This window comes from Cytobacillus spartinae (assembly GCF_042865285.1).
Lineage (GTDB): Bacteria > Bacillota > Bacilli > Bacillales > Cytobacillaceae > Robertmurraya_A > Robertmurraya_A spartinae.
In genome coordinates this window covers 919,641-1,136,207 of record NZ_JBIACK010000001.1, presented here as the reverse complement: position 1 = coordinate 1,136,207, position 216,567 = coordinate 919,641, and the positions used below count along the sequence as shown (strand labels likewise).

Annotated in this window: 239 protein-coding genes, 2 pseudogenes and 1 riboswitch; of the genes and pseudogenes, 165 read left to right on the top strand and 76 right to left on the bottom strand. The window is 36.4% G+C overall.

What is annotated here, in order from left to right; translation table 11 throughout:
* Positions 1-141: 141 nt before the first annotated feature.
* Complete coding sequence (locus ACFYKX_RS05865; protein ID WP_389359071.1) at positions 142-810, bottom strand: DsbA family oxidoreductase; 669 nt, start codon at positions 808-810, stop codon at positions 142-144.
* 301 nt (positions 811-1,111) lie between these two features.
* Between ACFYKX_RS05865 and ACFYKX_RS05860 the strand changes: the two genes are divergently transcribed.
* Together ACFYKX_RS05860 and ACFYKX_RS05855 are read left to right on the top strand one after the other, a co-directional pair.
* Positions 1,112-1,621 carry a GNAT family N-acetyltransferase gene (locus tag ACFYKX_RS05860; protein ID WP_389359069.1) on the top strand — a complete coding sequence of 170 codons (510 nt, stop codon included), beginning with the start codon at positions 1,112-1,114 and terminating at the stop codon, positions 1,619-1,621.
* A 731-nt stretch (positions 1,622-2,352) separates the two neighbouring features.
* Positions 2,353-2,502: a hypothetical protein gene (locus tag ACFYKX_RS05855; protein WP_389358956.1), complete on the top strand. Its 150-nt coding sequence runs from the start codon at positions 2,353-2,355 to the stop codon at positions 2,500-2,502.
* A 121-nt stretch (positions 2,503-2,623) separates the two neighbouring features.
* On the opposite strand, the gene ACFYKX_RS05850 is transcribed toward ACFYKX_RS05855, so the two are convergent.
* Positions 2,624-3,145, bottom strand: coding sequence for a hypothetical protein (locus ACFYKX_RS05850; protein WP_389358954.1), 522 nt, complete (start codon positions 3,143-3,145; stop codon positions 2,624-2,626).
* A gap of 226 nt (positions 3,146-3,371) precedes the next feature.
* Here ACFYKX_RS05850 and ACFYKX_RS05845 point away from each other — a divergent pair, with 226 nt between their 5' ends.
* Positions 3,372-4,256 carry an alpha/beta fold hydrolase gene (locus ACFYKX_RS05845; RefSeq protein ID WP_389358952.1) on the top strand — a complete coding sequence of 295 codons (885 nt, stop codon included), beginning with the start codon at positions 3,372-3,374 and terminating at the stop codon, positions 4,254-4,256.
* Positions 4,257-4,292: 36 nt separating this feature from the next.
* On the opposite strand, the gene ACFYKX_RS05840 is transcribed toward ACFYKX_RS05845, so the two are convergent.
* The 4 genes from ACFYKX_RS05840 to ACFYKX_RS05825 all read right to left on the bottom strand — a co-directional run bounded on the left by ACFYKX_RS05840 (position 4,293) and on the right by ACFYKX_RS05825 (position 8,676).
* On the bottom strand, positions 4,293-4,439 hold the full coding sequence (locus ACFYKX_RS05840) for a hypothetical protein (protein WP_389358950.1): 147 nt from the start codon (positions 4,437-4,439) through the stop codon (positions 4,293-4,295).
* Between the two features lie 13 nt (positions 4,440-4,452).
* Positions 4,453-6,639 (bottom strand): Ger(x)C family spore germination protein, encoded by a 2,187-nt coding sequence (locus ACFYKX_RS05835; RefSeq protein ID WP_389358948.1) that lies wholly within the window; start codon positions 6,637-6,639, stop codon positions 4,453-4,455.
* A gap of 2 nt (positions 6,640-6,641) precedes the next feature.
* Positions 6,642-8,189 carry a spore germination protein gene (locus tag ACFYKX_RS05830; protein WP_389358946.1) on the bottom strand — a complete coding sequence of 516 codons (1,548 nt, stop codon included), beginning with the start codon at positions 8,187-8,189 and terminating at the stop codon, positions 6,642-6,644.
* Between the two features lie 184 nt (positions 8,190-8,373).
* The gene (locus ACFYKX_RS05825) at positions 8,374-8,676 is read right to left on the bottom strand and encodes a hypothetical protein (RefSeq protein ID WP_389358944.1); all 303 of its coding nucleotides are present in this window, start codon (positions 8,674-8,676) and stop codon (positions 8,374-8,376) included.
* Positions 8,677-8,808: 132 nt separating this feature from the next.
* Between ACFYKX_RS05825 and ACFYKX_RS05820 the strand changes: the two genes are divergently transcribed.
* The 6 genes from ACFYKX_RS05820 (at position 8,809) to ACFYKX_RS05795 (ending at position 13,109) form a co-directional block, all read left to right on the top strand.
* Complete coding sequence (locus ACFYKX_RS05820) at positions 8,809-9,279, top strand: Hsp20/alpha crystallin family protein (protein WP_389358942.1); 471 nt, start codon at positions 8,809-8,811, stop codon at positions 9,277-9,279.
* 145 nt (positions 9,280-9,424) lie between these two features.
* Complete coding sequence (locus tag ACFYKX_RS05815) at positions 9,425-10,579, top strand: agmatinase family protein (protein ID WP_389358940.1); 1,155 nt, start codon at positions 9,425-9,427, stop codon at positions 10,577-10,579.
* A 16-nt stretch (positions 10,580-10,595) separates the two neighbouring features.
* Positions 10,596-11,237 (top strand): energy-coupling factor ABC transporter permease, encoded by a 642-nt coding sequence (locus ACFYKX_RS05810; RefSeq protein WP_389358938.1) that lies wholly within the window; start codon positions 10,596-10,598, stop codon positions 11,235-11,237.
* A 3-nt stretch (positions 11,238-11,240) separates the two neighbouring features.
* Entirely contained in the window at positions 11,241-11,531 is a 291-nt protein-coding gene (locus ACFYKX_RS05805) for a PDGLE domain-containing protein (protein ID WP_389358936.1), read from the top strand.
* A 62-nt stretch (positions 11,532-11,593) separates the two neighbouring features.
* Positions 11,594-12,268, top strand: coding sequence for a cobalt ECF transporter T component CbiQ (cbiQ, locus tag ACFYKX_RS05800; protein WP_389358934.1), 675 nt, complete (start codon positions 11,594-11,596; stop codon positions 12,266-12,268).
* 4 nt (positions 12,269-12,272) lie between these two features.
* A complete protein-coding gene (locus ACFYKX_RS05795) occupies positions 12,273-13,109 on the top strand; it encodes an ATP-binding cassette domain-containing protein (RefSeq protein WP_389358932.1) in 837 nt (278 codons plus the stop codon).
* On the opposite strand, the gene gerPC is transcribed toward ACFYKX_RS05795, so the two are convergent.
* The 4 genes from gerPC to ACFYKX_RS05775 all read right to left on the bottom strand — a co-directional run bounded on the left by gerPC (position 13,106) and on the right by ACFYKX_RS05775 (position 15,196).
* The gene (gene gerPC / locus ACFYKX_RS05790; protein WP_389358930.1) at positions 13,106-13,603 is read right to left on the bottom strand and encodes a spore germination protein GerPC; all 498 of its coding nucleotides are present in this window, start codon (positions 13,601-13,603) and stop codon (positions 13,106-13,108) included. The two genes, ACFYKX_RS05795 and gerPC, sit on opposite strands and share 4 nt — an antisense overlap.
* A gap of 36 nt (positions 13,604-13,639) precedes the next feature.
* Complete coding sequence (locus ACFYKX_RS05785; protein ID WP_389358928.1) at positions 13,640-13,867, bottom strand: hypothetical protein; 228 nt, start codon at positions 13,865-13,867, stop codon at positions 13,640-13,642.
* 25 nt (positions 13,868-13,892) lie between these two features.
* Positions 13,893-14,120: a spore germination protein gene (locus ACFYKX_RS05780; RefSeq protein ID WP_389358926.1), complete on the bottom strand. Its 228-nt coding sequence runs from the start codon at positions 14,118-14,120 to the stop codon at positions 13,893-13,895.
* Positions 14,121-14,968: 848 nt separating this feature from the next.
* A complete protein-coding gene (locus ACFYKX_RS05775) occupies positions 14,969-15,196 on the bottom strand; it encodes a spore germination protein (RefSeq protein ID WP_389358924.1) in 228 nt (75 codons plus the stop codon).
* A 136-nt stretch (positions 15,197-15,332) separates the two neighbouring features.
* Between ACFYKX_RS05775 and ACFYKX_RS05770 the strand changes: the two genes are divergently transcribed.
* Entirely contained in the window at positions 15,333-15,674 is a 342-nt protein-coding gene (locus ACFYKX_RS05770; RefSeq protein WP_389358922.1) for a hypothetical protein, read from the top strand.
* 53 nt (positions 15,675-15,727) lie between these two features.
* Here the strand turns inward: ACFYKX_RS05770 and ACFYKX_RS05765 are convergent, their stop codons facing one another.
* Together ACFYKX_RS05765 and ACFYKX_RS05760 are read right to left on the bottom strand one after the other, a co-directional pair.
* Entirely contained in the window at positions 15,728-15,931 is a 204-nt protein-coding gene (locus ACFYKX_RS05765) for a spore gernimation protein (RefSeq protein ID WP_389358920.1), read from the bottom strand.
* Between the two features lie 63 nt (positions 15,932-15,994).
* The gene (locus tag ACFYKX_RS05760) at positions 15,995-18,061 is read right to left on the bottom strand and encodes a sigma 54-interacting transcriptional regulator (RefSeq protein WP_389358918.1); all 2,067 of its coding nucleotides are present in this window, start codon (positions 18,059-18,061) and stop codon (positions 15,995-15,997) included.
* 197 nt (positions 18,062-18,258) lie between these two features.
* Here ACFYKX_RS05760 and yfcC point away from each other — a divergent pair, with 197 nt between their 5' ends.
* From yfcC to ACFYKX_RS05740, 4 genes are all read left to right on the top strand, one after another.
* The gene (yfcC, locus tag ACFYKX_RS05755; protein WP_389358916.1) at positions 18,259-19,740 is read left to right on the top strand and encodes a putative basic amino acid antiporter YfcC; all 1,482 of its coding nucleotides are present in this window, start codon (positions 18,259-18,261) and stop codon (positions 19,738-19,740) included.
* A 106-nt stretch (positions 19,741-19,846) separates the two neighbouring features.
* Positions 19,847-21,016, top strand: a complete 1,170-nt coding sequence (gene iadA, locus ACFYKX_RS05750; RefSeq protein WP_389358914.1) for a beta-aspartyl-peptidase — start codon at positions 19,847-19,849, stop codon at positions 21,014-21,016.
* 457 nt (positions 21,017-21,473) lie between these two features.
* Entirely contained in the window at positions 21,474-23,156 is a 1,683-nt protein-coding gene (locus ACFYKX_RS05745; protein WP_389358912.1) for an alkaline phosphatase, read from the top strand.
* A gap of 99 nt (positions 23,157-23,255) precedes the next feature.
* On the top strand, positions 23,256-23,474 hold the full coding sequence (locus ACFYKX_RS05740) for a hypothetical protein (protein WP_389358910.1): 219 nt from the start codon (positions 23,256-23,258) through the stop codon (positions 23,472-23,474).
* Between the two features lie 521 nt (positions 23,475-23,995).
* On the opposite strand, the gene ACFYKX_RS05735 is transcribed toward ACFYKX_RS05740, so the two are convergent.
* Positions 23,996-25,273 (bottom strand): MDR family MFS transporter, encoded by a 1,278-nt coding sequence (locus tag ACFYKX_RS05735; protein WP_389358908.1) that lies wholly within the window; start codon positions 25,271-25,273, stop codon positions 23,996-23,998.
* 172 nt (positions 25,274-25,445) lie between these two features.
* Between ACFYKX_RS05735 and ACFYKX_RS05730 the strand changes: the two genes are divergently transcribed.
* The 4 genes from ACFYKX_RS05730 to ACFYKX_RS05715 all read left to right on the top strand — a co-directional run bounded on the left by ACFYKX_RS05730 (position 25,446) and on the right by ACFYKX_RS05715 (position 31,676).
* A complete protein-coding gene (locus tag ACFYKX_RS05730) occupies positions 25,446-25,841 on the top strand; it encodes a nucleoside 2-deoxyribosyltransferase (RefSeq protein ID WP_389358906.1) in 396 nt (131 codons plus the stop codon).
* 393 nt (positions 25,842-26,234) lie between these two features.
* Positions 26,235-27,209: an alpha/beta hydrolase family protein gene (locus ACFYKX_RS05725; RefSeq protein ID WP_389358904.1), complete on the top strand. Its 975-nt coding sequence runs from the start codon at positions 26,235-26,237 to the stop codon at positions 27,207-27,209.
* Positions 27,210-27,340: 131 nt separating this feature from the next.
* Entirely contained in the window at positions 27,341-30,553 is a 3,213-nt protein-coding gene (locus ACFYKX_RS05720; protein WP_389358902.1) for an SNF2 helicase associated domain-containing protein, read from the top strand.
* A 172-nt stretch (positions 30,554-30,725) separates the two neighbouring features.
* Positions 30,726-31,676: an aminoimidazole riboside kinase gene (locus tag ACFYKX_RS05715; protein ID WP_389358901.1), complete on the top strand. Its 951-nt coding sequence runs from the start codon at positions 30,726-30,728 to the stop codon at positions 31,674-31,676.
* Between the two features lie 249 nt (positions 31,677-31,925).
* On the opposite strand, the gene ACFYKX_RS05710 is transcribed toward ACFYKX_RS05715, so the two are convergent.
* Positions 31,926-32,438, bottom strand: coding sequence for a DinB family protein (locus ACFYKX_RS05710; protein ID WP_389358899.1), 513 nt, complete (start codon positions 32,436-32,438; stop codon positions 31,926-31,928).
* A 244-nt stretch (positions 32,439-32,682) separates the two neighbouring features.
* Positions 32,683-33,702, bottom strand: coding sequence for a GTP 3',8-cyclase MoaA (gene moaA, locus ACFYKX_RS05705; protein ID WP_389358898.1), 1,020 nt, complete (start codon positions 33,700-33,702; stop codon positions 32,683-32,685).
* A gap of 419 nt (positions 33,703-34,121) precedes the next feature.
* Between moaA and ACFYKX_RS05700 the strand changes: the two genes are divergently transcribed.
* The 7 genes from ACFYKX_RS05700 (at position 34,122) to ACFYKX_RS05670 (ending at position 39,726) form a co-directional block, all read left to right on the top strand.
* A complete protein-coding gene (locus ACFYKX_RS05700; protein WP_389358896.1) occupies positions 34,122-34,346 on the top strand; it encodes a hypothetical protein in 225 nt (74 codons plus the stop codon).
* Between the two features lie 143 nt (positions 34,347-34,489).
* Positions 34,490-34,978: an ABC transporter substrate-binding protein gene (locus ACFYKX_RS05695; protein ID WP_389358894.1), complete on the top strand. Its 489-nt coding sequence runs from the start codon at positions 34,490-34,492 to the stop codon at positions 34,976-34,978.
* Positions 34,979-35,293: a hypothetical protein gene (locus ACFYKX_RS05690; RefSeq protein WP_389358892.1), complete on the top strand. Its 315-nt coding sequence runs from the start codon at positions 34,979-34,981 to the stop codon at positions 35,291-35,293.
* A complete protein-coding gene (locus tag ACFYKX_RS05685) occupies positions 35,293-36,105 on the top strand; it encodes an ABC transporter substrate-binding protein (RefSeq protein ID WP_389359067.1) in 813 nt (270 codons plus the stop codon). Before ACFYKX_RS05690 ends, ACFYKX_RS05685 begins: the two co-directional genes overlap by 1 nt.
* Positions 36,106-36,252: 147 nt before the next feature.
* A complete protein-coding gene (locus ACFYKX_RS05680) occupies positions 36,253-37,428 on the top strand; it encodes a pyridoxal-phosphate-dependent aminotransferase family protein (RefSeq protein ID WP_389358890.1) in 1,176 nt (391 codons plus the stop codon).
* Between the two features lie 157 nt (positions 37,429-37,585).
* Positions 37,586-38,479 (top strand): MBL fold metallo-hydrolase, encoded by an 894-nt coding sequence (locus tag ACFYKX_RS05675; protein WP_389358888.1) that lies wholly within the window; start codon positions 37,586-37,588, stop codon positions 38,477-38,479.
* 236 nt (positions 38,480-38,715) lie between these two features.
* Positions 38,716-39,726 carry a DUF3231 family protein gene (locus ACFYKX_RS05670; protein WP_389358886.1) on the top strand — a complete coding sequence of 337 codons (1,011 nt, stop codon included), beginning with the start codon at positions 38,716-38,718 and terminating at the stop codon, positions 39,724-39,726.
* A 324-nt stretch (positions 39,727-40,050) separates the two neighbouring features.
* Here the strand turns inward: ACFYKX_RS05670 and ACFYKX_RS05665 are convergent, their stop codons facing one another.
* The gene (locus tag ACFYKX_RS05665) at positions 40,051-40,233 is read right to left on the bottom strand and encodes a hypothetical protein (protein ID WP_389358884.1); all 183 of its coding nucleotides are present in this window, start codon (positions 40,231-40,233) and stop codon (positions 40,051-40,053) included.
* Positions 40,234-40,384: 151 nt separating this feature from the next.
* On the opposite strand from ACFYKX_RS05665, the gene ACFYKX_RS05660 reads away from it, so the two are divergent.
* From ACFYKX_RS05660 to ACFYKX_RS05630, 7 genes are all read left to right on the top strand, one after another.
* Positions 40,385-40,852, top strand: coding sequence for a DinB family protein (locus ACFYKX_RS05660; protein ID WP_389358882.1), 468 nt, complete (start codon positions 40,385-40,387; stop codon positions 40,850-40,852).
* Between the two features lie 13 nt (positions 40,853-40,865).
* Positions 40,866-41,399 carry a dihydrofolate reductase family protein gene (locus ACFYKX_RS05655; RefSeq protein WP_389358880.1) on the top strand — a complete coding sequence of 178 codons (534 nt, stop codon included), beginning with the start codon at positions 40,866-40,868 and terminating at the stop codon, positions 41,397-41,399.
* A gap of 71 nt (positions 41,400-41,470) precedes the next feature.
* On the top strand, positions 41,471-42,259 hold the full coding sequence (locus tag ACFYKX_RS05650) for a nucleotidyltransferase domain-containing protein (RefSeq protein WP_389358878.1): 789 nt from the start codon (positions 41,471-41,473) through the stop codon (positions 42,257-42,259).
* Positions 42,260-42,298: 39 nt separating this feature from the next.
* Entirely contained in the window at positions 42,299-43,072 is a 774-nt protein-coding gene (locus ACFYKX_RS05645; RefSeq protein WP_389358876.1) for a class I SAM-dependent methyltransferase, read from the top strand.
* Positions 43,073-43,096: 24 nt separating this feature from the next.
* Positions 43,097-43,699 (top strand): hydrolase, encoded by a 603-nt coding sequence (locus ACFYKX_RS05640; protein WP_389358874.1) that lies wholly within the window; start codon positions 43,097-43,099, stop codon positions 43,697-43,699.
* 133 nt (positions 43,700-43,832) lie between these two features.
* On the top strand, positions 43,833-44,417 hold the full coding sequence (locus ACFYKX_RS05635; protein ID WP_389358872.1) for a hypothetical protein: 585 nt from the start codon (positions 43,833-43,835) through the stop codon (positions 44,415-44,417).
* A gap of 6 nt (positions 44,418-44,423) precedes the next feature.
* Positions 44,424-45,377, top strand: coding sequence for a serine hydrolase domain-containing protein (locus ACFYKX_RS05630; protein ID WP_389358870.1), 954 nt, complete (start codon positions 44,424-44,426; stop codon positions 45,375-45,377).
* Between the two features lie 139 nt (positions 45,378-45,516).
* Here the strand turns inward: ACFYKX_RS05630 and ACFYKX_RS05625 are convergent, their stop codons facing one another.
* The 8 genes from ACFYKX_RS05625 to ACFYKX_RS05590 all read right to left on the bottom strand — a co-directional run bounded on the left by ACFYKX_RS05625 (position 45,517) and on the right by ACFYKX_RS05590 (position 51,857).
* Entirely contained in the window at positions 45,517-47,049 is a 1,533-nt protein-coding gene (locus tag ACFYKX_RS05625; RefSeq protein ID WP_389358868.1) for a CPBP family intramembrane glutamic endopeptidase, read from the bottom strand.
* 12 nt (positions 47,050-47,061) lie between these two features.
* A complete protein-coding gene (locus ACFYKX_RS05620; RefSeq protein ID WP_389358866.1) occupies positions 47,062-47,487 on the bottom strand; it encodes a hypothetical protein in 426 nt (141 codons plus the stop codon).
* Between the two features lie 2 nt (positions 47,488-47,489).
* Positions 47,490-47,693, bottom strand: a complete 204-nt coding sequence (locus ACFYKX_RS05615; protein ID WP_389358864.1) for a helix-turn-helix transcriptional regulator — start codon at positions 47,691-47,693, stop codon at positions 47,490-47,492.
* Positions 47,694-47,856: 163 nt separating this feature from the next.
* On the bottom strand, positions 47,857-48,357 hold the full coding sequence (locus ACFYKX_RS05610; RefSeq protein WP_389358862.1) for a phosphatase PAP2 family protein: 501 nt from the start codon (positions 48,355-48,357) through the stop codon (positions 47,857-47,859).
* 29 nt (positions 48,358-48,386) lie between these two features.
* Positions 48,387-49,166 carry an alpha/beta fold hydrolase gene (locus ACFYKX_RS05605; RefSeq protein ID WP_389358860.1) on the bottom strand — a complete coding sequence of 260 codons (780 nt, stop codon included), beginning with the start codon at positions 49,164-49,166 and terminating at the stop codon, positions 48,387-48,389.
* 44 nt (positions 49,167-49,210) lie between these two features.
* Entirely contained in the window at positions 49,211-49,492 is a 282-nt protein-coding gene (locus tag ACFYKX_RS05600) for a hypothetical protein (RefSeq protein ID WP_389358858.1), read from the bottom strand.
* Between the two features lie 284 nt (positions 49,493-49,776).
* Positions 49,777-50,808: a FecCD family ABC transporter permease gene (locus ACFYKX_RS05595; RefSeq protein ID WP_389358856.1), complete on the bottom strand. Its 1,032-nt coding sequence runs from the start codon at positions 50,806-50,808 to the stop codon at positions 49,777-49,779.
* The gene (locus tag ACFYKX_RS05590; protein WP_389358854.1) at positions 50,808-51,857 is read right to left on the bottom strand and encodes a FecCD family ABC transporter permease; all 1,050 of its coding nucleotides are present in this window, start codon (positions 51,855-51,857) and stop codon (positions 50,808-50,810) included. Before ACFYKX_RS05590 ends, ACFYKX_RS05595 begins: the two co-directional genes overlap by 1 nt.
* Before the next feature lie 127 nt (positions 51,858-51,984).
* On the opposite strand from ACFYKX_RS05590, the gene ACFYKX_RS05585 reads away from it, so the two are divergent.
* The 3 genes from ACFYKX_RS05585 to ACFYKX_RS05575 all read left to right on the top strand — a co-directional run bounded on the left by ACFYKX_RS05585 (position 51,985) and on the right by ACFYKX_RS05575 (position 55,035).
* On the top strand, positions 51,985-53,514 hold the full coding sequence (locus tag ACFYKX_RS05585; RefSeq protein WP_389358852.1) for an AraC family transcriptional regulator: 1,530 nt from the start codon (positions 51,985-51,987) through the stop codon (positions 53,512-53,514).
* A 112-nt stretch (positions 53,515-53,626) separates the two neighbouring features.
* Positions 53,627-54,592, top strand: coding sequence for an ABC transporter substrate-binding protein (locus ACFYKX_RS05580; protein ID WP_389359065.1), 966 nt, complete (start codon positions 53,627-53,629; stop codon positions 54,590-54,592).
* A 119-nt stretch (positions 54,593-54,711) separates the two neighbouring features.
* Positions 54,712-55,035 (top strand): antibiotic biosynthesis monooxygenase, encoded by a 324-nt coding sequence (locus tag ACFYKX_RS05575; RefSeq protein WP_389358850.1) that lies wholly within the window; start codon positions 54,712-54,714, stop codon positions 55,033-55,035.
* Between the two features lie 111 nt (positions 55,036-55,146).
* Here ACFYKX_RS05575 and ACFYKX_RS05570 read toward each other — a convergent pair whose 3' ends face one another.
* Positions 55,147-56,754, bottom strand: a complete 1,608-nt coding sequence (locus ACFYKX_RS05570; RefSeq protein ID WP_389359063.1) for a ribonuclease J — start codon at positions 56,752-56,754, stop codon at positions 55,147-55,149.
* Between the two features lie 257 nt (positions 56,755-57,011).
* Positions 57,012-57,929 carry a DL-endopeptidase inhibitor IseA family protein gene (locus tag ACFYKX_RS05565; protein ID WP_389358848.1) on the bottom strand — a complete coding sequence of 306 codons (918 nt, stop codon included), beginning with the start codon at positions 57,927-57,929 and terminating at the stop codon, positions 57,012-57,014.
* 840 nt (positions 57,930-58,769) lie between these two features.
* Here ACFYKX_RS05565 and ACFYKX_RS05560 point away from each other — a divergent pair.
* The 3 genes from ACFYKX_RS05560 to ACFYKX_RS05550 all read left to right on the top strand — a co-directional run bounded on the left by ACFYKX_RS05560 (position 58,770) and on the right by ACFYKX_RS05550 (position 62,603).
* Entirely contained in the window at positions 58,770-59,471 is a 702-nt protein-coding gene (locus ACFYKX_RS05560) for a response regulator transcription factor (protein ID WP_389358846.1), read from the top strand.
* Positions 59,468-60,835: a HAMP domain-containing sensor histidine kinase gene (locus ACFYKX_RS05555; RefSeq protein WP_389358844.1), complete on the top strand. Its 1,368-nt coding sequence runs from the start codon at positions 59,468-59,470 to the stop codon at positions 60,833-60,835. The genes ACFYKX_RS05560 and ACFYKX_RS05555 overlap by 4 nt, the downstream gene beginning before the upstream one ends.
* Positions 60,836-60,917: 82 nt before the next feature.
* Positions 60,918-62,603, top strand: coding sequence for a DL-endopeptidase inhibitor IseA family protein (locus tag ACFYKX_RS05550; RefSeq protein WP_389358842.1), 1,686 nt, complete (start codon positions 60,918-60,920; stop codon positions 62,601-62,603).
* Positions 62,604-62,667: 64 nt separating this feature from the next.
* Here ACFYKX_RS05550 and ACFYKX_RS05545 read toward each other — a convergent pair whose 3' ends face one another.
* Positions 62,668-62,889 (bottom strand): small, acid-soluble spore protein, alpha/beta type, encoded by a 222-nt coding sequence (locus tag ACFYKX_RS05545; RefSeq protein WP_389358840.1) that lies wholly within the window; start codon positions 62,887-62,889, stop codon positions 62,668-62,670.
* Positions 62,890-63,064: 175 nt separating this feature from the next.
* Between ACFYKX_RS05545 and ACFYKX_RS05540 the strand changes: the two genes are divergently transcribed.
* The 16 genes and pseudogenes from ACFYKX_RS05540 to ACFYKX_RS05465 all read left to right on the top strand — a co-directional run bounded on the left by ACFYKX_RS05540 (position 63,065) and on the right by ACFYKX_RS05465 (position 73,795).
* Positions 63,065-63,235 carry a hypothetical protein gene (locus tag ACFYKX_RS05540; RefSeq protein ID WP_389358838.1) on the top strand — a complete coding sequence of 57 codons (171 nt, stop codon included), beginning with the start codon at positions 63,065-63,067 and terminating at the stop codon, positions 63,233-63,235.
* A 42-nt stretch (positions 63,236-63,277) separates the two neighbouring features.
* Positions 63,278-64,138, top strand: coding sequence for a GNAT family N-acetyltransferase (locus ACFYKX_RS05535; RefSeq protein ID WP_389358836.1), 861 nt, complete (start codon positions 63,278-63,280; stop codon positions 64,136-64,138).
* Positions 64,139-64,280: 142 nt separating this feature from the next.
* A pseudogene (locus tag ACFYKX_RS05530) lies at positions 64,281-64,379 on the top strand (hypothetical protein); the annotation flags it as partial.
* A 12-nt stretch (positions 64,380-64,391) separates the two neighbouring features.
* Positions 64,392-64,727 carry a hypothetical protein gene (locus tag ACFYKX_RS05525; RefSeq protein ID WP_389358834.1) on the top strand — a complete coding sequence of 112 codons (336 nt, stop codon included), beginning with the start codon at positions 64,392-64,394 and terminating at the stop codon, positions 64,725-64,727.
* Positions 64,712-65,230, top strand: a complete 519-nt coding sequence (locus ACFYKX_RS05520) for a hypothetical protein (RefSeq protein WP_389359061.1) — start codon at positions 64,712-64,714, stop codon at positions 65,228-65,230. Before ACFYKX_RS05525 ends, ACFYKX_RS05520 begins: the two co-directional genes overlap by 16 nt.
* 270 nt (positions 65,231-65,500) lie before the next feature.
* A complete protein-coding gene (locus ACFYKX_RS05515) occupies positions 65,501-65,863 on the top strand; it encodes a hypothetical protein (RefSeq protein WP_389358832.1) in 363 nt (120 codons plus the stop codon).
* 105 nt (positions 65,864-65,968) lie between these two features.
* Positions 65,969-66,229, top strand: a complete 261-nt coding sequence (locus ACFYKX_RS05510; protein ID WP_389358830.1) for a DUF3949 domain-containing protein — start codon at positions 65,969-65,971, stop codon at positions 66,227-66,229.
* A gap of 84 nt (positions 66,230-66,313) precedes the next feature.
* A complete protein-coding gene (locus ACFYKX_RS05505) occupies positions 66,314-66,694 on the top strand; it encodes a VOC family protein (protein WP_389358828.1) in 381 nt (126 codons plus the stop codon).
* Positions 66,695-67,063: 369 nt separating this feature from the next.
* Positions 67,064-67,585, top strand: a complete 522-nt coding sequence (locus tag ACFYKX_RS05500) for a DinB family protein (protein ID WP_389358826.1) — start codon at positions 67,064-67,066, stop codon at positions 67,583-67,585.
* Positions 67,586-68,013: 428 nt separating this feature from the next.
* On the top strand, positions 68,014-68,574 hold the full coding sequence (locus tag ACFYKX_RS05495; RefSeq protein ID WP_389358824.1) for a GNAT family N-acetyltransferase: 561 nt from the start codon (positions 68,014-68,016) through the stop codon (positions 68,572-68,574).
* A gap of 147 nt (positions 68,575-68,721) precedes the next feature.
* Positions 68,722-69,888, top strand: coding sequence for a TraB/GumN family protein (locus ACFYKX_RS05490; RefSeq protein WP_389358822.1), 1,167 nt, complete (start codon positions 68,722-68,724; stop codon positions 69,886-69,888).
* Between the two features lie 33 nt (positions 69,889-69,921).
* The gene (locus ACFYKX_RS05485) at positions 69,922-70,980 is read left to right on the top strand and encodes an LLM class flavin-dependent oxidoreductase (RefSeq protein ID WP_389358820.1); all 1,059 of its coding nucleotides are present in this window, start codon (positions 69,922-69,924) and stop codon (positions 70,978-70,980) included.
* Positions 70,981-71,324: 344 nt separating this feature from the next.
* A complete protein-coding gene (locus ACFYKX_RS05480) occupies positions 71,325-72,101 on the top strand; it encodes an SDR family oxidoreductase (protein ID WP_389358818.1) in 777 nt (258 codons plus the stop codon).
* 119 nt (positions 72,102-72,220) lie between these two features.
* On the top strand, positions 72,221-72,577 hold the full coding sequence (locus ACFYKX_RS05475; RefSeq protein WP_389358816.1) for a PadR family transcriptional regulator: 357 nt from the start codon (positions 72,221-72,223) through the stop codon (positions 72,575-72,577).
* Positions 72,546-73,394 carry a hypothetical protein gene (locus ACFYKX_RS05470; protein ID WP_389358814.1) on the top strand — a complete coding sequence of 283 codons (849 nt, stop codon included), beginning with the start codon at positions 72,546-72,548 and terminating at the stop codon, positions 73,392-73,394. The genes ACFYKX_RS05475 and ACFYKX_RS05470 overlap by 32 nt, the downstream gene beginning before the upstream one ends.
* Positions 73,395-73,411: 17 nt before the next feature.
* Positions 73,412-73,795, top strand: a complete 384-nt coding sequence (locus ACFYKX_RS05465) for a hypothetical protein (RefSeq protein WP_389358812.1) — start codon at positions 73,412-73,414, stop codon at positions 73,793-73,795.
* A 54-nt stretch (positions 73,796-73,849) separates the two neighbouring features.
* Here ACFYKX_RS05465 and ACFYKX_RS05460 read toward each other — a convergent pair whose 3' ends face one another.
* The 3 genes from ACFYKX_RS05460 to ACFYKX_RS05450 all read right to left on the bottom strand — a co-directional run bounded on the left by ACFYKX_RS05460 (position 73,850) and on the right by ACFYKX_RS05450 (position 75,405).
* On the bottom strand, positions 73,850-74,455 hold the full coding sequence (locus ACFYKX_RS05460) for a CPBP family intramembrane glutamic endopeptidase (RefSeq protein ID WP_389358810.1): 606 nt from the start codon (positions 74,453-74,455) through the stop codon (positions 73,850-73,852).
* Between the two features lie 66 nt (positions 74,456-74,521).
* Positions 74,522-75,067 carry a DUF2812 domain-containing protein gene (locus tag ACFYKX_RS05455; RefSeq protein WP_389358808.1) on the bottom strand — a complete coding sequence of 182 codons (546 nt, stop codon included), beginning with the start codon at positions 75,065-75,067 and terminating at the stop codon, positions 74,522-74,524.
* Entirely contained in the window at positions 75,064-75,405 is a 342-nt protein-coding gene (locus ACFYKX_RS05450) for a PadR family transcriptional regulator (protein ID WP_389358806.1), read from the bottom strand. Before ACFYKX_RS05450 ends, ACFYKX_RS05455 begins: the two co-directional genes overlap by 4 nt.
* 224 nt (positions 75,406-75,629) lie before the next feature.
* Here ACFYKX_RS05450 and ACFYKX_RS05445 point away from each other — a divergent pair, with 224 nt between their 5' ends.
* From ACFYKX_RS05445 to ACFYKX_RS05375, 15 genes are all read left to right on the top strand, one after another.
* Positions 75,630-77,456, top strand: a complete 1,827-nt coding sequence (locus tag ACFYKX_RS05445) for a S41 family peptidase (protein WP_389358804.1) — start codon at positions 75,630-75,632, stop codon at positions 77,454-77,456.
* A complete protein-coding gene (locus ACFYKX_RS05440; protein WP_389358802.1) occupies positions 77,457-77,792 on the top strand; it encodes a hypothetical protein in 336 nt (111 codons plus the stop codon). It begins immediately after the preceding gene.
* 181 nt (positions 77,793-77,973) lie between these two features.
* Entirely contained in the window at positions 77,974-78,528 is a 555-nt protein-coding gene (locus ACFYKX_RS05435) for a tyrosine-type recombinase/integrase (RefSeq protein WP_389358800.1), read from the top strand.
* Positions 78,529-78,548: 20 nt separating this feature from the next.
* Positions 78,549-80,018 (top strand): potassium/proton antiporter, encoded by a 1,470-nt coding sequence (locus ACFYKX_RS05430; RefSeq protein WP_389358798.1) that lies wholly within the window; start codon positions 78,549-78,551, stop codon positions 80,016-80,018.
* A gap of 160 nt (positions 80,019-80,178) precedes the next feature.
* A complete protein-coding gene (locus ACFYKX_RS05425; RefSeq protein WP_389358796.1) occupies positions 80,179-80,736 on the top strand; it encodes a cysteine hydrolase family protein in 558 nt (185 codons plus the stop codon).
* A gap of 116 nt (positions 80,737-80,852) precedes the next feature.
* Positions 80,853-81,296 (top strand): DUF2243 domain-containing protein, encoded by a 444-nt coding sequence (locus tag ACFYKX_RS05420; protein ID WP_389358794.1) that lies wholly within the window; start codon positions 80,853-80,855, stop codon positions 81,294-81,296.
* A 17-nt stretch (positions 81,297-81,313) separates the two neighbouring features.
* Positions 81,314-81,772 (top strand): hypothetical protein, encoded by a 459-nt coding sequence (locus ACFYKX_RS05415; protein ID WP_389358792.1) that lies wholly within the window; start codon positions 81,314-81,316, stop codon positions 81,770-81,772.
* A 232-nt stretch (positions 81,773-82,004) separates the two neighbouring features.
* On the top strand, positions 82,005-82,367 hold the full coding sequence (locus ACFYKX_RS05410) for a cupin domain-containing protein (protein ID WP_389358790.1): 363 nt from the start codon (positions 82,005-82,007) through the stop codon (positions 82,365-82,367).
* Positions 82,368-82,378: 11 nt separating this feature from the next.
* Positions 82,379-82,600: a hypothetical protein gene (locus ACFYKX_RS05405; protein ID WP_389358788.1), complete on the top strand. Its 222-nt coding sequence runs from the start codon at positions 82,379-82,381 to the stop codon at positions 82,598-82,600.
* 297 nt (positions 82,601-82,897) lie between these two features.
* Positions 82,898-84,421 carry a M1 family metallopeptidase gene (locus ACFYKX_RS05400; RefSeq protein ID WP_389358786.1) on the top strand — a complete coding sequence of 508 codons (1,524 nt, stop codon included), beginning with the start codon at positions 82,898-82,900 and terminating at the stop codon, positions 84,419-84,421.
* 243 nt (positions 84,422-84,664) lie between these two features.
* On the top strand, positions 84,665-85,144 hold the full coding sequence (locus ACFYKX_RS05395; RefSeq protein WP_389358784.1) for a DUF2975 domain-containing protein: 480 nt from the start codon (positions 84,665-84,667) through the stop codon (positions 85,142-85,144).
* 10 nt (positions 85,145-85,154) lie between these two features.
* Complete coding sequence (locus ACFYKX_RS05390; RefSeq protein ID WP_389358782.1) at positions 85,155-85,379, top strand: helix-turn-helix domain-containing protein; 225 nt, start codon at positions 85,155-85,157, stop codon at positions 85,377-85,379.
* Between the two features lie 30 nt (positions 85,380-85,409).
* The gene (locus ACFYKX_RS05385; RefSeq protein ID WP_389358780.1) at positions 85,410-86,237 is read left to right on the top strand and encodes a DUF817 domain-containing protein; all 828 of its coding nucleotides are present in this window, start codon (positions 85,410-85,412) and stop codon (positions 86,235-86,237) included.
* A 253-nt stretch (positions 86,238-86,490) separates the two neighbouring features.
* Positions 86,491-86,721 (top strand): DUF1858 domain-containing protein, encoded by a 231-nt coding sequence (locus ACFYKX_RS05380; protein ID WP_389359059.1) that lies wholly within the window; start codon positions 86,491-86,493, stop codon positions 86,719-86,721.
* A gap of 13 nt (positions 86,722-86,734) precedes the next feature.
* Entirely contained in the window at positions 86,735-87,964 is a 1,230-nt protein-coding gene (locus ACFYKX_RS05375) for a DUF438 domain-containing protein (RefSeq protein WP_389358778.1), read from the top strand.
* A 114-nt stretch (positions 87,965-88,078) separates the two neighbouring features.
* On the opposite strand, the gene ACFYKX_RS05370 is transcribed toward ACFYKX_RS05375, so the two are convergent.
* Positions 88,079-89,089, bottom strand: a complete 1,011-nt coding sequence (locus ACFYKX_RS05370) for a phosphotransferase enzyme family protein (RefSeq protein ID WP_389358776.1) — start codon at positions 89,087-89,089, stop codon at positions 88,079-88,081.
* A gap of 193 nt (positions 89,090-89,282) precedes the next feature.
* On the opposite strand from ACFYKX_RS05370, the gene ACFYKX_RS05365 reads away from it, so the two are divergent.
* A complete protein-coding gene (locus ACFYKX_RS05365) occupies positions 89,283-89,603 on the top strand; it encodes an inner-membrane translocator (RefSeq protein WP_389358774.1) in 321 nt (106 codons plus the stop codon).
* A 38-nt stretch (positions 89,604-89,641) separates the two neighbouring features.
* Here ACFYKX_RS05365 and ACFYKX_RS05360 read toward each other — a convergent pair.
* Together ACFYKX_RS05360 and ACFYKX_RS05355 are read right to left on the bottom strand one after the other, a co-directional pair.
* A protein-coding gene (locus ACFYKX_RS05360; protein ID WP_389358772.1) for an IS3 family transposase occupies positions 89,642-90,804 on the bottom strand; the annotation gives its coding sequence in 2 pieces (ribosomal slippage) (positions 89,642-90,528 and positions 90,528-90,804; 1,164 coding nt in all).
* A gap of 100 nt (positions 90,805-90,904) precedes the next feature.
* The gene (locus ACFYKX_RS05355; protein WP_389358770.1) at positions 90,905-91,306 is read right to left on the bottom strand and encodes a VOC family protein; all 402 of its coding nucleotides are present in this window, start codon (positions 91,304-91,306) and stop codon (positions 90,905-90,907) included.
* Between the two features lie 192 nt (positions 91,307-91,498).
* On the opposite strand from ACFYKX_RS05355, the gene ACFYKX_RS05350 reads away from it, so the two are divergent.
* From ACFYKX_RS05350 to ACFYKX_RS05340, 3 genes are all read left to right on the top strand, one after another.
* Positions 91,499-91,798: a hypothetical protein gene (locus ACFYKX_RS05350; protein WP_389358768.1), complete on the top strand. Its 300-nt coding sequence runs from the start codon at positions 91,499-91,501 to the stop codon at positions 91,796-91,798.
* Between the two features lie 157 nt (positions 91,799-91,955).
* Positions 91,956-92,813, top strand: coding sequence for a nitroreductase family protein (locus ACFYKX_RS05345; RefSeq protein ID WP_389358766.1), 858 nt, complete (start codon positions 91,956-91,958; stop codon positions 92,811-92,813).
* Between the two features lie 17 nt (positions 92,814-92,830).
* Entirely contained in the window at positions 92,831-93,274 is a 444-nt protein-coding gene (locus ACFYKX_RS05340; RefSeq protein WP_389358764.1) for an NUDIX hydrolase, read from the top strand.
* A 25-nt stretch (positions 93,275-93,299) separates the two neighbouring features.
* On the opposite strand, the gene ACFYKX_RS05335 is transcribed toward ACFYKX_RS05340, so the two are convergent.
* From ACFYKX_RS05335 to ACFYKX_RS05325, 3 genes are all read right to left on the bottom strand, one after another.
* Complete coding sequence (locus ACFYKX_RS05335) at positions 93,300-93,809, bottom strand: hypothetical protein (RefSeq protein WP_389358762.1); 510 nt, start codon at positions 93,807-93,809, stop codon at positions 93,300-93,302.
* A complete protein-coding gene (locus ACFYKX_RS05330) occupies positions 93,796-94,275 on the bottom strand; it encodes a hypothetical protein (RefSeq protein ID WP_389358760.1) in 480 nt (159 codons plus the stop codon). The genes ACFYKX_RS05335 and ACFYKX_RS05330 overlap by 14 nt, the downstream gene beginning before the upstream one ends.
* Positions 94,276-94,480: 205 nt before the next feature.
* The gene (locus ACFYKX_RS05325) at positions 94,481-96,145 is read right to left on the bottom strand and encodes a M4 family metallopeptidase (RefSeq protein ID WP_389358758.1); all 1,665 of its coding nucleotides are present in this window, start codon (positions 96,143-96,145) and stop codon (positions 94,481-94,483) included.
* Between the two features lie 471 nt (positions 96,146-96,616).
* Between ACFYKX_RS05325 and ACFYKX_RS05320 the strand changes: the two genes are divergently transcribed.
* Positions 96,617-97,513 carry a ParA family protein gene (locus tag ACFYKX_RS05320; protein ID WP_389358756.1) on the top strand — a complete coding sequence of 299 codons (897 nt, stop codon included), beginning with the start codon at positions 96,617-96,619 and terminating at the stop codon, positions 97,511-97,513.
* Positions 97,470-97,874 (top strand): hypothetical protein, encoded by a 405-nt coding sequence (locus ACFYKX_RS05315; protein WP_389358754.1) that lies wholly within the window; start codon positions 97,470-97,472, stop codon positions 97,872-97,874. The genes ACFYKX_RS05320 and ACFYKX_RS05315 overlap by 44 nt, the downstream gene beginning before the upstream one ends.
* Positions 97,875-98,220: 346 nt before the next feature.
* On the opposite strand, the gene ACFYKX_RS05310 is transcribed toward ACFYKX_RS05315, so the two are convergent.
* Positions 98,221-99,069: a dimethylarginine dimethylaminohydrolase family protein gene (locus ACFYKX_RS05310; RefSeq protein WP_389358752.1), complete on the bottom strand. Its 849-nt coding sequence runs from the start codon at positions 99,067-99,069 to the stop codon at positions 98,221-98,223.
* A gap of 231 nt (positions 99,070-99,300) precedes the next feature.
* Between ACFYKX_RS05310 and ACFYKX_RS05305 the strand changes: the two genes are divergently transcribed.
* Positions 99,301-99,558: a hypothetical protein gene (locus ACFYKX_RS05305; protein ID WP_389358750.1), complete on the top strand. Its 258-nt coding sequence runs from the start codon at positions 99,301-99,303 to the stop codon at positions 99,556-99,558.
* Between the two features lie 51 nt (positions 99,559-99,609).
* Here the strand turns inward: ACFYKX_RS05305 and ACFYKX_RS05300 are convergent, their stop codons facing one another.
* The 3 genes from ACFYKX_RS05300 to ACFYKX_RS05290 all read right to left on the bottom strand — a co-directional run bounded on the left by ACFYKX_RS05300 (position 99,610) and on the right by ACFYKX_RS05290 (position 102,234).
* On the bottom strand, positions 99,610-100,170 hold the full coding sequence (locus ACFYKX_RS05300) for an FAD-dependent oxidoreductase (protein WP_389358748.1): 561 nt from the start codon (positions 100,168-100,170) through the stop codon (positions 99,610-99,612).
* Positions 100,171-100,288: 118 nt separating this feature from the next.
* On the bottom strand, positions 100,289-100,723 hold the full coding sequence (locus ACFYKX_RS05295) for a MarR family winged helix-turn-helix transcriptional regulator (RefSeq protein ID WP_389359057.1): 435 nt from the start codon (positions 100,721-100,723) through the stop codon (positions 100,289-100,291).
* Positions 100,724-100,905: 182 nt separating this feature from the next.
* The gene (locus tag ACFYKX_RS05290) at positions 100,906-102,234 is read right to left on the bottom strand and encodes a YheC/YheD family protein (RefSeq protein WP_389358746.1); all 1,329 of its coding nucleotides are present in this window, start codon (positions 102,232-102,234) and stop codon (positions 100,906-100,908) included.
* 191 nt (positions 102,235-102,425) lie between these two features.
* On the opposite strand from ACFYKX_RS05290, the gene ACFYKX_RS05285 reads away from it, so the two are divergent.
* From ACFYKX_RS05285 to ACFYKX_RS05235, 11 genes are all read left to right on the top strand, one after another.
* Complete coding sequence (locus ACFYKX_RS05285; RefSeq protein WP_389358744.1) at positions 102,426-102,872, top strand: hypothetical protein; 447 nt, start codon at positions 102,426-102,428, stop codon at positions 102,870-102,872.
* Positions 102,873-102,928: 56 nt separating this feature from the next.
* Positions 102,929-103,099, top strand: coding sequence for a hypothetical protein (locus tag ACFYKX_RS05280; protein WP_389358742.1), 171 nt, complete (start codon positions 102,929-102,931; stop codon positions 103,097-103,099).
* 132 nt (positions 103,100-103,231) lie between these two features.
* Positions 103,232-103,426, top strand: coding sequence for a hypothetical protein (locus ACFYKX_RS05275; RefSeq protein ID WP_389358741.1), 195 nt, complete (start codon positions 103,232-103,234; stop codon positions 103,424-103,426).
* Between the two features lie 71 nt (positions 103,427-103,497).
* Positions 103,498-104,406 (top strand): helix-turn-helix transcriptional regulator, encoded by a 909-nt coding sequence (locus ACFYKX_RS05270; RefSeq protein ID WP_389358739.1) that lies wholly within the window; start codon positions 103,498-103,500, stop codon positions 104,404-104,406.
* Positions 104,407-104,550: 144 nt separating this feature from the next.
* Entirely contained in the window at positions 104,551-106,143 is a 1,593-nt protein-coding gene (locus ACFYKX_RS05265; protein WP_389358737.1) for a sensor domain-containing diguanylate cyclase, read from the top strand.
* A gap of 30 nt (positions 106,144-106,173) precedes the next feature.
* A complete protein-coding gene (locus tag ACFYKX_RS05260) occupies positions 106,174-106,689 on the top strand; it encodes a GNAT family N-acetyltransferase (RefSeq protein ID WP_389358735.1) in 516 nt (171 codons plus the stop codon).
* A 68-nt stretch (positions 106,690-106,757) separates the two neighbouring features.
* Entirely contained in the window at positions 106,758-107,036 is a 279-nt protein-coding gene (locus ACFYKX_RS05255; protein ID WP_389358733.1) for a hypothetical protein, read from the top strand.
* 32 nt (positions 107,037-107,068) lie between these two features.
* Positions 107,069-107,857, top strand: a complete 789-nt coding sequence (yidC, locus tag ACFYKX_RS05250) for a membrane protein insertase YidC (protein ID WP_389358731.1) — start codon at positions 107,069-107,071, stop codon at positions 107,855-107,857.
* 137 nt (positions 107,858-107,994) lie between these two features.
* On the top strand, positions 107,995-108,639 hold the full coding sequence (locus ACFYKX_RS05245) for an MBL fold metallo-hydrolase (protein ID WP_389358729.1): 645 nt from the start codon (positions 107,995-107,997) through the stop codon (positions 108,637-108,639).
* A gap of 153 nt (positions 108,640-108,792) precedes the next feature.
* Positions 108,793-109,209 (top strand): SRPBCC family protein, encoded by a 417-nt coding sequence (locus ACFYKX_RS05240; protein ID WP_389358728.1) that lies wholly within the window; start codon positions 108,793-108,795, stop codon positions 109,207-109,209.
* Positions 109,210-109,557 carry an ArsR/SmtB family transcription factor gene (locus ACFYKX_RS05235; RefSeq protein ID WP_389358726.1) on the top strand — a complete coding sequence of 116 codons (348 nt, stop codon included), beginning with the start codon at positions 109,210-109,212 and terminating at the stop codon, positions 109,555-109,557.
* 561 nt (positions 109,558-110,118) lie between these two features.
* Here the strand turns inward: ACFYKX_RS05235 and ACFYKX_RS05230 are convergent.
* Positions 110,119-110,505 (bottom strand): RidA family protein, encoded by a 387-nt coding sequence (locus ACFYKX_RS05230; RefSeq protein ID WP_389358724.1) that lies wholly within the window; start codon positions 110,503-110,505, stop codon positions 110,119-110,121.
* Between the two features lie 200 nt (positions 110,506-110,705).
* Here ACFYKX_RS05230 and ACFYKX_RS05225 point away from each other — a divergent pair, with 200 nt between their 5' ends.
* From ACFYKX_RS05225 to ACFYKX_RS05195, 7 genes and pseudogenes are all read left to right on the top strand, one after another.
* A complete protein-coding gene (locus tag ACFYKX_RS05225) occupies positions 110,706-111,065 on the top strand; it encodes a VOC family protein (RefSeq protein WP_389358722.1) in 360 nt (119 codons plus the stop codon).
* Positions 111,066-111,077: 12 nt separating this feature from the next.
* Positions 111,078-111,527 (top strand): SRPBCC family protein, encoded by a 450-nt coding sequence (locus tag ACFYKX_RS05220; RefSeq protein ID WP_389358720.1) that lies wholly within the window; start codon positions 111,078-111,080, stop codon positions 111,525-111,527.
* A gap of 9 nt (positions 111,528-111,536) precedes the next feature.
* Positions 111,537-111,932: a VOC family protein gene (locus ACFYKX_RS05215; RefSeq protein WP_389358718.1), complete on the top strand. Its 396-nt coding sequence runs from the start codon at positions 111,537-111,539 to the stop codon at positions 111,930-111,932.
* Between the two features lie 54 nt (positions 111,933-111,986).
* Entirely contained in the window at positions 111,987-112,799 is an 813-nt protein-coding gene (locus ACFYKX_RS05210; RefSeq protein WP_389358716.1) for a DUF2268 domain-containing putative Zn-dependent protease, read from the top strand.
* Positions 112,800-112,803: 4 nt separating this feature from the next.
* A pseudogene (locus tag ACFYKX_RS05205) lies at positions 112,804-113,260 on the top strand (GNAT family N-acetyltransferase).
* Positions 113,261-113,322: 62 nt separating this feature from the next.
* On the top strand, positions 113,323-114,576 hold the full coding sequence (locus ACFYKX_RS05200) for a GNAT family N-acetyltransferase (RefSeq protein ID WP_389358714.1): 1,254 nt from the start codon (positions 113,323-113,325) through the stop codon (positions 114,574-114,576).
* Positions 114,577-114,638: 62 nt separating this feature from the next.
* Complete coding sequence (locus ACFYKX_RS05195) at positions 114,639-115,331, top strand: class I SAM-dependent methyltransferase (RefSeq protein WP_389358712.1); 693 nt, start codon at positions 114,639-114,641, stop codon at positions 115,329-115,331.
* A gap of 48 nt (positions 115,332-115,379) precedes the next feature.
* Here the strand turns inward: ACFYKX_RS05195 and ACFYKX_RS05190 are convergent, their stop codons facing one another.
* Positions 115,380-115,856 (bottom strand): hypothetical protein, encoded by a 477-nt coding sequence (locus ACFYKX_RS05190; RefSeq protein ID WP_389358710.1) that lies wholly within the window; start codon positions 115,854-115,856, stop codon positions 115,380-115,382.
* 83 nt (positions 115,857-115,939) lie between these two features.
* On the opposite strand from ACFYKX_RS05190, the gene ACFYKX_RS05185 reads away from it, so the two are divergent.
* From ACFYKX_RS05185 to ACFYKX_RS05165, 5 genes are all read left to right on the top strand, one after another.
* On the top strand, positions 115,940-116,512 hold the full coding sequence (locus ACFYKX_RS05185; protein ID WP_389358708.1) for a hypothetical protein: 573 nt from the start codon (positions 115,940-115,942) through the stop codon (positions 116,510-116,512).
* A gap of 81 nt (positions 116,513-116,593) precedes the next feature.
* Complete coding sequence (locus ACFYKX_RS05180) at positions 116,594-116,845, top strand: hypothetical protein (protein WP_389358706.1); 252 nt, start codon at positions 116,594-116,596, stop codon at positions 116,843-116,845.
* Between the two features lie 121 nt (positions 116,846-116,966).
* The gene (locus tag ACFYKX_RS05175) at positions 116,967-118,505 is read left to right on the top strand and encodes a hypothetical protein (RefSeq protein WP_389358704.1); all 1,539 of its coding nucleotides are present in this window, start codon (positions 116,967-116,969) and stop codon (positions 118,503-118,505) included.
* A gap of 284 nt (positions 118,506-118,789) precedes the next feature.
* On the top strand, positions 118,790-118,981 hold the full coding sequence (locus tag ACFYKX_RS05170; protein ID WP_389358702.1) for a hypothetical protein: 192 nt from the start codon (positions 118,790-118,792) through the stop codon (positions 118,979-118,981).
* Between the two features lie 149 nt (positions 118,982-119,130).
* Positions 119,131-119,313, top strand: coding sequence for a hypothetical protein (locus tag ACFYKX_RS05165; RefSeq protein ID WP_389358700.1), 183 nt, complete (start codon positions 119,131-119,133; stop codon positions 119,311-119,313).
* Positions 119,314-119,450: 137 nt separating this feature from the next.
* Here the strand turns inward: ACFYKX_RS05165 and ACFYKX_RS05160 are convergent, their stop codons facing one another.
* Complete coding sequence (locus ACFYKX_RS05160) at positions 119,451-120,917, bottom strand: methyl-accepting chemotaxis protein (protein ID WP_389358698.1); 1,467 nt, start codon at positions 120,915-120,917, stop codon at positions 119,451-119,453.
* Positions 120,918-121,109: 192 nt separating this feature from the next.
* On the opposite strand from ACFYKX_RS05160, the gene ACFYKX_RS05155 reads away from it, so the two are divergent.
* From ACFYKX_RS05155 to ACFYKX_RS05140, 4 genes are all read left to right on the top strand, one after another.
* Entirely contained in the window at positions 121,110-122,054 is a 945-nt protein-coding gene (locus tag ACFYKX_RS05155) for an ABC transporter ATP-binding protein (RefSeq protein WP_389358696.1), read from the top strand.
* A 5-nt stretch (positions 122,055-122,059) separates the two neighbouring features.
* Positions 122,060-122,824, top strand: a complete 765-nt coding sequence (locus ACFYKX_RS05150; RefSeq protein ID WP_389358694.1) for an ABC transporter permease — start codon at positions 122,060-122,062, stop codon at positions 122,822-122,824.
* Positions 122,825-123,610: an ABC transporter permease gene (locus ACFYKX_RS05145; protein ID WP_389358692.1), complete on the top strand. Its 786-nt coding sequence runs from the start codon at positions 122,825-122,827 to the stop codon at positions 123,608-123,610.
* Between the two features lie 252 nt (positions 123,611-123,862).
* Complete coding sequence (locus tag ACFYKX_RS05140; RefSeq protein WP_389358690.1) at positions 123,863-124,336, top strand: hypothetical protein; 474 nt, start codon at positions 123,863-123,865, stop codon at positions 124,334-124,336.
* Between the two features lie 167 nt (positions 124,337-124,503).
* Here ACFYKX_RS05140 and ACFYKX_RS05135 read toward each other — a convergent pair whose 3' ends face one another.
* Positions 124,504-125,379, bottom strand: coding sequence for a haloalkane dehalogenase (locus tag ACFYKX_RS05135; protein WP_389358687.1), 876 nt, complete (start codon positions 125,377-125,379; stop codon positions 124,504-124,506).
* 226 nt (positions 125,380-125,605) lie between these two features.
* On the bottom strand, positions 125,606-126,385 hold the full coding sequence (locus tag ACFYKX_RS05130) for a carbonic anhydrase (protein WP_389358685.1): 780 nt from the start codon (positions 126,383-126,385) through the stop codon (positions 125,606-125,608).
* 189 nt (positions 126,386-126,574) lie between these two features.
* Between ACFYKX_RS05130 and ACFYKX_RS05125 the strand changes: the two genes are divergently transcribed.
* The 8 genes from ACFYKX_RS05125 to ACFYKX_RS05090 all read left to right on the top strand — a co-directional run bounded on the left by ACFYKX_RS05125 (position 126,575) and on the right by ACFYKX_RS05090 (position 132,742).
* On the top strand, positions 126,575-127,105 hold the full coding sequence (locus ACFYKX_RS05125) for a CBO0543 family protein (protein WP_389358683.1): 531 nt from the start codon (positions 126,575-126,577) through the stop codon (positions 127,103-127,105).
* Between the two features lie 223 nt (positions 127,106-127,328).
* Complete coding sequence (locus tag ACFYKX_RS05120; RefSeq protein WP_389359055.1) at positions 127,329-128,435, top strand: serine hydrolase; 1,107 nt, start codon at positions 127,329-127,331, stop codon at positions 128,433-128,435.
* A gap of 57 nt (positions 128,436-128,492) precedes the next feature.
* A complete protein-coding gene (locus ACFYKX_RS05115; RefSeq protein WP_389358681.1) occupies positions 128,493-128,783 on the top strand; it encodes a hypothetical protein in 291 nt (96 codons plus the stop codon).
* A 65-nt stretch (positions 128,784-128,848) separates the two neighbouring features.
* Positions 128,849-129,313, top strand: coding sequence for an NUDIX hydrolase (locus ACFYKX_RS05110; RefSeq protein ID WP_389358679.1), 465 nt, complete (start codon positions 128,849-128,851; stop codon positions 129,311-129,313).
* A 421-nt stretch (positions 129,314-129,734) separates the two neighbouring features.
* Positions 129,735-130,253, top strand: a complete 519-nt coding sequence (locus tag ACFYKX_RS05105; RefSeq protein ID WP_389358678.1) for a DoxX family protein — start codon at positions 129,735-129,737, stop codon at positions 130,251-130,253.
* A gap of 310 nt (positions 130,254-130,563) precedes the next feature.
* A complete protein-coding gene (locus ACFYKX_RS05100) occupies positions 130,564-131,328 on the top strand; it encodes a basic amino acid ABC transporter substrate-binding protein (RefSeq protein ID WP_389358676.1) in 765 nt (254 codons plus the stop codon).
* 27 nt (positions 131,329-131,355) lie between these two features.
* Positions 131,356-132,015 (top strand): amino acid ABC transporter permease, encoded by a 660-nt coding sequence (locus tag ACFYKX_RS05095; protein ID WP_389358674.1) that lies wholly within the window; start codon positions 131,356-131,358, stop codon positions 132,013-132,015.
* Positions 132,016-132,022: 7 nt separating this feature from the next.
* Entirely contained in the window at positions 132,023-132,742 is a 720-nt protein-coding gene (locus ACFYKX_RS05090; RefSeq protein ID WP_389359053.1) for an amino acid ABC transporter ATP-binding protein, read from the top strand.
* 56 nt (positions 132,743-132,798) lie between these two features.
* On the opposite strand, the gene ACFYKX_RS05085 is transcribed toward ACFYKX_RS05090, so the two are convergent.
* Positions 132,799-133,815 carry a DUF3231 family protein gene (locus ACFYKX_RS05085; RefSeq protein ID WP_389358672.1) on the bottom strand — a complete coding sequence of 339 codons (1,017 nt, stop codon included), beginning with the start codon at positions 133,813-133,815 and terminating at the stop codon, positions 132,799-132,801.
* A gap of 164 nt (positions 133,816-133,979) precedes the next feature.
* Between ACFYKX_RS05085 and ACFYKX_RS05080 the strand changes: the two genes are divergently transcribed.
* The gene (locus tag ACFYKX_RS05080; protein WP_389358670.1) at positions 133,980-134,867 is read left to right on the top strand and encodes a TIGR01777 family oxidoreductase; all 888 of its coding nucleotides are present in this window, start codon (positions 133,980-133,982) and stop codon (positions 134,865-134,867) included.
* A 227-nt stretch (positions 134,868-135,094) separates the two neighbouring features.
* On the opposite strand, the gene ACFYKX_RS05075 is transcribed toward ACFYKX_RS05080, so the two are convergent.
* Positions 135,095-135,277, bottom strand: coding sequence for a DUF3896 family protein (locus ACFYKX_RS05075; RefSeq protein WP_389358668.1), 183 nt, complete (start codon positions 135,275-135,277; stop codon positions 135,095-135,097).
* A gap of 345 nt (positions 135,278-135,622) precedes the next feature.
* Here ACFYKX_RS05075 and ACFYKX_RS05070 point away from each other — a divergent pair, with 345 nt between their 5' ends.
* The 4 genes from ACFYKX_RS05070 to ACFYKX_RS05055 all read left to right on the top strand — a co-directional run bounded on the left by ACFYKX_RS05070 (position 135,623) and on the right by ACFYKX_RS05055 (position 138,368).
* The gene (locus tag ACFYKX_RS05070) at positions 135,623-136,183 is read left to right on the top strand and encodes a phosphotransferase-like protein (protein WP_389358666.1); all 561 of its coding nucleotides are present in this window, start codon (positions 135,623-135,625) and stop codon (positions 136,181-136,183) included.
* 125 nt (positions 136,184-136,308) lie between these two features.
* Entirely contained in the window at positions 136,309-137,337 is a 1,029-nt protein-coding gene (locus ACFYKX_RS05065) for a peptidoglycan recognition protein family protein (protein WP_389358664.1), read from the top strand.
* A gap of 308 nt (positions 137,338-137,645) precedes the next feature.
* Positions 137,646-137,801, top strand: coding sequence for a hypothetical protein (locus ACFYKX_RS05060; protein WP_389358663.1), 156 nt, complete (start codon positions 137,646-137,648; stop codon positions 137,799-137,801).
* A gap of 48 nt (positions 137,802-137,849) precedes the next feature.
* Positions 137,850-138,368 (top strand): GNAT family N-acetyltransferase, encoded by a 519-nt coding sequence (locus ACFYKX_RS05055; RefSeq protein ID WP_389358662.1) that lies wholly within the window; start codon positions 137,850-137,852, stop codon positions 138,366-138,368.
* Between the two features lie 65 nt (positions 138,369-138,433).
* On the opposite strand, the gene ACFYKX_RS05050 is transcribed toward ACFYKX_RS05055, so the two are convergent.
* Entirely contained in the window at positions 138,434-138,793 is a 360-nt protein-coding gene (locus tag ACFYKX_RS05050; protein WP_389358660.1) for a DUF4181 domain-containing protein, read from the bottom strand.
* 322 nt (positions 138,794-139,115) lie between these two features.
* On the opposite strand from ACFYKX_RS05050, the gene ACFYKX_RS05045 reads away from it, so the two are divergent.
* The gene (locus ACFYKX_RS05045) at positions 139,116-141,227 is read left to right on the top strand and encodes a peptidoglycan D,D-transpeptidase FtsI family protein (RefSeq protein WP_389358658.1); all 2,112 of its coding nucleotides are present in this window, start codon (positions 139,116-139,118) and stop codon (positions 141,225-141,227) included.
* Positions 141,228-141,346: 119 nt separating this feature from the next.
* Complete coding sequence (locus tag ACFYKX_RS05040; protein ID WP_389358656.1) at positions 141,347-142,240, top strand: GNAT family N-acetyltransferase; 894 nt, start codon at positions 141,347-141,349, stop codon at positions 142,238-142,240.
* A gap of 128 nt (positions 142,241-142,368) precedes the next feature.
* Here ACFYKX_RS05040 and ACFYKX_RS05035 read toward each other — a convergent pair whose 3' ends face one another.
* Positions 142,369-142,983: a PH domain-containing protein gene (locus ACFYKX_RS05035; RefSeq protein WP_389358654.1), complete on the bottom strand. Its 615-nt coding sequence runs from the start codon at positions 142,981-142,983 to the stop codon at positions 142,369-142,371.
* A 237-nt stretch (positions 142,984-143,220) separates the two neighbouring features.
* Between ACFYKX_RS05035 and ACFYKX_RS05030 the strand changes: the two genes are divergently transcribed.
* Positions 143,221-144,162: a DMT family transporter gene (locus ACFYKX_RS05030; RefSeq protein WP_389358652.1), complete on the top strand. Its 942-nt coding sequence runs from the start codon at positions 143,221-143,223 to the stop codon at positions 144,160-144,162.
* A gap of 49 nt (positions 144,163-144,211) precedes the next feature.
* On the opposite strand, the gene ACFYKX_RS05025 is transcribed toward ACFYKX_RS05030, so the two are convergent.
* The 5 genes from ACFYKX_RS05025 to ACFYKX_RS05005 all read right to left on the bottom strand — a co-directional run bounded on the left by ACFYKX_RS05025 (position 144,212) and on the right by ACFYKX_RS05005 (position 149,172).
* Positions 144,212-144,694 (bottom strand): tetratricopeptide repeat protein, encoded by a 483-nt coding sequence (locus ACFYKX_RS05025; RefSeq protein ID WP_389358650.1) that lies wholly within the window; start codon positions 144,692-144,694, stop codon positions 144,212-144,214.
* An 18-nt stretch (positions 144,695-144,712) separates the two neighbouring features.
* Positions 144,713-145,054, bottom strand: coding sequence for a hypothetical protein (locus ACFYKX_RS05020; RefSeq protein ID WP_389358648.1), 342 nt, complete (start codon positions 145,052-145,054; stop codon positions 144,713-144,715).
* 1,897 nt (positions 145,055-146,951) lie between these two features.
* Positions 146,952-147,860 (bottom strand): nuclease-related domain-containing protein, encoded by a 909-nt coding sequence (locus tag ACFYKX_RS05015; RefSeq protein ID WP_389358646.1) that lies wholly within the window; start codon positions 147,858-147,860, stop codon positions 146,952-146,954.
* Between the two features lie 206 nt (positions 147,861-148,066).
* On the bottom strand, positions 148,067-148,570 hold the full coding sequence (locus tag ACFYKX_RS05010; protein WP_389358644.1) for a DMT family transporter: 504 nt from the start codon (positions 148,568-148,570) through the stop codon (positions 148,067-148,069).
* 83 nt (positions 148,571-148,653) lie between these two features.
* Positions 148,654-149,172, bottom strand: coding sequence for a DMT family transporter (locus ACFYKX_RS05005; RefSeq protein WP_389358643.1), 519 nt, complete (start codon positions 149,170-149,172; stop codon positions 148,654-148,656).
* Between the two features lie 487 nt (positions 149,173-149,659).
* On the opposite strand from ACFYKX_RS05005, the gene ACFYKX_RS05000 reads away from it, so the two are divergent.
* Positions 149,660-151,102 (top strand): 6-phospho-beta-glucosidase, encoded by a 1,443-nt coding sequence (locus ACFYKX_RS05000; protein ID WP_389358641.1) that lies wholly within the window; start codon positions 149,660-149,662, stop codon positions 151,100-151,102.
* A gap of 48 nt (positions 151,103-151,150) precedes the next feature.
* Here the strand turns inward: ACFYKX_RS05000 and ACFYKX_RS04995 are convergent, their stop codons facing one another.
* Together ACFYKX_RS04995 and ACFYKX_RS04990 are read right to left on the bottom strand one after the other, a co-directional pair.
* Positions 151,151-152,407, bottom strand: a complete 1,257-nt coding sequence (locus ACFYKX_RS04995) for a SulP family inorganic anion transporter (protein WP_389358639.1) — start codon at positions 152,405-152,407, stop codon at positions 151,151-151,153.
* 218 nt (positions 152,408-152,625) lie between these two features.
* Complete coding sequence (locus tag ACFYKX_RS04990) at positions 152,626-154,491, bottom strand: serine hydrolase domain-containing protein (RefSeq protein WP_389358637.1); 1,866 nt, start codon at positions 154,489-154,491, stop codon at positions 152,626-152,628.
* Positions 154,492-154,706: 215 nt separating this feature from the next.
* Here ACFYKX_RS04990 and ACFYKX_RS04985 point away from each other — a divergent pair, with 215 nt between their 5' ends.
* The 3 genes from ACFYKX_RS04985 (at position 154,707) to ACFYKX_RS04975 (ending at position 157,053) form a co-directional block, all read left to right on the top strand.
* A complete protein-coding gene (locus tag ACFYKX_RS04985) occupies positions 154,707-155,666 on the top strand; it encodes a LacI family DNA-binding transcriptional regulator (RefSeq protein WP_389358635.1) in 960 nt (319 codons plus the stop codon).
* Between the two features lie 58 nt (positions 155,667-155,724).
* Positions 155,725-156,504 (top strand): Cof-type HAD-IIB family hydrolase, encoded by a 780-nt coding sequence (locus ACFYKX_RS04980; RefSeq protein WP_389358633.1) that lies wholly within the window; start codon positions 155,725-155,727, stop codon positions 156,502-156,504.
* Between the two features lie 351 nt (positions 156,505-156,855).
* Entirely contained in the window at positions 156,856-157,053 is a 198-nt protein-coding gene (locus tag ACFYKX_RS04975; protein ID WP_389358631.1) for a DUF6199 family natural product biosynthesis protein, read from the top strand.
* A 201-nt stretch (positions 157,054-157,254) separates the two neighbouring features.
* Here the strand turns inward: ACFYKX_RS04975 and ACFYKX_RS04970 are convergent, their stop codons facing one another.
* From ACFYKX_RS04970 to ACFYKX_RS04945, 6 genes are all read right to left on the bottom strand, one after another.
* On the bottom strand, positions 157,255-158,937 hold the full coding sequence (locus ACFYKX_RS04970; protein WP_389358629.1) for an ATP-binding protein: 1,683 nt from the start codon (positions 158,935-158,937) through the stop codon (positions 157,255-157,257).
* An 83-nt stretch (positions 158,938-159,020) separates the two neighbouring features.
* Positions 159,021-159,728 carry a LytR/AlgR family response regulator transcription factor gene (locus ACFYKX_RS04965; protein WP_389358627.1) on the bottom strand — a complete coding sequence of 236 codons (708 nt, stop codon included), beginning with the start codon at positions 159,726-159,728 and terminating at the stop codon, positions 159,021-159,023.
* 162 nt (positions 159,729-159,890) lie between these two features.
* A complete protein-coding gene (sda, locus tag ACFYKX_RS04960; RefSeq protein WP_389358625.1) occupies positions 159,891-160,061 on the bottom strand; it encodes a sporulation histidine kinase inhibitor Sda in 171 nt (56 codons plus the stop codon).
* Positions 160,062-160,700: 639 nt separating this feature from the next.
* A complete protein-coding gene (locus ACFYKX_RS04955) occupies positions 160,701-162,068 on the bottom strand; it encodes a DUF4179 domain-containing protein (protein ID WP_389358623.1) in 1,368 nt (455 codons plus the stop codon).
* A complete protein-coding gene (locus ACFYKX_RS04950) occupies positions 162,061-162,591 on the bottom strand; it encodes an RNA polymerase sigma factor (protein WP_389358621.1) in 531 nt (176 codons plus the stop codon). The genes ACFYKX_RS04955 and ACFYKX_RS04950 overlap by 8 nt, the downstream gene beginning before the upstream one ends.
* A 245-nt stretch (positions 162,592-162,836) precedes the next feature.
* Positions 162,837-163,220: a GtrA family protein gene (locus ACFYKX_RS04945; protein WP_389358619.1), complete on the bottom strand. Its 384-nt coding sequence runs from the start codon at positions 163,218-163,220 to the stop codon at positions 162,837-162,839.
* A 235-nt stretch (positions 163,221-163,455) separates the two neighbouring features.
* On the opposite strand from ACFYKX_RS04945, the gene ACFYKX_RS04940 reads away from it, so the two are divergent.
* The 8 genes from ACFYKX_RS04940 (at position 163,456) to ACFYKX_RS04905 (ending at position 171,369) form a co-directional block, all read left to right on the top strand.
* Positions 163,456-164,292 (top strand): pentapeptide repeat-containing protein, encoded by an 837-nt coding sequence (locus tag ACFYKX_RS04940; RefSeq protein WP_389358617.1) that lies wholly within the window; start codon positions 163,456-163,458, stop codon positions 164,290-164,292.
* 494 nt (positions 164,293-164,786) lie between these two features.
* Positions 164,787-166,745, top strand: a complete 1,959-nt coding sequence (locus ACFYKX_RS04935; RefSeq protein WP_389358615.1) for an LTA synthase family protein — start codon at positions 164,787-164,789, stop codon at positions 166,743-166,745.
* A gap of 361 nt (positions 166,746-167,106) precedes the next feature.
* Positions 167,107-167,625, top strand: coding sequence for a DoxX family protein (locus ACFYKX_RS04930; protein WP_389358613.1), 519 nt, complete (start codon positions 167,107-167,109; stop codon positions 167,623-167,625).
* Positions 167,626-167,804: 179 nt separating this feature from the next.
* A complete protein-coding gene (locus ACFYKX_RS04925) occupies positions 167,805-167,951 on the top strand; it encodes a hypothetical protein (RefSeq protein ID WP_389358611.1) in 147 nt (48 codons plus the stop codon).
* Between the two features lie 176 nt (positions 167,952-168,127).
* Positions 168,128-168,763, top strand: coding sequence for an FMN-dependent NADH-azoreductase (locus ACFYKX_RS04920; protein ID WP_389358609.1), 636 nt, complete (start codon positions 168,128-168,130; stop codon positions 168,761-168,763).
* Between the two features lie 885 nt (positions 168,764-169,648).
* Positions 169,649-170,236 (top strand): competence protein ComK, encoded by a 588-nt coding sequence (locus ACFYKX_RS04915; RefSeq protein WP_389358607.1) that lies wholly within the window; start codon positions 169,649-169,651, stop codon positions 170,234-170,236.
* Between the two features lie 80 nt (positions 170,237-170,316).
* Complete coding sequence (locus ACFYKX_RS04910) at positions 170,317-170,805, top strand: GNAT family N-acetyltransferase (RefSeq protein ID WP_389358605.1); 489 nt, start codon at positions 170,317-170,319, stop codon at positions 170,803-170,805.
* Positions 170,806-170,862: 57 nt separating this feature from the next.
* Positions 170,863-171,369: a GNAT family N-acetyltransferase gene (locus tag ACFYKX_RS04905; protein WP_389358603.1), complete on the top strand. Its 507-nt coding sequence runs from the start codon at positions 170,863-170,865 to the stop codon at positions 171,367-171,369.
* A 247-nt stretch (positions 171,370-171,616) separates the two neighbouring features.
* Here the strand turns inward: ACFYKX_RS04905 and ACFYKX_RS04900 are convergent, their stop codons facing one another.
* Both ACFYKX_RS04900 and ACFYKX_RS04895 read right to left on the bottom strand, forming a co-directional pair.
* Positions 171,617-172,561 carry an EamA family transporter gene (locus ACFYKX_RS04900; RefSeq protein ID WP_389358601.1) on the bottom strand — a complete coding sequence of 315 codons (945 nt, stop codon included), beginning with the start codon at positions 172,559-172,561 and terminating at the stop codon, positions 171,617-171,619.
* Positions 172,562-172,768: 207 nt separating this feature from the next.
* The gene (locus ACFYKX_RS04895; protein WP_389358599.1) at positions 172,769-172,933 is read right to left on the bottom strand and encodes a hypothetical protein; all 165 of its coding nucleotides are present in this window, start codon (positions 172,931-172,933) and stop codon (positions 172,769-172,771) included.
* A 183-nt stretch (positions 172,934-173,116) separates the two neighbouring features.
* Here ACFYKX_RS04895 and ACFYKX_RS04890 point away from each other — a divergent pair, with 183 nt between their 5' ends.
* The 3 genes from ACFYKX_RS04890 to ACFYKX_RS04880 all read left to right on the top strand — a co-directional run bounded on the left by ACFYKX_RS04890 (position 173,117) and on the right by ACFYKX_RS04880 (position 176,469).
* Positions 173,117-174,082, top strand: a complete 966-nt coding sequence (locus tag ACFYKX_RS04890; protein WP_389358597.1) for an MBL fold metallo-hydrolase — start codon at positions 173,117-173,119, stop codon at positions 174,080-174,082.
* Positions 174,083-174,388: 306 nt separating this feature from the next.
* Complete coding sequence (locus ACFYKX_RS04885; protein ID WP_389358595.1) at positions 174,389-175,555, top strand: MFS transporter; 1,167 nt, start codon at positions 174,389-174,391, stop codon at positions 175,553-175,555.
* A 239-nt stretch (positions 175,556-175,794) separates the two neighbouring features.
* Positions 175,795-176,469, top strand: coding sequence for an NAD(P)H-dependent oxidoreductase (locus ACFYKX_RS04880; RefSeq protein ID WP_389358593.1), 675 nt, complete (start codon positions 175,795-175,797; stop codon positions 176,467-176,469).
* Between the two features lie 136 nt (positions 176,470-176,605).
* Here the strand turns inward: ACFYKX_RS04880 and ACFYKX_RS04875 are convergent, their stop codons facing one another.
* Together ACFYKX_RS04875 and ACFYKX_RS04870 are read right to left on the bottom strand one after the other, a co-directional pair.
* Positions 176,606-177,586 (bottom strand): aldo/keto reductase, encoded by a 981-nt coding sequence (locus ACFYKX_RS04875; protein WP_389358591.1) that lies wholly within the window; start codon positions 177,584-177,586, stop codon positions 176,606-176,608.
* 47 nt (positions 177,587-177,633) lie between these two features.
* Positions 177,634-177,969: an HPr family phosphocarrier protein gene (locus ACFYKX_RS04870; protein ID WP_389358589.1), complete on the bottom strand. Its 336-nt coding sequence runs from the start codon at positions 177,967-177,969 to the stop codon at positions 177,634-177,636.
* Between the two features lie 745 nt (positions 177,970-178,714).
* Between ACFYKX_RS04870 and ACFYKX_RS04865 the strand changes: the two genes are divergently transcribed.
* Entirely contained in the window at positions 178,715-179,632 is a 918-nt protein-coding gene (locus tag ACFYKX_RS04865) for an AraC family transcriptional regulator (protein ID WP_389359051.1), read from the top strand.
* Positions 179,633-179,695: 63 nt separating this feature from the next.
* Here the strand turns inward: ACFYKX_RS04865 and ACFYKX_RS04860 are convergent, their stop codons facing one another.
* Together ACFYKX_RS04860 and ACFYKX_RS04855 are read right to left on the bottom strand one after the other, a co-directional pair.
* Positions 179,696-180,334: a 2OG-Fe(II) oxygenase gene (locus ACFYKX_RS04860; protein ID WP_389358587.1), complete on the bottom strand. Its 639-nt coding sequence runs from the start codon at positions 180,332-180,334 to the stop codon at positions 179,696-179,698.
* Positions 180,335-180,666: 332 nt separating this feature from the next.
* A complete protein-coding gene (locus ACFYKX_RS04855; protein WP_389358585.1) occupies positions 180,667-181,677 on the bottom strand; it encodes a Gfo/Idh/MocA family oxidoreductase in 1,011 nt (336 codons plus the stop codon).
* 280 nt (positions 181,678-181,957) lie between these two features.
* On the opposite strand from ACFYKX_RS04855, the gene ACFYKX_RS04850 reads away from it, so the two are divergent.
* From ACFYKX_RS04850 to ACFYKX_RS04830, 5 genes are all read left to right on the top strand, one after another.
* Entirely contained in the window at positions 181,958-182,605 is a 648-nt protein-coding gene (locus tag ACFYKX_RS04850; protein ID WP_389358583.1) for a pentapeptide repeat-containing protein, read from the top strand.
* 215 nt (positions 182,606-182,820) lie between these two features.
* Positions 182,821-183,303 (top strand): IS200/IS605 family transposase, encoded by a 483-nt coding sequence (tnpA, locus tag ACFYKX_RS04845; protein WP_389358581.1) that lies wholly within the window; start codon positions 182,821-182,823, stop codon positions 183,301-183,303.
* A gap of 206 nt (positions 183,304-183,509) precedes the next feature.
* Positions 183,510-184,304, top strand: a complete 795-nt coding sequence (locus ACFYKX_RS04840; protein ID WP_389358579.1) for a hypothetical protein — start codon at positions 183,510-183,512, stop codon at positions 184,302-184,304.
* A 133-nt stretch (positions 184,305-184,437) separates the two neighbouring features.
* On the top strand, positions 184,438-184,896 hold the full coding sequence (locus ACFYKX_RS04835) for a GNAT family N-acetyltransferase (RefSeq protein WP_389358577.1): 459 nt from the start codon (positions 184,438-184,440) through the stop codon (positions 184,894-184,896).
* Between the two features lie 32 nt (positions 184,897-184,928).
* A complete protein-coding gene (locus ACFYKX_RS04830; protein WP_389358575.1) occupies positions 184,929-185,198 on the top strand; it encodes a hypothetical protein in 270 nt (89 codons plus the stop codon).
* A 613-nt stretch (positions 185,199-185,811) separates the two neighbouring features.
* Here the strand turns inward: ACFYKX_RS04830 and ACFYKX_RS04825 are convergent.
* The 3 genes from ACFYKX_RS04825 to ACFYKX_RS04815 all read right to left on the bottom strand — a co-directional run bounded on the left by ACFYKX_RS04825 (position 185,812) and on the right by ACFYKX_RS04815 (position 186,638).
* A complete protein-coding gene (locus ACFYKX_RS04825; RefSeq protein WP_389358573.1) occupies positions 185,812-186,126 on the bottom strand; it encodes a hypothetical protein in 315 nt (104 codons plus the stop codon).
* A gap of 74 nt (positions 186,127-186,200) precedes the next feature.
* A complete protein-coding gene (locus ACFYKX_RS04820; protein WP_272914203.1) occupies positions 186,201-186,326 on the bottom strand; it encodes a hypothetical protein in 126 nt (41 codons plus the stop codon).
* Positions 186,327-186,428: 102 nt separating this feature from the next.
* Positions 186,429-186,638, bottom strand: a complete 210-nt coding sequence (locus tag ACFYKX_RS04815; protein ID WP_389358571.1) for a hypothetical protein — start codon at positions 186,636-186,638, stop codon at positions 186,429-186,431.
* A 170-nt stretch (positions 186,639-186,808) separates the two neighbouring features.
* Here ACFYKX_RS04815 and ACFYKX_RS04810 point away from each other — a divergent pair, with 170 nt between their 5' ends.
* From ACFYKX_RS04810 to ACFYKX_RS04800, 3 genes are all read left to right on the top strand, one after another.
* A complete protein-coding gene (locus ACFYKX_RS04810; RefSeq protein ID WP_389358569.1) occupies positions 186,809-187,462 on the top strand; it encodes a TetR/AcrR family transcriptional regulator in 654 nt (217 codons plus the stop codon).
* A 39-nt stretch (positions 187,463-187,501) separates the two neighbouring features.
* Positions 187,502-188,494, top strand: a complete 993-nt coding sequence (locus tag ACFYKX_RS04805; protein WP_389358567.1) for an alpha/beta fold hydrolase — start codon at positions 187,502-187,504, stop codon at positions 188,492-188,494.
* An 86-nt stretch (positions 188,495-188,580) separates the two neighbouring features.
* Complete coding sequence (locus ACFYKX_RS04800; protein WP_389358565.1) at positions 188,581-189,666, top strand: serine hydrolase domain-containing protein; 1,086 nt, start codon at positions 188,581-188,583, stop codon at positions 189,664-189,666.
* A 42-nt stretch (positions 189,667-189,708) separates the two neighbouring features.
* Here ACFYKX_RS04800 and ACFYKX_RS04795 read toward each other — a convergent pair whose 3' ends face one another.
* On the bottom strand, positions 189,709-190,215 hold the full coding sequence (locus tag ACFYKX_RS04795; protein WP_389358563.1) for a MarR family winged helix-turn-helix transcriptional regulator: 507 nt from the start codon (positions 190,213-190,215) through the stop codon (positions 189,709-189,711).
* Positions 190,216-190,407: 192 nt separating this feature from the next.
* Between ACFYKX_RS04795 and ACFYKX_RS04790 the strand changes: the two genes are divergently transcribed.
* Complete coding sequence (locus ACFYKX_RS04790; RefSeq protein WP_389358561.1) at positions 190,408-191,247, top strand: hypothetical protein; 840 nt, start codon at positions 190,408-190,410, stop codon at positions 191,245-191,247.
* Positions 191,248-191,297: 50 nt separating this feature from the next.
* Here ACFYKX_RS04790 and ACFYKX_RS04785 read toward each other — a convergent pair whose 3' ends face one another.
* Positions 191,298-192,326 carry a hypothetical protein gene (locus tag ACFYKX_RS04785; protein WP_389358559.1) on the bottom strand — a complete coding sequence of 343 codons (1,029 nt, stop codon included), beginning with the start codon at positions 192,324-192,326 and terminating at the stop codon, positions 191,298-191,300.
* Between the two features lie 283 nt (positions 192,327-192,609).
* Positions 192,610-192,710, top strand: a riboswitch (purine riboswitch).
* 124 nt (positions 192,711-192,834) lie between these two features.
* Here ACFYKX_RS04785 and ACFYKX_RS04780 point away from each other — a divergent pair.
* The 8 genes from ACFYKX_RS04780 to ACFYKX_RS04745 all read left to right on the top strand — a co-directional run bounded on the left by ACFYKX_RS04780 (position 192,835) and on the right by ACFYKX_RS04745 (position 203,259).
* Entirely contained in the window at positions 192,835-194,130 is a 1,296-nt protein-coding gene (locus tag ACFYKX_RS04780; RefSeq protein WP_389358557.1) for an NCS2 family permease, read from the top strand.
* A 128-nt stretch (positions 194,131-194,258) separates the two neighbouring features.
* Positions 194,259-194,432 (top strand): hypothetical protein, encoded by a 174-nt coding sequence (locus ACFYKX_RS04775; RefSeq protein WP_389358555.1) that lies wholly within the window; start codon positions 194,259-194,261, stop codon positions 194,430-194,432.
* Between the two features lie 332 nt (positions 194,433-194,764).
* Positions 194,765-196,153 carry a protoporphyrinogen oxidase gene (locus tag ACFYKX_RS04770; RefSeq protein ID WP_389358553.1) on the top strand — a complete coding sequence of 463 codons (1,389 nt, stop codon included), beginning with the start codon at positions 194,765-194,767 and terminating at the stop codon, positions 196,151-196,153.
* Between the two features lie 104 nt (positions 196,154-196,257).
* Positions 196,258-197,007 carry a MurR/RpiR family transcriptional regulator gene (locus tag ACFYKX_RS04765; protein ID WP_389358551.1) on the top strand — a complete coding sequence of 250 codons (750 nt, stop codon included), beginning with the start codon at positions 196,258-196,260 and terminating at the stop codon, positions 197,005-197,007.
* Positions 197,008-197,110: 103 nt separating this feature from the next.
* Entirely contained in the window at positions 197,111-198,565 is a 1,455-nt protein-coding gene (locus ACFYKX_RS04760) for a glycoside hydrolase family 1 protein (protein WP_389358549.1), read from the top strand.
* 287 nt (positions 198,566-198,852) lie between these two features.
* Entirely contained in the window at positions 198,853-200,985 is a 2,133-nt protein-coding gene (locus ACFYKX_RS04755; RefSeq protein ID WP_389358547.1) for a transglycosylase domain-containing protein, read from the top strand.
* Positions 200,986-201,489: 504 nt separating this feature from the next.
* The gene (locus ACFYKX_RS04750; RefSeq protein WP_389358545.1) at positions 201,490-202,362 is read left to right on the top strand and encodes a S8 family peptidase; all 873 of its coding nucleotides are present in this window, start codon (positions 201,490-201,492) and stop codon (positions 202,360-202,362) included.
* Positions 202,363-202,473: 111 nt separating this feature from the next.
* A complete protein-coding gene (locus tag ACFYKX_RS04745) occupies positions 202,474-203,259 on the top strand; it encodes a TIGR00266 family protein (protein ID WP_389358543.1) in 786 nt (261 codons plus the stop codon).
* Positions 203,260-203,384: 125 nt separating this feature from the next.
* Here the strand turns inward: ACFYKX_RS04745 and ACFYKX_RS04740 are convergent, their stop codons facing one another.
* Positions 203,385-205,169 (bottom strand): ABC transporter substrate-binding protein, encoded by a 1,785-nt coding sequence (locus ACFYKX_RS04740; protein ID WP_389358541.1) that lies wholly within the window; start codon positions 205,167-205,169, stop codon positions 203,385-203,387.
* 110 nt (positions 205,170-205,279) lie between these two features.
* On the opposite strand from ACFYKX_RS04740, the gene ACFYKX_RS04735 reads away from it, so the two are divergent.
* The 6 genes from ACFYKX_RS04735 to ACFYKX_RS04710 all read left to right on the top strand — a co-directional run bounded on the left by ACFYKX_RS04735 (position 205,280) and on the right by ACFYKX_RS04710 (position 209,422).
* A complete protein-coding gene (locus ACFYKX_RS04735; RefSeq protein ID WP_389358539.1) occupies positions 205,280-206,521 on the top strand; it encodes an MFS transporter in 1,242 nt (413 codons plus the stop codon).
* Between the two features lie 28 nt (positions 206,522-206,549).
* Positions 206,550-206,963: a FosX/FosE/FosI family fosfomycin resistance hydrolase gene (gene fosX, locus ACFYKX_RS04730; RefSeq protein ID WP_389358537.1), complete on the top strand. Its 414-nt coding sequence runs from the start codon at positions 206,550-206,552 to the stop codon at positions 206,961-206,963.
* Between the two features lie 557 nt (positions 206,964-207,520).
* Positions 207,521-207,682, top strand: coding sequence for a hypothetical protein (locus ACFYKX_RS04725; RefSeq protein ID WP_389358535.1), 162 nt, complete (start codon positions 207,521-207,523; stop codon positions 207,680-207,682).
* A gap of 126 nt (positions 207,683-207,808) precedes the next feature.
* Positions 207,809-208,000, top strand: a complete 192-nt coding sequence (locus tag ACFYKX_RS04720) for a hypothetical protein (RefSeq protein ID WP_389358533.1) — start codon at positions 207,809-207,811, stop codon at positions 207,998-208,000.
* Between the two features lie 55 nt (positions 208,001-208,055).
* Entirely contained in the window at positions 208,056-208,544 is a 489-nt protein-coding gene (locus ACFYKX_RS04715; protein WP_389358531.1) for a hypothetical protein, read from the top strand.
* Between the two features lie 26 nt (positions 208,545-208,570).
* Positions 208,571-209,422 (top strand): MBL fold metallo-hydrolase, encoded by an 852-nt coding sequence (locus ACFYKX_RS04710; protein WP_389358529.1) that lies wholly within the window; start codon positions 208,571-208,573, stop codon positions 209,420-209,422.
* Positions 209,423-209,544: 122 nt separating this feature from the next.
* Here the strand turns inward: ACFYKX_RS04710 and ACFYKX_RS04705 are convergent, their stop codons facing one another.
* Positions 209,545-210,462, bottom strand: coding sequence for a class I SAM-dependent methyltransferase (locus tag ACFYKX_RS04705; protein WP_389358527.1), 918 nt, complete (start codon positions 210,460-210,462; stop codon positions 209,545-209,547).
* Positions 210,463-210,705: 243 nt separating this feature from the next.
* Here ACFYKX_RS04705 and ACFYKX_RS04700 point away from each other — a divergent pair, with 243 nt between their 5' ends.
* Both ACFYKX_RS04700 and ACFYKX_RS04695 read left to right on the top strand, forming a co-directional pair.
* The gene (locus ACFYKX_RS04700; RefSeq protein ID WP_389358525.1) at positions 210,706-210,873 is read left to right on the top strand and encodes a hypothetical protein; all 168 of its coding nucleotides are present in this window, start codon (positions 210,706-210,708) and stop codon (positions 210,871-210,873) included.
* A 3-nt stretch (positions 210,874-210,876) separates the two neighbouring features.
* Positions 210,877-211,212, top strand: a complete 336-nt coding sequence (locus ACFYKX_RS04695; protein WP_389359049.1) for a peroxiredoxin family protein — start codon at positions 210,877-210,879, stop codon at positions 211,210-211,212.
* 238 nt (positions 211,213-211,450) lie between these two features.
* Here ACFYKX_RS04695 and ACFYKX_RS04690 read toward each other — a convergent pair whose 3' ends face one another.
* Positions 211,451-212,125 (bottom strand): FHA domain-containing protein, encoded by a 675-nt coding sequence (locus ACFYKX_RS04690; RefSeq protein ID WP_389358523.1) that lies wholly within the window; start codon positions 212,123-212,125, stop codon positions 211,451-211,453.
* A gap of 195 nt (positions 212,126-212,320) precedes the next feature.
* Here ACFYKX_RS04690 and ACFYKX_RS04685 point away from each other — a divergent pair, with 195 nt between their 5' ends.
* The 5 genes from ACFYKX_RS04685 to ACFYKX_RS04665 all read left to right on the top strand — a co-directional run bounded on the left by ACFYKX_RS04685 (position 212,321) and on the right by ACFYKX_RS04665 (position 216,139).
* Positions 212,321-213,253 carry a glycerophosphodiester phosphodiesterase family protein gene (locus ACFYKX_RS04685; protein WP_389359047.1) on the top strand — a complete coding sequence of 311 codons (933 nt, stop codon included), beginning with the start codon at positions 212,321-212,323 and terminating at the stop codon, positions 213,251-213,253.
* A 152-nt stretch (positions 213,254-213,405) separates the two neighbouring features.
* A complete protein-coding gene (locus ACFYKX_RS04680) occupies positions 213,406-214,197 on the top strand; it encodes a class II aldolase/adducin family protein (RefSeq protein ID WP_389358521.1) in 792 nt (263 codons plus the stop codon).
* Between the two features lie 388 nt (positions 214,198-214,585).
* Complete coding sequence (locus ACFYKX_RS04675) at positions 214,586-214,966, top strand: hypothetical protein (RefSeq protein WP_389358519.1); 381 nt, start codon at positions 214,586-214,588, stop codon at positions 214,964-214,966.
* 94 nt (positions 214,967-215,060) lie between these two features.
* Complete coding sequence (locus tag ACFYKX_RS04670) at positions 215,061-215,627, top strand: DUF4256 domain-containing protein (protein WP_389358517.1); 567 nt, start codon at positions 215,061-215,063, stop codon at positions 215,625-215,627.
* Between the two features lie 170 nt (positions 215,628-215,797).
* Positions 215,798-216,139, top strand: a complete 342-nt coding sequence (locus ACFYKX_RS04665) for a hypothetical protein (RefSeq protein WP_389358515.1) — start codon at positions 215,798-215,800, stop codon at positions 216,137-216,139.
* The last annotated feature ends 428 nt before the right edge of the window (positions 216,140-216,567 follow it).

Below are 216,567 nucleotides of genomic sequence, written 5' to 3'. Positions count from 1 at the left end.
CGGACTAATCTCTTGTGTTCAACATTACAATAAAGTACATGCTTAGTATAAGATTGAACCGCCGTATACGGGTCCGTACGTACGGTGGTGTGAGAGGTCGGAGGTTCGTCACCTCCTCCTACTCGATGTTTCCTAGATGTGTTAGTTATCCTGTTTAGAATTAGGGAGTTCACAACCATCATCATCGCATGTAGCACCCTCTACTTCTTCCTGAGACTGAAAAGGCCCATCTTGCTCTATTATCTGCTGTAAAGACTGTACGAAAATATCGGTCGATTGAGCACCTGTAATGGCATACTTCCTATTTATAAGGAAAAATGGGATGCTTCTGATTCCAAGTTCAGATGCCTCTTGTTGATCTGATCGTACTTCATTAGCCATTAAATCACTTTCTAGTAAAGAAGTAACTTCTTTCTGATCTAGGCCAACCTCTAATGCTAGTTCAATTAAGGTTGAATGGTCACCAATATGCTTCGATTCCGTATAAAATGCATGTAGTAACCTTTCTGTCATTTCATGCATAAGACCTTTTGATTTTGCCAACATCGTTAAACGATGGGCGTCAAATGTATTGGTGAGAATCATCGTATCAAATTGATAGTCCAATCCTTCAGCCTGAGCCATTCTATTCATGTTCTGGCAATTCGCCTTAGCTTGCTCAATGCTCATTCCATATTTGTTAGATAATTTCTCATAAATGTTGTAGTTTACATCTCGCTCAATAGTCGGGTCTAGCTCAAAAGATCGATAAACTACTTCTACAGGTTGGTCAATTTTCTTAAGTGCGTCCTCCAGACGCCTCTTGCCAATATAGCAAAATGGTCAAACGAAATCAGTCCACATTTCAATTAACATGAGAATACCTCCATCCAATATTGTTTCATTAGTATACCTATTTGTTTAAACAGAGTCCAATAAGATGCACGTATTACCCACTTGAAATTAGTTTTGCCGGAGAACATTTGCTAAGAAATGTAAAAAATCTCTTGGCTTAATAATATTGATAAATTATTATTTAAATAACAAATTTGTGATAGAAATCCTTAAAGTCTACTGTATGAATGAAGAGGACTTTATTTAAATTTGAGGGTTTGATTTGGGGAGTGGAGTGATAGAGATGATAGTAATTACTGAATTAAAAGAGATGGACGAACAACACAGAGAAGAGCTTTCTAATCTCCTGATAAAAGTAGTAGAAGAAGGCGCATCTGTTGGGTTTTTACCGCCTATAGATCTATCTGTTGCAAAAGATTATTGGAGGAATCTATTATGTCCGGAGGTTCATTTATTTGTAACAAAACTAGATGGAGAAATCGTGGGAAGCATTCAATTACATCTAAGTACAAAAGAAAACGGACTACATAGGGCTGAGATTGCAAAGTTAATGGCGCACCCAGACGTTAGACGAAAAGGAATTGGACGTGCTTTAATACATAAGGCTGAGGAGCAAGCAAAGAAGGAAGATCGAACGCTTATCGTGCTTGATACACGGGAGGGTGATCCTTCAAATCAACTTTATCGTTCCCTAGGATACATTCAAGCCGGCCGAGTACCGAACTATGCAAAATCAGCAAGTGGAGAACTAGAGGCTACTATCATTTATTATAAAGAATTAGATTAATAAAATTGCTAGACGAAATTGGGCGTATTATGACGTTCAATTTTTTTTGTCCTTTCTAATTCATGTTGGTAATAAAGGGGTTTTATCCAATTTTCGAGCCATACTAATATAAAAGAATGAGTAGGAGATTCATTACATGATTGAACATTATATGACCCTAATATCTACTCTAGTAGTGAATGGGCTAGGCTGTATATGGATATAGAGAAAGAATATCCTTCGGTATGGAATTGTACTAGTGATCAGTATAGTCGTATCTGCTTGTTTATGCTTATTGTTGTATTGGCTAGGATTTTATCGATTTGCTCTCCCCCTACCATATGTTCTACCTGCCGTTGCGATTAGTTTTAGCTTTTTAGCGTTGCTAGTTATTCGCTTTAAACCAAGGGTAAGAACATTTCCGTTTTTCTTTATTACGATTACTTTGATTTTTACTATTGAGGTCGTGTTAAAGGATTATTGGCAATTTATTATATTTTGAAATGGGTGGGACTGGGACTCATACTCATTATACTGGGTTTATGCGAGGTTTTTTACGTATATCGGGAGTTTTTTTGTATCACGTAAATTTAGGAATCCTATTCGTTCTGATACCAATCTATATTGGGGGATCTTTTTAATCGTTTTTTTGTATGGAGTTAGTGGGATGTTTATCTTACATCATATAAAAGTTACTGGTACACACTAGTCTGTGTATCAGGTAAATAAGATGGAATAGGAGTGATGAACAAGTGAGTCGTGATGAAGTAGTACTGAATTCTAACCGCGAACAAAAAACAAATCAACTGAAAACAGAATCCTTTGATAGGAAAGAACATGTAGCCCCTACTATTCACTCTGAGGAATTGCGATATAAGAATGCGGATGAAATATATGAATAAAAGGGTTGCATAACAGCTGTTCTCTAAGAAAAAGTGAAATAATTAGGGAGAAGGATCAAAATAAACTTAGTCAAATCTTGGGTGAATCTCCTTCGTTTGAAGGAGATTCTGTCTGTTTTTATTAGTTTACTTCATTTCCGATACTTGATTTAAATAAACCAATCTTCTCTGCGACTGTTCCTAGCTTGTCATCACCTTTTGCGAAAGTTTCGTTAGCTGCATCTAAAGATGGAGCTTCTTTTGCTAGTTCTTCTGCTTTTGCTTGGTATGAATCAGCTAAATCAGTTAAAGCTGCTTCAATATCGGATTTATATTCTTCTAAATCTGAAGGAATCTGAACATTCTTTAGTTCTTCTGCTGTTGCAGTAGCGGATTCTTTTGCACTAGCTAACAGTTCAGGCGTTTTCTCTTCTTCTTTTGCTCCTTCGAAGGAATTTAGGTCAGCGTCTTTAGCGTTAATTTTTTTGGCTAACTCCATGTTAAAAACAACAAATGCCTTTTTTGGATCAGCAACAACTTCAGCTGCTGCTTCTTCAGTAGTCCCATCCTTTTCTTTCTTATCAGTTTGACTTTCCTCCCCACTACAAGCAGCCAAACCTACTGTTAATGTTAGTGCCGATACTGCTAAACCAATCTTCTTCATGTTGAATTCCCCTTTTTTATCTATATTTGGCTTAATTTGCCAAAGTTTTAGACGACACGAAGTACAAATATGTTTCAAAAAGTGATAAATTTTTTAAAAAATATGTAATAAATAACAAAAATTAATAGATTCGGCTGTCAATAAAACTAGTATCATAGATGTTTATTTGGTAATATTTTCATGAAAGTGTGAATTAGAGAGCTTGATATAAAGGGAGACAGGGAACGTGAAAGAACAAAAAATTAAACTAAGTAACTCCATAGAATTAAATGTAATATATCAAATAGAGCATAAGCCTACAGTTTTATTTCTTCACTTTAGTGGGGGAACATCAAAAATGTGGAATGGGGTACTCCCGTTATTCAAAAAAGATTTTTCTATTATTGCTCCCGATTTTAGAGGGCATGGGAAGTCGGAAAGACCATTAACAGGTTATCATATTGATGATATGGCAAATGATTTATATTTGCTATTAAAGGAATTGAATATTGAGAAATGTCATGTAGTCGGAAGCTCGCTAGGGGCAGAAGTGGGATTGAGTCTTGCAAGGGCACATCCAAGGATGGTGCTATCATTGGTTTGCGAAGGTGCTTTAGCAAATGAATTCGGGGAGTTCGGTATATTTAATGGAACCGAAGAAGAGATTGACGCAGAAAAAGACAAGATTAATCAGATTCTTATGGAAAGGAAACTTCCAAATCACCAAACAAAGATAGAAGCTTATGGAGAAATGAAAGAATCTTTTCAACAACAAGGGTTTTGGAACGAGTACTTTTCTTCATTTATAGAGAGTTGTATCGAAGAAACAGAAGAAGGAACGTTTACAAGTCATTATAAGAACCATGTTCGAATCGAATATATTCAAAAGTACTGGGAGCTTAAATTTGAAGAGTATTATAAGAACATAGCCTGTCCTATTCTTTTCCTACCTAGTACGGAAGAATGGGATAACGAAAAAGTTAGAAAAAGTTTAGAGTCTTTTATAAGTTATTTACAGGATTCATACGAAATCAAACATCTGAAAGATTCTGCGCATGCTTATGTGTGGATGCAGCAACCAAGAGAAGCAAGTGAAGTAGTTAAAGAATTTATTAGTAAGTACCAAAGATAATAGTGCTTAGGATGCACTTATGTGCATCCTATTAGGTTAGGGTCGATCCTTTTTCCATGTAGGATTTGTGATTTTTCTTAATTTTTTATTTGTTATCTTTACTAAAAAAGGTAAAAGGAAAGCTAATGCTGCACAAATAACAATAAAATTTGCTGGAAGACGTCCGAGTAAACTTTCTAACATAAGCTTTCTCCTTTTAGTTAGTCGTCTTTGTAGAAGTACCTGTTGTACGAATGATTACATTTGTATCAATGTTAATTTTAGCTGTCGGAAAAGTACCTTCCCCTTTATCCCAGTGCTTTTTCATTTTTTGCCAAGAGTCATATCTTTTATGCTCCAAAATTCTATTTAATCCCAGTATGTCGACTTTGATTTCTTTTTGAGTCCTTTCAATGGTATTTTTCACAGTTGATTCAAGGGATTTTTCCAATGCTTTTTCAATTTGATCTATCTCTTTTTGATTCAAAAAATCTACAGGTTTAAAAGACTGTACGATTTTACCCTCTGTTTTAATTTTGATAGTAAACTCAACATTATCCTCAGATTTAACAATCGGTTCTACTTTACTATCCGCTCTCTCAATTTCGTACACTACTAAAGAATTCTTATAGTTAGTTTTAATTGTTCCTCCTTTAACTTCACTAACGATAAAATTGAGTCCCATCACCTCGTTCTCATCAATAAACCCGATTAGTTTATTTGAGAGCCCTTTGAAAACAGCACCTCCATCAACTTTTATAAGATCGTCCTTTGTCCTGATGGAAGGAATAACAAAATTATTTTCTTGTAGGAGATTTTCATGTAAATCTCCAACAACAGTCGGCATTAATAATTTCGCTGTTTTAAAATGATTCTCAAGTATAGAATCTATATACATAGTCGGGAGTTTCTCTACCTTTGGTTCGGTTTCAAGGATTTTTATTGCAGGCTCACCTTTGGAAATGACGACTTTTGTGGAACGTCTCATTTCGTGGTCACGAATTAGAAAATCGAGAATATTTTCCAATGCTCCTTCACTTTTCGCTACATCCTCTGAAATAACGACAAGTTGTAGATGTTCATAGTAAGGACTTCTACTTACTTCTATCGCTAGTTCCTTTCCGATTTCGTGGAGACTCTCTCCAGTTTCTGTGACATTCTTGAATGCCTCTTGAGCTCCACCACCTTGTGTGTAACCAAACCCTGCTGGAATAACATATTGAAAGGTGACTTCATATTGGTCGGTACCATCTTTATTCTCATTTTCAATCAAGTCAATGGCCATACCTACAACAAAACCTCTTTCTTCGATTTCAACTCTATCCCAGCACCCAGTCACCAACAAGAGGATAGGGATGGCTTGTGTAAGGCCCATACCAACATAGCTAAGAAAATTTCCAAATAAAGAAACAGCATTAAAATTTTGTGGTAGCATGGCCATTACAAAAGCAATTGGTGACAAAATATAGATCCAAGTCATCCTACTCCAACTAGTTACCACACTTGAAAGTGCCAAAATCGAGATATCGAACGCCATAAGTGTAGTATTAAAGATTGCCATAATCCAAACAGTAAAAAAAATCGATTCAAAACGTTCAAAAAATCCTCCAGGAATTTGTACTTCTTTTGCAAGTTCAATGGTCGGATATAGTAGTGTACCTGTCACACTATATGAAAAGACTAATATACAAGATAGATGAATAATTAGGTATAGTATGGTAGGAATGACCATAGAAAGACCAGCGTATTTTGGAACTTTTATTGGCTGCTTGACTAAACTTATATAAAAGAGGAGAATTCCTGTTCCTGCAAAAGCAAAATGACTATCCTTAATACCAACAAAATATGATTTAAGGTCCGACTTAAGAAAAGGATACAGATTCTGAAATTCCATTAATCCGATATTAAATAGAACAACCGTAAATGATATCAAAAGGATAATAGGGACAAACATCAAATTTAATCTTAAAACGCCAATACTTCCTCCTGCACCACCGTAAATAATGATGAGTAAAAACAGAAACGCAATGACTTCTAGCGGAGTGATATCGAATAAATATTGTTTCGCGACCATAGATACCACTCTAATGAGGTAGGAGGTTAGTGCCAAAAAATATAATGATATTCCTATTGTTAATAAAAGTGCTACAGGCTTTGTTGCAATCCTCCCAGTATAAGAATAAAAGCTTTGCCCTGGAAAACGGCTTGGAAGGGCAGCGATTAACCAGGTAATGATAATGGATAAACCACCAGCAACCAATAATGCTATGTATCCATCCGTTTTCGTGGTAGTGGCTAATAATCTAGGTAGAGTAAGAATCCCAACTCCAATAACCATGGAAGGAACCGCGTAGGCTATTTCTTTTTCGGTGATATATTTGTCGCCATATTCAAAGTTCTTCATGATTATCCTTTACCTTTCTTTCTAATGGTATCTCTAGGCATTAAGTAAGTTGGTCTCCTTTTCATAACGGTATGTGGAGAACGTACCACTAAATCCTTCCAGTCTCCGTAAAAGCTCGGTGCAAACGGCACAGTATAAGGCACTCCGAAACTTCTTAAGTTCACTAAGTGAATATTCACAGCAATATAAGCAAGCACAATCCCGTAAAATCCAAAGCTTGCTGCTGCTATCATAAATGCAAATCTTAACATCCTTAGTGATACCCCAAAACTGTAGGAGGGGAGCGCAAATGTTGCTATAGCTGTTATTGCTATGACAATAACCATGATGGGACTTACAATTCCTGCTGATACAGCTGCTTCTCCAATAACAAGTCCACCTACAATCCCCACGGTTTGGCCAATGGCTTTTGGTAGACGAGCACCAGCTTCTCTTAATAACTCCATCGTAATTGCCATTAAAAAAGCTTCTATGATTGCTGGAAAAGGTACTCCTTCACGTGTCGATGCTATAGAAAAAGCTAGTTTTGACGGAATCATTCCTTGGTGAAATGAAACAAGTGCTATATATAAAGCTGGGGCAAACACAGATATAAATGCTCCCAAATAACGTAAGCCTCTAATCAAAGATCCAATTGCCCAACGTTCATAATAGTCTTCTGGGGACTGTAAGAAATTCATAAATACGCTAGGGGCTAGCAAAACAAAAGGCGTACCATCTAGAAAAATAGCCACTCGACCCTCTACAATCGCTGCCGAAACTCTATCTGGTCTTTCCGTGTGCTGTAGTTGCGGAAATGGAGACATAATACTATCTTGAATAAATTCCTCGATAAACCCAGTCTCGGGAATATCATCTAGATCAACGTCTTTTAATCGCCTTTCCACTTCTTCTACAATATCAGGGTGAACAATCCCATCTATATACATAATCGCAACATCTTTTTTTGACCGTTTTCCAAGCTTATATGATTTCACCCGGACATTAGGGTCCCTAAAGTGTTTTCTGACTAAAGCCGTGTTTGTTCTTATATTTTCAACAAACCCTTCTCTTGGTCCACGAATGACACTTTCTGACTGGGGCTCTTCGACAGAGCGTCCATCAGAACCTTTACTCGAAATAATAAGAGCATCCTTTACACCATCAACGAAGAGAGCCGAGTCGCCTGAAAGGACTGGTAAAGAAACATCGTCTAAAGTATCTACTTTCTTGATTTCACCAACAGAAAGGAGCTTTAAGGTTAAATCTTTTAGTAAAGTGTTAGGTTGAGTAGAGTCTATCGTGTTTTGATGAAACTGGATGTTTTTAATGATTTTACTGTTAATTAAGTCTGAATCAACTAGCCCATCTATATAAATAATGCAACAGCTAATATCGGCTATTTTAAGCTTTCGAATAACAAGGTCACTTGGATTCCCGTACATTCGTTGTATATTTTCTATATTCTCTTGAACTGAAGTAAACAGCTGAAGCGAAAAATTCTCCGTTTCATGAGGAGCAGGTGTATGATTTGAATTTTTCTTCTTGAAAAAAGAGTTCTTGATTCGCATAGTAAACATCCTCTATTGGATTGGTTATAATGTTCATTTTTTCCTATTAAGGTGAAATTACTCATAATGGGGGTGAATTAATTTAGTGAGGCTATAAGGGAGGAAAGATGGGAATGAGGTTGTATTTTGTAAAGCATGTCCAAGGATTTTACCCGTCATCAATACGGAAATGACGGGTGTGTGTTTATATATCACCTTTTAATGCTTCATAATACTGGGTATGTGTGGGAACCTCGTTGGATTCTATACAATTCTCAATTAGTTGTCTTAGACGGATTAATTGCTGAAACATTTGTTCATTTGCCTCTGTTAGATAAGTAATTTTTCTGTTGTCAGTTGAAGCTTCACTGTTGATGGTCGTGTGTGCACGTTGTTCGATATTAACTACTTCATGTTGCAGACTTCGGATTTGTCTAATAATGACTTCATTCGCTCTTTCTAATGCTTCAACACGTTGCAACAAGTCATCCTTTGAAAATTTGTTCACCTAATTCCACCTCTCAGAGTTCTTTCTTACTATTTATGAGCCTGTTTCTATAAATATGATGTAATGAGGAGCAGGAACCCTTCGCCCAATTTTTCATACATATATCATAGAAGGGATTTGGGAGGGCAAGTCATGAACAATTATTGGCCGAAGGGGTGGAAAAAAGCGCTACCTAACTTTCTTGGTGAGGATTTTTTTACTTCTTTTGAAAATATGTTTGAAGAAGAACAACATCAAGACACTTCCAACCCTAGTAGCAAGAAAAGCTCGGGTATTCATGTGAACATATATGAATCTGGACATGAACTTCTCTGTATTTTTAAACTTCCAGGATTAAAACTGAAGGAAGTTGACATTGATGTGCACAACGATACGATAGAAATCACTGGTTCTGTATTTGTTAATAAAGGAGATTTTCGCCCCATTCTAGAAGAAATTTATGAAGGTCCAGTTCATAGAAAGCTTAAACTGCCTTACCAAGTTCGTAAGGATAAAGTAGATGCTTCTTACAAGCATGGCTATTTATTTGTACTGCTGCATCGAGATCTAAGAGCAATTGATCAAAAGCCAAAAATTATTATTGAAGATCTAGAAGCCGATTAATCAGTCCAACTTTTTAGGGCTGGTTTTTTATTTTTTTAAAAGAACTTGTCTCACGAATAATCAAAATAATAATCAAATATACATAAATGTCAGAATTATACGCCTTTCTTCCAGAATAAAAACATCATGAGAACGGGGTGTGGTAATGGGTTTTTTTGATAACCATGGACTTAGCTTTAGACAAAAGAAAGCATTACAAAGTGGTTTAGATTCGGATTTGTTAGGGATAGAAAAGGCCATGAAGGAGGCCAAAATACCAGAGGTAGAAAAGGAAAAGGCCCTTAAACGGTCTGTAACCTATGGGCTAGAAGCCGCGCCTTCCATAGGGGACAGAACAATTTCAACTTTTACACGAGAGCCTAGACCAGCATACGCTGGAATCCCAACATTCTTGAGAACACCTTTTTTGGAGGATGTTCGAAGAGTAGGAGAGTATGATGTTGCCTTTATGGGCGTTCCGTTTGATATCGGAACAACTTATCGGGCAGGAACACGATTTGGCCCTGAGGCCATTCGTCGAATTTCAAAACTGTATACGAGCTATAGCTATGAAAAAGGCGTAGACTTGAAGGAATCGTTAAAAATGTGCGATGTTGGTGATGTCTTTACAATAGCGAATATAGAGAAAAGCTTTGATCAAATATTTAAGGCGGTATCTCATGTCTTTAGCCAAGGAACCCTTCCGGTCATGCTAGGTGGGGACCATGCAATCGGATATCCATGTTTAAGAGCAATTGCGGAGCATGTTGATGGTAAAGTCGGTATTATTCATATGGATCGGCACTTAGATTTACAGGAAAAAGACATGGATGAGAGGATGCATACAACACCATGGTTCCATGCAACAAATATTCCGAATGCTCCAGCTTCTAATCTAGTTCAGGTAGGAATTGGTGGTTGGCAGGTTCCGAGGGATGCGGTTAAAAATGTAAGGAAATTTAATACAACCGTAATGACCATAGGAGATATTGAAAGATTGGGTATAGAAAAAGTAGCTGAAATTGCCCTCGAGCGAGCATGGAAGGGTGCAAAGGCTGTGTATTTAAGTGTGGATATCGACAGTTTCGATAGTGGTTTCGTGCCGGGTACGGGCTGGCCGGAGCCAGGAGGCTTCTTACCAAGAGAAGGGTTGAAATTCCTAGATTTAGTCGCAAGGGAAGGGATTTGCGGAATGGAGGTTGTCGAGGTTTCACCACCGTATGATGTGAGTGATCAGACCGCATTACTTGCGACCCGTGTAATTGCAGATGTATTAGCAGCAATGGTCGATGCAGGAAAACTGGGCAAGAAATTTGCATAATGGACGGTGATTGTTTGTGCATATACCAGACGGTTTTTTAAGTTTGTCTGTATGGACATCCACTACAGCCATTTCAGCGGCTGCTGTTGCGCTGTCCGTTAAAAAAACGAAATTATCGGAAGAAGGGAGTCAAATCCCTTTACTCGGGATGGTTACGGCATTTATTTTTGCCGCACAAATGATTAATTTTCCAGTTGGGGGTGCAACTTCTGGTCACTTAGCTGGGGGTGTTCTAGCTGCTATACTGTTCGGTCCATGGATGGCTACCCTAATCATGTCAGCTGTTGTAATCATCCAGTCTTTATTTTTTCAGGACGGTGGAATCACTGCCATAGGGGCTAATCTACTTAACGTAGGTGTTATTGCACCTTGGATTGGTTATGGGATTTATAAGCTATTTGCGAATGTAAAATCTAGATTTTTAAGATCCAGTGGCATCTTTATTTCCGCATGGGTATCATTAGTGCTAGCAGCTGTTGCTGTCTCAATAGAATTATGGTTGTCGGGGATTATCCCTCTAGGTGTAGCGTTGAAAGCAATGATCACTTGGCACTCAATCATCGGTATTGGGGAAGGGATTATAACAGTAGTTGTCGTTAATTACCTAATGCAAAGAGCGGATCAAAGATTCTTACTACCTGTGAAGGAAGGTGGATGATGGATGAATAAACGACTTCTCTATTTTTTAGTGGCCACCATTATTCTTGCTGTATTCATATCACCACTAGCTTCTTCAGACCCCGATGGTTTGGAACGGGTAGCACATGATTTGAATTTTTTGACCTATGAAAAGGAACCGCTGTATCATGTGTTTTCTGATTATAGTGTGCCGTTTTTATCCAATGAAATTATAGGTACTTCGCTATCAGGGCTGATCGGAATTGGTATAATAGGGCTTCTTACGTACTTCGGAAAGAAGTTAGTTAAAAGAAAACAAATGATTAAAGAGTAGGCGAGTGCTTGGCTTGTTACCAATGGTGTAACAGGCCTTATTCTATAAAAGGAGGGGGATGAATGGCAGGTGGCTTCTTCGATATATCCGTTGCAGGGGCAAAGCGAAATATCATAAGTTCTCATAAAGCTAGAGTTGTAGTGCTCCTAACTTTACTCTGTATTACAGCCTCTTTGAGAAGTTTTGAATTAATTGGCGGGGCTGCTTTTATCGTACTTAGCTTATGCGTTTGGGCTGGAGTTAAGTGGAAGTATGTATTCCTCAGAATGCTTTTTCTAGTTCCGTTTGGATTAGGCGCTATCATTCTATTGCCATTTTTTGCAGGTGGGAAAGAGGTACCATTATTTTTAGGGATCATGGTATCTGAGAAAGGGCTTTCCACCGCTTTATTGTTAGTTAACAAACTATTATTATGTCATTTTATCATTTGTTTACTATTATCTACTACTTCACCATCCGAGCTTTTTAGAACATTGCGCCAGCTAGGTTTACCGTTTGTACTAGTAGAAATCATGAAAGTGACAATGAGGTACTTAGCTGTATTATTTGAGGAGATTGAACGTATGATGATTGCCCAACAATCACGTGGATTTAATTTTAAAACGTTTGCCTCTTGGAGGTCTTATAAACGCTCAGGAGAACTAATCGGAGTGTTGTTAATACGGTCTTATAATAGGAGTAAACGAATTCATGAGGCCATGGTTTCGAGAGGATTTGATTCTTCGGAAAAGGAGTAGTGATATGATGAATGCTGTTGAGTTTAAAGAAGTAACATATTTATATCCAAATGGAATGAAAGCTTTGAATCATATTAATCTACAAATACCGATTGGAACTAAAGTTGCTTTATTAGGCCCAAATGGTGCGGGGAAATCAACATTACTACATCATTTAAATGGGTTAAAGGTACCCCAACAAGGTACAGTTAAAATAATGGGGGAAGAACTAACGAAGAAAAACGCAAATTCTATCCGTCAAAAAGTGGGACTGGTATTCCAGGATCCAGATGACCAAGTGTTTTCTGGAACTGTCTTAGAGGATGTAGAATTTGGCCCTCGTAATCTGAAAATGACAGAGGAAGAAATAAGTGAGGTTTGTCTTGCTGCGTTAGGGAATGTAGGAATGCTAGATTATAAAGACCAAGCACCCTATCACTTAAGTTACGGTCAGAAAAAGAGAGTAGCTATAGCTGGTATTCTTGCGATGAAACCAGATGTTGTCATTTTGGATGAGCCAATGAGCTACTTAGATCCAGCTGGACAAGATGATATTGCAGGGCTTTTGCAAGGGTTAAACTTTTTAGGAAAGACGATTATCCTATCCACTCATGACGTTAACTTTGCGGCATCTTGGGCAGATATGATTGTCATTATAATGAACGGTGAAATAATAGCTACAGGTGGCACTGAGCTTTTAGTAGACGAAGAGGTTATTAGAAAAGCAAAATTGCATTTACCAATTGTATCTAGATTGTTTAAGATGCTTCCAAATGTAGATACCCTACCTAAAAATGAGCAGGAAGCTTTCCGGTTGCTTTATCGTATCATTTATGAGGAGGAAGGGAGATTTACGTATTAGGATTCTTGATTTTCAGTAGTATTCTCTTCGCCCATTGAGTTTTGTATATCTTCCGTGTCCATATCATTTAAGGAAACGGGCCCTTTTTCGGTTAAAAGCTTTTTTAACTCCTCTGCATCACTTAAGGAGGTTAAACCAACTAATAACGTACCTGAGAGTTCTTGGACACTTAAGTCTTGAATTTTATAGTTTACGTTTTCAATGGTTACTGGCTTAATATTTTCTATTTCTTTTTTCAATTTCTTATGTTCTTCTTCGATTTTATTTAGCTTTTCTAAGATAGTTTCGACTAGGGATGAAGGCGAAGAGGTGGGAGCTTGTTCATTCTCTTGCTTTTGGTACTGCAACAGATTCAAATTTTGTTCCTGGTTCAGGTTTTGATTCTGCTGTTGTTCTGTATGGTTTACATACTTTGGGTGGTAGTAGCGTTGATCGATAGGTTGTTGGGGTTGGTAATTGTAAGGGTAATAGGTATATGGCCAGTAATTGTTCATCTTAATATCGCTCCTTTTAATTATAAAGCAAAGCTGTTATCCTTCTTCACCCAGGGTAGACTCAACAATTTCTTCTACGATTGGAACGTCTGGAACTTCTTTTAAAACTTCATTCACATCTAGTTCTTCTTCAGTATAATCCGTTTTAGAGTACTGTGCAGAAGTAGCACTGTTCTCTGTAATCATAATTTTTCCAACATTAAATGACCCTAGTGTACTTATAGAGTTAATCCTTATATTTTTTATGTTTATTTGTAAATCCATAAAGACTCATTCCTTTTAAAAAGGATTAATATTGCGATTGAATTTGATCCTGTACATCTGGATCGTTAATATTATTCGTATTATCAAATTTTAGTGGACTAAGATTAGCGTCACCAGCATGCAAATAACCCGCATGTACGGTTAAGTTTGCTTGCTGCCCCTTGTGCAATACATTGCCAAAATTCAAAGAACCATTTGATGAAATACTGTTAATCCTTATTCCGAGGATATTATTTATGTGAGATACCATCATAAATCCTCCAATCTAGGTATTAGGCTGATGGAATAGTATATACAAAAATGGATATAGGTGTGAGGAAATCACCTATTCTTAATTATAGTGTTTAGCTGGGCTGAAGTTCTCTGTAGTAAAACTATATACCATGAACTACCGGGTGAGTATGATATGGTAAAATACATCGGTTTTTTTCCCGCGATAAGGCTGGTGCAGATGAGTTCGTGGTAAGAAAGGTAGTTATTCTTACCGCGACAAGGCTGATATTGAATAGTTCGTGGTAAGGAAGATAGATATTCGAACCGCGACAGTGCTGGTGCAAATGAGTTCATGGTTAGAAAGGTAGTTATTCTTACCGCGACAAGGGTGATATTGAATAATTCGTGGTAAGAAAGATTGATATTCGAACCGCGATAGTGCTGGTGCAAATGAGTTCGTGGTAAGAAAGGTAGTTATTCTTACCGCGACAAAGCTGATATTGAATAATTCGTGGTAAGGAAGATAGATATTCGAACCGCGACAGTGCTGGTGCAGATGAGTTCGTGGTAAGAAAGGTAGTTATTCTTACCGCGACAAAGCTGATATTGAATAGTTCGTGGTAAGGAAGATAGATATTCGAACCGCGACAGTGCTGGTGCAGATGAGTTCGTGGTAAGAAAGGTAGTTATTCTTACCGCGACAAAGCTGATATTGAATAGTTCGTGGTAAGGAAGATAGTTATTCGTCCCGCAACTAAGTTGATATTGAAGAGTTCTTGGTAACAAAATTGAACTTCTGTCCCTAGGCAAGGTTAGTCTCATTTTTTACAGCAATGCATCCCCGTGAAATAGATGTTTTAACATATAGTAATTATTAGAAAAAAGCCGTTAAACCTGAACCTGTCCTTGGTCTGTCACATCTGGATCATTAAAAAAGTTAGCGTTATTAAATTGTAATGGACTGAAGTTTGCATCTCCTGGTTGTAAATAGCCAACTGTCATTTTTGCATTTGCTTGATGCCCTTTATGCAACGCATTTCCATAGTTAATCGATGCATTGTTCGAGGAGTTATTAATTCGAATGCCAAATATATTATTGATATGTGTTGGAATCATCGTAATCACCTCATACAATTGATACCGTATTATATTCAGTTACACTTGACTCGTGATGGCTCAAACATAAACTATGAGCAAATAGCTAAGGGCTGAATAAGAATATATGGTAAAAGCGTTAGAGGAGGAGTTGCTGATGAATCCATATTTGTATAGACAAGGAAGTCCCATGTATGGCTTAGGACAACAGGAGTCACAGGCATTAGCTCAAATAGGTTGGCCACAACCAAATCAGAGTTTTAAAGGTCAAGTAGTTGACGAGGAATTTCAAAAAGGAAACACTTGTGCATATGTTCCAAGCACACCGGTTCAATACTATAAACTTCAAATAGCTCATTGGCCATCACAGGACTATAGTGTACCTCACCCTAAAGGATTTGCTCATACGTTACACAATGTTCAGATACTTGGACAGCACTCACCAAGTAGAAATGAATACGGACCTTATTTAGCTGATGCACTATCCATAAAATATTGATGAAATTGTAAAAACGATGCTCTTGATGAGCATCGTTTTATATTTGAACATTACTATTCTGAGTCATCTTCTCCATTTTCTTGCTCGTTAGGACAGCCAAAGGTAAACTCGTCTCCAATTGCTAATTGATCTGTAACAAGTTTTACATTTGCCTGGTATCCTTTATGGATGGCTGGTCCATAATTAACAGATGCTCCGTGGGAAACATTGCTCACCTTAATTTTACCGATGTTTGTAATATGTGTGTATCTTTTCATAGTCTGTCCCTCCTTTCTATTACTATGTTATGAAAGGAGGACAACCTTGTATAGGCATTAATATCACAGAGCCTTCTCAAATGAGCCTAACCTAACATAATCTAAGCCTGCTCTGGAAAGCCTTGTACCTGAACGCCCAACACCAATTGTCACAAAACCTAACTCCTCAAGCTGTTGAATACGTTGTCTAACTTGTTGTTCAGACAGCTCAAAGTATTGATTATGTCCTGTTGTATATTCTGATATCGATTTCCTGCTTGCAATTTTTCCTTCTAGTGAGATTTTGTATATGATTTCAATAATCATTTCTTGTTCTGGACTTAAAGAAAGCTCTCTCTTTTCTTGAAAATCCTCGTTGGTACTTGTTGTCTGTAATTTGTTTCTCTGGAAAAAGTTCATCCCAGGAATATCCTTCTTATTTAGTACGTTGCCATCGTGAACAGCAAGCATATAATCAATCGTGTTCTTCAATTCTCGAACATTTCCGTACCAAGGGAGGTCTTGGAGAATTTGGATGGCATCCTTCGAGACATCTACATGATTTGAATTCGTTTCCTCAATGAAATGTTTTATTAATACGGGAAGGTCACCCTTTCTCTTTCTCAATGGAGGAAGTTCAATAAACAAAACTTTTAAACGGTGATATAAATCCTCACGAAAAGTTCCATGATTTATCATACTAATGAGATCTTTATTGGTCGCTGCAATAACTCTTACATTAATGGGGATGTTTCGTGAGCCTCCAACTCTCCTAATCTCTTTTTCTTGTAAGACTCGAAGTAATCTTGCTTGAAGCTTTGGACTTATGTCGCCGATTTCATCTAGAAAAATAGTACCGCCATCTGCCTGTTCAAATAACCCCTTTTTTCCGCCTTTTTTGGCACCAGTAAAGGCCCCATCCTCGTATCCGAAAAGCTCACTCTCTAATAAATCCTCAGGTAAAGCACTGAAATTAACAGCCAAAAAGGGTCCTGTTTTTCTAGGAGATTCGTTATGAATGGCGCTTGCAAATAGTTCTTTTCCAGTACCACTTTCCCCTTGAATCAAGATGGCTAAATCGGTTCTTGCTAGCTTCATAGAAACTATTTTTGTCTCTTGCAACTCAAGGCTATTTCCAATGATGTCTGAGAAGGAGTATTTGGCGATATAGCCCTTTTTGACAAGCTCATTTCTAGCTGCGCGCTCCATTTCAATGGTTTCATTTACATTTTTGAAAGTCGCAACAATTGATTGTTCTTTTAAAAGATGAAAGCGATGCACCATTACGTCCGTATCTTTTAAACTGAAATATTGATCGTGAGTATCAGTTTGTGAAAAAAGAAACTCAATTAATTTATGATTTTTTAGTACCTTTCGAATGTTTTGACCAATTGCATATTTTGAAGACACACCTGTTAGTTTTTCCAACACTTCGTTAAATACAGTAATTTTTCCGTTGTAGGTAAAAGCCAGTATACCATCGTTTACGCCGTCTACTACTTCCTTTAAATGTCTATTAAGAAGGTTAATTTTATTATTGGTCTTTGCCAGCTTTTGGCTGAGTTCAATGATTTTCTTCGTGTATTTATCAGCAATATCTAGGCCGTTTTCCTCTGGGAATTGCAAAACATCTAGTATTCTTATGATTGTTGTAATGTCTATTAATCTAACACCAATATCAACGATTTGAGAAATAGAAGGAGGTACAAGTTCAACTTCTCCAGGTGTAACGGCAATTTCGGTATGTTCGATTAGCAGTTTGCCGGGATAGTAGGGGACATAGTGAATATGGTCAATCCCTAGTTTTTTTAATGTATGTATCGATTCAGAGACGGTTTCAGGAAAGTCATTTACATATAAAACCTTGGTTTCTTTTGGAAGAAAGAGCAATTTATCAATGAATTGATAGTTGATGGTACGGTTGGCGATAATAATCTTGCACCCATTTCCGATTATGTGTTTTACCTCATCATCAATTAGATAAGAGGAGAAAATAATGATTTGATTTTCGATTATGGGGGGCAACTGCTCCTCAACGGAATAACTCTTCACATTGACAAGGTCACCGATAATTTCATCTAGCTGGTTAGCTAATGCTTTTCTCGTTTCTCGAGTTCCTGCTAATATGACAATTTCTTTTTTAGCGATCATGGAATCCTCCTAATTGGTTGTAGCTGGTTATATATGTGTTAATTATAACAACCAATTATAGGATATGTAAGATTTAATAACCATAAATTACTAAAATATTCTGTGAATTTGGGTTTTGGTAAGTTGGCATACTTTTTGCAATATAAAAAGTGAACAGTTGGGAAACGCTTACTTAAAAAATAAAAGGGGAGAATGAAATGAAGAAATCAAGGTTTCAAATGCCGGACACGTTTATTATTATCTTCTTTGTTGTTTTACTGGCAACTCTATTAACGTATGTCATTCAGCCAGGGGTCTATGAAACAAAGGAAGTTACCTTTACTCAAAATGGGGAAGAACAAACGAAAACAGTTCTAGATCCTGATAGTTTCACATTAGCAGAGGAAAAAATTAGCGTAGGGATTTTCGAGCCATACGGCGGTGTTGGATTTTTAAATTATGTCTTCGAAGGATTGGTTTCAGGTAGTAAATGGGGATCTGCTGTAGGTGTCGTTGCATTCATTCTTATTATCGGTGGTGCTTTTGGAATTATCATGAAGACACGTGCAGTAGAGGAAGGAATTCTATCCGTTATTGCAAGAACAAAAGGTAGAGAAAGCCTTATTATCCCGATTTTGTTTATCTTATTTTCATTAGGTGGAGCAGTATTTGGAATGGGAGAAGAGGCCATTGCATTTGCGATGATCCTAATTCCTATCATCATTGCCCTTGGGTATGATTCTATTACTGGTATTATGATTACATATGTAGCAACACAGATTGGATTTGCAACTTCATGGATGAATCCTTTTAGTGTGGCAATTGCACAAGGGATTGCAGGAGTACCTGTTTTATCAGGGTTCGGCTTCCGCTTTACGATGTGGGCAGTATTTACATTAGTAGGGATCATCTATACTTGGATGTATGCAAAAAGCATTAGAAAAGATCCAACTCGTTCCATCGCATATGATACGGATGATTATTTTAGAAAAGATTTCAAAGAATCCGATATAAAAGCAAGATTTAGTCTTGGACATGGGCTTGTTATTGGAACTGTTGCATTAGGGATTGTCTGGATCATCTGGGGTGTTGTCAAGCATGCATATTACATTCCTGAGATCGCGACTCAATTCTTTACAATCGGTTTAGTTTCAGGGATTATCGGTGTCATCTTTAAGTTGAACAATATGCGAGTAAATGATCTAGCTGAAGGATTTAAACAAGGTGCTAAGGATTTACTTCCTGCTGCGTTGATTGTAGGTATGGCGAAAGGAATTGTATTAATTCTTGGTGGAGACGATCCAGCTTCACCATCTATCCTTAACACCATTCTTTATGGCGCAGGAAATATGATTGACGGTTTACCAACTGCACTTTCAGCTTGGTTCATGTACGTGTTCCAATCCGTGTTTAATTTTTTCGTTGTATCAGGTTCTGGGCAAGCAGCTCTTACAATGCCATTAATGGCTCCACTAGCTGACTTTGTTGGAGTAACGAGACAGGTTGCCGTTCTTGCCTTCCAATTAGGAGACGGTTTTACAAATATGATCGTTCCTACTTCAGCTGCGCTAATGGGTGTACTAGGAGCTGCAAGATTAGATTGGGCTAAATGGTTTAAGTTTCAAATCAAGTTCCAATTGCTTTTATTCACATTAGCATCTGTATTTATCATTACAGCTGTACTGATTAATTTTTCATAAAGAGGTTAAAGCAAGCTTAAAAAAGTTTTTTATAAAAAATTATGATGGGGTAACATTGGTTGCCCCTTTTTACTAGGATATTTTCATCATATAGGAGGTTACATCATTGCTGAAATTATTAAAAGGCGGGGAGGTTTATGCTCCGGCTTATCTTGGGAAAAAAGATGTCTTACTAGTCGATGGTCGTGTTGGACTTATTAAAGAAGATATTGAAGCGGTAAATTCGCTTCCAATAGAAGTGATTGATGCAACAGGGACTTATATTGTTCCTGGATTTATCGATTCACACGTCCACATAACAGGGGGTGGTGGAGAAGGTAGCTTTCGAACTAGAACACCTGAATTAAATTTGTCAGATGCTACAACTGCTGGAATTACAACGATGGTTGGGGTGCTGGGGACAGATGGTACAACACGAACTATGCCAGAGCTTATTGCTAAAGCCCGCGCTCTAGAGGAAGAAGGAATTACATGTTTTGTACATACTGGTTCATATCAAGTTCCTTTACGTAGTCTGACTGGACGTGTTCAAGATGATATCATTCTTATTGATAAAATCATTGGAGTTGGTGAAATCGCGATAGCTGATCATCGATCATCCCAACCTACTTTTGATGAATTGACTAGATTAACAGCAGAAGCAAGAGTGGCAGGTATTTTATCAGGTAAGGCTGGAATTGTGAACATCCATGTTGGAGATAGCGATACCCGATTAAAACTCCTAGAAGAGATTGTTGAAAACACCGACTTACCCATTACTCAATTTCATCCAACCCATATTAACCGAAATGGTGAGTTGTTTGAAGTTGGTATAGAATTTGCTAAAAAAGGTGGCTATGTTGATTTTACGACAAGTACCATTCCGAAGTTTTTAGAAGAGGGCGAAGTGAAGTGTAGCATTGGCCTTAAACGTATGTTAGAGGCTGGAGTTCCGATTGACCAAATTACATTTACATCTGATGGACAAGCTAGTCTACCGGAATTTGACCACAACGGTGACTTTGTAGGGCTGCAAGTTGGCAAGGTTTCTTCTTTATACCGTGAAGTGAAGGATGCTATTTTAAATGAAAATATTGCACCAGATACAGCTTTAAAAGTTATTACAGAAAATCCTGCAAAAGTTCTTAAGTTAGGTCGAAAAGGAAAGATTGAAGTTGGCCGAGATGCTGATATCGTATTGATTGAAAAGGATACCCTTGATATTAATACTGTAATTGCAATGGGCAAAGTTATGGTAAGGAATAAAGAAGTGGTAGTAAAAGGTACGTTTGAATAGAATGATGAGTGCCGACTCCTAGGTATGGGGTCGGTATTTGTTTTGGGGATTTTCTGTATTTTGTTGTGGCTGGCGAGGTGTGTGTTTGTCGAATAATCGATAACCCGAAGGATCTTGGCAGAAATCATGATAATTGTTAAATATACTTTCCTTAAATTACAAAAACTATCATTTTGCTAACGATTATCCTAATTAGAATCATAAATAAAGAAGAAAATGCAGATTTAAGGTTGTAACTTCCCAGAAATTTTTTATATTATGCAAAGGTTTGTAATTAATCATAAAAATCATATATTAGTAGAGCCTTGATATCGTATCCATATCAAGGTTTTTTCTATTAAATTTACAAAATTTCAAAAAAAACAAAAGAAACCTTTATGTAATCTTAAAATCTAGTTAACAAAACTATCTTATGATTAGGACGAGTTCAAAAGATTAATATATTGGAGGATTATTGATGAAAAAGAACTTGAAAAATAAGTTGGTAGGTATGACGGTAGCGGGTGCGATTGTTGCAAGTTCATTCAGCTATGCATCTAGTATTAATTTTGTTTCAGCAGATGACAAAACGAAAAAGCCTACAAATGTCATCATGATGGTCATGGATGGTACTAGCTCTGGTGCTACAACCCTTGCTAGATGGTATAAGGGTGAAGCTCTTGCTATGGAAGAAATCGCAAGTGGTGCTGTAAGAACATATTCAGCTGAATCAGCGATCACAGACTCAGCTCCTGCAGCAACAGCATTAGCTACAGGACATAAATCTAATGATAAATACATAGGTGTTCTCCCATCTGTTGTAAATTCACCAGGCCTTGATCAGGTTGCAGAAGAAGAAGCATTTAAACCAGTTGCAAACGTACTTGAAGGAGCTAAGAAACAAGGAAAAGCCACTGGTATTATTTCAACTTCAGAAATTCAACATGCTACACCTGCTGGTTTCTCAGCTCACGTAACTAGTAGAAGCAATTACGGTGATATTGCTGAACAGCAAGTCTACCAAGGCATTGATGTAGTGCTGGGCGGCGGAAAAGAAGCTCTTCAACCTGGCGAAGAGCGAAACTCTCGTAAAGATGGAGAGGATTTAGTTAGGTATCTTGAAGGAAATGGTTATGATCTTGTTGAAGATCGAAATGAATTATTAAGCTCTAAATCTAACAAGATCTGGGGGGCATTCGCTCCTAACGCTCTTAAGTACGATTTAGATCGCCAAACTTCTAAGTCAAATGAGCCGTCATTAGCTGATATGACAAAGAAGGCTATTGATACTTTATCAAAAGATAAAGATGGGTTCTTCTTATTTGTTGAAGGTAGTAAAATTGATTGGTCTGCTCACGGTAATGATACAATCGGAATGATTACAGATGTGATAGCGTTTGATGATGCAGTAAATGAAGCATTAAAGTTTGCTAAAAAAGATGGGAACACAATGGTTATTGCCGTAAGTGACCATGGTAACAGTGGTATTACGATTGGTAACATGAATACAAGTAATACTTATACGAACATTCCAGTATCTACTTATGTAGATCCACTGAAGAAAGCTACGATGACTCTTGAGGGTGCATTAACTCAACTAAAAGAAGATAAGTCAAATATGAAAGAAGTTGCTGCATTATACGGATTAGATGATTTAAGTGATGAAGAAATGAAGTCTCTTAAGGAAGCTAAGGATGCAAGAGCCCTACAATCTTTAATGTCAAAAATGTTAGCTAACAGAGCTAATATCGGTTTTACAACTGGTGGACATACTGGTGAAGACGTATTCCTTTACTCTTATGGACCTTCTAGACCATTTGGTACAGTAGAAAACACTGACCTAGCTAAGACAATGGCTAAATTTATGGGCTTTGACTTAAGTAAATTAACTGATGAGTTATATGTAAATGCTGAGGGAATGTATGCGAAAAAAGGATACACGACAGAAATACTTAAAGATGGTAATTATGAAAATAATGAAGTTTTTGTTGCAACAAAAGGCAATGTACGTATCGAATTCCCAATTAACAAAAATTACGCAACTGTATATCGTACAGTTTCATCTAAAACATTTAAGTCAACTAAGAAGTTAGATGGTATCACTGTATATAACGAAAAAGATTTCTACATCCATTCAAAAGCTTCTTCTTTAGTGAAGTAATTAGAGATGGTCCCACGCTTGTGGGGCTATTTTTTTATGATTTGTAGGTTATTAATCAACCCTATAAGGAAAATAATAAGGGTAAAAGGAGGTTTCCCAATGTTTAAAGGTAAAAGTGAGGAAGAAAAAGGAATTCTAGAGGAAGTTCTCAAGAATTCCATTGAAACTGAAGAAGAGTTAATGAGAACTTATTTAATTACAGCTGAAAGAATCCACGATGATAACGAGTTAAAAGATCGCCTGCAAAACTTTGCAGAAGGAAATGCAAAGAGAAGCAAGCAGCTAATCGATGAACTGAACGATTTAAATGGTAAATAAAAATTTACATATTTGAAGCTCCAAATCTAGTCCAGATTTTTATTACAATATGTTGGACTAGATTTTTTATATGGATATGTTTAACATACACAGGCAAGATAAAGTTTGAATAAAAATCTAAGAATCGACGATGATGTGATAAAAGGAGAATTATATAAATGCCTCATACATTGGTGAAAATTGTTAATAAAATTCATAGAAAATTCATGTTATATTAACATAGCATCAATAATATTTTGTTAATATTGGGTTAACACAATATTCTAATAAAGAAGTTGGGTGGGTCACAATGTTTTCAAAGGTTAGCGTTAATTTTTTGCTAATTATGGTTCACTTCTATATAGCTTAAAATTGGTTTGTACACAGTCTTAACTTATTAAAACATGTCAGCAAAGTTGCTGGCATTTTTTTGTTTTTAACTATGTTAAAGGAATTATAGAAACTAAAAAAATGTAACTAGAGCTAATTAACAGGATACAAAAGCATAGGAGTAGCCTTTTTTAGCTACTCCTAGTTTCATCTTATATGGAACTCTTTTTCAACAGAACAGCTTTGGGTTTTTCAATCATTGCGAACATAACCCAATATAATAAAGCACTTACTAATGCTAGTAAACCAAGAATCATGAATGTCCACTGATACCCTATCCATACGGTTAGTGGAATGCTAATGGGTGCGATCGTCTTTCCAATGGTAAAACGAAGGCTGGCAGCCGCAAAGTATTGACCACGCATGTTCTCTGGAGAAATTTTTGAAATAAAGCTTTGCTGCAAACCCGCAACCATTAATTCTCCAAGTGTAAAAATAGCCATTGCAAAAATTAGGCCCCATATCCATTGGGTTTGACCGAAAAAGAAAATAGCAATCGCATACATACAAGACGATAAAATAAACACATTTCTTTCCCTGTACTTAAGCATCCATCTTGTTACGACTACCGTTAGCAATGCCACAATTAAACCGTTCTCAGACAAAATGATCCCAAAGGCCTGTTCACCACTCACTTTAATGGACCAATCTCCAAAAGCAAAAAAAGTTTGGTTATGGACCACATCTTTCGTATAGACTGGGAACAATAAATCAAGCTGCATAAAGGTTTGGGATACTAGAACTCCTGCCACAATGAAAAGGAGGAAGACACGATCCTTTAGTATAACCCCATAGTCTTTCACTTGATTTTTCAAAAATGAATACCACTTGTCGCTTTTGTTTACTTGAGTCATCACCGGTGCAGTTTCTCGAGTTAGTTTTGCTAAAATCAGTGACAAGCCTATGCATATTATTCCGCAAATCAGCAGTAACTGTGAAAAATAGTTGCTGTAAAAGATGGCACCAAGTAAAGGACCTACAACGACCGCAATATTAATAGAGGTATAGAACACGGCAAACACATTGCTCCGATCCTTTTCAGGTACAACATCTGCAACCATCGCTTGACTTGCAGGCCAATAGATTGAGCCAAAACAACCAACTAAAGCAAACGCAATAAAGCCTATCCATGGTGAATGAAACCAAGGTGAACTTGCTAGTGCGAATATAAGGAAGCAGACTCCCTGACCAAAAGAGGAAAGAACCATCATAGTTTTCCTCCCGAACCGGTCAGCACAATATCCCCCCATCAAATTAGCAAATACAGAAAACAGTTGTGAACATACAAGTAAGAGTCCTGCTTGCGCTTTTCCAAATTCCTCAGCAAAATAAATGGTTAGGAAGGGAAAGAACATCCAGAATGTAATATTCATCATTGCCTCACCAAACAACCGAACCTTTAAATTTAAGTCCCAATCTCTAATTCTCATGATGTTTTCCTCGTTTCTAAAATCAATCCGCATACTATCATACTACCGATTAACAATAATTTACAAGTTAAAGAGATTAATAGTACAAGATTAAGACAAAAGGCGAAATTATGCCTTTTTACTGTATACTAAAGGTGGATTTGGAAATTATCGTTTTAAGGAGAACATACAAGTGAAGAAATTTTACATTGCATCAGGTTTCACGAATAAGGAGACCGTTCAACAAGCAGCAACTACTCTTAAATCAGTGGGATTTGTTCATACATATGATTGGACGAAAAATGAGAAGGCTAATACAGTTGAGCAGCTGAGGGAAATAGGAACAGATGAGTTAAAGGCCGTGAAGGAATCTGATTTTATTTTGGTCATCCTACCAGGTGGAAATGGAACCCATGTAGAGTTAGGGATTGCTCTCGCGGCTTATAAACGTGTTTATCTTTATGCAAAAAATGAGGAGGATTTCCTGAATACGACCTTTTATCATGTAGACGGAGTCGTACATCTTACAGGAGAAATGGAAATCGTAATGAATCATGTCATACAGGCAGAACAGAGTATGGGCAAGTAAGTTCCATATGCTACAATAATGACAGTGTAAAAAAATGGATTAGGGGTGTATTAGATATCAAAAACAATAAATGGAGTTATAGTTGGATATTCGGGATTGCTTTTGCAATCATTGGTTCAATACTAATCTTTATAATGGATACAGCATTTAATGGTGTGGAATATGGATCCTTTACGGAAAGCTTGATAGCTATTCTAGTCCGTGCGATTGTCTATTTGCCATTTGGTTTTATATTAGGGTATATCGTTTGGAAATCTAAAAATAAAAAGCGTTAAAAAGGTAGATGGCTACATCTATCTTTTTTTTATAAAAAATTTATCTTTTTACTGAACGATTTATACCTGTAGGTCGTATTACATACAAATACGAGAAAAACAAAGGCGGATGAAATAGATGAGTAAAAAATTGGAAGTGACAATTCCAGCGAAATATCCTTTAGCGGCAACATTAACATTACCAGATAGCAATCTTGAAAAATATCCGGCAATCATAATGGTCCATGGAAGTGGCGAAATAGATCGTGATTCCAATGCTAAAGGGCTTCCCATAAATGCATTTAAAGAACTAAGTGATTTAGTAGTAGAGCAAGGGTTTGCAACTCTTCGTTACGATAAAAGGGGAGTAGGAGCAAGCAAAGGTGATTATTATGAAGCAGGAGCATACGATCTAATTGACGATGCTGAGGCTGCAGTAACATTTGCTAAGAATCACCCAAATATTGATTCTGAGAAAGTGATATTATTAGGGCATAGTGAAGGTGGGATTATTGCACCGATTGTAAATGATAGAAACCCTGTAAGTGGGATGATCCTTCTTGCTAGTATTGCAGAGCCACTTGCGAAAACAATGGAATGGCAAAGGGAGCAAATGTATAAAGAAATTAAAAGCCTTAAAGGTTTTCAAGGGTGGTTACTAAGGTTTATCAACCTAGAGAAGAAAATTAAGAAGATGAATGATGACTTAATTAGAGTTGTATCAGAAACAGATGAGCCAGTGGTTCGTTACAAAGGAAAAAAAATTAATGCGAAATGGAATAGAGAGAGTGCAGAGGTTGATGTTTCCACATCATTAAAAAATGTGAAATGCCCAGTTCTTGCAATCACAGGATCAAAGGATGTAAATGTAAAAGTAGACGACTTACAGAAGATAAAAGAGTTGGTTCAAGGAGAATGCGAAATTCATGTCATAAGTGATATGACACATATGCTTCGTAAAACAGATTTGGAGTTTAGCATGAGTAAAATCTTAAATAATACGAAAAAAATAATTAAAGCTCCAGTAGATCAAGAATTGAAAGATATCATTACGAATTGGTTGGCTGATTGGAAGAGTAACGAGGTTAAAAAAGCAGAAATGATTATAAATTAGGTTTTTGTAAAAGGCTTTAGGGGTAATTCTCTAAAGCTTTTTCTATATGATTGGCAAGTAAGCACACTCTTCCCTTCTATGATACAATCGTTTTATCAAAAATCTTGTTCCTCAGAGGGAGGAGAAATGCATTGAATATCAAGTTAACTCTGAAAATGATTCAAGATATGTGTGGTACTGTCTCCTTCAAAAGAGGGGATGCATTTTATCGTACGAAAAAAGTGGATGTTACTCATTATAGTAACGATGTATGTGAGGCGATTGTTAAGGGTACTGAGGATTTTGCTGTTACAATCCATGCAGAAGGTGATGGAGGATTTCAAGCAACATGTAGTTGTCCAAAGCTAGCCTCGTTTAGTAAGGAATGTCAGCATATTGCTGCTGTTCTATTGTCCATTTATGAAAAGCAACGAAAAGGGACAAGTCCTGCCATCCAGTTAGATGGAGTAAATTCTTCAGAATCCGACCTTACAGAAGGCTTACTTACATTGTTCAAGGACCAGTCCGTTCGTTCAAGTGGTCATCAGCTTCACTTTGAAGATAGGGAGGTATTGGATGTAACCTTTACCTGTAGAGTGTTAACGATAGGAAACGGACAAAATATGTTCGGGATCGAAGCTCAGTTAGGCTCAACAATGGTAACGGAGATACGTGACTTTTTATTGGCTGTTAAGAGCCGGGAATCGCATCAAATTGGATCATCTTTCCTATACAATCCTATCAGTCATTGTTTTCAAAAGGAAACAGATGGGGTACTTCACCAGTTAATTCAAGTTATTTATGATGAGAAAGCATTTATAAATACATTAGTAGAACCGACAGACTATATCATGAGGAATCAGATGCTTCTGATCCCGCCATCCTCATGGGAGCGGCTATTGCCATTTTTAGTATTGTCGCCTTCTGTAAAGTTAGAATACGGTGAACAAGCCTATCAACTTACTGTAACTTCGCAAACACTGCCACTGCAGTTTCATTTAGAAGAACGCACTCGGACGTCCTATGGCCTTATAATTAAAGGAATGGACCGGTTAGTGTTGATGAACTCTTATCATTCAGTGTTATCAGCAGGAAAGATTGTTTCGTTAAACAAAGAGGATTCAAAACGGCTATTCGAATTAAATCAGATGCTTAATTCTTCAAGAATAGACGAAATTCCTATCCATCAGGATCAATTGCCATTCTTTATTGAAAAAGTAATTCCTGGATTAAAGCGGCTTGGGAATGTTCAAGTATCACACGATGTTAGTAAAGAATTTATGAAAACGCCGTTAAAAGCAAAGCTTTACTTGGATCGGGTAAAGAACCGCCTTTTAGCTGGTGTGGAATTTCACTATGACCATGTGGTTATTAATCCATTAGAGAGCAGGGAGCTTAGTAGCGGTCCACTTGTCATAAGGGATGTGGAAAAAGAAGACGAGATCCTACAACTGATGGATGAAAGCCAGTTTACAAAGACGGACGGCGGATACATTTTACAAAATGAAGAGCTTGAGTATGAGTTCTTATACCACACCGTTCCAAAGCTACAAAAACTAGTTCAAATATATGCCACAACAGCAATTAGAAATCGAATTTTCAGAGAAAATGCAAAACCACGGATTCGTGTTAAAGTGAAAAAAGAGCGCACGAATTGGCTAGAGTTTAAATTTGAATTGGATGGAATAAAAGATATAGATATACGTGACCTTTTAGCAGCATTAGAGGAAAAACGTAAATATTTTCGTCTGAAAAATGGTTCGCTTCTCTCATTAGAATCAAGAGAGTATGAGGAAATCCAACGTTTTTTAAAGACCATTCCTGTTCAACCGGAAGATATAGAAAGTCAGTTTGAGCTTCCTTTTATTCAGGGATTTTCCTCTCTAAGTGCTTTTAATAATCAAGACCTGTTTAAGATAGAAGAGTCTTTCAAGCAATTCTTAGATCAAATTTTTCATCCAGAACAAATGAATATTGAAATACCAGACAAATTAGAACAGACGTTAAGAGACTATCAAAAACATGGTTATAAGTGGATGAAGACACTGGCAAGCTATGGATTTGGTGGAGTTTTAGCAGATGATATGGGGTTAGGTAAAACGTTACAGAGCATAACGTTTATTTTGTCTGAACTTCATCATATCCGCGAAAAAAAGAAAGCTGTTTTAATTGTGTGCCCAGCTTCTTTAAGCTATAACTGGCTTAGTGAAATCATGAAATTCACACCAGAAATTGAGGCGATCGTGATTGATGGCTCTCAAAAAGAAAGGCAACAGGTTCAGCAATATCTTGACGGTGTAGATGTGATCATTACAACTTATCCTTTATTACGAAAGGATTTAAGGTGGTATGAAAATCAAAGCTTCCATACGGTGTTTTTTGATGAAGCACAAGCTTTTAAAAACCCAGTTACTCAAACAGCACGGGCAGTAAAGAAATTAAAAGCAGACCACCGTTTTGCCCTCACTGGAACACCTGTTGAAAATTCAATTGAGGAGTTATGGTCTATTTTCCATGTCGTATTTCCAGAATTATTTCAAGGTTTAAGAGAGTACAGTCATCTTACAAGGGAAACGATATCGAGAAGAATTCGTCCATTTTTATTAAGACGATTGAAAGAGGACGTTCTGTCTGAACTCCCTGACAAATTAGAGTCTTTAGAAACGATGGAGTTACTTCCTGAACAAAAGAAACTATATGCAGCTTATTTAGCAAAGTTAAGACATGATACGTTAAAGCACTTAGACAAGGACACCCTTCGCAAAAACAAGATTAGGATACTGGCAGGGTTAACTAGGCTACGACAAATTTGTTGTCATCCAGCATTATTCGTGGACAGCTATAAAGGTCGCTCAGCGAAATTTGAGCAACTTGTTCAAATCCTTGAAGAATGCAGACTATCAGGCAGAAGAGTATTGATTTTTTCCCAATTTACAAAGATGCTTGAAATGATTGGGAGACATTTGGCCCTGCAAGGACAGTCTTTTTTCTACCTAGATGGACAAACTCCTTCGGAACAGCGTGTCCAACTTTGTAATCGATTTAATGAAGGAGAACATGATTTTTTTCTTATTTCCTTAAAAGCGGGTGGAACAGGTCTTAATCTGACTGGTGCAGATACAGTGATTATGTATGATTTATGGTGGAATCCAGCGGTCGAAGAGCAAGCAACAGATCGTGCTCATCGCATAGGTCAAGACAATACGGTACAAGTCATTAAGCTCGTGACAAGAGGAACCATTGAAGAAAAAATGAACGAGCTGCAAGAGAAAAAGAAACATCTTATTAAAGAAATTCTTGATCCTGCTGAAAAAGGCTCAGCAACCTTAACGGAAGAGGATATACGGGAGTTACTGATGATTTAAGAGTTCCCCAAAAACAAACTCGATTCTAAATGGGACGAGTTTGTTTATTTTCCGTTAATGCAATTCCTTTTGTTCACTTTTTCGTGGCATGGAAACAGGCGTTTAAAAAGAGTAGAATAGAGAAGGGATTAGTAATCTAGATAGTAACTCATCATGAAAGAGTGTGATACCTATGAAAAAAGGAATTATTTCTATTGGCGAAGCATTAATTGATTTTATTCCGTTAGATGAAAACAATATTAATTACCAAAAAAGCCCTGGTGGAGCACCAGCGAACGTTTCGGTAGGGTTAGCTCGCTTAGGAGCTAGATCTACTTTTTTAGGAAAAGTAGGCAATGATGTTTTAGGCAGATTTTTGAAAGAAACACTGGAACAATATGGCGTTAGAACGAACCAAATGTTCCTAACTTCCGATGTGAGAACAGGAGTTGTTTTCGTCACAAATGGAGAGGGTGGCGAACGAAGTTTTGATTTTTATATTAATCCGAGTGCTGATCGATTTTTAAAAGTAAGTGATATTGATGAAGAAGATTTTCTCTCTCATCAGATTCTCCATTTTGGGTCGATCTCAATGATTAGTAGCCCGTCAAAAGAGGCAACGCATCATGCAGTTAAGCTAGCAAAAGAAAATGGCATGATCGTGTCCTATGACCCCAATTTACGTTTAGGCCTCTGGGACTCCGAAGAAAATGCTCGTGAAACGATTAAGAGTATGCTAAATCAAGCAGATGTTCTTAAAATCTCTGAAGAAGAATTAGAGTTTATTACCGGTGAAAATGACATCAATGCTGGGGTAGAAAAAATGAGAGGATACGACATTCCACTTATGATGATTACCTTAGGTGCAGAAGGTAGCTATATTTATACATATGACTCTCAAAAGCATGTTCCAGCAATGAAAGTAGACCCTATCGACACCACTGGAGCAGGAGATGCATTTGTTTCAGGGATTCTTTATCGCTTAAGTGAATACCAAGGGGATATTAGAAAAATAACCATTGAAGAAGCTGTTGATATGGCTACATTTGCGTCTGTTTCTGGTGCATTAGCTGCCTCAACAAAAGGGGCTATGACTGCTCTTCCGACTTTAGATGAAGTGAGAAGGCACTTAGATGGGAAATAAATATATAGCTCTGCAGTAGGTAAAATGATTCGGGAAAAACAGTTTCAGAGGGCTTTACTGTAACCAAAAATATTTCACTTGGTAGAGCTGACAGGTCAATTTTAAATACTTAGGAAGCCCATAAAATTGATGACCTCAATGAAAATTTGCTAAAGGCCAGAGAGGAATATATTAAATACTTTATTAATGTTATTTAAGCCCATTTAAAAAGTCGATTTCCTTTGTTTGATAGGAAATCGACTCATTTCTCTATTGATGATTCTCTAGTAATCTCTTAATCACTCTAATTTGGCCTCGGTGGTTGAGTTCATCCTCCATTACGTGAAACCAGTACCAGTAATTATTCATCTTCCCCCAGGGTTTTTCTTCGTACAACCAACTATCTTGTTGTGTTTTAAATAGTGTTAGAGTCCTCTCTCTAATTTCTGTTAGGATTTTGGTGTAATACTCAAGAGGTTTGTTCTTTATTTCGGCTCTTGCTTTAGCTCCTAGGGATAAAGCGGTATCCCATTTCAATAACTCCTCGTTATTAAGATCTCGGTTTTCAAAAGAAAAAACTTGATGAACAAATTCGATTGCTGCGATATGTAATAATAGGGCTCCAATGGAATTAGAGCTTTCATCAGGAAGGAAGTCTAAATCTTCTGGGGTTAAATCTTCTATGTCTTCTAATATAGTTGCTCTTGTATATTCAAGCATAGTTACAAGATCTCCAATTTTATCATCGTAACCTTCTTTTGAAGTTATTCTATAATCAATCATTCCGATACCTCCTATCATTTGTAATTCTAAGAATATCAGTAAAAAATTGAAAGAACAGACTGATAAATGATGGGAAATAGTGGTATAATTAGATTGAACATATGCAGAAACTATTTAGAAGAAATACATAAATGACTAGGTTCGAATAAATTCATGTAATATGCCATAGTTTTTCTAGTCAATCGCTTTTGGATTAAATTTTAAAAATAGTAAAAACATAAAAGCACCCTCATAATAGGGTGCTTTATCCTCCGATATGACTCATCTCAATCTTCTTGCGGTTTTTGCCTACGACACTTCGTTCCTCTGAGTAACGGTCTTTTCTTCCGTTCCAGATGTCTTGCAAGAGTGTGGTTAACTGCTCATCGGTTAAATCGGATCGCAGAGGAGATTTAATATCATGCCCCTTGGATGCAAATAAACATGTATAGAGCATTCCACTTGCTGAAAGGCGAGCTCGGTTACAGGTTGAACAAAAGGCATCAGAAACAGAGGAAATGACTCCAATCTCCACATCCGAACCAACGTAACGGTATCTACTAGCAACCTCACCCGTATAGTTTGGATCAATAGGTTCAAGCGGCATAATTTTATTTATATCCTCAATTATTTGCTTTTTCGGAACAACGTCGTCAAGTTTCCATTGGTTCGTGTTACCAACATCCATAAACTCAATAAAACGCAGAATATGACCTTTTTCACGAAAAAATTTAGCCATTGGAATAATTTCTGAGTCGTTCATTCCCTTTTTGACCACCATATTTATTTTTACTTGTAATCCAGCTTTACTGGCTGCATCAATTCCCTCTAAAACGGTTTGAACAGAAACCCCGCGACCATTAATCTTACCGAAAATTTCATCTTTTAAGGAATCTAAACTAATAGAAACTCGCTTTAAACCAGCTTCTTTTAGCCCTTTTGCATATTTAGGTAAAAGGGAGCCATTGGTAGTCATCGCGATGTCTTCTACACCATGAATCTTCTTTATCCTTCGAATTAGTTCAGTTAAGTCTCTTCGCATTAAAGGCTCTCCACCGGTAATCCGAATCTTTTGAACACCTAAAGAATGGACAAATATTTTTGTTAAACGCTCTAATTCCTCAAAGGAAAGGAGCTCGTCTCTTTTTAAAAAAGGGTAGTCCGGTCCAAATATCTCAGCCGGCATACAGTAAGTGCATCGGAAATTACATCTATCAGTAACAGAAATTCGCAAATCACGAAGGGGGCGATTAAAGTAGTCATGTACCGTTGTTTCGGTGTTCATTGGAATTCCCTCCTTCTAGAAATTTTTTTGAATAAAATGTTAATGATCAAGAAAACCATCTACAGAGTTTTGCAAAATCTAAATAGAAAAAACCAAAGACAATTATCTGTTAAATAATAATTTTATCATGAACAGGAACTAGGTTCAAAATTATTCATATTTTTATTTTATATCGAGTTCCTAGTTGGGAAGGACTTGAAATGTTCAGGGTACTTAATATTGAAGTGACTGGTAAAAAATAGCTTGAAAAGACTAGGAATATTTTTTGCTAATAAATTTGAATAGGAGTTTATTAATTTTGTCAATCTGTTGGACCTTTTCTCTAGTTTTGGTGAAAAATCTAAAGAATAATGTGCATCCATCTATTCATTATTCTCTTAGAAAGAATAGGATAAGTAAAAATAGTTAGAGGTGCAAAAATGTTTATTTCCTTTCAACCCACGTATTTTTACAACTATTACGGACCCCATCATCTCCCCAGTCCAAATTTCCAGTCAGATGTAACGATATTTGATTTGCAGATTCCAGGTGGTCAGTCATCTTTTATAGAATCTTCTCCATTAGTAAATCCACTTACAACTACCTACGGACAACACGTGACGGGAGGATTTGTCCCAAGTACTGCTTTTAGGAAAAAAACATAAAAAGACTTAGCTTGCAAAAGTAGTTTGTTATGTGGCATTGCAAGCTATTAAGTTTCGTATTTTACCATTATAGCTAGTGTTATGGATAAAATAGACGGAGTGCGAGTATATATCCTTTATAACAAGAATAAAGGGGGCTCCGGATGTATAAATCAGAAGATTTATCCGTATCGAGTATAGCTGGTACGATTCATGTTGTTGATCCCTCGCCACTAAATTGGCTTTATGTATTATTTAATACGATGGAAGAGGCCGTGAGAGCTGACCATAAAGGCCGAATTATCCCATCATTGGGTACACATTTTGAATGGGTAGATGATTCTATTTTTGAAGTGACTTTGCGCAAGGGTGTATTCTATCACAATAATGAGCCATTTAATGCACAAAATGTATTACAGAATTTTACCGAGCTTGAGAAATGGATTGCGCCTCATCCTCCTGGAACGTGGGTGAACTTTCCTGATGGAACGATATTAGAAGTGGTTGATGATTATAAGCTTAGATATCATTTTCCAAAACCACATGGTCTTGCTATTGGGCAAATGAGAGGAAACCATTATGCAAACCAGCTTTTTTGGAAACAACTTGGTTTTGGTTATGCGAAGTTAGGAACTGCTGAAGGTCACTGGTGAGTGTTGGATGCACCAGGCCCGTGGGGCACTGGACCATTTATACTCTCTAGCGGCTACTCTTCTATTTACAACATTCAAGCGATTATTAAAAAGGTTCCTTTTGAATCTACTTGGTTTACGACACAGGAGGATCGTTCACCGTTCGTCGTCCTTGATGCAAACCGAAAGTACTGGGATAGAGAACGGGGACCTAGGTTGGAAAGAATTGTTTTTCGGAATGATCTAGCTCCTGAACAGGCGCTTCATCTATGTATGACGACAGAAGGCCAGGTTGATATGGTTACAATGGTTCGTTCTTCAGATGCCAAAAAGTAATCGAATCCCAATATGCGAAACTTGTCTCTGTTAAGGGGCCGAGAATAGTAGCAGGTTCGTTTAATCGATTCAAACGTGATGTTGATTTCAATAATCGTAAGCTCAGATTAGCAATCAATTTAGCAGTTGATCGGGAGGAAATCGTAAACAGAGGGTATCATGGATACGCTCATCAACTACCTGCCATGACTCCTCCATGGGCTTTTGACTACCCTGATGACTTGTCTCCAAGGCCGTACGATCCCAATCAAGCCCGTAAACTTCTAAAAGAAGCTGGCTGGCCAAATAAAAGACCGTTACAAATCGCAACTACAAAGGAATTCAAGAAGATTGCTAATCTTATAGCGCCACAAATTCAAAAAGCCCTAGGTATTTCAGTAAACGTAACGGTCATCCCACAAGAGGAAGAAGTAAAGTGGAAAAGGGTGATTGCCGAGAAGAAGCTCGTCCCTGCCTTTGACATTTTCTTAGCTACTGAAAATGCATTATTTTATGAAGGAACTCCTGCATTTTTTCACCGAGAATTCTTTGGTGAAAACGGTGCCCTACGTATAGGACCAGAAATTCCTGAGTTTAACGAATGGTTTAAAAAAATGGCTGCTGAGACTGATTTAACAAAATTAAAAGAGGTTGCAAAAGATATAGATCGATATGTTTATCACGAAGCTTTGGGATTGTTTTTGTGTAGCCCTGATGAACTGTATGCGGTCAATCGACACGTGAAGTTTAGACCCTATCGAACCACATTTGAACTTGCAGACACGGAAGTGAGTAAGGAACACTGGTCGATAAAGTTAAATAACAAATTTTAAAGGGTCGTGGGATCGATCCTTTTTGTTTTTTGAAAAATATAGAATTGTTAAAAACTTGCCCAATTTATGGGATGACACTTTAAGAGTTTAAAGTATAATAGAAATTATATAATTGCTAATTTTTAGACACTTAAAGGGGGAAGAATCATGCGAAATAAAGAAATGTTGCTTATACCTGGACCGACACCTGTTGTAGACTCGATTTATGATGCAATGGGAGAAGAGACAAGGAGTCATACCGACCCAAGATTCGTTGCTATTTACAAGGAAGCCATTGAAAAAACGAAAAAGATGTTTAATACAGACGGTGAAGTGTTTGTTGTTTCTGGCTCCGGTACAATCGCAATGGAGATGGCACTTGTAAATACAGTCGCATCTGGTGAAAAACTATTAGTTATTAGTCAAGGGTACTTTGGAGATCGTTTTATTAAAATAGGGGAAGCCTTTGGGATTGAAGTAGACGTCATACAATCTGAATGGGGAAAACAGGTTTCTCCACAAGAAGTTGAAAACAAGCTCAAAACAGGAAACTTTAAAGCTGTAACAATTACACATGCTGACACCTCGACTGGTGTTGCTGCAAATTTAGAGGAACTATTACCAGTTATTAAGAAGTACGGTGCACTTGTCATTCTTGATGGTGTATGTGCCACCACAGCAATGGAAGAGGACATGAGTAAAACATTCGGAGAAGGCGGTTCCATTGATGTTGTATTAACAGGTTCCCAAAAAGCAATTGGTGTGCCACCAGGGCTGGCGATTGTTGCTTTCAACCAATCAGCATTGGACGCTAGAGCCAAAATAGAACGTGTACCTGCCTACTATTGCGATATATATAATTGGCTGCCAATCATGCATGACCCAGGCAAATACTTTGCAACTCCACCGGTTAACTTAATTTATGCTTATAATGAGGGCATGAGATTGGTACTTGAGGAAGGAATGGAGCGACGATATCGCCGTCATACTACTTACGGAAAATCAGTGAGAAGTGCATTAGCAGTGTATGGGATGAATGCATTAGCAAAAGAAGAGGCAGCGGCAGCTACTCTTAGCTGTATTCTATATCCAGAAGGATTGGATGATGCAGCATTTAGAGCAAATCTTGCTAAAAAGGGTCTTATTGTCGCAGGAGCCCTTGCACACTTAGCAGGGAAAGCTTTTCGTATAGGCCATATGGGCAATACACCAGCTGATATGCTTGAAAAGGCAATTACCTTAATTGGGGAAACCTTAATTGAAATGGGGTACTCCGTTGATGTGACAAAGGCTGTAGAAGTTTTTCATTCTGTCCAAGAAGCAGAAGAGGTAGTTAGTAAATAAGTATGATGGAGGTTTATCCTGGGGATAGACCTCCTCAAATTTTTAAAGGATCGGTCAGATTAATTAATTTTATTGATTTAGTGTGGTACAATGAATGAATAATCATTCATTTAATAAATATGAATAAAACTACTATGTTTTTACAAGAGGTGATTGGATGAAACGTATTGGCCCGCTAATTATTGTAGAAGGTCCAAACAATAGCAAAGTACCTTTTTCAAGAAGTATATATATTGATTCCCCTGATAAGGTCTTGATTGACTCGGGTGCGGAACCTAAAGCTTTGCAAGATATTCGTGATCAATTCGGAGTCCATGTTATTCTGAACACCCACTACCATCCAGATCATACTCAGCATAACCATTTGTTTCCGAATGCGGAGAAATGGATAAATCAGATAGAATTTGATACGGCACGAACGATTGAGGGCATTGCAAGAGCGAATGGGATCTATCAAGAGTGGGGAGATGCTGGGGTTGAAATGTGGAAAAAGAACCTTCCTGAAGAGTGGGTTCAAAATTTGAAGCAAATCTCTGGTACGTATGAATACGAGGTTGAGTATTCTTTCGGGGGTGTAAAGGTATGGATGTTACACACACCTGGACATACAAGTGGACTTGCGTCTCCATATTTTCCTGACTTAGGTGTAGTGTACGCAAGTGATTATGATATGACCTCATTTGGTCCTTGGTATAATGGAACTGATGGTGATATTGATGATTTTATTAAGTCCGCAGATCGTTTGTTAAGTCTTGATGCCCATACCTACATAACAGGGCATCAAAAGGGAATCTTCTCAAAAGATGAATTTAAACAAGAAATGGTGAAATTTTTAAATGTTATTGATAAACGAGATGAAATGGTCGAGAATTACACTCGAAAGGGTCTCTCGTTTGATGAACTTACGGAAGTTGGAATTTTTTATCCGAAAAATACACTAAGTGTACCAATCTTTAAAACTTGGGAGAGAAGCGGAATTCGTAAGCATTTGCATCGACTAGGTTTAACCGTATCAGAAAGGGATGGAGCACTTGTAACTGCGAAATGTTAAAAAGAACAACTTAGCAAGAGCTGCATCCTAATTGTTTAGACACATAACAATTGGGTGCAGCTCACTTTGTTTTAGTGTTCTTGCTATTTTACTTTTAGTAAAATCCATTCAATGAGCTCCGTGGTTAAAAATACAATATGAATGAATTTCCCAGAATTCACAAATCATAAAGATTAATGATTTGATGAGCACACAGGCTCCTACCCTAAATCAAAATAAACTTTTGGAGGTGTGTAATGGAGAACGTAAGTCATAATGTCAGGTTAACGGCTCCGGAGCTTTCAGCTTTATGGACGCAATATATGAATGACACAATGTCTATTTGTTTTCTCACCCATGCCGTTGGGACAACAAAGGACAAAGAGGTGTCAACTATACTAAATCACGCTATAAACTTGTCTGAGGGCCACGTAACAAAAATAGAGGAGTTTTTAAAACAAGAAATGTATCCATTGCCAAAAGGATTTACGAAGGAAGATGTAAATCTTAATGCACCTCCTTTATTTTCAGAAACGTTCCTACTTCAATACCTATACGTGATGACCATTCATGGTTTAAACGCATACTCATTATCATTAGGATCATCTGTACGTATTGATCAGAGAGAATTTTATATCCAATGTAACCGAGAAACGACAGATTTATATAACCGGATTTTAGATATTATGCTACATAAAGGCATATTCAGTAGACCACCTTTTATTAATACCCCTCACGATAGAGATACGATTGATAAACAAAACTATCTCACAGGTTGGTTTGGGAAACGAAGACCGCTAAATGGGATTGAAATTGGAAACATTTACTATAATATACAAAAAACAGTTGTTAAGGCTGTCTTAGAAACCGCGTTTAGCCAGGTATCCCAATCAAAGGAGATTCGAGATTATTTTATTAGAGGATCTAGAATTTGTAACAAGCATGTGGAGATATTTAATTCCATTCTGACGGAAGAGCAGCTTCCGGTGCCACGGAATTGGACGTCTGAGGTTACAAACAGTACCGTATCTCCTTATTCCGATAAACTAATGCTTTTCCACATTGTAACATTGGTTGCAGTAACAGTTGGGTACTATGGAACTGCACTTTCTGTTTGTCAGAGAAGAGATTTATTTATGCAGTATATGCGTTTAATGACAGAAATTGGTCTCTACGCAGAAGATGGAACAAATATTTTAATTAATAAAGGCTGGCTAGAGCAGCCTCCTACTGCAGACGATCGAATAGCAATCGCAAAGAAAAAGTAAATATCCTCCTTACTTACCATCGACACAGAGTACTTCTAAAACAACAGAAAAAGGTGAGCTACATGGGCTCACCTTTCTTACATCAATGTTTCTGTAGATATCTTTAATAACTCTTAAGCGAAAGAGGGCACTCTTAACCAGTCTAAAATCCTAGTGGTCTTATTACTAATTAAATAAGTTGCTCTCAACACTGCTACCAAAATAGTTGCAAGTAAGCTAAATAGAGTATTCAAAGTATATCCCTCCACATTGAAGTTTAGTGTTAAAAAACACTAATGGTAGTGTTTATCTTAAAAGAAATTATATGCAAATTTTCCTCCTAAATTAAGTGCTACCCCCAGGTCCATCTCCGCCTCCATGAGTAAAAAAGCTGTCCCGCTTTGCTTGGTCCTGCTCTATGCGGTGATTTTCACTGTCTAAACGAGGCTGACTAGCCCCTCTTTTATCAAAATAAATCATAATAGGAATTAAAATAATGAAGGGTGACAACAGAACTAACCAAATCATAGGATGACCACCTTCCAGACAATCTCTCTATTATTATACCATGGAATTATATACCAGTTATAAGGTCTTTTTTACTATATAAAAAGGAAATATATACGTAATTGTCGAAAAAGTGGTAGGGGAACAAAAATCAATATAGACGAGGTATCGTATGAATAAGGAAAAAATTATAAATGAAAAAAGCAAACTTATTGATTGGGTTCATTCCTTAGAAGACATTTCCGATGATTTATGGTTCAAGCCGTTTAGAGAAGGAGCATGGGGAACCGCAGAAGTCATCTCCCACTTCATTTCTTGGGATAAGTTCGTAATGGAAAACCGATTGAACTATTTGTTAAAGGATGAAGCTTTTCCAATCGTTAGTGTCGATATTAATGAAATCAACTTAGAAGCTGCAAAATATGCAAGATCAGGGATTTCAAAACTAGAATTAGTACAAGAATTTATTACAATCAGAAAAGAGCTTATTTCATTATTAGTTCAACTACCAGCGGCGAGATTTGAGCAACCTTTTCCAGGTAAAGAAAGTATTTCGTTAAGTGACTATTTTGTAGGACTAATTGAACATGATGTAAAGCATATGGAAGAAATAAATGCTCATATCAGAAAGTTTTTGTAAAGGGGCTTATAGAATGAAGGAAAGTCGCAAGGTCGTATTATATATTGCAACGAGTCTAGATGGATTTATTGCTGCGGAAGATGAATCTTTGGATTGGTTATTTCGTGTTGAAGGCGAAGGTGACAATGGATATTCCGCATTTTATGAGACTGTTGATACGATCTTAATGGGAAGAAAAACATTCGATTGGGTGATGCAACATGAGAATGGAAATTTCCCTTATGCGAATAAAGAATGCTATGTGTTTACTAAATCAGTCATACAAGATTCTCAGCATGTAAAATTTATTAACGAAGATATCGTATCATTTACAAATCACTTAAAAAGTAGGAATGGAAAAAATATATGGATCGTTGGTGGTGGCGGATTACTGCAAACTTTTCTAAAAGAGAAATTAGTGGATGAACTTATCATTACTGTGGCGCCAGCACTAATTGGAAAAGGAATTCCTTTATTTAGAGAGGGTGACTATGAGATAGAGCTGTCCTTAAAAGGATTCAAGCAATACAACCAATTTGGTGAGCTTCATTATGAGGTGAAAAGATAGTAGAGGAGCGAGGACAACTCTTTCTTTCTATTAAGCTTAAAAGGTTATTTTATAGGAAACGAGGAAAAGGAATGAGTTATCCTGAAATTTTACGCCCACTCCTTCTAGATTACATAGATTTAATCAAAGACGCATTCTTAGAAGATGTTTTAGGAGTTTATTTGTATGGTTCAATCGCTCTAGAAGGCTATGAAGATGGGAAAAGTGATATTGACTTTATAACGGTACTTAAGAAAGAAGTGGATGATCAACAGTTTGAAAAAATTAAGAACATTCACAGTCAGTTAATTTCAAAACATGAGCGTGCTTACAAAATGGATGGAATATACGTTGGCTATAAAGATTTGGGAAAATCTAATATAGAGTTGGAAACTTATCCATTTGTGAATGAGGGACATGTGCGGCGCGGCCATTGGGATATAAACCATGTAACATGGTGGAGTCTTAAGAACTTTGCCATTCCTTTAACAGGAATTGATCCAAACATACTTCCTTTTAAACCAAAATGGAAAGATGTTGAAGATACTATGCAGTTCAACTTAGATGTCTACTGGAGAGGGAGAGCAAGTAGATTAGACACTTTACTAGAAGCAGAAGATGTCTCCGATGCTGTCCTAACATTATGCAGAATTCACTATACTCTTTGCGATCAGTTATTTATCCCTAAAGTTGAAGCTGGATGTAGGTATTTGAATGATAACCCAACAAGCGAATGGGGACCACTTATTAAAGAGGCGGTTCGTTTAAGAACTGAAGATAAAAGAGAATCTCTTTATGTTGATTCCTCAACGAGAGCAAAAAAGATTGTCCAATTTATAGAATACATGGCTAACCTGTATGGGGCCACCAATCGTTTGTAGAGAATCTTGTTTTTAATCAATTAAAGTGAGGGATGTTTAGTGGGAATGGATTTTCACGATGAGAAAAATCGTAGTACGTATACTACACGAAAAGCCGATCCATCATGGTTGGAAGCAATGAATAACCTATTATCATTTGAGCATGTCTCAAGTGCGTTAGATATTGGCTGCGGTGGAGGGATTTACTCCAAGGCTCTTGTTGATTTGGGAGCCGATTCAGTAACAGGACTGGATTTTTCAGAAGTGAGCCTTGAAGGAGCAAGAGAAAACTGCAAGAGCTATACTAATATTACCTTTTCAAAGGGCAATGCATTGGAAACAGGTTTAGAGGCAAATAGTTATAACCTTATTTTAGAAAGAGCTTTAATTCATCATATCAAAGATTTAAATTCTTGCTTTAAAGAAGCTTATAAACTATTAAAACCAGGCGGACAACTGATTATCCAAGACCGTACTCCTAAAGATTGTTTCTTGCCTGGAGATTCTACCCATATTAGGGGGTATCTCTTTGAGCTGTTTCCTCAACTAATTCAAAAAGAAAAAGGTCGTAGACATGATAGTGATACGGTTATAAGTGCCCTAATGGATAACAGGTTCCATGATATTGAAGAAGTTAAACTTTGGGAGACAAGAAACATATATCATGACAAAAAGGAACTTCTTGATGACTTATTGGCAAGAACGGGAAGAAGTATTCTACATGAGTTAGATGATCAAGAATTAAATCAGTTAGTGGATTATATAGATAAGGTTTTACCAGATACCAACATTATTGAAAAAGATCGTTGGACGATTTGGAAAGCGGTCAAGTAGTATCACTTTAAGGGGGGAATAAGTGTGGGTTCAAGAATCATGCATGCTCTTATCGCTAATCGAATTATAGATATTCTACATATAAAAGATAGAACTTCTTTTTTAATTGGCGGAATTGCACCAGATGCAGTGACTCCTAAAGAGGCTTCGCATTTTTTTACCGGTGATGTAATGGATTATTCTAGAAGTATTGATTTTTATGGGTTCATATATAAATACAATCATGTTAAAAATTCAGAGTATATATTAGGATACTATACGCACTTAATCGCAGATGATATATGGTTAAAAGGCTTTTATTTACCATGGCTAAGAAATAGAATGGACCACGACCCAAAAGTTTATAACCAGTATCACCATGACTTTCATCTCCTAAATGCAAAGCTCTTAAACTATTATAATGTTGCAGAAGAGTTAAGAGAGCATCTAAGTAGCAAAAGTGCCATTATAGATTTAGAAGAAGTCAGCTCAGCAGACGTAGTAGAGTTTCTGCCTCATGTTATTTCAGATATGGATTATACAAATAATGATCTCGAGTCTCCCCTTCAAGTCTTTACCTTTGACCAAATTATTGGGTATATTGAGACTTCAGTAGAACGAGGTGTCTTGCACATCAAGCAGTTGTAGTAACAAAGTTGACGCTTAACTACCAATTTTAGGAGATACAGGAGAAACACCTACATCTACATGGAAGAAATTTCTAAATATCTTGAAACTTAATGAATCCTTTTTCGTCTATTTTTTAAAGGGGGTTTTTTCCATGAGGAAATTATATTATATATTGATATTTATTTCTTTAGCCTTAATATTGTCAGTGCTCTCAACAAAAGTGTCGGCAACAAGTTGGGTGAAGATGGAGCCTAAAGAGGTTTTTAATAGAGCGGAAGTTATCGTGATTGGTCAATATGATTTTAATAGTGAGGCTGTGCCAGGGAAGTTTATATTTAAAGGTTTGGATTTTCATGTGAGATCCACTTATAAAGGGAATGTAAGTGATAGCCTCATTGTGGGAATTGACCATTTTGATGTTGGATGGGTTGAGGATTTTCAGAAAGATGGCGGCGAATTCTTAATGTTCCTAGAAAAGGATGAACAAGATGACTTCCTTATACCCGTTGGGGGCCCAAATGGGATGGTTCAAATAGTTAATGGCAAAGTACATGCGCAAGACCAAAAGACTGTCGCCTTTTACGAGAAGTTTTTATCAAATCAGAAGATCCAAACTCAGCTTAAGGATTCTTCTATAGATAAACAAGAAAAGTATACTTTCCATTATCTCTCTTTCGTCATCTTAATAGGAGTAGGTAGCATGCTGTTGGTGTCAAGGAAATGGAAGAAAAGGTGAAAACATATGCAAAATCCTGTCTTGCAAAAGCTGGATAAAAGGATTAAAGATATAAAAGTAGAAAGTCTCGTTATACGGAAAGACCATCAATTAATCTATGAATACCAAAAGAATAAAAAGATGAAAGAAAAGTCTTTTAAAATTTACTCGATAACGAAGGCGGTTATAGGACTACTAATCGGAATTGCTAAAAGTAAGGAGCTCATTCTTGACCTACACACCCCAATATATCATTATTTTTCTGAAATTGTGTTAAACGATGAGAGGAAAAAAGAAATCACCATTCATCATCTCTTATCGATGACTTCTGGATTACAATGGAGTGATACATCAGGAAGTGGTGGAAACCTTAGTCAGACGAAGAATTGGGTGAAATTCACTCTAGATCAGCCCCTTCTACATAAACCAGGTGAAGTATTCCAATATAGCTGTGGAAGCTCACATTTATTAAGTGCCATTATAACTAAAGTATCAGGTATGACAACAGATAAGTTTGCAGAAGAGTATTTATTCGGACCTTTGCAAATTAAAAAACACCATTGGTTAACGGATCCACAAGGTATTCCAGGTGGAGGATTTAGTTTAAATCTAAATACCGAGGATTTAATGAAATTAGGAATTCTATGTATGGAAGGGGGCTGTTATAAAGGTAAAAGAGTTATTTCATCTGGTTGGATTACGCAGATGACAAGTCCCCAAAAATTAGTTGAAGAGAGTGGAATGGAGCATTACTCATACGGATATCAGTGGTGGATATTAGAAGATAAAGATCTGGACAATTCTCTGCAATTATATTATGCAGCAGGGTTGTTTGGACAATATATCATTGTAATCCCCAAGCTTAAAATAATTTCTGTCATTAAGAGTCAACTTAAGGCGGAAGATCAACATCACCCTTTTAGCTATGTTGTTGAAATGGTTAAACAGTTATATAAAGAGGAATTAACGGCTATTTCTTAAGAAACTAAGAAACCAGTCAGGAAGGTTACAAAGGGGATATGTTGTAAACGTGCGATTAAATTTCGTCAGTATAATATATGAGAAGCAGGCACTATTAAAAGGAGTGCCTGCTTTTCATATATTAAATATAAAGCGAACGTTATATAAATAAAGGTGCAATTACATGAATAACAACGTCCGCCATAAAGTGAGAAATCATTGCAAATTCTAGCCCTGCGAACACGAATAATGCACCAAACACCATTCCACCAATTCCGTTAATAAGGAGCATGGCTGCAAACAGACCTATTGTCATTTCAAAGCTTGAAGAAGCAACACCAAAATGAAGTACACCAAAGATTAAGGATGAAAGGCTTATGGCAAACCATTTTGTGAATTTTGTGGGAGCCTTCTTACTAAATTTCACAAACATCCAAATAATTAAGGTAATAAGAAATAATCTAAGCATGGTTTCTTCTGTTGTTGCTGCTCCAATTGATCCCAGGGTGCTGACCCACCAAGCAGGTTCGTTAATGGAAGAATTGTCAATACCAAGGGGCTTTGAGACAAAATAGCTAGTAATCAATATGATAATTCCAGTTATGACACCTAGTGCAACGGAGGACGCAATCTGATTCCTATATAAAAGGAAGGCATTCTTTTTATCTAGTAGTGATTTTATAATAGGAATTCTCACTTTTACTCGATTTGCCATCCATAAGGCCAAGAATATAAAAATCGCTGCCTCTAAAACCACCTGACCGATAAAAATAACCGAGAATAATAGTTTTGGAATACCCATCTCTTCATGATAATTTCCTCGTGCAATCGCATAGGGGGTAAGAGCTAATGCTCCAACAACATTAATGGCTAGTAGAATAGAGTACAATTTCCAGTTAAAGAGTTGCTGCTTTTCAACTTTCCTTGTATCAACTTCTACAATTTCCTCATCATTTTCGTCAAGTAAATGTTCCTTCCTATCATTAAGTAAATCAACAAATTGATCTGCTTCATCTAAATAGATAAAAGCTTTTGTTACCTTCTTCTTTGTGCCAAAATATCCGGTAGCTTCTAAGGGATTCTCGAAGATGATTTCGTACTTTAATTCATCGCTGATTCCAAATATTCGTGTGAAAAGCCTAGGCAAAGCTGTCAGATGAAATACATCTCTCTCATGGATGATCCCACCACTCTTATCGTACTTAATAGTGGCCTTCTGAATCGTTTGAATGTTCCTTATATGAAAGGATAACTTTCTTCTTGCACCCACTTGCATCGTAACAAAGTTTTTCTTCACAACAACAGGAGTATTTCTTACCCAGTTATAATCACCTAGCATATATAAAATACTATAAACGTGAAGTCCAGTCATAATATACGCTATAGAAGGATAATCCTGTTTGAACCAAAAGTGAAAGAATATCGCTTCAAGTACTTGCTCATGAAGAAGCGCAATAAATAGCCAAAAGTAATTGGAGTTTTTATGAATCGAAAACGAGTCAACTCCATCAGGTAATTCTCTCTTTTTCCATTTGAAAAATGCATAATAGATCATTTTCCATTCCTTATTCGTTATGGAGCGTAACGGGTTTTCATCGATTTTTCCTTGTTTATATTTAATAAACAGATAGATAATAAATCCTTCTAATAAAACAATTAAAGTGATAATCGTAACAATTAACCTTGTCTCCATATTTGATGCCTCCTAACTGTGTTTCCTCACTTCAAACCAATAGATTACATACTGAGTGATTCCCATAACCATCAATATAATAATAGGGAGATAGACAATATGGTTAAATAAAGCTATAAGCATTATGGCAATAGGGATAAAATGAGCAAAAAACATGTAGACCTTCCTTGTTGCCTTAAAAGTAATCCACTGGAGCCCTTCATCTTCTTCTCTAAATTCCATAGGAATAACCGTTGGTTTAATAGGATCCTTTGGGTTTCTTTTATTGTAGAAGGGGATGAAAGCAAATAGTAAAAATATAGGTATTAATAGATATAGAGGATCTAGAATGAGCCAGTCTGGTATATAGCTAGGATAGTAGTTTCCTAACAAAATGACTCCTAAAGCTAGTACAAGAAAGGCATTAAATATAGGTGATTGAAGAATCTTTTTTATCATGACTACTCGTCTCCTTCTAGTTGGAATACTTCTTCAACAGGAACTCGAAAAACTTGTGAAATTTTTAGAGCCAGTGTAATGGAAGGGGCATAATCTCCTTTTTCAATGAGCCCAATTGTTTGCCGGGAAACACCAATTTTCTCTGCTAAATCCTGCTGTGTATAACGAAATCTGGCTCGCAATTCTCGAACTGAGTTTGTTAGCATTTCCTATTTTCTCCTTTTTCCTTGTTAATCTCAGTGTAAAAAAACATTTACAAAATGTAAAGGATAATTGTCATTATGACAAAAATCTGTAACATCCTGTTAAATGTTTGGAAACTAAAATGATTAGCAGTGGAGATAGGAGGGAGACGATACTTAAGGATAATTACCGTTTTAATCTTGAAAAAATGAAGGGAAAAAGGCTTGTGAGTGAACCTAAAAGAGCACTTCCAATAATGTCGGATGGATAATGATGTCCAACCCAAATACGCGATAATCCAGTTAACAGAGACAAACCTGTCATAAGTAAACCGAGTGTACGTTGATAAAGGAGAATAGAAGTTGAGACGGCAAATACTAATAAAGTGTGTTTACTAGGAAAAGATGAGTTCACTTTTGAAGGGATAAGAATCCCTACACGTCTCTTAATAAAAGGGCGTGGTCGATAAAGAAAGAACCTAAAAGTTAAATCTACCAAGAATGCAATAAAGGTCGACCTTAAGGTTTGTATGGCTATTTTCTTGTAACCATCATTTTGGATCCACATTACCAATAAAACAAAAATATAAACATAACGAATCTTGTTTGAAGTTAAGATCATTAGTTGATCTAGTAGCGATGAACGGCCCGAAAGGCGAAAAATGGCACGAAATAATTTAATATCCATAAACATCAATCTCCTATTTAGCAAATAGCTTACAATTCTTTGCCTATTGTTAAAGTAAATTGTTGAATCAGACGATTTAACTCATTTGCAGCTTTAGTAGGTATCCGATGATCTACATTCTCTATGAATTCCAATTGGCTAGAGGTTAAATTCTTCTGCAAAATTTGAGCATACTTAAAAAATTGTTTATCCTTTTTCCCATAGGTAAGTAAAGTGGGGAGGTTAATTTCCTTAAGGCGATGAGTGCAATTATAATGCAAGCTGTACTCGTAATATTGTTGAATGTTTTTTGCATCCCCCTTTTTTGCCTCCGAAGACATCTTATTAAATAGCTTTAGATGATTTGAATTACTCCAAGAGATAGAGAGAGAAAGAACAGAAATCGCGCCTGCCTTTGCTAGCTTAACTGCCAGCAAAATTCTATTTTTAAGAATGACATCACTGACTTCAGACATTCCACTAATGACAATTCCACCTAAAGCACGTTCTTTAGACGTAAGCAAAAACTCTAATACGATTGAACCACCAGTAGAATAACCTGCTATTAAAGCTTTATTTATCTCTAGATGATCCAAAAGTCGCTTTATATCTTCAACGATAAGTTGATAGGTAATAGGTTCAAGGGAAGGCTGACTTTTTCCATGGCCTCTTATATCAAAAGTTATCACTTGAAAATTCTTTGATAATTCCTCTAGCTGATAATCGAAATTAACGGAGGTAAGCGTAGGAGGATGAATAAAAATAATCGGAACCCCTTCGCCTCTAACATTGAAATGTATGCTACACCCATTAATATTTAGCATTGGCATATTCTTTCACCTCAAATGATTGATTTCAGAGGTTAGATAAATCCTCAATGTTCTACAGATTCTTCTTCATCAAATTCAGGTTTTACCTCGTTCATAGGTATGGAGGTGTCAGCTTCCCCTGGAGCCTTAACGTTAGTAGGAGCTAATTCCAAGTCCCCGCCTCTAAGGTTATTGTCGTCGTTAATATTGTTAACAGGATTATATCGAACAGGGGTGTAGTGAATTTCTTCAGGTTCAAACGTGTCATTGTTACCTAAGTTGCAACCTGTTAAATATAGGGAAACGAAACATCCTATAAAAATTAAACAAAACCACTTTTTCAGCATCTTTATTTCCTCCTATTATTCGATGTCATTATTAATATGTAGTTATGAAAATATTCTTAGTCTTGGTTAGAAATGGTATTTACTACCACCGATTCTTAAAAGAATGAACCAGTAGTATTTATAATGAGATTTTAAACAGGTAAAGGGCCTCTATCCCCACAATCAAGGAGCACACAGCTGTATTTATCAATTAAAACGAGGAGAAGGATTGATTTTTCTTTAAATAGAAAAACGCCCATTGATAATAGTTCAATGGGCGTTTACATATGAAAAAAGTTCTGCTTTTAACTAGTCATACCATTACCTTTTCGTGTTAATAGCATAAAAATCAAATAGGGTGCACCGATGACTGAAATGACAATACCAACAGGAATATCAGCTGGGGCTAGTAAATTCTTCCCAATCAAGTCGGCAAAAAGTAAAAGGGCAGCACCAATGAGGGCAGATAACGGTAATAAGGAAAAATAATTAGGTCCGCATATTCTTCTCGCAAGATGGGGAGCTAGTAAACCTACAAATGAAATTCCTCCACCGACTGCCACGCAAGAACCGGCCAAAGCTGCAGAAATGCATAAGAGAATACGTCTTTCTGATTCCACTTTAATGCCTAATGATGCAGGGACAGCTTCACTAAGTTGGAGTGCGTTCATTGTTCTTGCTTTAATAAATACAAGTGGAAGTAACACAAGTATCCAAGGTAATAAGGACCATACGTATGACCATTGTGTTCCCCATATGCTACCAGTTAACCAAATAGTTGCTTGCTGAAAGTCTTTAGGGTCCATTTTTAGCTGTAGAATAATTAACAATGAACCGCATAGTGCGTTAAAGCCAAGGCCGACTAATAGAAGTCTTCCAGAGTCAATACCACCCTTCCACGAAAAACTATAAATTAAAAACGCTATTGTTAATGCACCAATAAAAGCTACTATCGGTAGAAAAAAAGGCGAGGATAAAAAACTGTTTGGGATTTGCCTTAATAGAAAGATACTTATTACTACCGCTAGGCCTGCACCAGCATTAATCCCTAAAATACCTGGGTCTGCAAGGGAATTTCGTGATAAGCCTTGAAGAATAGCCCCAGAAAGTGCAAGACCAGCTCCAATTAATAAGGCAATCATCATCCTTGGTAATCTCAATTGGTATAGAACCAGCTCTTGGTGGGGTGTACCATAGCCCATAAAAGTCGATAACATATCACTAAACGTAATAGGCATTGCTCCTGTTGAAAGGCTGACGATAAAAATACTGGTAATGAAAAACATGAAAAAAAGTAGCCATTTTTTTGAATCCGAAAGTTCGCGTTTCCAAAGCATTACATACTCCCCCTTTTCTGTCGAGACAAATATAAGAAGAACGGTACACCAACTAGTGCTGTGACTGCACTAACAGGTGTTTCAAATGGAGGATTTAACATCCGTGCTCCAATATCTGCAATAACTAGGAGTAAGGCTCCGCCAATGGCACTTAGCGGCAACACAACTTTATAATCTGATCCTACAAGTAATCGGATCATATGTGGGATTACGAGTCCAATAAAGCCAATAGCACCAGCAATTGAAACAGCAGTACCTGATAATAACACTACAGTGATTAGCGATATCCAACGAACTTTTTGAGTAGAGTGCCCGAGCCCTATAGCGACCTCTTCGCCCATACTTAATAATGTTAAAGAACGGCTAATCCATAGAGATAAAAGCAATCCAATAAATACAGTTGGAAGGAGTAGATAGACGTGAATCCATTTGGTTCCAGATAAGCCACCTGCTAACCAGAAGCTCAGATCCTGTGCAACTTGAAAATAAAGGGCAATACCAGTTGATAGGGCACTAAAGAGAGTGCTCAACGCAGCCCCGGCTAGCGTTAACGTAACAGGAGAAACTCGGTCTTTCGAGATCATAGCAAATAGAAGCACGAGAAAGGCACCTAATGCGGATCCTAAGAAAGACCATAATAGTAAAATCCAATAAGAGCCTGATGTAAAAAAGACTAGGGCTAGTGCAATTGCCAACCCAGCACCATGAGTGATGCCAATAATAGAGGGATCTGCCAAAGGATTTCGGGTAATACCCTGCATAATTGTTCCAGCAACAGCGAGAGCAGCGCCAACTAAAGCTGCTGTTAAAGCTCGTGGAATACGAACTTCATGAATTAGTTGGTGTTCAATTTTATCACCTTCAAAAGAAAAAATAGAGTCTAGAACAACAGAAGGATGAACCCAAACAGCTCCAAGACCAATGGAAACTAGTAAACTTAGAAAAATGAAAATTACTCCAATTAGTCCTAAGTAAATTGACTTTTGTTTTATTGATTGTGATGGAACAGGTACGTCTCGAGAAATTCGGGATTTAGATAATAAGGCCATTAGATCATCCCCTTTGATTTTTCACTCTTGATAATGATAATCGTTTTCATTATAATCGTATATTAATCTACTATTTATTCATAAATTTTGTCAATCGTTTTTTTCTAAAAAAAGGAAGGTATAAAAAATGTTTGAGTCACAATGTGTTCCATTTGAGAATGGTAAAATCTCAGTTTTAAAAATACGTGAAGGCGAAGTTGATGAAATTAATTCTAAACAATTTAACCATTTAATTTACATTGCTTCTGGCAGAGGGCAGCTACTGAGAGAAGGGAAGCAAATCCCTATTGTTGAAGGTAAGGGATTTTGGGTTTCGGGGGAAAATGTGATTATTTCAAATTCACCCAATCTATTAACCGTTTATTGCTTACAAATAAAAGGGCTACCATCAGTTCCATTGGCTGACCAATCTCCAGCAAAGGCTGTTTCATTATGGGAAGAGGCAATTAACCTACAAAAAGGGCAATCATTTTCAGAACGATGTCGTTATCAGGCTGCGGTATGGAATCTACTTTCTTTTATGACAGATCAAACAGAAGTGGACAGAATTGAAGAAACAATGGAAATGATTAAGAATCACTTATCTACTCCTTTTTCGGTGACAGAATTAGCAGGTAAAGCTGGAATGAGCCCTACCTATTTTTCAAGGACATTTAAAAAAAGGGTGGGAATGACTCCAAAGGAATTTTTAATTGTAGAAAGAATAAAAGTAGCAAAGAAGTTAATGGTACAAAATAAGGGAGTGACAACAAAGGATGTTGCTATACAAGTTGGTTTGCAGGACGAATTTTACTTTAGTCGTCTTTTTAAGAAGAAAGAGGGAGTAGCTCCATCGATTTTTATGAAAAGGTCTAAAGAAAGATTTGCTGTAGTCAGTCAGATGTTTTTACAAGATCACTTTCTGTCACTTGGTATACGACCCGTTGTAGCACCAGCCTACCCAACAGTTTTTCCTTCTAGTAATGGCGTTCCATCCTACTTAGAAAAGAAACTAGAGGGAACCCTTTTACTAAATGCCGAAAAAACGTTCTTACCAGAAGAAATTCTACAAGTGCAAGCGGACTGGATTATTAAAACGCCATTACATAACGGCCAGTTACAATCCATCCTATTATCTCACCAACAGAAAGTAGTTCAAATCCCTTTTAAAGCAGGATGGAATGAGTACTTACGAGAAATAGCTCTTCTCATTGGAGAAGAAGGTAAGGTTGTGGCCATAGAAAAGGAGATTGATAGTTTAGAAAATAAGGTGAAGAATGATCTTTCACCTATGCTAAAAAAAGGAAGTTGGGCTGTCATCTGGATTCGTCAAAATGAGATTCGCCTCTATGGCCGAAAAAACCATGCATTCTTTGATCTATTCTATCAAATACTTGGTTTCGAGCCGCACCCAGAGTTGCCCGAGGAAGGCTATCAAAAAATTTCTTTAGAACAGCTTGCGTCCTTAAACTCCGATAAACTCCTTATTCTATGGAGCCAAGAAACCGATGTATGGAGAGTTGCACAAAATAAAGAATGGCAAAACATTAGAGCTGTTGCAAATGGAGAGGTATATTATCCGAAAAGCTATGATTGGGATCCGTGGGGTCCATTAGGAAGGAAAAATATGTTACACAACTTCTCCACTAGTCTAGAAAGCTCAAAACTTGTTTATTAAAGGTCAAAGTCAAATTTGTCCATGTATTAAGTGTAAAACATCCATGTATTTCATAGTTGATAAATATTATCATTGAGAATGAATTTCATTATTATTAGGAGGAGAAGCATTGATGAAGAAGTATTTGGCACCATGGAGCATGATATTCATTCTTATTTTACTAGTTTTAACAGGTTGCGGAAATGAAGAAAAAGTAGCTTCGAGTAATAACACGAATGAGGAAGAGCAGGAACAACAAGAAAAGGAACAAGTAAAAGAAACAAGAACAGTGGAACACCTGTATGGAAAAGCAGAGGTGCCAATGAATCCAGAAAAGGTCATACTTTTATCCCATGTTTCTTGGGAAGGATCTCTTGTAGCAGTAGGTGTGAAACCCTATGCTGTTATGGCTTATGATAACGAATTCCCACCACACTTAACTGAAGAGCTTAAAGGGGTAACGGCTTTACCATATGCTGACGAAATTAATTCAGAAGAAATCGTTAAGCTGAACCCTGATTTACTAATTATTAGTGATCGCTATAAGCCTTTGTACGATCAATTATCTGGGACCATTCCCACGGTAGTAGTTGAAGTAGGTGGAGATTGGAAGGAAGATCATTTAAAAGTTGCAGAAGCTGTTGGAAAAATAGAAGAAGGGAAAAAAGTTATTGAAGATTTAGAGAAAAAGGCAGAAGAAATTGGAAATCGCATTCGTGATAAAGTAGGTACGGAAACGTTCATGGCAGTTTCTATTAACAAAAAAGATATTCGAGTATATGGACGAACAAACCATGCAACAAACTATCTACTATTTGAAGATCTAGGGTTAACACCTGCAGAAAATATTCCAGAAGATTTCGGTGAAAATATCTCCATTGAGGGATTAGTGAAATATAATCCGGATCATATCATTGATGTAACATACTTTAATAGTGGGGAATTTTACGATTCCGTTACCCAAGGTGAAGTCTGGAATAGTCTCGAAGCTGTTAAAAATGGAAACGTTCATACGCTTTCAACAACTTGGGGATTCTGGGATCCAATTGAAAGAGAAAAAGGGTTGAAGGAAATTGAGAAGCTGTTAATAGGAGAGTAGTTCCCAAGAAACTAATACTAACATCCACAGTAATTGGTTAATGAATGGATAATATTAGAAAATGAAAATCATTATCAACTATAATGGTTATCATAGACCAAGGAATAGGAGATGTTTTCATGTTTATACAGTTAAGAAAAACGATTGTTACAGAAGGAAATTCAGATAAAGTGGTAGAACGTTTTAGCCAACCAGGAATTATTGAAGAGCAAGAAGGATTTATTGATTTAACGATTATGGTTAAAAAGGTAAGACGCGGTGATGAAGAAGTTATGATTCAAATTCGCTGGGAATCAGAAGATTACTGGAAACAGTGGGAGAAGAGTGATGCCCACATCGCAGGGCATAAAGGAAAAAAAGGTCAACCTACACCAGAATTTATCCTCGACACTGAAGTATCTTTTTATGAAGTAAAAGCAGTGAAAAGCCCAGTTAAAGCTTAAGGTTACATAGAACGCCAGCCTAAATGCAGACTTGTAGATCAAAGTAATTTTAATCATAAAAGAATTAGGGCCGAAAAACTAAGTTAGCTTGTTTTTCGGCCCGTTTTGACTCTAGACTTCAATAATAATCGGAAGAATCATCGGTCTTCTTTTTGTTTTAGCGTATAAATGCTGTCCTACAGATTTTTTAATATCCTGCTTCATGACATTCCAGCGATGCTCGTTTGTTTGCTGGAATTCGTTAACCGCTTTTTTAACAAGATTGTTGACTTCCTTAATAAGGTCATCTGATTCCCTCGTATATACAAATCCACGTGAAATCGTATCTGGGCCAGAAAGCATTTTTCGGTCATACTTACTAATGGTGATGACAATGACGAGCATTCCGTCTTCTGAAAGCTGTCTACGGTCGCGTAATACAATTTCACCGACATCGCCCACACCCATCCCATCAACATAGGTGTCACCTGCTGGGATTTTTCGAGTTTGCCTAGCAACAGAATTTTTAATATCAACAACGTCTCCATTTTTAATAATAAAGGTGTTTCCTTCTTCGACCCCAACGGATTCGGCTAACTGGCGGTGATGGTGGAGCATTCTATACTCCCCGTGAATTGGAATAAAGTAGGTTGGCTGCATTAACGTTAACATGAGCTTTAAATCCTCTTGATAGCCGTGGCCAGATACATGCATTCCCGTTGTACTTCCGGAACCGTAAATTACTTTTGCCCCAAGTTGAAATAGATTGTCAATGATCTTGGAAACGTACTTTTCATTTCCAGGAATTGGTGACGCTGCTAGAATGACGGTATCCCCAGGGTAAATGGATGCATCACGGTAATTTCCAGTAGAGAGGCGTGCCAAAGCGGCCATTGGCTCTCCTTGGCTTCCAGTACAAAGAATAGCAACTTTGTTAGAAGCGAAATTATCAATATCCCGTGCATCAATTAGCATCCCTTCAGGAATATTTAAATAGCCACGTTCAAGAGCAACTTGGACTACGTTCACCATACTTCTACCAAGTAACGCGATTTTTCGGTTCGTTTTTATGGCGGAATCAACCACCTGTTGAACCCGATTCACATTAGAAGCAAAGGTAGAGACAAATATTTTCCCTTCTGCTTTCATAAAGGCTTCATCCATATGCTCAGCTACCATGAGTTCAGAAGGTGTTAAGCCCTTTCTTTCTGCGTTTGTACTTTCAGAGATAAGAGCCAAAACCCCTTTCTTACCAATTTCAGCCATTTTATGAAGATCCGCATATTGGTTGTTTGCGGGAGTCAGGTCAAATTTAAAGTCTCCCGTATGGACGACATTTCCTTCAGGGGTATGAAAAACAATCCCTAGACAATCAGGGATACTATGACTAACTTTGAAAAACGATACATCCATATCTCCAAGAGAAATTTTTGAATCCGATGTAATCGTTTGAAGTTCGGAATCACGTAAAAGCCTGTGTTCCTCTAGTTTTAATTCAATTAAACCAAGCGTAAATCTGGTGGCATAGATCGGAACATTTAATTTTCTTAAAAAGTATGGAATACCGCCTATATGATCCTCATGCCCATGAGTCACAATCAAAGCTCGGACTTTTTCTTTATTTTCCTCTAGGTATGTAATGTCCGGAATAATTAAATCTATTCCCAATAAGCTTTCATCTGGGAATTTTCCACCACAATCAATGACGACGATATCATCATTGTACTGAACGACATACATGTTCTTCCCAATTTCATTTAATCCGCCCAAACCAAAGATAGATAATCCTTTTTCATTAGTTCCCAATTTTAAATCCTCCCATTTCGGATAGATACGGATAGTATTCCCAAATGAACTTCCTTTATTTAGGGAGAAGTTCATTTTTTTGCCAAAGGTATGTATTGAACAAGAAAAAAGCATCCATAATGAACTGGATGCATTTGCTGTATAACGGTTTTATATAAATGGGGGGATAAAACCGTGAAAAATATAAGTGTTTATTCTTCAACAATATGAGGTTGGAAGCCCAAACTTACCACTTTAAATTCCATTTCGTCTGTTTGCTGGATCAAAAAGTACATTTTATTTAAACCATTCTTTAGGCAACCTTTGTAGCTTTTTTCTAAATCGGTGTGAAAAGTAACACTGTACTCAACTTGTGCTGCATTACGTGCAACTTCTTCTAGGTTTTTTATTTCTACTTTTTTAATCCCTTTTTTGAATTCTTTTAGATCAAAATCTTCTACGATTAATTGATTTTGAGATGTTGTATCATCCTTAAGTAAGAAGTTAAAGAAAATAAAAGCTGGGTTAATGTTTCCTGGAATATCTAAATCTAAGTAAGGCATTTTTGCTACTTTCCATTTTGTTCTTTCTTGCTCAACGCCGATTATTTGCATTTCTTTCTTCCCTGTTTCTCCAATCGGGATGAATAAACGATAGAATTTTGTTTTCTTTTCGGTTTTTACATATTCTGCAGTTGCTTTTTTCCAATCAAGAATGGAGCCACCATCTGCTTCAAGTTGTGCCATTTTTCCTTTATATTCAATGATCTCGGTATTTTTGAACCATTCGGCTGTCTCTTTCGGAGTTAAAGTTTTCCGAATGTAATGGTATAACTCTTTTTTCGTATCAATGTCGCTAGATAAATAGCGATAAGTTCGGTCTTTGTATGTGAAGGTTTTGTATTCGCCCTCCTTGTAGTCACCACCTCTTTGAATATAGCTTGATGTACTCGCCCATTGTGCGGCAAGGCTAACGACTTTCTCCTCTGTTAATGGTGCAATCTTGTTGATCTGAACTGCTGGTTTTCCAGATAGATTATTTGCCAAAGCACTCTCAGTATTCATGGTAAATGGGCTAGAAAATAAGGCAACAGACAACCCAGTTAACAGTAAGATCTTTTTTGTATTCATTCTTAATTCCTCCTAGTTTAGCTGCGATTTAACTTACAACTGAATTGTACTGCTCTTTGTCTGTTAAAAAGTTACAAAAAGGTTAACAAATAACAGACGTTTAGTAACAGATTTGGTGAAATGAAATTCGGTTTGAGGATGAGGTGTTGATTTTGCCGAAAAAGGATTTTGATGGTGTCAGGAGAGGGTGATGAGGTGTTGATTTTGCTGAAACAGGATTTTGATGATGTCAGAAGAGAGCTATGAGGTGGTGATTTTGCCGAAAAAGGATTTTGATGGTGTCAGGAGAGGGATATGAGGTAGTGATTTTGACAGAATAGGATTTTGATGGTGTTAGAAGAGGGTTATGAGGTAGTGATTTTGACAGAATAGGATTTTGATGGTGTCAGAAGAGGGTGATGAGGTGTTGATTTTGCTGATACAGGATTTTGATGGTGTCAGAAGAGGGTTATGAGGTATTGATTTTGCCGAAAAAGGATTTTGATGGTGTCAGAAGAGGGTGATGAGGTGTTGATTTGCCGAAACAGGATTTTGATGGTGTCAGGAAAGAGTTAAGAGGTGGTGATTTTGCCGAAAAAGGATTTTGATGGTGTCATCGGCGAGTAGTGAGGTAGTGTTCCTAACAAAAAATGGAATTCGGCGGTATCAGAACAGATTTATGTGATAGGGATTTTCACAAAGAGTAATTTTGGAGGGCTTTTAAAAATACCCGCGTTACTCCATAAGGAATATCCAGTAAGATTTATAATTTTGTAGTTTCATAAAATCTAACTATATTCTAAATCTTTCTAAAGGAGTAAAATATATACATATGTTTATAGACAGTGAGGGTTGTTGCTGATGGAAGAGGGAAAGGTACTAGTTGTTGAAGATGAGTTACCCATTCGTAAACTAATTAGTTTTAATTTACAAAGATCGAACTTTCATGTGCTTGAAGCTGGTGAAGGGAAAAAGGCTCTTGAACTTGTGAAAACGGAAAACCCATCGATCGTCATATTAGATTTGATGTTACCTGATATGGATGGTTTTGAGATTTGTGCAAAGCTTAGAGAAGAATTTCCGAGTCTTCCTATCATTATTTTATCAGCAAGAGGACAGGACATGGATAAAATTATGGGTCTTGAATTAGGAGCAGATGATTATATTGTCAAGCCCTTCAATCCTTTAGAACTGGTTGCTAGAGTGAGAACGGTACTGCGTAGAACATTGTTAGTACAACCGCAAATACAAAATAAAAGGGTAGGCCCATTCACATTAGAATTAAAAACACAGCGATTTTACAAGGATAACAATCTATTAAAAATAACTGCACGAGAATTTCAGCTCATTAAATTGTTTTTTGATCGACTAAATGAGCCTATTACAAGAGATCAACTTTTGGATGAGGTATGGGGAGTAAACTACTTTGGTGATCCGAAAACAGTTGATGTCCATATACGGCGTTTGCGGGAGAAGATTGAGGACGACCCATCACAGCCTGAATTCTTAAAAACGATCTGGGGTTATGGCTACTGTTTTCAGGATCAAGGTATTGAGTCATGAAAAGAGGAATTAAAGCTCGGTTAGTTTGGAGTTACTTGTTGCTCATTATCGTAACCGTTTTATTATTTGAGAGCATTATTCTATCTGCACTTCGCTTTTATTACATAGAGGGAGTTAAGCAGACATTAAGAGACCAAGGTACCATGTTTATCAATTTTTATGAGCAGGATCTATCTGAAAAAGATTTAGGCGATGTCGCACAAGATTTGTTAGAACGTTACCATTTCCTGGTTTCTGCTCAAGTGCAGATTATAGATCAAAAGGGAGAAGTTGTAGCAAGTTCTCAAGGAGTCTATGAAAAAGTCAATCAAGTAAAGGATGTGGCAACGGCACTAAAGGGAGAAACAGGCTACTGGACAGGGAATTTAAATGGAGAGGATTTACTATCGGTTAGTCAGCCTATAATTCAAGAAGATAAAGTGACTGGTGCTGTTCGATTTACGACCTCAATGGCTCAACTAAATCAAGTGTTCAAGGAAAATGCGGTAGTTTTACTAGGTATTGGAGCCATTGTTATTATTATTGCTCTTCTAATTAGTTATTTCTTAGCGAGGACGATTACGAAACCTGTTAGTAGGATTACAATAGCAGCCGAGCAGATGGCTTCAGGGAAATTCTCAACGAGGGTTCCAAAAGGGAAGAGTGATGAACTAGGGAAACTTGCTGATACTCTTAATTATATGGCGCAGGAAATTGAACGACACGAAATGCTTAAAAATGAGTTTATAGCTTCTGTTTCACATGAGTTAAGAACTCCTTTAACATCAGTCAAAGGGTGGGCAATTACACTTCATTCCATGTCGGATGATAAGTTTTTTAAAGAAGGACTAGAGATTATCTCGTCTGAAAGTGACCGCCTCTCTCAGCTATTAGGGGATCTCTTAGATTTCTCAAGCCTCGCATCCGGTAAAGTTCAATTTAGATTTGAAGAAGTTTCACTTGCCACAATCCTAAATCAAGTGTGTACCCAATTATCTCCGAGAGCAGAAAGGCAAGGGATTAAGCTCAACATAGGAGTTGACTCCCCGGTAACTATTAGAGGCGATCTTAACAGGCTTAAACAAGTGGTTATAAATGTGCTGGATAATGCACTCAAATTTACACCTACAGGGGGAGACATATCTGTTACTCTTCATCATGAAAACAACCATGCAATCATAAAAATCTCTGATTCGGGAGAGGGAATAGCAGAAGAAGAGCTAAAGTTTGTAACGGAGAAATTCCACAAAGGAAAAACAAAAGCTTCAGGATCCGGACTAGGACTTGCTATCTGCCAAGAAATTATATTGGCACATCATGGAACTTTTCAAATAGCTAGCAAGAAACAACAAGGAACAAGCGTAGAAATTACACTACCTGTGTAACCTTTCTGTAACTATTTTTAATCATTGCTAAACGACTATTTCCTTTTATCTGTTTAAAATGAATGTGAAGGGAGGGTTCTAGGTGAAATATAAAGGTTTCATATTCTTTTTTATGTGCGTGGTGTTAGTAAGTGGATGCAGCTTTTTTCCTGAGCCTGTTAGTCTAATACAAGCTCCGCAATCACCATTGAATAATGAAAATAAGGACAATTTACTCCATTTGGGCAAGAAGTATATCCCTGAAGGAACTTCTCTTGCTGTACAAAATAAACCTGTTGTTATGTCTCCTATGACCATGGCTGATTTTAATAATGATGGAATAAATGAACTCGTATTTTTCTATAAATCTAATGGTTCAGATGAGAAAGTTGGTGCCGTAATCCTAGAAAAGGATGACGATCACTGGAATGAAATCTCCCATATGAGTGGGTCGGGTTATGAAGTTAGCTGGGGGAGTGCTTCGGATATAACAGGGGACGGTGTTCCTGAGCTATTGTTTGGATGGAAAATGGGAGTATCTGCGGGTAGCAAGTTAGAAATCTATACTTTTCAAGAGAAGACTTTTCAAAAAATTGCTCAATTAAACTACCACGACCTAGAGCTTATCTATGAGGAAAATGATCCTTTACTGAGATTGGCTGTTTGGAAACGAGAACTTGCCGATGTCTATTCTGTAGATGTTTTAAGATGGGGAGGCAGCTCCTTGAATATAGACAAAGAATTAACACCTTCCTACTTTTTGAAAGTAGCGGAGTATTATGAACAGAGGGCTATTTCAGTTCCTGATACTGCCTACTATTGGTATTACTTAGCAGATTCTTATGTAAAGGCGAATAGACAGGAGGATGCTATAGCTGCTATTGAGAAGGGTTTAGCGCTTAATAGAGTTTCTCCTTTAAGGAATACCTTTTTGGAACTTCAGGAGCAAGTTGAACTAGCGATTAGCCAAAACGAAGCCCCAGACGTACAATACTATATCTCTGAGGCAAACATGACCTTAAAGATCCCGAAAAATCTATACCCATACTTTTCTATGGAGCATTCTGAAGGAGATCAGTTTGAATATATTGTAGACGTAAATATCGAGGTAGAAGGGCAGAAACATTTGCTATTTTCAGTTGAGGTTCTATCAAAGGATTTCATATCATCTAGGGAAGGGCTAAAGGTTATCGGGGAGACTGAATCATTGATTTATACAGGTAAATTCAACGAAAAAATAGAAGGCAATCGCAATGATCTAGTAAGTGAGGCAGTTGCTATTAGTAAAGAAATCATGTCTAGTATTAAAGTCGGTCCCGCCTTCCCTGAACATATAAGCCAAACCGATGAAGAGTTCATTGATGAACTGCTTGAAGCTTATAAAAAGTTTACTCATGTACAAATGGGTGGGGAGATGGAATCGGGTTTAATTGAGTCGTTTACACATAAGGATCTTGATTATCGCTATTTAGGGGAAGATATCGGAACGACGAGTAAGTTTAACGAGTTTCTCTCAAGTTCTTTTACAAAAGAGGCCATTCAAGAATTCAAAAAAAGTGCACGAATCATTGAGCATAACGGAAAGCTAGCCCAACCCAACGCTGATGGAGGGACTCTGCTATCATACAACCAAGTTAAAGTGGTAGAAGTTAAGGACTTTGGAAATGAGAAACAGTTTGTGATAAAGGTACCGATTGGAAATAGCTTAACATACGAGATTGTGGCAATTGACTTTCAAAAAACAGAAGAGGGGTGGAGAATTTCTTCGAATCCTAATACGGTGTTCTAGAATCCAATTAAATAAATGAAACCCCTGAGATTTGTTCCTCAGGGGTTTCTGTCATGATTCGATATTAATGAACTCTTCCAGATAATTGCTCTTGAGCTAAAGAAACTAGGCGTTTTGTGATTTCTCCACCTACAGATCCGTTTGCACGAGATGTAGTGTCAGGTCCAAGTTGTACACCAAATTCTTGAGCAATTTCTTGTTTCATTTGTTGAACTGCTTGTTCGAAACCTGAAACCAATAGTTGGTTTGAATTGTTGCTTCTTGTTGTACTAGTTGTTCTTGCCATGTAAAACATCTCCTTTTCATGTAATTTATTGCTTTATACTTGATAAGATGGGAGAAATGGTAATGTTTTATTCAAAAAATGTCATGGTAAAAAATTCAAAGGATATTACATCCTAAGTATGTATTAAATGGTAAAATAAAATAGATTAAATTTAGTCCTTGAGGTGATATCAAACATGTTTAACATCTTCATTACAATCGTCCTTACTGTAGCCATTTTTGCATCAATTGCAGCATGGCTAAATTCACAAACCATCCTAAGAGAGTTGGCAGAAATTAAGGATCACTTAGGGATTAAAGAGGAAAGAAAGAAATCGTTCTTGGATCGTGATCTTGATAAAGATTGATTGATTTTTTGTTTTATAAATTTTTCTACAGGTGAGAAATGAATGAACTTACAAACAAAGTTTCAAATGTCCAAATTTAATGAGAATGATATTCCAGGATTGATTAGATTATCTGCCTCTGTCGGCTGGGATTATGATTTAGATGAAGTGAGTACAGTACTTGCAGTAGGTATGATTTTTGGGCATAAGAATGAAAAAGACGAGATTATTTCAAGTGCTGCCATTATCCCATATGAAGGCAACTTAGCTTCAATAGGAATGGTAATTGTAAATGAAAGTTATAGAGGGTATAAGCTAGGGAAGGAATTAACGGTTAGGTGTGTGAATGCTGTTCCGAGTGATAAAACCATTATGCTCATAGCAACTCCTGAAGGAAAGCCACTCTATGAAAAATTAGGGTTTCATTCGGTTAGTTATGTACACAAATACATAAATGAGAACTATATTCCTTCTATTATCAAGGAAGAAGGCTACAAGATTGAACCATATTCAGAATCTGATTTCTCTTCAATCGTACATATAGATTACCTAGCGATAGGAGCGGAAAGAAGAGTCTTTCTAGAAGCGAGGATCAAGCAAGCAGAAGAAGTTGTTGTTTTAAAAGATTCTACGGGCAAGGTTATTGGTTTTGGAATGAGTATTATTGGGAGTGATAATTGCATTCTTGGCCCAATAGTTGCAAAAAACGAGCAAATGGCAAAGTTGATTATTAATTACCTTGCGAAAGAGAAAAATGGAAAGCTCAGAATAGATATTCCACATGGACAAACAGGCATCTCATCGTTTCTTGAGAGTACTGGGTTTATAAAAGTAAGTCAACCTCCTATTATGATTAAAAATTCAAATCAACTTCCAGCTAGAAATCAAACGCTCTATAGCATTGCCGCACAGATATTTGGCTAGTATTTGTAGCTGTTATCCAGTAATTAGGTATCTATTTACATGACATAGAGGAGATGTAGAATTTTTAATCTGTACAGACTGCCATTAAAAACACTCTTAGTGAGTCTCTAAAGAGAAGAAGTTAGGGGTAGATGAAACGAGATTTCGTGTCATTACGAATACAGGAGTTCATGGACAACAAGAAGTTTATCATATTAATTATCATTTAATTGGTGGTAGACAGCCCAAAAGGGAATTGTAGGGAGACTCAGTTATGAAAATTATCGATACGGTACCATTTTTCATCCATCATTTTGAACCTTCAGTTAGGTTTCTACGTAACTATTACAATGAATACCCAGACATATTCAAAGAGTATTTTTCTTTTCATTGTAAGGATACTGATGAGAGGCTTGAGGAATCGTTAGTCAAGTATCCTGAATTGTTTTCTACATTAAAGGAAGTACACGATAAAATAAAACCTATCATTCTAGAAGTTGCTGAACAATATACCAAGATATATCAGATTCATTTTCCAATTGAAATTAACTTGATTGTTGGGGCTTCGGGTCTAATGCATATACCCATCGACAAATCATTCCGAATATAAACTTTGCATTAGAAAAGCTTTCACCTGAATCAGATTTTCTTAGGACGATTGTTGCTCATGAGTTTGGGCATGTTGCACATAACATCCTTTCCAATAGAGCAAGAATGAACTGGAAAGAGCTTCAATGGACCAATCCTCTCATTTGGCTTTATCAAGAAGGGGTAGCTACTCATTTTTCAAGAAGAACTGTAAAGGATTTACACCCATCTATTTACTTCTCTTTTAACGAAGAAGGGAAACAGTGGCTTGCCTTTTCCGAAGAAAATATACAGCTAATGAAGACAGAGTTTATAAAGGATCTTGAATCTGAGCATCCTCAAGAGATTTTCAAGGAATGGTTTTCTATAAATGGGGGTCAAAGATTTGGTTATAATAGATTGGCCTATTTTATTGGGGATCATCTGTTCCAGAAGTTGGTTCATCATTTAGGTGAGGAAGAAGCGATTATTGCATGGAAGGAAGATGACTTTTTAGAAAGAGCTAGAAACTTTTTAGATACATAGTAACTTACACGAACCTAGAAAGGTTCTTTTTTTGTTTTCAAAAATTGTTTGACATGAAATGCGTTTCATCATTTAAACTCGAGTCAATTCATAGGAAAGTGAGGAGAAGGCATGTTTGCTTTAATACTAACTTGTTTTTTTACCTATGTGGCTGCTTACTATTGCTTAAAGACATCAGGTCAATCTCTTAAAGGGACTACGTTTGAAAATTTTGATGACTATTTTATGTAAGATCCCGTGAAAATGATTTGTAACAGCGGAGGAATTAGGATGATTGATTTTAATAATAGGGTATTTATGTGTAAGGCAAATCATAATAGCTTGGGTTTTACGACAGAGACCGTTTTCCGTTACAAGCAATATGGAGATATTATTCATGCAAATTATAGTGGAGGGAATGTGAAATATGGGGAGTTCATCGGCACCGTGAACTCAAAGGGGATTCAGCAAGTTGCTTTTAATCATATAAATACCCAGTTGATATATTTCGGAGGAACAAGCACTATTTCAACTTACAACTCAAATACGAAACCGATTCAAATGTATGGAACATGGTGTATAGTCGATCTCGTTGGTGAATCCATTGAGTTAGTTTTAGAGGAGGTACATGAGCATAAGATTTGTAAGCTCTGAAGGGGAGTTCTTCTAACATTTGTACTATTTTTTGTAAAAAAGAAACCAAATCAATTGTAAATCGTATTACTAAGTAAGGTTCTTAAATAAAAGGTGGTGAAAAGGATGGGGTTCCAAGCTACTTTAATTATTATAGGCATTTACTTACTAATCTCGCTTATATTATTGCCTTTTCAATATTCATATATTAAAGAATTAAAGAGCATGCACAAGAAAAATGAAGAAAAGGGTTTAAACCAAAATGACACCTATGAAAAGATGAGCTTTGAAGAACAGCAGCTTCATCTAAACGCTCAAGGGAATTTTCTGTTTTTTGGAGCTAACTTGCTTGCTTCTATTCTTTATAAACTAAAGCAAAAAAAATAGATTAATTTTGTTTACACTGTGAAAAAGGAAAAAACTAGGGAGTGGAGAATAGTTTATAGGAGATTAAAGTTGGAGGTTCTTGTTATGGAAAAAACAATCCCGATAAAGAATCAAATGAATGGTGTGTTTGTCCATGTGTCTAATCTTAAGGCAGCAGTGGAGTGGTATTCTCATCTGTTAGGTTTAGAGATTGATATAAATCAAGTCGAGTCTCCAGTGTACAATATCCCGATTACGGGAAGCACTTCACTTACTCTAGATGACCACACATTTGACCCTAACTTCGTACATGTTTCAACTCCTAATCCTATTTTTAACTTATTCGCTCCTGATATTAACCAAGCATATGATTATATTAAATCTAAGGAGATTGAAATTGTTAGAGAAATTGAGTGGGTTGGAGAAACGGCATGGTTTAATGTAAAGGATTTAGATGGCAATGTTGTAATGATATGTAACTGTTAATAAGGATAAATTAGTAATTTTACTTAGATTAAAATTTTTCAGGGAATTTAAACACAATTTACCTCGTCAATAAACTACCTGTCAATCCGATAGGTAGTTTTATTAGTCTTCATTTGAACGTTGATAGGACTTTACGAAAGGGAATCTGAATACATTGGGATAAATAGGTAGGAGGGATTATGGAGATTTTTTTAAAAACAATTGCTTTTATAATCTTTTTAATAGGTTCATTGTATTTTTTCTTTAGTGGGACTAAAAAGCCTAAATCAAATCGAAGTCATTTCAAATTCATCTTGTTAATTAGTGTTGTGCTATTAAGTTACTATTACTGGTTCTTATACTAACGGTTATTTGGAAAGGGGCAGTCACGTGAATTTTAACATGAAGGAAGCCATTGAGATTCTAGAGCGCACTCCACTGATGCTTGAACATTTTCTTCCCGGATTATCAAACGGTTGGCTACAGTGTAATGAAGGGGAGGGAACATGGAATGCTACCGAAGTAGTTGAACATCTTATTGAAGGAGAGAAAAATAATTGGATACCAAGGCTAAAATTCATTCTTCAAGAAGGGGAGAGTAAGCCATTTCCGGCATTTGACCGCTTTTCACATCTGAACAGACAGTCAGACAGACCCATTGAGCATACGATAAAAGAGTTTAAAACAATAAGGACTGAAAATATTACAAAAATTAAACGGATTATAGAAAACGATAAACTTCTAGAATCAACAGGATTTCATCCAGCATTCGGTGTGGTCAAGGTAAGAGAATTACTATCAACTTGGGTGGTTCATGATCTTACGCATCTTGCTCAAATTGTAAGAGTAATGTCTAAAAGATATGGCAGAGATGTTGGACCTTGGGCAGAATATTTAGGAATACTGAAATAGTAGATTATTGAAAGTGCGAATTTTAGTTGTTTTAGTTTTATTCATAGTTTGCTCCTGTTTAGCGATTGCTGAAAGTGGCAGTCGTAATTTTTTTATATATGCTAAACTAAAAGTATTTGAGAGTGTAGTCTAAATTTTGCAACTTGTTTAAATGTAGTCGGAGGTAAAAAAAATGTATAAAAACATTTCAAAGCTTCAAATTTACATGTCAGCAGCACTCGCGATTATTTTATTACTTCAGGCATACAGTGCATGGGGAGAAGGACGGTCGGTGCTGACTATTTTCTATTTGTGTTTGAGCGTGATTAACTTGACCTTAATTATTTTTGTAATGATAGGCTACAAGAAAGAGAAGTCAAGACGGAAATCAACTAATTTGAAATGACGTGTTACCGGTAAATTTTCTTGTAGATGAGGGTGAAGAAACAGTGGGTTATAAAGACTTACGAATAGAGACGGAGCGATTGGTTTTACGGCCGTTTGTCAAAGAAGATTATCAGAATTGGTATAACGGGTTTAACAGTAGGTTAGCTTCTCAATACAAATATGATGATGGAAGGCCAAGCAACATGTCTGCTTCTTCGGAAGAGTGGTTTGCCAATTGGCTCAATGGGTTCGATGAAAAGGCAGAAAATGATGAGATGTATATACTCGGAGTTTTTCGGAAAGAAGATGGAGCGAATGTTGGGAAAGTTGAGTTGATCACGATCTTGAGAATGGATTATCAGTGGGCAATGATGGGCTATTCAATACATAATCAGTTTTGGAAAAAGGGGTATGGAGTGGAAAGTGTATTGGCCGCAACAAAAGTTTTTTTCAATGAGTTAGATTTTCATAGAATTGAATTACATATAAATCTTGATAATTTACCTTCTATTCGCCTAGCAGAAAATGCCGGTTTTCAACTTGAATGTAAAAGAGAGAAGTTTTCTTATGAGAATAACCGATGGACCGATTTCTTAATCTACTATAGAAATAGGGAAAGTTAATATCTTTAATTAGATAATTTTGATATGGGAGAAGATATTACATTTTTATTAATAGTCTAATTTAGGTTATGATAGGTAGGTACTTATTTTATTGGATGACAATTTAGTTTTACATAATTGTATTTTGAGGAAGAAAGGTAGAATAGCATGTCTGAAGAAAATATAACGAGAATATATCAAGATGGGAAAGAGTTTATTCTTATTGGAACTGCTCATGTCTCAAAGCAAAGTGCAGAACAAGTAAAGCAAGTCATTGAAGAGGAAAGACCGGACTCAGTTTGTGTTGAATTGGATAAACAAAGATACCAGTCAGTTACCGACAAGAATAAGTGGAAGGACATGGATATCTTTCAGGTTATTAAAGAAAATAAAGCAAGTTTGCTTCTAATGAATCTAGCCATCTCTTCTTTCCAGAATCGTATGGCAAAGCAATTTGGAATTCAAGCTGGGCAAGAAATGATTCAAGGGATTAAGTCCGCTGAGGAAGTAAATGCCAAGCTAGTTTTAGCAGATCGAGATATACAGATCACGTTCGCTCGTATTTGGGGTGGGCTTGGTCTGAAGGGCAAAACTACCCTATTAATGGGCGTGATTTCAGGGATCTTCAGTAATGATAGTATTTCTGAAGAGGAACTCGAAAAGATGAAAAATCAAGATACCATTGAATCTATTCTAAGCGAATTTACAGAAGCATTTCCACAATTGAAAAAGCCACTAATTGATGAGAGAGATCAATATTTGGCACAGAAGATAAAAGATGCACCTGGGGATAAAATAGTAGCTGTACTAGGTGCGGCACACGTACCTGGAATTAAGAAGGAGCTAGGTAAAAATCATGATTTAGCAAAACTAACGAAACGCCCCCCTAAATCAAAGGCTCCTAAAATTATCGGCTGGAGTATTCCAGTCCTTATACTTGCCATAATCGCTTATACATTTATTGCAAATCCATCGGCGGGAGTTCAACAAGCAATTAGCTGGATCCTATGGAATGGAACCTTTTCAGCCATTGGGACTGCTTTAGCTTTTGGTCATCCATTAGCTATTCTTACCGCTTTTATAGCTGCACCGATTACTTCCTTAAACCCGTTGCTTGCAGCAGGCTGGTTTGCTGGAATTGTACAAGCCTATTTTAATCGACCAAATGTCGGAGATTTTGAAACACTAACGACTGATGTCTTAAGTGTAAAAGGGTTCTGGAGAAACAAAGTATCACGTGTTTTACTAGTTGTCATCTTGGCGAACTTAGGAAGTACCCTTGGAACCTTCATTGGTGGGGCTGATGTCATACGAGTGTTTTTAGAAAACCTTTAATGGAAATAGTTCATAAAGTGAGGGATCTATGAAATGGAAATTGGAATTAGCACCTTTGTAGAAACAACACCTGACGTAAAAACTGGCGAAGTAATTAGTCATTCACAAAGAATCCGTGAAGTAGTCGAGGAAATTGTTCTTGCAGATAAAGTAGGGCTAGATGTGTTTGGTGTCGGAGAACATCACCGTGAGGATTTTGCCGCATCAGCCCCAGCAGTTATACTTGCTGCTGCTGCATCGCGTACGGATCGGATTAGGCTGACAAGTGCAGTGACCGTACTATCTTCTGCTGATCCCGTTCGAGTATTTCAAGAGTTTTCAACCCTTGATGCCATTTCAAACGGACGTGCAGAAATCATGGCAGGCCGTGGTTCCTTTATTGAATCCTTTCCACTGTTCGGATACGATCTAAAAGATTACGACGAGCTATTTGAAGAAAAGCTGGAGCTCCTACTAAAAATCCGTGAGTCTGAGAAAGTGACTTGGAAGGGCGGACATCGTCCAGCAATTAATAATCTTGGTGTATATCCTCGCCCCGTACAGGATCCTTTACCAGTTTGGATAGGGAGTGGCGGGAATTCAGAATCTGTTGCTCGAGCTGGACTTCTTGGCTTACCATTAGTTCTAGCAATAATTGGCGGAAGTCCCCGTCAGTTTGCACCACTAGTAAAACTATATAAGAAAGCATTAGAGCATGCGGGTTATGACTCTTCTAAGTTCCCAGTTGCTTCACATTCACATGGATTTATCGCGGGGGACACTGAAGAGGCAGCTGACAAGTTCTTCCCATCTACTCAGCAAGTTATGAACAAGCTTGGTAGGGAGCGTGGCTGGGCTCCATACACCCGTTCAACCTTTGACGCTGCGAGAAGCCTAGAAGGAGCTTTATATGTAGGCGATTCAAAGACGGTTGCCGAGAAAATTATCCATTTACGAAAAAATGTTGGAATCACTCGTTTTATGCTTCATGTTCCTGTTGGTTCAATGCCTCATGAAGATGTTATGAGTGCGATTGAATTGTTAGGAACAGAGGTTGCACCACTGGTTCGTAAAGAAGTAGCAAAGTGGGAAGCAGAAACCGAAGTTGACTGAAAACTATAAGGGTTGTCGAAGAAAGAGTCTTATGGGACTCTTTTTTAAATAAATTTATTTTGAATTTATATAATAGCAATGCTAAAATAATACAAAAGTGGAGATATATGAAAGGGGATATTGTTTCAAGATGTGGAAGAACCTTTAATAATTTGAAAATTAGATAGCCTTTTACCTTTCATTTTTGAGGGTTTATTTGCTATCAAAAATTATTTAAGGACTGCATCTTCGAATTCAAAAGCCCTAGAAACAATGATAGGTGCTTTTTATGCATCTATCTTTTTTGTGGGAATTTTTAATATTTCCTAGAACTTGAACGTGCGTCCTTCATTGCTGGAGGTTGAATGATGAATCAAATGAAGAATAAAATTGCCATTGTTACAGGTGTTAGTCGCTTAAAGGGTATTGGAGCAGCCATCTGCAGAGAGCTAGCTGAGTCAGGTTATCATATCTTTCTTACGTATTGGACGGATTATGACCGAACAATGCCGTGGAGTGTAGAGTCAAATGAGCCAATGGTTTTGCTGGAAGAGCTTAAACAGTTAGGTGTAAAAGTATCATCTATGGAGCTTGATTTAAGCCACCCTGATGCACCCGTTCAACTTTTAACAAAAGTTAAAGAGGATCTTGGACAACCAGAAATTTTAATTAATAATGCAACCTACTCTACCAATACTGATTGGAAGAATTTCACTTTAGAAGAACTGGATAAACATTATTTTGTTAACATTCGTGCGACATCTCTTTTAAGTATTGAATTCGCACGTAGATTTCAAAAGAAATCAGGAGGAAGAATTGTTAATCTTACTTCTGGTCAATTCCAAGGGCCGATGCCTGGTGAAATCGCATATGCCACTACGAAGGGTGCGGTGGATGCATTAACGATTACGTTATCTGCTGAATTAGCTCCTCTAGGAATTACCGTTAATGCAGTTAATCCAGGTCCAACTGATACCGGATGGATGACGGAAGAGATAAAAAGAGAGCTTGAACCAAGATTTCCGTTTGGAAGGCTTGGTCAACCAAGAGATGTAGCAAAAACAATCAAATTTCTAGTAAGTGAGGATGCTGATTGGATTACCGGTCAAATTATTCATTCTGAAGGTGGATTTATAAGATAAAGGTGAAAAAGAGGTTCTTACAGTGGAGCCTCTTTTTTATTGGAAAATTTTGTTGTATTCATAACTATGTAGTGATACGATATACAGTATATAGAAATACGATATAGAGAGGTGAAAGTATGAGTAAGACTGAATTATTAAAAGGTAGTACAAGTATGATTTTGTTATCACTTCTGTCGGATAAAGATATGTACGGATATGAGATTACTGAAAAGGTGCAGGAACTAAGTGAAGGTTACTTAAGCTACAAGGAAGGAACCTTGTACCCAGCACTAAAACGGTTGGAATTATCAGGATTGGTTGAGGGCTACTGGGAAAGCTCAAGTGATGGACCTCGTCGAAAATATTACCGAATTACAAAGACCGGTAAAGAATCTCTTAATGACCAAAGAAAAGAATGGGGTATGTTTCAAAAGGTGATGAATCGGATTGTAGGTGATGGGGTTGTCGAGACAAGAACCCATTCAACTTTTTGAAGAGTATATTCAAAAGCTTACGAATGATTTGGACCTTGATGATATTGAAATTAGTGAAATTGAGGAGGAGTGGAAGCAACATTTATATGATCATTATGAGGTTTTAATCAAACAAGGTGTAGAGAGTAGCAAGGCGGTAAGCATAGTGATTGAGCAATTTGGTGAAATTGAGATGCTTCAAAACGAAGTTAATCATACATACCCAAGCTCTGTAAGAAATCATGTGCAAAAAGAGATTTTAATTGCGATGGTTTGTTTAATAGCATGTATAACGGGACCATGGTTACTTATAGGGGCACATTTTGACATTTCATTTATTCTCGCTCCTATGCAAGCGCTAGTTATTGCCTATTTGATTTATCGATTTATTATTAAACGCCAAACCTACTGGCTATTTTCTATTGTGGGGTCCATCCTTTTATATTTGGTCTTCTTAAAATTCTTCACTAGGTTCTACGGAGAGCCTTTAACTTTTAACGTATATATTAGTCATTTATTTTCGTTAGAGTGGGATAGGTTAACAGGATCGAATGGTCTATTTGAAATCGTGACCATTCACATGATGTGGTATATCACTATTGCATCTCAAATAATGTCGAAGGATCAATTCATTCCTCTATGGCAGAGAATTAGCAATACAACATTTCATTACTGGGCAATGGTTATAATCGCGATATTCGTTGCACGATTTCAATCTAGTGCAGAATGGGCTGTATTATTTATGAATGTCTTTTTGTTGTATGTATTTCTGCAACAAACCCTTTCCAATAAAACCGTGTTGATCACAAAACAAAAATTGAGCCGCTTTACGATATAACAACCATGGAGGAGAGTATGAAAACCGTAAAGAAAAGTATCCTACCATTTCTATTAGTCTTAATAATCGTGTTTTTTATGATGGATTTTGGCAATGGAGAAGTCAAATATGAATTAGTAAGCAGTGAAGAACTTACTGAACAAGAAGCGAAAGATTTTGCAAGTATCGGACCTGGTGGAACGGGTATGTTTGAAAAGGACGGACGTACTTATCTAATGATTGTGACAGAGTCAAATGAAGACGTTGAAATTTTGTCGGTAGGTAAGGCTGACGATGGGGTAGGTAAAGAGGTAAAGTATAAAGTTGTTGAAAAAGGGGAAGAGGACCAAAGTAATGGCTTGCACTTAATCCGGCTTGAAAAAGTTGTTTCAACCCCTTTTGGATTTAATAGAATAAACTGACTTCTAATGCAGAAAAGGCTTGGGAATCCAAGCTTTTTTAGCGTTTAATGTTAGTTACGGTTTAATCTTTATAACATTGTATTTAAATAATAAGGTTGTTCCTACATTTACTAGAAAATGAACCGTAATGGGTACAGCAATGTTACTGGATTCGTAATAGATCCATCCAAATACGAGACCAGGAATCGTTATGTTTAATAGCATAATAGGTTTTTTAAAGTATTGAACATGTAACGCTACAAACAACAAGGTACTAATGATAATTGATAACCAAGCATTTTCTAAAGTAATCAATAAGAAATTTTGAACAATACCCCTAAGAAAAAGTTCTTCAAATAAAGAAACTACAAACATAAATGAAATGATTTGAATAAGATTGTAGTTTTGATATGTTTTATTTGTGTCATCAATAAATTCTGAAGGGATTAAAGCTGATAAGATGACGCCATAAATGATTAGTGCTAATAAGGAAATCGAGGTTACTAAAATAGTCTTTGATAAATCTTTGCTAGCAAAAAAATAACCAATACTAAAGATATCCGTATTAATAAGGAAAATAATTAATATAGCACAAATGGCACTGAAAGAAGAAAAAGTCATTATAGCCTGGTTAATATTAAAACTGTTTGGATGATTCTGTACTTTAACAACACGTTCCATATTTCGCTTCCATTCTAATAGGATATATTCTTGAAAAAATCAAGCAACTTGAGTTCTAAACTGAGTTTATATGGAATCTTTCTTTAGCTTTCTAATTTTAAAGGTATAAGCTAGACAAGGTAATCCTGAGAATACTAGAGCAATGAAGGATGGGATGATTAGAACAGAACTAATTTGACCCAATATCTTGGGAACCAAGGAAGGAAGACCCGATCCTTTTAAGAAAAAACAAAATAAAGTTAGTAGGAGTGCTGGGAAAGCAACCTTGGCTATCTGTCGTTGTTCTCGAGCATACTTTTCAATCTTTGTTGACTGGTCGGAATAAATGGGTTTGGTACCAGAAGGAGCTTGAAAAATATGAATTTCCTCGCCGATCGAACATACATGAAACCATCCAGTTTCTTTAAAAAATAAGAAATACTCTTGGTCAGGATTGTTTTGATAATCAAGCGAGTATTCTATCTGTTGAGGTTTGCCTCTTTTTAGTCTATATCCAAAAGGAGTAAGTTTTTCTAAAAACCACCCGTCTTTGGCATAGTTACCTAGACGCTTCATATCCCTCTCTTCAGAAAATGCCAAGCCCCAGCATAGAATGTACTTGGTCTTCTTCATTCCATAATTTCCCCCATTTCATTGAAGATCTTTTCGGCATGCTTCACCATTTCTTTTCTTCGCTCTACATCCTTTTTTAACAACAGCATTCCTTTATCGGTAGTCATATACGTTTTTCTATTTTCTTCTTCTGAATCAAGTTGTTCAATTAAGCCAGCTGAAACAAGCTTTTTAATGGTGGTATAGAGTGATGCAGGTCCAACAGAAAAACGGTTATTTGTCATTTCCTCAATACTTTTCATGATTAAATATCCATGTTGTGCTTTTATGAGTGTCAATAGGATGTAGTAAGACGTATCCGTTAATTCTCCGGATTCAAGAGAATCATTTCTAGGCATGTTCATCATCCTCAACTGTATCATTTAATGATATATCGTTAGGTGAAATATATCGTATTATGATATATTTGTCAATAGTTGTAAATTCTTAAAAGCTTGAGCAGTAATTTTTCCTTAATTTCCAAATTTTATAAAAATTTGAAACCATTAATCTCATTTTTCGTATAAAATGAAATAGGAAATTATGACAATGTTAATATGTAAAGTATTGGAGGGGGGATAGGATGAGTAAGAAATATACAGGTGCCATTACTGGAATCATTATTTTTTCAGTAGTTGTGCTATTCCTATACTTCAACCAATTCCGTCATGTTGAAGAAGAGATTACTGAGGAGCAAGTGATAAAGAATGTATCAACGTTTACGAAACTATTTGGGTATATAAGGTACTTTCATCCAAGTGATGAGAGTGAAAAGTTAAATTGGAATCACTTTGCTATTTATGGGGTTGATCTTGTAAAAGATTCAAGGAATGATAAAGAACTAAAGGATAACCTTACAAAATTATTTACCCCCATTGCTCCAACTCTTCAACTATATGAAAAACATAAGAAACCGTTAGATCCTTTTAAGACTATAGATGTAACGGATTCATCGATACAAAGCATTGCCTGGCAGCATTTAGGGTTAGGAACGGATTTTTCAAGACAAAATAGTACTTATGATAGTAAAAGAGTGATTTATAATAGGGATTCAAGGAAGACAGAAAAAGAATTATTTGAAAACGTTCCCAATCCAGGTGAAGTGATACACGTGGAAATTAGCGAACAGTTAAGTGCAACTATCCCTCTTTCTCTCTTTATTAAAGAACAAGTTACGCTTGGTTCGACGGACATAACCATGGCTAATTACGAAAAACTGACAGAAGAATTGAAGCATTTTGACATAAACTCTTACTCTAGTGAACATGTTCGTATGGCTGCTGTCTCAGTACTCTGGAACACAATTCAACACTTTTACCCATATCATGAGGAAGTAAACTTAGTTTGGAACAAGAAACTATCACATTATTTAAAAGATGCAAGAAATGCGAAGGGTGCCTCTGATTTTACAAATATACTTAAAAGAATGTTAGTAGAACTAAAAGATGGCCATGCGAGTATTAACATAGAAAATAGAGAACATAATATCTTAGCTAAACTTCCTTACAGTCTAGAATTCATTGATGAAAAATTTGTCATTAGTGAAACCTTTAATAAGGAGCTCTTCAAGTTAGGGGATGAGGTTCTTTCAATTAATAATGAAGAGATTGAGACTATTTTTAATGAAGAGAGAAGTCATGTTTCGGGGTCAGAACAGTATAGAGATTATTTGACGCTCGCTTCCTTACGAATGCTAGATTCTCAAGAACCCATTAAAGTTTCTGTGCTAAGGAATGGGCAGGAAGTGACGCACACTCTATATGATCACGACTTAAATGGCTTGCTTAGCCCTACCGAAGTATTTCGTGAAATAGAAGATGGTATCTTTTATATAGATATGACGAAAGCATCAGGAGGTCTGGTAGAAGAAAATATACAAGAGCTAGCAAGTGCAAAAGGAATCATCTTTGATTTTAGAGGGTATGTAGCAGAATACGATCTAGACACTACTTTATTTCCACACTTAACGAATAAAAAAATTACTGGCCCAATTCTAAAAGTTCCACAGATCATCTACCCTGACCAACAAAAATGGAGTTATTTTGAGATGGGGATGGATGTATTGCCGCAGGAACCATATTTGGAAGCTAAAAAAGTCTTTTTGATTGACGAATCTGCTTTTAGTGCTACAGAAACATTCCTTGCGTTCGTAGAGACTCATCAACTAGGTGAGTTGGTTGGAAGTCCAACAGCAGGTGCTAACGGAGATATCAATATCATCGACCTTCCAGGGGGGGCCTCATTTCAGTTTACTGGGTTAAAGGTTGTTAAAGGAAACGGATCTCAACATCATTTAGTTGGAATTATCCCGACTGTACCTGTAGAAAGAACGATAGATGGGATTAAGAATGGGGAAGATGAATGTTTAAATCGAGCTATAGAATTAATTAGGGGTAGGGGGAGCGAATAGGTGAGAATTAAGAAATTCTTGAAGGTGGTAATAGCTTCCGTATTGATACAATTTATGATCCTAATCGCACTTTGGTATTTTGTATTTAACGGTGTTGCCTTCTCCGACTTTACAGTGTATTTCTCAGGAATTGTTCTAGCAATCGTCCTGTTCTTTTCAAGTAGTGGAGATGCTTGGACAAATAGTGTGATTGCAAGTAATTTTATCATCCATGGTGATTCTGGACACCGAGAACAAAGAGAGTTCTTTCATGTCCGGCTGAATCCAATTCTCACATCTTCATTCTTTATGCTAGTAATATCCGTTGGATATGCAACCTTGGTTTACTACATGTAACAATTAGGGACAATTGTAATAAGGAAATATCATGGACTTTACTTTATTTGGAGTAGAGTCTTTTTGTTATGCTCAGGAAAATTGTCCAGATTTTAGGTGTAATGCAGATTATTTGTTGGTTACATAACTATAATATATAATAGGATTATGTAACATATAATAAGATTAAGGAAGATGTGAAATGGAATATGTTGATGCAATTCGGGACATCGGAAAAATAAACTCTATAAAAAAATTGTTAAAAGAACAATCTATAAGAGATTATTTACTGTTTGTAATGGGGATTAATTCTGGCCTAAAAATAAGTGAAATCTTGAACTTGAAAATAAACGACATGATGGATGACCATGGAAAAGTAAAAAAGTTCTTAGAGTTGGACACTAAAGTTGAAATACCTATCTATATAAATCCAAAAGTAAAGCAGGCACTGTCTCTTTATGTTTCCTCTGTTTCCCCAGAACAAGATGATTTTTTATTTAAATCTTCAAAAACGAATCAACCAATCACTAGACAACAAGCATATCGAATTATCAATAAAGCTGCTAAATCAGTTGGTTTAGATGGAAAGATTGGAACGCATTCAATGCGTAAAACCTTTGGCTACCACGCTTATAAAAAAGGAGTAGCTATTTCATTGCTTCAAAAATTATTTCATCATACTACTCCAGGGGAAACTTTAAAATACTTAGGGATCAAAGACGAAAAAATCCTAACGGAAATTGATGTAAACCTATAATTAAAGGAGGGGAGTAAAAATTGTTCAATATTGATTACTTTATCTTATTGGGTTCCTTATTACTTATAATTGGAGTCATGACAACGAAATTTTCAACTCGTATTGGTGTACCCGCCCTTGTTCTCTTCTTAGTTGTAGGGATGGTCGTCGGGAGTGATGGTCTTGGTATTATCTATTTTGACAATGCAAGGTATGCGCAGTTAATTGGTGTTTTAGCACTCATTATTATTCTTTTTGAAGGTGGTTTACAAACAAAATGGAAGACGGTTAAACCCGTCTTAAAACCATCACTCTCCTTGGCAACTACTGGTGTTCTAATTACAACGTCAATTGTTGCAGTGGCTGCGAAGCTTATTTTTGATATCTCATGGTTTGAAGCATTTTTATTTGGTGCAATCGTAGGATCTACGGATGCAGCAGCCGTTTTTGCTGTTTTAAAAGGTCAAAATATTAAAGCGAGATTGGGAGCGACGCTTGAGGCGGAATCCGGTACAAATGATCCAATGGCTGTGTTCTTAACCATTTCCTTTATCCAGCTTCTAACTAGCGGTGAAGGAAATGTTCTGATGTTCATCTTGTCATTTTTCTGGCAAATGGGAATGGGGATCGTATTGGGCCTAGCGTTTGGTAAACTTGCTACGTTTGCCATCAATAAAATTAACTTAGACTCCAGTGGACTTTATCCCATTTTTGCGCTGGCATTTGCATTGTTGACCTATAGCTCTGCAGCATTATTAAAATCAAGTGGTCTGTTAGCCGTATACGTAGCCGCACTTATTATCGGAAACTCAGATCTCACTTATCGAACTTCTATTTTTAGATTTAACGAAGGATTTGCTTGGATGATGCAAATTCTAATGTTTATTATCTTGGGATTACTCGTATTCCCTTCACAATTGTTCACTTTCGATGTAATGGTAAAAGGCGTATTAATTGCCATTGTATTAATTATCATTGCTCGTCCAATAGCGGTGTATCTATCTACAATAAAAATGGGATTTACCAATAAGGAGAAGATTTTTCTTTCATGGGCAGGGTTACGGGGTGCGGTGCCAATTGTTCTTGCTACCTTCCCTATGATAGCAGGTATTAAGGATAGTCAAATGATCTTCAATGTTGTGTTCTTCGTCGTCCTAACATCTGCATTATTACAGGGATCAACCATTTCAATATTAGCTGAAAAATTAGGGCTAACCGGTCCTAAAAAAGTTGCCTCAACACACACTCTCGAATTAGTGTCTATTGGGAAGGCGAATGCAGAAATTATAGAGTACCAAGTTAGCAAAGAAGACAAAATCAATGATAAAAGAATTGTTGACATTCGATTCCCGAACAGTGTACTGATTAACGCCATTATTAGATCAGACGAGTTGGTTACACCAAAGGGCAATACGAGACTGTTGGAAGGCGATATCCTTTACATTCTTACATCAAGAACAAGTAAGAAGAAATTAAAGGAGTTAATAGGGGAGCCATATGAGGAGTCTTAGTAGGACTACTATCATTATGCAAGAGGTGCTTAGGCATCTCTTTTTTGTTTTGAAAATTATACATACAGCCAATAGGAATTCTGTCAAGAATAATAGAATTAAATAATATGATAAATCGTAGTGACTAAATTATCGGGAGTTTCCCTAGGAGGAAAAGAGAATGTCTAATACGGCATTGCTTGTTATTGATGCACAAGTAGGAATTATAGATGGGCCATCTATTGGGCCTGTTTATAAGAAAGAACAGGTTCTAGGTGTCATGAAAAGTGTAATTGAAAAGGCTAGAGAATTAAAGGTGCCAGTCATTTATATTCAAGATTTAGATGTTGGTAGTGAAAATCTAGAAGACCATCACATTCATCCTGATATTTTTCCTCTACCCGATGACTTAATCGTGAAAAAAACCGCGACAAACGCATTTTATCAAACAGAGCTACAAGATCGATTACAAGTATTAGAAGTAGAACATCTAGTTGTTATTGGTGTTAAAACAGAGTATTGTGTGGACACGACTTCTAGAGGAGCAACGGTATTAGGATACGATGTTACATTGATTGCAGACGGACATTCTACTACAGACAATAAGGTCCTAACAGCAGAACAAATCATTGCTCATCATAATCGCAACTTACATGGTCTTGATAACGTTAGCCATTTTATTTTGGTTAGAGAATCGAGTGAAAATATCTTTGAACATAAACATTTAGAGTATAAGTAATATTGAAGAGCCGTTGCATAGTACGCAACAGCTCTTTTTCATTGGTTTTTATGTATATTTTTACAGATTTTGGGCATGAATCGATGTAGGTTGATTTTGATGTAGAGGGTGTTGGCATGTCTAAAAAAGATAAAAATTTATTTATCGCTTCTTTCATACTTGGTTTAGGGTTATTAGGTGCGATTGACGGAATTGTGTTTCATCAGTTGCTGCAGTGGCATCATATGATTCTTAGTCCAAATATAAAATTGGAGATTATCACAGATGGATTATTTACTGCAGCCTTTACAGCGTTGCTTATTTGGGGTGGTGTAAAAATCTTTCAGGATGCTCGTAATCAAGAACTCGGGTATAGCTGGAGACTCTTCTTTAGTGGTATTTTCATAGGTGGTGGTGTGTTTAACTTAGTGGAAGGAATCATTGATCATCACATCCTACAAGTACATCGCGTAAGACCCACAGCCGATAATCCATTGCTGTATGATTTAGCTTTTTTAGCTTCTGGAGTTTTACTTGTTTTAATCGGATTGTTAATAAAGCGGAAATATAGAGGTGCGTGATGGCGAGAGGTGAAAACTTGAAAAAAACCAGGAGTATTCTTAGTTTTCTAGTCTTATTCTTTGGACTATTTTATTATTTTGTTCAAAATCATCCTCACTATCATTCAACTATGACCGATAGCAATCATTTAAATCATGGCTTTGTTGAAATTCCGGAAGGGACAACTAGTCCAAAAGTGGATGTTAGGGTTTCTCAAGACCTATCTGGAACCTATTATTTGAAAGTAACAACTTATGATTTTACATTTGCACCAGAAAAAGTAGGAAGTATGACTCCAAGCTTCCAAGAAGGACACGCTCACCTATATATTAATGGAGAAAAAGTGAACAGATTATATGGAGAATACTATAATATAGGTTCTCTAAAACCGGGTAGAAATGTAGTAAAAGTTTCACTCCATTCAAACAATCACGGAGCCCTCTTCTTTAAAGGGAAGCCGATAGAGAAAAGCATCGTTGTTGAAGTCCAATCTTAAATATTTGATACACATCCTCTTGCTAATGTATTCTTTATCTAAGACTAAGGCTATTTTCGTAAACTTCGTTGCTATTTAAGTAATTTAAACTGCTCTTTAACGGAGTATGGTGCTGCTTTCTTTATTTTGGGAAGAAAAGATGCCACGAAGCAGCATGAATCCGTGTTGAAGACCATATACGAATAGAAACAATCTATGCGAAAACAGCCAAGACTAATTTAGAAGAGGGATTATGATGGAGAAAGTAAATATTAGTGAAAAGTTTTCTTTGTTTAATGAATATTGGAGCCCGAAAATAGTAGGGGAAGTTAATGACACACACGTTAAACTGGCTAAATTAAAAGGTGAATTCGACTGGCATCATCATGAGCATGAAGATGAAATGTTTCTAGTCATAAAAGGGAAACTGTTATTAAAACTAAGAGATCAAGATATTTGGCTAGAAGAAGGGGAGTTTTTTATCGTTCCGAAAGGGGTAGAACATTTGCCTGTTGCGGAGAAGGAAGTTCATGTACTATTTATTGAGCCGAAAACTACTCTAAATACGGGAAATCAGATTACTGAAAGAACAGTACAGAATTTACCGACAATCTAATGGAGGAAAACATGACTAAGAAATACAAGTTTTTAACTATTTCATTTGGTCTTTTTCTTTTGAGCTTTTTAAGTTGGCAAGTTTTTGGTGTATTTGGAGAAAGCACGAAGGAAATGGATTCTGTTACTTCTTATGCAATTATAAGTTTTCTAGGTACCACCTTTTTCTTTTTAACCACTCTTATTCTTTTAATTGCAGCTATTTTCTCTAGAATAAGAGCAACAAATCAATAGTTGGTTGATTATGAAACTCAGTTGACGTTCCTTTTATAGGAGCGTTTTTTTCTGTGAAAAAATAAGTTTTTTCTAAATAAAATTTTAATGGCAGATAACTCGTTATAATAGATGAAACACAGAAAGTGAATCATGCGCATGTTCGTTAGAGCTAGGAGGTCCTTATGGAAGAAGAGCTGCATTGGATCCAACAAGTCGGCATATAGAGCCTTTTTTCTTTTTTGTTGCTAATTGAATAATTTTTCCTACGTAGTTCGTCTAATCAATGTGCTTACACTAGAATGAGGGGGCAGAAATTTGAAGAAGGCAATTATTATAATCTCTTCACTTTTACTATTGAGTAGCTGCAGCAAAGAGATAACTAGTAAGGAAGAGAACCGTCCAGTAAAGGAAATGGAGAAGGTTGAGGAGCAAAGCTCCACACCTTTGTATCAAGAAATCGTTGATGAGGAGGTAGTTTTTAAAACATCTACTCCAGTTCCAATGGACCCGACTCTTCCACTAGAGTCATTAAATGGGTTCACTCCTAAACCAAGAGAAAATGAAAATAAAGCCTCTTATCATATGAAATTAACGATGGATGAAAGTAAAACTTTCTTTGTAGATGCAAATATAGTAGTAGAAAACTTGTCAAAGGATTCATGGAAGGATCTTATCTTCCACTTTATGCCTAATGCCTTTACAGAGAAGAATAATCTTAAGTTTATGGAGTCTTTCGCCTATGTGAAAATGGGAGAGGTAACAGTCAATAAAGAGAAGGTCGAATACAAAGTTCAACAAGATAACTTACAACTGTTATTGAACGAGCCTTTGGAAAATAACCAGAAAGTGGATGTGTCCATTGAGTATAGTTTTACATTACCAAAGATGGGCTATAGATTTTCGGAAGTTGAGGATCATGCTTTTCTAGCGCAATGGTATCCGATGTTAGCAACCTATCATTCAGGATGGGGAAAGGCAGACTTTAGTTTAGGAGGGGAGTCTTACCACACAGATTTTAGTGATTTTAGAGTGGAGTACAGTCTTCCCAATCATTACATGATTGCTAGTTCCTCAGACAATGATCCTAACGAACCCTCTAATAAAGGGGTATTGGACGCAACGAATGTCAAGGAAATGCATATGGCTATTTTGAAAGATATGCCAATGACAACAAAAGAGATTAATGGGACGGAAATAAGAATTTTTAGTAACGTTGAAGACAAAGACTATCAACAGGAGTATCTTGATGTAGCCGTAAATACCTTACAATTCTATAACGATTACTTTGGCCCGTACCCTCATAAGCAACTGGATATTATTATGGACGAGAGTGGGATGGAATACCCGGGAATCGTTACCGTTGCTAGGGGGAATCGAAATAAGCATACACTCGTTCATGAGATTGCTCACCAGTGGTTTTATGGAATGGTTAGTAATCATCCTTATCACACCCCTTGGATTGATGAGGGATTGACGAACTTTGCTACTTACTTATACTTTGTTGAGGGAGAAAATCTGTATCCAAATGTAGTTTTTGAAAAGGCGCAAAAAGATCTTGAGAGATCATTAGAACATGGACCAATAAAGCCTATAAATTTACCGATTAATGGATATTTTGACCAAAGCATGTCCTATCATGGATCCGTTTATCAATACTCCTCTCTAAAGCTATGGGAGCTATCCGAAAAGAATGCAGAACGCGGATTAGAATATCTTTCGACTTATTTTAATTTATACAAATACAAGGAAGTAGATGCGAACGAGTGGCTCCGATACACTCGAGCATTCTTCCAAATTGAAGATGTAAACGAACTAAGTGATTGGATTTCATTTGAGTAATTAGAAAAGAGCGTGGGTAATTCATAGATTAAAGAAAGTTAGAACTTGAAGATATAGTAAACTTGTTGTTGTGCGTTAATCCAGTAAGGATTAGCGCATATTTTATTGTGTTTTTTTTGTAGTGAAAAAAACGAGAAGTATACTTCTTCAATAAAAATATGATTATTTTCAATAATAATTTATTGTAAAACGATAAAGTTTCAGTTAAAATCAAACTAACAATAAATAAGTGAGGTGCTTAAAGTGAAAGTATCAACATTGTTTTTAAAAATTGCTGTTATTCTTCTAGGTGTACCAGTCCTTGTTCTGTGCATCTTTCTGGTACCAGAGCTAGGGAGTGTTGCAGCAGAATTACTTCCAGAGTTTGCTTTTATAAAATTCCTTGTTAGTCTTGTTTTTTATGCATCTGCTATCCCTTATTACTTTGCACTGTATCAGGCTTTCAAACTTTTACGATACATTGACAACAGCGAAGCTTTTTCCGAATTATCGGTGAGAGCCTTAAAGATTATTAAGAATTGTGCAATTACCATTAGTGGTTTGCATGTGTTAGTTTTGCCACTCTTCTATCTCTTTGCAGAGATAGACGACGCGCCAGGTGTCATTTTTGTAGGATTGGTAGTTCCTTTTGCTTCAATGGTGATAGCAGTATTTGCAGCTGTTCTCCAAAGACTTTTACAAGAAGCAATTGATATAAAATCAGAAAATGATTTGACGGTCTGAGGTGAGAATTATGGCGATTATTATCAATATTGATGTGATGCTGGCTAAAAGAAAAATGAGTGTAACAGAGCTTTCAGAACGGGTTGGAATCACGATGGCTAACCTTTCAATTCTGAAAAATGGGAAGGCGAAAGCCATTCGATTATCAACTTTAGAGGCTATATGTAAAGCTTTAGAATGTCAACCTGGTGATATATTGGAATACCGAAGTGACGAAGACACGAAAAATGAGTGAAAATAGTTAAGACTTAAAGGGGAGTTACTCATGGATTTAATCGTTCAAAAGATGGAGGGAAAAATCGTAAGAGCGCTAAAACAACTTGTTCTTTTTGGGTGGGAGCAGTCCCTTTCATGTTTGTTTCCTGTCATTATTTTTGCCTCGCTTGCTTTTACGCAAATCGTGACACTTCCCTTTCTCCCTAGATATGACTGGCTCCTATTGATTTGCCTTCTGATGCAATGGGGGATGGTTCGGTCGGGGCTTGAAACACGAGATGAATTAAAGGTGATCACGTTGTTTCACTTAATTGGACTTGCGCTTGAGCTTTTCAAAGTGCATATGGGCTCATGGTCATACCCAGAAGAAGGGTATTCTAAAATCTTTGGTGTCCCTTTGTATAGTGGATTCATGTACGCAAGTGTAGCAAGTTACCTTTGTCAGGCATGGAGGAGGTTAAACGTTGAACTGGTCAAGTGGCCACCGTTTTATATCGTTGTACCTCTTGCAGCAGCAATATATTTGAATTTTTTCACCCACCATTACTGGATTGACATTCGTTGGTGGTTATCTGGACTAGTCATGATCGTTTTTTGGAAATCGTGGGTCATATATGAAGTTGGTGGAACTCGGTACCGTATGCCTATTGCACTTTCTTTTGTGCTCATTGGATTTTTTATCTGGATAGCTGAAAATATTGCAACATTCTTTGGTGCTTGGGAGTATCCAAACCAAACCGATGCATGGAGTCTCGTCCATCTTGGAAAAGTGAGTTCCTGGCTACTGTTAGTAATTGTTAGTTTTCTAATCGTAGCAACATTAAAACGGGTGAAGGGGAATAACTCTACTAGTATGGGTACTAGTGAATCTTTATAATCCAAGAGACTTACTTTTCTAAGAAGTTTGCTTACTAACATAGTAGGTTTTCCACCTTTTGGGAAAGTTCTTTTAATCCATAGAAACTCCAAAAATAGTTACGACCGATTCATCTAAACATTTTAGCACTCCTATAAACGGGAGTGCATTTTTTTTATAAAAATTACTATAACGTGATTCTCATCACAAGGATTCTAGATTCACTCTGGTATGATTCTTAATGAGAACAGTTATCACTTTAATCAAGGGGATGATGAATTTGAAAGTTATTAATTTAAACATTCCTATAGGAAAATTATGTAGTGAATTTCCAGAGATGGTGGACATTATGGCTGAATTAGGCTTTGACGGCATCACTAAGCCAGGTATGCTTCAAACGGCTGGTAGGGTTATGACAATACCGAACGGTTGCCGAATGAAGGGAATTGATCTTCAAACGGTCATTCATACGTTAGAGAAAAAAGGATTTACAATCAAAATTTAATGGGGTGAATAAAGTGAGTGAAATGATCAATAATCGAGAGAAAATAGAGCTTACTGCGGATTTAAGGCAAGAAAAGTTAAAAGAGATTATATTAGAACTTCATAATGGGAAAAGTGTTGAAGATGTAAAAGCTAAGTTTGAGGAAGCTGTAGGATCCATCTCAGTAAAAGAAATTTCTCAGTTAGAGCAGGCACTTATGCAAGAAGGAATTTCAGTGTCGGAAATACAAAGTCTATGTTCTGTCCATGCAGAGGTTTTTAAAGGTTCGATTGAGGACATCCATCGATCCGAACAGCCTGAGGAGCAACCAGGCCACCCTGTACACACGTTTAAATTAGAGAATAAAGAAATCGATAAACTGGTTAATTTTAAGATCCAATTGCATTTTGAAAGGTTTCAGCAAGATGACTCCAAGGAACATGCATTAAAGTTAGTTGAGGACTTAAATCTACTTTACGATGTTGACAAGCACTATAGCAGAAAAGAGAATTTACTATTCCCGTACCTTGAGAAATATGGGATATTCGGTCCTACACAAGTAATGTGGGGAGTAGACGATAGAATAAGAGATAGCATTAAAAAGGCTAAGCAGTTATTAACAGATTATAATGGGAACAAATCCGAAGTGATGGATACGTTGTACTTTGTCATTAGAGAAGTTACCGAAATGATCTTTAAAGAGGAACATATCCTTTTTCCAATGGCATTAAATACGTTGACAGAAGACGAATGGATAAAAATCGCAAATGAAAGCGATGAGATTGGCTATTGTCTAACAGCACCTGAAAAAGTCTGGGTTCCTAAACGAAATGAAGTTGATGAGGAAGCACTCTCTGATGGATATATTCGATTTGAAACTGGACTGCTCTCTATTAAACAGCTAGAACTACTGTTAAACCATTTGCCAGTTGATATTACATTCATCGATCAAAATGACGTAGTGCGTTATTTTTCTCATGGGAAAGAGCGAATCTTCGCAAGAACCAAGGCAGTGATTGGTCGAACTGTACAGAATTGTCACCCTCCAAGAAGTGTTCATACAGTGGAGCAACTATTAAAAGACTTTAAATCAGGGGAAAAAGATTGTGAAGATTTCTGGATTCGTTTTAAAGATAAGTACGTTCTAATTCGCTACTTTGCTGTACGAGACGAAGAGGGGAGCTATCTAGGGACACTTGAATTTACGCAAAACATCTCACCTATTCAAGAAATTACTGGTGAGAAAAGAATTTTGTCAGAGTAATAGGTAAATAGAGAAAATGAGGGACCTGTTGAAAGGTCCTTTGTGTTTGTTTGCCGTCAACTAGGGCTCGAAAGAATAATCGATTTAAAAATAAGTAAACTAAGTGAGTGAATTTTACTTGGACGTAGCAAATCTCTGTTTAAGCTCCTTTAAATATTTTTTCGTTAAAGGGACGTAACAATCTCCGGTAATAATTCGACTTTTTAACTTGTCTAACGTGTATGCTTGCCAGTCTTCTAATTGATGGAGTGGCCAATTTTTCAGAAAAAGTGCAAGAAGAAAGAACTGTCTCCATCGCAGGAAAAGTGGGATTTGCTCAATCATTTCTGCTGTTATTTTATGTTTTTGTAAATAGCCCTCCAGAAAGCTTTCTAAAAAAGTCTCCCCAAATGATGAATCATAGTCACCTATTTCAGTAGCCTGCCAGAATGCATGATAAAGTGTGACCGCTATATCTTGAGCAAACCACCCGTACACGCAGTCATCAAAGTCAATCACTCCAATTATTCCGTTATGGACTATAAGGTTCCCTTGATGAAAATCATTATGTATTAAGCCAAAAGAAGGTTCGGTATGGCTGACCGTGTTAATCTCTTGAATGATATCCTTCAAAGAGGATCTTATGTTTTCATCCTCATAGTCTTTGAGAAATTGAACCGTTTTATAATAAGATGTCTTAGCATCAGTATAGAAAGGCCTCTCAACTTCCCTATTCATTGGTGTGGCATGTATACTTCCTAGCGTTATTCCCCATTGATAAAAAAGTTTCTCATTCCATAAAGTGGGATTGGTAACATCTATAGGCTCCCCGACGACTTGACTGTAGGCAACCGTATAAAAAACATTTTCATTGATTGTTATCTCTTCAATCGTTTTTCCACTATGCGAATTTTTAGGAAGGGGAACTAGTATTCCAGAATTGGAAAGATGTGTTAGCCATTCTAGTTCAGCTTTTATCATGGCAAGACTCCTACGTTCTTCCTTCATAAGTCGTAAAAAAACCATCTCTGATTGATGGCGGCATTTAATCACAATATTTTGAAGTCCTTCTTTTATCCATTCGAATGACTGAATGTCATCGCCATAAAATGTAGATAGGTCTTTTATTAACGATTGCTTTTCCAAAATAGCACATCCTTAAGCTTGTTATTAGTATTTTACTAGATTGATGAGAAAAACTTCTATCTTTTTTCATGCTTATTATTTTTTTAACAAGGAAATATATGGTACATTTTATTAAACTGCAACCGGACGACGGGTCCTTTGATTAGTTAATGACTTTATGTATGGACTGTGTCGACCTTAAAGGGGGAAGAAATTGGATATCCTTATTTTATGTTTTATTATTGCAATAATCATACTTTTGAACATCGCAGCCTTTTTCTTACATAAAAAAGGCAAGCTTAATCTTATTCTTTCAGGTGTAGCTTTGATGATTTTAGCACCTGTCTTAGGATTTTTAAGTGGAGCATTATTTTATCAGTTTTATGATTGGAGCTCAGGTGGAACTGGTGAAGGTGCTGGGATTGGTGGGGCAGTTATCGGTATTGTAACGTTGTTAAATGGAGCACTAATTTTTGGGTTGGGGATAATAGGAAAGATATTGAAGATGATAAAGACAAAAAATCCACCGGTATAGACTGACATAGGCATATGAGACAATAATAAAACACCCTCTTAGGCTGCCATACTTCCATATTCTATGGGTGTGTGGTAGCCTAATTTTTCTTGGATACGCTCTTCATTATAATATTTTATATATTGATCCACTTTCTCTCTTACATTATCTAGGGACATTGAATTAAACTTTACGTACTGGAACTCTTCTGATTTTAGATTTGAGTGGAACGATTCAATAACTGCATTATCCCAACAGTTTCCCCTTCTTGACATGCTACTAACTAAATTCTTTTCTTTTACTAAATTCTGATACGAATACGAAGTATATACACTGCCTTGATCCGAATGTATGATGACTCCTTTTGGGTTACCTCTCACTTCTAAAGCTTCCTTTAAAGTATCTAAAACTAACGGAGTTTGTTGATGTGTATATACTTTATAAGAAACAATTTGATTATTATACAAGTCCATTATGGTCGATAGGTACAACGTGGAGGAACCATATTGAATATACGTTATGTCCGTTACCCACTTTTGATTAGGCGAAGCTGCCGTAAAATCACGTTGTAACAGGTTGGGTGCTATAATAACTGATTCTCCTTGTGATTTCCACTTTCGCTTTGGTTTTACTCGACACTGTAAATGGTGTTTTTGCATGATTCGTTGAACTGTGTTCCGATTTAACTTTATTTGATACTTACGTTTTAATAACTGTGTAATCTTTCGGTGTCCATAACGATACTTGGTTTCAACACATAGCGAAATAATCATCTCTTCATAATTAGACAATTTGACTTCTTGGTTGGATGCCCAGCGATAGTAAGTGGCTCTAGGGACACCTAAAGCAGATAAAATAGCTGTAATAGTATACTTATTACGTAACTTTTGTACTAACTGAAGAACTACTTCCTTTTCAACTCCTTTTCGATTTCCAAATACTTTTTTAAGATTTCATTCTCCATTTTCAAATGGGTGATTTGATGCTCTTTCTTTACATCTTCACTCTGAGAATCAGGCCCATGTCCATATGAGTATTGTTTTCCGATTGGTTGATCAAATCTATGTATTTGATTTTCACGATACCATTTCATCCATGTTTTAATTTGAGATACATTTTTTATCCCATACTTTTTTATAATTTCTTCATTTGTAAACTGCCCACTCATTTTATCCTTAACTACTGCCCACTTTGTATCACTTGAATAAACGTTTTTGCCCACGCAAAAACACCTCCGAATAGTACTTTTAATAAGTGTACCATTTCGAAGGTGTTTTATTGTGTCTCATTTCACTAGGTTAGTCTAGTATAATGGTGGATTTTTATTGCCCTTCGTGTAATACATTTGTAGCACTGAGTAAGTTACCATCAGGATCTTTAAAGCCAAATCCTCCAAACCCATGATCCTCGTTGATGTTCAGAGTGGTTACTTCAATGTTTTTATCTTGTAACCATTGATAGAATTCCTTCAAATTAGGGGTATAGAAATCGATGATGCTATGTTCAATACCGTTGTTAGTATTGTTAAAGGATATTCCCTTTCGTCCTTCGGTTCCTACTAAGAATATAGTAGGTACACCTTTTTTCTTGAATGAAAGCATCGCGTTCTTTTCACCTTTAAACTCAACCTCAACGCCAAGAATGTCCTTATAGAACTCAATGGATAACTCTAAGTTCGTAACAGGGATTTCAAGAGTTGCAATATGTGATATAAAATTTGACATTATATGTAACCTCCTTTAGTAGACTTTTATCGTATTTTCGCCTTTTTAATCGTGTATCTTTCTCAAAATCTAAGGCTAGAAGCAAAAGAAGATACCTTACAATGGTAGTTATTCTATGTCAAAGATGAGTTTCCTTTTTTTCCTTAAGAGAAATGATCTATGTTAATATATATATTATAGGGAGGGATGGACTTGAGAGTAATACTTGAATTGTTAAGAATTCTTCTTATTTTCGTTCTAGGTGGAGCACTTTTGGGTTCCTTGATTAAGATGTTTTATAGCGTTTTAAACATTAACATGGAAACACATGGAATGCTTGCAATGATAGGAGTCTATATCTTTCTTTTTATATTATATCGGAATAAGTGGCAGTTTGCAGGTTGGTACAAAGGCAAGGGAAGAGAAAAACTTCCTAAGAGGGTAACGCAAATTCTCAGTCTTTGTGTAGCCCTATTTATTTTATCGCCAATTCTGCTTTCTATTTTAAAGTAAGATTGATGTACAATAAGAGCTGTCATGCTCTTTTTTTGTTCCAATTTATTTTTGTAGATTGACAAGACGGAATAAGAGGAACGATGGAGAACGAAGGTAGGTAAGGTTAGTGTGGCTATACAAAAAATTTATCCCTATATGTTTGGAGGAAATCGCTATGAATCAGTCTATGATTGAGACCATGAAAAGGCGTCAATCCATTAGAACCTATGACAATCAACCAATTTCCGAACAGCATATTAGATTGCTCCAGGAATTTATAAGCAGCGAATCTCACTTAGTAGGCCCCTTTGGTCGAAAGGGTAAAATGGAGTTGATACAGGTTACCAACAATGTTACAGATAAAGGGATTAAGCTAGGAACTTATGGCTTTATAAAAAATCCTAAAGCATATGTGGTAGGAATATGTGAGAACGATAAATATTCCCTTGTAGAGTTTGCATACAATTTCCACAAACTCGTTTTATTTGCAACTCAACTGGGAATGGGAACATGTTGGATGGGGGGAACATTTAGCCGTAATTCATTTGAGGAAGAAATCACTCTCAGGAAGGTTGAATTTATTCCGTGTGTAACTCCAGTAGGCTATCCAAAAGAAAAGCAAAGGATATTTGATAAAGCGGTACGTTATGTTGTAAAAGCTGATAATAAAAAGAAGTGGGATAAGCTTTTTTATGAACAAACCTTCGAGAAGACATTAGAAAAGACTCGTGCAGGTGATTATGAGACACCGATAGAAATGGTAAGACTTGGGCCATCTGCATCCAATAAACAGCCATGGAGACTAGTGCTATCTGAAAGTGGTAAGGTTTGTCATTTTTTCATAGAGCATACTCCAAACTATAGCAGCAGTCTAGGGTATGATATGCAATTGCTAGATATGGGAATAGCCATGTGTCAATTTGAAACAGCTTGTAAGGAGCTGAATCTAGAGGGGCATTGGGTAATTGAAGACACGCTTATAGATATGCCTAACGGAAACTTTGAGTATATTGTTAGCTGGAAGAGCCCATAGAAGTGGGGGATATGGAAATGGAACAAATCATATTTGGTCAACCGATTGATGAACTAGATTATTGTGAAAGAGTCGGGGTTTATGCCGTGATTTTTGATGTGAGTAGGAAGTTGATTGCTTCCGTACAAACGAAGAGAGGACATTATTTTTTACCAGGTGGTGGTGTAGAGAATAATGAATCTGATGAAGGTTGTTTAAAAAGAGAGTTATTAGAAGAGACTGGATTTGATGTAGAGATAAAGAGGTATGTTGGAGAAGCAAAGTTGTACTTCCTATCAACTAGAAATGAGCCTATTGTGAGTACTGGCCATTTTTACCTCGCATCTCTGCTAGAAAAAATACAGGAACCCGTCGATTTAGATCATACCCTTCAATGGATAAGTATGAAAGATGTTGATAGGTTCCTCGTTTTTGATCATCACAAATGGGCGGTGAAAAGAGCATTAACAGTGGGACCGTAATTTTTTCACAAATTTTTAAGAGGTACTAGTTAGAGTTGAAGTATATGTTCTTTTCTCTTTTTAATAATATATCAAAATATAACAACGTGATACTTAGAAGGCCTAGGTAGATTGGTAACGAAAATAAAAGACGGTACCCCTGCTTATAATGAAAAACCCCAAGCTTTGTTGCCGTGTATTCTAGAAGCATAGCAATACCAGCCCAGAAAAGCATATAAAACAGGACCTTAAATCCCCTAAATTTATAATAATCATAAATATAACAATAAATATAACCAAATGGACCGTACATGACATAGGTTAAGAAGTCGAAAAATTGATAAGATGAATTATCGTTTACGTCGTAAAAATCAAACGGGGGGATACTAATTGTATGGTCTGATAACATCCCGATATAGATACCAACTAAAACAAGAGTCATTGAGGTCGTTAATGAAAAGCGTCTAGGCATGAAAAATATCACTAAATAAAAGACAACAAAAACAATCACAATAAACCATTCATTTTGATTAAATTGTTGGTCATATACTTTCATAGTTTTTAGTCCTCTTGCTAGAATGTATGATCAATTTAGAAATGAATATAGCTAAGATAGAGAAAACAGCAATCTCGATAATGGTATACCAATTATTCCATTGCGTATAAGTATATACATCTAACCACTGGCCAAGATTTTCAACCAACAAGATAAAAATGGATACTGAGAGAATTGCTGTTACCCTTATAACGGTTTTTCGGTATGTATATAAGATCGTAACCATAAAAAGTAAAGCGCATGGATAGATAATGGTTCTATAGAGTAAATATGCTAGGAAGAATTCAGGCTCCATATTTGCTTCAATCCATTTTAAATTCAAACCAAATACCGTAAATGAGTTCTTTATAACAATAGATAAAAATAAAAAGATAAAAGAATTTTCGACAAATGATAATTTTCTAGGAAGTAAGCAAATGATGATAATAATGAACCACGCAATGATAAAATAAATGGTTAATGCCATGAAAACAATCCTTTTTAGAAACCAGTCTACCCATGTTTAAAGTAAAATATAAACATGGGGATGGGAGTATCAGTTTACATTTCTACGTAAACCTTACTCAAAGTGTTAGGAGACTTGGATGCTTTTCCTAGGAAGAATACGTTTGAATAGCCACATTAAAAAATGCTTGCAGGATATTTACCTTGCAAGCATTCATAAAACTATTTTAGTAGATTCCTACACGATCAAATCCAGAAGCAACTGCTGCTTCTTCTACACTTCCTTCACCATAAATATCTACAGCGGATTGAAGGGCAGCTTGACGCGCATCACTAAAATTAGAGTAAGGTGTTAAATAAACAGTTAGAGTACGATAGAAGATTTTCCCTAATTTTTCTCTACCGATGTCTTGACCAATTAGGTAAGCCGCATGGTTCGTAATAGATGAATTGACATGAACCCCGCCATTATCAACCGACACAGGCATGTCATAAAATTCATCCATATGATCAGGATAGACTCCACTTCCATACGCTGCTCGTTGTGCGTTACTAACTACAACACTATTTGGATCGCTCAAGCTACGCAACCTTGTTACTCCATTAGCTTTAGCATCTGGTGCCATGATGTTCTCGCCAATTTCCCAATCACTATCATCAACGAGTGCACCAAAGATGTCGGCAAATGATTCATTCAATGCACCAGATTGATTACGGTATACTAAACCGGCGGAATGAGTGATGACACCATGAGTCATTTCGTGAGCAGCAACGTCAAGACCAGCAGAAAGAGAAATAAAGAATTTCCCGTCACCATCTCCGTATGTCATGTTTCTACCATTCCAGAATGCGTTGTTATAATTACTGCCAAAGTGAACATTAGAAACGATTGCCATTCCTTCACCATCAATGGAGTTTCGGCCATGTTCATTTAAGAAATACTCATAAACCTTCTCAGAATTATAATGTGCATCAACAGCAGCCCTGTCGTAGTCATCATTAAATGCAGCATCATTTCCAGTAAATATTGTATCATTACTAGAACTCCAGTCGTTTTTAGCATCGTAGGTTAAAATACCTTCGAGATTTTCATGAGAATAATCTGCTAATGCGAACTGAGTACCGGCTCTTTCTTCCTTCAAATGTGAGATATGGAGTTCCCTATGTTCTCCGTGTACACCTAACCCGACTCCATGTTGTGTTTTCATTTCATCCGCATGCATAATAGCATTATATTGATCGATGACTTCTCCAGTATTAGCATCTACAAAAACAAACCAGTTACCAGGAGCATCTCCCATAAAATTTACATTCGCTTTATAAGCAGTATGATTTTTCCCTTTAAAAGGGTATACAACAAGATCAGATGTCGGTTCATATGTAAGTTCCTTAGGAGCATTTACGGTAGACTCAGCAATTTGGATAGCTTTTTCTGCACTAATAGAAGGCGTAGTATCCACTTCCTCATCGAAAACAGTTTGATTGATTCTTCCATTTACAGACACTACTTCATGATCCGCATTGAAGTGAACAATTACTTCAGATCCTTCAACAGGAATCCCATTCTTCGTTTGATTAAATCGAATGTGAGTCATTCCCAATTCATCTGTTGACACATTTTTCACTTTTAAATTCTTATTAGCTTCTTTAAACCCGGTTTTAGCTTCGTTTTTCTTTAGATAATTTAATGCATTACTAGAGTTACTAGCGGAAAACTTTTCAGAGAATCGCTCCTTAACGAAAAGAGGGACATTTGCCTTTTCATTCCACTCTTTTTGTCCTTGAACACTGGTAACTGAAATAGTTTCATTTGCAAACACACTGCTCATAGGAATAGATCCTAACAGTAATGCTGACGATAGGGCAACAGGTACAATAATTTTCTTCTTCAATATTTAGACCCCCTAATTATTTGATTCGTAATTATTATAAAAAAACAAAAATCTATTTACATGAATAATAAGAATTATTTTAATTTTTAGAAAACTAATAGAAAAACACTAAGAAATTATTTACTTAATAGGTAAATAAATCCAATAATCTGAATGCAGTTTGCATCTTTTATATTACGTATTGGGGATTTTTGTAAAAGAAGTAGATGTATTTTGAATAGTTGCTGGAGGTTTTGGTATGAAGTAGGTCGCTATATTAATAGGGTAAAATTATAGGGGGATAGATAGGACACTATTCCTATTATATTCCTGCAATACTATATCAATTTAATTTGTTGGAAATCATCTAAATACAAAGTGAAGAGTAGGTGTAAAGACATACTAGGGATTAAAACCATCGCCTAAATTCATGACATTCGAACAATCCATTGCGAATATATATATGACATGCCATGTAAGGGGGAGAAAAGCATGTCAAAAGTTGTAAGCATCATTAACCTTAAGGGCGGGGTTGGAAAAACAACCATAACAGTTGCTTTAGCAGAGTTTCTAGTCATTAAACATCATTTAAAGGTTTTAGTAATCGACCTAGACCCACAAACAAACTCGACCGTTTCCTTAATTGGCGAAGAGGAGTGGGAAAAGAAGAATAAAGCTAGTGAAACATTGTATCATTTGTTCAAAGATCACATTGACGACACCTGTCAGTTTGAACTAGAGAACAGTGTTGTAAAGAATTGCTCTAATTTAAGTGGCGGCTTAACAAACTTACATCTTATCCCTTCTAGTTTAGATTTTGTAGGTATCCAAGACCGCTTAATCAATATCGGACAAACAGCACTTATTAGACCGATTGATGTGTTGAAAAATGCAGTTCAGTCATACATACAAAACTACGACATTGTCTTAATCGATTGTCCTCCTAACCTAGGTCTCGTCACTCAGAATGGTTTAAACATTAGTGACCATTACATTATTCCAACGATTCCAGACCACTTATCCACTTATGGTATTCCGCAAATTATATCCAGTGTAAAAAGTTTTAATAGAAAAACAGGTACCCATGTTACCCCATTAGGCATCATTGCTTCCATGTATCGATCCAGTGTTACAAGACATAATTCGACTCTTAGAAAACTAACTTCTCAAGCCGCTGCAGGAGAGTTACCAAGGATCTTTGACACAAGAATTCCGTTAGCTTCAAAAGCAGCGGATGCCACACATTATGAGGCAGATAGTGTGAATACACTAAAGCAAAAATATGGTTGGGCTGGTTCAAATATTTATGATGCATTTACAAATTTAACGGAGGAGTTCTTACGACATGTTGAATTACCAAGAACCAAAAGTACGCAAACAACTTGCTAATGTCTTTCTCAAAATTGCGAAGAGGGTAGAAGAAGACGAGGAATTTGCAAAGTATATTTTTTCAGAATTAGAAGGAGAAGTATTAAAACCGGAGCCAACAAAGAAAAAGAAGGTTCCAAAACAAAAGTCTAAGGAAGAGCTTACGATTGATATTTTTTATATTTTTCAGGTTCAAGGTCCTGAGGGATTATTAAACTTGTTGAAATCCCTAGAGTTACAGGAGTTAAAGAAGATTGTTACCGAAAACGGCTTAGATCCTGCACAAAAGGTAAGAAAGTGGCGCTCGAGAGAGAAGATGATTGATTATATTATTGAGTCAGTCCGCAAGCAGATGTCAAAGGGTGGAGCATTTTTAAGATAGCGATGAGAGATAGTAGAGTCGATACCAATACAGGGTATCGACTTTTTTGACGTCTATTTAATGTTGTAGAAATCGGTTGAAAACTTAAAGCCGGTTAATTATGTGATACTCGGTAAAATATTTTAAAGTCGGTTAATTAAGGACAAGACTCGGTTAAATATTTCAAGAGTCGGTTAATTAGAGACAAAACTCGGTTAAATATTTTTAAAGTCGGTTAATTAGGGCAAAACTTGGTTAAGTTTTTTAAAAGCCGAGTAACCAAACGCGAAACTCGCTTTAAACTGCAAAAGAAACCGCCAAACTCTTAGAAAACAAAGATAATTGCAGCAACCATTACTTAATTGGCTCACTCATCATTTATTTTTCGAATAAGTGGCAAGCTGCAACAGCGAAATGCGCCTCCGGCTTTAATAATTTCGGAAAAATCAATTTCTATGACTTCATATCCTCGTGCTCGGAGTTGCTTATTGACTCCTTCATTAATTGGCTGACTGATAATTCTCCTGTTTCCGATTGATAAAACATTGATTCCTAGGGTGGCTTGTTCTTTTTGAGTCACTTCAATCAAATCGTATCTTGTGGCGAGAATAGCTTCATTATCCCTACCAAATTCACCTGGATAGATAAGGGCTTCGGTGGGTGAAATGATATTAAAAACACAATCTAAATGAAGAAATTGATCACTGAAAGGAAGTGCTAAAATCTCAAATTGGGGAAGCAATGTCCTCATGTGCTCAATGGCAGCTTTATGGGTTCGGTTACTTTCTCCAATATAAATCCAGTTCCGATCGATGAGAACGTCGCCCCCTTCAATATGATCCTTATTAAGATCTTGATGGGGGATTTTTAAATCATTTAGTAAATGAATTAGATTCTTTTCTTCTCCAAATCGCGGGGGGTGAGCCATTTTTGAGATAAACATTTTTTCTCCTAAAATGAATCCAACATCCCGAGTAAATACACCTTCTGAGAACTCTGGTTGTGGAGAAAGTGGAACCACTTCGATCTCATATTCTTTTAGCTTCTTAACAAATTCACCATGTTGGGACATTGCTTTATCTATATCAATGGTTATCTGCTCAGTTTCCCACTTTGGAACACCTTTTGTTTCTCCTGTGCTCATGAATGTTGGAGAACATACAATAACCTTTTGAAGGGCTTCATATTCTGTATAGCAAAATAATTCGTTATGCACTTTTTCCCCTCCTATAAAAAAATTACCTAATCTTACTATTCCCTCTAAAAAAATGAATATAAGGGGAAATCCCGATTCTAAAGGAGAACTTAGGAATTTTACTCTATTTCTAAATGGTGAAAAATTTAGTGGAATTTAGAGGACTTTGTGTATATTCGTTGATTATAATAAAGGTGTGACGAGTTTCCGTTGAAATGGGGATGCCCAAAAAGAAATCGGAGTTGAGGGAAGTTGGATTCAAAGAGGTTAAAAAAATCAGTTAAGCTCTCTATTGGAGCAACGGTGATGATGATTGCAATAGGCTATGGCTTTTTTAAACTATTAGAGTCATCAGGAGATGTAGGTGTTTCTTTTGGATATAAGGGGTTATTTGGAGCTAGCTATGTGGTAGAAGGGTTAGCATGGTTAGTTTTTTCGCTTGTTTTTTTCACTCTCGTCTTTTATTTGATCTTTTATATTAGGGAGAATTATAGGCAGCGACAAGATTAAGATATACTTAAAAAGGAGAGGGACAGCATTTTCATTCGCTGTCCCTTTGGCTTATTTTAGTAAATCGTGGTCTACGTAGCGCTCACCGTTAAGCTCACTAATAATGTTAATCGCTACTGCTGCACCATTTCCAGCTGTTACAATCGTGTGTACACTCACACCAGCTACTGTTCCAGCAGCCCAGATACCGTTTTTATTCGTACGACCATCCTTATCAACCTCAACAATGGATTTAATTCTTGGCTCTGTACCAGGGACAACGGTTAAACCTATGGATTCAGCTAGATCTGTTAAAACACCTGTTGCTAACAGTACATGCTTCGCTTGGTACTCACTATTTTCTGTTTGAACTGTATGCCCATCTTCACTTGAAGTAATGTTCGTTACAGAATCTTCAAGGAATTCTGCACCAAAGGCACTAGCTTGTTTTTTTCCAGTTTCAATTAAATCTGGACCAGAAATCTTTTCAACACCGTAGTGATTTTCTAACCAAGCACGCTTTGTCATGCTCTTACCGCTATCCAGCACTAATGTTTTCTTACCCGCTTTTGCAGCGAAAAGGGCTGCACTTGCTCCAGCAGGGCCGCCTCCGATAATTACGATATCATACATAGGGAATACCTCCATTAAAATATTTATTAATAGATAAATAGAATCTGATGATTTCTATTTATCATATTACAGAAAATACTATTCGTTGTTATAGCAACTAAAAAGCGAAAGCAATCATTTATAATTGCTTTTGAACATTGGAATTCATTTTTGCCAGAATTCTCTCCATCTGTGAAAGCTCCTCATTAGATATTCCCCTACAGACTATTTCATTAAACTCTTCTGCAATCGGAATAATCTTATCACCAAGATCCCTACCAGCTTGAGTAAGGTACAAGCGGACAGAGCGTCGATCATCCTTACAGTTAATTCTCTTAATAAAACCTTTATTCTCAAGATTCGAAGACATTCTAGCAATGTTGGTCTTATCTTTGTTCAGGCGTTCTACAAGTTGATTTTGGGTAATCCCGTCCTGCTCCCAAAGTAACATCATAATTAAATTTTGTTCAGGAGCAAGGTTGAATGGTTCCAATTTAGCTTTAATAAAGCTCGTTAGATGCAAGTCGGTCTTATGTAATTTAATACTAATATAATCCTGAAAGCTAAGCTTCAACATGATCCCTCGCCCTATAGTTGTTAGTTGCTACACATACTAATCATAGAAAATTTTAATCTTTGTGTCAATTTATAGACTTCCTATTTTTTTGAATGTTTAGGCATACAAAAAGGTGCCAATAAGGGCACCTTTAGGGAAGATAGCTGGTTGAAGGCCAATTTTATCTGCTCAACATTAATTTATGCTAAAGGGGGAGGAATGGTTGGGGTATCGCCCACTTGTTCATAAGTTTTTTTTTTCTTGTTCTTCTTTATTCCATTCACAATTTTTTCGTGCATTCCTTTATCCTTTAACAAATAGAACATAGAGATATCTGGTTTAAAGTTAGCCTCTATAAACCAAATATTTCCTTCCAAATCTACTCCAAGGTCAAATCCTATTATGGTGATATCCTTGTATAAATGGTGAAATCTATTGGCTAGGTGGTAACTAGCATGATCAACTTTTTTCTTTAACAGCTCAGTATTAGATCCATATAGTTTTTCTAGAGCCTCACCTAGAGGGAGGATTTTCTTTGATACATTGGTGACGATGTAATCATCATGGGCGATTTTAATTAGTGCTCCATTCACAATCCAAGTATCGCAATCTGGATCCAACTGAATTAATACTCTAATATCAAATATATTTCCATCCATCCTAGCAAGTTTAATTTTTTGTTGCACGAGATAAAAATTGTTTAGGAGCAACGTTGATTGTAGGAATTCATATGTCGTTACAAACCCTGTTACCTCAATTGATTTTTTCTCGTAGTGAATTTCATAGACATCATGGTCTTTTAGTGTAATCTGTGCAATTCCTTTTCCCCACTGACCGTTGCATGGCTTAATGAACACTTGCTTGTATTTTTGCAAGAAATCAAAGAGTGATTTCTCCGTTAGGATGGCCGTATCCGGTAAGCGGACTTTGTATTTCTTTTTGGAGGTTACTGATTTATATTGACTCCACTTGCTTAAAGGCCGAAGCTCCATAATATCACTTATCCAAAGGTTTTTTTCATGCGTAAGTAGCTTTATGACTAAGGTTGAGTCAGGTTCAATATTGTCTTCCATCTTTTTTGTAATTTGTTTAGCTATTGTAATGGCTTGATTATTAAGGGGAATTGTAGGTAATGGGTGTTGAATAGATACATTCCACCCCGAGGACAATAGTTTGCGTCTAAGTGTCACATAACAAGAAGTGCCCACACTCCTGTCGAGCGGTTTAACAATATAAAATCTCTTTTCCTTTATGAATTCATTTGAAATTAGTGATTTATACAATTGATCTTTTTGGGGAATCATTAAATTCTTTATATGGTTCTTAATTTGATATTGATTGGTTTTGAGTGTCTTAACAATGATTTTCCCGAAGCCAAAGCAAGGCAAAATTTCAATGTCCCTATACTTAGTAACGAGGTCAACAATGGATTTTTCGTCTAGTAATGATTCCTCTAGTAAATAGTTTGACAGTTCTTTGTCCGATTTCAGGAGTTGGTAAATTTTCCATCTGCCTTTTTTTACTTTCATTTTGGTCAACACCTTTGATGGTTAAAGTCAGTAGGCAAAGATCACAATGGCTGATCGTAAACAGCCCCTACCTTAACTGAATCTATAACATCATATGTAGTAAAATGAGAAAAGGAATGGGACATCTACATATTTAAACGATACAAATGCTCATAATAGGGGAATATAAACAAAAATGTTTTGGAGGCCACATGAGAGTTCTAATTATGATCTTCCTCATTTTGTTTTCTGGGATTCCGACTATTGCCAATGCTAATAAGTTACCATGTAGTATAATCTTAGAGCCTGTCGATCAAGGGCTGAAGTATGCTAAAGGAACAGCATTAGTGTATAAAGTAAGGCCTATCCCGCAAAGTTTTGAGCGTACCAATGTGAGCATTTTAGCTGTTCATCTTCCAGAACCGTCTTCGTACGGGAATTATGATCGGTATGAAGGGCTTGCTTTTATTCCAGGAGAGATTAGTTGGCGGTTTCCACTTTATCCAACACCGGAAAACCTTGGACCCTCATGGGCTGGAAGGTTTGATTTTATAACAGCTGAAATGAAGAATGTAATAATCCAAGTTAGACTTTCACATTCAAAAGAAGAGAAGTTAGGGCCAAGTGTATTATCGAATACCATTAATTCCTGTAAATAACTTGGATCTGATTCTTTTTCAGGTCCCTTTAAAATTAATAAGGGGGGGAGAACCATATGGATATTGGAGTTATCCTAATCATCTTTATTTCCTTATGGTCAATTACTAAGACCTTAGAAAAATTGTCGGATAAGATTTTGGAGAAACAGGACAGACAATACGAACTGTTAGAGAAAATTTTGAGAAAAATAGAGGAACAATCTAGTAATGACGAGAAAAAAGATTAATAGTTTCCAAAATTGAGTAGTACCGTGAAATCAATCATAAAAAGTATGATAACAATCTACATAGCAGAAAGTGTAACGACTATAGCGTTGGTTGTGGAAAATAAATTCCATGTAAAAGGGGGGCAAGAATCAATGAATAGAAAATGGACCATAATAGGTTGCTCTGTCATGTACTTGGGAGCACTAATTGTTTTGGGGAGTATTTTATATGATTATTTCGTCCTGAATCAGCTTAATTTAGGGTTTATTGGGTTAGCGATTATTCCGGCAGCGGGTGCTACCATGGTCTTGAAGTATTCTAATTTTTCAAAGGAGAACCAGTCTTAAAGTGAGAGACTTCGAGATTTAGAAAACAGAAAGGAAGTTTATAACGGTAGAAAAGAATGAGAGTAAATCGAATGTTATCCATGCTTTTAATTATTTTGAATAAGGGAAAGGTGACTGGGAAAGAACTTGCCGATCACTTTGAAGTTTCTCTTCGGACAATTTATCGGGACATTGAGAAAATTGGCGAAGCGGGCATACCAATTGCTTCCTTTGGTGGCAAGGGTGGCGGGTATTATATTATGGATGAGTACCGTGTGAATAACCTCTTTTTAAATAAAAGTGAGGCAAATATTTTCGTTGAGGTAATGAACAACCTTGATTTTTTATTCGGTAAAAATTCTCATTATAATGATATTCTTCTTAAGTTCGAGAATACGACAAAGCAAAATAGTAGCTTTACAGAGAACCTTCATATAAATATGTCTCATTTTAGTATGGAAAAAGAACTAATTAAACAATTAGCCTTAATGAATCAAAGTATGGAAGAAAGTAGGCTTCTCATTATTCAATACGTGAATAGACATATGGAAGATGAGGAGAGAGTGGTCGAGCCGTTACAAATTGAATTTTATAAAGGGCACTGGTATTTAATTGGTTTTTGTAGATTGAGAAGTGATTATAGAAGGTTCAAACTAGTCCGTATCCGTGACGTTCGCTTAGGTGATTTTTATCATCGGAAGAAGCTATCGAAAGACGATATCGAAAAGCTGTTAATTGATCGTTACGACCAACAGAGTACTCAAATAACTTTAAAGTTTACCTACCGGTTTGGGCCACATTTAAGTGAATTTTTTAGCAAAGACAAAATTACGAATGTAGAAGAAAAATATTTTTTAGTGAGAGATTCTTTTCCTTGTAATGAAGGTTTAATGAAGTTTATTTTAGGATTTGGCAACGATTGTGAAGTAATTGATCCAGCTGAATTACGAAATGAAATGAAAGCGTATGTGGAGCAATTGTATCAAAAATACCGACATTAATTTTAAGAGATATCCCAAAAGCTTGGTTTTGGGATACCTTTTATTGTTAGGTGATTTCTTCAATAATAGGAAAAATATACTATTATTATCGACCTACATACGGTATAGTATGTGTAGTTAAATTTACTGTTTTTGGGTGAGCATATGAAGAAATCATTTCTAACTAGAAAAATAAAGCTTTCTACTCTTTTAACTAGCTTGGTGGCCATTTCAATCATTTTTACCACAGTAATTTTGCTAGTTGCTTCCTATCAATCTCAGAGGGAGTCATTAATTGATGCGTATCTTCATCAAAATCATTCTAAGTCTAAAAAGATGAGTAAATCTGTTGATTCCTTGTTTCGTTCGATGAGAATAAGTTTAGAAGAGACAACAAACTTCTTTTCAGATACTAAGGGGTTAACAGATCAAGAGATTCAGGATTATTTAGACCTTCTAATAAAAAATAGTCGATATTTTAATTCTTTGTCATGGATTGATGAAAAAGGGGTTATTCAAAGTATTGCACCTGTTACAGTTGGGCTTAGGGGTCAAACTATAGCAACCGGGGTAACAAGAGAAGTTCTTGATTTAAAAAAAGCCACTTTGACAACACCTTATATTGCTCCATCAGGCCGTCTTATTGTATTAATGAGTCAGCCCTTCTATGACACTGATGGAAATTATAGAGGAATGATAGGTGGAAGTATTTATCTTCAAGAACAAAATGTTCTGAATGAAATCTTGGGTAACGACATTATGGAAGATAATGGATCGTATTATTATGTAGTTGGACCAGAAGGAAAGCTCCTATTTCACCCCGAAATTAAAAGAGTGGGGGAAGCGGTAACGGAAAATAGTATAGTTCAAGAGCTTATGCAAGGAAAAGATGGGATGAAAATTGTAACGAATACTCAAGGAGTAGAGATGCTAGCTGCATACAATTCTGTCCCTGAGACAGGGTGGGGAGTTGTGCAGCAAACACCGATCTCACATGTTAACGAGTTACTACTAAACCACCTTAAGAAACTCATCATGTACATGCTTTTGCCGTTTGTGTGTATTTTAATTATTTGTATCGTTATTGCTAGGAAACTAGCGAAACCATTCTTTGAACTTGCTAATCATGTGAAACAACTTGCCGCTGGGAAAGATGTGAGCGTTCCAAAAAATGATTCACATTGGAATAGAGAAGCAGATCTCTTAACAAAAAGTGTTATCTTTGCGATAGATGGGATTCAGGAGAAAAATAGTCGTCTTACTTATGAGGCTACTACAGATTCACTTACGAAATTCTTAAATAGAAGAAAATTAGATGAAGTGTTGAGAGCATGGGCACAGGATGGAAGGTTTTTTTCATTAGTCGCGATTGATATAGATAATTTTAAGTCAGTAAATGACACATATGGTCACCAAGCCGGTGATGAAGTAATAAAATTCTTAGCAAACAACATTCAATCTAAGGCTAGACCGTGCGATATTTGTTTCCGCTATGGAGGAGAGGAATTTGTTATATTACTTCCATATACGCATTTTTCTGAAGCACACGAAATTTCTGAGTTAATTAGGGAAACCGTGGAGAAGACCGTTAGTCCGGTTGGGAAACCGATGACCATATCAATTGGAATCTCAGAGTTTCCACTACACACAAATTCGTTAGGTGAAATTTTTCAATTAGCCGATCATGCCCTATATGAATCAAAATTAAAAGGGAAGAACCGTGTAACCATTTGGTCGAAAGATATTATGATCAATTAGAATTTGAAATCGGAGGGTGGAGGAATTATCATGAACATAACAACAGAAAGACTCCTTATTAGAGAATTTAAACCCCAAGATTGGCATGGATTATATGAATATACGTCAGATTCTGTTGTGATGACATACATTCCAGAAGGAGTTTTTACAGAAGAGAATGCAAAAGAGTTTGTTAATAAAAATGTAGGGCAGAATGCTAAGAGTTACCCTGTATTTTTAAAGGATAATCAAACCCTCATTGGACATATTGTGTTTTACAAATGTTTCGGTGACCATACTTATGAAATTGGTTGGGTGTTCAATCCCAAATTCTATAACAAAGGGTATGCTTCAGAAGCGGCGCTTGCAACATTAAAATATGCATTTGAAGAATTAAGTGCACATCGAATAATTGCTACTTGTCAACCAGAGAATACTGGTTCGTATCGAGTGATGGAAAAAATAGGGATGAGGAGAGAAGGCTTTTTCAAAAAATGTATTCCTCACGGTGACAAGTGGTGGGACGAGTATTATTACGCCATTCTAGATGAAGAGTGGAAAAGATGAAAAAAGAATGAAACTAATTCTTGTGTTTCTACGTAATACTAAGATATCTAACTATTTGAGGTGTTCCATTGCTAGAGATATTATTTGATCTTATGAACCTCCCAAGTGTTTATACACTTTATGCGAGTATTTTGTGGAGTATCTTCTTTGTCTATTATTTTCAGGTGGAGACTCGGCAAAAATTTATAGAGGATCACCTGCCGTTTGACCTAGTAACGGATAAAATTAATCCTCTTGAAACGACTCTGAAAATAAGGGTAAATCCTGTAATATCCAGGTTGTTTAAAGCTTTAAAAAAATACCAATTTCCAAATAATGATGACGAGGGTGCTATTTCTTCCTTATAACCAACAAAGGTGATTAAAAGGAGGAAGGAATAGTGAAATTAAGTAAAAGAAGTTTATTAGTTTTTGTTGTAGTTTTTATTAGCATGATGTTAACGGGCTGTCAGTCATTGACTGAAGGAGGAGGTTTCTTCCATTCCGTGTTCATCAACCCATTTGCTGAAGCTATTCATGGAATTGCAGTAGTGTTTAATGATAGTTATGGAATTGCGATTATAATCATTACCATTCTAATTAGGCTCGTATTGATGCCTTCTATGCTTAAACAATATAAGAATCAGCAGGTTATGAAAGTGAAAATGGAACAACTAAAGCCGGAAATGACGGAAATCCAAGAAAAAATTAAGAATACAAAAGATGCTGCGGAACAACAAAAGCTTCAGGCCGAGATGTTCAGTCTTTATAAAAAGCATGGAGTGAATCCGTTAAACATAGGATGTTTACCACTGTTAATACAAATGCCCATCTTAATGGGACTCTTTTATGCCATACAAAGCTCACCTGATATTGCAACGCATTCCTTTTTATGGTTTAGTCTAGGCCAACCGGACCTATGGATTACAGCCATAGCAGGTGTTGTTTACTATGTACAGTTTAAAGTTTCTCAAGCATCTTTACCAGTAGAACAACAGAAGCAAATGAGACTAATCGGGCTGCTTTCGCCTTTTATGATCGTGATATTTTCATTCAGTGCACCAGCGGCACTGCCATTGTATTGGGCCGTTGGAGGAGGGTTCTTAATTTTACAATCCATGCTTGGACGGAGGTTATACCCGCCATCGAAAGAGAAAGTTGCTGGGCAGCATGAAGGTACAGTACTATAATTTAGAAGGAAACGGCACCCTGATGTTAATAGGGTGTCGTTTTAAATTTTAATTATTTCACAATGACTGACACGGTGTTGTCAGTCATTGTGTTTTATAATGAGGGTAAATTTAGGGAAATGAGAGGAAACGATACGATGAAAATCCAAAAGATAAAGAATAGGACCATTCTTTTTACCAACAGCATACAAGGGGGATGGGATTTAAATGTACAGCTTATCTTAGGTAATACCTATAATTACATTATAGATACCGGGTTAGGCTCAGACAGTATGGAGCCGATTAAAGAATACCTAATAAATGACCCTAAACCTATCATTGTCATAAATACACACTATCATTGGGACCATGTCTGGGGAAATTTTTCGGTAAAAAGTGGACTGATTATTTCTCATAAACTATGTAGAGACTTGATAGAGTCAACATGGGAAGAGACCCTCATAAAGAATGAAAAGTATGTTCAAGGTGAGGTTAAGATGCAGCTCCCTAATATGGTGTTTGAGGAAGAATTGTATTTTCCTGAAGATCAAATCAGGATTATTTATGCACCTGGACATACGATTGATTCAATAAGTGTTCTTGATGAAAAAGAAAAAGTTTTACATGCTGGTGACAACATAGGGGATACTTTGGAAGAATTGGTGCCAAATCTTAGCGTTGAAAAAGAGGTGTTCGTCGAAACACTCATGAAATATAATGAGATGGACTTTGATACTTGTATATCTGGGCATAACATTGTATTGGATAAACAAGTAATCAATAGAATACTTAATCTACTTTAAGCACTTCTACTAACAGAAGTGTTTTTCTTTTTGGTGGGAGGATAAAAATATAAAAGTAAAGCAAAATAAGTAGACATGAAACCAAAAGGTGTTATATTATTTTATTGTGAAACCAAAAGGTGTTATATTAAAGTGAGAAATGGAGAAGTTAACATGGAAACTTTACAGGATATTAAGAAAACAGTTACTTTTAATGCTCCTATTCAAAAGGTATGGGACGCAGTGTCCACTTCAGATGGAATCGCTGCTTGGTTTATGCCTAACGATTTTGAACCAAAGGTGGGACATGAATTCCATATTCAATCCCCTTTCGGCCCATCACCATGCAAAGTATTAGAAGTTGATGAACCAAATAAGATTTCTTTTTCATGGGATACAGATGGATGGGTTGTTTCTTTCCTATTAAAAGAGGTCGAAGGGAAAACAGAGTTCACACTCATTCATGGTGGATGGAGCTCTATTGATACCGTTACAAAGGCAAACGAGCAAAGTTCAGTTATTCGTGAGAGAATGGATAACGGTTGGAATGGAATTGTCTTTGAAGGACTTCGAAAGGTTGTTGAAGAATAGGTGGGAGCTGTTAAGCATGACGTATTTCAAGCAATTGCTGATCCTACAAGAAGAGAAGTGCTTCGTATACTAGCAAAAAAAGAATTGCCGATCTCGGAAATAACAGAACATTTTCCGATTAGTCGAACCGCAGTAGCAAAGCACCTTAACATCCTCTCGGAAGCAAATTTAGTAAGTGGAACTAAGGTTGGAAGAGAGAAAATCTATCGATTGCAGCCAGAGCCGCTAACAGAATTAAAGCAGTGGCTATCATACTTTGACCAGTTCTGGGATAACAAGTTGTCCATGCTAAAGCATATGGTTGAAGATGAAGGTGATAGAGGTTTGAAGGTTATAAGGGAAGAGTAGGGAAAAATAAAACAGAACCGACAATGTTGTCGGTTTTTTGTTTTTTACCTCTTAGGATTATAACTTTCTATGCTTAGCCGGTTGTTCTAGGAAGCTCTGGGTTCAGACTCTGTTGCCGTAAGTATTTACTCGGTGCTAGTGTATCCGACTTCAGACAATACTCGTTTAAATTCATTGGGGTAGAGTCCGAAGTAGCTTCAGATTCGGACAGTGCCTCGTTAGATTTTAGCTGTAGAGTCCGAAGTAGCTTCAGGTTCGGACAGTGTGCGGTTAAATTTTAGCTGTAGAGTCCGAAGTAGCTTCAGGTTCGGACAGAGTCCGCTTGAATTATAACAGTAGAGTCCGAAGTAGCTTCAGGTTCGGACAGTGTGCGGTTAAATTATAGCCGTTGAGTTCGAAGTAGCTTCAGGTTCGGACAGAGCCCGATTAAATTATAGCCGTAGAGTCCGAAGTACCATCAACTTCGGACAGTGGACAGCTAAATATTAGTAGTACAGTCAGAAGACAATCAACAACTAAAAACGGTCATTCTGTCCGAACAAATCCACAACTTAAATACTCCTACCTTGCAGCCCAGGCCTCAACTTCCACCTTAATCTCCGGTCTAGCTAGTGCAGCTACATAGGCAAGTGTTGTTGCGGGTGGCGACTGATTGTGGAATGCGCTCCATTTTTCAACATAGTAATCTCGATTAATACTCTCTGTAAACCAAATATTAATTTTAAAAACATGACTAAAATCTAAACCTTCACTTTTTAGAATCAATTTAATGTTTTCTAGTGCATTGGCAAACTGAGTTTCGATGTCTTCTGGTAAAACACCATTTACGTCGTTTCCGATTTGGCCCGATAAAACGACTAGTTCAGCGTTTCTAGGAATAACAGCAACATGTGAATATTGCGCAATTGGTGGTGCAACATTAGTTGGATTAGATTTTTTAATGTTCATCTATTTTTTCTCCTACTCTCTTAAGTATGAATATCATATACTAGTTTCCTAATTTTTTCAAAAAGAACCATAATTTTAAAATTAGGAGGTTTCTTTATAAAAATGTAGAACTATATAAATCAAACGTGAAATAAGCGAGAATATAGCACGTTTATTTGAAGTAACTGATTAAAAACCCCACCTTAATAGGAGGAGAAAATATGTTAAACAAAGTGTGTGTACTCACAATTAAAGTTAGAGATTTGAAAGAGTCACTAGAATTCTATACAAACGTTCTAGATTTTAAAGTTTCCAAGCAGTATGGAGAAAAAATTGTTAGTCTTGTACATAATGAAGTTCCAATTGTCTTGGAAGAAGTGGAAACGGTTGGTGTAGGTAGAAATCAAGTATTACTCGGAATTCTTTCTGAAGACATTGAAAAGGATTTTCGTCAATTAAAGGATAAAGGCGTGAAGGTCATCTTTGACGAGCCAATGCCTTGCCCACCGGGGCGCTACTTTATCATTGAGGATCCGAACGGCAACCAACTAGAAATTGTTGAGTTCTCGAACATGAATTAGGAGGTTAGGATCTTGCCTTCAATTAAGCATAAAACATACATAAAAGTTAGTCCTAGGAAAGTTTTTACAACGTTATTATCCGCAGATGAGTGGAATGCATGGTTTACTGATGATACAACGATTCATCTGAATGGAGACGGTAAGGGTGAAATTCGTTTTAGATGGACGAATAAAATAGACAATAGTGTAATTGAAGATGGTGGGGAAATTACAGAAATGATACCTAATGAACGGTTAGTCTTTCAATGGTCTCCTGCTGAGCAAACTACAAACGTCTATTTTGAACTTTCTCCTTTTAAAGAAGGAACCCTCTTGACACTTACAGAAGAAGATTATGCGAAAACCGACAAGGATTTGGATGCCTGCATTGAGTGTGCTACCGGATGGGGCGAGGCTTTGACTCTATTGAAAGTGTACTTAGAACTCGGCTTCACCTTCAAAGAAGATTTAATTTTGGCATAGGGTGATTACATGATATTTGAGATGACTATACAGGTTCGTGTGACGAACATACAGGAAGGGCAGCCTTGGTATGAAACCTTATTAAACAGGAAGCCGGATTTCGTTCCACACGAAGGCTTTGCAGAATGGGAGTTAATCCCTGGATGCTGGTTACAGGTTGCAGAAGGTATACCGTCAGACGGTAGTGGACCTTTACGCTTAGGAACAACGAATTTGGAAGAAACACGTCAGAGACTTATAAAAGAGCTAGGTATTGAAGCTTTTGAGATACATTCCCGTAAAGAGGTACCAGTTAAGTGGGCAAGTTTCTCTGACCCATGGGGAAATCAACTGGGTTTTTTTGAATACTTAGATAAGGGAGAAGAACAAAAGAGAGTGAAGGAGTTACTTAAACAAACCTATTAAAGTGTTTTTGGGAGAGTGTCTTATGAGCTATGCTTTAAAAGGGGGATGTATGCATTGACCGTCATAAAACAAATCACTCCAAAGGAACTCTTCGACCACAGAGGGGAATTAGAATCATTTTTAGCTGAACCATTAAGTTTGCTAGTTAATGAGACAACGTGGATGAAGGACTGGAAACACCTTGCTCAGCGCTTTCAGTTATTTAAATTTAAAGAATTAACACAAGATGAGGCACTATCCTATCAGTGGGATAAGGAAAAAATAAGTAAATGGGTTTTGGAGACTGTAGAAGAGGTCAAAAAGCACCTATCCTTTGGTGAAATTACCGTTACCGTCTTTCCTGCATTACCATTTCGTTGGTTTAAAAAGTATGATCAATCTATTTGGACTAATGGGTTTACAAATGGTCCTAATAATATACAAATTGCGGTTCCGCCAAACCCTGATGAACATTTTTTTAAACAAATGCTTGCACATGAACTTCATCATGCTACCCCTCAAAATCCAATCTATCAGTTAACGTTGGACACATTCTCGTTAATAGAGTGGTTTAAAATGGAGGGTGGAGCGGAGTACTTCAGTCTTAGTCTTTATAGGGATAAACGATGGTGGAAAGATGATTATACGCCAAAGGTCAAAGAACATTATTGGAACGCAGTCCAACATAGATTACATACAACAGATGACCAAGAAAAAGCAAGGTTGTGCTTTGGAGATCCTGACAATGGCATTCCATATATGACTGGATACGCCTTTGCATACGACTTGTTTAAAGACTTTACGAGTAAAACTAAGAATACGACCTTTAAAGATTTACTGCAAATCCCCCCAATGACATTAATTCAAACTTATAAAGAAGAAGGGTGATTAAATGTATCAATACTTTAAGGGGTTGATCATTAGAGAAGGTACAGAAGGGGTACCCGCTGGTGGTGTAGAACGACTGTTCAAGGATGCTGGTTGGGTGAGGACTACACCAAATTGGCAGAAGGAAAAATTCACTCTTATTTTTAAAAATTCTACTTGGGCTTTTACCGTTTGGGATCAAGAAAAGATGATTGGGATAAATCAGAGTGATTTCCGATCAAATTATGGCTGCAACTATTCTGGATTTAGTTGTCCACTCTGACTATCGAGGAAAAGGTATTGGTCAGAAACTTGTGGAACTTTGTCTACAGAAACTTCCACACGGAGATTGGTTTGCTCATACTTCCGCAAACAATTACAGCTTTTATGAGAAATGTGGGTTTGAAGTCAAAGACCTATCTGAGAATGGAACCTGTGCTTACTATGGGTATATACAAGCGAGGAAAGATGGACACAGATAATATGTCTACAATAACTGAACCACCAAAGCAGTTTTCACATTTTTTTAGAAAGAGGAAAATACATGAGTACCATACAAAAGTTGAAGCAAGAAGAAATTAAGGATTATATAGATATTGTTGTGAACGCTTATCCTGGGATTATGGAGCAATCGGATGCTTTTAAAGAAAATATGGAACAAGTAACAATAAATATCCAAGAAAACAATCCGAATGTAGATTTCTATGGGATATTCCGAGACTCAAAGCTTGTAGGTGGAATGAGATTCCATTACTTAACAATGAATCTCTTTAATAAGATGATTCAAATCGGTGGAGTAGGCCAAGTTGCAGTCGATCTCCTTCATAAGAAGGAAAAAGTGGCGAAAGATATGATAGAATTTTTTCTACATTTCTATAAGAATAAGAACATCCCAATTGTTGCCTTATACCCATTTCGACCCGATTTCTATAAAAAACTTGGCTTTGGATACGGAACCAAGAAATATGAATATTCTACAGAACCTTTAAGCTTTCCGAATGGTCGTACGAAACAACATCTTCAATTCATTAAGGAAGAAGAAAAGCAGTTGCTACTAGACTGTATAAATCGTTATGCGAGTAAGACCCATGGGATGATGGAAAAAACAGAAAGAGAAGTAAATATGTGGTTTAGCCAACCAGGTAATAAAGTAGTAGGATACAAAAGTGACAAAGGATTAGAAGGCTATATGGTTTTTACCTATAAGAAAGCAAGTGATAAAAACTTTGTCTTCAATGATCTTGTCATTAAAGAGCTCGTCTATGAGAATAGAGAGGCTTTTTTAGAACTTTCAACCTTTATACACACTCAGGCAGACCAATTCAATCGTGTTCACTATACTACACAAGAGGAAGATTTTTATTTTGCATTAGCTGATCCTAGAAATGAAACGAATCACTTAATTCCTGTCGTTTTTCATGAGAGTCACAAGACTGGTGTTGGTTTAATGTATAGAGTCGTGGATGTTCCTGAGATGTTTAATCAATTAAGCGAGCATCGATTTGGATCGTTAAATTGTAAGGTTAAGTTCACCATTGATGATAATCTTATTGTGGATAACAATAAATCATTCGTGGTTCATTTTAGTGAAGGTAAGGCCGAGTTGCAAGTAAGCGATGATTATGAGGTGGAAATTCAGATAGATATATCTGATTTCTCATCATTACTGATGAATAGTGTTAACTTTAAAAGTTTATATCATTATAGTCTTATTAAAGTCTCAGACGAGAGATTTGTAGATATTCTTACAAATGCTTTTAGTTCAAGCCCAAAACCAGTTTGCATGTCAACATTTTAATGAGGTTTTAAGCCTACACGAATACCCAAATTAAAAGATCTTTAAATAAGAGGAGAACGACAATGAATGGAAACCCTTTTTTAAAAATTGAACAAACAAAAGCTTGGGGGCCAGGCTCTTTTGAGATGGCGTTGCCTTTAGTGCAAGCACTAAATATTAAACCTGGGATGCGTGTATTAGAGGTCGGTGGTGGATCAGGCCAAATTGCTACAACCATTGCTAAACACTGGGATGTAACGGTTATTACCCTTGAACCATGGGCAAAGACGAATGAGATTCAGGAATATGCAGCAGAACAAGGTGTAGAGAACCAAGTTTTACAATTAAAGCTAGAAGCACAGTCACTCCCGTTTGCAGACCAAACGTTTGATGCAATACTTAGTATTGGATCATTTGAAATGATAGGGGATGAACGTCCAAAAGCGCTAACTGAATTAATACGAGTTGCGAAAAAGGGAGCCCATATCGGCATTGCTGAACCGATGTGTAAACCAGGTGAAATGCCAAGTGACCTAGCCAAAATAGACACGGAGCATAACTTAGGATTCCAAAAATGCTTTTCGACGTTGGATTGGAATGTGGATTTATTTTCCTCGCACGGACTAAAGATTGTAGATAGTTATTATTTTCAAGAAGCATATTCATGGTGGTTAGAGTACCGAGACAAAAACAATATTTCTGAAGCTGAAAAAGAGCTAATTTCAAATGATCAAGATCGCTGGATTTCTTTAGGGATGGTTGTTGGAAAGAAATAATTGATGATATCCATTTTAAGCTTCCTTCTTAATAGGGAGCTTTCCTTTTTATTTCTTTGAGTAAGGTAAATGAATGGATGATGCAATCTTTATAAGTTCTTCCTTAGATAAAGCATTTATACCTTGATAATCTATTTGCATTTCCCTTAAATGATCCTTCCAATAAAGGAATTGGTGGTTTTGCTCCTCGCGATAATAATAGTGTGTACCAGAAAGTTGATATTCCCTCCGCCACATAGGATCATCCTCCCAACTTACCTCATCTGAAATTGTTATCACTAGTGATTGATTTCTTTGCATAAAATGCATTCTAAGGATGCTACAGTTTCTACCGCAGGATTCGTTTGTCATATAGCTCTTATTGTAAGAAAATGGAATATATAACTGTGAGGTTTTTATATTCATTAGTTCTTCCGACCAACTTAAAGGCATTCGGATGATAGGGGTATAGATAGCAAGGTAAAGTACTACTAGCCCAATTCCGGTCAATATATATTTTACAAACTTGTTTTTTGTGATTTTCATCCAGTGATCGCTCCTTATAAAATCTTATTTTCTAATATGACCCCAAAAAAACCTGAATTATTCTTTGCTTGGAGGGATTAAAAATGATAAAAAGAATGCTACTTGTTCCACTGTTATGTTTATGTCTGGGATTAATCTTCTTAACCATCGCTCCTTCAACAGGTTATGCCTGTTCATGTGCGGGACCGTCTAGTGTTATAGAGGAGCTGGAGCATTCAAAAGCTGTATTCACTGGTATAGTATTAGACATAAGAGAGCGAAAGTCGTTCGAAGGTTATGTAACTAAGAAGGTGTTGTTCGATGTTAGTCTTTCATGGAAGGGAGTATCCGAATCTCAAATAATCATCGTAACGGGACAAGGCGGAGGAGACTGTGGGTTTGAATTTCGTATAGGCGAAGAGTATTTAGTATATGCGAACAAATCTCCGCTTTATGGAGAAAATGAAGCTTTAAGTACAGGAATTTGTGATAGAACGACTGAAATAAGTGTTGCGGCGGAGGATATCTTGATTTTAGGTAAAGGAGAAACACCAAACAAAGTCGTTGATCTTACAAACAAGATGCAGAATTCATGGCTATATTCATTATGGATTACCGCTTGCATATTAGTTGCTGGTTTAATCATCTATTTGATATGGAAGCGGAAGAAAGCATAGCAGGTTGTGTTCTAATAAAACTAACTATCCTTTAATATATAGGACGGTTTGAGTTAATCTTAAGCTAAGGAGGATCTATATATGGAAAAATGGGGCCAGATTAGAGAAAAAGGGAAAAACCACTTTGTGCTCATGTTTGGAATTGTCCTGCCAATACCTTTAGTGATAGATTATTACATTCTGAAGTTGATTTTTAAATTCCACTTTGAGTCTATTTATCTTGAATTCCTAGTTGTTTGGGTGATATGTATACTAATAAGTGTTGCATTTGCATTATTTGGATGGGATAGAATGGAAAAGGATTGGCTTCAAGATAAAGGGGATTGTATGTAGGAAGTTACTACTCATCGAAAAAACAGAGGCATTGTTCGGTTCAACAGCATGCCTCCGCCTTAAAAATCCGTTTGGGATCCTTGTAAGTGACCATATTAAATAGTTTCTAAGGAGATATATTTTGAATAATAAGATCATGTTGGAAAACGTTTATGGGAAGACACCTTTTCATGGAAATGGAAAGTTAACAGGCATTAAATATAACCTAGACAAAAGTGTCATTGCGGTTGTAAGTGAATTTAGTTTATATGGCTGGGCAGGTAGAAAATTAGAGAATCGGAATCTTCCATTTAGGTACCGGGTCCAATTATATAATATCAAAACGCTTGAATCTATTAGCTGTTTAGATGTTCCATACCCTATAAATGAGATTGCCTTTCATCCGCAAGAATGTTTAGTGTTTTTGGGAACGGGTTCTTTTGACGGTGGCTTCTTGTATGAAGGTGAGTTGTTAAATTGGGATTACCATACAGGGGAACTTTTCTCCTTACTAGAAGAGAGCAGAGAGATTATATCAGTAAATTTCGATGAAAAAGATGACATGTTAAATTTTACAGTCAGTCCCGAAGATGACTGGGAAAACAAGAAATACAAAGATCTCTTTGTTTACAAAACAGATGATTTTTATAATAAACAAAAGTTAAATAATTTTATGCAAATTGGAACGACACCAAAGGTAAATAAAATCTACTCCATCCAGTCTAAGAAGAGAACTCATTCTGATTGTAGTAAAGAATTAAAGAAGCTTTGTCCTGAATATGAGTATCGAGCAAATATTTGGGACATTAAATGGAGAAATGGTGAAGATATTTTTTGTGTAGGTGAAAGCCCTTTTCTAGAGAAATGGAACTTTGGAAAAAAACAGTCTATCTTTCATGAAAAAGGTAGAGGTTGTCAGTTATTTATTTCCTCTAATAAAGAAAGAGTTTATGTTCACAGCGAAGAAATGGAGTTAAATGCAGAACTAGGTTTTGACTTGCTATCTGGTTATCTTTCAATTTACAATCCTTCTGACTTGGAGATTGAGAGTAAGATGAAGCAATCGTTCCCACACTTTATCGTACATAAAAATAAAGTAGATGTGTTCTTGGTCATGGATGAAGTTTTTCATAACCATGATACAAAGAAGAGAGTATATACTTCCTCATTAGATTTTATAACAAACTATGAAATGGATGATTGCGATCGTTTTATTTCTGTAGAGGATGAGGATTTCTTTTTCAAAAGTACAAAGGAAAGAATCATTAAATTTAACAGAGAGAATAACAAACAAACCAACTATTCTTTGAGTGAAATAGTTAAGGGTCCTACTCATGAGGCTTGTCAGACTGAGCCTGGTACCTTTATTGTCACCTATGGTGAGCGTGATGTGGGCTACAACATTATGAAGATTGAAATAGAAACAATGAAAGTTATATGGACACAACTCTTACCCACTCAGGTAATCGTCATGAGATATATGAAAGAAAAGGACGTTGTTGTATGTTCACTAGCATCAGGTAAGTTGGTGATTATCTCTGAATCTACGGGAGAAGTTAAAGTTCTTGAGGAAGTAATCGTCGATAAATGTAAAACGATGATTCTTTCCCTAGATATATACGGAGATAGAGTTGCAGCGGGAACGATAGATGGTTTGGTGCTTTGCTATCACGTTTCTTAAAAAGTCCCACCTACAAAATAATAAGTGCATGTAGCGTTAATCTACGAGTTTGGCACTATTTTGTTTTAATTAATTAGTCCAAATCCATATCGAATCATTTCTGAAACCTTTCCATATTTACTACGTAGATTAATAAAGAAACCGGTAAAGGGTGTACGCTTTGGGCCTCTAATCGCTGGTAGTTAATATCCATACTATTTAACCTTAAAGTTAACAAAAAGACCTATACTAGGTAACTACCGAGTAATTATAGAATACAGTTAATAATAAAGGAGTTGAGGTTAATGGTTTGGGTATGGGGATTTGTCTTGCTTTCTGTCGTGTCATTATTGTTGTTTGGGTATTTTTTAGATAAAAAAACAGATCGTTATAAATCAATAACTGATGAGAAGTCAAAGGCAGGGTTAGAAGAGATAAAAGATGAGGCACAAAAACATAATCCACCCAATATCAACCACACGAACCATTGGCATTAGGACAAATAAGACTAGAGTTGAAGAAGAAAAATCAGAACGCTCAAAAAATATCGTAATATGGTAACTATCATCCTTACTGAGCTAACTTAAGAAACTGTAACAATAGAGGAAACGAAATTGCTTCTGTAATCCATAAAGGAGAGATTCATATGAGGTGTGGATCAAAATGTTTCCTTGTTGAGATGGAAGTCAATGGTGAGAGACAGACCAAGTCAGTTACTGCAAGAACCCCTGTTGATGCAAGAAAGACCATTAGATTGGAGTATGGAGGAGAAGGCAAAATCATATCAGTTATAGAAGCGAAAAAAGTGCAATCTAAATGGGTTCAGTAACGTCATAAAATAACTAATGGAGCTTTTAAAGGTATGTTTGTTATATATAGTTCTCCACCAATAATAAAGGATAGATGTAAACAGTTTATTCAACTGTTTCATCTATCCTTTTTTATTACATAGTAAGATCTGTTACTCTATAATAAGTTTTGGAGTTTAGTATTAGTAGCTCCTACAATCTCCCCAATTTTCTGGTTATCGGTTGTTAAAGATTCAATTGTGGCGCTCATTTCCTCTAAGCTAGCACTTGCTTGTTCGATAATTGCAGCCAATTCATTCGTGGACAACTCTACTGTTTCTGACTTCATTTTTACATCCTCTGAAACTGTCAACACCATGGAAACACTATCACGTAGTCTAGAAGTCGTTGCACGGAATTGGTTGAATGAGTCCGTAAGATGTTCGGTAGATTCGACATTTTGGGAGACTTGATGATTCGTTTCCTCTATTTTCGTTAATGACTCTTTATTGGTTTGATTCAACTCTACTAGACTTCTAGAGATTTTTTCACTAGATAACTTCGTTAATTCAGCCAGTTTACGAATTTCCTGTGCTACAACCGAGAATCCTTTTCCTGCTTCTCCAGCGCGAGCGGCTTCAATGGATGCATTTAGAGCCAATAGGTTTGTTTGCTCAGAAACGTCATTAATGGTAGATGTAAGAGTAGCCATTTCATTTACTTTGCTAGTTAGAATGGTGAATTGTTGATTAAATTGGTCTAGTATAGCTTTTAGTAAATGCATGCCATCCTTTAAAGTAGCCATCTCACTCGTCCCATTTTTAACGATGTTATTGGCATGTTCTGCATCTTTAGATAGCTCTTCTGCTAGAGTGAAAAGGCGAGTCATTTGCTCTTTTGTTTCATGAGCATTAGTCGATATATAACTAATCTGTTCAGATTGAGATTGACTTCCTGTAGCCATTTCGCTAATGGCAAATCTCATTTGATCTTGGGCTTCAATATTGAGTTGAACTTTATGATTTACTTCATCAAAATCCTCAGCAATATTTTTTACATTTACCTCCAATGATTCGCGTTCTTCTTTTTGTTTCTTTGCCTGATCTTCTGTTTGAGACATAAAGGCTTGTAGCTGGCTAAATTGTTTATCATTTTCTCTAATTAGAAGGTACACTACCATTCCAATTAGTACATACACAAGGATAACGATAGAAAAGATATCATTAAATAATTCCTGATGAACCGAGTTTATGTTTTTAAAAATAAGTAAATCCACTAATCCTATTAATACTCCTAACAGGAAGATACCTTTTTTTAAGTGAACGGCTGAGATAATCGTAATGTAGATGATGATAAATACAATCGTAATGGAATTATCATTGGTTAACAGATAGTAAGTAGTAAATCCATACATGAATAGTACCGTTAAGTATGAGTAAACTAACGGATTTTTAAATAGTTTCGGGTAAGCAACATATAAAATGGTATAGAGTACTAACTCGGTTCCATAGAACAGAGCTGTGTCCGTTGTGCCTGTAACTAAGGATTGCAGTAGTGCAGCAAGAAGGGATATCGAATACGCAATGAACATTAAGCGATTCTTATTCCTGCTGTCCTGATGTCTTAAATCTTCTATGGCTGTCATAAAAATCATCCTTTACCTAATAGTGGTTTCTTATTATATCGGTCTCAAATGTAAAGTATTGATTGTTTTCTGTCATCTTTCGACATAAATCAACTTGGATTTCTCCCTTTTGTAAGAATTTTTTGATAATACATGGATTTTTTGAAAGAATATGGTAATATTATCAAGTACAAAAAACAAAGGGGAGAGTTTATGAGTAAAATCATAGAGGTTAAAGGAGTTTCACGCTTTTATAAGGTAAAAGAGGGTTCTAAGACAGCGCTTGACAACATCTCATTTGAGGTCGAAAAAGGAGAAGTGTTTGGTCTGCTAGGTCCCAATGGTGCTGGGAAGACCACGACCATTAAAATACTTACTACTTTATTGCTACCTTCAGCTGGGGAGGCAAAAATTTCAGGTTTTGACGTCGTCTCAGAAAGTCACAAGATACGAGAGAAAATCAATTTTGTTTATGGTGGCGAGAGAGGAGTATATGGTCGACTAACAGCTAAAGAGTATATGCATTATTTCTGTACTCTTTATAAAATTAAAAACAAAGAACAAACAGCATTAATAAATGAACTATTAACGTTAGTTCAACTACAAGAGGCAGAAAACCAAAAAATTCATACCTATTCAAAAGGAATGATTCAGCGATTACATATAGCAAGGTGTTTAATCAATAAGCCGGAGTTGCTTTTTCTAGACGAGCCGACCATTGGATTAGATCCAATCGGGGCAAAATTATTAAGAGACTTGGTAAAAGAATTATCCCAAAAGGGTATTACCATCATTTTAACCACTCATTATATGCAGGAAGCTGATGAGCTTTGTGACCGAATTGCTTTTATAAAGGGTGGAAAAATCAGCTTAATTGGTAAACCAACGGAAATAAAGGATAGTTGTAACCACCTAAATCTATATGAAGCAACGATGAGTATTTATGATATAGAAAAGCTAAAGCAAGATTGCTATTTTAATAACCTAGAAGTAGATGTTATCAAAGAGCCTTACTACAATTTAAACTTTGAAGTGAATGAGATAAATATTGAAATGATTAAAGAGTATCTCGGGCATTATGGTGATATTCTAAAAATTCGCAAGAGAGACATTTCTCTTGAGGATGCCTATATCTATCATATGAAGGATGTAGGGTGATTTAAATGAATATGCTTTATTTATTGGCACGTGAAATTAAGTATTTTACCAATTTTAACAACAAAATGTACCAATTTTTGCTCTTTTTTCAACCACTTATGTTTTTGTCTATTGTCTATTTTCTTAAGCAATTAAGGGGAGATATGAACTCAGATAAGTTTGTTGTTGCATCAGCCCTGATTAGTATGTGGAGCTATGTCCTGTACTCATCAGGTTCAGCCCTTATCTCGCAAAAGTGGAGTGATACTTTAAAACTATTAATTGCAGCACCAGTATCATTATTTTCAGTGATTTTAACAAAAGCATTGAGCAACTCTGTTATCGCACTAATTTCGATGTTTTTAAGTTTTGTATACGCTAGATTTATCTTTCAATTTGATATTGCAATCGGGAATTATGGTTTATTCTTATTGTCTGTATTAGTATTGATATTTTCATTAAGTGTTGTCGGTTTAATTTTAGCCGTAGTATTTGTGGCTTCTCAAAATGTCTTTGATTTCCAGAACTTAATTTTAACCCCAATGATATTAGTATGTGGTGTATTCATTCCAGTCGATCAATTTCCTGTCTATTTAAAGATGATTGCTTATATAATCCCGATGACATGGGGAATTAAATCTGTACAGGACACATTAGTCATGTCTCCTGAAATGTACTCAACCATGGGAATCTCCATTCTAGTAAGCTTTATCTATTTCTTCATTGCCTATTATGTGGTCAAGAAGATAGAGGTAGTATTACGTAGGACAGGTAGAATGGGGGCGATATAATTGCTATTAATCAATAAATATGGTTTTACAAACCTTTCATATAAGGCAATCTATACATTTCAAACAATAAAATTATTTATTTTATTTCGGATTGTCGACCCTTTTATGCATTACATCTTTTTTGCCACCTTAGCAAGCTCGCTTGTTGGCTCAGACTATTTAAAGTATGTAGTCATTGGAAACATTGCGTATTATACGTGTCAAACGATGATGATTAACTTCATGAACATGTTCAGAATGGAGCGAAGATATGGGACTCTTGAGTTAAACATAGCTTCACCAACTCCAACTCTAATCATTATTTTACGGAAGGGTATTGTTCCACTCTTGGATGGATTATTTGTTTTTACAGTAGGTCTTATGATCGGTAGCGTCTTGTTTGGCCTTTTATTCCCCTTTAATCATCTGGGAACTCTATTTGTACTGTTTGTGATTACATTGTTTTCGATTTTATGTTTCTCATTGCTTTTTGCATCTGTAAGTTTACTATTCTCTAACGTCAATTTATTCTTAAATTTAGCCTTGGCGTTTTTTCAAGTTTTCTGTGGGGTAAACTTTTCCGTAACGCTACTTCCAGAAGCATTGGAGGTCATGGCGCGCTTATTACCTCTAACCCATAGTATAGAGGCTCTTCGAACCATATATGGGTTGGAAAACTATGATGTGTATAGTCTCTTGATAAAAGAGTTTATCATAGGAGTCTGTTACTTGGTTGTCTCAATTTCAATGGTATTTGTCATGGAAAAGCAAGCTCGTAGAAATGGAGCTTTGTTTAAAAATATATGATTCATTTGGTCCAGCCGAAGGATAAGCTATTCGTTTAGTATGTAGGGTTCGTTATTGAAAAAGATGACGAACCTTATTCATTTCTCTTTTTATTAGCCCAGCTTTTGAACAGTGAAAATCACAAAAAAGAGAGAGACTATAAAAGAGAGGGTGCTTCTTTGGCATTTTAGGCATTTGTTTTATTAAAACTACACATATATCCAAACCAATTATTTTCCCTTTAATATATTGATTAAAAAAGGGAGATGCATAATGGCGATCATTGAGAATTTTCCAGAGGACTTACTAGCTGAGCATGAAAGATGGCATATGAGTATGAGTATGAGAGCTCGTGCTGGTGATGGATTAGATTTCTTAGCTTTTCATAGAGATTTCCTAAGTCGAGCTATGGATTGGTACCGTTCTGAAAGGCTAGACCCACAAATGTTAAGACCGTGGTCTTCCATCCCGGTGGAAATAAAAAATCATCCACGCTGGGATCAAAGATTACAAGAGGCGGAAAACCGAGTAAACCGTAATTTAGATTCATTTCGATCTGCTGATGAATTAGGTCGTTTCCTATTAGCTACAAATCTACACGGGGCAGTCCATGTTTTAGGTGCAGAGGTTTACAATGAGCCAGATTTTGCACTAATAGCAAGATCACCAAGAAGCACGTATTTTTACAAATGGCACAGACTGATTGATAACTGGTGGAGAAGGTTAGAGGAAGAGCGCCAGGATTAAAGGAATATTAAAAAAGTAGCAGCTACTTACTAGCCTGAGTAGCTGCTAAATTTTTTTCTCCGAACCTATGAATTTCATAAATTTGTAATCTGATTAGCTATCGTAAGGATGATGAAAAGGCGTCCCAGTATAGCCCAGTTTAACAATTGATCAACAGCAGCGCAGATTTAGATAGATTTTACAAATTCAGCTACGGCTGTCCCGATTTCCTTTGGAGAGTCTTCTTGAACAAAATGCAAACCTTTTACAGTGACTTCTGTCTGGTTTGGCCATGAACGGCAAAATTCTCTTTGATGGCCTGTGAGGATCGTACCGGGCTCCGTGTTAACAAATAGTTTTGGAAAATGGCTTGATGTTAACCAAGATGAATAGTTTTGGATAATTTCGTGGACGACTGCTGGTTCACCATCAAATGGAATTTCACGCGGCCACGTTAACATAGGTCGGCGTGTCTCTCCAGGTTGTAAAAATGGCCTACGATAAGCGTTCATTTCATCTTCAGATAAGTTTCGAATAATGCTTGAAGGAAGAATTTTTTCAATAAACCCATTCTCTTCTAAGATAAAGGGCTCTCCCTTTGGCGATCTCATCTTTTTGAAAATATTCGTGGCCCCATCCGGCCACTCTTCCCATGATAATGGTTTCACGAATGCCTCCATATATGCAATACCCTTCACGCGATCACGGTGACGGTTAGCCCAATCGAACCCTAATGCAGAACCCCAATCATGTATGACGAGTGTGACTTGATCTAGTTTTAATGTATCAAACCAGGAATCTAAATACCGGGCGTGATCGATAAAGGTATAAGATCCACTTGGTGCTTTTCCTGATAGCCCCATTCCTATTAAATCAGGTGCTAAGCAACGCCCAAAGTCAATGACTTCAGGAATAATGTTTCTCCACAAATAAGAAGAGGTGGGATTTCCATGTAAAAAGACAACTGGGTCACCTTTGCCTTCATCGATATATGCCATCTCTGTATCTAGGACTTGTACTCGTTTCCGTTCGTAAGTATCCACTGCAGATATTGTGTACTCCACTGTCATCATTCCTTTCTACCAATTTCTTGTAAATATTCGTTGGAGTTCCTTGGGTTTCCTCCTTTAGCACGTGAACTTATTAAAAAAGCAGTTTCCGCATAGAGGTTGATATTCGTAATTGTCTCAAATACGTTTCTACGATGCTTCGTGGCATCTTTTCTTCCAATAATCGAGTTTACGAAAAGGGCCATTTAAAAAAGCCGCTGAGAAAATGCGGCTTTAGTTACTAGGGTGTTGTATAGATTTTTCGTTTGTTAATTGGCTGTAGTGGTCTTGCATTAGCCTGTGGAAACTTTTCAGAAAAGCTTCTGAATTGCTGAGTTGACATTTCAATTGGGGTTTTAAAAATAATCCATTCAACTCTCTCCGTACATGGAGGAATGGTAAAGGAACCCTGATATCTGTAAAACGTCTTCTCTTCTGGCAATAATGCATCTATGTTTAGCTGTTCTATCCTCTTTTCACCCTTTGTACTAGGTATTAAATTTAACACTCTTTCCATTGTTGGGTTCAGTCGTCCCACATCTGAAAAGACACCAACAACGGCAATCTCTCCATTCAAATTTTGATGAACAAAATGGATTTCAAGAGGAAATTTTTTTAAATCTATTTGATGTTCGCTAGGTTGGTGGAAATGTATTTGTTTTAATAGATATTTTTCCTCTCCAATTTTTATATAATTTTGTTTCATTTCAGGCGTTAACTCTATTGTGTATTTGGTGTCAGGTGCAACAAAGCCCGTAGAAAAATAATGGAATTGAATGTCTAGTAAAGTTGAGTTTTCAATTACTTCATTTTTATCAATATTGATGGGTGACTGTTGTAAACCTTTAGCACATGAACGATAGGAGGGATCTAAATTACCCCAGTATTCTGGTCCGGTTTTTCCTGAATAGGACCATTTTGAATTTTGCTCACCTGCATCCGTTTGATAGGGTTTAGCACTGTGGGCAATGACGAAAATAACGAACAAAAATAGTAGAATTGCGAAGAACTTACGACTCAAAGTTTAAAATCCTCTCCTTTAAAAAGATGAAAAATCAAACTTTAGTCTGAGGTAGATGGAGAGAAATTATTCCATTTCTGAAAGATTCCATTAAGAAATGTCCATTTATCTAGAAAAAGGATAAGTAAAACAAAAATTAGCCATAATAAAATGGAAAAATATTTCCAAGTTGTTAGGAGTAAATATTGTATGGTGAATGCTATTTATGCTTCTATATGGCTCTTTGCTTTATGGAAGTGGGGGGATTGGAGAAAGCTTGCTAATTATTATCCGACCATTTTGTTTTTTATACTTGGAGACTTTCTGTACTTATATTTATTATCTGATCATTATCCCATGTGGAGGTATGTTCCAGCAGATATAGATAGGGAAATGGGAGTAACGAATGTTCATGTTTCTTTATCAGTGATAGCAATTAAATACCCTGCTACTATCTTGATCTACTTAGGGAACTTTCCGGAGGGGAAAAAGATAAAAAAATGGCTTTACATCCTCTTGTGGGTAGGGATATACACGATAAATGAAACCATTGACATTAAGTTAAACATCTTTGGTTATTACAATGGATGGAATTTAGCGTGGTCCATTCTATTTACCCTTGTCATGTTTATCGTTTTACGAATTCACCATACAAAACCTTTCCACGCATGGCTACTTTCTGCAGCTTTTCTATTTATCCTTTGGCAAATCTTTGATGTTCCTACTTCAGTCTTTCGATAATGAACTAGTTCACATATTAGGTAAAACGAGCCGGTTTCTCTTAATAGAGGGAAAGGGGCTCTTTTTTATGTTCACCTTTCTGAAAAAGTGAAGTTGCTTTATAAGGGGAATCATAGAAATTTTCATACCATTTTTTGATAGAGTTGTATTAAAAAGGTAAGAAAATGAAACGAATTTCTATTACATCCGTATAAAAACCATTGGAGGGATTCGTTTGAAAATCATGATAATTATTTTAGTTGGAGCGTTGGCTGTAATTGGTGTCATACTAGGTGCTGGAATTTGGTCATTCAAAAAGCAACTGAATAAAGAGGACCCTGAATACATTCTCGAGCTTATTAAAGATAAGTCAAATGGCAAAGACGTTGCTTTATCGATTAAATATAATCATCAACAATGGGTAGAGATAAATGAACAGCAAGTACTGCCACTAGCGAGCACCGTAAAAACGATCATTGCCATTGAATATGCTGAACAGGCAGCAAAAGGACGTATCAACCCAGACCAGATAGTGAACCTGACTGAGTTAGAAAAATTCTATGTTCCAAAGACAGACGGTGGTGCACATGAAGCATGGATGTCTCAGTTAGATAATGATACCTCTGTCCCATTAAGGGAAATTGCAAAGGGAATGATTCTCTATAGTTCAAATGCAAATACAGAATATTTAATGCATCTTCTCGGGCTTGATGATATTAACAAGGTGCCGGAAAAAATGGGAGCTACTAACCATGAGCCATTATATCCAATTGTTAGTGCACTTTTTATCCCAATTGAGCTGATGGCAGAAAACGGTTATACGAAAGAGGAGGCAATAAGTGTATTAAAAACTATGAGTATGGAGGAGTATCGTAATCGAGCTTATGTTATACATAATCGATTTCTAAGTAGCTCTCCAACTCTAGAAGAGAAGCATAAAGTTGTAAGGAGTTTAGATATGGATTTTCAAAAAATATGGTCAGATCGTCTACCAGGTTCTACTGCAAATGATTATATCTCCATAATGGAAAAATTAAACAGTAAAAAATTTCTAGGATCTGACGTACATCAATATCTTGATCCGGTTATGGAACAAATGATGAAAAATCCAAACAATCAAGGCTGGTTAATGCATGCTGGAATAAAAGGAGGATCCACTGCTTTTGTCATGACGTCGGCCATGTATGCAACAGACAAGAAAGGCAACTGTACCGAATTTGTATTCCTTTCAAATCATTTAAACGTCTTAGAAGTAACAAAGCTTTCCAAAAATATGAACGGTTTTCAGTTAAAGTTTTTAACTGATGAGGAATTTAGGAACAGTGTAAAAGAGGAGTTGGCTGAATTATAGATTACGGATTTAATGAGGAGATTATAATCCGATCATTTATTAAAGTGAGGTTAAATAATGGATTTAGTCATTTATATAGGTTTTGTCATCGCTTCGTTCATGATATCACTCTGTTCCGGATTATACGTGTTAAAAAGGAATCTGAAGGTAGCAACAGCGTGGGTATATAGCTTTTCTCAATGTGTGGTTATTATGTGCGCAGGACTATTATGGTGGTCCAACATGGATTCAACGGTCATTAGCCAACATGTAGGTGTAGTAGGTTATCTAGGTGCAATGATGGGAATCGCTTTCATTAACTATATGGCATTAACATATTCTAAAGTACGTAAGGCAGACAATTTTTAAATAGATATTCATATTAAAGTTCTTGATAGTTGCTGTAAAAAATAGTTTTTTTGAGGGAGATATAGATGGGATACATAGAAGAAATGAGAAGTTTAGTTGGTCATAGACCTTTACTTTTTGTGGGGGCTGTAACAATCATCGTTGATGAAAAAGGAAGGTTGCTGTTGCAACAAAGAAAACATCCAAGAGGTACATGGGGAATTCCTGGAGGTCTAATGGAATTAGGCGAATCTACCGAAGATGTAGCAAGAAGAGAACTATATGAAGAGACTGGGATTGAGGTAGAGAAGCTAAATTTACTCAATGTATATTCAGGTGAACAGAATTTTGTGAAGGCGGAAAATGGAGATGAATTTTACGTGGTCACGGTAGCTTATTATTCGGAGAATTACAAGGGAAAGTTAGTTATGGACCCCTCAGAATCAATAAATTTGGAGTTCTTCTATCCAAGCGAGTTACCGGAGAACATCGTAAAAAGTCATAAAATTATATTGAATGAATTTTTATTAAAACACTATACAACTCAATAGGCATTTCTTCCAAATGGTTATAGAGGTATAAAATATGAAGCGGGATGGTTGTAAGGGAAGAGAAGGAGTTATGAAGTGGGCTTTTTTGAAAAGGGAAGGTTGTTCTTTCAAGGTTTGCTCTGGTTTATGGACCTTCTGAATGGCTATGCCTACCCATTGCTCATAGCATGGTAACCCTAATAATCATCTTGTTCATTTTTCTGTCAATAAGCTTTTAACGATTTGTGAACAACATCACAGACCCATTTTATTCTATCTAGGAATGGTTTATATTTTAATTGTAGACGAGATACTTAAATAAAAACGAATGAAGAACTACTAAAGTTTAGAGTAGCTGAGCAATTATCCTTTTTCTTAAAATCCCATTCGTTTTTTGAAGAATTCGTTTACACATTCGAATTTTTGAAAGGCGGAATGCTTTATGTTTAACAAATTTTTAAGAGAAAATAAGATTGCGGCAGGTATTTTAACAGTCATTCGTTTATATCTAGGTTATGCTTGGATGACAGCAGGATGGGGCAAAATTACAGGTGGATTTGATGCTTCGGGTTATTTAGGTAACGCGGTAGCAAATCCAGTAAAAGGTCCAGATGGTAACATGGTTTACAGCTGGTACGTGTCTTTCTTAGAGGGCGTAGCAATCCCGAATGTTGGCTTATTTAACTTCTTAGTTCCGTGGGGTGAATTCTTAGTAGGTCTTGGATTAATTCTAGGTTGCTTAACTACTGCAGCTGCATTCTTTGGCTTAGTAATGAACTTCTCTTTCTTCTTAGCAGGAACTGTCTCACACAACCCAACTGACATTTTCTTAGGCTTCATCATTTTAGCAGCAGGGTTAAATGCTGGTTACTATGGTTTAGATCGCTGGGTCATTCCTTACGTACGTAACATTATGAAAAAGGATGGCAAAGAAGCAGAAATTAGAGCTGACGTTTTATAATAAATAAAATTTAATGAAATTCACAGAACCTACAACTTCTTGGTTGTAGGTTTTTTTAGGTTGAGGACCCTTTTAGAGCAAAGGTTTGAATCAATAAGATGAATAAAAATACTCGAAGTTTGTGCTGTTTCATTTGGGACAATAATAATTGACTGAATTATGGCGCGCGATTCAAGTTTTCAAAATAATCAATTAAATAAAAATGCAAACTATTGTATAAAAAAGTATTGCGTTTATTTTTATTTATGTGTTAATATACATTTTGTTGAATAAATATAATTACATTTACAAATACGGGGGAAAAATTCTAATGAAAAAAATAGCATTAAGTATCTTAGTAGCCATTCTTACAGTTTCTTTATTAGCAGCATGTGGACAAACAAATGATTCTAAACAAGGAGAAGAAAAAAAGACGTTAATTATGGGTACGTCAGCTGATTTTCCTCCTTTCGAGTCACGCGATAATGAGGGTAACTTCGTAGGGTTCGATATTGATCTAGCAAACTACATCGCAAAAGAACTTGGATATGAGTTAGAAATTAAGGACATGGGCTTCGATGGACTAATCGGTGCATTACAAACAGACCGAGTTGATTTTGTTGCTTCAGGAATGTCAGCGACAGACAAGAGAAAAGAAAGCGTAGATTTTTCGAGTGAATATCACCGTTCTGGTGAAATGATTGTAACGTTAAAGGACTCTGAAATTAAAAACATGGAAGACTTAAACGGCAAAAAAATTGGTGTGCAACTTGGAACGATCCAAGAAGAGGGTGTAAAGAAACTTTCTGAAACGATGGACCTAGAAATGAAGACTTTAGATAAAGTACCAAGTTTAATTCAAGAATTAAAATCGGGTCGTATTGATGCGATCTACTTAGATAAAACAGTTGGTGAAGGTTACATTAAAGAACTAGATTTAGCAGGATTTGACGATGAAAGTGAAGGAACACCTGGAATGGCAATTGCGTTCCCGAAAGATAGCGAACTAGTTGCAGAGTTTAATAAAGTAATAGAAAAAATGAAAGAAAACGGTGAACTTGAAAAGTTAGAAGAAAAATGGTTGTCAGAAGAATAATAGAATAGAAGGAAAAGAGGTGTGGGCATGAGTTTGGATTTTTTCAAAATCGTGCCTTCTATTCCGTTTATATTAAATGGAATATGGGTGACACTATTATTCGTACTAGTGTCTGCGGTTTTAGGATTTATGATCGGCACGATTTTATCTTTATTTAAGATTAGCAATATACGCGGCTTAAAATGGTTTGCGGATGCATATACATCGGTGTTTCGAGGAACACCGTTAATTCTACAATTAATGATTATCTATTTTGCAACTCCGCAATTGATTGGGTATGACATTCCTGCCTTCTTAGCTGGGATTCTTGCATTTGGATTGAATTCTGGAGCTTACATCTCGGAGATCATTCGAGCTGGAATTCAGGCGGTGGATAAAGGTCAAAGAGAAGCGGCTGAAGCATTAGCTATACCGTATAAGCCGATGATGAAAGACATTATATTGCCACAAGCGCTTAAAAATATTTTACCAGCACTTTTAAATGAATTTATTACACTAACAAAGGAATCTGCAATTATCTCAACGATTGGATTCTTGGACATTATGCGCCGTGCACAAGTGGTTAGTGCGAATACGTATACAGCATTTGAGCCGTTAATTGTTGCTGGTCTAATCTATTACATGTTAGTAATGGGCTTAACACTCCTTGGAAGAGTGGTTGAGAGGAGGTTGCGTCGAAGTGAATAGTGCTCATATTCAAGTTAAGAATCTGTATAAATCCTTTGGGAAATTACAAGTTCTAAAAGGAATTTCAACTACGATTAATAAAGGTGAAGTTATTTCAATTATAGGTCCATCTGGATCTGGAAAATCTACATTTTTGAGGTGCTTGAATTTACTAGAAGCACCTACAAGTGGTGAGATTTGGATGAATCATGAAGAGATTACTAACCCAAAGACCGATATATTAAAAGTACGCCAGAATGTTGGAATGGTATTTCAACACTTTCATCTGTTTCCACATATGACTGTACTTGAGAATGTAACTTATGCACCAATCACCGTTAAAGGATTAACGAAGGAAGAGGCTGAGACGAAAGGCTATGAACTTCTAAAATCTGTTGGTTTATCAGAAAAAGCCAATGAGTATCCAAATCGTTTATCAGGTGGGCAGAAACAAAGGGTAGCGATAGCACGTGCCTTAGCCATGTCCCCTGATGTAATGCTTTTTGATGAACCAACCTCTGCCTTAGATCCAGAAATGGTAAAAGAAGTTTTAGAAGTTATGAAATCATTAGCACATACAGGAATGACGATGGCGATTGTTACCCATGAAATGGGGTTTGCAAGAGAAGTTGCGGATAGAGTGTTATTTTTAGATGATGGCAAACTTGTGGAAGATGCAAATCCAAATGAATTCTTTCAATCACCAAAAAGTACTCGTGCCAAAGAATTTCTTGAAAAGGTTTTATAAAAAGTACATGAAAAACATTTGCAGAAACGCCCAGAGCTACTGAGCGTTTCTTTTTATTATTTCTTTCCCGTTTTGGCGATTTCAATATTATCTATTGCACTTGGTGGTTTTTCCATCCAACCATGATCGATTAAAATATTGGCACCATCCTCCGCGTACATGACTGCTTCCATTGTAATTCTCATGAATTTCGATCCTAAATCTCTTCTTGAAACGGTTCCTAAAGCTACTCCATAATACCCTAGGGACATACCAGATAATTGTGTAACTTGAAACATGATTAATTTATCTGAAAATGGAGGGGTTGTGGATTTAAGAACCTCCGACTCCAAAGTTGGGGGTTGTGAAATATTTTCTTCGGATAGAATATGGGCCATAAACTCAACTACTTTATCAGCTATATGCAGACCTCTTGCCATATAATTTCTCACTTCTTGCAATCCTGCGGTTTGTGCAAAGCCCAACAACAATGCTTTTCCAATAATATTTCTTGTCATGTTATTATAGAAATGCATGATTTCAAGAGCGTTCATAGGCCTTCTATCTCCAAACCAGCCTGTTAAGTAACCTTGTTTTTCAATGAATTCTACCTTATCCGGTATGGGGATAGAAGCAGCTCTTGAGTATAATCCCTTTTCAAGCAAAAGGTTTAGTGAGCGAAAATAGAGATTCCTTGTAAGATCAATTGCATTAGAAAGGAGTTCTAAAGTATCAGGGCGAGAACACGCGGAAAAAGCCGCCCCATAGGAACTCATCCCATGACGTGCCATATTGTGCACAAAATGTAAAAAGAATGTGTCCGAGTAAAGAGGGGGTGCATTAAGGTTTACATCCTCAGTTTCACTAAACCCATAAGGGATGGCATGATTTTCTTTTACATATATTTTCTTTATGTTTTGTAACATTGTTTCGGCAATTTCAATGGCAAGTTCTATGATTGATTGGATCTCAATATCTTTGTTTTTTTCTCTAAAGTACTTAAGTGTACATAAAGACATGCTGTTGTTCATGTATGCTGCCCAGAGTGAAGCAATTTCTGATGATGTTAAGCGTATACTCTGTTCCGAGTCCATTTTTAATACCTCCTACAACAATTAAAGGTATTTTTCCCCGTGGGATAAAAAATTATCAAAAGTAGGAAGTGAGTGTTTGAATCAGAATTTAAATTTCTCAAACAACATATAGCCAATGGTATAATATTAAAAACGCAACATGTTTATGGACAGGAGGTTTTTCCGTGAAAAAGGTAGTATTAGCTGGAGGTACTGGCTTTATCGGTCAATATTTTAATCGTAAATTTCATGAGCTTGGCTATGATGTGAAGACTATCTCAAGAAGTCAAGAGCACATTTTATGGGATGATGAATCAGGGATTATTCAGGCACTTGAAGGATCTGAACTTCTTATTAATTTGGCTGGAAAGTCTGTCAACTGCCGTTACAATGAGGCGAATAAGAAGGAAATCATGGAGTCTAGGACGGAGACGACCCATATACTCGGTGAAGCTATAATGGCGTGTAAACAGCCCCCTAAAGTTTGGATAAATTCAAGCACAGCTACTATATATCGTCATGCGGAAGATCGACCTATGACTGAAGAGAATGGTGAGATAGGCACGGGTTTTTCAGTAGATGTTGCGACAAATTGGGAAAAAACCTTCTTTGATTTTGAGTTGCCACACACAAGGCAAATTGCTTTACGGATAGCGATTGTTTTAGGTAAGGAAGGTGGGGTTATGGAACCCTACGTGAATCTGGTTAGATTTGGTTTGGGTGGAGTTCAAGGACCAGGAACCCAAATGTTTAGTTGGATTCATATTGAAGATTTGTATCAAATTGTTCTCTTTTTAAAGGATAGAGAGGATTTGGCTGGTGTCTTTAATTGTTCGTCACCTAGCCCGGTCACCAATTCCGAGTTAATGAGGCAATTAAGAACCATTATGAAGGTACCATTCGGCTTACCGTCACCTAAGTGGATGTTAGAACTTGGATCCATACTTATTAAGACGGAAACAGAATTGGTGTTGAAAAGTCGCTGGGTACTACCCGAAAGACTAGAGCAAGAAGGGTACAAATTTAAATATAAAAATTTAGAAAGTGCTTTGAAAGATATACTGATAAAGTAGCTTGCTAAACAGAGAAGTAACAGGGGTGGCTGGGGGCAGCAGTATGATAAAAAAGTGTGTTCGCAAATAAAAATGATTTATTGCAAATAAAATCAATTTTTCGCAAAAAAGTGGTTTTTACCGCAATTAAAATGAAAAGAACGCAAATAAAGGACTATTTCTCGCAAATTAATGTCTGTCTTGTTGCATTCATTACAAGAAAAAGAAGGCGATTTCTGTTACGCCCCCTAATATTTTATTGATCCACGTTCATGATGATTCATATCAGTTAGTTCGATAATATACTCATAATTCTTAATTGATTTTTCTATATTCTCTTTTTCTTCTATCGTCAAATCTGGGTTTTGCATTTTACTGACTAAGTCTTTTTTTCGTTCTTCTAACTTCTGCTTTACATGTTGATATTCCATTCGAACCACCCTTTCGAACTTTATTGATAGAATACTTTTGAGCTATTATCATTCAATAAGTTATTTTGAAAGCGTTTTCTTTCTATCTTTATTATACTGGAAAGTACGTAACTTGAATTATTTGAAATATTAAGAAATTGTGAAAATTTTATTTTGGATAAAGCATGTTTCGTATTGAAGGTTTTAAGCGATATAGTAAATCAAACAATAATAAACTTAGTTTCGTGGTACTTTTTTATGAAATATAGAGAAAACAGCACCAGTTTATTGGATTAAGAAGGAAAAATCATAAACTTTATGGAATCTATTCGAGATACATAAGAACCATCTTAGGAGAGAGTAAGAATGAATAAAGGGAATATTATCGTACTTAATGGAGTTTCTAGCTCTGGTAAGTCGACATTGTCAAAGGAACTACTAAAGAGTTTAAAGGATTACTTCCATTTGAGCATTGACAACTACGATACATTAATTGAAATGATGGAAGAGCGTAATGTTGAAAACGGTAGACTAATTCCAGTCCCAACAGAGTTCTTTTTCCATGATCATTTAAGAATGTTTTCTAACTATGGGATTAATTTAATTGTTGATCAAATTCTACATAACAGAGAAACAACAAACGATTTCCTCGAGAAGCTTCACGATTATCCTATTTTATTTGTCGGAGTTCACTGTTCAGAGGAAGAGTTGGAAAGAAGAGAGAGGAAAAGAGGAGACAGGCCTGTTGGTCAGGGAAAGAGTCAGCTAGCTTTTGTTCATCAGCAAAACGAGCTGTATGATGTAGAAGTCAACACAGAAAAAGAATCGATAGAGGATTGTGTTAAAAAAATCTTGTTGTCTCTTGAAACGATTGAAAATTGTCTTGGACTAAAGAGAACTTATGCAAAATGGAAAAGTGAGAACTAAATGAAAACCCCAATTTTAGGGGTTTTTGTTATTTATGTGTTTTAAGTACATTGGCTAATTGACAATTTATAACTAGAATAATTTCATTGGTGTTTTAAACAATATGAATGTAGAAGTGTATACCAATGAAAGGAATTCAAAACATGAGAAAACGATTGGTTATTTTATTTAGTATATTCTTTTTGGTTTTCATGAGTATATCCCCTGTGAGTGCAGCAAATAATCCAAGAAATATTTATGAGGTGAAGCCGGGCGATTATTTATGGAAAATCGCTAGTACGTACCAGACTACCATTCAGGATTTAAAGTTAATGAATGGGCTTCAGTCAGATTTAATTCTAGTGGGTCAAAAGTTAAAGGTGCCCATTATGTACGAGGTAGCACCAGGTGACACCTTATGGAAGCTATCACAGTCATTCAGTTCAACGGTTTCTTTAATTAAAACTGCAAATGGTCTTACATCTAACATGATTTATGTAGGTCAAAAATTAAAAATTCCTCCGAAAAAATTATCAATGCAAGGTCAGTTTGTACTTATGACTAGGGAGGAGTTTAAGGATTGGTTATTTAACCATAGCTTTACAAGGAAAATTGGAAAAATTCAACAGCATCACACATGGCAACCATCTTATCAGCAATTTAATGGTTCAAACCATTTTTCATTGTTAAATGGCATGAAGGATTACCATGTCAACGGAATGGGATGGAAGGATATTAGTCAACAATTGACGACATTCCCAGATGGAACGGTAGCTGTTGGAAGACCATTCAACATGCCTCCTGAAGGATCATTTGGACTACAGAATAAATCAAGAATGCTTGAAATTGAAGCTGATTCGTTAGCGATTGAAAACTTAGGGAACTTTGATAAAGATGGCAATAAAATGACGCCTGAACAAAGGGAGACCATTCTTACGGTTACTGCCCTACTCATGTTAAGATTCGGACTAACTCCAAACGTTGACACCGTGACTTATCATCACTGGTGGGATATAAATACGGGGGAACAGGTCTTAGATGAAGGCGAAGGACATGCAATTAAAACGTGTCCTGGAACGGACTTCTTTGGAGGGAATAATACAACAGATGCCCGAAGTCATTTCTATCCTCTTGTTCAACAAAGAATGCAACAAATTCGCGCAACACTTCAGTAACAAATTGACCGAGATGTATATGAAGAAACCCTTCTTCATATGCATCTCTTTTTATTCGTACGTAAATCAGAATATTGTCATAGATGACCCGAGTTTTTATAAGAGTGAAACGAGTATAAAAAATGTGTAACTCTTTTCTTTTTAGAGAGAAGGAATATATGTGTTTTTATAGAAATAACATTATATCGATTGTTCTTTATCATTATAAATCAGGTTTTGATATCTGGTCCTCATCCTGTGGGGAACTTACAATTGAACAAATTATGGAGCCTTTATCCTAAAACAAATTCAGTTATTGAGGTGTGAGAATGGTTTTTACAAAAGAGATAAAAAAGACGATGGAAGAGTACCCAGTATTAAGCATGATTGGATTAACAATTGCTATTTGGTTATGTTCTTTTCATTTAGGAGAAGGGATTGGCGAAATGATTGCTAATATTAAAAATTACCTTGATTCTATCTAGACTGGTAATAAGAACCCGATGTGAATGGAATCGAGGAGGGGAAAAGGGATGGAATGTGGTTCACTAGAAGCACTTAGAGTCAGATTAACTACAATCCATGATTGCGATCAAGTAATTAAAATGCTAAAAGAGATCGCTCTATGGATGAAAAAGAATGGAATAAATCAATGGAAGTTTCTGTTAGAAGGTGGAGATGACGAAGAGATTAAAGAAGCCATTTCTAAGCAGGAAACGTTTATCGTCACTAAAAACAACCAGTTGATTGCAACCTTTACGCTGTTAAATACTCAAAGTGAGTGGGATCAACATATTTGGGGAGAGGACATTTCCAATAATGTACTTTATTTACATAGACTTGCCATTATCCCTACTTATATGAAAAAAAGAATAGGGAAAGAGCTATTAGACTGGATTGTAACAAATGTAAGAGATGATAAGAAGTACCTTCGACTAGATTGCGTCGCAAGTAACAGTAAGCTCAATCAATTTTATCAAAACTATGGTTTTGATCTTATTGGGTGTAAGGATGACCATAACAAATATGTTAAAGAGCTAAAGAAGGATTAAGGCAATAAACGTTTACTTTAAAAAAACACGGCCGGTTGCTCTCTTTGATTGCCTTCACCTATTCCTCAGTTTATAAGTTCCACTCCTGGAACAAAAATTAACGCTACAGCCCCAGCAAGGATCCAAAAAATGCTGTCAACAAAGTAGTGAAGATAGATTTTACTCTCTTTATTGTATAAAAACTGCTCCCACGCAAAAATTAGGTTGACCAATCCACCGACAAGAGGAAAAACAAAGAAAAAATTAACTTCTGAAAAAGTAAAAATGCTTATTACATAGATGATAAAAAGTGAATAATATAGAAAAGCGAATTTTTTTGACTTGTGACGGTACCATCCTCTCTTAGGCGTATGCCATTTCTGTCTAATCTTTCTGTGTGCGACAAAAGTTAATATTGCAAGAATAAAAATGATGAATAACCCCATCTAATAACCCCCTCACTGTTTAACTCTATAGTAACATAATTTTGGAAACAAAATGGTAAAAAACAAATAGAGATTTTTTTGTTCATTTCCAGCTAAAACTATCGCAATGAAGCAGTTTGTCCTATTGACTCTGGCGTCATTCACGAGTATAAATAACCTATATGCTATTGAAAATTGGTCCACTACTAGATTATAGTTTTGACGTTTATTATATAGAAAAAATTATTTAATCTACATCATCCTTGATGCATTGGGAGAATTTAGTCAATGCATTTTTTCATGGTTAACATCAGTTGAAAAAACAACTAGGGAGAGTATTAAATTGGGAAACAGGGAATTTCAAAAAAAACAACTTAAAAATCGAAAATGGCGATTGAATCTAGTGTTCTTCATCGTTTTTTGCTTATTTTCATTACTAATTATCCGATTGGGCATGGTCCAAATTGTATTTGGGGAGTCCTACCGAAATGAAGCCTCAAGACTTGATGCGACATTGGTCAGTCTACCTGCTCCTCGTGGGAAAATGTATGATCGACATGGAGAAGTGATTGTCGATAATAAAGGCGTAAACGCGGTTGCCTTCTCAGAAGAACCTGGGATGAAGGCGAACGATAAAATTGATGTTGCTAGAAAATTAGCTAGATTAATAAGTTTAGAGAATGAAGAGGTAAAAGATAGAGAATTAAAAGATTATTACTTAGCAGCTTATCCAGAAGAGGCTAGAGATCTTTTAAAAGAAAAGGAACTTACATTAGAACCAAAAGAAACATATAAGCTACAAATTGAACGTGTACCGACAGCAGTGCTGGAGAAGATAAAATCAGAAGAAAAAGAAGAAGCCATCATTTATGCCCGAATGACAAGTGGATATATGTATGAAATTCAAATTATTAAATCTGAAGGTCTCACCCTTGAAGAAATGGCAGTGGTTTCTGAGAACCTAGGAATGCTTCCTGGTGTAGAGATTATGACAGACTGGAATCGTCACTATCCTTTCGGGGAAATGTTAAAACCAGTGCTCGGAAGTGTCACTACCTCAAAACAAGGGATTCTCGAAGAACGTAGCAACTTTTATCTGTCTCGTGGCTACTCAAGAAACGACCGTGTAGGCAAGAGTTATCTAGAATATCAGTACGAAGAGTTACTGCATCCTAACAAGGGGCAAAAGAAATACGTAACAAATCGAAGTGGCGAAGTCGTAGACGAAGTAATTGTGTCAGAAGGCTCTCGTGGGATGGATTTACGTCTTAGTATTAATGCTCAATTGCAAAAAGAAATAGAAACAATTGTAGAAGAAGAGCTTATGGATGCGAAAAATTATCCGGGAAACTCTTTACTTGACCGAGCGTTTGTTGTGATGATGGATCCTTATTCTGGAGAGGTATACGGAATAGTAGGAAAAATGTATGACGCTGAGAAAAAGGAAATGCTGGATTACTCAGTGGGTACTTTTACGAGCCAATATGAAATGGGTAGTACAGTAAAGGGTGCAACAGTGTTAGCAGGTTATCAAACAGGGGCAATTAAGCACAACACTTATTTCTATGATGCCCCTATTTATCTAGCTCAAGCCAAGCCAAAGAGCTCATGGAAAAATTTTGGTAACCTTAACGACCTGAGAGCACTTCAAGTATCCAGTAACGTGTATATGTTCCACACGGTGATGAAGATGGCTGGTGTGAATTATTCACCTTATGGTGGATTACCGATTCAGGACGAAGATTTTGAAAAACTCCGAGGCATTTACAATCAATTTGGTTTAGGAGTACCAACAGGAATTGATCTGCCAAATGAATCCCGAGGGGTGTTAGGAAACCCCGATAATCCAGGTCTATTGCTAGACTTTTCAATTGGTCAGTTTGATACGTATACACCTGTTCAAATGGCACAATATGCTTCAGCGATAGCGAACGGTGGAATGAGAGTACAGCCACAACTATTGAAGAGTGTGCATCAGCCTGTTGATGCACAAGAATTGGGGCCGATGATACAAGAAAAAGAGACAGTGATTCTGAACCGTATTTTAAATACTAAAGAGGATATTGAGCGTGTACAAGAAGGCTTTAGAAAAGTGGTACAAGAATCAGGGGGAACTGCTTATACTTCTTTCAAAAATGATGTAAGTGGGAAAACGGGTACTGCACAAACTTCTTATTATGGACCGAACCGTTCAAAATGGGGACAGTCTACGTTTAATTTAACTTTCATCGGATATTATCCATCCAAAAACCCACAAGTAGCATTTTCAGTTGTTGTGCCTTGGGCGTCAAACGATAAATATCCAGTTAATAAATTGATTGCAAACCGAGCAGTTGAGGCTTTTGTGAAGCATGAAGAAATGCGTGCGATGCCGATTCCAACTGAACTTGAGGGAGAAGTAATTGAAGCGTCAGAAGTTGTCGAAGATGAAGTCTCTGAGGTCTCAGCTGAATAATTCTTAAGGAGAAAGGTATTTATAGATACTTTTCTCCTTTTTTACATTTAATTGACAACAATTGAATAGATGAGTTTAAATGGTGAAGGAAACAAACCTAATGAAAGGGAGGGAAGAGAATGAGTAGTCATTTTACGTTTGTTAAAGGCTATCAGGACGATAAAGTGTTGAGTGAAAGCTTTATCCAATTAGCAAAAGACACATTTGCCATTGATTTTACAAGATGGTTGGAAAAAGGATATTGGACGAGTAAATATATTCCATATTCATTTGTAGATGGAGATAAAGTCATTGCAAATGTTTCCGTTAATCTCATTGGTTTAATGGTGGATGGCAAGAAAAAACGGGGAATCCAAATTGGTACGGTCATGACCCACAAAGATTATCGAAACAACGGGCTTTCTCGAAAACTAATGGATCATATTTTAGACGAGTATGAGGGTTTGTATGATGTCATGTATTTATTTGCGAATCAAAGCGTGCTCGAGTTTTATCCTAAGTTTGGTTTCCATACTGTGGAAGAGACAATCTTTTATGTGGATGAGGAGATTCCTAAAACAGGGGACGGGCATGGAATTCGGAAACTTAATGGTGAGAACGATTTGGACTTGCAATTCATATACGAATTTGCGAAAGGTAGAAAGTCAACTTCAAACATATTTGGCACTACTGACACAGAGGAGTTGCTATTATTCTACTGTTTAAACGTCTTTTCGAACGAAATTTATTACCTTGAAAAAGAAGAAATCATCGCTATCTACCAGGTAACCGATTCAAAGGAGTTACATATTTACGACATTATAGCTAAAGAGGATGTAAGTATTCGTAGAGTGCTTGAAAAAATAGGTACTCATGAGGTTCAAAAAGTGATTTTTCATTTTACTGTAGTGGAGGATGACTTGCCTATTGAAAAGGAAGTTTATAAGGGAAACAACGAAGTGTTATTCGTGAAATTAGGTGACCATACTGAATTACCAAGATATTTTAAACACCCCCTGACATCACAAGCTTAAAGTCCAATGCGGTTAGGCTAAAGATGGAATTAACCGATTTTGGAAGCATAAATTGAATTTCATCAATTTTACAAAGACCAAACCCCACCAAAAAAGCCATGCTCCCAAAGGTTCATGGCTACTTTAAATTAATTATTAATATACTTTTCAAACACGTATCCATAATCTTTTACATTATATTTTTTACTTGTTTCCATAAGCCAGTTAAAAGCCGCTTCGTTTAGTTGGCTGAAGTCTTCTACTAAGTTCGTTTCTTTGCTAGCTACACGCCCAAGCGTGGTGGATGCAACATTTAAACTTTGCTGAGCGAAGTTTAACATGTACTCATTTTCTTTTGTAATTTCTGAGATTGCTAGTAATGCTTTATATAAATCTTTTATTTCTTCGATGTATTTCTTATGTACATCAATGGAATAAACCTCGTCACCCATTTTAAATTTGATTTCCACATCTAAATCAACTGTTCCTGCTGTTTCAAGCTCAACATTTCTAATTTTATTCGCGCTATATGAAAATCGGCGTAGAGTTCTTTTTTTACTAACTGCACTAGTACCGTCTACATGAATTAGAGCTTTATTCGTAAAGCAATACTCATCTGTCTTAGATTTAATAAGGAAGTATATTTTTTCTCCATCTTCATGCATGACATAATCGTCTGCATCGACTTTATCAAAATCCTGCGGCTGAATAACACTACCAATATCACTTAACCCTAATGCTTCTGAAGCAAGTTTCTTGAACATGCAATCATCTCCTTAAGATTGTTACTAACATTCAAAATTTTACCATATAATAGTATTCAAAGATATGTAGATTTATAGTCAATTATCGTGAAAAGAGGACAGCGGATTAGAGCTGTTACTGTTTGAATTTGTCATCCTAAAGAATGAGATTGACTCAACCTAATATAGGTGGCTTCAAGTGAAGGCTGACTGATAAAATAGGGTTATAGATTGAAATACTTAAGGAAGTGAATGAAGATGGCCACACCAGGAAGAATCTATTTGGCCGCATTACTGAATGCTACCATTGTTGGACTATCTCTGTTATTTACAAAAATTGCATTAGAGGCGACAAGCCCCATTGATACACTCGGTTATCGATTTTTTGTAGCTTGGTTATGTCTAACGTTGTATATGGCATTTTTTAAGACAAAGAAAATGAAAATCAACCTTAGAGAGAAGAAACAAATACTCTCATTAGGTATTCTTGCCTTGTTTTATCCGACTCTCTTTTTCAGCTTTCAGGCTTTAGGGCTCAACTATACCACTTCAGCAGAGGGTGGGATTATTCTTGCATTTTCACCAGCATTAACTGCTTTATTTGCATCCTTATTTTTAAAAGAAAAAATTAACTGGATCCAATATTTGTTTATCTTTTTATCAATATTCGGGGTCGTTTACATTTTTGTCATGAGCGGTGTTTCGATCTCTTTATCTCCGGAGCATTGGATGGGAATCATATTTTTATTTATATCATGTGTTTCCATTGCAGGGTATGCTGTGTTAGCAAGGTATCTATCTGTTAGCTTTACACCATTTCAGTTATCATACGTGATGGTGACTTTCGGTGTTATCTTTTTTAATATTGCTGCACTGATACAAATAGAAGGAAATGTAGTAGAGTATATGGCACTTGTTGCTCAACTCGACTTTTTAGGCGCAGTCGTGTTTCTCGGAATCTTCGCGACGATGCTAACATCGTTCTTATCTAACTATGCTTTATCAAAATTATCTGCTTCTAAAATGAGTATCTTTTCAAATTTATCGACAGTCATTTCGATTTTTGCTGGTGCTGTCTTCTTAGGAGAATCGATTTATCTTTTTCATATTATTGGCTCGGTGATGATCATTATTGGTGTCCTTGGTACGAACTTTTATAAAGGGCGGGGGGCACGTCTTGGTAAAAAAATATTTTCGTAAATGGGAGGAGTCCCTATGTTTGTTAGGGACTCGGAGGTGGTGAGTTCGCTTATTTCCAAACTTTATCCAGCTTATCAGAATAAAAAGAAATCGCCCGCTCGTAATTCAAGATGTTTTCATCAGAAGTCGTCTCAATTAAGCAGTTAAGCAATAACTCCATGGCTTGATTATGCTCTTTTAAGTTATATAAGGTCATTGAAAAAAACACTTGGAGCGCCTTGTTATCTGGAAACACCTGAATACCTTTTGAAAAAGTTTCTTTCGATTTTTGGTATTCCCCGAGTGTTCGATAGGTGCTACCTAAACCTAAGTATGCTCCCTCTAAATCTTTCCCGGAAAGTCCGAGATTAATTGCTTTAACATAGTAAGGTACTGCATTCGACTCTTCCCCTAATGCATCATAACTCCACGCACATTGATAATTAATAACGGCGTCATCAGGGTATTTCTTAACTAGATTCAGCAGTAACTGATTGGACTCCTTTAAATTTCCACTATTTCTTAATTCAATAGCTTTTTCTAATTCTTCCATGAGCAAGAACCTCCATCATTATAAGAGTTGACTATATTCTTTAATGAGCCTGTAAATAGCGACGGCAACCCCCAATAAGCTAGCCTTCATCTTAGCTGAATGATACTTCTTATGTCTTAAAAGGTAAAGGATGACCACTGTGAAACCTAATGGAAACCATAACTCAAAATCACCGTTTTCCGTTGAGCGAGAATATAGTGGGGCAATGTATGTACTTATTAAGAAGTATAGAAAAATAGTATACTTACGATCTTCTAACTCTTTACTCCATTTGTACAAAAAATAAAAAATAGAAATCGCGATGAGCGAAAAAATAAACGGAGGGAAATGGATGGTTGTATGGCCAAACTCTAGTTCCATTTGGATTGCTCCTTTTTGAGTTGGGATAACTTTACAATAGCAGAAATTGTGGGGTTTGGTAATTGGGGGGGGGGGATTTTTTGATGTGAGGTTGGCTGGGGGGAGTTTGGGAGAAGGTTTGAGCTGCAAAAGGAGTGGGTAGGGTCTTGAACTCGGTTCAAGTTTTGACAGGAGCAAATAGAAAAAGTGTGGGTTTGTAAGAAGCTGGCTTACCTTCTGACAGGAGAAGCTCCAAAAAGTGTGGTAGAGTTAGAAGCTGGTTCTCCTTATGACAGGGGGAAGCTCCAAAAAGTGTGGTAGAGTCAGAAGTCAGTTCACCTTCTGACAGGAGGAGCTTCAAAGAGTGAGATAGAGTCAGAAGTCGGTTCACCTACTGACAGGAGGAGCTCCAAAAAGTGAGGTAGAGTCAGAAGTCGGTTCACCTTCTGACAGGAGGAGCTATAAAAAGTGTGGTAGAGTCAGAAGTCGGTGCACCTTCTGACAGGAGAAGCTCCAAAAAGTGAGGTAGAGTCAGAAGTCGGTGCACCTTCTGACAGGAGGAGCTCCCAAAAGTGAGATAGAGTCAGAAGTCGGTGCACCTTCTGACAGGAGGAGGTTCAAAAAGTGAGATAGAGTCAGAAGTCGGTGCACCTTCTGACAGGAGAAGCTCCAAAAAGTGAGGTAGAGTCAGAAGTCGGTGCACCTTCTGACAGGAGGAGGTTCAAAAAGTGAGGTAGAGTCAGAAGTCGGTTCACCTTTTGACAGGAGGAGCTTTCAAAAGTGAGATAGAGTCAGAAGTCGGTTCACCTTCTGACAGGAGCAACTATAAAAAGTGTGGTAGAGTCAGAAGTCAGTACACCTTCTGACAGAAGCAGCCTCAAAAAGTGAGGTAGAGTCAGAAGTCGGTTCGCCTTCTGACAGGAGAAGCTCCAAAAAGTGTGGTAGAGTCAGAAGTCGGTGCACCTTCTGACAGGAGAAGCTCCAAAAAGTGAGGTAGAGTCAGAAGTCGGTTCACCTTCTGACAGGAGGAGCTTCAAAAAGTGAGATAGAGTCAGAAGTCGGTTCACCTTCTGACAGGAGGAGCTTCAAAAAGTGAGGTAGAGTCAGAAGTCGGTTCACCTTTTGACAGGAGGAGCTTTCAAAAGTGAGATAGAGTCAGAAGTCGGTGCACCTTCTGACAGGAGGAGCTCCAAAAAGTGAGGTAGAGTCAGAAGTCAGTTCACCTTCTGACAGGAGAGGCTCCAAAAAGAGTGGTAGAGTCAGAAGTCAGTTCACCTTCTGATAGGAGGAGCTCCAAAAAGTGAGGTAGAGTCAGAAGTCGGTGCACCTTCTGACAGGAGGAGCTCCCAAAAGTGAGATAGAGTCAGAAGTCAGTTCACCTTCTGACAGCAGCAACTACAAAAAGAGTGGTAGAGTCAGAAGTCAGTTCACCTTCTGACAGCAGCAACTACAAAAAGAGAGGTAGAGTCAGAAGTCAGTTCACCTTCTGACAGCAGCAGCCTCAAAAAGAGAGGTAGAGTCAGAAGTCGGTGCACCTTCTGACAGGAGGAGCTCCAAAAAGTGAGGTAGAGTCAGAAGTCGGTTCACCTTCTGACAGCAGCAACTACAAAAAGAGTGGTAGAGTCAGAAGTCAGTGCACCTTCTGACAGCAGCAGCCTCAAAAAGTGAGGTAGAGTCAGAAGTCAGTGCACCTTCTGACAGCAGCAGCCTCAAAAAGTGAGGTAGAGTCAGAAGTCAGTTCACCTTCTGACAGGAGAAACTACAAAAGCTGTGTTAGAGTCAGAAGTCAGATCACCTTCTGACAGAAGCAGCCTCAAAAAGTGAGTTAGAGTCAGAAGTCAATACACCATCTGACAGGAGCAACTCCAATTCGCCAGAGCAACCTCAGACACATCCACCTCTGTTTTATAAAATATATCTAAATATAATGAGTATCACTAGTGCTTCCTTGTACCTTAAAATACTTCTTAAGCACTCGGGCAATTGTTCTTTTATGAAGCTCTACCTGACACCATTCATAGATGTTCCGCGTAGTAATCTTCCTCTCAGGAAATAAAAGCTTAAACTCCTCTATGCTTCGTAAAATAGCTAATTCAATTTTTTCCTGAGCCCCACATTGACCACAAACAAAGTTCTTATATTTGATGTTCAACGTAAAGCTGTTGCAACCGTTACAGTATATCCCTTTTTGTAACTGGTCGTATGTGTATTTTGGTTGTAGTGAGAATGGATTCTTGGTTTGATGGAGGGAGAGTAGGGTTTGAGCTAGCCTCTTGTGGGAATCGTTTAGCTTGGAAGTAGTTTTGTTTAGCTTTTTCAAAAATCGCTCTAGTTGGGAGGGAAATATGATGGGGCTTTCCTTTGGGGTTTGATATAAGGTGAATTCCGGATTTATAAAGATAACGTAGGCCTCGACAAGATAATTTAGCTTTTGGGTATGGAGCAGTTGGTGAAAAAGAGTGGTACTTCTCTTTAATTGATCAACAGGGTTTTTGATTTCCTTAGAGGTAGATAGCGTATAGAGCCTATTAGAATCAAAGTAATAGTCACCTTGAAAATTTTTTATATCGATAAGGTAGACCACTCCTTGTGAAATGATGATTGAGTCGATCTGGAAATAAGAGTTATTTACCTCAAGTAGCAGGTCATTGATAATATACTTTTCTTCTTCAAGACTTTTTAGTAAAAGGTCAAAGTCAGCTTCGCCTCTATAGCCTTTCTCAAGATTCATATAGTGCTGCCTTTCCTTGTCAGGTAAGTTCAACCGCTTGTTTAACTGCCTCCAAACCAATAATTCTTCTGATTCAATTCTTTCTTTTAGTATCATAAGCCACATCCTTTCTATTCTCTAAGCCTATTCTATATAAAAGTTACAAAATATTGTCAAAAGAGATATGAATGTTCTGTTAACATTTGGAATATGGCTCGATAAATAGTGCGACGCGGATACAATATTGTTCTGGGCAGAACGAACAAAACAAAAAAGGCCCGAAGCTTGATAACCTCCATAAGCCCGGACCTTTTATAATCCTTCTACAATATAACTTCAAGCAGAGGCTGCATAACCTGAACAGCCGATGCAGAATCGCCGATTGAATCCGAAATAACCAATAGTGCAACTCCCACAAAGATAATTAGGATACTTACCACTTTTGTGACGTTTAGTGGTTGCTTTTCGATTCCTAAGAAACCGAAGTGGTCAGCAATTGCGGATGCAATGATTTGTCCTAATACGACTAAAACGAAAGCATTTAGTGCGCCAATTTCTGAGATGGAGAGAGTCATGACGGTTACGATGGTGGTACCTACTAGACCGGACACCACAATCCACTTCCAACCTTTATTTAGTGCTCCCTTTATTCCAAGAGAAGGTCGTTTAATTAAAATGAAGATTAATGCTGGTAGTGCCTGTGCAATTGAAAAGAAAGCAAGCATGGCAGGAAGTCCAATTACATTCGATCCAGAGCTATTGATAACTCCTTGAATGCTGATCATGATACCACCTACTAATGCGAATAGTAAGTATAGGAAATACACACGTAAACACTCCTTTTTTAACAAAAATTTCGTTGTTCTAGAATTAGTTCGACAAGCTGGATCTACCAAGCTCTAACTAAAGTTTAAGAAATCTTTTGTGATGTTGTTTTAATTAGTTGGTTTGGATCGACGTTAGGAGTTTTGACCTTTTGGTTTGTCGAACCTCCTTTTAGTAGTAAAACTACTCCCCCTAAAATAATGAAAATACTTAGTAATTTTAGAAGGTTCATTGGTTTTACTTCGATCCCCATAAATCCAAAATGGTCAGCAACAGCTGAAGCAATGATTTGTCCTAACACGACTAATACAAAGGATGTAAGTGCACCAATTTTTGAAATAGATAGAGTGACGACGGTTACAATTGTGGCACCAATTAAACCGGAAGCGACAAACCATCCCCATCCCTCCGTAAATGCGACTACAAGTCCTAATGATGGCTGTTTTATTAAAAGAAATATGAATGCTGGAATAGCTTGGATGATGGAAAAGAATGCGAGCATGGTGGGAAGACCAATCGCTTTTGCCCCCGAACTATTGATAACCCCATGAATTCCAATTGCTAAACCCGCAGTAAGAGCGAATAACAAAAACATCGTATACATATGCAAAAACCTCCCTGTAGATATACCCCAAATAAACTTAACTTTGTGTTCCACTATAGAAATTCTTTTTAAAAAGTAAACCCTTACAACATATCGCACTTAAATCTTAATGAAAAAGAGAGTATAACTATACATATTTTTTTTCCGTTGGAAGAGGAAACTAGTTATAAGTGATGTCGATAAAATAACCATTTCCTTTGCATAACGGAAATTCATTTTCTTTAAAATAAAGCCTTTTCATTTTAAGATGATGGTATAAGTTACTAGATTTTAACGTATAGCGTTCTTTTACTTAGGCTGTTTTCGCATAGATTGTTGCTATTTGTATATGGTCTCCAACACGGATTCTATGCTACTTCGTGGCATCTTTTCTTCCTAAAATAAAGAAAACCGCACCCTAATCCGTTTAAGAACAGTCTAAAGTCCTTAAATAGCAACAAAGTTTACGAAAAGAGCCTTAACTTATAAACATCGGAGGTTATTGATTATGACGAAAACTAGTTTCCCGGAAAACTTTCTTTGGGGTGGAGCAGTAGCAGCTCACCAGCTTGAAGGTGGTTGGAATAAAGGTGGCAAGGGTCCGAGCATTGTAGATGTGTTAACAGCAGGTGGACATGGGACTTTGCGTAGAATTACAGATGGTGTTGTTGAAGGAGAAAACTATCCAAATCATGAAGCCATCGATTTCTATTCTCGTTACAAAGAAGATATTGCTATGTTTGGCGAAATGGGTTTTAAGTGCTTTCGTACAAGCATTGCGTGGACGAGAATCTTCCCTAAAGGAGATGAACTAGAGCCAAACGAGGAAGGCCTTCAATTTTACGATGATATGTTTGATGAGCTATTAAAGCATGGAATTGAACCTGTTATCACATTGAGTCACTTCGAAATGCCTTATCATCTTGTAAAAGAATATGGTGGCTGGATGAATCGAAAAGTGGTTGATTTCTTTGTCCGTTACGGGGTTACAGTAATGGAACGATATAAGAACAAGGTTAAATACTGGATGACGTTTAATGAAATTAATAACCAGACAAATACGTCTAGTGATATCTTTGGATGGACATGTTCAGGAGTGAGATTCTCAAAGTTTGAAAATAAAGAGCAAGCATTATATCAAGTTGCGCATCATGAACTAGTAGCAAGTGCACTTGTTGTAAAAAAAGGAAAAGAAATTAACCCTAATTTCCAAATTGGTTGTATGGTGTCATTTGTTCCATTTTATCCATATTCTTGTGATCCGGATGATATTATGATTGCAGCAGAATCGATGCATGATCGATTCTTTTTCCCTGACGTCCATGTAAGAGGCTATTATCCAAACTACGCACTTAAGGCTTGGGAGCGTAAAGGGATTAAAATAGACATGCAACCCGGAGACGAGAAGATTCTAGCAGAAGGAAAAGTTGACTATATTGGATTCAGTTACTACATGTCAAATGCAGTTAAAGCGGACGCTAAAACAGACACAAGCGAATCAATGGACGGAGGATCACAATACTCTGTCAAGAATCCGTATGTAAAAGCAAGTGATTGGGGATGGCAAATCGATCCTGTTGGCTTAAGATACTCTCTCGTTACATTATTTGAAAGATACGAGCTACCGCTTTTTATCGTTGAAAACGGTTTTGGTGCGGTGGATGTAGTAGAGGAAGATGGAAGCATCAATGATGACTATCGAATCGACTACCTAGCATCTCACATTAAAGAGATGAAAAAAGCAGTCGAAATCGATGGGGTTGATCTAATGGGTTACACAGCATGGGGCTGTATTGACCTAGTATCATTCACCACTGGAGAAATGAAAAAGCGTTACGGTTTTATCCATGTTGATAAAAACAACGATGGCTCTGGAACACTGAATAGAAGTAAGAAGAAATCGTTTGATTGGTATAGAAATGTGATTGCAACAAACGGTGAAGAGCTTTAAGTAATGAAAAAGATGATTCCTCCATCAGGGATCATCTTTTTCATTCGTTTATAAAGATTTCTTAGCCAATACGAATAGGATGGAAAGGATAATTCCACCTACCAGCCCATAAAGAACACCAATGAACAACGTTGCCAGGAAAGTTACCATAAAAATAACTGTATCTGTTTGCGGGTGTTTCATTAAGTACTTGGCTCTTTTTACATCAACCAAACCAATGACAGAAACGATAATGATGGCTGCAAGTGCTGACTTTGGTAAAAAATAGAACAATGGGGTAAAAAAAAGTAACGTAATTAAGATGATTAAAACAGTAATAATGGATGAAAGATTTGTTTTTGCTCCAGATTGATAATTTACTGCTGTTCTAGAAAAAGCACCTGCTACAGGTATAGCCCCCACAAATGAACTGGCTATATTAGCTAGTCCAATTCCTCTTAGTTCTTGATTGGCTTGAAGTGAATCTCCATTTTTATCTGCCAATGCTTTTGCAACTGCGTAGGATTCAAGGAACGAGATAACGGCAATTCCAAAGGCAATTGGAAGTAGCAACATGATTGTATCCATATGAATGGAGGGAATCGTTAACTCTGGTAGTCCTCCCGGAATCGTTCCTACAATCGAAACATCCTTTCGATATAAATCTGTCCACGCAACAATAAATGTACCAAGCACGACAACGATGAATGATCCAGGTAAAATGGGTTTGAACTTTTTTACTACAATTAAAAGAATCATACTGGCGATCCCAATCAACAAGGTGTAGGGATTAACTTGAGATAGTTTCAAAGATAAATCTGTGAAAAAACTAACTACTTCCTTATAGGGAGTTAATTTAACCCCGAATAGATGTTTAAGTTGATTAAAAGCAATAATTAATGCAACCGCAGATGTAAATCCACTGATTAACGCAGATGGAATGAAGTCTACTATCTTTCCAAAGTGAATGCAGCCCAAGGCGAACTGAATACCTCCAACCACAACTCCTAGAAGTACAACTAGTCCCAAAAATTGAGACGACTCAGGCTCGACTATAGAAGAAATACCAGAAAATGCAAGAAGTCCTACAATTGACACAGGACCAACCGAGAGAAATCTAGAAGATCCAAATAGAACATATACCAAAAGCGGTAAAGTTGCAGCGTAAAGTCCATATATAGGAGGTGCACCAGCGATAATGGAGTATGCGATGCATTGTGGAATAAATAGAATGGCAACCGTAATTCCAGCTGTAATATCCCCAGATAGAAAAGAGCGCTGATAGTTGAGTAAAAACCTTAATCCTGGCATAAGCTTATAGATCAATAAGAACCCCCCTATGAACATCCTCTATACTTTGTATATTTAAATTATTGGATTATATGACTCTTGTTTATTACAACAAGGCTATGAGGAAAAGTAGGGGATTTTATTTTGAAAATTAAAAGCGGTTAGATATTAGTAGGTGCACAAAATCAAAAAAAGAACAAGGTACCAATTTGTGGTGGAGGACTCTGTTCTTTTTCTATAGAGATATAGTTTGATTAATAAGGCATTCCAATCAATTTATAGTATTGCAAAATGAATAGAAAGATAAAACTAGCAAAAAGAAGAATAGGGGTTGTTACTTTAGATAAAGTAGTAAGCCTACCTTTTTTCCAATAAACGGCCCAAGTACCGAGAAGAAGTAGGGACAGAAGAAAAGCCACAACCGGAAGAATGAAACTAATCTTCAATAAAACAGGTACTGAGTACGTTAATACCCATAAATTACTGATGCTTGTTAGTACATAAGCGAAACCAACAACAAACCATACATGCAGAGATGCGATTCCTAATGATAGGATATCAATTAGTGTTAGTTTTGTACCCTTACGAATAAATCTAGATAAGACGCATTTCGCTAATAGAACAACGGAAAAAATCAGAAATAAACTTAAGAGTATGATCAGAATATATATATTGTCAGTGGAAACATGGTACCAAGGAGCTTTATCAAAAAACGCACCTTCATAGACGATATTCTTAATTTCTCCATTTTCATGTTCTTCAAAATAAATATACTCTTCTTTACTATTTTTAAATAAGTTGTTTTCAACATATGTGAACTCAGCGGGGGCGTTACCCAACGAAACCAGGAGCTTATCATCTTTGACCGCTACATCCACAGTCGGCAATAACAATAATTGAAACTTTGTAAATTCTTCTCTTGCGTGTCTGTTTAACAAATATGAACCTTCAAATTTTGAAAAGTCTTCACTAGCATTTTCTGCATTTATTGCTTTGGTTGTTTCTGTTGAAATCGGATAGAACGTATCGTAAAAATCTTGGAGAATGTTCATTTCGGCATTTGTTCCAACATGGACATAATAGAATCCAATATCATCTTGCGGACTAAAGGCCATATAACTATGCGATTCTGCCATATCTCCAGCATGTTCTAAAAAGCGATGTTCTCCAACTAGCTTTTCGTGAAAGGTGTAGGCATATCCTTCAACTTTTTCATGAGGGGCAAATTGAGTTTCATACATAACCTTCTCGTCGGTGTTAAAAAATACATTTGCACTATTTCTAGCCTCATTTTTGTGAGCAATTAGAAATTTAGTCATGTCATCTACCGTTGCCATGACATCTGCTGCCGGAAAGACATTCTCTCCATAAAGGGGAAGTTTTACGAACGATTCATTCTTATACGAGTACTCTTGAGCAATATTTGGAACATCATCTACTTTTACAAGACTATTGTTCATCCCAACTTTATTAAAGATATGTTCTTCTACGAACGTTTCATAAGGCAATCCGGACACGAGTTCTACTATATAAGCAGCTAGGGAAATCCCATAATTACTATATTGAATAGCCATACCAGGTTCACGAACCATCGAGGGCATTTCTTCTTTTAGATAAACGGAAAGGTCCAGCACATCCTTATAACTTTCTTCTGAAAACCCGTTTAAATCTTCGTCAAATCCACCTGTATGGGTTAATAGATGATGAAGCGTGATTGGTTTATTAAAAGCGGTTGGAACCTCAAATTCAGTTAAATATTCATTAATGTCTTTATGCAAATCTAGTTTTCCTTGATCGACAAGCATCATAGCAGCTGTTCCAACAAAAAGTTTGCTAATAGAACCAATTCTAAATTTTGTTTCCTCAACGGTTGCTGGAGTCTTTTCTTCTAAATTTTCATAACCAAATGCATGACTGTAAATAACTTCATCACCTTTTACAAAAGCGAAGCCAGCGCTAGTCATATTTAATTGCTTCAGCCGCTCTTTGGAAAAATGTTTTTCAACGAAACTCTCGATATTCTCTTCTGTAAATCTATCAGGTTCTGCTGCAGAAGTTGGTTTCACAAAGGCCAAAAACTGCGTAAAGAACAATATGCTTAAAACTAATTTCTTAAACATTTCATATCCTCCTAAAGGTTCCTTCTGCTTATATCTTAGAAGGTTTAAGTCATACTGGAGTAGTGAAGGTGGTCATTACTTCTGATTACTTTCAATCATGTATCATCTTGCTTGACATGAAACGGGTTTCATACATTATAGTTTTAGTGGATAGCTAACTAAGAATGCAGGATTTTTTTGGTTTGAAACATAGTTAAAGCTAAGGGTGAGGATCTATGACAAATATTAAAGATTTAGCAAAAATAGCTAGGGTATCTGTCACGACGGTTTCTCGTGTGCTAAATAATCATCCTTATGTCAGCGAAGAAAAAAGAATGGCTGTTTTAAAAGCAATTAAAGATACAAACTATAATAAAAATATCAATGCTGTCCATCTTAGTAAGGGGAAAACCCTTATGATTGGTGTCGTTCTTCCTTATTCGGATCACCCTTATTTCTCTCTACTGTTAAAGGGGATTGCGAATGAAGCATTGAAAAACAATTACAAGTTGGTTTTATTCCAGACAGATTACCTGGAACAAAGAGAAATGGAAGCCTTAGAAATGTTAAAACAAAAGCAGATTGATTCAGTCATTATTTGCTCAAGAGCTTCCGATTGGAAGACAATAGAGGAGCACCTATCGTTTGGAAAAATCGTTGTCTGCGAAAATATGACTGAAAGGCACGTCTCTTCAACCTACGTTGACCATTACAAAACCTTTCTAGAGGCATTGGAGTTCTTATTTTCAAAAGGATATGAAAAAATTGGATATTGCATTGGCAGAAAAACGGGATCAAATAGCCTTGCTAGAGAATGTGCATATAGGGATTTCATGAATAAACATAACTTATCCTACACTGCGGAATATATTATCGATGACTGCCTCTATTTTGAGGATGGTGAAAAAGTAATGAAAAAAATTAGAGGAATGGTAGAACCACCTGAAGCATTATTAGTTACTAGTGATCAAGTAGCTGCTGGAATTGTTACCTATTGTCACAACAACCATATAGCTATTCCGGATGAACTGGCCATCATCGGTTTTGATAATGAGCCAATTGCTAAACTGATGAATATCACAACGATCCATATTCCTCTCGAAGATATGGGGAAAAGCCTTTTCCTGCAAGCTGTGAGTAAGGAAAGAACAAATAACGAAGTAATGATCAAACTAATAGAAAGAGGAACAGCTTAACATAAACGATTAAGCTAAATTTCAGCATTAAACATCAAATAAGAAAGTTGGAACCATCATGACGAATCGAAGTGTAATCTTTTTTGATATCGACGGAACTTTACTAAATCACGATAAAGAATTACCAAACTCAACAAAGGATGCTGTGTTTAAATTAAAGGAGCTAGGTCATGAGGTAGCCATAGCTACTGGAAGAGCCCCCTTTATGTTTGAACAACTAAGGAAAGAGCTAGAGATTGATACATACATTAGCTATAACGGTCAGTATGTTGTGCTGAATGGAAGCGAGTTATACACGAACCCATTAAATATTCATTCACTTGAGAAATTAACCGCCGAGGCCCTTGAAAATGATCATCCGGTTGTTTTTATGGATCATGAGGATATGCGAGCTAATGTGCAAGAACATGAATATATTACAGAAAGTATTGGTACGTTGAAGATTGACATGTTTCCTTCCATTGATCCGCATTATTATAAAGGTCGGGATTTGTATCAGACCCTTTTATTTTGTACGGAAGGGGAGGAGAGACAATATGCGCAACAATATGATGCTTTTGATTTTATAAGATGGCATCCAGTTGCAGTCGATGTCCTTCCAAAAGGAGGGTCCAAAGCCAAAGGGATTCAGAAAGTGGTAGAAAAACTAGGTTTTTCTGAAGACAGTATTTTTGCTTTTGGAGATGGGCTTAATGACAGGGAGATGCTCCAAACAGTGAAGAATAGTGTGGCAATGGGGAATGCAGAGGAAGAGATTAAAGAGGTTGCGAAATATATTACAAAATCAGTGGATGAAGACGGCATTCTCCATGGTCTTAAAATGGTGGGATTGTTGTAACTCTTAACTATGGGTAAAAAGCGCCGCAGCATGAGCTTTATATGGTTTAAAACAAAAGGGGTGCTAGTTAAAATTAGCATCCCTTCATTTATCGACATATCCATCTTTATAAGTATGAGCTAGGATCCGATTGATACTATGATAAAAAGCAAATAATTTAATTGCCACACTTTCCTAAGAGGTATTTATGACTTTCGAGAAATCAAAACATACAATTGCTGCTTTTATAGAAGTGGAAAATTTCAAGACTAATTGATAATGCAATGTTATTGTAAATTTGAATCTACGGCTGAAACTTTGTTCTTATCCATTACGTATATAAAGAAAAAGATGGATGTAAGGGGGAGTAATGTGCTTGCTACGGGGATTTTTCTAACGGCTTTTGGTGTTCTATTAATCATAAAACCTTCACTGCTTTGGTTACTGACAGAAAGCTGGAAATCAGCTGACGGAACGGAACCATCTAACCTCTATATATGGTCAACACGCTTTGGTGGAGTGATGTTTATGCTGGTGGGAATAAGTACGGTTGTTGTAACTTTTTTTTAATAACTTTCATTAATGAAAAAAATCCGTTCTCCTTAAACGAGAACGGATTTAATTACAAGGGAATCAATTATAGTCCTTAATTCTTCAATGTTAATAGGTTTAGTCAAATAAGCCAGACAGCCTTCTAGTAAAGCTTTTTTGATGGTCGATTCTAGAGCATCTGCACTAACTACTACCACAGGAATATCTTTAGTGACCGGGTTAAACTTTAACATCCTTAATATTTATATCTGGTAGACTTAAGTCCAATAAAATGAGATCTGGGCAAAAGTCAAATGCTTCCCTAATTCCAGTTTCACCAGTCAGTGCACAACGTAAATCAATATTTGTGATTATATTAAACATGGAAGTCATGACATCAATATTATCGTGATTGTCTTCAATATATAGCACTTTTATCGGAGAATTGAGGAAAGATACCTTTTTATTAGGGTTTTCTAGAATTTCTTTAGCGTTAAGGTCTGAATGTTCTACTCTTTTAAAGGAAACCCAAAAGGTCGATCCAACACCTTCTTGAGAACTTACTCCGTAATTCCCGCCCATTCTTTTAGTTAACTGTGCGACAATTGCTAATCCTAAACCAGTCCCTTTCGTACTACTTTTAGAGCGATAGAAAGGTTCAAAAATTAATTCTTGCTCATTATTGCTAATTCCGACACCCGTGTCTTCTATATTTATCTTTATATCTTCATTTGATTCAGTGTAATTACAATAAACTTTAATTTTTCCGTTTAGAGTATTATATTTGATTGCATTATTTAAAAGGTTCATTATGATTTGTTTAAAGCGCAATGGATCTACTTCAATATAGACATGATTTTCAATACCCTCTAATTGAATACTAATATTTGTATGGTTTAGTTCTAAAATGGAGCTAATACAATTTTCTAGAAAGGGTTTTAAGTGAACTTTTTCTTTTTCGATGTTTACTTCCCCATTGGTCATAACATTAAAGTCCAATATCTGCTCAATGAGCTTTAATAAATCTTCAGATGCTTGAAAAATTTTATTAATTTTCTTTTGGAGTTCCTGGTCATACTCATCCATTAGGATGATTTGTGAGTATCCTTGAATCGTATTCAGTGGAGTTCGCAAATCATGACTCATTTGAGATAAAAATAAGTTCTTTGCATCATTTGCTTTTTCTGCATTTACTTTTGCAAGCTGGAGATAATTCTCACGATCTTTTTGACGAGCAGTATCAATCAATAATTTTTCATTTTTCTCCTTTAACAAAGAATTTTCAATTTCTAGTCTTTTCAATCTTTCTCTTTCTAAATGTGAAATATCCTTCAAGTATCTTTTATTATAAAAAGGAGAATAAACAATTTGATTATCGACCATGACATATTCATGAATTTTTAGTAATTCATTCTGGATAAAAGAAGGGGTAGTCAAAGCGTTATAGGTACAGACAGATATTAAGTTTTTACCACTAATAAATTTATCACATTCGCTTTCATAGATTCGTAATTCGGATATTTCCGAAGGATGAAACAATACTTCGCCCCAGGTTCGGGTGGGCATATTTTTATCTATAAGTGGTTTAAGTGACTTCATAAGTTGATTTAGAGAATATTCTGCTTTAAATTCTCTCTGTGATTTATATACGTCAATATTACTTAACGTAATGATGGATCTTAGATCTTCCTTAGAATAACCTTTATTTAATAGTTTATTGAAAATAGTTCCGAAAAATTCTTTACTTTCTGCAAGAATAATTTTTTCACCTCGGTCTAACCCTTCTGAAATAAACGTAAGTGCATTTTCAACATACTGTTCATATTCGTTATACATGTACACGATATGGGCATTATTTAGACCTGACAATGCCTTATATAGATGCTGCTTCATTCCTGATGTATTATTCTCAAGTCCATTCATTAGCTTCGAACTCCTCCAAACAATTCTTTTGTGTAAAAAAACTCTAAATATCCTATTAAGGGAAATTTAGAGCAGAAAGAGTCTTATGAAATTGATTCCAGTAGGTCATTTACTCTCAGTTTAGAAACATGTGCGTAATGAGGGTAGTTTCTAAAATGAGCAAAATATGAATCTCCCTCTAGAGTAATGTGAGAGATATAATCTAGATTTACGATAAATGACCGATGTGAGCGAAAGAATTGATCAGCTAGTTTCTCAGAGATGCTTTCTAGCGATTCGTTTGTTTCGTAAGTTTGGTCTATAGTGTGAATAATCGTTTTTCGATTGGCCTTTTCTATACATATAATGCTAGATAAATGAATAAAATAAGAAACCCTGTCCATCTTAATTGTTAATATACTTCTTTTGATGTAAGAACTTAATATCAGCTTTTTAACTTTTTCTAAAGCGACATATAGACGTTCTTTCTTTATTGGCTTTACCACATAGTCGATGGCATTTAAATCAAATGCATCTACCGCATATTCAGGGTAGGCTGTCGTGAAAATAACTCTCAACTCAGGTTGTATTTTGATACATGCTGAGATAGCATCAATTCCATTTAATTTAGGCATGTTAATATCAGCAATAATTAAATGGGGCTTCTTATTGGCAACTAACTCTACTAAATTTTCACCATTTTCAGCCACACCAATTACTTCAAAATCTTTAAGAGGATGAATAAATCGAATCATAATTTCTTGAGCATCCAAGTTATCCTCAGCTATGATTAGCTTTATTTTCGGACCCAAGTCAAATACCCCCGTTTTCAAAGAACTTTAAAAAGAGAAGGATTAGACATTTTTCATAAATGCAAGTTGGATATATTGTTAACATTGTATCATTAATACTCAATTCGTTCATTTGAAAACGGAATGTAACAATAAGTTTCAAAAATGGTAATTTTATGTAATTTATATATCGTTGTTAATCTTATCCATTCTTTGCTCTTTTATTATTCTTTTAATTGATTTTCTACGCTTAATTTCCTCTTCTAGCATTTTAATAAAGTCTTCATCCAGGTCTAAATACATGGCAGTATTGTATGCCTTTAATAACCTTGTATCACTTAGTTTGAGCATCATAAAAGCCTCCTTTGTGGTACATTTCTGAATTATATTCCCAATTTCGATGTTTAGAAACACCTCGGATGCTTCTATACAACCATTAGGAATCAAGAAAACATGGATGTCGACTTAGGTTTTTATGATTTCAGATAACTAAAACGGCATTCTAGCTTTTTGTTACATTTTTTGATCATATCCAACATTTTCTGCAAGTGGTTCATAAGTATTAGCAAAAACGAAATCAATCGAAGTGGCAAATCAATGATTGTAATAATGTAAAAAGGACTTGAGCAAAATAGGAGATCATTAACTTTGAAGATAAAGATGGTAAGGTGATAGGAGATGAAAGGGGGAAGGGCAAATACAATTTAGGGGGAGCACAGGGGGGGAAAATCGTCCTTCAAGAATTAGATTAGCTTGCGGTGGGCTATAATCGAACTAATATATGTCTTATCATTAAGGCGATATGCAAAAAAAATTATAAAGTTCTATACAGGTATACTGATAAAAAATGTCATAAACAACTTATTTATAATATAGCTCAGCTAAATAAGGAAAAATGCTTAATAACTAATTTGATACTAACATTCGAAAATAAGATATCTACACTAGAAAAAGCCGTGTACCCGTCGAAAATACGGATACACAGCTTTTCTTTTATTTATCGAAATCAATTTCAATGACTTTTTTATCCACATTACTCATTTTGTCAACAGTTGCCGTTAGTGTAATAGGACCAGTTGTTTTTGAAAATTCTCTTTTGAAGGATAGTTGGTCTTGATTTGTACGGATACCGTTAGATTCCGGAGTAAATCTTTCTCCTTTACTATCTTCAAGCATTAAGAATGTATTCTGTAAGCCAAGACTTCCTTTAATATCATAATAAACTATGGTTTTATCCTCTAACTGTTCGAAGTTGGTGATGACTAACTCCCCATTATGAGGATAGGATATCGTGTAAGGGAATTCTGTGTTGGTTAATGGAATTTTTATTTCTTCCGTATTGGAAGCTTCATACACTTCACCGTGATTATTGAATATCTCAACCGTTAATCCCTTCGGAGCGTTCTCACGTCCCTCAAGAATAATCGTATCTTTAAAGTTAATCATGCCATTTCCTTGATCAATGACCGTGCTGCCTGATCCTCCTTCAAATGGAATCATATTGCCGCTTTCATCAAAAAAGGCAAAGTGATAGTGTAGCATTGCGTCTTTTGGAACGGTCCGATCAATAATAATCTGTGAGCTTGCTGGTGTAAATTCTGCCTTTTCAAAAACGAAAGTAGCATCCTCCCATTGGGTTGTCACCATTGGGGAATAGGTGACGGTTGCAGCATTTGCGTCTTTATTGGTAACGGGTAGTTTAAAGTTCCAAGAGCCATTTACTCCACTAATCTCATAAACATTTAATTGAAGAGTAGGGTCCTTAGATAGCTTTGTTTTTAGGCCTACTTTCATATCAATGATTCCATTTGCTACGCCATTTTCAGCGATTTGTTCAAAATCGGCTCCAAACGTAAAGCGTTCACCATCTAGCTTTGCTTCAAAGTGAAGGGGAACACTCTTTGATTTTTCAAAAGTTTTTAATTGAACTTTATCGGTATTAACCGTATATCCAATGATTAAACGACCGCCACCATAATACGCTTCATTTATGGTGAATGACACTCCATTGTTCGTGATGGTTTCATTGAACTTTGATGCTAACCCTTTTTCTTCAACTATTTGGATGGTAGGGTCCGATGATCCACCAAAAATAGAACCTAATAAAGGAACCTCTTTTAACACATTTGCCATTGCTGGTGAAACGAAGCCTGAACCAACCACACCAATGGTTATCGCAGCAGCAGTACTCACTATCACTTTAGCGACTTTTTTATTCTTTCTCTTATTTGTTATTTCAGAAGGGGAGCGTAGAACGGGTAGGTTGTCTAATGTATGGTCAACTCCTTTTGTGAAAAATTCTGGAACTACCTCTTCTTGTTTTCCCCACGATTTCAGTTGTTCTTCAACTTTTTTACTCATATATCATCTTCCCTTCTTCATAATCGGAATCTAATAAGTTATAAAGCTTTGTTCTTGCCCTATTTAGCCGAGACTTAACCGTACCTTCGGCAATATCTAAAACCGTCCCAATTTCTTTGACAGATAGATCTTCATAATAATAGAGAGTAATGATGGTTCTAAGGTCCGTATCTAATAATTCAATCGCTGCTTGTAAATCAATGATAGAATCACGTTGTTCCACAACGGACGGCTCATGGATGCCCTCCATTTTGATGATTTTTGTTTGATTTTTTCGGAGTTTATTGCATTCATTGATTAGAATTCGAGTAATCCATGTTTTAAAGAACTTTGGTTCTCTTAATTGATGGATAGAAGTATAGGCAATCAATATCGTTTCTTGTACAGCATCTAAGCATTCTGAATCTGTTAAGAGGATTGCTTTTGAGACTTTATATAAGGATGATTCCATCTCTTTTATTAATTGTACAAAAGCTTCTTTGTTTCCCTGTTGTGCCCGTAACACCAGTGCTTCTGCATTCATGTACGCCACCTCCTTTTGGTTTTTCAATTATTAGAGAGGATTTATGATTAATCGGTTCACGTGAATTTTATTTTTTTACTATGTATGTAATTTTTGTCATATCTATCATATCGTTTTCAAGGTGCTTTTTGTAAAAAAGAGGGAGATCCAATAGGATTAGATAGAGGAATTTCATAAGGGAGAATATAAATATAATAAAAAATGGCTAAGAGAACATTCTTCTCAGCCATAATTTAAGACATTATCTATTCATTGCTAAAGGTCCAGTAAAGATTTAAAAGAAAATTAATAAGTGGGATAACGAGAACTGTAATTAGTTCCCCTAGAAAATAGTGAAAAGATAGGACGGATACGATTAGATACATAATTCCGACGTTTAATGCAAAGCCAAGAGCAGCGACCGTTGAAAACTTTACAAATTGCGAATGTGAGTACACCCCACCAAAGGTGTATCTTTTGTTTAAAAGGTAGGAGAAAATCGTCATAACGATAAACGAGATTGCCGAACTTGGCACTGGTTTTATAGATACTATTTCAACGCATATGAACATGGACAGAAAATATATAGTAGTACAAATGACTCCAACCATACTGTATCTTAGGAACTTATTTACCAAAGTTAACTGCATAATCATGCCTCTCATTTATCATTTACTTGGAATAGATAGTTATATTCAACAGTCGTTAAACTAGATAGTAAGCGAATTAGAGTGGTTTTTCCACATTTTTATAAGGGAGTGGCTAAAAAATAATGTTCTACCTCGTGCGTTACAAATTCTTCCTGAAGACCACTTCATATGGTATTATATCCAAGTAATCTCATGTAGTAGAAAAACATAATAGAATTAAGGGGAAGTGTCAACTTTGTCTGGAGAACTAGTAGAAATCGGCCAAAATCGTGGTGAACTACAAGCCGATTGTGTAAATTGTTTTGGTCTTTGTTGTGTAGCGTTACCATATGCAAAGTCAGCTGATTTTGCTTTTAATAAAGATAGTGGATCACCTTGCAAAAATCTACAGTCTGATTACCGCTGTAGCATCCACTCAAACTTAAGAGAAAATGGCTTTCGGGGTTGTACAGTTTATGAGTGTTTTGGGGCAGGTCAGAAGATATCCCAGGTCACGTATAAAGGGAAGGATTGGCGAAAGAACCCTGATATAGCGAATGAAATGTTTAATGTCTTTCCAATCATGCAGCAGCTTCACGAGATGCTTTGTTATCTTACTGAGGCACTTAAGATGGAGGATGCTCGTGCCATTCACAATGATTTGGTAAAAGCATTGGAAAAAACAGAACAGCTAACTCAACTAAGTCCACAGTCTCTCTTAGAGCTTGATGTACCAAGCCACCGGTTCATAGTAAGTGATTTGCTCCTACAAACAAGTGAACTGGTTAGATCGAAGGTTAAAAAAGATAATCAACCTAAGAAAATGAGAGTTAGCGATCTAGTTGGTGCGAAATTAAGGAGAGCGAATCTTAAAGGTAGTAATTTTAGAGGAGCATTCCTGATTGCTGCTGACTTACGGGAAGCAGACCTAAGAACATCTGATTTTATTGGAGCAGACTTGAGAGATGCGGATTTAAGTGGAGCAAATTTAAGCGGAAGTTTCTTTCTTACACAAGCTCAAATCAATTCAGCCAATGGAAACAGTCATACCATACTGCCATCATCAATAAAAGTGCCTGCTCATTGGCTATAACAACCTGTGTACCGCATATATACGGTACACAGATTTTTTTGAATATTTTTATTTATGGTAAACAGCGCTTTTTGCGATGTTTATAGTATTAAGGAGATATTTATAGAAAAACGAAGGAATCCTAATAAACAAGCGCTTACTTGTTATTTCCTAATCATATGCCGATGTGATATATTTCATCTATTCAAGGCGGCTCGACTTTGATGAGAGTTCAAGGTCGTTTATATTTAAAAATTCAATCAAGTTGACCTGAAAGGTTCAGGTAAATACCTAAAGCGCGTGAAACACGTGCTTTTTCTTAAGATAAAAAAGTGTTATAAAAACATCTTTGCTTATGTTGAATGAGGGTTGATCATTATTCCTGTTGTTTACTAACAAAAAATGGTTGAAACTATTTTCGTATAGTTTCGTCTAATAACTATATGTAAAAACACAAATATATACTTTTTTTAGCGTATCGCTAAACTAAGTTAGTTAGAGAGAAGGTGTACAATATGAATAAAAGAATCTCCATTTCTAATAGATATTTTGCTTTTTTCTTAATCGCAATTTTGTTGCTATGGGCAAAAACATATATTGTTCAATTAACACAATTCGATTTAGGAATAGATAATTCAATTCAAGAGTTTCTACTTTTCTTAAACCCATTGGGATCAACTATATTATTTTTAGGATTTGCCCTATTTTTTAAGGGGAAAAAGAAATATGTGATGCTTATCTTACTTGATTTCTTGTTATCACTTTTAGTATACGCAAATGTACTTTATTACCGTTTCTTTAATGATTTTATTACGTTACCAACTTTAACCCAAACACAAAATCTTGGTGATGTAAGCGGGAGTGTCTTTACTTTATTTAAACCTTTTGACATTTTATTTTTCGTGGATACTGTCATCTTAATTGCCTTAATTTCATTTAAGATTATTAAAATGGAAACGAATAAGATATCAAACCGTTTAGTAGCAGCAGTTTTCTCTTTAGGTCTAGGAATTTCCTTTTTAAATTTAGCTATAGCTGAGGCAGATCGACCTCAATTGTTAACAAGGGGATTTGACCGTAACTATATTGTAAAATATTTAGGGATGTACAATTACACAATTTATGATGCAGTGTTAAGCACAAAAGCTAAAGCTCAAAGTGCTTTAGCAGATAGTAACGATTTGACAGAAGTAATTAACTATACAAAATCTAATTATGCAGAACCAAATCCAGCGTATTTCGGTGCTGGTAAAGGAATGAATGTCATTTATGTTCACATGGAGTCCATTCAGAACTTCTTAATTGATTACGAACTGCACGGAGAAGAAGTAACACCATTTTTAAACTCTATGGTTAATGAAGAGAATACCCATTATTTCAATAATTTCTTCCATCAAACTGCACAAGGGAAGACAGCTGACGCAGAATTTATGGTAGGAAACTCGTTATATGGGTTACCTCAAGGTGCAGCTTTTACAGTGAAAGGTTTAAATACCTATCAGGCAGCTCCTGCAATTCTGGGACAAAAAGGATATACATCTGCAGTATTCCACGGAAATACAGGTAGCTTTTGGAACCGAAATGAAATTTATAAATCATTCGGCTATAATCATTTCTTTGATGAAAAGTCTTATGAATTTAATGAAGATGATTTAGCTGATTATGGGTTAATGGACAAGCCATTTTTCGAGCAATCCATGCCGATATTAGAGAGCCTTCCTCAACCGTTTTATGCAAACTTTATTACGGTAACACACCATTTTCCGTTTACTATTGATCAAGATGAAGCGACCATTGATCGACATACAACAGGGAATAAAACAGTTGATAACTACTTCCAAACAGCTCGTTATGCAGACGAAGCATTAGAACAATTTATTAACTCCTTAAAAGAGTCTGGTCTATATGATAACTCTATTCTTATTATGTATGGTGACCATTATGGAATTTCAGAAAATCATAATAAAGATATGGAGCAGGTAATTGGTAAGGAAGTAACTCCATTTGAAAGTGCTGGCTTACAGAGAGTACCATTATTGATCCGGGTGCCAGGTATGGAAGGCAAGGTGATGAATGAGTATGGTGGACAGATTGATCTATTACCTACACTTCTACATCTCTTAGGAGTGGATACGAAGGATTATCTGCACTTTGGAACTGATTTATTATCTGAGAAGCACGATGACCTAGTACCATTCAGAAACGGTGATTTTATGAGTCCAACAATTTCTTCTATTGGGGGCATTTTCTATGATTCCAAAACAGGATTGCCATTGGATGATGAAACACATTTAACTGAGGCAAAAAGGTTACAAGATAGTTCAAATCAAAAGTTAAGACTTTCTGATAAGGTCGTAAATGGAGATCTATTACGTTTCCACACTCCTAAAAACTTCACGCCAGTGGACCGTACAAAGTATAACTATAATAAAGAGAATACTGAAAATGTTGAACTGAACGAAAAAAATAAATAAATGTAAACTCTTAAACCTCACCTTATAGGTGAGGTTTTCTCATGGATGTGTTTAGCAGGATACTTAAACGCAACACAGGTCGAACGGAACGTGGTTAAAATAAATGGTTACACATGTTCGACCACTTTTCACTTGTTCAATATTCTGTAATAAAGCTTTTAACAATATGTGAACAACTTCACATATCTATTTTATTCTACCTATCAATGATATATATTTTAACTGTAGACGAGATACTTAAATAAAAGCGAATGAAGAATTTCAAGTACTAGAGTAAAAAGCCATTATCAATTTTTCTTAAAAACCATTCGTTTTGTAAAATTCGTTTACACATTCGAATTTTTGAAAGGCGGAATGCTTTATGTTTAACAAATTTTTAAGAGAAAACAAGATTGCGGCAGGTATTCTAACAGTCATTCGTTTATATCTAGGTTATGCTTGGATGACAGCAGGATGGGGCAAAATTACAGGTGGATTTGATGCTTCAGGTTATCTTGGTAACGCGGTAGCTAATCCAGTAAAAGGTCCAGATGGCAACATGGTATATGGTTGGTACGTATCGTTTCTAGAGGGAGTTGCAATCCCGAATGTTGGCTTATTTAACTTCTTAGTTCCTTGGGGTGAATTCTTAGTAGGTCTTGGATTAATTCTAGGGTGCTTAACTACTGCAGCTGCATTCTTTGGTTTAGTGATGAACTTCTCTTTCTTCTTAGCAGGAACTGTATCGCACAACCCAACTGACATTTTCTTAGGCTTCATTATCTTAGCTGCTGGTATAAATGCCGGATACTATGGTTTAGATCGCTGGGTCATTCCTTTCGTACGTAAAATCATGAAAAAAGAAGGTAAAGAAATCAAGATTGGATCAAAATCAGTTTAACAGATGTACAATACAACTTATCAAATAAATACCCTACGACGAGTGTAGATTCAGGACATTGCGTTGTAGGGTTTTTAATTTTGTAAAATTAAGTTTTGAACATTCAGAAAACATCTGTAAAAATTCGATTATATTTAGTAAAATAAAGTTTATACTAATCAGTGGAGGTGAACATACATATGGAAGGAAAACCAATTCATTACGATGGAAGCGTTATCAACAATAGTGAATCTTCTAATTATCAACCAGAGAGCAATTCACCTTTTATTCTAACTGATGAAATGAGAAAAAATATTAGTGGGAATCCCTACACAATTGAAAATTAGATCTAGCTGAAGAAGGGTTGGATTCGCCAATCCTTTTTTTGTTTTTCAATATATACCTTTTCTATTTACTTCTTATGCTTTAACAATATTTTTAGACAAAAACGGAATGAACCCTTTTATAAGAGCACAAACTAGAATTGCAACTAGACCTAGGATGAAAGGGAAGATTTTCTATCATGACAAAAGTATTATATATCACAGCACATCCACATGATGACACAATGTCGTACAGTATGGCTGTTGGACAAGCATTTTTAAATACGTATAAAGAAGTTAATCCTGATCATGAAATTGTGAATGTGGATCTCTATAAGGAGCATATTCCACAAATTGACGTAGATGTCTTTAGTGGATGGGGGAAACTTCGTTCGGGACAAGCTTACGACGAGCTTTCCAATGAAGAGAAGGAAAAGGTAGGAAGATTATCAGAGTTATGCGAGCAATTTATTTCTGCTGATAAGTACATCTTTGTAACCCCGTTATGGAATTTTTCATTCCCACCGGTAATGAAAGCTTATATTGATTCAGTTGCCGTTGCTGGGAAGACTTTTAAATATACGGAACAGGGCCCAGTTGGTTTACTAACAGATAAAAAAGCCTTACATATACAAGCGCGAGGTGGAATTTACTCTGAAGGGCCAGCTGCAGAAATGGAAATGGGACATCGTTATTTAAATATTATTATGCAGTTCTTTGGAGTTCCATCGTTTGAAGGGTTATTTGTTGAAGGACATAATGCGATGCCAGATAAGGCAGAGGAAATTAAAGAAAATGCAATCAACCGTGCAAAAGATTTAGCCCATACATTCTAAATCTTGGGAGTCATCAATTTGATGGCTCTCCATTTGTGTGTTGTTTAATTAACCAAGATTTTTTGTACAGAATATGAAATTTTCTCAACGTTTAGGATCCACATGACGATTACTATATCTAGGAGTTGAAACTACTAATATCACTATATCTATGAAAAGTAGGATGGAATTAGGGAAGTGAAACTAGATATTATAATCACAACCGGATTTTTGTCAATATTCCGTTTTTCTTTATATGGCTATTTTGTGAAATAAAAAAAGAAAATTCTGAAAGAAAGTAACTTTCCAATTTACATATATTGTAGATTAAAGGATAATATTGTCAAATAGTGAAAGATTAACTAACGATTTGTCTTTTTTTTAATATCATCAAGACTAACCTCATTCAATTAAATTAACAAACTCCTTCTTCAAAGTTTAACTCCCATCACAGCTAGAACAACTACTCCAAATATTGTGAAAAGCTAACTTCACCCAGAATCCATGCCCCAAAACAGTTTTAATTTTATATTCTGACTCCAAAAGCAGTGTAGGTGAGTGACCTATAATAGCCCATACGTAATAAACTTCGCCAAACAGCAGAGTCTAATCTTACTGCACATAATAAATAATCCTACTCCGATTAACAGCATGACTACTATATTACAACAATATCTACTTCAGTTGACAGCATGTATTGCTTTTTTCATACCTTAAAGTAATTCCATTTTTCATCGTATCTAGTAGAGGAGGTGTTTCGTATGTGAATACTGTCACAAAAGAAAATCCTTAGGCAATAGTCATGGGGACCGGTACCTAAGGATTATAGAGATGGAGTATACCATCCTTTATATTAGTATACTCCTATTTATCTAAAATGGAAATAATAACTAGGAGGAATTGTACATGTTAATGAAGTTAACCACAGTGTTAAAACCTGAATCCATGGTGATTTTACCAGAATATAATCAAAATGGGCTATTGTGTTCGAAAGTCTATGATGTGAATGATTCGTATGTGTTTGAAAATTCACCTATGAATATCATAAAAAACACTCTTTTGTATTTCTTAAATGATTTGGAAACAGCCATAAGGGGTTCAAAGTCCATCTTAGGTTCCTATAAAATGTTGCCTATTGTGATTTGTGATAACCTCCGTATGTACTGGTTTCCTAGCCACTCTCCATTTAATCGAAATTGTATTTGGTTTTCACTCATTCATATTGATGACATTAAGCCAATAAATAAATCCCGATGTTTAGTGATCTTTAAAAATGGTCTATTAATTGAAGTGAATATGAGCGCGAAAAGACTAATGCATAAAAGAGACCTAGCATCTACTTTGAAATTAAAAATAGAAGAACGAAAACAGGCTGCTGAATCACATCATCTACTAGAAATGGGCTTAATGTATATCAGAGAGTTAAATGAACGATATTTTACAACTAATAAATCCAAATACCATATGGAACAAAAAGAAGATGGTATGGAATAGATTCTTAGAAGGAATCAATATCCTAAAAGTCGAAAGTAAAGTACTAAGGTATTTCCAATAAAGCTGTGGAGGAAAATCAGTTGTCCCTTACATTACAGAAAGCATTACCAGAAGATAAAACGATTCTAGAAAACTTATACTCTCTTTATCTACATGACTTGTCATTATATTCGAACAGTATCGAGGTATCAGCAAACGGTTCTTTTATATACGATGATATGTCGATGATTTGGAACGAAGAGGGGGTTGTACCATACTTCATTCAAAGTGGAGAAAAGCTGGCAGGATTTCTCTTGCTTTTAGAAAGACCTTTTTTGAAAAAGACGTCTGACTACTCTATTAACGATATTTTTATTTTAAACACTTATAGAGGTAAAGGGTTGGGGCAAGAAGTACTTAAAACTCTTTTTGATCAGAAGAAAGGGAAGTATTTTGTCGTTGAGTTAGAGCGAAATAAACCTGCAGTAATCTTTTGGAAAAAAGTATATGAGAGACTAGGTATTTCTTATGAAGAACGGAAAGAGCTAGTTGATGACGAGCCTTGTTTGATCCAGACGTTTGAGGTGTAAGAGACTTTTCATGAAAACGTGGGGTTTCCCGATTATTTTTGACTAGGAGGGCTATGGATGAAAGTTGTAGAGACGGATAGGTTGTTACTGAGGTGGATGGAGAAAACGGATGCTCCATTTATTCTAGAACTTCTTAATGATCCTTCCTGGTTAAAATTTTTGGGAGATAGAGAAATTAGAACGATTGAACAATCCGAGGGATATATTTCATCAATCTTAGCCATGTACGAAAAATTAGGATTTGGACTATATCTTGTAGAATTAAAAGAAGATAAGATACCAATCGGAATTTGTGGGTTACTTAAAAGAGAGTCGTTGGAATACGCGGATATAGGCTTTGCTTATACTACACAGTTTCATCGAAAAGGATATGGATTTGAAGCGGCTTTAGCAACTCTTGATTATGCAAAGAATGTATTGCGTCTGAAGAAGGTAGTGGCAATTACTTCAGAAAAGAATCACAACTCAGCAAAACTACTTGAAAAAATCGGAATGGCGTATAGTCGGAGAGTGTTGTTACCGCATGACAAAGAGGAGCTCAAATTGTTTTCAATCAATTTCTAGAGCTCTTAGTGCACGTTTTTCAATGGTTGGTGTGAAAAAACGAACTAACGTATGACCTTAGTGACACAATGATGGCTGAATTGAACAATATAGGAACTAACCATGCTCCTTAGTGCTTCTTTTGAGGATTTTTCTGTAAAAAGATGCCTAAGAAGGTCTTTTAGTACATGAAATGCAATTGATATTAAGAAATTGGGAAAAAAGCAGAGTATCAGCCAGTCATAATAGAAAAGATAAAGCCCCTAAATCAACTTACTTTTAGGGGCTCTGCACTTTTAGACGTGTCGCTATTCTTAGGAGAGGAACCTTTACCTAAAGCTAATAAGAAAATCATTCCAAAGATACAAATGGTGCCAATCCATTGATAAAATCCGAACGCTTCCTTCAACCAAAGAACGGTGGTAAATACTGCTGCGAGCGGCTCTATGCTGCTGAGTAGGCTTGTTTCTTTAGGTGAAAGACTTTGTAAACTTTCAATATAAAACCAGAACGCCAACATAGTGCCGAAGATAATGACGAAAGTTAAGTATAAATAGGTAGACCCGGTAAAACTTGAAAGATCAATCCTCCATGGAGGGCGGATAAAGCTTAATGCAATTCCTCCAATTATCATGGCCCACCCAACAATAACGATGGAGTCATATTTTTTCAATAATGGGATGGCATATAGAGTATAGAACGCTAGTGCCACTCCAGATAACACACCCCATACAATGGCTGGAATCGGAACAGACAGTTGGGAAATGGAACCGTTTGTTAATAAGAAGAAACAGCCTGCTAAGGCAAGTGTGACTGTAATCCAGTCTACTCTTGTAAGAACTGATTGTTTCCGTAATACTAAGTAAACTATAATCATCACCGGTGCTAAGTATTGTAATAGTGTTGCTACCGCGGCATTTCCATGGTTAATCGATGCCAAATAAGTATATTGGACAGCTAGCATACCGATTAATCCGAATATAATGAGTTGGGTTCCTGCTTTTCTATCTTTCCACACACCAAGGACTTGAGATCGGTCTTTTCCGAAAAATTGAACCGCTAATAGCAAAAAACCTGCGATAAGAAGACGAGTAGTTACTAGCCAATCAACTTCAATTCCATGATGGTGAAAAAGCTTTTGAGCAGTTGTGCCTCCAACGCCCCAAAATGTGGCTCCCATTATTACAAGTAAAAATCCTTTCTTCCTGTTCATAAAGATTCTCCACCTTACAAAAAATGAAAATTACATTATGGTTATCATAATTCGAAACGTAATAAAAGAATAGTGTAATGATGGGAATTTTTTAAATTTTTTACGAATATGGAGAAGAAATATGAAGATGGGCTGGAAGAGTGTATAGGAGTAATGTGAGTTTCAGCAAACGAAAGAACAAAAAAAACGCCAGAAAATGATTGGCGTCTATTTGTTTTGTTCATCGTCTGTTAAATTGTTTACAGCTTTTTTTGTAGCATCTACCGCATTCATAGCCATGTTCTCAGTTGCTTCTAATGCATTGTGCATCGTTTCAAAAGCAGATCCGGCTGTATCCTTAATATTCTCAGCGACATCTCTTTTCTTAGCCATATACATTCACCTCCTTATCAGGATTAGGTTATGTATAAGATGGATATATATTCAAAAAACACGGCGAAGTTTGAATTTGATTGGAAAAAGGGTGGACGATCCATAGTTATAAAAAAGTATCTATAAATGGTAAATTTTTCATGATATGATAGGGATGACTTTAGCTAGAAGGAGAGGCAACACATGATTAATCAAATTGAAACTTTCACAGAATCTAAACACTTTAGAATTAAAAGAGTAACAGAGGGTGTTTATGCTACGGTTTCAGTCCCTGGAACGGGATCGGTTGGGAACGCGGCCATTATAAATTTAGGTAACTCTACTCTTGTTGTCGATACCTTCACGACCATCGAGGCTGCACAGGATTTGTATGAAGCTGCTGAGTTCCTTACTGGAAATTCAGTTTCCTATGTAGTCAACACTCATTGGCATAGTGATCATACGACTGGAAATCAAGTTTTTTCCCAGAATGCGCAAATCATTTCTACCACTACTACACGACATATTATGAATACTTTTGGTAGAGAACGTTTAAGCCAGCAATTATCAAACCCGGAAGCGATTTATAAAGCAATTGATGAATTTGAAGAAAAGATGCAACTAGAAACAAACGAACATTTAAAAAATGAAATGAAAGGGGAGATAGCGAGTAATCGAGAGTACATGAAAATGCTTCCTAACTTAGTCTACACATTGCCAACGATTACGTTTGATCAACAGATGACTATTCATGGCAGTGATCGGACCGTGCAACTCATCACGTACGGAGGCGGTCATACACAAAGCGACACATTCGTTTACTTGCCTGATGAAAAAATAGCCGTAATGGGGGATTTGGTGCTATCAAAGCATCATCCTGTTATGATTCATGCAAACCCAAAAGAATGGTTAAACATCTTAGATAGAGTCGAACAATTAGATATAGAAACGATCATACCAGGGCATGGTGAGGTTTGCTCCATGGAAGAACTTTATGGGGTGAGAACGTACATTAAGAAGATTATGGGTATGGTAGAAGAAGCGGTCCAAAATAAGAGACCTATCGATGAAATTCTAGTACCAGGTGAATATCAAGAATGGAACTTATCTACATATTTTAACGCAAATCTGAAAAAGGTTTATGAGTTAATTACAGAGAAAGAGGATTAAAAATCATCATAAACATATCTTGTATAGCGTTGATCCAAGAGGATTGACGCTTTTTGTTTATACCTATTTTTATAAGGAAGAACATTTATGGGTAAGGGTTGGAGCCGAATATAAACAAATAGTAGTTTTGAGTTATAATATAGGGGAGACAAAAGAATTAAAGTTAATTTTTTTCCTGTTTTAAGGTAAATTACCTATTATAAGAATTTTTTATTAAATATGGCTTGTTAGTGGAAGGCTTTTCATAGTATCATTAAGCGCTATTATACTTTCACGGATTCATTTATACATAAAGGTGGTATTACATTGAAGTTAAATAAAGTATTACCTGTTCTTTTTGCAATTATGTTCCTTGTTATGGTAGGGTTTGGAATCATTATTCCAGTCCTTCCGTTCTATGCAGAAGAATTAGGGGCTTCGCCTACTGAACTTGGATTACTTATGGCGATCTATTCTTTAATGCAGTTTATATTTGCCCCAATGTGGGGGCGTCTTTCCGATCGAATTGGTCGCAAGCCGGTTATTATGATTGGAATTTTAGGGTTATCGATCTCATTTTTCCTACTGGCACTTTCTACTCAAATATGGATGCTATTTGCGGCTAGAATCATTGGTGGTATTCTATCAGCAGCGAACATGCCAACTGTAATGGCTTATGTGGCAGACATCACGACGGATGAAGACCGTGGAAAAGGAATGGGGATTATTGGAGCAGCCACTGGACTCGGTTTTATTTTTGGACCAGCCATTGGTGGAACCTTTACAAACATTAACTTACATACGCCTTTTTATATCTCTGGAACTTTATCCATTATTACATTTTTCTTTGTCTTCTTTGTTCTAAAAGAATCATTACATTCTTCGGTTAAAAAGGACAGCTCGAAAGAAAAATCATCTTGGGGTAGTGTTGTTCGTGGGCCGCTATCGATGTTATATTTTCTGCAATTTTTTATTTCGCTATCGTTATCTGGTTTAGAAGCAACTTTTGCTTATTTCGCAGCTGTAAAAGCAGGGCTTGACTCTGTCACATTAGGTTATATTTTTATGATTATGGGATTAGCAAGTGCATTTGTACAAGGTTCAATGGGGAAGCTAACCAAAAGATTTGGAGAGGCTACTATAATTAAAGTAGGAATTCTCATTTCGGCAATAGGTTTTGGACTTATTCTTCTCATCAAAGACTTTACTACGGCGGCTATTTTCCTAACCATTTTTGGAATTGGTAATGGTGTTATTCGCCCAAGCGTTTCATCCTTATTGACGAAAAAATCAAAAACAGGTCACGGAGCTACTACGGGGTATCTATCATCCTTTGACTCACTTGGAAGAATAGCAGGCCCTATACTAGGTGGAGTCTTGTATTCGATTGCGATTGGATTACCTTATATTTCAGGAATTGTACTATCGTTAGTAGCCTATTTACTTTTTCGAGTTTATACATCAAGGTCGAGCCAGCCGTTATCCTCAACCTAAACGTATCTATCGAATGAACGCCTTGGTTTATGTCAAGGCGTTCTTTTTTTGGGGAGTTTTATAAAATGTTTCAAGAAAGCAAAATCATTGTTTCATTCCAAATCTTATGTCATATTGGAATTTGAAAATATGATGTAGTACCTACCGGGACAAATTGGTTAGAGCTGTTAATCATGAATGATTGCCTTACTAATCGGAAAACTATAGGTACATGTTTTAATAAAGGAGAATGCATTTTAATGAAGTTTCAACCTTTAAACAAAGAAACCATTCTAGAGGCTTTCCGCTCAAGACATGCGACTAGGAGTTTTGATGCTAGTAGAAAAATTCAGGAAGAAGATTTTGACTTTATTCTAGAAACGGGAAGGCTCTCTCCTAGTTCAGTAGGATTTGAACCTTGGAAATTTCTCGTCATCCAAAATCAAGAGTTGCGTGACCAACTAAGAGAAGTTTCATGGGGAGCTCAGGGTCAGCTACAGACAGCTAGCCATTTTGTTATTATTCTCGCAAAAACGAATTTACGATACGATTCTGATTATGTGATCAACCATTTAAAAACAGTGAAAGATATGCCAGACGAAGTGGTTGAGCAGGCTTCTGCACGTTATAAAGTTTTTCAAGAAAAGGATTTGCCTATGCTTGATAGTGAAAGAGCTTTATTCGATTGGGCTAGTAAACAAACCTATATTGCACTCGCGAACATGATGACTGGTGCAGCCCTAATAGGCATTGACTCTTGCCCGATTGAAGGCTTTCAATATGCTGCTGTGAACAAAATACTAGCTGATCGAGGATTGCTAGATGATGGGGAATGGCAGGCATCTGTAATGGTTGCGTTTGGATACCGCCTAGAAGATCCAAAACGTCCAAAAACACGTAAAGAAATCGCAGAAGCTGTAAAGTGGATAAGGTAGTGTAACTTTGGTTATTAATTTCATTAGAGAGTGAATTGATACATTTCTATTGCATGAGACCCTAATTTCCTACTAACGTAAGTAAATTAGGGTCTTTTTTGTTCTATTTATCTCAAGGTCCACAACTAATTAGCCATTACTTATGACCAACGATTGGGTGTGGAACATAAGGCTCTTCAAGAAAGGCAATTTCTTCTTGTGTCAATTGAAGAGAAAGTGCAGCAACTGCATCTTCTAGATGAGAGATTTTTGTAGCTCCAACAATAGGAGCTGCTACAGGTTCTTTTTGCAGTAACCAGGCAAGTGCGACCCGAACTCGAGGAACATTCCGTTTTTCTGCTATTTCTGCTACACGTTCTACAATAAATCTGTCTGCATCTGCAGTGGCATCATATTTAGATTTTTGTACCTCATCCGTTTCAGATCGATAAGTCGTTTCCTTCCAATCACGCGTCAATCTACCTGAAGCAAGCGGGCTATAAGGAATTACACCAATTTTCTCTTCCTTACAAAGTGGCAGCATTTCCCGTTCCTCTTCACGATATAAGAGGTTTAGATGATTTTGCATCGATACAAATCGCGTCCAGCCATTTCGTTCTGCTGTATGTAAAGCTTTCTGGAACTGCCAAGCAAACATGGCAGAAGCCCCAATATATCTCGCTTTTCCAACCTTTACAATATCATGTAACGCTTCCATTGTTTCTTCAATCGGTGTATCATAGTCCCAACGGTGAATTTGGTACAGATCGACATAATCCGTTCCGAGTCTCTTTAAGCTCTTATCGATTTCACTCATAATATGCTTTCGGGAAAGCCCTTTTCCATTTGGACCCTCATGCATAGGGAAATAAACTTTTGTAGCGAGTACAATTTCGTCCCGATTTGCAAAATCCTTTAATGCTCGCCCAACAATTTCTTCACTCGTTCCATCTGAGTACACATTTGCAGTATCAAAAAAATTAATTCCTAGTTCGAGTGCTTTTTTAATAATTGGACGACTATTCTCTTCGTTTAGAACCCATTGATGTATCCATCTTTCTGCCACACCAAAGCCCATACATCCAAGACAAAGTCTAGAAACATCTAATCCTGTATTTCCAAGTTTTACATAATCCATTTCATATTCCTCTCTCTCTTTCTTTTATATGCAACCCTGATAAACATTCAACAACAACATCTCTTCTGTGTGTGATGTTGATTGATGGTTAGTTTGCTAGGGGAGATTGCCTTCGCTAAGTGGTTTTTACCTAAGGTTCTTTCTATTATCAGTATGGCTTGACGCTCGTGACTCCCATCAGCCAAAATGGTAAAACAAGTACCGGGCATGATCCCTAAAGACATCAGATCCAATATAGCCTTTGTTGACCTCTCCAGGCTAATAGACTTTCCATTGTACTGAAGGACAATATTGGAGTTAAACTTTGAAGTACAACTTACAATTAAACTTGCTGTACGAGCAAAACCAGAAACAGCAATAACTCTAAACTGTCTTTTAATCAATTTTTCAAACTCCTTTTGTTTGTTAACTTGTTAGCTTTGATTTTTTTGATTGAAATGGTATTTAAGCACTGGATATTAGTTCGAAAATCTTAATTATTTTCGAGAAAATGGAACTAAGATTGAATGTTAGTACCAAAACCTCATTCATTTTTGATAAAAAGTGAACTAAGCCTGAATGTTGGTACCAAAATTTTTAATCATTTTTGAAAAATGGGAACCAAGTTTGAATGTTAATACCAAAATCTTAATTATTTTTGAAAAAAAGGAACTAAGTCTGAATGTTGTTACCTAACCATGATCCTTTTAGAAAAGGTAACTGAGTCTGGATGTTAGTACCAAAATCTTAATTATTTTCGAGAAAATGGAACTAAGATTGAATGTTAGTACCAAAACCTCGCTCATTATTGATAAGAAGTGAACTAAGCCTGAATGTTGGTTCCAAAACTGCATCATTTTTTTAAAAAAAGGAACTAAACTTTGATATTAATGCCTTAAATTCATAAAACCCCTAAAAATGTGTATTAACTTTATTCACTTGCTTACTCCGGTAAGGAGCACTGTGGTCCATTATGAGTTCCTGATACTGCTTCATAATGCCACTTCCTATCCTTATTATGCGATAACCTTGATTAAAAACGTTATCACATTCTTATCAAATGATTGCCTAATTCTCTCACATCCATTTACGCAACTTCCGCATATGCGGTAGAATACAAATACTAAGAGTGAAATGAGGACACCAATGATGATCGAACAAATAGATAAAAAGCAGCAAGTACTTGCTAACCTCATTAAGTGTAATTCGGGGGAGGATGGTGTTCACCAGACTAAGATCCCATCGTTGTTTTTTATACGTGAATCAAATGTGACTGAACCACTTTATGGAGTTTATAAGCCATCTTTTTGCATGATTGTTCAAGGGGAAAAGGAGGTTTTCCTAGCGCAGGAGAATTTCAAGTACAGTCCAGCTGATTATCTTGTAGCATCTGCTGATTTACCAGTGACAGGACAGGTGATAAAAGCAAGTTCTGAAGCTCCATATTTGGCGTTAAAACTTGAATTTACACCTAGTCAGATTTTAGAGGTTGTTGGAAATGCAAAAATACAGGCTGGGGGAAATAAACATACAAAAAGAGCTATGTTTGTTAGCAAGATAGAGTCATCTCTATTGGATGCAGTAGTTAGATTAGCCAGCTTGCTAGAAAATCCAAAGGATATCCCAGTGCTTGCTCCTTTATTTACAAAAGAAATATTATACAGAGTGCTACAAGGTCCATATGGAGATACGTTAAAACAAATGGCCATGGAAGGTAGCCATGGCTATCGGATAAGAGATGTGATCGACCATATCGTGGGTAACTATGATCAGTCATTTCGGATTGAGGAGCTCGCAGAACTTGCGAATATGAGTGTTGCTTCGCTTCATAGACACTTTAAAGATGTCACTGGGATGAGTCCCATTCAATTTCAGAAGCAGCTGAGACTGCAGGAAGCTAGGAGACTGTTACTTTCTGAGTCTGCGGATGCCGCTGATGCCGCATTCCGGGTAGGTTATGAAAGTCCGTCTCAATTTAGTCGTGAATATTCCCGTATGTTTGGCTTGCCACCTAGAGAAGATATAAACCGTCTGAGGAATAAATCCGAGCAGAGGATTAAAGCATAGAAAGAAAAGGATAGACATACAGAACTTCTTCTGTTTATCTATCCTTTTTCCCCGATTATTATCTTATCTGTATGTTTGTCTCCTCATCCATTGTGTAGCAGCCCACTTATCACCAACTACAACAGGAGCTCCACCATGTAAGGTTAATTCATTTAAAGCGTGGTTTTGGTAGAAGTATTCAAAGTACACAGCCATCCCTTTTTGCGGAGATACCGACAATTTTAGGTGAGGAAAATAAGTTTCTCCACCAGCTTCTACATCATTTAGATACATCACTAGAGTGCTAATTCTAGGGTTTTTTACGAATTTATCTGAGTTAAAGAAATCGAAATGAGCTTTATATTCTTGCCCAATTTGATAGTTAAGTATATGCAAGCCTTCTCCATGTTCAGTAGGAATATTCATAATCTGTGATACTCTTTTTTCTACTCTTGTTATCACTTCATTATTAACTTCTGGTAAAAACGTTCCACTACTTGTTCTCATCTCATTTACTTCACGGACAGAACCAATTTTTGAACGCTCCATTCGACTCTTTGAAAGGTTAATAATTTCATCGCATTCTTCATCACTTAACACATTTCCTAAAACAACAATTAACGGTTCTTCAAATCTAGCAATAATGTTTATTTCTCTATCATCTGTTCTTATTTTATTCCCAATATGATTGAAAATAGTCTGTTCTTTCGCTTCTTCTAACACCGTTCATCAACCTCTTTAATTTTAATAAGATTCTGAAAAAATAAAGTTGAAATGGCTGAAATCAATTACTATTTTTCGCCCAGGCTAATCCAAAAAAATCTTGGTATTACACAACTGGACAATCCCTCGCAACTACCTCCATATTGAAATAAATTGTTATCGTTAATTGTTGAAAAAATAATAACCTGTATCATTTTTTAGATTTAATTGTATCACCTTTTTAAGTATTAATACTACTTCTTTTTAATTCATAAAATCTGCTAGTTTTTCGGGATGATAGGGAACAAAATAAGATTCTCCTGGGAAGAAGAATCTTAATAATTAATCTTATTTTAAATTCGGTTAATACCTTCCTCAAGAATCTCCATTTGACGAATGGTGTCATCATCTTTAACGACTTTTTCCTTTCCATTCATAATGGACTCATATATGCCATCGTAAAATCTCTCATAATCACCGGATTCTGAAATGACTTTTTCTTCATGATAATTTCCATCGTCATCTACATATGTAAGAGTACCGTAGTGCTCCGGCAAGTCTATTCCAAAATCTTTGTTCGTTGGCATGTAAAACAGTTTTAAATGTTCTTCTTGGCGGTCTTTCGTTTGCTTAACAAATACTCCTTTTTGACCATACACCACAAAGCTAGGACGTTCTTTTAATCGAAAATAGCTAGATTTAATGGACACTTTTTTTGTGTCATAAAAGAAGTCGAGATCAAAATAGTCGTTCATATGGCCTTTGCCAAGAAGCTGTCTAACATCGTATGTAATGTTATTTGGTTGACCAAATAGAGCCAACACTTGATCAATCGTGTGACTTCCATGACCATACAGATAGCTGGATTCTTTAGACATGCCTTTAGAAGCCAAAGGTATTTCTGGTCTAAAGTAATCAAAATGCATTTCAACTTCTAAAATATTTCCTAGAACTCCACTATTAATAATTTTTTGTACTGTTAAGAAATCTGAATCAAAGCGACGATTTTGATAACATTGTAGAAATAGGTTCTTTTCTTTGGCATAAGCGAATAATTCTTTTGCTTGGTCTGAAGTTTGTGTAAACGGCTTTTCAACTAATACATGTTTTTCATGTTCTAGGGCTAATTTTGCATACTCATAATGAGTTTCCAATGGAGTACAAATGACGACCAATTGAATTTCTTCATCATTCCAGATCCTATCGAGGTCATGCACATATTCTACACCGTGTAATTTAGCCCAAACGCTGTTATCCCGCCGGGAATAAATCGTTTTCACACGAATATTTTTATTTATCGATGAAAAAGGTAAGTGATACCTGTTGGTGCTTTTTCCATTTCCGATATAGGCAATTGTTAACATATCTATCACTCCTTCAATTATTTCCAGTATTAACATATACAAGCGTTAACTTATTTTAAACGATTATGAAATTGATTGTCACGGATTAGGAAACAACAAGAAGAGAAGGGCTGGTCTGATACCCTTTTGAAACATACCCTTGTTTCCGTATAGAAATCTAATCATCCTCCTCATAATCTCATTGTCCACAATGTTCTAAAAAAATAAAGACTTAAAAACCTTTTATTTTTCTTGTAAGGTTTATAAAAGAATGATTTACAGGAAGATATAGGGGTGTAGCATGTCAAAAACAAATAAGATTGAACGTCCAAAAATGACAACAGAGTTAAAAAGTGCAAATTTCCAAGATGTTTTTTATGAAGAAGAACTTGAGTTAATTAATTGTTCAATTAGTCATTCTCAGGTAGACAATGAGTTAATTGATAGATTGATTTTATCTAAAGTTATCTTTAAAAATGTTACCTTCATCAATAGTACATTTACCAACATAGATATGACGGATGTGGTTTTTGAGAATTGTAATTTATCAAATGTAAGTTTACGTGGCGGAAATATACATCGAACCGAGTTTAGAAATTCAAAACTTCTAGGCTTAGATGTATCTGATGCAAACCTTGGGAACGTTCTATTTGAGAACTGTGATCTGAATTTAAGCAACTTCGCAGAATCTGGTGTAAAGCAAGTGAATTTTGAGCAGTCGTCTATGAAAGGTGCTAATTTTTTCGAGACTAAATTTAATAAAGTTAGCTTTAATCAATGCGATCTAGACGATATTGATTTTACAAATACAAAGCTTAAAGGAATTGATATCAGCACTTGTACTTTTGAACAAATAAATGTATCAATCGAGAGTCTGGTCGGATGTGAAGTTTCTCCAAATCAAGCCATTGGATTTTCACGGTTATTAGGGTTGATAGTCAAAGACTAATTGATGACAGCAAGCTCATATTATTCTGGATAAAATGTGAAATAAACGAACTGACGATACCTAAATAAAGGGTTTCGTCTTTTTTTATGGAAAAGAAAACCCCGGGCTGGGCCTGGGGTTCCGGAAAGCTTCTAGCGTGGTATTAAAAAAACTCCCTCACGGTGCTAAAATATTTTTGGTTCGCCAACCAAAATACAAGCTCGGAGGAAGTCCCTATGTCAAAAGACAATAATAGTTTAGCACACACGACCTGGAATTGTAAGTATCACATCGTCTTTGCACCAAAGTATAGAAGGCAAATCATATACGGAAAAATTAAAAAAGATATTGGAGTAATACTACGCACGTTATGCGAGAGAAAAGGTGTAGAAATCATTGAAGCGACAGCCTGTAAGGATCACGTGCATATGTTAGTGAGTATTCCACCAAAACTAAGTGTATCTGCATTCGTCGGTTACTTAAAGGGGAAAAGTAGTTTAATGATATTTGACCGACATGCAAATCTGAAGTACAAGTATGGAAATCGCAAATTCTGGTGTACAGGATATTATGTGGATACAGTTGGGAGAAACAAAAAGGTAATAGAAGAATATATACGTAATCAAATACAAGATGATATAGCCGCTGAACAATTAACAATGATGGAGTACATAGATCCATTTACAGGGGAAGAAGTAAAGAAAAAGAAACGAAAATAAGAGGGAAGAAGGCCTTTGAGGTCTGGCCAGTAGAAGTAGTACACTTGGCGAACCCTTCAGTAGCCCTTTAGGGTTTGGTCAGTAACAAAGGCTTTCAGCCGCAGAGAAAACCACCCGTTAGACGGGTGGTCGTTATTGTCGAATTAGAAAAGGGATTATTTTTCCAAAAGTTAATTCTACTTTGCAGAAACGGAGCACATTCCCATATGAGTTTACCTATCATGACGAGAGATTTAGCATATAAGCTAGACATGTTAGATGCCTATTATGTTGAGGCAAGGATGTCTGGGATTGAAGATCAAGATATTGAAATAAAGAGGCTTGGGAACTCATTAGTCTTAATGGCTAAACATATCCTTATTGACCAATTTAACTCAATAAGAGGTTTCACAATAGAAGATGAGCCTTTTTTAAATGATATGCTTAATTTATATGTTAGAAACGACATTAAGGTTAGATTAGATATCCTTCCATCGGAGCTTAACTCTGAAATAGCTACTACATTAAATGAGCATCAAATAATCCAAAAGGGATTTCATACGGTTTTTTATAGAGAATGTACGAAACTTGAAGATTCTATTGGAAGCAAGGTTAAAGTTAGGAAAATACTAAAAGATGAGCTGGATATGTTCCTTACTACTTATCTAAAGGGTTTTGGAATACCAGAAAGCTTTCTTGATCGAGCAAAAGAGCAAAGAAAGTTTTGGACGGATGTTCCCGAGTTTCATTTATATATGGCAATGTTAGACGATGTTCCAGTAGGTGCATCTGTATTGTATATAAGGGATGAAATTGGATATCTCGCAGGTGCATCCACCTTAGTAGAATACAGGGGGATAGGTTGCCAGCAACAACAACTAGTAAAAAGAATGAATGATGCAGCTGATTTAGGATGTAGGTTACTTACCACCCAAGCGCAGTTTCATTCAACAAGCCAACGTAACATGCAACGGAATGGATTCCAGATTGCTTTTACAAAAGGAATATGGGGCATGAAATAATTTGATGGATATCCGGCCATCAAGACGGTAAGTGGCATTCTTGGAATGGGTAAATTCAATAGTTTGCTAGCAATTGGCGGCAAACATTGTAACACAAATAAATATCTAGTATGAAATCAATGGAGGTACAACCATGTCTATTATCTCAATTAGAGACTTAACAACTGAAAATTTCTATAAGTGTATAAATTTACGTTTAAGTGAAGAACAAGAAAAACAAATCGTTTCCAATGTATACTCAATTGCAGAATCAAAGGTAAATCCGTGCTACACTCCTTATATAATTTACTTAGGGGAAGAAGTAATCGGGTTTGTAATGACGGATTACGATCCTTCTCTAGATGATGAAAATAAATATTGGGTTCCAAGACTTATGATTGATTCCCGTTTTCAAGGAAAAGGGTACGGAAAAGAAGCTATGAAGATAATTATAGACCGTCTCCGTTTAAAAGAGGACTGTAAATATATTAGATTATCGACGGAACCCACCAATCATCAAGCGTTAAAGTTCTATGAATCAATAGGATTTAAGAATACCGGAAAGTTATTAGAAGAGTCAGAGTATATTTTAGAGTATCGTGTGGATCAGTAGAATTTTAGAATACAAAAGGATGTTTGATGTAAATGAAAGTCGTTTTTCAAGCTATATTAGGTTCAATCGTGGTTCATATAACCTACTTAGTCGGGATGATGAAAGTTGGGTATATAAAAACTAAAAATTATCAACCAGATATTTCGAATTCTTGGGACAAGGTTGAAGTGCTCCAAAACGAAGTGGTTTTTGGTCATCATCATTCCCCATTCCTATATGTACTTACGTTTATAGCAGTTACTGTAGTGTTTGTTATTGCTATTAACCTATTTAGAAAGTTAAAAACGGGGACGATTCTTTAAAAAAAGATCGTCTCTTCTTTTCTTTAGGCTGTTTTTCGCCTTGTTGCTATTCCTATTTGGGCTCTAACACGCATTCTCTGCCGTTTCGTGGATCTTTTCTCGCAAAATAAAGAAAACAGCACCATAATTCGTTCAAAAGCAGTTTAAGTATTTAAATAGCAACAAAGTTTACGAAGAGAGCCTTTCCTTATTAACTAATGGAAACAGGTCATATAAGAGTTTTTATAAATCCTGGAAAAGTGTTTTATTTTAAACGGGAAGATTTTAAATGGCGACTGTTTAATTAATGGAGTATAGTGTCTGACTTCAACTGGAACCTAAATACTCATAATATAGATAATTGAGGGAAAATGGGAACAATGAGAAGTGATAAAGAGAGAACTTTCTTTTATGGATTTATAGTTGGGGTTGTGTTGATAATTTTACCCATCCCACCTTTTTTCTTCTGGGAAGATGTGCTAGAACATGTAGAGGCAATCTTTCGATATAGTGGGTTTATTTTGTTCGTAATTTGTGGGATTCCATTAATCGTTAATGTGTGTAAAAACTTTACTAAATAAGTGACTGTGTGGCTAATGTAATTCCCTTAACTATTTGGAGGAAACTAAGTAGTCTAGTGATTTAGTCCGTTTGTAAAAATTTCGTCTATTTCTTGTAATTCAAAGTCTATACTCTGACCAAAGATTTTTATTAAACCTTTCTCAATTCTAGCTCTCGTTTCAGGAGTGTTTCTTTGAACATAGAAAATGACATGGCCATCTTCATCATAAGATATTCCTTCAATACCCAGTTTAAATAACTTATCAACTTCATAGGAAACACCGTATTTTGCGATATCCTCTTTTCTAAGTTCCATAATCGGGTTGGGCAGTTGTGAACAAGCGGATAGTTGGATTAGTAGTAATAAAGAAATCATCATTTTGTACATCTGCAGTTACCTCTCCTTCTAGGAGGACTAATAAAAAAGGCAGGGACCTAGTTCCTGCCTTTCGTCATGGAACTTTACTTTCTTTTTTGACTCTTTAATTTATTCATTTCCAGTTCTGCAGCATATTCTTCATATGATTTTCCTTGTTTTTGACTCTCTGACTGAATTTTTCTGAATTTATTGTCGTTAAGATTAGGCATGAATACACCTCCTTTTTAACATTGATATTTTGTACAAAGGAGTGTGCATTATGCACTTAGAAAACCTAATGCAATGATTGTCCATTCATAATAAAGTTTTCTTCATTTTGTAATCTTAAAGCTAGTAATATCCTCTAGAAAAATGAAATACTCTCCAAGCTCTTTTTCCGTCACAGAAATTCGATCTGTTAAGTCTTCGGTACGAAAAACAAATTCCTTCACACCAATAAACTCGGATTGGGAAACTAAATAGAACGTCTGCCCACGTTTGTATTTCTTTTTAAATGCCTTTCTAAGCTTATATTTCTTCATTATGACCTCTGTAAGATTGATATTTAACCTGAGTTTATCAAAGTTAGTTGAGCAAGCAAAGTCTAAATTTACTATCCATTATTTTCATAAAATTAAGTTGACGGCTAACGACTGTTATCTTATAATTGGTTTTGGATAACGGTCGTTAGCCGAAAAAGAGGTGTTTATTAATGAATAATGTAGTTGAAAGAACGTATTATGATGTGGAATTAGAACCTGTAATCAATACAACAAAGATAAAAATCATCGAGGTTTCGATTGAGCTTTTTTCAAAGAAGGGCTTTAGCGGGGCTTCCATTAGAGATATTACGAAAGAAGTAGGAATTAAGGAAAGTTCGCTCTATAAGCATTTTAAAAACAAGGATCAAATTCTTGAAACGATCTTTGTAAACTTTCGAATGGAAGCTGATAAAATTCTTCCTCCGATGGAGCACATAGATCATATTGTTGAAACAATGGATTTAAAAATGTTTTTAGGGAGAGGAATTGAGAATTTTCTTCGGCACATCGATAACGAAATCAACTTTAAGTTATGGAGAATTTTATACATTGAACTCTTTCGTCAACCTATCGCTCAAGAAATTTATAGGAAAGACATCATGAGGAAAACGATTGATTGTCTAGAAACGATTTTTGAGAAGATGATGGAGAAGGGAAAGATGAAACCCCAAAACCCAAGGATCATGGCAGAAGAGTATCAGTTATCTTCGATTTCGTTGATACTTGAATATAACATGCTAAAGGAAGAGGGGATGAGCACTGAATCAATTGAAGAAAAAATAAAAAATCATGTGGATTTTTTCTCTGCAATTGCTTGTCCTTAATTATGAGGCAAAAAAAAGGTAAATAGGGGGTAGTAGCAAATGGCAGCATTTTTCAGAAAAAAACACGAATTCACGATACCTGATGACGGTATTAGTTCTGTTGAAACAATTGAATTAGGAAGTACCCAGCAAACGATACTTTTGCAAGGAGAAAAGCAAATAAATCCCGTTCTATTAGTCCTCCATGGAGGTCCTTCGATGCCTCTTCCAGGTGTTTCTTCGAGAGGCCGTGATTATACGATCGTAACGAACACGAAGGAATTAGTAAAGCATTTTACGGTAGTCTTTTGGGATCAACGTGGTACAGGGAGGTCTTATCATAAGGACATTCCAGCCCATACAATGACCATCGACCAATTTGTTCAGGACGCCAATGAACTGACAGATTATTTAAGGGAGCGTTTTAGCCAAACAAAAATCTTCCTTGCTGGACACTCGTGGGGCTCAACCATTGGCTTGGAGCTAGCAACAAAATGTCCAGAGAAATTTTATTCTTACATAGGATTATCACAAATCATTAGTTGGACAGAGAACGATAAGCTTGCACTCTGTTGGATGAAGGAAGAAGCAACACGAAGAGGTCATAAGAAGGCTCTGGCAGAGCTGAATTCTGTGGGAGAACCTCCATTTGTCGATAGCTTTCAACAGTGGGGAATCTTAAGAAAATGGCAGCGAAATTTTAATACACTCATTTATACAGATGAAATGATTAAGCATCCAGGATTATTAGGAGTTTCAAAGCCTATGTTTCAATCAGAAGATTACACATTAAAAGATATTATAAATACTTACTACTATGGATTTAAGCTTATTTATTCAAACCGTTTTATTCAAGAATTAGCGGAGAGAAACTTTATGGATTCTGTAAAAGAAGTACCGATACCTATTACGTTCATTCATGGTAAAAAGGATTTCCACGTTCATGGTTGCTTAGTAGAGGAATTTTATAATAAATTGCATGCGAGGAAAGGAAAGCAATTCATTTGGATGGAAAAATCCGCCACTTGTTTCACCCTGAAGATACGAGATTAATAGAGCAACATCTAATAAATGAATTAAAGCATCTATCAAACTTGAAAGAAGCCAAATAAATATTAGTTGAAGAAAGAGGGATTTTTTTGAGGCGGGAAGAAGCAAAAACCAAGATTGATGATCGGCTAAAAAGGATAGTTGATTCAGATTCCCGAGTCTACAATGCTTATTTACTCATTCATTCTGAAAAACAGAACCTATACTGGAATTTTGCTCATGGGCAGACAGGGGAAAAACCGGCAATACCCGAACAGTCCTATCATACGGCAAGCATCGCAAAGGCCTTTACAGCAGTAATTATTGTTGTGCTGGAAGAAAAAGGATTATTGGATTACCATGATCCAATAGCAAAGTACCTCCCTGAACAGATGATGAATGGTTTGCACTTCTATAAGGGAAAAGACTACTCCCAGAATATTTTGATTGAACATTTAGTTAGTTGTACCTCTGGTTTGCCAGATTTTTATGAAGATAAACCGAAACAAGGAAAACACTTCTTAGATCTTCTACTTGATGAATCTACCCGAGTTTGGACACCACAAGAAACCATCGAATGGACGAAACAGCAAATGAGTCCTAAGTTTCTACCTGGGGAAAAATGCCATTATTCTAATACAGGATATAATCTGCTAGGATTAATTATTGAAACTATTACATCAAAACCTTATCACGAAGTGTTGCATGAATATATTTTTAAACCATTAAAGATGAACCAAACGTACTTGTCACAATACTCTAAACCTGCAGAAGAGACTTCCTATCCAATCGCCAATGTGAATATGAAAAGTAGAGAAATTGTTGTAGAAGAGCATCAAAGTTTTAGTAGTATTTATGCTGGAGGGCAAGCGGTTAGTACATCAGAAGACTTATTGAAGTTTATGAAGGCTTTAGTAGAAGGACGGTTGATTACTAAGGAATCCTTAACAAGAATGAAGACTTGGAGTAAATTGTGGATGGGTATTGAGTATGGCTATGGGCTAATGCGTGTCCGAATGCTGCCATTTACTGATAAATATAATGCTTGGGGACATTTGGGGTCTATCGGTTCATTTATGCTCTACAACCCTGTCATGGATACATATATTATAGGGAGTTTTAATGCATCAGGATATGTAGCTAAAAGTATTCAATTTGTGTTCAAAGCATTGCGGGTCATAGCAAAAATTAAATAGGTCATAACGTTATATCCTCAGAAATTATATTTCCTGGGGTTTTTAGCTTTCCTTCAAATATTCAGATGTGTTTAGTGCCCAACTGGTGTATTTATCTCCTAAAAGAGACCTACTTAAATCCGTTAACACTTCTATAAAAATGTCCAAATCCTCTTTAGGAATGTTTGATAGAAAGGGTAGTAGGTTTAAATCTGTTCGATTAGAATGATCACGTAAAATCGTTTGAACTAATCTTTCACCTTTATCTGTTAGGCGAATCTCCCTAATTCGAGCATCTTCATTACTTCCAATTGTGACAAGGTCCATATCCTTCAACTTAACGAGCTGACGGTATGTGTTTGAAATATTAGTGAGAGTAATCTCTGAAATCTCCGACATGTTCATTTTGTCTTCAAAGGAAAGGATCCATAAAATTTTAAATGCAGGGTATAATAAGCCATGATCTTTCTTTAGTCGAATTTTGATATCTTCTTCAATGACCGTATGTAGTCCTCGAATAAACGTAAACACTAAATGGCCTTTAGCGTATAGTTCTCTCTCCTGTTTCAAAACAGATCCTCCCCTTGAACATAGTAAAGACAGATTCATTCTTTCCTTTATATACCAAAATATTCCACCCCCTATAAAATAGTTATTTTGTAGGATTAATTTCCTATTTATACGTATATGCCTATAGGCTAATGGAAAATATACAAGTACATATTTGCGAGCGCAAACATTAAAGATGGGAAAGGATCATATATGAAAAAAAAGACAGTTCCTTTTATCATTTTAGCCATTTTTCACGCTATCTTATTTTCCTATACCTTTAATAAAAATAGGCAAAATACGCTCGCTATCTTATTTACCAGTATAGGGATTGCGTATGTTTTTGAATATTTCGTACTAAACATATTCAAAATGTACACTTACTACCCAAGAGTCTACAAAAATCGATGGATTGATTCAGTATTTGGTGCACTACTTTCTCAATCTTTATTTGTACCTATCGTTGGGACATCGCTAGTTATATTTAACCTTGGCTGGAGATGGAGGATAGGGGTTTCTTTGTTCTATGGATTGGTGGAGAGATTGTTTATAAGGTGGCAAATATTTCGAAACAATGGATGGAAAACAGGCTTAACGGTGACATCTATGCCATTTTATTTTTATATTGTAGATAAATGGTGGCGTGAAATCGAGAATGGAAACGAAACGAAAAAAAATGTGCTGTTATTTTTCTTCTACTGGATTAACTATACGAATGCCCTATATTTTTCGTTAGCTTTATTACATAAATATTTCTTCCGTATCGGCTTTTTAAAAGATCGATATTGGGAGCATTTTATATTGGTGCCTATATACACCTTAATAACAGCAGTAATAGCCACTATGAGTACACTTGTCAATGAAAAAATAAAACCTTTTGGGCTACTAATTCTGCACCTATTCGATCAATTGTTATTTAAACTCAAAATCATTCAACCATCGAGGAAAGAATATTTGTACATGTTAATCCCTGTTCATATCTTCAATTTGTGGCTTGGCAAGTTGTATTTTAGGTTACTCAAAAAAATTCATAATCAAGCAACTACTGATTAGGGCCGCTAATATACGAGAAAAACCTACCATCGGTAGGTTTTTTCTTCAGACTATTTATCAAAAACGCCCTCTAGGTAAGCAATAAAGTCTTCAAACGTGTGTGTCTTATACACAACCCCTTTATGATTTAACACAAAAAATACTGGAGTCTTGCTAATTTCTAATTCAGGATAGTATTTCTGAATTCCTTCACTTTCATGATGAACATGGGTTATTCGATACATGGGTGATGATTCTCTATAAAAAGGAGAAACCTTTTCATGTATCTTACGGATAAAATCATAATCATCCACGATGGATAGGGTAGATATCATATTTTCTGCTTCAGGAATAAGATATTCATAAGCTGATCCTAGCTGTGCATCGAAGAAAGCGTCAAATTCCTGTTTATTGTTGGTATTTAGGAGAATCTTTTCATCATCTAAGACAACATAAGTGGGTAATGATGATAAATTCAGTTCAGGATACTCTACTTGTACTTTCTCTAACGTTCTGCCTCCGATACTCCCCATCATCATGATTTTTTGAGCGGCATGAGGAGGGATTTGAGTAGAATATGGCTCATCACTTTCTGATTCAATAATGAATACTCCATATCCCTCTTTCGATGGTGACAGCCATCTTTGATAGGAAGTTTTTTCCTCAATCTCAACTTCTACTAGATACGTAGCTTCACCTTTATTTTCCCACTTAGCGTGAATAGATAATAGTAAAGTAACAGGATGGACAGGCAACTTCAATCGACTATCCTTAACAGTTGGATCTAAAGAAGGGATAATGTCTGGTAGGATATTAACTTTCTCTATGAATACCTCATCAGGTTTTTCTTCATCCGGAAACTTTACGACTAAATCGTTATATGGTTCAACGATCGTTTTAGGCGGATCTATTTTATTGTCCTCATTATTTCCATTATGCCAATTGAAAGATTGATAGACAGCAGGCACATTTGTTTTTCCAACAGAAACAGATGGGAGGGGAGGTTTTTCTTCTCGTTTTACCTTTTGAATATCCAAAACAATCATAGTTATGATAACAGTAAGGATTCCCACTGCTAAAAGTAAGTATTTTCTCTTCACGATGTAACCCCCTAGACTATTTGTACAATCAATAGTTTACCATTTATTTTTAATAATGGAGTTAAATCCCAAAGAAAAGTTACTATCACACTAAATAGTCGGGAATAGTCGGGAAAACACCTCGCTAAAAGCATGAAATACTCATTGTAAATCCTAATGCAGTTTGTAAGCAATGTGTTGTTCTGAATCCATATATTTGGATATCTAGGCCAATCGGAAAGTTTTATAAAATAACAATTGACGTCTTGAAAGATTGTATATAAAATTAACTCTTATGTTATATTAATATATTAAAAATTTTCCTTGTATATGTTTAGGGATTGGCCTAAACGTTTCTACCAAGCTACCTTAAATAGCATGACTACAAGGGCTATATACAAACCATTAGGTTCCTTAGTGGAGTTCTGTATGTAGCCATTCTAATTATGCTTTGGGGTAATTTCATTTACTCGAAAGCTTTTTTATTTTCAAAAAAACACCAGCTTTCGTAAGACACCAGGAGGTTGTGATGAAACAGTTTTTTCAGTTTGAGGGTCGACAAACAACATACAAGCAGGAGTTCCTTGCAGGTATTACGACATTCTTATCGATGGCGTATATCCTTGTGGTAAACCCAATCGTATTGTCTGAAGCAGGGATGGATCAAGGTGCTGTATTTACAGCTACAGCTTTGTCAGCCATTATAGGTACACTATTAATCGGGATACTAGCCAACTATCCTATCGGAATTGCCCCAAGTATGGGTCTTAACTCTTTCTTCACATACTCAGTAGTCATTGGAATGGGAATACCTTGGGAAACTGCATTAACGGGTGTTTTTGTGTCTGGAGTATTATTTGTGATTTTAAGTGTATTAAAGATAAGAGAAAAAATCATTGATGTAATTCCGGATGATTTAAAATATGCAATTGCCAGTGGAATCGGATTCTTCGTGGCATTTATAGGGTTAAAAAATGCAGGAATTGTTCAGGCGAACCCAGCTACTTTTGTCTCACTCGGAGCTATTAAGTCAGGACCTACATTGCTAGCAGTTTTCGGATTCATTGTGACCGTTATTTTCTTGGTTAAAAACATCCGCGGTGGGATTTTCTATGGAATGGTTCTAACAACTATTGTAGGTATTCTTGTAGGAATTATTGAAAAGCCGACTGCCATTGTAGGGGGTATTCCGAGCCTTGAGCCAACTTTTGGGGTAGCATTATTACAACTAGATGAAATTTTTACTGCTGATTTGATAGCAGTTGTATTTACTTTTTTATTTGTTGCCTTCTTTGATACAGCTGGTACACTTATTGCCGTTGCAAGTCAGGCTGGCATTATGAAGAATAATAAAATTCCAAATGCAGGACGAGCTCTTTTGGCAGACGCATCCGCTTCGGTTGCTGGGTCTGTGCTAGGGACATCCACAACTGCATCATTTATTGAATCTTCTGCAGGAATTGCAGCAGGTGGTCGAACTGGTTTTACTTCCGTCATCATCTCTGGATTTTTCGTTATAGCTCTATTCTTCTCCCCATTGCTATCCATTGTCACACCGGAGGTCACCGCACCTGCGTTGATTATCGTTGGAGCATTGATGGCAAGTGAGGTGTATCATATAAAATGGAATCGTCTTGAAATAGCCATTCCTGCATTCGTAACGATTATCATGATGCCATTAACATTTAGCGTTGCTACTGGAATTGGTCTTGGATTTATTATGTATCCGATCACCATGATAGCTTTAAAAAGACATAAGGAAATTCATCCTCTCATTTATTTATTAGCGCTAATATTTATTTTGTATTTTGCGTTTGTAGCATAAATTCTCTTCCCCTCCAAAGTTGATTGGAGGGTTTTTTTAGGTTGAAAAACTACTCCTAAATGCAGGCAATTTCGGGCAAGAATACATAAGAATATATAAAAACATTTACGTAAAAAGGAGGAACTTCAATGCCAGTTATTTATACCGGTATGAATGGAACCATTTATGAAGGGTTTCCACACCCGCCCATAGGACCTTGGGGGTTGCCATGGTGTAATGGATATCCTCATTTCCCACATGCGCATCATTCACCTGTTTACCATGGGTATTCTAACAATAGGTATTACCATAAACATTACTAATGGTAAATTTTTTCATTCAAATAGTACTGGAGCGTTATCCGGAAAGGAAACGCTTTTTCTTATATGTAGAGGGGTCTACCTATTCTAATAATTGTTTTGCACAAAAAAAGTTTGGTAAGATAATCTTATGAACCAAATCTAGTTTTAAACAAAGGCTCTTTTCGTAAACTTTGTTGCTAATTAAATTCATTAAACTACTTTTAAACAGAGTATGGTGCTGTTTTCTTTATTTTGGTAAGAAAAGATGCCACGAAGTAGTATGGAATCCGTGATGATGACAATATACGAACAGCAAGATTATATGCGAAAACAGCCTAAACAAAGGAGTAAATATGAAAACGATTGTCGTAATAGGCGGTGGAATTACCGGTCTTTCAACCATGCATTATTTGCAAAAAATAAAGAATGAAAGAAACTTGGATATTCAATTAATACTTTTAGAGAAAAACAATCACTTAGGTGGCAAAATAAACACAGTCAAACAAGATAACTTTGTCATGGAAACAGGGGCAGATTCAATCGTTGCTCGTCATGAAAGTATTATGCCTTTAATAGAGGATCTACAATTAAAAGATGAAGTTACATATAACGCAACTGGAATCTCATTTATCTATAAAGATAATGAGCTACATCCTATCCCTAACGACACCATTTTTGGGATACCAATGACGAAAGAATCATTGTTTAGCAGCACGTTAGTTTCAGAAGAGGGCAAACAGGAGGCACTAAAAGACTTTGAATTGAAAAATGAACACTTCACGAAAGATAGCTCGATTGGAGAGTTTTTAGAGTATTTCTTTGGAAAGGAATTAGTGGAAGAACAGATTGCTCCCGTTCTGTCAGGCGTTTACTCAGGTGATTTACATACATTAACATTGGCTTCGACCCTTCCGTATTTGTTGGATTACAAAGAAAAATACGGGAGTATCATCAAAGGTCTATCAGAAAATAAAGATAAATTTCAAACTTCCAAACCGAAATTTATCTCTTTTAAAAATGGGTTGTCCGCTATCATTTCTCAGCTAGAACTAGAATTAAAAGATGTCGAGATTATAAAAGGGGTTGCCGCTAAAAAAGTAACTATGAAGGATGATCGATATGAGATTAATTTTTCCAACCATCCAACTCTAGAGGCTGATTATGTCGTTACGGCAATCCCTCATGATATTACTCAAGAGTTATTAGATCATAACGACTTGAATGAGGAATTTGATCAACTGAAAAATTCATCATTAATAAGTGTGTATCTTGGTTTTGATATTTTAGATAAAACTCTACCTGCAGATGGGACAGGCTTTATCGTCTCTAATCAACACGACCTAAATTGTGATGCGTGTACATGGACGAGCAGAAAGTGGACACATACATCTAAAGAAGGCAATTTATTAGTGAGATTGTTCTATAAAAGTTCAAATGCCTCTTACGAAAAATTGATGACGTTGGACCAAGAAGGCATATTAACCCAAGCTCTTTCGGATCTTCAAAAAAGCATGGGGATCACAAGCCTTCCTAAAGTGGTAAATATTACGCACTGGAAAGATAGTATGCCTAACTATCATATTGGCCATGGTCAAACGGTGTCTTCCCTTACTAGGAAAATGGAGTCCGTGTATCCGAATCTCCTATTGGCCGGTTGTTCCTATTATGGTGTCGGTATTGGCGCTTGTATTAAAAATGGCAAGGAAATAGCTGAAAACATCGGAGAAAGATTACACCGTTAAGTGTAAGCGGGTAGCCAAGAAAAAGTGGCGAGATGCGTTAGTCCGGGCGGAGGATTAACGCTTCTTGTTTTATTCAGGAATTAATGTGGAGCGAGGTTGTATATGTGGAGCAACTAATCTATACTCTTTTAGCCTATTTAAATAATTCTCTTAAGAAGGATATAAATTATGACATCGCCCAAAGTCTTTTAGAGCATATTCACGACTTGGAGCATTTTTCATTAGAAAGTGTGTCAGAGGCTTGTCACGTAGCACCATCTACGATAAACCGATTCTGTAAAAGGATTGGATTTAAAAACTTTTCTTACTTAAGAAACAGTGTTACTCTTACTAGCCAATTACCAACACACGAAGATGAATTAAGCTCTCAAAATTTCGTTCATCAACTAAATGAAAATCTAACATACATTGATGAAATTCCGACAGATCAGATTGATCGGATTGTAAAGCTTCTTTATCAATCTAGAAGAATTGTGATTTTAGGTTTTGAGAAGCATCAGGTTCAAGCGATGGAGCTGCAAAAGAAACTTTTTTTATTAGGAAAGCTTTGTGAATGCGGAACCAATTTATATAAACAATTGGATACATTAAATGATTTATCAGAAGAAGATTTAGTCATTACCATTTCCATAAAAGGGAATATTCTTTCTGAAAGTTATCCAATTATGGATAAAATCAAATCGGCTAAAGGGAAGAAATTGCTCGTTACTTTTTCGAGCGAACTTTCAACTTTGGACAATTTCAATGAAATCTTACTCTGTGGAAAGTTGGAAAATAGTAGTGTGAGTAGCTATACCCTTTTGCGATTGTTTGACGTCATTATTTATCGTTATCAACGTCTGATGGAAAAGTGACAAAACAAAACTGGTCTCAATTAGACCAGTTTTTTTAAACTTTTAATAGTAAGATTAACGTATAAAAAGATAACTAATCACACAAAAGTAGGAGGCAATCAACATGAAAAAGAGCCGTTTTCCTGAAGGGTTTTTATGGGGAGGAGCAACTGCTGCCAATCAATTTGAAGGTGCTTATAATGAAGGTGGAAAAGGATTATCCATTTTTGATATGGTTACATTTGTACCGAAAGAAGAGCGCGGAAATAACATCGAGATGGATGTTAAAAGTGCAAAAGAATTAGAGGAGCTACTTGCAGGAAATGGGGGGGATAACTTTCCGAAACGCCGTGGCATTGATTTTTACCACCGCTATAAAGAAGATATTGCTCTATTTGCTGAAATGGGCTTCAAAACATTCCGTATGTCAATCTCATGGCCTCGTATTTTTCCGAATGGGGATGAAAGAGAGCCTAACGAAGAAGGTCTAGCATTCTATGACAGAGTGTTCGACGAGTTACTAAAGTATGACATTGAGCCACTAGTGACATTGTCTCACTATGAAATTCCGCTTAACTTAGTTCAAAAATATAATGGTTGGGCTGACCGCCGATTAGTAGATTTCTTCGTACACTATGCGGAAACCGTCTTTAACCGTTATAAAGGGAAAGTAAAATATTGGTTAACGTTTAATGAAATTAACATATCAACGCTTTCTCCTTACATTGGCAGTGGAATATTGATTGATGAAGTAGAGAATAAAGAACAGACAATCTACCAGGCTCTTCATCATCAATTTGTAGCGAGTGCAAGAGCAGTAAAAGCATGTCATGAGATCATTCCAGACTCAATGATCGGGTGTATGTTAGCTAGAATGGAAGTATATCCTGAGACGTGTAATCCAGATGATGTATTAGAAGCCTTACATGAGAATCAGATGAATTTATTTTTCACGGATGTTCAAGTTCGTGGGTATTACCCAAGCTTTATGAATCGTTATTTTGAGGAAAATAATATTCAAATAGACATGCACCCTGGTGATGAAGAAATTCTGTATCAGCATACGGTAGACTTTTTATCCTTTAGCTACTATATGTCTATGGTTGCGAGCTCTGCTCCTGGCAAGAAAAAGGAAAAAGGAAACTTCTTTAGTGGAGTGAAAAATCCTTATTTAGAAGCATCCGATTGGGGATGGCAGATTGATCCAAAAGGATTGCGTGTTGCTTTAAGACAAATGTATGACCGTTACCAAGTACCTTTGTTTATCGTTGAAAATGGTTTAGGAGCTTACGATACAGTGGAAGAAGATGGAGCTATCAACGATGATTATCGTATTGATTATTTACGTGCTCATATTGACCAAATGGGCGAAGCAATCAAAGATGGTGTAGAAGTAATGGGGTATACAAGCTGGGGCTGCATTGACTTAATTAGTGCTAGTACGTCAGAAATGTCTAAGCGCTATGGTTTTATTTATGTCGATCAAGATGATTATGGTAATGGTACATTAGAAAGAAGAAAGAAAAAATCGTTTGATTGGTATAAAAATGTCATCGCGACTAATGGTGAAGTTCTTTAATATAAGGTGAGTAGTACCCTAACTAGGTAGTTGGGGTACTATTTTTTGTCCAACTAAACTACATTTTTCAACCTTATGTGGCTCACTCCTTTTCTATCCCATTTTTTCTCACCAATTTATAGGTCTTCATAAGTAATATTCAGAAATAGTAAACATCAGCTCAAAGGAAATCTATTCTAAAATAACTTACTTCTATCCCCATAAACCAAAAGTTCCTTACGAATGATTATAGGTAAACGAAAAAACCATAATCAACTTTGAGTAACTTAACATGGGAGAGATTATGAATGTCTGAACAATCTTATAGATTTCGCCAAGAACGAAAACAAGCTGAAAAAAATAAACGTCAAATGAAAAAAATGCCTTTGGTCAAGAAAGTAATCCTTGTCTGTATGGTATTAGGACTTTTTTCGACAGGGGTTGGGGCTATTACCTTCGCATCCATGCTGAAGGATGTTCCTGCAATGGATTCTTCTAAACTAGTAGATCCACTTTCAACGAAGTTCTACGATATGAACGGGAATTTTATTTATGAGTATGGAAAGGAAAAGCGAACGAAAATTACGTACGACCAGCTTCCGAAAGTATTAGAACAAGCATTTATTGCAACAGAAGATTCTAACTTTTACAACCATAATGGAATTGATTTTAAGCGGACGGCTAAGGCTATCTTTGTCAATGTAACTGAAGAATTTGGTTCCCAAGGTGGAAGTACCATTACACAGCAGGTCATTAAGAATTCTTTTTTAACACCAGAAAAAACGATCAAGCGTAAAGTGCAGGAATGGAATTTGGCATATGAGTTAGAGCGGAAATATTCCAAAGAGGAAATTCTAATGATGTATTTGAATAAAATCTTTCTTGGAAATCGTTCATATGGGGTAGCCACTGCAGCAAAAAATTATTACGGGATTGAAGTGGAAGACCTCAACAAATTAACGTTGGCACAAGCTGCCATGATTGCTGGACTCACTCAAAGTCCTAATAACTATGACCCTACCAAACCAGAAAATGAGGAAGCTGCGACGAAAAGGCGAAATATCGTTCTCAGCTCCATGCTCAGAGAAGGGTATATAACAGAAAAACAAATGGATGAAGTAACAAAAGTTCCGGTAACGGAAGGACTTGTTCCTAAAAGTTCTCAACAGAGTATGCCTTATGAAGGCTTTTTAGATGCGGTTGTAAAAGAGGTAAAGGGAAGGTTAGAAAATGTTGATATTAGTAAGGATGGCCTAAAGATTTATACAACTTTGGATCCTAACGCACAAAACTATGCAGATAAAATGCTGAACACAAATGAAATCATTCCCTATCCGAATAAGAACTTTCAAGGTGCGTTTGTATTCTTAGATACAAAAACAGGTGGAGTTAGAGCAATAGGGAGCGGAAGAAACGACCATAAAGTACAATTTCTAGGTAACAACTTTGCAGTAGACATGAAGCGCCAACCTGGCTCTGCGTTTAAACCAATATTTGATTACGCACCAGCCATTGAACATCTAAAATGGTCAACAGGGCATTTAATAGAAGATCAGAAGACAACGTACTCAAATGGTGAACCTATATCCAACTGGGACCATCAATACCACGGTTTGGTTACGATAAGAAAGGCTCTCCAATACTCTTATAATATTCCCGCACTTCTAACCATGAGAGAGGTAGGGATTGCTCAATCAAAACAATTTGCTGAACAGCTGGGCATTAACTTTAAAAATGATGAGGTGTATGAATCATATTCCATCGGAAGCAATACCGTAAGTCCTTTAGAAATAGCTGGAGCATACAGTGCTTTTGGGAATGGCGGTGTATACAATCAACCTCATTTTGTTCAAAAAGTAATTTTCCCTGACGGCAAGGAAGTTAATTTTACACAGGAACCAAAACGTGTCATGAATGATTATACGGCTTATATGGTAACAGATATGTTACGCACGGTTGTAGATGCAGGCACAGGAATAACAGCTAATGTCCATGGACTAGATGTTGCAGGGAAAACCGGAACAACGAATTTTGATGATAAAACGATTGCTAAATTTGGCCATCCGAATAATGCTACAAATGACAGCTGGTTCGTCGGATACACACCACAGTACACGATGGCAGTCTGGACTGGATATACACAAAATGGAACAGGTCACTATATGATAGGGAATCAGACGAAAATCTCACAGCTTATGTTTAGAGAGATGATGAGAACACTCGGAAATGATTCCTCTAGTTTCAAGCAGCCAGAAAGTGTTTATAAAGTGAATAATGAACTGTATATAAAAGGTGTAGATAATGCCGAGGTACCACCGAAAATTATCAAAAAGGTTGAAAAAACATCCCCCGGAAAAGGAAGAGGGAACGGTAAAGGAAAAAAAGATAAGGATAGAGGGAAAGGGAAAGAAGGTAGGGGAAAAGGAAAGAGCGATGATTAAACGGGTTTGCTAGAAAGAAAATTATGTTTAACCCTATAATTAAGTAAAGGAGCTTTAGTTTTGTAATGAAGCTCCTTTTTTATGTGGGGATTTTTCTAGATGTGAACTTAGTGTAGAAAAGTAACCTCTATATTGGAAACGTGTAACTAACATACGAACTTGGTACAGAAAATGACCCTTTAGCCGAAAAAAAGTGCACTAAGACATGAACTTAGTGCAGAAATAACCCCTTTGTTCGAAAAAAATGTAACTAAGGTGCAATCTTAGTGCAGAAAAACATCCAATAGCTGAAAAAATGTAACTAAAGGGAGGTATATACGTTTTCTTAGCTAACATATAGCCTTTTAAAATGTAGGAGCACCACGAATTAAATTTCGGGTGCTCTTTTTTTCGTTAGTAGGAGTGAGCACTGTGGAGGACAGAAGAACGGGTAATCGCCCATTTTCATACGATACTGAAAGCGGGTTAGCCCAAGATTGTTTCTGAATAGGAGGATATAAGAAAGTGCTCAAATCGATCATCTTCGCCAGTTCATTTGTTCTACTCCTACTTATCGGAGTCCTATTCTGGTGGGAATTTGATACCGACGAAACGATTGTTGCTGTTTTGGATACAGGTGTAAATAATAATCACAAAACATTTGAAGGAAAAATAATAGAAGGCTATAATTTTTTGGATTTTAATAAAAACACATCAGATGAAGATGGCCATGGAACAGGAATTGCTGGATTAGTTCTTCAAGAAGGGGGCGATGTAAAAATATTGCCTGTAAAAATGATCAAAAATAAAGAAAATAACTACGTAATTGCCCTCTCCATTCTTTATTCTGTTTTTAAAGGCGCTGATATCATTAACATGAGTTTTAGTGCAAATACAAAAGAAAAACCCTTTATAGAATGGGCGATTAAATATGGTCAAAGTAAAGGGGTTATCTTTGTTGGTGCTTCTGGAAATGACGGAAAAAGACAGGCTAGTTTTCCTTCTTCTGTAGAGGGTGTGTTTTCTATAGGGAATGTAGACTTTTATGGGGATTTCGCAGAAACTAGTAATTATGGAGAACGGATTGACTATGTGACAAACGGAGAAAATGCAGCCATGCCAATGCATAATCATAATAAAAAATATACACCTGGAAAAGGAACAAGTTTGGCGAGTGGAAGGTTTTCTGGATATATCGCTTATCTGTTAAATATGGACCCTAGTCTATCCAAAAAGGAAATTGAGGTCATTATGACGGAATGTTCACGAACCATTATCTATAAAAATACTAAATTTGTAGATATTCACAAGAGATTTCTTGAATCCTGTCACAAGGTCCAGCGAATTGAAAACAAAGATGAGAATAAACTAGTATTTAAGTTTTTGGAGCGGAAATAGGTATAGTAAAATTATACCAAAGCAGGATCTTCGTGCTAAAATAGATATATACTGGAGTACTGCAGCTAGAGAATGGTAGTACTCTACTTTTTTATAGGGAGAGGGTTAAAGATGAACAACCACGAAATTGATTACAAATTGTATGGAGACGATATGCAATTTGTAGAAGTGGAATTGGATCCTAACGAAACGGTTATTGCAGAAGCAGGAAGTTTAATGATGATGGAAGACGGAATTCGGATGGAAACTATATTCGGAGACGGCTCCTCAGGAAGTGGAGGAGGGGTATTCGGAAAGTTACTAGGTGCAGGTAAGAGAGTGATTACTGGAGAAAGTTTGTTTATGACAACATTTACAAATGAAGGCTCTGGAAAGAAACGAGTTTCATTTGCTTCTCCATATCCGGGCAAAATTGTACCTATGGATTTAAGTGAATTAAATGGAAAGATTATTTGTCAGAAGGATGCTTTCCTTGCTGCAGCGAAGGGTGTTTCTGTAGGGGTTGAGTTCCAACGCAAAATAGGCGCGGGATTCTTCGGCGGCGAAGGATTTATTATGCAAAAGCTTGAAGGCGATGGAATGGCTTTTGTTCATGCTGGTGGTACCATTATTAAGAAGGAATTAGCGCATGGAGAGAAGTTAAAAGTGGACACGGGATGCCTTGTCGCAATGACAAGTGGAGTCAACTACAATATTGAAATGGTAAAAGGAATAAAAACAGCTTTATTCGGTGGAGAAGGTTTATTCTTTGCTACACTAGAGGGGCCTGGAACTGTTTGGGTTCAATCCTTACCATTTAGTCGATTAGCGAGCAAAGTATTTGCTGCAGCTCCTCAAAGAGGTGGTTCTACTGGTGAAGGTGGAATCGGACGAGTATTTGATTTGTTTAATGATTAATATGATTTGCCCACTCCTGTTAGTGGGTATTTTTTTATTTGAATGAGTCCGATAATTCCTAATATAGGGTATTCCCCTCCATTTTCATAAACTCATATAATTTAGAAAAATGGAGGTAGTTCCTGTTACAAATTTAAAGACTTCTTAATCCAAACGTTTTTAAAATCTACTTTCCCCCATGCATTCAGCATCACACCATTCACAGACAGATCATGTTGTAATTTTTGATTAGAATGGTAGAGGAAGATTAATTGGTTGTCCTCAATCAGTTGCTGTTGAAGTTTTATTAAGGCTTGGTTTCGGCTACCCAAGTCATCTAATTTCTTGCACTGTTCCAGAGTTTCCGTAACAATCCTTCGTTGGTCAACCCCAAGATGATTGTTGATGAAACCGTATTCGAAAGTGAACATTTCGATTATCCCTAAATCAACTTGATCCCCAAAGACTTCACCAGATAGAATCATATCTGCTTTGTGAAGGATACGATGATTTGCTAACTCAGTAATGGGAAGGACGATCAGCTGTACATTAATTCCTATATGCACTAGTTCTTTTACAAGCCAATGCCCATTTTGCTCATTAATTTTCATTTCATATGTATATATGGAAAGGAGCTCCCCTTTATAGTTAGATCGGGCAAGGTATGATTTAGCATAAGATAGATTAAAAGTACTTTCAAAGGAGTCCTTGCTATGTATGGGGAAAAACCCATTCGAAGGCATTTCGCGATTCCCACCAAGTTCATGAACCATTTTGAGCCTGTCAATTCCATAATGAATGGATTTACGGAGGAACTGGTCCTGTAGAGGTCCATCTTTTTGTAAGTTAAAGGTTAAAAAAGTAGCCCCCTGTTCAATATTTGTCAGCTTTGTAAGTGAATGATGTTCTCGTTCATAATCCATGAAATAGATGTCGTTCGGTTCATTTGTTCCTTTTACAAATGATTTTTCATAATCTGGCCAAACCCATATTTCAATTTTGTCTAAATGTGGCCTTCCTTCAAAATAGTCCTCATGAGCCTCTAGAATTAATTCAGAAGTATCATTTTTTTTCACACGGAAAGGCCCTGTTCCAATTGGATAACTCATGAATGATTGTTTCTGATCAATTTCCTCTAGGTCACTTGGAACAATTAGACTCGAGTCTAAGCAGATTAAGGGAAGAAATAAAGAAGTAGGTTCCGTTAAAGAGATGTCTACTACATATTTTTCAATAGCAGTAGCACTTTCAATTACGTTTTTAATCAGACTAAAAGGTGACTCTTTCTTTATTCGATCAAACGTGAATACAATATCCTGCGATGTTAATTCCTTTCCGTGATGAAAACGAACCCCTTTTTTTAAGTAAAATCTCCACTTATCTTTACTAGCATTGCTTTCCCAAAAATGAGCAAGATCTGGAATAACCAGCCTTGTTGAAACATCATATTTAACTAGCGTATTAAATAATTGTCTAACCAAGTGAGCTTCTGTTCTTCTGCGAACAAAGGTGGGGTCTAATTGTAAAATAGGGCGATAAAACGGATAGCGTAATATATCCTTTTCCCCTTCGTGCTTCATACCAAAGCGGTTTGACAACCATTCGTTAAAATCATATTTTTTACTGTGATACTGTTCCATTAGTTCCCATGCTTCCGTTAGTTTCTTTTCAAGTGTTAGTTGTTTGGCTTTTTGAAGAATTACTTCAGAAACCGGACGTAAAAAAAGTAACCTCGACTTATTTCCTCTTCCTTTACCAGGCACCCATTGTATCAGTTTTTGATCCACCATTTTATGGACGAGCAATTGAGCGTTTCTCTTTGTGCATCTCAGTCTCTCAGATAGTTCATCCATTGAGATCCATAAGGTTTCCTCTTCTTTTATAGATTCATAATGTTTTCTTAAATCTAGATAGTATTGCTCAATATTCACCGGGCTTCACCTCAAAAGGCGAAAAGAATGTTTTGATTCTTTCGCTTTTTCTTCGTCTTTTATAAAAGTATAATTTTTTCCATAAGATTAGTAAAGAATGGGGTATTTATATGATATCAATAGCTAGGCAGCAAAAAGGCGTAAGAGCGAAAGAAGCTCAACCATCAGCCTGGAGAAATATGAACTTTATGATTCTCCTAATTTCTGGGGCGATTATATCCTTTGGTAGTAAAATATATGAGCTATCACTGCCATTAATCCTATACCATTACACAAACTCTCCAGTGGTGATGTCCACGATGAGGGGGATTGAATTTCTTCCCAATCTATTGCTTGCTATGTTTATAGGCGTGCTCGTGGACCGAGCCAATAAACGTAATTGGACATTATGGACGATCTTTTTACAAATCGTGATCCTGCTAATCTTGTATTTTTCCCTGCAAGAGGGTAAACCTTCATTGTATTTGTTCTACATTTGTGGTTTCTTGCTAATGACATTCAATTATGCCTTTCTTAATGCACGAATGAGTATGGTGAAGCAAGCGCTACCCAATGAATTATTAACGAGTGCAAACGCATCTTTTAATTTTATTTATACATTAATTGGTATCATGGGGCCGACATTAACAGGTTTGATTCTCATGTTCTCTAATTTACATTCGGGATTGTTATTAACGGCTATGGCCTTCATATTTTCATATTTTATTTTGCTTTTTCTAAAAACAAATGAGGTTATACACGAAGGAAAAGCGGGGTTTTGGAAGGAACTGAAAGAAGGGTGGAAAGAACTTTTTCATAATAAAACTCTGTGGACGATTACCATTCTTGTTATTTTTATAAATGCTACTGCGGGTATGGTGGATACGACCATTATTTATTTTGCAAAAGATCAACTACATTTATCCGATATTGAAATTGGAATGCTTTTATCCACCTTAGGGGGTGGAGGGCTGCTGGGGAGCCTTTTAGTGGGGAAAGTCCGAAAAAAATGGCCAACCTATAAAGTGATTGTTGTCAGTACATTAATAATAGGAATTACTTACTTAATGATGTTTATGACAGAGAGTCCAATATGGTTTGGTGTCGCACTACTTTTAAATGGAATTTCTACTACCATCAATTCTATTTGTGTTTGGACCTTTAGGCAGGAGTCCACACCACATCATCTGATTGGTAGAATTAGTGGGATTACAGGGTCTCTGTTTAAACTAGCGATGCCTTTTGCTATTTTCTCAGCAGGTTGGATCTCGGAATTAGCCGATCCATCCATTGTTTTCTTGTTAGCATGGATCGGAAATATGATGCTTTTTCTCTATTTTAGACTCGTTAAATTGTGGAACACTGCTATGTAAAAGAATAAACGTATTGGGGGAAGAGAAGATGATTGAAGGTGTTAGTCATATCACGTTTGTTGTTAAAAACCTTGATAAGACAACTAAGCTTTATAAGGAATTGTTTAATGCGGAAGAAGTTTATGATAGTGGTGAGAAAACACACTCCATTTCAAAAGAGAGATTTTTTATCATTGGTGGACAATGGATTGCTGTGATGGAAACGGAGGAGATTGTGAATAAGACTTACCATCATGTAGCTTTTAAGATTAGTGAAGAGGATATAGACTATTACCAGGCGAAAATTATAGAGTTTAAATTAGAAATGAAGGAGCCTAGACCAAGAATAAAGGGTGAGGGGTACTCCATTTATTTCTATGATTATGATCAGAACTTGTTTGAGTTTCACACTGGTACATTGTCTGAACGATTAAGTTCTTATACATTGGTAGATAGTGATTAGAAAAGTTGTCTATAATCTAAGTTTTTATTGAAGAATTAGGAGTTTCACGTATAAAAACGGATTGAGGAAAATAAGAATATACAAACTTTGGAAAAGCTCATTCGTTTTTATACTAGTTTGAAAGAAGCTGATACTTTGTATAGAAATAGAAATGTGAACATTGTAATCTTTTTACTTTTTTGTTTGCTTATCATCTTAATCGTTAATGTCTTTCTTCATGTAAAAATCTATATTGTTTATAGTTCGGGACTAGGACCTCTTTTTGTCATTGGACTCATCATTTTCTTGATTGTTTTATTCTATTATAAAGGGTAGTCACCACAAGAATTACATAGGTTGGCTACCTGAACATACTATTTGCTCCTTCGCCATGTTTTTAACCCCTTTTTATTCACCAAAATTATAATCCTCCCTGTAGCTTTATTTAACTTTTGACTTACTCTCATATAAATATTGAAGTGATTTACCAATGTTGAAAGTGTAATGATAAGGATTTAAGAGAATCGAATGGGTAATACTATAATTTGCATCAAGAAATTCAAGGAGGGTTCATTACAATGCCTGAAAATACAAGAGAATTTCGCACCGGACAGGGAGTTCCAGAGAAGGGACAATATCTTTGTCAGTCTGGAGCAAAAGCAACCTTTCAAAAGGGTGAGGAATTCCCTGTTTGTCCTATAAGTGGAGAAGAAGCAACTTGGACACATGAGGATCGATAACAAGGGTGAAGCTGCCCTTGTTTTTTATATTAAAGAAAAAAGAAAGCACTGGATAGGTAAATGGAAAATCATGTTATAATTACGGGTGTGCTTTATATATGTATCTTGAGGTAGGAGGACATAAAAATGAAGAAAAAATTAAAATTAATTTTTCATATATTAACTTTTATAGGCGTGGTTTCTTTTACATTAGCCTTTTTTAATGTTGGGAGAGAAGTCTTTGATAAGTATTTAGTCTGGTTTTTAGGATCTCTTTGGGTTGGAACATTAGGTAATTTCTTTATAAATAAAGCAACGAAGAAACAAGAAAATGGTTGAAACATTAAAAGTTTACTAGTTTACTTAGATTTGCACTCATAAATGGAGGTAATTTATGAAGATAAGCAAAATGAAAGGGACCGCAGTCGTACTAATTTTCATATTGATGTTAGTGGGATGGTCGACTTTTCGCGGGAAGATGTATGATATCGACCACTCAGAGGTATCCCAAGTATTAGAGACTTTTTCACATGACATAAAGAGTCCTACAAAGGTTCCATTCAAAGATCTGCAATTGTGGGAATACAAGAAAGAATCCGATAATCAAACAGTCATCACATTAATGAATGTGAATAAAAGTACACTGGACATAAGAGTGTCCAAGGATAAAATTGACTTCAATAAAAATATAAAGAAGGAACATGTAACGCTTAATGGAGATTTAGAAGGTGTTTATTTTCCAGACTCTTCAGGAAAGCGGATACTAGTTTGGCAAGATCATTCCATATACTATGAAATCACTTACTATCCTAAACTCACTCTACAGGAAGTTAGCAAACAACAATTAATAAGGATGGCTGAATCGTTTCGTCTTGAAAAATAAATGAAAATCTCTATTGGAGGCAATTCATGCAAACGTTCGAAAAAATAAGTAACCGTTTCTGGTATATGTCACCTGTTTCTGACACTGACAGACCGATTTTAGGATTAGTAGTGGGAGAAAATAAATCACTTATGATTGATGCTGGCAATTCCGAAGCACATTCGACTTTATTTCTCCAAAAGATAGAGGAACATAATCTCCTACTACCAAGTATGGTTGTCCTTACTCACTGGCATTGGGACCATATATTCGGGTTGTCTGCTCTTGATATGGTGTCGATATCATCGAAACAAACGAAAGAAGAGATGGAGAAACTCATTCCCTATAGTTGGTCCGACGATGCTTTGGATCGAAGAGTAAAAGAGGGAGTGGAGATCGAATTTTGTGCTAATGCGATAAAACAAGAGTATGGTCAAGAGAGAAACATACAAATAGTCCTTCCTGATATTAGCATCGAGCATAGGCTGGAGATAGATTTAGGAGGGGTAACTTGTGTGCTTGAACATGTTGGTGGTGATCACTCCCCAGATTCCGTTGTTATTTATGTAAAAGAAGAAAAAATTCTATTTTTAGGAGATTCTATCTACCCAGATATCTATTCTGACAAAAGGCGTTATACCATTCAAAATACTCTGAGATTATTAGAAGCATTGGAAAAATATGATGCAGAAACCTTTATTCTATCCCACTGGAAGGCAGTTTCAAAAGAAGAGTATGAACAAGAAGTGTCTTTATTAAAAATGGTAGCAAATCTTACAGAACAGTTTCAAGGTTCTATTGAAGATATAACACGTGTGTACGAACAAAAGATAAAAAGACCACTAAATGAGGATGAGCTTGAGACCATTCAATACTTTGTTAATGGTTATCAATCATAGTGGGGGAGAGCTACCCTTTGCTAGTGATTAACTTCTCAAAATGTGTCTACTCTATATTAATGTACTTGTGAAAAATAGAACCGCTCAATCTTTAGTGGATATTGAGCGGTAAGAATCATCATTTAAGATTTTTTTACGGCATGAATATAATGGATCGTTTCAAACGCAGACAAATAATCCGAACGATTTTTGAAAAACTGCTCATTGATCTCTGCTGGGGATAAATGTTTATAAATCAACAAACCTGATTGATGTAACATATTCTCAATTTCTTCAAAAGTAAAGCACGATTTCATTGGTTCTCCGCCTACGGAAGCCATTTTCACAATATTTTCAACCCTATTTGAAAATCCTTTTTCATGGAACAGATTTTCATCTGCGTAGTCGAAAACAATTGAGCTTCCGTCCGGTACGATGGAAAACAGATGCTCTATTAAGCTTAAAATCTTTTCCTTTGTTAAGTAATAAGAAACACCTAAGAGGCTAAAGAATGTCTTTTTATTTTCAAATCCTGCATCTATTAAACTCTGATAGGATAATTCTTGAGTAAAATCCATAGGTACAAAATGAAGGTTTTGAGGAATGTTGAATTGCTTTTCCTCTAATCTGTTTTTCTTAAATTCCTGTGAGGCTGGATGGTCAATTTCATATATTCTAAGAGTGTTCTCCAATTCAGGGTGTCGGAAAGAAAAGGTGTCTAAGCCAGCACCAAGAATCACATATTGTTTTACGCCTAATGCCAATTCATTCAGTAATACTTTCTCGCAATAAGCAGCTCGAGCTAATGGTGTTGGAGAAAGCTGGACTTGTGTAACCCACTTAAGAATCTCATTTGGTTTCCCATGAAGTTCGTGGGCAACTTTATGGTTAAAGAATTGAATTCCTTGAATCATATTGTTACTAATACCTGAAAATTCTTCTCCGGTAATAAGATCCCGTGCGATATAATCATCAAAAACTTTTGGTGTGTCATACATACTATGATATGCTCTACTGAAAGCCGAAACTAGGGAAGTAACGCTGGATTCATTTTGCTTCATAAAGTTTCCTCCACAAAAAAATAAGATTCCCCTGGCCAGGAGAATCTTATTATAATCCGATGAATATTATTTGTAAATTATAGCATAAATAACTTTTTTTGTCAATTTTTTAGCTCGTTATGACCTTGTGTAACAAGTTGCGAAAATAGTTGAAACTTCACATGTAAGCACGGGCTATTTTACTTCAAAAAAGATTTTACTATTGGTACAATAGGAACATTAAATAATTTTGAGGAGACATATATGAAAAGAGTCACATTGGTTATTGCGATGATAAGCTTACTGCTTGTCGCTTGTTCCCAAAGTAATTTGGAGAAGGAACCGTTAACGTTACTAGACCAAAATAGCAACGAAGTAACGTTTCCACAGGATAAGCCCACCATTTTCTTTTTTATTACTACCTATACCTGAAGCATCTGTCAACAGCAACTGGTTCAGTTGCATGAGAATTTAGATAAATTAGAGGGTATTGATGCGAATATGTATGTGATTAGTAAGGATACACCTGAACAGCAATTAGAATTATATAATGCTTTAAAGGAACAGTACGGTACGAGCCTTCCAATCATTTCCGACCCGAAGTTAGAAATGGCGGAAGTGTTTGACGTGAAAAATGAGGATGTTTATTTTAGAGGGTATGGGATTTTAGATACTGATGGGAAAGTAGTATTTAAAACGGTAAATGACCACTGGGGCGAACTCTTTGACGAGACAGTAGAAGAAATCAAATCAGAGCTTGGAAATATGTAAAGGGAGCTTCTTATATGGAGAAGTTCCTATAAAAAGGGTTCTCCTCATATAGGGAGAACCCTTCTTACTTAATTAAAGGCTCTTTTCGTAAACTTTGTTGCTATTTAAATACTTTAAACTGCTTTTAAACGGATTATGATTCTGTTTTCTTTATCTTGGGAAGAAAAGATGCCACGAAGCAGCATAGGATCCGTGTTGGAGAACAAATACGAAAAACAACAATCTATGCGAAAACAGCCTAGTTAAACGACAATATATATCCTTTTCCTCTAACATTTTCAATGAAAAAAATATCGTTTGTTTTTTTACGAATCCGGTAGATTAAAGCGTTCATCTCTTCTGAGCTAACATCAGGTATTACTTCCGGTTCGAGCATTCGTTCCACCCAAACACATTTCTTAAGTTCCTCAACAGTTACAAACTGGTCGCACTTCGTTAATAAAAGTTCAATTCCTTTATACTCTTTTTCAGAAAAAGCATAAGTGTGATTGAAAACGAATATCTCTTGTTTAATAGGGTCTAACTGAAATTCATGCTCTATCAGGTGTTTTTGTATAGCAGGACCTAAATCAGCAGTTAAATCCATAGTGGCTGTTGAAAAAGTAAACTTAATAGAGTCCTCAGAAATAGAGATTTGATCAGCATCTTTTAAAGGTTTCTCTTCATGAGGGACAAGTGGTTGATGATTTAAAAATGTTCCGTGTTTACTATTTAAATCTTTTATATAAAAGGATTCGTTTTTACTATAAATTTCTAGGTGCTTCCTTGAGACATAAATATTATTAAAGGAGATATCAGGAGTCCAGTTCTTTACCTTCCTACCTATTATCACCTTTTCTTTCTGCAAAGGAATAAAAGCTCCTCGTTCAAAAGGGGAGCCAGTTTCTACAATGATATATGTTGGTGCTTTCATATGATTCTCCTAATGTCGTATTCAAATATTATCAGAGTGTTATCATGGATTTATCATTAAATGGCCATTGAGTGTATAGGTCTAAATTTATATTCTTTTACTAGATAAGTACATTACACATCTTATCTTATTATTAAAACGGAGGATAGGGAAGTGGAAAAAAAGAAATTAAGAAATAGAGTGATTTCAATTCTTATGTTATTGGCATTTTTTATTTATATAAACAATAGTTCTCTAATCGTAAAGGATAGTAATGAAAAGCCAATGTTACTAGCACATCGTGGACTTGCTCAAACGTTTCCAATGGAGGGGATTACAGGGGACACTTGTACCGCAGAAAGGATTCACGAACCCGAACACCCATTCATAGAAAACACGTTACCGTCGATGAAAGCAGCCTTTGAAGCTGGAGCGGATGTTGTTGAGATTGATGTCCATCCAACGACAGACGGCGAATTTGCTGTTTTCCATGACTGGACATTAGAATGTAGGACGAATGGAGTCGGAGTGACTAGAGATCATACGATGGAAGAACTAAAAACGTTAGATGTAGGATACGGGTACACAGCTGATCAAGGCAAAACCTATCCTTTCCGGGGACAAGGCATTGGATTAATGCCTAGCTTACAAGAAGTTTTAACTGCTTTTCCAGAAAAACCTTTTCTTATTCATATAAAAAGCAATGATCCAGAAGAAGGAGAACTTCTTGCACAGTATCTTAAAAATTTTTCGGAAGCACGATTAACCCAGATATCGGTTTATGGTGGAGATGAACCAATTAACACGTTAAAAGAGCAGCTCCCAGACTTACGGGTCATGTCAAAGAGGACGATGAAGAGCTGCTTAATACCTTATATAGCAATAGGTTGGACAGGATTTGTCCCGAATGCGTGTGAAAATATGCAGTTACATATTCCAGAGAAAATCGCATCCTGGTTATGGGGGTACCCAACGAAATTTGTAGATCGGATGAGAGATTCCAATACAAATTTAATTTTAGTAAAAGGAGACGGTAGTTGGTCTGAAGGGTTTGATGAGCCCCAAGACTTAGAAAGCCTGCCTGAACATTATCAGGGTGGCATCTGGACCAATCGGATTGATCGGATTGCCCCATTATTAAAGGATTAGTTTTGAAAAAATGATATGAAAGTATAAAAGGCCGTTTTGATGGACGGTCTTTTTAGATTTTTTTTGACTATTTTATGAGGATTAGAAATATATACTTACTATGGACATCTGGAAGCGCTTACGAACATTGACTCAGGGGAGGAATTATTTTTATGGCAACAGAAAAAACAGCTTCACAACAATCCGTAGTTAAAGGTTTGTTTCAGCCGCCGTCGTTTGAATCAGTTGAAGAGGAACGTCAACATCTAAAGCAAAGGTTAGCCGCTGCTTTTCGACTTTTCTCCAAGTTTGGTTTTGATGAAGGGGTAGCAGGACACATTACAGCAAGGGATCCAGAAAAGAAGGATCATTTTTGGGTCAATCCATTTGGAATGCACTTTGGACAAATTAAGGCTTCTGATTTGATCCTTGTAAACCATGAGGGAGAAGTGGTAGAAGGGAATCTTCCAGTTAACCGTGCTGCATTTGCGATCCATTCCCAGATTCATGCTGCACGTCCTGATGTGGTGGCAGCAGCACACGCCCATTCGGTGTACGGGAAAACATGGTCAACTTTGGGACGGAAATTAGATCCCATTACTCAGGATGCTTGCGCATTTTATGAAGACCATAGTGTGTTCGATGATTACACGGGCCTTGTTTTAGATACGGACGAAGGTAAAAGAATTGCTGAGGCACTTGGTCAACATAAAGCAGCTATCTTAATGAACCATGGTTTGCTTACAGTTGGAAAAACGGTCGATGAAGCTGCTTGGTGGTTCATCACAATGGAACGCTCTTGTCAGGCGCAGCTCATGGCAGAGGCTGTTGGCACTCCTCGATTGATATCCGATGAAGGAGCTAAATCTGCTGCTTCAGAGGTGGGTACAACCCTTGCAGGGTGGTTCCAATTTCAACCGCTATGGTCAAGGATTGTGAAGGAACAGCCAGATTTATTAGACTAAATGTTTTGTATGAATCACCCCACTCAATTGGAGTTGGGTGATTTTTTCACGTTAAAGGATTAATTTAGGAAGGGTTACATCCATTAGCATAGAATTAGTATATATATCATCTTAGTAACAAGATTGGAGAAACAATGAAATTTATATTCAGTTTTCTTCTTTTTATTTTTGGATGTCTGATTTTGGGATTCACCATTGAAAACTCGATAATAGGAAATATGATAATCAAAGTCATTGGGGCCTTATGCATAGTGAATTTCTGGAAAGTATGGCCGAAAGATAAGAATTTATATTAAATCATGAGTTCTAAATAGAAGAAAATCGAGATCGTACAAGTTGTTGATTTTGAGTTTATCGTTTCTTATAAGCTTTAGAACGGGGTGGATGATTGAAAAATTTTACTATACTGGCTATCACTTGTTTACTTTTAATAATCACAGGCTGTTCTTCTTTGGAAAAACAAGAGGAAATCATTATTAAAGAAGTTAGTTATGATGAACTCTATTGGATAGAACGTGAACAGAGAGACTTGATATATAAATTAAATGAAGATAAAGAACGTGAATCCATTATCGAAGAAGTTCAAAAAGGGGTGAATAGGTTACGTTTTAAGCTGGATTTTATGCATGATCATCCTGAATATAATATAGTTAAAATTGAATTTCTGGCTGTTAAATACACCAATGGCGATCATTCATTCGAATTCATGTCAGATCGGAGTGTGATAACAGAAGTTCATTCTGAAATAGAGGGTTGGAAGGATTATTAATTATATATAATTAAAATTATTGAAATAATAAATAATTGTATAATACAAATTTCGGTTTTATTCAGTAAGAGAAAAAACAGAGGGAGAAGCAAATATGACTAATATAAGTATGGAGTTATCACTTGAACAACGCGAGGATTTATTCAGTATATTAAAAGAGCGGTTTGAGAAAAACATGAACCGACATGAAGGGATTGAGTGGGCTAAAGTTCAAGAGAGGCTGGAAGCTAACACTGAAAAGCAGTGGTCACTACATGAAATGGAAAGAACTGGCGGTGAACCGGATGTTGTTGGTTATGATAAGGAGAACGACGAATACATATTTTATGATTGCACAGCGGAAAGTCCAATAGGTCGTAGAAGTGTATGTTACGACCGTGAGGCGCTGGAGTCTAGGAAAAAACATAAACCAGAAAATAGTGTGATGGATATGGCCAATGCTATGGGTATTGAACTGTTAACAGAAGAACAATACCGGGATTTGCAGAAGCTAGGAAACTTTGATAGAAAGACATCAAGTTGGGTAAAAACACCTGATGCAATTAGAAAACTTGGAGGGGCTATCTTTTGTGATCGTCGCTATGATACGGTCTTTATGTACCACAATGGGGCGGACTCGTACTATGCTTCTAGAGGGTTCCGTGGTTCACTAAGGGTGTAATTTCTGCAGAGGAAACTAATTTCGAATTTTTAAGCTAACCCGCTCATGAATGCCTCATTTTACTAAACGATATGGAGCGATTATTCAACAAGAGCAATTACTTCACGTACAAAAGGTCATCTAGATAATGTTAATTTGATTCATATAAAGTAAATACGAGGAGTTTGCTTATGTATAGAGCAAAAGACAAAAAGTTTTTGTTTATACCATTATTGATTGTTTTAATAGCCCTATCAGCTTGTACCCAAAGTCAAGATTTCGAATTGTATGAAGGGAAACCACTAAGAATAGCAGTAGTTGGTGAACTACCAGACGTTAAAGAAGAACAAGTAAGATTCGATGAGATTTCTCTTGATGAAATATCTAGCGAGGAAGTGGCTAATTATGATGCTGTCATTATTACTGAAGAACATCTTCATGAAGCTTCTGAAAGTCAATATGCGGATGTTTACTTAAATTCAACTATTCATACTTCTTTATATCTACTACAAGTCATGTCCCTTTTACTGTAAGCGATACTGAGTATGATCAATCATGGAATTGGACTCCTGGTGTCAATTATGCAGTTGGCATACTTAATTTAAAAGAAGAAGAAAAGTTAAAAAGTTGGGGATATGGGTTATATAATGATGAAAAGACCGATGAACATATAGAGAATGTTTACTCGAGAATATTCATGACAATTGGTGAACTATAATGATAAGCCCGAACTATTAGGTAGTATTTTAATGAATATTTCACCTTATAGTTCGGGTATTTATTTGTTTTGATTCTGCCCACCATTGTTAATAACTAGTGGAATTAAGCGGAAGCCACTCGACTCCTGCGGGAAGTAGAGGAAAGGCTGAGATCCTACAGGCGTAGCCGAGGACGCTCAGCTTCCTCCCCGCGGAAAGCGAGTGGGCTGTAGCGCAATGGAACGAACTTGTTCTTCCAACTT

What these genes read in the sequence shown, in the direction of transcription:
- ACFYKX_RS05850 (WP_389358954.1), bottom strand. Translation starts at nt 3,145, where the DNA reads ATGAAGAAGATTGGTTTAGCAGTATCGGCACTAACATTAACAGTAGGT.
- ACFYKX_RS05840 (WP_389358950.1), bottom strand. Translation starts at nt 4,439, where the DNA reads ATGTTAGAAAGTTTACTCGGACGTCTTCCAGCAAATTTTATTGTTATT.
- ACFYKX_RS05835 (WP_389358948.1), bottom strand. Translation starts at nt 6,639, where the DNA reads ATGAAGAACTTTGAATATGGCGACAAATATATCACCGAAAAAGAAATA.
- ACFYKX_RS05830 (WP_389358946.1), bottom strand. Translation starts at nt 8,189, where the DNA reads ATGCGAATCAAGAACTCTTTTTTCAAGAAGAAAAATTCAAATCATACA.
- ACFYKX_RS05820 (WP_389358942.1), top strand. Translation starts at nt 8,809, where the DNA reads ATGAACAATTATTGGCCGAAGGGGTGGAAAAAAGCGCTACCTAACTTT.
- ACFYKX_RS05815 (WP_389358940.1), top strand. Translation starts at nt 9,425, where the DNA reads ATGGGTTTTTTTGATAACCATGGACTTAGCTTTAGACAAAAGAAAGCA.
- ACFYKX_RS05805 (WP_389358936.1), top strand. Translation starts at nt 11,241, where the DNA reads ATGAATAAACGACTTCTCTATTTTTTAGTGGCCACCATTATTCTTGCT.
- cbiQ (WP_389358934.1), top strand. Translation starts at nt 11,594, where the DNA reads ATGGCAGGTGGCTTCTTCGATATATCCGTTGCAGGGGCAAAGCGAAAT.
- ACFYKX_RS05795 (WP_389358932.1), top strand. Translation starts at nt 12,273, where the DNA reads ATGATGAATGCTGTTGAGTTTAAAGAAGTAACATATTTATATCCAAAT.
- gerPC (WP_389358930.1), bottom strand. Translation starts at nt 13,603, where the DNA reads ATGAACAATTACTGGCCATATACCTATTACCCTTACAATTACCAACCC.
- ACFYKX_RS05785 (WP_389358928.1), bottom strand. Translation starts at nt 13,867, where the DNA reads ATGGATTTACAAATAAACATAAAAAATATAAGGATTAACTCTATAAGT.
- ACFYKX_RS05780 (WP_389358926.1), bottom strand. Translation starts at nt 14,120, where the DNA reads ATGATGGTATCTCACATAAATAATATCCTCGGAATAAGGATTAACAGT.
- ACFYKX_RS05775 (WP_389358924.1), bottom strand. Translation starts at nt 15,196, where the DNA reads ATGATTCCAACACATATCAATAATATATTTGGCATTCGAATTAATAAC.
- ACFYKX_RS05770 (WP_389358922.1), top strand. Translation starts at nt 15,333, where the DNA reads ATGAATCCATATTTGTATAGACAAGGAAGTCCCATGTATGGCTTAGGA.
- ACFYKX_RS05765 (WP_389358920.1), bottom strand. Translation starts at nt 15,931, where the DNA reads ATGAAAAGATACACACATATTACAAACATCGGTAAAATTAAGGTGAGC.
- ACFYKX_RS05760 (WP_389358918.1), bottom strand. Translation starts at nt 18,061, where the DNA reads ATGATCGCTAAAAAAGAAATTGTCATATTAGCAGGAACTCGAGAAACG.
- yfcC (WP_389358916.1), top strand. Translation starts at nt 18,259, where the DNA reads ATGAAGAAATCAAGGTTTCAAATGCCGGACACGTTTATTATTATCTTC.
- ACFYKX_RS05745 (WP_389358912.1), top strand. Translation starts at nt 21,474, where the DNA reads ATGAAAAAGAACTTGAAAAATAAGTTGGTAGGTATGACGGTAGCGGGT.
- ACFYKX_RS05740 (WP_389358910.1), top strand. Translation starts at nt 23,256, where the DNA reads ATGTTTAAAGGTAAAAGTGAGGAAGAAAAAGGAATTCTAGAGGAAGTT.
- ACFYKX_RS05735 (WP_389358908.1), bottom strand. Translation starts at nt 25,273, where the DNA reads ATGAGAATTAGAGATTGGGACTTAAATTTAAAGGTTCGGTTGTTTGGT.
- ACFYKX_RS05725 (WP_389358904.1), top strand. Translation starts at nt 26,235, where the DNA reads ATGAGTAAAAAATTGGAAGTGACAATTCCAGCGAAATATCCTTTAGCG.
- ACFYKX_RS05715 (WP_389358901.1), top strand. Translation starts at nt 30,726, where the DNA reads ATGAAAAAAGGAATTATTTCTATTGGCGAAGCATTAATTGATTTTATT.
- ACFYKX_RS05710 (WP_389358899.1), bottom strand. Translation starts at nt 32,438, where the DNA reads ATGATTGATTATAGAATAACTTCAAAAGAAGGTTACGATGATAAAATT.
- moaA (WP_389358898.1), bottom strand. Translation starts at nt 33,702, where the DNA reads ATGAACACCGAAACAACGGTACATGACTACTTTAATCGCCCCCTTCGT.
- ACFYKX_RS05700 (WP_389358896.1), top strand. Translation starts at nt 34,122, where the DNA reads ATGTTTATTTCCTTTCAACCCACGTATTTTTACAACTATTACGGACCC.
- ACFYKX_RS05695 (WP_389358894.1), top strand. Translation starts at nt 34,490, where the DNA reads ATGTATAAATCAGAAGATTTATCCGTATCGAGTATAGCTGGTACGATT.
- ACFYKX_RS05680 (WP_389358890.1), top strand. Translation starts at nt 36,253, where the DNA reads ATGCGAAATAAAGAAATGTTGCTTATACCTGGACCGACACCTGTTGTA.
- ACFYKX_RS05675 (WP_389358888.1), top strand. Translation starts at nt 37,586, where the DNA reads ATGAAACGTATTGGCCCGCTAATTATTGTAGAAGGTCCAAACAATAGC.
- ACFYKX_RS05670 (WP_389358886.1), top strand. Translation starts at nt 38,716, where the DNA reads ATGGAGAACGTAAGTCATAATGTCAGGTTAACGGCTCCGGAGCTTTCA.
- ACFYKX_RS05665 (WP_389358884.1), bottom strand. Translation starts at nt 40,233, where the DNA reads ATGATTTGGTTAGTTCTGTTGTCACCCTTCATTATTTTAATTCCTATT.
- ACFYKX_RS05660 (WP_389358882.1), top strand. Translation starts at nt 40,385, where the DNA reads ATGAATAAGGAAAAAATTATAAATGAAAAAAGCAAACTTATTGATTGG.
- ACFYKX_RS05655 (WP_389358880.1), top strand. Translation starts at nt 40,866, where the DNA reads ATGAAGGAAAGTCGCAAGGTCGTATTATATATTGCAACGAGTCTAGAT.
- ACFYKX_RS05650 (WP_389358878.1), top strand. Translation starts at nt 41,471, where the DNA reads ATGAGTTATCCTGAAATTTTACGCCCACTCCTTCTAGATTACATAGAT.
- ACFYKX_RS05635 (WP_389358872.1), top strand. Translation starts at nt 43,833, where the DNA reads ATGAGGAAATTATATTATATATTGATATTTATTTCTTTAGCCTTAATA.
- ACFYKX_RS05630 (WP_389358870.1), top strand. Translation starts at nt 44,424, where the DNA reads ATGCAAAATCCTGTCTTGCAAAAGCTGGATAAAAGGATTAAAGATATA.
- ACFYKX_RS05625 (WP_389358868.1), bottom strand. Translation starts at nt 47,049, where the DNA reads ATGGAGACAAGGTTAATTGTTACGATTATCACTTTAATTGTTTTATTA.
- ACFYKX_RS05620 (WP_389358866.1), bottom strand. Translation starts at nt 47,487, where the DNA reads ATGATAAAAAAGATTCTTCAATCACCTATATTTAATGCCTTTCTTGTA.
- ACFYKX_RS05615 (WP_389358864.1), bottom strand. Translation starts at nt 47,693, where the DNA reads ATGCTAACAAACTCAGTTCGAGAATTGCGAGCCAGATTTCGTTATACA.
- ACFYKX_RS05610 (WP_389358862.1), bottom strand. Translation starts at nt 48,357, where the DNA reads ATGGATATTAAATTATTTCGTGCCATTTTTCGCCTTTCGGGCCGTTCA.
- ACFYKX_RS05605 (WP_389358860.1), bottom strand. Translation starts at nt 49,166, where the DNA reads ATGCCAATGCTAAATATTAATGGGTGTAGCATACATTTCAATGTTAGA.
- ACFYKX_RS05600 (WP_389358858.1), bottom strand. Translation starts at nt 49,492, where the DNA reads ATGCTGAAAAAGTGGTTTTGTTTAATTTTTATAGGATGTTTCGTTTCC.
- ACFYKX_RS05595 (WP_389358856.1), bottom strand. Translation starts at nt 50,808, where the DNA reads ATGCTTTGGAAACGCGAACTTTCGGATTCAAAAAAATGGCTACTTTTT.
- ACFYKX_RS05590 (WP_389358854.1), bottom strand. Translation starts at nt 51,857, where the DNA reads ATGGCCTTATTATCTAAATCCCGAATTTCTCGAGACGTACCTGTTCCA.
- ACFYKX_RS05585 (WP_389358852.1), top strand. Translation starts at nt 51,985, where the DNA reads ATGTTTGAGTCACAATGTGTTCCATTTGAGAATGGTAAAATCTCAGTT.
- ACFYKX_RS05580 (WP_389359065.1), top strand. Translation starts at nt 53,627, where the DNA reads ATGAAGAAGTATTTGGCACCATGGAGCATGATATTCATTCTTATTTTA.
- ACFYKX_RS05575 (WP_389358850.1), top strand. Translation starts at nt 54,712, where the DNA reads ATGTTTATACAGTTAAGAAAAACGATTGTTACAGAAGGAAATTCAGAT.
- ACFYKX_RS05570 (WP_389359063.1), bottom strand. Translation starts at nt 56,754, where the DNA reads ATGTATGTCGTTCAGTACAATGATGATATCGTCGTCATTGATTGTGGT.
- ACFYKX_RS05565 (WP_389358848.1), bottom strand. Translation starts at nt 57,929, where the DNA reads ATGAATACAAAAAAGATCTTACTGTTAACTGGGTTGTCTGTTGCCTTA.
- ACFYKX_RS05560 (WP_389358846.1), top strand. Translation starts at nt 58,770, where the DNA reads ATGGAAGAGGGAAAGGTACTAGTTGTTGAAGATGAGTTACCCATTCGT.
- ACFYKX_RS05555 (WP_389358844.1), top strand. Translation starts at nt 59,468, where the DNA reads ATGAAAAGAGGAATTAAAGCTCGGTTAGTTTGGAGTTACTTGTTGCTC.
- ACFYKX_RS05545 (WP_389358840.1), bottom strand. Translation starts at nt 62,889, where the DNA reads ATGGCAAGAACAACTAGTACAACAAGAAGCAACAATTCAAACCAACTA.
- ACFYKX_RS05540 (WP_389358838.1), top strand. Translation starts at nt 63,065, where the DNA reads ATGTTTAACATCTTCATTACAATCGTCCTTACTGTAGCCATTTTTGCA.
- ACFYKX_RS05535 (WP_389358836.1), top strand. Translation starts at nt 63,278, where the DNA reads ATGAACTTACAAACAAAGTTTCAAATGTCCAAATTTAATGAGAATGAT.
- ACFYKX_RS05525 (WP_389358834.1), top strand. Translation starts at nt 64,392, where the DNA reads ATGAAAATTATCGATACGGTACCATTTTTCATCCATCATTTTGAACCT.
- ACFYKX_RS05515 (WP_389358832.1), top strand. Translation starts at nt 65,501, where the DNA reads ATGATTGATTTTAATAATAGGGTATTTATGTGTAAGGCAAATCATAAT.
- ACFYKX_RS05510 (WP_389358830.1), top strand. Translation starts at nt 65,969, where the DNA reads ATGGGGTTCCAAGCTACTTTAATTATTATAGGCATTTACTTACTAATC.
- ACFYKX_RS05505 (WP_389358828.1), top strand. Translation starts at nt 66,314, where the DNA reads ATGGAAAAAACAATCCCGATAAAGAATCAAATGAATGGTGTGTTTGTC.
- ACFYKX_RS05490 (WP_389358822.1), top strand. Translation starts at nt 68,722, where the DNA reads ATGTCTGAAGAAAATATAACGAGAATATATCAAGATGGGAAAGAGTTT.
- ACFYKX_RS05485 (WP_389358820.1), top strand. Translation starts at nt 69,922, where the DNA reads ATGGAAATTGGAATTAGCACCTTTGTAGAAACAACACCTGACGTAAAA.
- ACFYKX_RS05480 (WP_389358818.1), top strand. Translation starts at nt 71,325, where the DNA reads ATGATGAATCAAATGAAGAATAAAATTGCCATTGTTACAGGTGTTAGT.
- ACFYKX_RS05475 (WP_389358816.1), top strand. Translation starts at nt 72,221, where the DNA reads ATGAGTAAGACTGAATTATTAAAAGGTAGTACAAGTATGATTTTGTTA.
- ACFYKX_RS05465 (WP_389358812.1), top strand. Translation starts at nt 73,412, where the DNA reads ATGAAAACCGTAAAGAAAAGTATCCTACCATTTCTATTAGTCTTAATA.
- ACFYKX_RS05460 (WP_389358810.1), bottom strand. Translation starts at nt 74,455, where the DNA reads ATGGAACGTGTTGTTAAAGTACAGAATCATCCAAACAGTTTTAATATT.
- ACFYKX_RS05455 (WP_389358808.1), bottom strand. Translation starts at nt 75,067, where the DNA reads ATGAAGAAGACCAAGTACATTCTATGCTGGGGCTTGGCATTTTCTGAA.
- ACFYKX_RS05450 (WP_389358806.1), bottom strand. Translation starts at nt 75,405, where the DNA reads ATGCCTAGAAATGATTCTCTTGAATCCGGAGAATTAACGGATACGTCT.
- ACFYKX_RS05445 (WP_389358804.1), top strand. Translation starts at nt 75,630, where the DNA reads ATGAGTAAGAAATATACAGGTGCCATTACTGGAATCATTATTTTTTCA.
- ACFYKX_RS05435 (WP_389358800.1), top strand. Translation starts at nt 77,974, where the DNA reads ATGGAATATGTTGATGCAATTCGGGACATCGGAAAAATAAACTCTATA.
- ACFYKX_RS05425 (WP_389358796.1), top strand. Translation starts at nt 80,179, where the DNA reads ATGTCTAATACGGCATTGCTTGTTATTGATGCACAAGTAGGAATTATA.
- ACFYKX_RS05420 (WP_389358794.1), top strand. Translation starts at nt 80,853, where the DNA reads ATGTCTAAAAAAGATAAAAATTTATTTATCGCTTCTTTCATACTTGGT.
- ACFYKX_RS05410 (WP_389358790.1), top strand. Translation starts at nt 82,005, where the DNA reads ATGATGGAGAAAGTAAATATTAGTGAAAAGTTTTCTTTGTTTAATGAA.
- ACFYKX_RS05405 (WP_389358788.1), top strand. Translation starts at nt 82,379, where the DNA reads ATGACTAAGAAATACAAGTTTTTAACTATTTCATTTGGTCTTTTTCTT.
- ACFYKX_RS05390 (WP_389358782.1), top strand. Translation starts at nt 85,155, where the DNA reads ATGGCGATTATTATCAATATTGATGTGATGCTGGCTAAAAGAAAAATG.
- ACFYKX_RS05385 (WP_389358780.1), top strand. Translation starts at nt 85,410, where the DNA reads ATGGATTTAATCGTTCAAAAGATGGAGGGAAAAATCGTAAGAGCGCTA.
- ACFYKX_RS05380 (WP_389359059.1), top strand. Translation starts at nt 86,491, where the DNA reads ATGAATTTGAAAGTTATTAATTTAAACATTCCTATAGGAAAATTATGT.
- ACFYKX_RS05355 (WP_389358770.1), bottom strand. Translation starts at nt 91,306, where the DNA reads ATGTCAAATTTTATATCACATATTGCAACTCTTGAAATCCCTGTTACG.
- ACFYKX_RS05345 (WP_389358766.1), top strand. Translation starts at nt 91,956, where the DNA reads ATGAATCAGTCTATGATTGAGACCATGAAAAGGCGTCAATCCATTAGA.
- ACFYKX_RS05340 (WP_389358764.1), top strand. Translation starts at nt 92,831, where the DNA reads ATGGAACAAATCATATTTGGTCAACCGATTGATGAACTAGATTATTGT.
- ACFYKX_RS05335 (WP_389358762.1), bottom strand. Translation starts at nt 93,809, where the DNA reads ATGAAAGTATATGACCAACAATTTAATCAAAATGAATGGTTTATTGTG.
- ACFYKX_RS05330 (WP_389358760.1), bottom strand. Translation starts at nt 94,275, where the DNA reads ATGGCATTAACCATTTATTTTATCATTGCGTGGTTCATTATTATCATC.
- ACFYKX_RS05320 (WP_389358756.1), top strand. Translation starts at nt 96,617, where the DNA reads ATGTCAAAAGTTGTAAGCATCATTAACCTTAAGGGCGGGGTTGGAAAA.
- ACFYKX_RS05315 (WP_389358754.1), top strand. Translation starts at nt 97,470, where the DNA reads ATGTTGAATTACCAAGAACCAAAAGTACGCAAACAACTTGCTAATGTC.
- ACFYKX_RS05300 (WP_389358748.1), bottom strand. Translation starts at nt 100,170, where the DNA reads ATGTATGATATCGTAATTATCGGAGGCGGCCCTGCTGGAGCAAGTGCA.
- ACFYKX_RS05290 (WP_389358746.1), bottom strand. Translation starts at nt 102,234, where the DNA reads ATGAAAGTAAAAAAAGGCAGATGGAAAATTTACCAACTCCTGAAATCG.
- ACFYKX_RS05285 (WP_389358744.1), top strand. Translation starts at nt 102,426, where the DNA reads ATGAGAGTTCTAATTATGATCTTCCTCATTTTGTTTTCTGGGATTCCG.
- ACFYKX_RS05280 (WP_389358742.1), top strand. Translation starts at nt 102,929, where the DNA reads ATGGATATTGGAGTTATCCTAATCATCTTTATTTCCTTATGGTCAATT.
- ACFYKX_RS05275 (WP_389358741.1), top strand. Translation starts at nt 103,232, where the DNA reads ATGAATAGAAAATGGACCATAATAGGTTGCTCTGTCATGTACTTGGGA.
- ACFYKX_RS05270 (WP_389358739.1), top strand. Translation starts at nt 103,498, where the DNA reads ATGTTATCCATGCTTTTAATTATTTTGAATAAGGGAAAGGTGACTGGG.
- ACFYKX_RS05265 (WP_389358737.1), top strand. Translation starts at nt 104,551, where the DNA reads ATGAAGAAATCATTTCTAACTAGAAAAATAAAGCTTTCTACTCTTTTA.
- ACFYKX_RS05260 (WP_389358735.1), top strand. Translation starts at nt 106,174, where the DNA reads ATGAACATAACAACAGAAAGACTCCTTATTAGAGAATTTAAACCCCAA.
- ACFYKX_RS05245 (WP_389358729.1), top strand. Translation starts at nt 107,995, where the DNA reads ATGAAAATCCAAAAGATAAAGAATAGGACCATTCTTTTTACCAACAGC.
- ACFYKX_RS05240 (WP_389358728.1), top strand. Translation starts at nt 108,793, where the DNA reads ATGGAAACTTTACAGGATATTAAGAAAACAGTTACTTTTAATGCTCCT.
- ACFYKX_RS05230 (WP_389358724.1), bottom strand. Translation starts at nt 110,505, where the DNA reads ATGAACATTAAAAAATCTAATCCAACTAATGTTGCACCACCAATTGCG.
- ACFYKX_RS05225 (WP_389358722.1), top strand. Translation starts at nt 110,706, where the DNA reads ATGTTAAACAAAGTGTGTGTACTCACAATTAAAGTTAGAGATTTGAAA.
- ACFYKX_RS05215 (WP_389358718.1), top strand. Translation starts at nt 111,537, where the DNA reads ATGATATTTGAGATGACTATACAGGTTCGTGTGACGAACATACAGGAA.
- ACFYKX_RS05200 (WP_389358714.1), top strand. Translation starts at nt 113,323, where the DNA reads ATGAGTACCATACAAAAGTTGAAGCAAGAAGAAATTAAGGATTATATA.
- ACFYKX_RS05195 (WP_389358712.1), top strand. Translation starts at nt 114,639, where the DNA reads ATGAATGGAAACCCTTTTTTAAAAATTGAACAAACAAAAGCTTGGGGG.
- ACFYKX_RS05190 (WP_389358710.1), bottom strand. Translation starts at nt 115,856, where the DNA reads ATGAAAATCACAAAAAACAAGTTTGTAAAATATATATTGACCGGAATT.
- ACFYKX_RS05185 (WP_389358708.1), top strand. Translation starts at nt 115,940, where the DNA reads ATGATAAAAAGAATGCTACTTGTTCCACTGTTATGTTTATGTCTGGGA.
- ACFYKX_RS05180 (WP_389358706.1), top strand. Translation starts at nt 116,594, where the DNA reads ATGGAAAAATGGGGCCAGATTAGAGAAAAAGGGAAAAACCACTTTGTG.
- ACFYKX_RS05170 (WP_389358702.1), top strand. Translation starts at nt 118,790, where the DNA reads ATGGTTTGGGTATGGGGATTTGTCTTGCTTTCTGTCGTGTCATTATTG.
- ACFYKX_RS05165 (WP_389358700.1), top strand. Translation starts at nt 119,131, where the DNA reads ATGAGGTGTGGATCAAAATGTTTCCTTGTTGAGATGGAAGTCAATGGT.
- ACFYKX_RS05160 (WP_389358698.1), bottom strand. Translation starts at nt 120,917, where the DNA reads ATGACAGCCATAGAAGATTTAAGACATCAGGACAGCAGGAATAAGAAT.
- ACFYKX_RS05155 (WP_389358696.1), top strand. Translation starts at nt 121,110, where the DNA reads ATGAGTAAAATCATAGAGGTTAAAGGAGTTTCACGCTTTTATAAGGTA.
- ACFYKX_RS05150 (WP_389358694.1), top strand. Translation starts at nt 122,060, where the DNA reads ATGAATATGCTTTATTTATTGGCACGTGAAATTAAGTATTTTACCAAT.
- ACFYKX_RS05140 (WP_389358690.1), top strand. Translation starts at nt 123,863, where the DNA reads ATGGCGATCATTGAGAATTTTCCAGAGGACTTACTAGCTGAGCATGAA.
- ACFYKX_RS05125 (WP_389358683.1), top strand. Translation starts at nt 126,575, where the DNA reads ATGGTGAATGCTATTTATGCTTCTATATGGCTCTTTGCTTTATGGAAG.
- ACFYKX_RS05120 (WP_389359055.1), top strand. Translation starts at nt 127,329, where the DNA reads ATGATAATTATTTTAGTTGGAGCGTTGGCTGTAATTGGTGTCATACTA.
- ACFYKX_RS05115 (WP_389358681.1), top strand. Translation starts at nt 128,493, where the DNA reads ATGGATTTAGTCATTTATATAGGTTTTGTCATCGCTTCGTTCATGATA.
- ACFYKX_RS05110 (WP_389358679.1), top strand. Translation starts at nt 128,849, where the DNA reads ATGGGATACATAGAAGAAATGAGAAGTTTAGTTGGTCATAGACCTTTA.
- ACFYKX_RS05105 (WP_389358678.1), top strand. Translation starts at nt 129,735, where the DNA reads ATGTTTAACAAATTTTTAAGAGAAAATAAGATTGCGGCAGGTATTTTA.
- ACFYKX_RS05100 (WP_389358676.1), top strand. Translation starts at nt 130,564, where the DNA reads ATGAAAAAAATAGCATTAAGTATCTTAGTAGCCATTCTTACAGTTTCT.
- ACFYKX_RS05095 (WP_389358674.1), top strand. Translation starts at nt 131,356, where the DNA reads ATGAGTTTGGATTTTTTCAAAATCGTGCCTTCTATTCCGTTTATATTA.
- ACFYKX_RS05085 (WP_389358672.1), bottom strand. Translation starts at nt 133,815, where the DNA reads ATGGACTCGGAACAGAGTATACGCTTAACATCATCAGAAATTGCTTCA.
- ACFYKX_RS05075 (WP_389358668.1), bottom strand. Translation starts at nt 135,277, where the DNA reads ATGGAATATCAACATGTAAAGCAGAAGTTAGAAGAACGAAAAAAAGAC.
- ACFYKX_RS05070 (WP_389358666.1), top strand. Translation starts at nt 135,623, where the DNA reads ATGAATAAAGGGAATATTATCGTACTTAATGGAGTTTCTAGCTCTGGT.
- ACFYKX_RS05065 (WP_389358664.1), top strand. Translation starts at nt 136,309, where the DNA reads ATGAAAGGAATTCAAAACATGAGAAAACGATTGGTTATTTTATTTAGT.
- ACFYKX_RS05060 (WP_389358663.1), top strand. Translation starts at nt 137,646, where the DNA reads ATGGTTTTTACAAAAGAGATAAAAAAGACGATGGAAGAGTACCCAGTA.
- ACFYKX_RS05055 (WP_389358662.1), top strand. Translation starts at nt 137,850, where the DNA reads ATGGAATGTGGTTCACTAGAAGCACTTAGAGTCAGATTAACTACAATC.
- ACFYKX_RS05050 (WP_389358660.1), bottom strand. Translation starts at nt 138,793, where the DNA reads ATGGGGTTATTCATCATTTTTATTCTTGCAATATTAACTTTTGTCGCA.
- ACFYKX_RS05040 (WP_389358656.1), top strand. Translation starts at nt 141,347, where the DNA reads ATGAGTAGTCATTTTACGTTTGTTAAAGGCTATCAGGACGATAAAGTG.
- ACFYKX_RS05035 (WP_389358654.1), bottom strand. Translation starts at nt 142,983, where the DNA reads ATGTTCAAGAAACTTGCTTCAGAAGCATTAGGGTTAAGTGATATTGGT.
- ACFYKX_RS05030 (WP_389358652.1), top strand. Translation starts at nt 143,221, where the DNA reads ATGGCCACACCAGGAAGAATCTATTTGGCCGCATTACTGAATGCTACC.
- ACFYKX_RS05025 (WP_389358650.1), bottom strand. Translation starts at nt 144,694, where the DNA reads ATGGAAGAATTAGAAAAAGCTATTGAATTAAGAAATAGTGGAAATTTA.
- ACFYKX_RS05020 (WP_389358648.1), bottom strand. Translation starts at nt 145,054, where the DNA reads ATGGAACTAGAGTTTGGCCATACAACCATCCATTTCCCTCCGTTTATT.
- ACFYKX_RS05015 (WP_389358646.1), bottom strand. Translation starts at nt 147,860, where the DNA reads ATGATACTAAAAGAAAGAATTGAATCAGAAGAATTATTGGTTTGGAGG.
- ACFYKX_RS05005 (WP_389358643.1), bottom strand. Translation starts at nt 149,172, where the DNA reads ATGTATACGATGTTTTTGTTATTCGCTCTTACTGCGGGTTTAGCAATT.
- ACFYKX_RS05000 (WP_389358641.1), top strand. Translation starts at nt 149,660, where the DNA reads ATGACGAAAACTAGTTTCCCGGAAAACTTTCTTTGGGGTGGAGCAGTA.
- ACFYKX_RS04990 (WP_389358637.1), bottom strand. Translation starts at nt 154,491, where the DNA reads ATGTTTAAGAAATTAGTTTTAAGCATATTGTTCTTTACGCAGTTTTTG.
- ACFYKX_RS04985 (WP_389358635.1), top strand. Translation starts at nt 154,707, where the DNA reads ATGACAAATATTAAAGATTTAGCAAAAATAGCTAGGGTATCTGTCACG.
- ACFYKX_RS04980 (WP_389358633.1), top strand. Translation starts at nt 155,725, where the DNA reads ATGACGAATCGAAGTGTAATCTTTTTTGATATCGACGGAACTTTACTA.
- ACFYKX_RS04970 (WP_389358629.1), bottom strand. Translation starts at nt 158,937, where the DNA reads ATGAATGGACTTGAGAATAATACATCAGGAATGAAGCAGCATCTATAT.
- sda (WP_389358625.1), bottom strand. Translation starts at nt 160,061, where the DNA reads ATGATGCTCAAACTAAGTGATACAAGGTTATTAAAGGCATACAATACT.
- ACFYKX_RS04955 (WP_389358623.1), bottom strand. Translation starts at nt 162,068, where the DNA reads ATGAGTAAAAAAGTTGAAGAACAACTGAAATCGTGGGGAAAACAAGAA.
- ACFYKX_RS04950 (WP_389358621.1), bottom strand. Translation starts at nt 162,591, where the DNA reads ATGAATGCAGAAGCACTGGTGTTACGGGCACAACAGGGAAACAAAGAA.
- ACFYKX_RS04945 (WP_389358619.1), bottom strand. Translation starts at nt 163,220, where the DNA reads ATGCAGTTAACTTTGGTAAATAAGTTCCTAAGATACAGTATGGTTGGA.
- ACFYKX_RS04935 (WP_389358615.1), top strand. Translation starts at nt 164,787, where the DNA reads ATGAATAAAAGAATCTCCATTTCTAATAGATATTTTGCTTTTTTCTTA.
- ACFYKX_RS04930 (WP_389358613.1), top strand. Translation starts at nt 167,107, where the DNA reads ATGTTTAACAAATTTTTAAGAGAAAACAAGATTGCGGCAGGTATTCTA.
- ACFYKX_RS04925 (WP_389358611.1), top strand. Translation starts at nt 167,805, where the DNA reads ATGGAAGGAAAACCAATTCATTACGATGGAAGCGTTATCAACAATAGT.
- ACFYKX_RS04920 (WP_389358609.1), top strand. Translation starts at nt 168,128, where the DNA reads ATGACAAAAGTATTATATATCACAGCACATCCACATGATGACACAATG.
- ACFYKX_RS04915 (WP_389358607.1), top strand. Translation starts at nt 169,649, where the DNA reads ATGTTAATGAAGTTAACCACAGTGTTAAAACCTGAATCCATGGTGATT.
- ACFYKX_RS04905 (WP_389358603.1), top strand. Translation starts at nt 170,863, where the DNA reads ATGAAAGTTGTAGAGACGGATAGGTTGTTACTGAGGTGGATGGAGAAA.
- ACFYKX_RS04900 (WP_389358601.1), bottom strand. Translation starts at nt 172,561, where the DNA reads ATGAACAGGAAGAAAGGATTTTTACTTGTAATAATGGGAGCCACATTT.
- ACFYKX_RS04895 (WP_389358599.1), bottom strand. Translation starts at nt 172,933, where the DNA reads ATGGCTAAGAAAAGAGATGTCGCTGAGAATATTAAGGATACAGCCGGA.
- ACFYKX_RS04890 (WP_389358597.1), top strand. Translation starts at nt 173,117, where the DNA reads ATGATTAATCAAATTGAAACTTTCACAGAATCTAAACACTTTAGAATT.
- ACFYKX_RS04880 (WP_389358593.1), top strand. Translation starts at nt 175,795, where the DNA reads ATGAAGTTTCAACCTTTAAACAAAGAAACCATTCTAGAGGCTTTCCGC.
- ACFYKX_RS04875 (WP_389358591.1), bottom strand. Translation starts at nt 177,586, where the DNA reads ATGGATTATGTAAAACTTGGAAATACAGGATTAGATGTTTCTAGACTT.
- ACFYKX_RS04865 (WP_389359051.1), top strand. Translation starts at nt 178,715, where the DNA reads ATGATCGAACAAATAGATAAAAAGCAGCAAGTACTTGCTAACCTCATT.
- ACFYKX_RS04855 (WP_389358585.1), bottom strand. Translation starts at nt 181,677, where the DNA reads ATGTTAACAATTGCCTATATCGGAAATGGAAAAAGCACCAACAGGTAT.
- ACFYKX_RS04850 (WP_389358583.1), top strand. Translation starts at nt 181,958, where the DNA reads ATGTCAAAAACAAATAAGATTGAACGTCCAAAAATGACAACAGAGTTA.
- tnpA (WP_389358581.1), top strand. Translation starts at nt 182,821, where the DNA reads ATGTCAAAAGACAATAATAGTTTAGCACACACGACCTGGAATTGTAAG.
- ACFYKX_RS04840 (WP_389358579.1), top strand. Translation starts at nt 183,510, where the DNA reads ATGAGTTTACCTATCATGACGAGAGATTTAGCATATAAGCTAGACATG.
- ACFYKX_RS04835 (WP_389358577.1), top strand. Translation starts at nt 184,438, where the DNA reads ATGTCTATTATCTCAATTAGAGACTTAACAACTGAAAATTTCTATAAG.
- ACFYKX_RS04830 (WP_389358575.1), top strand. Translation starts at nt 184,929, where the DNA reads ATGAAAGTCGTTTTTCAAGCTATATTAGGTTCAATCGTGGTTCATATA.
- ACFYKX_RS04825 (WP_389358573.1), bottom strand. Translation starts at nt 186,126, where the DNA reads ATGTACAAAATGATGATTTCTTTATTACTACTAATCCAACTATCCGCT.
- ACFYKX_RS04820 (WP_272914203.1), bottom strand. Translation starts at nt 186,326, where the DNA reads ATGCCTAATCTTAACGACAATAAATTCAGAAAAATTCAGTCAGAGAGT.
- ACFYKX_RS04815 (WP_389358571.1), bottom strand. Translation starts at nt 186,638, where the DNA reads ATGAAGAAATATAAGCTTAGAAAGGCATTTAAAAAGAAATACAAACGT.
- ACFYKX_RS04810 (WP_389358569.1), top strand. Translation starts at nt 186,809, where the DNA reads ATGAATAATGTAGTTGAAAGAACGTATTATGATGTGGAATTAGAACCT.
- ACFYKX_RS04805 (WP_389358567.1), top strand. Translation starts at nt 187,502, where the DNA reads ATGGCAGCATTTTTCAGAAAAAAACACGAATTCACGATACCTGATGAC.
- ACFYKX_RS04790 (WP_389358561.1), top strand. Translation starts at nt 190,408, where the DNA reads ATGAAAAAAAAGACAGTTCCTTTTATCATTTTAGCCATTTTTCACGCT.
- ACFYKX_RS04780 (WP_389358557.1), top strand. Translation starts at nt 192,835, where the DNA reads ATGAAACAGTTTTTTCAGTTTGAGGGTCGACAAACAACATACAAGCAG.
- ACFYKX_RS04775 (WP_389358555.1), top strand. Translation starts at nt 194,259, where the DNA reads ATGCCAGTTATTTATACCGGTATGAATGGAACCATTTATGAAGGGTTT.
- ACFYKX_RS04770 (WP_389358553.1), top strand. Translation starts at nt 194,765, where the DNA reads ATGAAAACGATTGTCGTAATAGGCGGTGGAATTACCGGTCTTTCAACC.
- ACFYKX_RS04760 (WP_389358549.1), top strand. Translation starts at nt 197,111, where the DNA reads ATGAAAAAGAGCCGTTTTCCTGAAGGGTTTTTATGGGGAGGAGCAACT.
- ACFYKX_RS04755 (WP_389358547.1), top strand. Translation starts at nt 198,853, where the DNA reads ATGTCTGAACAATCTTATAGATTTCGCCAAGAACGAAAACAAGCTGAA.
- ACFYKX_RS04745 (WP_389358543.1), top strand. Translation starts at nt 202,474, where the DNA reads ATGAACAACCACGAAATTGATTACAAATTGTATGGAGACGATATGCAA.
- ACFYKX_RS04735 (WP_389358539.1), top strand. Translation starts at nt 205,280, where the DNA reads ATGATATCAATAGCTAGGCAGCAAAAAGGCGTAAGAGCGAAAGAAGCT.
- fosX (WP_389358537.1), top strand. Translation starts at nt 206,550, where the DNA reads ATGATTGAAGGTGTTAGTCATATCACGTTTGTTGTTAAAAACCTTGAT.
- ACFYKX_RS04725 (WP_389358535.1), top strand. Translation starts at nt 207,521, where the DNA reads ATGCCTGAAAATACAAGAGAATTTCGCACCGGACAGGGAGTTCCAGAG.
- ACFYKX_RS04720 (WP_389358533.1), top strand. Translation starts at nt 207,809, where the DNA reads ATGAAGAAAAAATTAAAATTAATTTTTCATATATTAACTTTTATAGGC.
- ACFYKX_RS04715 (WP_389358531.1), top strand. Translation starts at nt 208,056, where the DNA reads ATGAAGATAAGCAAAATGAAAGGGACCGCAGTCGTACTAATTTTCATA.
- ACFYKX_RS04710 (WP_389358529.1), top strand. Translation starts at nt 208,571, where the DNA reads ATGCAAACGTTCGAAAAAATAAGTAACCGTTTCTGGTATATGTCACCT.
- ACFYKX_RS04705 (WP_389358527.1), bottom strand. Translation starts at nt 210,462, where the DNA reads ATGAAGCAAAATGAATCCAGCGTTACTTCCCTAGTTTCGGCTTTCAGT.
- ACFYKX_RS04700 (WP_389358525.1), top strand. Translation starts at nt 210,706, where the DNA reads ATGAAAAGAGTCACATTGGTTATTGCGATGATAAGCTTACTGCTTGTC.
- ACFYKX_RS04690 (WP_389358523.1), bottom strand. Translation starts at nt 212,125, where the DNA reads ATGAAAGCACCAACATATATCATTGTAGAAACTGGCTCCCCTTTTGAA.
- ACFYKX_RS04685 (WP_389359047.1), top strand. Translation starts at nt 212,321, where the DNA reads ATGTTATTGGCATTTTTTATTTATATAAACAATAGTTCTCTAATCGTA.
- ACFYKX_RS04680 (WP_389358521.1), top strand. Translation starts at nt 213,406, where the DNA reads ATGGCAACAGAAAAAACAGCTTCACAACAATCCGTAGTTAAAGGTTTG.
- ACFYKX_RS04670 (WP_389358517.1), top strand. Translation starts at nt 215,061, where the DNA reads ATGACTAATATAAGTATGGAGTTATCACTTGAACAACGCGAGGATTTA.
- ACFYKX_RS04665 (WP_389358515.1), top strand. Translation starts at nt 215,798, where the DNA reads ATGTATAGAGCAAAAGACAAAAAGTTTTTGTTTATACCATTATTGATT.